Source organism: Clostridioides sp. ES-W-0018-02, assembly GCF_020658175.1.
GTDB lineage: Bacteria > Bacillota > Clostridia > Peptostreptococcales > Peptostreptococcaceae > Clostridioides.
Window position 1 is genome coordinate 1 of record NZ_JACVVY010000003.1, and the last position, 230,686, is coordinate 230,686.

Annotated in this window: 199 protein-coding genes, 2 pseudogenes, 1 CRISPR repeat array and 3 riboswitches (1 of these 205 cut by a window edge); of the genes and pseudogenes, 168 read left to right on the forward strand and 33 right to left on the reverse strand. The window is 27.7% G+C overall.

Translation table 11 applies throughout. The features are described from left to right. Positions 1–17 precede the first annotated feature (17 nt). From IC219_RS08850 to IC219_RS08860, 3 genes are read left to right on the forward strand one after another with little or no spacing between them, the layout of a single operon-like run. The gene (locus IC219_RS08850; protein ID WP_227830804.1) at positions 18–248 is read left to right on the forward strand and encodes a hemolysin XhlA family protein; all 231 of its coding nucleotides are present in this window, start codon (positions 18–20) and stop codon (positions 246–248) included. Between the two features lie 15 nt (positions 249–263). After that, the gene (locus IC219_RS08855) at positions 264–521 is read left to right on the forward strand and encodes a phage holin family protein (protein ID WP_095904947.1); all 258 of its coding nucleotides are present in this window, start codon (positions 264–266) and stop codon (positions 519–521) included. Beyond that, positions 521–1,333, forward strand: coding sequence for an N-acetylmuramoyl-L-alanine amidase (locus IC219_RS08860; RefSeq protein ID WP_227830984.1), 813 nt, complete (start codon positions 521–523; stop codon positions 1,331–1,333). Before IC219_RS08855 ends, IC219_RS08860 begins: the two co-directional genes overlap by 1 nt. Positions 1,334–1,360: 27 nt before the next feature. On the opposite strand, the gene IC219_RS08865 is transcribed toward IC219_RS08860, so the two are convergent. After that, positions 1,361–1,825 (reverse strand): hypothetical protein, encoded by a 465-nt coding sequence (locus IC219_RS08865; protein ID WP_227830983.1) that lies wholly within the window; start codon positions 1,823–1,825, stop codon positions 1,361–1,363. Positions 1,826–2,078: 253 nt separating this feature from the next. On the opposite strand from IC219_RS08865, the gene IC219_RS08870 reads away from it, so the two are divergent. The 4 genes from IC219_RS08870 to IC219_RS08885 all read left to right on the forward strand — a co-directional run bounded on the left by IC219_RS08870 (position 2,079) and on the right by IC219_RS08885 (position 3,675). Then, a complete protein-coding gene (locus tag IC219_RS08870) occupies positions 2,079–2,282 on the forward strand; it encodes a DUF4236 domain-containing protein (RefSeq protein WP_196340918.1) in 204 nt (67 codons plus the stop codon). 462 nt (positions 2,283–2,744) lie between these two features. Continuing rightward, entirely contained in the window at positions 2,745–2,960 is a 216-nt protein-coding gene (locus IC219_RS08875) for a DUF3791 domain-containing protein (protein WP_054271635.1), read from the forward strand. Beyond that, complete coding sequence (locus IC219_RS08880) at positions 2,960–3,439, forward strand: DUF3990 domain-containing protein (protein WP_227830982.1); 480 nt, start codon at positions 2,960–2,962, stop codon at positions 3,437–3,439. The genes IC219_RS08875 and IC219_RS08880 overlap by 1 nt, the downstream gene beginning before the upstream one ends. Before the next feature lie 5 nt (positions 3,440–3,444). Beyond that, a complete protein-coding gene (locus IC219_RS08885) occupies positions 3,445–3,675 on the forward strand; it encodes a hypothetical protein (protein WP_021397360.1) in 231 nt (76 codons plus the stop codon). Positions 3,676–3,790: 115 nt separating this feature from the next. Here the strand turns inward: IC219_RS08885 and IC219_RS08890 are convergent, their stop codons facing one another. Continuing rightward, positions 3,791–3,997: a tyrosine-type recombinase/integrase gene (locus tag IC219_RS08890; protein ID WP_413927597.1), complete on the reverse strand. Its 207-nt coding sequence runs from the start codon at positions 3,995–3,997 to the stop codon at positions 3,791–3,793. On the opposite strand from IC219_RS08890, the gene IC219_RS08895 reads away from it, so the two are divergent. The 3 genes from IC219_RS08895 (at position 3,965) to IC219_RS08905 (ending at position 8,422) form a co-directional block, all read left to right on the forward strand. Next, positions 3,965–4,378, forward strand: a complete 414-nt coding sequence (locus IC219_RS08895; protein WP_227824434.1) for a hypothetical protein — start codon at positions 3,965–3,967, stop codon at positions 4,376–4,378. The genes IC219_RS08890 and IC219_RS08895 overlap by 33 nt on opposite strands. 243 nt (positions 4,379–4,621) lie before the next feature. Next, on the forward strand, positions 4,622–5,506 hold the full coding sequence (locus IC219_RS08900) for a macro domain-containing protein (RefSeq protein WP_227824433.1): 885 nt from the start codon (positions 4,622–4,624) through the stop codon (positions 5,504–5,506). Positions 5,507–5,635: 129 nt separating this feature from the next. After that, positions 5,636–8,422 (forward strand): hypothetical protein, encoded by a 2,787-nt coding sequence (locus tag IC219_RS08905; RefSeq protein WP_227824432.1) that lies wholly within the window; start codon positions 5,636–5,638, stop codon positions 8,420–8,422. Positions 8,423–8,544: 122 nt separating this feature from the next. Here IC219_RS08905 and IC219_RS08910 read toward each other — a convergent pair whose 3' ends face one another. The 4 genes from IC219_RS08910 to IC219_RS08920 are packed head-to-tail and all read right to left on the reverse strand — an operon-like array spanning position 8,545 to position 11,283. Next, on the reverse strand, positions 8,545–9,525 hold the full coding sequence (locus IC219_RS08910; RefSeq protein ID WP_413927598.1) for a tyrosine-type recombinase/integrase: 981 nt from the start codon (positions 9,523–9,525) through the stop codon (positions 8,545–8,547). A gap of 57 nt (positions 9,526–9,582) precedes the next feature. Next, on the reverse strand, positions 9,583–9,711 hold the full coding sequence (locus tag IC219_RS21675; protein ID WP_255612973.1) for a hypothetical protein: 129 nt from the start codon (positions 9,709–9,711) through the stop codon (positions 9,583–9,585). Then, the gene (locus IC219_RS08915) at positions 9,701–10,453 is read right to left on the reverse strand and encodes a Fic family protein (protein ID WP_227824429.1); all 753 of its coding nucleotides are present in this window, start codon (positions 10,451–10,453) and stop codon (positions 9,701–9,703) included. The genes IC219_RS21675 and IC219_RS08915 overlap by 11 nt, the downstream gene beginning before the upstream one ends. Positions 10,454–10,509: 56 nt before the next feature. Then, entirely contained in the window at positions 10,510–11,283 is a 774-nt protein-coding gene (locus tag IC219_RS08920) for a helix-turn-helix domain-containing protein (protein ID WP_227824428.1), read from the reverse strand. A 137-nt stretch (positions 11,284–11,420) separates the two neighbouring features. On the opposite strand from IC219_RS08920, the gene IC219_RS08925 reads away from it, so the two are divergent. The 17 genes from IC219_RS08925 (at position 11,421) to IC219_RS09005 (ending at position 27,474) form a co-directional block, all read left to right on the forward strand. Next, complete coding sequence (locus IC219_RS08925) at positions 11,421–11,621, forward strand: helix-turn-helix transcriptional regulator (protein ID WP_009891540.1); 201 nt, start codon at positions 11,421–11,423, stop codon at positions 11,619–11,621. 3 nt (positions 11,622–11,624) lie between these two features. Then, positions 11,625–11,939, forward strand: coding sequence for a hypothetical protein (locus IC219_RS08930; RefSeq protein WP_003433761.1), 315 nt, complete (start codon positions 11,625–11,627; stop codon positions 11,937–11,939). Positions 11,940–11,960: 21 nt separating this feature from the next. Next, the gene (locus IC219_RS08935; protein WP_227830981.1) at positions 11,961–12,161 is read left to right on the forward strand and encodes a hypothetical protein; all 201 of its coding nucleotides are present in this window, start codon (positions 11,961–11,963) and stop codon (positions 12,159–12,161) included. 27 nt (positions 12,162–12,188) lie between these two features. Further along, the gene (locus IC219_RS08940; protein ID WP_227830980.1) at positions 12,189–12,704 is read left to right on the forward strand and encodes a hypothetical protein; all 516 of its coding nucleotides are present in this window, start codon (positions 12,189–12,191) and stop codon (positions 12,702–12,704) included. A 33-nt stretch (positions 12,705–12,737) separates the two neighbouring features. Next, positions 12,738–14,051 (forward strand): DnaB-like helicase C-terminal domain-containing protein, encoded by a 1,314-nt coding sequence (locus IC219_RS08945; protein ID WP_227861661.1) that lies wholly within the window; start codon positions 12,738–12,740, stop codon positions 14,049–14,051. Positions 14,052–14,300: 249 nt separating this feature from the next. After that, positions 14,301–14,573 (forward strand): DUF6809 family protein, encoded by a 273-nt coding sequence (locus tag IC219_RS08950; RefSeq protein WP_054271625.1) that lies wholly within the window; start codon positions 14,301–14,303, stop codon positions 14,571–14,573. 272 nt (positions 14,574–14,845) lie between these two features. Further along, a complete protein-coding gene (locus IC219_RS08955) occupies positions 14,846–15,973 on the forward strand; it encodes an HNH endonuclease (protein ID WP_160743625.1) in 1,128 nt (375 codons plus the stop codon). A gap of 479 nt (positions 15,974–16,452) precedes the next feature. After that, positions 16,453–17,100, forward strand: a complete 648-nt coding sequence (gene cas5, locus IC219_RS08960; protein WP_009891534.1) for a CRISPR-associated protein Cas5 — start codon at positions 16,453–16,455, stop codon at positions 17,098–17,100. After that, a complete protein-coding gene (gene cas6 / locus IC219_RS08965; protein ID WP_227830979.1) occupies positions 17,091–17,855 on the forward strand; it encodes a CRISPR-associated endoribonuclease Cas6 in 765 nt (254 codons plus the stop codon). The genes cas5 and cas6 overlap by 10 nt, the downstream gene beginning before the upstream one ends. A 1-nt stretch (position 17,856) precedes the next feature. Continuing rightward, positions 17,857–19,005 (forward strand): hypothetical protein, encoded by a 1,149-nt coding sequence (locus IC219_RS08970; RefSeq protein WP_227853326.1) that lies wholly within the window; start codon positions 17,857–17,859, stop codon positions 19,003–19,005. Positions 19,006–19,025: 20 nt separating this feature from the next. Continuing rightward, entirely contained in the window at positions 19,026–20,096 is a 1,071-nt protein-coding gene (locus IC219_RS08975; protein WP_160743622.1) for a DNA repair protein, read from the forward strand. 10 nt (positions 20,097–20,106) lie between these two features. Then, a complete protein-coding gene (cas3, locus tag IC219_RS08980) occupies positions 20,107–22,089 on the forward strand; it encodes a CRISPR-associated helicase Cas3' (protein ID WP_227830977.1) in 1,983 nt (660 codons plus the stop codon). 278 nt (positions 22,090–22,367) lie between these two features. Then, positions 22,368–23,448: direct repeats of the CRISPR family, unit length 29 nt; unit sequence GTTTAAATTACACTAAGTTAGTTATAAAT. Between the two features lie 338 nt (positions 23,449–23,786). Beyond that, a complete protein-coding gene (locus IC219_RS08985; protein ID WP_227830976.1) occupies positions 23,787–24,749 on the forward strand; it encodes a helix-turn-helix transcriptional regulator in 963 nt (320 codons plus the stop codon). 76 nt (positions 24,750–24,825) lie between these two features. Beyond that, positions 24,826–25,461, forward strand: coding sequence for a type 1 glutamine amidotransferase family protein (locus tag IC219_RS08990; protein ID WP_227830975.1), 636 nt, complete (start codon positions 24,826–24,828; stop codon positions 25,459–25,461). A 939-nt stretch (positions 25,462–26,400) separates the two neighbouring features. Beyond that, on the forward strand, positions 26,401–26,817 hold the full coding sequence (locus IC219_RS08995) for a hypothetical protein (protein WP_227830974.1): 417 nt from the start codon (positions 26,401–26,403) through the stop codon (positions 26,815–26,817). Next, the gene (locus IC219_RS09000; protein ID WP_176702544.1) at positions 26,818–27,030 is read left to right on the forward strand and encodes a helix-turn-helix transcriptional regulator; all 213 of its coding nucleotides are present in this window, start codon (positions 26,818–26,820) and stop codon (positions 27,028–27,030) included. A gap of 225 nt (positions 27,031–27,255) precedes the next feature. Further along, the gene (locus IC219_RS09005) at positions 27,256–27,474 is read left to right on the forward strand and encodes a hypothetical protein (RefSeq protein ID WP_227830973.1); all 219 of its coding nucleotides are present in this window, start codon (positions 27,256–27,258) and stop codon (positions 27,472–27,474) included. Between the two features lie 223 nt (positions 27,475–27,697). On the opposite strand, the pseudogene IC219_RS09010 reads toward IC219_RS09005, so the two are convergent. Together IC219_RS09010 and IC219_RS09015 are read right to left on the reverse strand one after the other, a co-directional pair. Continuing rightward, positions 27,698–28,839: pseudogene (locus IC219_RS09010) on the reverse strand (IS256 family transposase). Positions 28,840–29,009: 170 nt separating this feature from the next. Continuing rightward, positions 29,010–29,630, reverse strand: coding sequence for a hypothetical protein (locus tag IC219_RS09015; protein WP_227433815.1), 621 nt, complete (start codon positions 29,628–29,630; stop codon positions 29,010–29,012). Positions 29,631–30,042: 412 nt separating this feature from the next. Between IC219_RS09015 and IC219_RS09020 the strand changes: the two genes are divergently transcribed. From IC219_RS09020 to IC219_RS09100, 17 genes and pseudogenes are all read left to right on the forward strand, one after another. Then, positions 30,043–31,131 (forward strand): SH3 domain-containing protein, encoded by a 1,089-nt coding sequence (locus tag IC219_RS09020; protein ID WP_227830972.1) that lies wholly within the window; start codon positions 30,043–30,045, stop codon positions 31,129–31,131. 14 nt (positions 31,132–31,145) lie between these two features. Beyond that, positions 31,146–31,820 carry an ABC transporter ATP-binding protein gene (locus IC219_RS09025; RefSeq protein WP_227830971.1) on the forward strand — a complete coding sequence of 225 codons (675 nt, stop codon included), beginning with the start codon at positions 31,146–31,148 and terminating at the stop codon, positions 31,818–31,820. Between the two features lie 12 nt (positions 31,821–31,832). Beyond that, the gene (locus tag IC219_RS09030) at positions 31,833–32,993 is read left to right on the forward strand and encodes an ABC transporter permease (protein WP_227830970.1); all 1,161 of its coding nucleotides are present in this window, start codon (positions 31,833–31,835) and stop codon (positions 32,991–32,993) included. A 118-nt stretch (positions 32,994–33,111) separates the two neighbouring features. Then, complete coding sequence (locus IC219_RS09035) at positions 33,112–33,303, forward strand: hypothetical protein (RefSeq protein WP_227433819.1); 192 nt, start codon at positions 33,112–33,114, stop codon at positions 33,301–33,303. Between the two features lie 1,203 nt (positions 33,304–34,506). Beyond that, positions 34,507–35,349 carry a BglG family transcription antiterminator LicT gene (gene licT / locus IC219_RS09040; protein ID WP_227830969.1) on the forward strand — a complete coding sequence of 281 codons (843 nt, stop codon included), beginning with the start codon at positions 34,507–34,509 and terminating at the stop codon, positions 35,347–35,349. 155 nt (positions 35,350–35,504) lie between these two features. Then, complete coding sequence (locus IC219_RS09045; RefSeq protein ID WP_227830968.1) at positions 35,505–37,433, forward strand: beta-glucoside-specific PTS transporter subunit IIABC; 1,929 nt, start codon at positions 35,505–35,507, stop codon at positions 37,431–37,433. Positions 37,434–37,512: 79 nt separating this feature from the next. After that, complete coding sequence (locus tag IC219_RS09050; RefSeq protein ID WP_227481936.1) at positions 37,513–38,940, forward strand: 6-phospho-beta-glucosidase; 1,428 nt, start codon at positions 37,513–37,515, stop codon at positions 38,938–38,940. 645 nt (positions 38,941–39,585) lie between these two features. After that, positions 39,586–40,476: a ketose-bisphosphate aldolase gene (locus IC219_RS09055; protein ID WP_227481937.1), complete on the forward strand. Its 891-nt coding sequence runs from the start codon at positions 39,586–39,588 to the stop codon at positions 40,474–40,476. Between the two features lie 24 nt (positions 40,477–40,500). Continuing rightward, entirely contained in the window at positions 40,501–42,396 is a 1,896-nt protein-coding gene (locus tag IC219_RS09060) for a fructose-specific PTS transporter subunit EIIC (protein WP_227824413.1), read from the forward strand. Between the two features lie 220 nt (positions 42,397–42,616). Then, complete coding sequence (locus IC219_RS09065; protein WP_227830967.1) at positions 42,617–44,524, forward strand: BglG family transcription antiterminator; 1,908 nt, start codon at positions 42,617–42,619, stop codon at positions 44,522–44,524. Continuing rightward, positions 44,514–44,963 carry a PTS sugar transporter subunit IIA gene (locus IC219_RS09070; protein WP_227433826.1) on the forward strand — a complete coding sequence of 150 codons (450 nt, stop codon included), beginning with the start codon at positions 44,514–44,516 and terminating at the stop codon, positions 44,961–44,963. The genes IC219_RS09065 and IC219_RS09070 overlap by 11 nt, the downstream gene beginning before the upstream one ends. 393 nt (positions 44,964–45,356) lie before the next feature. Next, positions 45,357–46,133 carry a nitroreductase family protein gene (locus tag IC219_RS09075; protein ID WP_227433827.1) on the forward strand — a complete coding sequence of 259 codons (777 nt, stop codon included), beginning with the start codon at positions 45,357–45,359 and terminating at the stop codon, positions 46,131–46,133. A gap of 15 nt (positions 46,134–46,148) precedes the next feature. Then, complete coding sequence (locus IC219_RS09080; protein ID WP_227433828.1) at positions 46,149–46,514, forward strand: ArsR/SmtB family transcription factor; 366 nt, start codon at positions 46,149–46,151, stop codon at positions 46,512–46,514. Positions 46,515–47,103: 589 nt separating this feature from the next. Next, complete coding sequence (locus IC219_RS09085) at positions 47,104–47,304, forward strand: helix-turn-helix transcriptional regulator (RefSeq protein WP_255612971.1); 201 nt, start codon at positions 47,104–47,106, stop codon at positions 47,302–47,304. 374 nt (positions 47,305–47,678) lie between these two features. Next, positions 47,679–48,347: an ABC transporter ATP-binding protein gene (locus tag IC219_RS09090; protein ID WP_227830965.1), complete on the forward strand. Its 669-nt coding sequence runs from the start codon at positions 47,679–47,681 to the stop codon at positions 48,345–48,347. 11 nt (positions 48,348–48,358) lie between these two features. Continuing rightward, the gene (locus tag IC219_RS09095) at positions 48,359–50,860 is read left to right on the forward strand and encodes an FtsX-like permease family protein (protein ID WP_227830964.1); all 2,502 of its coding nucleotides are present in this window, start codon (positions 48,359–48,361) and stop codon (positions 50,858–50,860) included. A 486-nt stretch (positions 50,861–51,346) separates the two neighbouring features. After that, positions 51,347–51,544 (forward strand): annotated as a pseudogene (locus tag IC219_RS09100) (ArsR/SmtB family transcription factor); the annotation flags it as partial. Between the two features lie 100 nt (positions 51,545–51,644). Here IC219_RS09100 and IC219_RS09105 read toward each other — a convergent pair. Both IC219_RS09105 and IC219_RS09110 read right to left on the reverse strand, forming a co-directional pair. Then, positions 51,645–52,394, reverse strand: coding sequence for an EFR1 family ferrodoxin (locus tag IC219_RS09105; RefSeq protein WP_227830963.1), 750 nt, complete (start codon positions 52,392–52,394; stop codon positions 51,645–51,647). 506 nt (positions 52,395–52,900) lie between these two features. After that, positions 52,901–53,449 carry a PadR family transcriptional regulator gene (locus tag IC219_RS09110; protein WP_227830962.1) on the reverse strand — a complete coding sequence of 183 codons (549 nt, stop codon included), beginning with the start codon at positions 53,447–53,449 and terminating at the stop codon, positions 52,901–52,903. 189 nt (positions 53,450–53,638) lie between these two features. Between IC219_RS09110 and IC219_RS09115 the strand changes: the two genes are divergently transcribed. The 7 genes from IC219_RS09115 (at position 53,639) to IC219_RS09145 (ending at position 64,750) form a co-directional block, all read left to right on the forward strand. Beyond that, positions 53,639–54,895, forward strand: coding sequence for an OFA family MFS transporter (locus tag IC219_RS09115; protein ID WP_227830961.1), 1,257 nt, complete (start codon positions 53,639–53,641; stop codon positions 54,893–54,895). A gap of 18 nt (positions 54,896–54,913) precedes the next feature. Beyond that, on the forward strand, positions 54,914–56,869 hold the full coding sequence (locus IC219_RS09120; protein WP_227830960.1) for an FAD-dependent oxidoreductase: 1,956 nt from the start codon (positions 54,914–54,916) through the stop codon (positions 56,867–56,869). Between the two features lie 232 nt (positions 56,870–57,101). Further along, the gene (locus IC219_RS09125) at positions 57,102–57,962 is read left to right on the forward strand and encodes a PRD domain-containing protein (protein ID WP_227830959.1); all 861 of its coding nucleotides are present in this window, start codon (positions 57,102–57,104) and stop codon (positions 57,960–57,962) included. Next, the gene (locus IC219_RS09130) at positions 57,952–59,823 is read left to right on the forward strand and encodes a beta-glucoside-specific PTS transporter subunit IIABC (RefSeq protein WP_227830958.1); all 1,872 of its coding nucleotides are present in this window, start codon (positions 57,952–57,954) and stop codon (positions 59,821–59,823) included. The genes IC219_RS09125 and IC219_RS09130 overlap by 11 nt, the downstream gene beginning before the upstream one ends. A gap of 19 nt (positions 59,824–59,842) precedes the next feature. Further along, positions 59,843–61,285 (forward strand): family 1 glycosylhydrolase, encoded by a 1,443-nt coding sequence (locus tag IC219_RS09135; RefSeq protein ID WP_227830957.1) that lies wholly within the window; start codon positions 59,843–59,845, stop codon positions 61,283–61,285. Between the two features lie 846 nt (positions 61,286–62,131). Further along, complete coding sequence (locus IC219_RS09140; protein WP_227433832.1) at positions 62,132–63,340, forward strand: hypothetical protein; 1,209 nt, start codon at positions 62,132–62,134, stop codon at positions 63,338–63,340. Between the two features lie 30 nt (positions 63,341–63,370). Continuing rightward, positions 63,371–64,750 (forward strand): M20 family metallopeptidase, encoded by a 1,380-nt coding sequence (locus tag IC219_RS09145; RefSeq protein ID WP_227830956.1) that lies wholly within the window; start codon positions 63,371–63,373, stop codon positions 64,748–64,750. A gap of 261 nt (positions 64,751–65,011) precedes the next feature. Here IC219_RS09145 and IC219_RS09150 read toward each other — a convergent pair whose 3' ends face one another. Further along, positions 65,012–66,337, reverse strand: a complete 1,326-nt coding sequence (locus IC219_RS09150) for a hypothetical protein (RefSeq protein WP_227830955.1) — start codon at positions 66,335–66,337, stop codon at positions 65,012–65,014. A gap of 299 nt (positions 66,338–66,636) precedes the next feature. Then, a complete protein-coding gene (locus IC219_RS09155; RefSeq protein ID WP_227830954.1) occupies positions 66,637–67,851 on the reverse strand; it encodes a 6-phosphofructokinase in 1,215 nt (404 codons plus the stop codon). Positions 67,852–68,248: 397 nt separating this feature from the next. On the opposite strand from IC219_RS09155, the gene IC219_RS09160 reads away from it, so the two are divergent. Continuing rightward, positions 68,249–68,965 carry a pentose-5-phosphate 3-epimerase gene (locus IC219_RS09160; protein ID WP_227433836.1) on the forward strand — a complete coding sequence of 239 codons (717 nt, stop codon included), beginning with the start codon at positions 68,249–68,251 and terminating at the stop codon, positions 68,963–68,965. A gap of 133 nt (positions 68,966–69,098) precedes the next feature. Next, positions 69,099–69,725, forward strand: a complete 627-nt coding sequence (locus IC219_RS09165) for a YitT family protein (protein WP_227433837.1) — start codon at positions 69,099–69,101, stop codon at positions 69,723–69,725. Positions 69,726–69,792: 67 nt separating this feature from the next. On the opposite strand, the gene IC219_RS09170 is transcribed toward IC219_RS09165, so the two are convergent. Together IC219_RS09170 and IC219_RS09175 are read right to left on the reverse strand one after the other, a co-directional pair. Further along, positions 69,793–71,337 (reverse strand): BglG family transcription antiterminator, encoded by a 1,545-nt coding sequence (locus tag IC219_RS09170; protein ID WP_227830953.1) that lies wholly within the window; start codon positions 71,335–71,337, stop codon positions 69,793–69,795. A 25-nt stretch (positions 71,338–71,362) separates the two neighbouring features. Then, positions 71,363–72,001: a transaldolase family protein gene (locus IC219_RS09175; protein ID WP_227433839.1), complete on the reverse strand. Its 639-nt coding sequence runs from the start codon at positions 71,999–72,001 to the stop codon at positions 71,363–71,365. Between the two features lie 311 nt (positions 72,002–72,312). Here IC219_RS09175 and IC219_RS09180 point away from each other — a divergent pair, with 311 nt between their 5' ends. From IC219_RS09180 to IC219_RS09205, 6 genes are all read left to right on the forward strand, one after another. After that, positions 72,313–73,464, forward strand: a complete 1,152-nt coding sequence (locus IC219_RS09180; protein WP_227433840.1) for an iron-containing alcohol dehydrogenase — start codon at positions 72,313–72,315, stop codon at positions 73,462–73,464. Positions 73,465–73,476: 12 nt separating this feature from the next. Next, complete coding sequence (locus IC219_RS09185) at positions 73,477–74,289, forward strand: Cof-type HAD-IIB family hydrolase (RefSeq protein ID WP_227433841.1); 813 nt, start codon at positions 73,477–73,479, stop codon at positions 74,287–74,289. 25 nt (positions 74,290–74,314) lie between these two features. Beyond that, positions 74,315–74,806 carry a PTS glucose transporter subunit IIA gene (locus tag IC219_RS09190; RefSeq protein ID WP_227830952.1) on the forward strand — a complete coding sequence of 164 codons (492 nt, stop codon included), beginning with the start codon at positions 74,315–74,317 and terminating at the stop codon, positions 74,804–74,806. A 265-nt stretch (positions 74,807–75,071) separates the two neighbouring features. Continuing rightward, entirely contained in the window at positions 75,072–76,475 is a 1,404-nt protein-coding gene (locus IC219_RS09195) for a Sapep family Mn(2+)-dependent dipeptidase (protein ID WP_227433843.1), read from the forward strand. A gap of 20 nt (positions 76,476–76,495) precedes the next feature. Continuing rightward, complete coding sequence (locus tag IC219_RS09200; protein ID WP_227830951.1) at positions 76,496–78,136, forward strand: PTS transporter subunit EIIC; 1,641 nt, start codon at positions 76,496–76,498, stop codon at positions 78,134–78,136. A gap of 167 nt (positions 78,137–78,303) precedes the next feature. Then, positions 78,304–81,126, forward strand: coding sequence for a DEAD/DEAH box helicase (locus IC219_RS09205; RefSeq protein ID WP_227830950.1), 2,823 nt, complete (start codon positions 78,304–78,306; stop codon positions 81,124–81,126). Positions 81,127–81,144: 18 nt separating this feature from the next. Here the strand turns inward: IC219_RS09205 and IC219_RS09210 are convergent, their stop codons facing one another. Further along, positions 81,145–81,543 carry a (deoxy)nucleoside triphosphate pyrophosphohydrolase gene (locus tag IC219_RS09210; RefSeq protein WP_413927430.1) on the reverse strand — a complete coding sequence of 133 codons (399 nt, stop codon included), beginning with the start codon at positions 81,541–81,543 and terminating at the stop codon, positions 81,145–81,147. 555 nt (positions 81,544–82,098) lie between these two features. Here IC219_RS09210 and IC219_RS09215 point away from each other — a divergent pair. From IC219_RS09215 to IC219_RS21700, 20 genes are all read left to right on the forward strand, one after another. Beyond that, positions 82,099–82,833, forward strand: coding sequence for an enolase N-terminal-like fold-containing protein (locus tag IC219_RS09215; RefSeq protein WP_227481945.1), 735 nt, complete (start codon positions 82,099–82,101; stop codon positions 82,831–82,833). A 4-nt stretch (positions 82,834–82,837) separates the two neighbouring features. Beyond that, positions 82,838–83,848 (forward strand): FecCD family ABC transporter permease, encoded by a 1,011-nt coding sequence (locus IC219_RS09220; protein WP_413926936.1) that lies wholly within the window; start codon positions 82,838–82,840, stop codon positions 83,846–83,848. A gap of 1 nt (position 83,849) precedes the next feature. Next, the gene (locus IC219_RS09225) at positions 83,850–84,629 is read left to right on the forward strand and encodes an ABC transporter ATP-binding protein (RefSeq protein WP_227433848.1); all 780 of its coding nucleotides are present in this window, start codon (positions 83,850–83,852) and stop codon (positions 84,627–84,629) included. A gap of 19 nt (positions 84,630–84,648) precedes the next feature. Continuing rightward, a complete protein-coding gene (locus IC219_RS09230; RefSeq protein WP_227481946.1) occupies positions 84,649–85,737 on the forward strand; it encodes an ABC transporter substrate-binding protein in 1,089 nt (362 codons plus the stop codon). 118 nt (positions 85,738–85,855) lie between these two features. Further along, the gene (locus IC219_RS09235) at positions 85,856–86,551 is read left to right on the forward strand and encodes a GTP-binding protein (protein ID WP_227433850.1); all 696 of its coding nucleotides are present in this window, start codon (positions 85,856–85,858) and stop codon (positions 86,549–86,551) included. Next, complete coding sequence (locus tag IC219_RS09240) at positions 86,541–87,596, forward strand: ATP-binding cassette domain-containing protein (RefSeq protein ID WP_227481947.1); 1,056 nt, start codon at positions 86,541–86,543, stop codon at positions 87,594–87,596. The genes IC219_RS09235 and IC219_RS09240 overlap by 11 nt, the downstream gene beginning before the upstream one ends. After that, a complete protein-coding gene (locus tag IC219_RS09245) occupies positions 87,574–88,347 on the forward strand; it encodes a Rossmann-like domain-containing protein (protein WP_227481948.1) in 774 nt (257 codons plus the stop codon). Before IC219_RS09240 ends, IC219_RS09245 begins: the two co-directional genes overlap by 23 nt. A 2-nt stretch (positions 88,348–88,349) precedes the next feature. Next, positions 88,350–89,048: a methyltransferase gene (locus IC219_RS09250; RefSeq protein WP_227433853.1), complete on the forward strand. Its 699-nt coding sequence runs from the start codon at positions 88,350–88,352 to the stop codon at positions 89,046–89,048. 88 nt (positions 89,049–89,136) lie between these two features. Further along, positions 89,137–89,274: riboswitch (cobalamin riboswitch) on the forward strand. 161 nt (positions 89,275–89,435) lie between these two features. Beyond that, positions 89,436–91,016, forward strand: a complete 1,581-nt coding sequence (locus IC219_RS09255) for an ABC transporter substrate-binding protein (RefSeq protein ID WP_227481949.1) — start codon at positions 89,436–89,438, stop codon at positions 91,014–91,016. Beyond that, positions 91,016–91,963 carry an ABC transporter permease gene (locus tag IC219_RS22005; RefSeq protein WP_227481950.1) on the forward strand — a complete coding sequence of 316 codons (948 nt, stop codon included), beginning with the start codon at positions 91,016–91,018 and terminating at the stop codon, positions 91,961–91,963. The genes IC219_RS09255 and IC219_RS22005 overlap by 1 nt, the downstream gene beginning before the upstream one ends. Position 91,964: 1 nt before the next feature. Continuing rightward, a complete protein-coding gene (locus tag IC219_RS09265; RefSeq protein WP_227481951.1) occupies positions 91,965–92,801 on the forward strand; it encodes an ABC transporter permease in 837 nt (278 codons plus the stop codon). Between the two features lie 14 nt (positions 92,802–92,815). Next, positions 92,816–93,766, forward strand: coding sequence for an ABC transporter ATP-binding protein (locus IC219_RS09270; RefSeq protein ID WP_227481952.1), 951 nt, complete (start codon positions 92,816–92,818; stop codon positions 93,764–93,766). After that, positions 93,750–94,514 (forward strand): ATP-binding cassette domain-containing protein, encoded by a 765-nt coding sequence (locus tag IC219_RS09275; RefSeq protein ID WP_227481953.1) that lies wholly within the window; start codon positions 93,750–93,752, stop codon positions 94,512–94,514. Before IC219_RS09270 ends, IC219_RS09275 begins: the two co-directional genes overlap by 17 nt. A 106-nt stretch (positions 94,515–94,620) precedes the next feature. Next, on the forward strand, positions 94,621–95,442 hold the full coding sequence (locus IC219_RS09280; protein ID WP_227481954.1) for a class I SAM-dependent methyltransferase: 822 nt from the start codon (positions 94,621–94,623) through the stop codon (positions 95,440–95,442). Between the two features lie 119 nt (positions 95,443–95,561). Then, a riboswitch (Lysine riboswitch) is annotated at positions 95,562–95,741 on the forward strand. Positions 95,742–95,889: 148 nt separating this feature from the next. Beyond that, a complete protein-coding gene (locus IC219_RS09285; RefSeq protein WP_227433860.1) occupies positions 95,890–97,281 on the forward strand; it encodes a YfcC family protein in 1,392 nt (463 codons plus the stop codon). A gap of 13 nt (positions 97,282–97,294) precedes the next feature. Further along, positions 97,295–98,482 carry a M20 family metallopeptidase gene (locus IC219_RS09290; protein ID WP_227481955.1) on the forward strand — a complete coding sequence of 396 codons (1,188 nt, stop codon included), beginning with the start codon at positions 97,295–97,297 and terminating at the stop codon, positions 98,480–98,482. Positions 98,483–98,758: 276 nt separating this feature from the next. After that, entirely contained in the window at positions 98,759–100,768 is a 2,010-nt protein-coding gene (locus IC219_RS09295) for a sigma 54-interacting transcriptional regulator (protein ID WP_227481956.1), read from the forward strand. A 245-nt stretch (positions 100,769–101,013) separates the two neighbouring features. After that, a complete protein-coding gene (locus tag IC219_RS09300) occupies positions 101,014–101,766 on the forward strand; it encodes a gamma-glutamyl-gamma-aminobutyrate hydrolase family protein (protein ID WP_413926935.1) in 753 nt (250 codons plus the stop codon). 38 nt (positions 101,767–101,804) lie between these two features. Next, positions 101,805–102,602, forward strand: a complete 798-nt coding sequence (locus tag IC219_RS21695) for an APC family permease (RefSeq protein WP_255612970.1) — start codon at positions 101,805–101,807, stop codon at positions 102,600–102,602. After that, a complete protein-coding gene (locus IC219_RS21700; RefSeq protein WP_255612969.1) occupies positions 102,550–103,125 on the forward strand; it encodes an amino acid permease in 576 nt (191 codons plus the stop codon). Before IC219_RS21695 ends, IC219_RS21700 begins: the two co-directional genes overlap by 53 nt. Before the next feature lie 218 nt (positions 103,126–103,343). On the opposite strand, the gene IC219_RS09310 is transcribed toward IC219_RS21700, so the two are convergent. Continuing rightward, positions 103,344–104,099, reverse strand: a complete 756-nt coding sequence (locus tag IC219_RS09310) for a class I SAM-dependent methyltransferase (RefSeq protein WP_227481958.1) — start codon at positions 104,097–104,099, stop codon at positions 103,344–103,346. A 179-nt stretch (positions 104,100–104,278) separates the two neighbouring features. Between IC219_RS09310 and IC219_RS09315 the strand changes: the two genes are divergently transcribed. From IC219_RS09315 to IC219_RS09360, 10 genes are all read left to right on the forward strand, one after another. Beyond that, a complete protein-coding gene (locus tag IC219_RS09315; protein WP_227481959.1) occupies positions 104,279–105,427 on the forward strand; it encodes a glycerate kinase in 1,149 nt (382 codons plus the stop codon). Between the two features lie 337 nt (positions 105,428–105,764). Further along, positions 105,765–106,517, forward strand: a complete 753-nt coding sequence (locus IC219_RS09320; RefSeq protein ID WP_227433867.1) for a MurR/RpiR family transcriptional regulator — start codon at positions 105,765–105,767, stop codon at positions 106,515–106,517. Positions 106,518–106,619: 102 nt separating this feature from the next. Then, the gene (locus tag IC219_RS09325) at positions 106,620–107,540 is read left to right on the forward strand and encodes a 1-phosphofructokinase (RefSeq protein WP_227481960.1); all 921 of its coding nucleotides are present in this window, start codon (positions 106,620–106,622) and stop codon (positions 107,538–107,540) included. 2 nt (positions 107,541–107,542) lie between these two features. Then, positions 107,543–109,459 (forward strand): PTS fructose transporter subunit IIABC, encoded by a 1,917-nt coding sequence (locus IC219_RS09330; RefSeq protein ID WP_227853325.1) that lies wholly within the window; start codon positions 107,543–107,545, stop codon positions 109,457–109,459. Positions 109,460–109,478: 19 nt separating this feature from the next. Further along, a complete protein-coding gene (gatY, locus tag IC219_RS09335; protein WP_227830947.1) occupies positions 109,479–110,351 on the forward strand; it encodes a tagatose-bisphosphate aldolase subunit GatY in 873 nt (290 codons plus the stop codon). A 1,054-nt stretch (positions 110,352–111,405) separates the two neighbouring features. Continuing rightward, positions 111,406–113,490, forward strand: coding sequence for a TIM-barrel domain-containing protein (locus IC219_RS09340; RefSeq protein WP_255612968.1), 2,085 nt, complete (start codon positions 111,406–111,408; stop codon positions 113,488–113,490). Further along, a complete protein-coding gene (locus IC219_RS09345; RefSeq protein ID WP_227481965.1) occupies positions 113,490–114,269 on the forward strand; it encodes a PTS mannose/fructose/sorbose/N-acetylgalactosamine transporter subunit IIC in 780 nt (259 codons plus the stop codon). The genes IC219_RS09340 and IC219_RS09345 overlap by 1 nt, the downstream gene beginning before the upstream one ends. Continuing rightward, complete coding sequence (locus tag IC219_RS09350; protein WP_227830946.1) at positions 114,256–115,071, forward strand: PTS system mannose/fructose/sorbose family transporter subunit IID; 816 nt, start codon at positions 114,256–114,258, stop codon at positions 115,069–115,071. Before IC219_RS09345 ends, IC219_RS09350 begins: the two co-directional genes overlap by 14 nt. 20 nt (positions 115,072–115,091) lie before the next feature. Continuing rightward, complete coding sequence (locus IC219_RS09355; protein ID WP_227481967.1) at positions 115,092–115,574, forward strand: PTS sugar transporter subunit IIB; 483 nt, start codon at positions 115,092–115,094, stop codon at positions 115,572–115,574. 20 nt (positions 115,575–115,594) lie between these two features. Then, positions 115,595–115,999, forward strand: a complete 405-nt coding sequence (locus IC219_RS09360) for a PTS sugar transporter subunit IIA (RefSeq protein ID WP_227830945.1) — start codon at positions 115,595–115,597, stop codon at positions 115,997–115,999. Positions 116,000–116,474: 475 nt separating this feature from the next. Here IC219_RS09360 and IC219_RS09365 read toward each other — a convergent pair whose 3' ends face one another. After that, entirely contained in the window at positions 116,475–117,656 is a 1,182-nt protein-coding gene (locus tag IC219_RS09365; RefSeq protein ID WP_227481969.1) for an ROK family transcriptional regulator, read from the reverse strand. Positions 117,657–117,862: 206 nt separating this feature from the next. Between IC219_RS09365 and xylB the strand changes: the two genes are divergently transcribed. Both xylB and xylA read left to right on the forward strand, forming a co-directional pair. Continuing rightward, the gene (gene xylB, locus IC219_RS09370; RefSeq protein ID WP_413926940.1) at positions 117,863–119,410 is read left to right on the forward strand and encodes a xylulokinase; all 1,548 of its coding nucleotides are present in this window, start codon (positions 117,863–117,865) and stop codon (positions 119,408–119,410) included. Positions 119,411–119,479: 69 nt separating this feature from the next. Further along, positions 119,480–120,817: a xylose isomerase gene (xylA, locus tag IC219_RS09375; protein WP_227830943.1), complete on the forward strand. Its 1,338-nt coding sequence runs from the start codon at positions 119,480–119,482 to the stop codon at positions 120,815–120,817. Between the two features lie 176 nt (positions 120,818–120,993). Here xylA and IC219_RS09380 read toward each other — a convergent pair whose 3' ends face one another. The 3 genes from IC219_RS09380 to IC219_RS09390 all read right to left on the reverse strand — a co-directional run bounded on the left by IC219_RS09380 (position 120,994) and on the right by IC219_RS09390 (position 123,859). Beyond that, positions 120,994–122,724 (reverse strand): alkyl sulfatase dimerization domain-containing protein, encoded by a 1,731-nt coding sequence (locus tag IC219_RS09380; protein WP_227830942.1) that lies wholly within the window; start codon positions 122,722–122,724, stop codon positions 120,994–120,996. A gap of 86 nt (positions 122,725–122,810) precedes the next feature. After that, on the reverse strand, positions 122,811–123,071 hold the full coding sequence (locus IC219_RS09385; RefSeq protein ID WP_227433877.1) for a DUF1254 domain-containing protein: 261 nt from the start codon (positions 123,069–123,071) through the stop codon (positions 122,811–122,813). Positions 123,072–123,085: 14 nt separating this feature from the next. Beyond that, positions 123,086–123,859 carry a sulfite exporter TauE/SafE family protein gene (locus IC219_RS09390; RefSeq protein WP_227830941.1) on the reverse strand — a complete coding sequence of 258 codons (774 nt, stop codon included), beginning with the start codon at positions 123,857–123,859 and terminating at the stop codon, positions 123,086–123,088. Positions 123,860–124,464: 605 nt separating this feature from the next. Here IC219_RS09390 and IC219_RS09395 point away from each other — a divergent pair. The 4 genes from IC219_RS09395 (at position 124,465) to IC219_RS09410 (ending at position 127,156) form a co-directional block, all read left to right on the forward strand. Further along, complete coding sequence (locus IC219_RS09395) at positions 124,465–125,664, forward strand: S41 family peptidase (protein ID WP_227830940.1); 1,200 nt, start codon at positions 124,465–124,467, stop codon at positions 125,662–125,664. Positions 125,665–125,985: 321 nt separating this feature from the next. Then, the gene (locus tag IC219_RS09400; protein ID WP_227481975.1) at positions 125,986–126,447 is read left to right on the forward strand and encodes a helix-turn-helix domain-containing protein; all 462 of its coding nucleotides are present in this window, start codon (positions 125,986–125,988) and stop codon (positions 126,445–126,447) included. Positions 126,448–126,467: 20 nt separating this feature from the next. Further along, the gene (locus IC219_RS09405) at positions 126,468–126,824 is read left to right on the forward strand and encodes a DUF4180 domain-containing protein (RefSeq protein WP_227830939.1); all 357 of its coding nucleotides are present in this window, start codon (positions 126,468–126,470) and stop codon (positions 126,822–126,824) included. A 140-nt stretch (positions 126,825–126,964) separates the two neighbouring features. Then, positions 126,965–127,156, forward strand: a complete 192-nt coding sequence (locus IC219_RS09410; RefSeq protein ID WP_227830938.1) for an ATP-binding cassette domain-containing protein — start codon at positions 126,965–126,967, stop codon at positions 127,154–127,156. A 215-nt stretch (positions 127,157–127,371) separates the two neighbouring features. Here IC219_RS09410 and IC219_RS22010 read toward each other — a convergent pair whose 3' ends face one another. The 3 genes from IC219_RS22010 to IC219_RS21705 form a co-directional block, all read right to left on the reverse strand. Continuing rightward, a complete protein-coding gene (locus tag IC219_RS22010; protein WP_413926939.1) occupies positions 127,372–127,437 on the reverse strand; it encodes a hypothetical protein in 66 nt (21 codons plus the stop codon). A gap of 358 nt (positions 127,438–127,795) precedes the next feature. Then, the gene (locus IC219_RS09420) at positions 127,796–128,302 is read right to left on the reverse strand and encodes an EFR1 family ferrodoxin (protein WP_255612967.1); all 507 of its coding nucleotides are present in this window, start codon (positions 128,300–128,302) and stop codon (positions 127,796–127,798) included. Between the two features lie 16 nt (positions 128,303–128,318). Further along, entirely contained in the window at positions 128,319–128,546 is a 228-nt protein-coding gene (locus IC219_RS21705) for an EFR1 family ferrodoxin (RefSeq protein WP_255612966.1), read from the reverse strand. Positions 128,547–128,686: 140 nt separating this feature from the next. Here IC219_RS21705 and IC219_RS09425 point away from each other — a divergent pair, with 140 nt between their 5' ends. Next, a complete protein-coding gene (locus IC219_RS09425; protein ID WP_413926934.1) occupies positions 128,687–128,830 on the forward strand; it encodes a helix-turn-helix transcriptional regulator in 144 nt (47 codons plus the stop codon). Here the strand turns inward: IC219_RS09425 and IC219_RS09430 are convergent. After that, positions 128,791–128,976: a hypothetical protein gene (locus tag IC219_RS09430; protein ID WP_227830937.1), complete on the reverse strand. Its 186-nt coding sequence runs from the start codon at positions 128,974–128,976 to the stop codon at positions 128,791–128,793. The two genes, IC219_RS09425 and IC219_RS09430, sit on opposite strands and share 40 nt — an antisense overlap. Positions 128,977–129,151: 175 nt before the next feature. Between IC219_RS09430 and IC219_RS09435 the strand changes: the two genes are divergently transcribed. The 3 genes from IC219_RS09435 to IC219_RS09445 all read left to right on the forward strand — a co-directional run bounded on the left by IC219_RS09435 (position 129,152) and on the right by IC219_RS09445 (position 132,093). Then, positions 129,152–129,808: a pentapeptide repeat-containing protein gene (locus IC219_RS09435; RefSeq protein ID WP_227830936.1), complete on the forward strand. Its 657-nt coding sequence runs from the start codon at positions 129,152–129,154 to the stop codon at positions 129,806–129,808. Positions 129,809–130,626: 818 nt separating this feature from the next. Next, complete coding sequence (locus tag IC219_RS09440) at positions 130,627–131,130, forward strand: hypothetical protein (RefSeq protein ID WP_227830935.1); 504 nt, start codon at positions 130,627–130,629, stop codon at positions 131,128–131,130. A gap of 45 nt (positions 131,131–131,175) precedes the next feature. Further along, positions 131,176–132,093 (forward strand): DUF11 domain-containing protein, encoded by a 918-nt coding sequence (locus IC219_RS09445; RefSeq protein WP_227830934.1) that lies wholly within the window; start codon positions 131,176–131,178, stop codon positions 132,091–132,093. Between the two features lie 99 nt (positions 132,094–132,192). Here IC219_RS09445 and IC219_RS09450 read toward each other — a convergent pair whose 3' ends face one another. Continuing rightward, positions 132,193–135,624 carry an isopeptide-forming domain-containing fimbrial protein gene (locus IC219_RS09450; protein ID WP_227830933.1) on the reverse strand — a complete coding sequence of 1,144 codons (3,432 nt, stop codon included), beginning with the start codon at positions 135,622–135,624 and terminating at the stop codon, positions 132,193–132,195. 188 nt (positions 135,625–135,812) lie between these two features. Here IC219_RS09450 and IC219_RS09455 point away from each other — a divergent pair, with 188 nt between their 5' ends. The 7 genes from IC219_RS09455 (at position 135,813) to IC219_RS09480 (ending at position 149,248) form a co-directional block, all read left to right on the forward strand. Continuing rightward, positions 135,813–143,894 (forward strand): DUF11 domain-containing protein, encoded by an 8,082-nt coding sequence (locus IC219_RS09455; RefSeq protein ID WP_227830932.1) that lies wholly within the window; start codon positions 135,813–135,815, stop codon positions 143,892–143,894. Between the two features lie 52 nt (positions 143,895–143,946). After that, positions 143,947–144,075: a hypothetical protein gene (locus IC219_RS21710; protein ID WP_255612965.1), complete on the forward strand. Its 129-nt coding sequence runs from the start codon at positions 143,947–143,949 to the stop codon at positions 144,073–144,075. Between the two features lie 88 nt (positions 144,076–144,163). After that, positions 144,164–144,352, forward strand: a complete 189-nt coding sequence (locus IC219_RS09460) for a hypothetical protein (RefSeq protein WP_227830931.1) — start codon at positions 144,164–144,166, stop codon at positions 144,350–144,352. Between the two features lie 390 nt (positions 144,353–144,742). Then, a complete protein-coding gene (locus IC219_RS09465) occupies positions 144,743–145,495 on the forward strand; it encodes an ABC transporter ATP-binding protein (RefSeq protein ID WP_227433882.1) in 753 nt (250 codons plus the stop codon). Further along, entirely contained in the window at positions 145,496–147,403 is a 1,908-nt protein-coding gene (locus IC219_RS09470) for an FtsX-like permease family protein (RefSeq protein ID WP_227830930.1), read from the forward strand. A 151-nt stretch (positions 147,404–147,554) separates the two neighbouring features. Beyond that, positions 147,555–148,229, forward strand: a complete 675-nt coding sequence (locus IC219_RS09475; RefSeq protein WP_227433884.1) for a response regulator transcription factor — start codon at positions 147,555–147,557, stop codon at positions 148,227–148,229. Then, a complete protein-coding gene (locus IC219_RS09480) occupies positions 148,229–149,248 on the forward strand; it encodes a sensor histidine kinase (RefSeq protein ID WP_227830929.1) in 1,020 nt (339 codons plus the stop codon). The genes IC219_RS09475 and IC219_RS09480 overlap by 1 nt, the downstream gene beginning before the upstream one ends. Before the next feature lie 129 nt (positions 149,249–149,377). Here the strand turns inward: IC219_RS09480 and IC219_RS09485 are convergent, their stop codons facing one another. Further along, entirely contained in the window at positions 149,378–150,352 is a 975-nt protein-coding gene (locus IC219_RS09485) for an aromatic acid exporter family protein (RefSeq protein WP_227433886.1), read from the reverse strand. 655 nt (positions 150,353–151,007) lie between these two features. Here IC219_RS09485 and pepI point away from each other — a divergent pair. The 6 genes from pepI (at position 151,008) to IC219_RS09515 (ending at position 160,137) form a co-directional block, all read left to right on the forward strand. After that, positions 151,008–151,889, forward strand: a complete 882-nt coding sequence (pepI, locus tag IC219_RS09490) for a proline iminopeptidase (RefSeq protein ID WP_227830928.1) — start codon at positions 151,008–151,010, stop codon at positions 151,887–151,889. A 397-nt stretch (positions 151,890–152,286) separates the two neighbouring features. Continuing rightward, positions 152,287–153,090: a hypothetical protein gene (locus IC219_RS09495; RefSeq protein ID WP_227830927.1), complete on the forward strand. Its 804-nt coding sequence runs from the start codon at positions 152,287–152,289 to the stop codon at positions 153,088–153,090. Positions 153,091–153,102: 12 nt separating this feature from the next. Further along, positions 153,103–154,233, forward strand: a complete 1,131-nt coding sequence (locus IC219_RS09500) for an AAA family ATPase (protein ID WP_227830926.1) — start codon at positions 153,103–153,105, stop codon at positions 154,231–154,233. A gap of 3 nt (positions 154,234–154,236) precedes the next feature. After that, the gene (locus tag IC219_RS09505; RefSeq protein WP_227830925.1) at positions 154,237–155,646 is read left to right on the forward strand and encodes a VWA-like domain-containing protein; all 1,410 of its coding nucleotides are present in this window, start codon (positions 154,237–154,239) and stop codon (positions 155,644–155,646) included. A 232-nt stretch (positions 155,647–155,878) separates the two neighbouring features. Continuing rightward, entirely contained in the window at positions 155,879–156,376 is a 498-nt protein-coding gene (locus IC219_RS09510) for a CarD family transcriptional regulator (protein WP_227433891.1), read from the forward strand. Between the two features lie 2,405 nt (positions 156,377–158,781). Next, positions 158,782–160,137: a peptide MFS transporter gene (locus IC219_RS09515; protein WP_227433892.1), complete on the forward strand. Its 1,356-nt coding sequence runs from the start codon at positions 158,782–158,784 to the stop codon at positions 160,135–160,137. A 204-nt stretch (positions 160,138–160,341) separates the two neighbouring features. Here the strand turns inward: IC219_RS09515 and IC219_RS09520 are convergent, their stop codons facing one another. Beyond that, complete coding sequence (locus IC219_RS09520) at positions 160,342–161,223, reverse strand: PhzF family phenazine biosynthesis protein (protein ID WP_227830924.1); 882 nt, start codon at positions 161,221–161,223, stop codon at positions 160,342–160,344. After that, on the reverse strand, positions 161,216–161,962 hold the full coding sequence (locus IC219_RS09525; RefSeq protein WP_227830923.1) for a TrmB family transcriptional regulator: 747 nt from the start codon (positions 161,960–161,962) through the stop codon (positions 161,216–161,218). Before IC219_RS09525 ends, IC219_RS09520 begins: the two co-directional genes overlap by 8 nt. Before the next feature lie 369 nt (positions 161,963–162,331). Here IC219_RS09525 and trxA point away from each other — a divergent pair, with 369 nt between their 5' ends. The 15 genes from trxA (at position 162,332) to IC219_RS09595 (ending at position 178,234) form a co-directional block, all read left to right on the forward strand. After that, complete coding sequence (gene trxA, locus IC219_RS09530; RefSeq protein ID WP_227830922.1) at positions 162,332–162,649, forward strand: thioredoxin; 318 nt, start codon at positions 162,332–162,334, stop codon at positions 162,647–162,649. A gap of 129 nt (positions 162,650–162,778) precedes the next feature. Further along, complete coding sequence (locus tag IC219_RS21715; RefSeq protein WP_255606358.1) at positions 162,779–162,904, forward strand: hypothetical protein; 126 nt, start codon at positions 162,779–162,781, stop codon at positions 162,902–162,904. 772 nt (positions 162,905–163,676) lie between these two features. Further along, positions 163,677–164,348 (forward strand): response regulator transcription factor, encoded by a 672-nt coding sequence (locus tag IC219_RS09535; RefSeq protein ID WP_227433896.1) that lies wholly within the window; start codon positions 163,677–163,679, stop codon positions 164,346–164,348. Next, on the forward strand, positions 164,336–165,400 hold the full coding sequence (locus tag IC219_RS09540) for a sensor histidine kinase (protein ID WP_227830921.1): 1,065 nt from the start codon (positions 164,336–164,338) through the stop codon (positions 165,398–165,400). Before IC219_RS09535 ends, IC219_RS09540 begins: the two co-directional genes overlap by 13 nt. Positions 165,401–165,457: 57 nt before the next feature. Beyond that, entirely contained in the window at positions 165,458–166,828 is a 1,371-nt protein-coding gene (locus IC219_RS09545; RefSeq protein ID WP_227830920.1) for an FtsX-like permease family protein, read from the forward strand. Positions 166,829–166,838: 10 nt separating this feature from the next. Next, positions 166,839–167,525 carry an ABC transporter ATP-binding protein gene (locus IC219_RS09550; protein ID WP_227830919.1) on the forward strand — a complete coding sequence of 229 codons (687 nt, stop codon included), beginning with the start codon at positions 166,839–166,841 and terminating at the stop codon, positions 167,523–167,525. 791 nt (positions 167,526–168,316) lie between these two features. Further along, positions 168,317–169,153 carry a PRD domain-containing protein gene (locus IC219_RS09555; protein ID WP_227830918.1) on the forward strand — a complete coding sequence of 279 codons (837 nt, stop codon included), beginning with the start codon at positions 168,317–168,319 and terminating at the stop codon, positions 169,151–169,153. Between the two features lie 434 nt (positions 169,154–169,587). Further along, positions 169,588–171,165 carry a PTS transporter subunit EIIC gene (locus IC219_RS09560; RefSeq protein WP_227830917.1) on the forward strand — a complete coding sequence of 526 codons (1,578 nt, stop codon included), beginning with the start codon at positions 169,588–169,590 and terminating at the stop codon, positions 171,163–171,165. Beyond that, positions 171,158–172,339 carry a MalY/PatB family protein gene (locus IC219_RS09565; RefSeq protein WP_227481990.1) on the forward strand — a complete coding sequence of 394 codons (1,182 nt, stop codon included), beginning with the start codon at positions 171,158–171,160 and terminating at the stop codon, positions 172,337–172,339. Before IC219_RS09560 ends, IC219_RS09565 begins: the two co-directional genes overlap by 8 nt. 19 nt (positions 172,340–172,358) lie before the next feature. Further along, positions 172,359–172,958 carry a KpsF/GutQ family sugar-phosphate isomerase gene (locus tag IC219_RS09570; protein ID WP_227481991.1) on the forward strand — a complete coding sequence of 200 codons (600 nt, stop codon included), beginning with the start codon at positions 172,359–172,361 and terminating at the stop codon, positions 172,956–172,958. A 23-nt stretch (positions 172,959–172,981) separates the two neighbouring features. Next, positions 172,982–173,452: a PTS glucose transporter subunit IIA gene (locus tag IC219_RS09575; protein WP_227481992.1), complete on the forward strand. Its 471-nt coding sequence runs from the start codon at positions 172,982–172,984 to the stop codon at positions 173,450–173,452. A 367-nt stretch (positions 173,453–173,819) separates the two neighbouring features. After that, complete coding sequence (locus IC219_RS09580) at positions 173,820–174,566, forward strand: DUF2087 domain-containing protein (protein WP_227433905.1); 747 nt, start codon at positions 173,820–173,822, stop codon at positions 174,564–174,566. Positions 174,567–174,633: 67 nt separating this feature from the next. Further along, positions 174,634–175,311 (forward strand): epoxyqueuosine reductase, encoded by a 678-nt coding sequence (locus IC219_RS09585; protein WP_227824376.1) that lies wholly within the window; start codon positions 174,634–174,636, stop codon positions 175,309–175,311. Between the two features lie 416 nt (positions 175,312–175,727). Beyond that, complete coding sequence (locus tag IC219_RS09590) at positions 175,728–177,302, forward strand: ClC family H(+)/Cl(-) exchange transporter (RefSeq protein ID WP_227830916.1); 1,575 nt, start codon at positions 175,728–175,730, stop codon at positions 177,300–177,302. Positions 177,303–177,427: 125 nt separating this feature from the next. Next, the gene (locus IC219_RS09595; RefSeq protein ID WP_413926933.1) at positions 177,428–178,234 is read left to right on the forward strand and encodes a DUF1848 domain-containing protein; all 807 of its coding nucleotides are present in this window, start codon (positions 177,428–177,430) and stop codon (positions 178,232–178,234) included. A 522-nt stretch (positions 178,235–178,756) separates the two neighbouring features. Here IC219_RS09595 and IC219_RS09600 read toward each other — a convergent pair. Further along, the gene (locus IC219_RS09600) at positions 178,757–179,611 is read right to left on the reverse strand and encodes a GRP family sugar transporter (protein WP_227433909.1); all 855 of its coding nucleotides are present in this window, start codon (positions 179,609–179,611) and stop codon (positions 178,757–178,759) included. A gap of 165 nt (positions 179,612–179,776) precedes the next feature. Here IC219_RS09600 and IC219_RS09605 point away from each other — a divergent pair, with 165 nt between their 5' ends. From IC219_RS09605 to IC219_RS09650, 10 genes are all read left to right on the forward strand, one after another. Next, positions 179,777–181,741, forward strand: coding sequence for a BglG family transcription antiterminator (locus IC219_RS09605; RefSeq protein ID WP_227830990.1), 1,965 nt, complete (start codon positions 179,777–179,779; stop codon positions 181,739–181,741). Continuing rightward, positions 181,741–182,199, forward strand: a complete 459-nt coding sequence (locus tag IC219_RS09610) for a PTS sugar transporter subunit IIA (protein ID WP_227433910.1) — start codon at positions 181,741–181,743, stop codon at positions 182,197–182,199. Before IC219_RS09605 ends, IC219_RS09610 begins: the two co-directional genes overlap by 1 nt. 2 nt (positions 182,200–182,201) lie before the next feature. Beyond that, complete coding sequence (locus tag IC219_RS09615) at positions 182,202–182,522, forward strand: PTS fructose transporter subunit IIB (protein ID WP_227433911.1); 321 nt, start codon at positions 182,202–182,204, stop codon at positions 182,520–182,522. Between the two features lie 15 nt (positions 182,523–182,537). Continuing rightward, positions 182,538–183,638: a PTS fructose transporter subunit IIC gene (locus IC219_RS09620; protein ID WP_227830915.1), complete on the forward strand. Its 1,101-nt coding sequence runs from the start codon at positions 182,538–182,540 to the stop codon at positions 183,636–183,638. Positions 183,639–183,769: 131 nt separating this feature from the next. Then, positions 183,770–186,370 (forward strand): alpha-mannosidase, encoded by a 2,601-nt coding sequence (locus IC219_RS09625; protein ID WP_227824373.1) that lies wholly within the window; start codon positions 183,770–183,772, stop codon positions 186,368–186,370. Positions 186,371–186,792: 422 nt separating this feature from the next. Next, positions 186,793–187,125, forward strand: a complete 333-nt coding sequence (locus IC219_RS09630; protein ID WP_227433914.1) for a winged helix-turn-helix transcriptional regulator — start codon at positions 186,793–186,795, stop codon at positions 187,123–187,125. A 124-nt stretch (positions 187,126–187,249) separates the two neighbouring features. Continuing rightward, entirely contained in the window at positions 187,250–188,548 is a 1,299-nt protein-coding gene (locus tag IC219_RS09635; RefSeq protein WP_227481999.1) for a cytochrome c biogenesis protein/redoxin, read from the forward strand. A gap of 93 nt (positions 188,549–188,641) precedes the next feature. Further along, the gene (locus IC219_RS09640; protein WP_227482000.1) at positions 188,642–190,024 is read left to right on the forward strand and encodes an FAD-dependent oxidoreductase; all 1,383 of its coding nucleotides are present in this window, start codon (positions 188,642–188,644) and stop codon (positions 190,022–190,024) included. Positions 190,025–190,259: 235 nt separating this feature from the next. Next, positions 190,260–190,973 (forward strand): DUF434 domain-containing protein, encoded by a 714-nt coding sequence (locus IC219_RS09645; RefSeq protein WP_227830914.1) that lies wholly within the window; start codon positions 190,260–190,262, stop codon positions 190,971–190,973. Positions 190,974–191,054: 81 nt separating this feature from the next. Continuing rightward, positions 191,055–191,924: a L,D-transpeptidase family protein gene (locus IC219_RS09650; RefSeq protein WP_227433918.1), complete on the forward strand. Its 870-nt coding sequence runs from the start codon at positions 191,055–191,057 to the stop codon at positions 191,922–191,924. A gap of 143 nt (positions 191,925–192,067) precedes the next feature. Here IC219_RS09650 and IC219_RS09655 read toward each other — a convergent pair whose 3' ends face one another. Together IC219_RS09655 and IC219_RS09660 are read right to left on the reverse strand one after the other, a co-directional pair. Next, positions 192,068–193,213, reverse strand: coding sequence for an iron-containing alcohol dehydrogenase (locus IC219_RS09655; protein WP_227482002.1), 1,146 nt, complete (start codon positions 193,211–193,213; stop codon positions 192,068–192,070). Between the two features lie 263 nt (positions 193,214–193,476). Then, positions 193,477–194,253, reverse strand: coding sequence for an IclR family transcriptional regulator (locus IC219_RS09660; protein ID WP_227433920.1), 777 nt, complete (start codon positions 194,251–194,253; stop codon positions 193,477–193,479). 568 nt (positions 194,254–194,821) lie between these two features. Here IC219_RS09660 and IC219_RS09665 point away from each other — a divergent pair. The 8 genes from IC219_RS09665 to IC219_RS09700 all read left to right on the forward strand — a co-directional run bounded on the left by IC219_RS09665 (position 194,822) and on the right by IC219_RS09700 (position 203,357). Continuing rightward, complete coding sequence (locus IC219_RS09665) at positions 194,822–195,796, forward strand: 2-keto-3-deoxygluconate permease (protein WP_227482003.1); 975 nt, start codon at positions 194,822–194,824, stop codon at positions 195,794–195,796. Between the two features lie 77 nt (positions 195,797–195,873). Next, the gene (locus IC219_RS09670) at positions 195,874–196,179 is read left to right on the forward strand and encodes a UxaA family hydrolase (protein ID WP_227830913.1); all 306 of its coding nucleotides are present in this window, start codon (positions 195,874–195,876) and stop codon (positions 196,177–196,179) included. Positions 196,180–196,331: 152 nt separating this feature from the next. Then, a complete protein-coding gene (locus IC219_RS09675; protein WP_227830912.1) occupies positions 196,332–197,492 on the forward strand; it encodes a UxaA family hydrolase in 1,161 nt (386 codons plus the stop codon). Positions 197,493–197,544: 52 nt separating this feature from the next. After that, positions 197,545–198,447: a fumarylacetoacetate hydrolase family protein gene (locus IC219_RS09680; protein WP_227830911.1), complete on the forward strand. Its 903-nt coding sequence runs from the start codon at positions 197,545–197,547 to the stop codon at positions 198,445–198,447. Positions 198,448–198,530: 83 nt separating this feature from the next. Then, a complete protein-coding gene (locus IC219_RS09685) occupies positions 198,531–199,424 on the forward strand; it encodes a dihydrodipicolinate synthase family protein (RefSeq protein WP_227830910.1) in 894 nt (297 codons plus the stop codon). A gap of 122 nt (positions 199,425–199,546) precedes the next feature. Next, positions 199,547–199,727: riboswitch (cobalamin riboswitch) on the forward strand. A 202-nt stretch (positions 199,728–199,929) separates the two neighbouring features. Then, positions 199,930–201,060 carry an ABC transporter substrate-binding protein gene (locus tag IC219_RS09690; RefSeq protein WP_227830909.1) on the forward strand — a complete coding sequence of 377 codons (1,131 nt, stop codon included), beginning with the start codon at positions 199,930–199,932 and terminating at the stop codon, positions 201,058–201,060. Between the two features lie 72 nt (positions 201,061–201,132). After that, positions 201,133–202,158, forward strand: coding sequence for a FecCD family ABC transporter permease (locus IC219_RS09695; protein ID WP_227433927.1), 1,026 nt, complete (start codon positions 201,133–201,135; stop codon positions 202,156–202,158). Between the two features lie 2 nt (positions 202,159–202,160). After that, a complete protein-coding gene (locus IC219_RS09700) occupies positions 202,161–203,357 on the forward strand; it encodes an ABC transporter ATP-binding protein (RefSeq protein WP_227433928.1) in 1,197 nt (398 codons plus the stop codon). 174 nt (positions 203,358–203,531) lie between these two features. Here IC219_RS09700 and IC219_RS09705 read toward each other — a convergent pair whose 3' ends face one another. Further along, a complete protein-coding gene (locus IC219_RS09705) occupies positions 203,532–204,257 on the reverse strand; it encodes a pentapeptide repeat-containing protein (protein WP_227824368.1) in 726 nt (241 codons plus the stop codon). Positions 204,258–204,682: 425 nt separating this feature from the next. Between IC219_RS09705 and nrdE the strand changes: the two genes are divergently transcribed. The 22 genes from nrdE to IC219_RS09815 all read left to right on the forward strand — a co-directional run bounded on the left by nrdE (position 204,683) and on the right by IC219_RS09815 (position 229,357). Next, positions 204,683–206,782, forward strand: a complete 2,100-nt coding sequence (nrdE, locus tag IC219_RS09710; RefSeq protein WP_227830908.1) for a class 1b ribonucleoside-diphosphate reductase subunit alpha — start codon at positions 204,683–204,685, stop codon at positions 206,780–206,782. Positions 206,783–206,794: 12 nt separating this feature from the next. Further along, positions 206,795–207,766: a class 1b ribonucleoside-diphosphate reductase subunit beta gene (nrdF, locus tag IC219_RS09715; protein WP_227433931.1), complete on the forward strand. Its 972-nt coding sequence runs from the start codon at positions 206,795–206,797 to the stop codon at positions 207,764–207,766. A gap of 84 nt (positions 207,767–207,850) precedes the next feature. Beyond that, the gene (locus tag IC219_RS09720; protein ID WP_227482010.1) at positions 207,851–208,477 is read left to right on the forward strand and encodes a GyrI-like domain-containing protein; all 627 of its coding nucleotides are present in this window, start codon (positions 207,851–207,853) and stop codon (positions 208,475–208,477) included. Positions 208,478–208,540: 63 nt separating this feature from the next. Beyond that, positions 208,541–209,440, forward strand: a complete 900-nt coding sequence (locus tag IC219_RS09725; RefSeq protein ID WP_227482011.1) for a helix-turn-helix transcriptional regulator — start codon at positions 208,541–208,543, stop codon at positions 209,438–209,440. 341 nt (positions 209,441–209,781) lie between these two features. Further along, positions 209,782–210,411, forward strand: coding sequence for a hypothetical protein (locus IC219_RS09730; protein ID WP_227482012.1), 630 nt, complete (start codon positions 209,782–209,784; stop codon positions 210,409–210,411). Continuing rightward, on the forward strand, positions 210,412–211,194 hold the full coding sequence (locus tag IC219_RS09735; protein WP_227824363.1) for an ABC transporter permease: 783 nt from the start codon (positions 210,412–210,414) through the stop codon (positions 211,192–211,194). Next, positions 211,187–212,056, forward strand: coding sequence for an ABC transporter ATP-binding protein (locus tag IC219_RS09740; protein WP_227830906.1), 870 nt, complete (start codon positions 211,187–211,189; stop codon positions 212,054–212,056). Before IC219_RS09735 ends, IC219_RS09740 begins: the two co-directional genes overlap by 8 nt. 31 nt (positions 212,057–212,087) lie before the next feature. Further along, a complete protein-coding gene (locus IC219_RS09745; RefSeq protein WP_227830905.1) occupies positions 212,088–213,047 on the forward strand; it encodes an NrtA/SsuA/CpmA family ABC transporter substrate-binding protein in 960 nt (319 codons plus the stop codon). Positions 213,048–213,566: 519 nt separating this feature from the next. Then, positions 213,567–214,259, forward strand: coding sequence for a response regulator transcription factor (locus tag IC219_RS09750; RefSeq protein ID WP_227433938.1), 693 nt, complete (start codon positions 213,567–213,569; stop codon positions 214,257–214,259). Between the two features lie 9 nt (positions 214,260–214,268). Next, a complete protein-coding gene (locus IC219_RS09755; protein WP_227433939.1) occupies positions 214,269–215,261 on the forward strand; it encodes a sensor histidine kinase in 993 nt (330 codons plus the stop codon). A 266-nt stretch (positions 215,262–215,527) separates the two neighbouring features. Further along, positions 215,528–216,379 carry an undecaprenyl-diphosphate phosphatase gene (locus IC219_RS09760; RefSeq protein ID WP_227824361.1) on the forward strand — a complete coding sequence of 284 codons (852 nt, stop codon included), beginning with the start codon at positions 215,528–215,530 and terminating at the stop codon, positions 216,377–216,379. Positions 216,380–216,482: 103 nt separating this feature from the next. After that, on the forward strand, positions 216,483–217,229 hold the full coding sequence (locus IC219_RS09765) for an ABC transporter ATP-binding protein (protein ID WP_227433941.1): 747 nt from the start codon (positions 216,483–216,485) through the stop codon (positions 217,227–217,229). Further along, entirely contained in the window at positions 217,229–219,145 is a 1,917-nt protein-coding gene (locus IC219_RS09770) for an ABC transporter permease (RefSeq protein ID WP_227830904.1), read from the forward strand. Before IC219_RS09765 ends, IC219_RS09770 begins: the two co-directional genes overlap by 1 nt. A 235-nt stretch (positions 219,146–219,380) precedes the next feature. Continuing rightward, on the forward strand, positions 219,381–219,506 hold the full coding sequence (locus tag IC219_RS22015) for an HTH domain-containing protein (RefSeq protein ID WP_227830903.1): 126 nt from the start codon (positions 219,381–219,383) through the stop codon (positions 219,504–219,506). A 435-nt stretch (positions 219,507–219,941) separates the two neighbouring features. Next, a complete protein-coding gene (locus IC219_RS09780; protein ID WP_227830902.1) occupies positions 219,942–220,577 on the forward strand; it encodes a TetR/AcrR family transcriptional regulator in 636 nt (211 codons plus the stop codon). 160 nt (positions 220,578–220,737) lie between these two features. After that, positions 220,738–223,470, forward strand: coding sequence for an EAL domain-containing protein (locus tag IC219_RS09785; RefSeq protein WP_227830901.1), 2,733 nt, complete (start codon positions 220,738–220,740; stop codon positions 223,468–223,470). Positions 223,471–223,475: 5 nt separating this feature from the next. After that, positions 223,476–223,679, forward strand: coding sequence for a PAS domain-containing protein (locus IC219_RS22020; protein ID WP_227830989.1), 204 nt, complete (start codon positions 223,476–223,478; stop codon positions 223,677–223,679). Positions 223,680–223,795: 116 nt separating this feature from the next. Then, a complete protein-coding gene (locus IC219_RS09795; protein WP_227830900.1) occupies positions 223,796–227,404 on the forward strand; it encodes a PAS domain-containing hybrid sensor histidine kinase/response regulator in 3,609 nt (1,202 codons plus the stop codon). Between the two features lie 107 nt (positions 227,405–227,511). Beyond that, positions 227,512–227,880, forward strand: a complete 369-nt coding sequence (locus IC219_RS09800) for an Hpt domain-containing protein (protein ID WP_227830899.1) — start codon at positions 227,512–227,514, stop codon at positions 227,878–227,880. A gap of 219 nt (positions 227,881–228,099) precedes the next feature. Beyond that, a complete protein-coding gene (locus tag IC219_RS09805; RefSeq protein ID WP_227830898.1) occupies positions 228,100–228,528 on the forward strand; it encodes an N-acetyltransferase in 429 nt (142 codons plus the stop codon). 279 nt (positions 228,529–228,807) lie between these two features. Continuing rightward, positions 228,808–229,017 carry a hypothetical protein gene (locus IC219_RS09810; RefSeq protein WP_227830897.1) on the forward strand — a complete coding sequence of 70 codons (210 nt, stop codon included), beginning with the start codon at positions 228,808–228,810 and terminating at the stop codon, positions 229,015–229,017. After that, positions 228,974–229,357 carry a hypothetical protein gene (locus IC219_RS09815; protein ID WP_227830896.1) on the forward strand — a complete coding sequence of 128 codons (384 nt, stop codon included), beginning with the start codon at positions 228,974–228,976 and terminating at the stop codon, positions 229,355–229,357. Before IC219_RS09810 ends, IC219_RS09815 begins: the two co-directional genes overlap by 44 nt. Before the next feature lie 217 nt (positions 229,358–229,574). Here the strand turns inward: IC219_RS09815 and IC219_RS09820 are convergent, their stop codons facing one another. Continuing rightward, the gene (locus IC219_RS09820) at positions 229,575–230,354 is read right to left on the reverse strand and encodes a hypothetical protein (protein ID WP_227830895.1); all 780 of its coding nucleotides are present in this window, start codon (positions 230,352–230,354) and stop codon (positions 229,575–229,577) included. Between the two features lie 294 nt (positions 230,355–230,648). On the opposite strand from IC219_RS09820, the gene IC219_RS09825 reads away from it, so the two are divergent. Further along, a protein-coding gene (locus IC219_RS09825) for a biotin transporter BioY (RefSeq protein WP_227433954.1) crosses the window boundary here: on the forward strand, positions 230,649–230,686 show its start. The gene runs 508 nt beyond the window's last position; only the first 38 of its 546 coding nucleotides appear in the window; the start codon lies at positions 230,649–230,651; its stop codon lies off the right edge, out of view.

A 230,686-nucleotide genomic window follows, 5' to 3' on the forward strand; every position in this document is an offset into this window, starting at 1 on the left:
AAAATTAGGAGGCTTACATGAATGAAGAACTTTTCAACGCAGATTTAAAACGACATGAAACAAGAATAAATAAGCATGAAGAAGAAATAGACGAATTAAAGATAGCGAATATAGAATCTAAAGCAGAGTTAAAGGCATTATGTGAGAACTTAAACTCACTTACAAGTATGTTAAAGTGGTTGATTGGAACAATGATTACAACCTTAGTAGGATTCTTTATATTTGCAATACAGAGAGGAATATTTTAATTAGGAGGAAAATAAATGGATAATTTAATAAGTTTTATACCTGAGCAGTTACTAATTTTAGTTGCTGCTCTTTATGTTATAGGGGCAGGTTGTAAGAAGTACAAACAGTTAGATAACAAGTATATTCCAGTAGTGTTATTAGCACTTGGAATAGGTTTTTCAGTATGGATGTTAGGGTTAAATGCTGATGCAGTCTTACAAGGTGTAATTTGTTGGGGTATATCAATAGGTATAAATCAAACTTACAAACAGTTAAAGGAGGAAAATAAATAATGAAAATATGTATAACAGTAGGACACAGTATTTTAAAAAGTGGTGCATGTACTTCTGCTGATGGAGTAGTTAACGAGTATAAATATAATAAATCTTTTGCACCAGTATTAGCAGATATATTCAGAAAAGAAGGGCATAAGGTGGATGTAATAATATGCCCCGAAAAGCAGTTTAAAACTAAAACAGAGGAAAAGTCGTATAAAATACCTAGAGTTAATAGTGGAGGATATGACTTACTCATAGAACTACATCTAAATGCAAGTGATGGTCAAGGAAAAGGTTCAGAGGTACTATATTATAGCAATAAAGGTTTAGAGTACGCAACTAGAATATGTAAGAAATTAGGCACAGTATTTAAAAATAGAGGAGCTAAATTAGATAAAGGATTATATATTTTAAATAGTTCAAAGCCTACAGCCATATTAATTGAAAGTTTCTTTTGTGATAATAAAGAAGATTATGATAAGGCTAAGAAACTTGGATATGAAGGAATGGCTAGGTTAATTGTAGAAGGTGTATTGAATAAAACTATAAATAATGTAGAGGTGGGTAAAATGTATAAACACACAATAGTTTATGATGGAGAAGTTGACAAGATACCTGCAACTGTAGTTGGTTGGGGGTATAATGATGGAAAGATATTAATATGTGATATAAAAGATTATATACCAGGTCAAACAGAAAATTTATATGTTGTAGGGGGTGGAGCATGTAATAAGATAAGTTCTATAACTAAAGAGAGATACACTATGATAAAAGGTAATGATAGATTTGACACACTTTATAAAGCATTAGATTTTATTAATAGATAGATTAAGAAGGTAGCAACTAGCTAGTTGTTACCTTCTTTTTTTATGCTTTCTTTCTCTAAGTTTTTCATTTTTCATACTTTCTAGTACTTCTAGAGCTGTTGTATAAAATTGTATATTATTTCTATAAGGTATAGCTATTGGAACTATTCCTTTATTAACTAAAATAGTAAGAATCACAATAAGTGCGAAGGTCATTGCTGATTTAATAAAATAATTAGCTATATCCGATAAATCAAACGTTAAATTAATTATTGTAGAAAAAACAACAGCCATTATAGATATATACAAAGCGAATATAGGATTATTATTTTTTTGTAATTGCCCCTTAAGTCTAGCTTGTTCCATTTCTATATCTCGAATACTTTTTATAGAATCCATTTCACTATAATGCTTATAAACCTTTAAATAATATTTTTTATACTTATTTAAGTTTTCTTTGTTATCTTCAAGATATTTGTTACTTAAATCTTGTTTAACCTCTCCAAAATCCATACTATTCCTCCTAGATTGTTATATAATATACTTTAATTTATATCATATTTAATAATTTATATCAGCAATTTGTCGAACGATTTTATATGAAAATAAAGTATAATAATAGAGTCATTTTTTACAAGCTATTATATTTATTAGGTATAGTTTTGGACGATACCATTTTATTAAAATATAAACTATATCTAAAAGTTGTAATATATTCATTTTACAAGTATAATTTAATTAATTATATTTAATAGGGGGGATTTTTATGGGATTCAACTTTAGAAAAAGTATAAATTTAGGTGGAGGGGTAAAACTAAACTTAGGTAAGAAAAGTGTAGGTGTAAGTGCAGGTGTAAAAGGTGCGAGAGTATCTGTAAATTCAAAAGGAAGAAAATCCGCAACACTTAGTATCCCAGGTACAGGAATATCCTACACAAAGACAAGTACAAAAAAACGTAAGCCAAAATAAATAATATATGAATTTAGCACACATTTAGCACACAACTAATTTAATAATATACATGAACTTATAAAAATATATATGAAATATAAAAATTATAAGTGTTGATATAACACAAAAAGTGATGAGACATGGAGATGTAAAAATAAGAATGTAGCATCCCCTCGTCTCCACCAATTTTAAAAAAAGAATGATGAAATACTTGGAAATACTAGTCTTTATTGACTAGTATTTTTTATTTTGGTGACGAAATCCACCAACCGTACCCCAACCACAGAAAAAGAGGTTTTTTTGAGCGTATATTGGGGTGCATTTAGGCTGTATAAAAAGCCTTTATTTATTATGATATTAAGTAACATAGAATTTTAATATCTACTTTATGATATAATATTTTTATAAATGTAAAATAGTTTAAGTTGTTAATTAATAAAAATATATATTATATAAGTTTGATAGGAGTTGAGGTTTGTAATGGATGAAAGAAAACTAGAATTTTCTATTTTTTGCATTGAAGCTTTAGCAGAAAAGTTGAATATAGATTCAGAAGGAGTTTATAAACTTCTTAAACATGATACTGATATTTTAGATAACTATATAATACCTTGCTATGAAGCACTACATTCTCAAAGTAAAAGTTATATAGTGCAAGATTTAATACAAGTGCTTAAAGAAAAGGGCGTGATGTAATGATTGTATATCATGGTTCATACTGTGTGGTAAAAACGCCTAATATTATCTTCTCAAGAGATTCTTTAGATTTTGGAAAAGGATTCTATTTAACTAGTATAAAAACACAGGCACTTAACTGGACAGAACGTTTTAAGAAAAGGGGTAAAAAAGCATATTTAAATAGCTATTCTTTAGATATTGATGAATTAAAAAAAAGCTGTAATGTAAAAATATTAGATAGTTATAATTTAGAATGGCTTGACTTTATATTAGAATGTAGAAATATGAGTGATGTATATATGAAATATGATGTTATAATAGGTGGAATTGCTGATGATAAGATTTACAATACAATAGAACTGTATCAAGATAATCTTATTGAAAAAGATGAAGCTTTAAAAAGATTAAAATACTATAAACCAAATGAACAAATATGTATAACCAATCAAAATGTAATAGATAAATATTTAAAGTTTAGATGTGAAGAGGAGGTATAGTACTTATGGAAGCAAATAAAATATTATTACAAATACTATATAAAAAAATTATATTAGAATTTTCTAAGCAGACAGGCAAGAGTTTGGAAGAAAGTATGGATTATTTATATACTTCTGAAACATATAAACTTATAAGTGAGGGTGTATCAGATATGCACTGTAAGGGTCATATATACTTGGCTCAAGAATTAATGCTAGAAAATGGATTAATGTATCATAAAGGCTATCCAAGATAAATAGTTAAAACTAGATACGAATTAAGGATACAAGATAATATGAAATTAATTTGTATCCTTATTTTGATTTTGTAATTAACTATATGAAATCATAGTAGTTTTATGGATTTAATTTTTACAATGAAAATATTTTATCCAACTTTTCTACAGCTTCAACTTTCTTATCTTCCATAACTTGAGTATATATATTTAAAGTTATTGATATATCATAATGACCCATTAAAACTTGTACAGTCTTAGGAGGAACATCTTTCTCAAAAAGTCTAGTTGCATAAATTTTTCTAAGACCATGAAACTTTATAGGCTCTATATATCTGTAAATAGAGAGGTTAAATTATTTAAGACTCAAGGTAGAGATAATGGTGAAATTATTGATATAAAAATTAATGGACTATGTGGTACAAATGAATTAAATCTATACATTGAAGTTAAATGTTGCTGGAATAAATCACTAGAATCAGATTTAGAAGAAGAGTTAGCTAAGAGATATGTGCTCAAAAGATATTGTAATTATGGGATTTATGTAATAGGGTGGTTTGGGTGTAAACAATGGATTTTAGATAGTGACACCAGAAAACCACTAAAGTATAATTTAGAAGAAGCTAAGAAGAAATTTAATGATAAGTTCATGTTACATTATATAAAAATAATAAACTGTGGATATTATTTTTGTGATTCACATCCATTGATTTTAAAAAATTAGTGATAAAATACTTGGGAATGATAGTTTCTATTAACTAGTATCTTTTATTTTAGGAATAAAATACTAAATTGTACTATAATTATAGAATTTTTTAAAATTGCTAATGAGAAATATAGAAAAGTAAAATAATAAAAAATATTGAATAAAAGCTAAGTAAATATATTAAGTGGATAGGGATTATATGTAGAATAGTATATTTTTAAAGAAATAAAATATCTAATTTTAACAAGGAGGGGTGATTTTATGAAAAGAAATAAAAGTATAAATAATAAAATATTACTGAAGAATACTATAATGAAAATTGGAGCATTTACTGGTTGGATTATAGGTATTGCTTCAGCATTATTTAATAACCTGCTATCTAATTATAAAATGGAGATAGTTATAGGATCTTTAATTTCATTTCTTATATATTATTTATATAGTTGGAATAAAGCAAGTAGACTAAAATCGATAAGCTTGAATATTAATGATTCTAAAATAGAGATTCTTGAAGGTGATATCTTTGGTGTTAATAATGAATTACGAGAAGATAGAATATTAAAAGTTATAACTTTTAATGAGTATTTTGATACACAAGTTGATGATAAAATAATTTCAAGAGAGTCTTTAAATGGAAAATTTATAAATAACATACTTAATGGTGATACAAATGAATTAGATTATACAATAGAAAATGATACATACTTAAAGAGAAATAGAAGAGAAATTAACCAAAGTAGAAAATCTGAGAAAAAACAAAAGTATAAGATAGGTACTGTTTTAGAATACAAAGAAAAGTATCTATTAACAGCTTTTAGTAGATTTAATGATGAGAATAAAGCAGAAATAACACTATCAGAATATATAGAATTTTTAGTTGGTTTTTGGAGTGAGTTGGATCGAGTGTATGCTTCTAGGATAATTGAAATACCTTTATTAGGTTCAGGGATTATAAGATTTAGTAATATTGGAAATAGAATTTCAAATCAAGAACTTTTAGAGCATATGCTTTGGTCTCTTAAAATAAGTAGAGTTAAATTCAACTATCCATCTAAAATAAAAATTATATTGAACTGTGAATCTTTAAATGAAATAGATTTATTTAGAATAAATGAGATATATAAGAATGATTATTTAAGATATTAAAATAAAAAAAGTTATATTTTGTTTTAATAAAAATAATAAATTTGAGAAGTATTGTGGTTATAAGCTGAAAAGTAGATATCTTAAAATTAAATTGATTGGAAAATTACTATAGAAAGGATAGATATATACATGGCATTTAAATTTTTAAATGATAAGATAAAAGTATTTATTAGTTCGAAATGTGGGTCGTATAATGAAGACTATGAGATTATACGAATTGGACTAAAAAATTTGCTTGAGGAAACTGGATTTATTCATACATATGTATTTGAAGAAACTACACCTTCTTCTATGAATATACAGGAAGAATACCTAAATAGACTTGAAGATAGCGATATAATACTATTTCTTATAGATAATGAAAGATATAATTGTTCTGATGGAGTCATGAGAGAGTGGAAGCATGCTACAACTTTACAGAAAAAGTCAATATATTTATTTTATAATGATAATGCTAAAGATATAACTAATATACAAAAAGAACTTCAAAAACCCAATTCTAATAAATGGATGACTATAACAAATAAAAAAGATTTTTTAGAAGAGGGATATAAAGCTATTATAGAAGACATAATTAGAATTTATAGAGAATATTGCAAGAATAGGATGATAGACAGAAATTCTCATAAGGAATATAATAACGATAATATTGTTGAAAACAATAATTTATTTTTTAACAAAATAAATAAAGTGGAAATAAATGAGAATATGATTAATGATTTTACTATAATTAGTGAGTATTTCAAATCTAAAAATACCTTTCATGAGAAAGAAGAAGAATCTATTGAAAATATTAGTGATATAGAAAAAAGATTTTTATATTTTATAAAATTATTATTATGTGAAGTAGATTATGATGAAAGTTCCATTGATAATTTAATAAAATTAGTATCTAAATCACATGTTAATATTATTAAAAGCATAGTAGAAAAGAGATGGTATAGCATAAAATGCTGCTATAATGATGATGTTGATAAGGCTATTGAATATTTAAATAAAGCTTATGATGAAGCATTAAATAACAAGATAGATATGTGGATTATTAATGATATTTTAATAGATAAAAGACATTTGGAAAATTATATTCATAATAACAGAAGTAATGTATATTTATTTGAAAGTGAAACTCAAAAAATATTAAATGATAAACCTGACATATTATATTATCCTGTATTAGATAGAATATCAAAGAATATATACAATAAGCTGCTAAAAGTTATTAATGAGAATAATATGGATGGACCATATACAGTTAGATTTGGTATTGAACTAAATGGGATATTAGAAGAATTGAGTAAATATTATACACTTTCAGTATACTATGGTTCTTATATACATATAAATATAGTTATAAAATTATTAAAAGATATATTTTATAACTTTTATAATATTTATAAAAGTAGTTTTTTTGGATTTGAGGCTTTAAGATATAGTATTTTATGTTCTGATTTAAAAACAGTTAAAGACATATGTAACAGGCATTCAGATATAATTTCAACATGTAGTTTAAATAAAATAAATGATTTATATAGCATCTCAAATAGAATTTCTCTTACATATCAAAGAAAAAGAGTTAAATTGAATATATTTAGCTGTTTAGGTTATTATCTCGAAGAAAATTATTATATTAAAGTAGAAGAAGAGATTTTTACTATATTTGATGAATGGCTATATTCTGAAAGAACTGTTAATGATTTAGATAATATAATTTTTGAAGCAATAAAAAATAATATATCTCGTATAAATATTAACAAAACTATAGTGTTTTTAATTAGGACAATTAAAAATAAGAAATATGTTTATTTAGATAAGATACTTGAAATATTAAAATTAATAAACTTCAACAATGTAGAAGAATATAATTTTAAAGAAATAATAGATATTATAAGTACTATTGTAAAAAATAAAAATATGAACGTAAATTATGAGTATTTAAAACTATTAATTATAATATTAAGAAAATCAGATTTAGGATATAGTGAGACTCTAGATAATTTAGTTGAAAATAATTTTAGTGATTTCAATACAGTTTATAAATTAAATATATTTAATAGAGAGGAAGATTCCTATAATGAAATACTTAAATGTATAGAAGAAATTAAAGCTCGAAATTTAAAGCAAGAAAGTGGTATATATGTTGGATATGGATATAATCCTCAAGATATAATCAAAAATATAATTAAAGATTCAGATATGCTTTTATGTCATTATGATTTGATAAATCCAATAGCAACAGTATGTAGAGATTGTTTAATGAATGAAAGACAAGTCATACATGAAAAAATAAGTACAATACATTTATTAATATACTTAATGTATATTAGCAAGAATAAAAATTTGCATTTCGATTGGAAGAAATATTATAATGGCTTATCTGAGGTAAAAGTACAAAAGGGTTTTTGTGAGGGTTTTTTCAATAAAGAGAGTGAGCTTACACTTTTTGCAAATTATATATTTTATAAAATTATTAATCTAGATATTAATAAAAATGAAATTATGAATTTATTAGGGTATTACAATAATGATAATGTGTATGAAAATATTAAGATATTGGAAGTTATAAACATTTTTATTCAAAATAGTTATATAGGAAATATACCTGAAGATATTTACATTATACTAATTCAATTTGTATCAAGATATATAAATGATAATAACTATGAAGTAAGATCTGAAGTAATTGATACTTTTTTTGCTTTTTTTAATAAATACAATGATGAGTTAAGTTTAAGTTTTATTAATCAAATGGGTAATGATACTGATTATAGGATCAAACTGATTATAATAAGTAATATAAAAAGACAGGAAGAAAATGCATTCCAGTATAGAGATATTCTTGAAAAATATAAATTAGATAATCACTATATAGTAAGATGTAGGGCAAAAAAATTATTAGAGTGTAATATTTATAACTAAACTTATGCTTAGTATATAAATATTTTTGAATTATGAATGTTATTTTGAGTTTATTAAATTTGTAGATTAAAAGGATTGTAATTATATTTACTTCATAGATATGATTACAATCCTTTTAATTATTATAGTGAAAATATATCATTTAGTTTTTCTACAGCTTCTACTTTTTTATCTTCCATAACTTGAGTATATATATTTAAAGTTATTGATATATCATAATGACCCATTAAAACTTGTACAGTTTTAGGAGGGACATCATTTTCAAAAAGTCTAGTTGCATAAGTTTTCCTAAGACCATGAAACTTTATAGGTTCTATATTTAATCTGTTTAATATAGATTTTAAATTCCTTAAAGGTCTTTTATCATCTATAGGGGCACCTAATTCATTGCAAAATACATAATTATCATTTCTATATAATTCTCCAGCCTTTAATATATCTGTATTTTGATTTACTTTATGTTCTTTCAATTTATTTAAGACATCCTTTGGAATAGGCACAGTTCTGTAAGAATTTGATGTCTTTGGCTCTTGTTCTAATACTTTAAGCTCTCTATTTCCATTTTTATCTATAAAATATGTTCTTTGAAGAGTTCTTTTAACTGTTAAATTAGACTTTTTAAAATCAATATCAAACCATTTAAGTCCTAATAATTCTCCTAATCTAAGTCCAGTACCAAGAGCAAGTAAAAATAATACCTCTAATTTATGCCCCTCTATAGCTTTTATAAAACTCTTTTGTTGTTCAAGAGTCAATATTTCAAGCTTATTTTCCTTTTTCTCAACTGGTATATTTACCATAGTACAATAATTACGTTGTATAAGACCTTGTTTTTCAGCTTCTGATAAGCAGGTTTTCAGTTTAGTGTTTATTTGTCTTATAGTAGATATACTTTTATTAGAATCAAGCAATCTATTGTAATATTTTTGTATGTGAGATACTCTTAAGTCTTTTAATTTAACATTGCCTAAATCAGTATCTTTAATATAATTACGATAGATGCTTTCATATCTTTCAAATGACTTAGGTTTTAAATCTTTTATTCTATATTCAAACAACCAATTGTAAAACCAATGCTCTAAAGTTATTTTATCATCTGAAATATCAGAGCTTAAATAATATTGTTTTTTATAAGCCTCTAATTTATCTTTAACTTCCTTTTAAGTCTTACCATAAAATTCTTTTCTTATTGGTTTACCATCTTCATTATAACCAATCATTATACGAGAACGCCAACCATCTTTATATTTTCCGATAGAGCCTTCACCATTAGCTCTTTTAGTTGCCATTTTTAAACAGCTCCTTATATGATTTATAGTTATATCCATCAAAGAATGTAATACATTTTTCTAATAAGAATTTTATAACTTCATCAGCTTCTAGTGTTTCATAGAAGTTTAGCATCAATGTGTTGTACTCTTGTTTATGCTTAGCTGGTATTGATAGAACTCCTATATCATTACTTATAAGTATTAGGTTTGAGGTAAGTCTAGCAGTTCTTTTGTTGCCATCATAGAAGAATTGACAATAGGACAACCATAAATTTATTATTATAGCCTTTTCTAAGGGGTTAGTTATTTTATTTATGATACTTATGTCACTTATAAATAAATCCTTTAATAGAGTGGCTTCTATGCACTCATATTGAGTAGTACCAGCTATACCTATGTTACCGTTTCTAAAATCTCCAACAATTAGAGCTTCATCTTTTGCAACTATTTTATGTATAGAGCAAATTGTATCTTTATTTAAAGATAAGTTTTCTTTGTTACTTAATTTTATTACATAATCCCATGATGATTTTATATTTAGTATTTGATTTTGGTCACTTAATTTATGGCCACCTACTGTTATACCATCAAGTAATGTTTGTACTTCTGGGAATGTAAAGGGGTTATTTTCTAGGTTACCCATATCATATACAAATTCACTTATCATTCTTCTAATATATGTTAAAGTATATTTTTTATCTCCATGAGGTAGGTTAGTAGGGAATTTATATATGTATTTTGGTATATATGATTTATTCATGATTGTAGCTCCTTTCATAGTTTTTTATCATTGCTTTAGATAGTATTGATATTATTTTATATTTTAGTTAGTAGTTTTTTTATTTCTTTAAGTGTATTTTCAAGCTTTTTATTTTTTTCCTTTAATTCGTTATTTTCTTGTAATAATTTAAAGTAATCATTATTTTTAATAGTCATATTTTCTTTTTGAGATATTAACTTTTTTAGTCGAATGTTACTCCCATTATCTGTTGCCTCACTAAAGTAATCATAGATTGCTTCTATATTTTCTTCTGATAGACCAATATCTAGTAAATCATCAATTGATTGTTTTGTAAGAACATCATTTTTAATAATTTCTTTTATGTCATCAGGATGTAATGAAAAATCTAATTCAGTATTAGATATACAATCTGAAAGTATCCAATTATAAACTTGATTTTCATTTAGTTCTAATTTCTCACCAAGTTTATAATATTGGTCTTTATCAGACCAAGCACCTAGCAATAAACTTGAGGTAATTCTAATATCATCATCTTCCATAAGATTTGAAATAGCATTTAAAAATTCATCAAAAGAATAGTATTCTTCTGGGAATAAAGACTGTAAAAAGTATAAAACATCTTCATTAGTCATTACTTCATTTTCAATATCAAAATAAAAGATAGTCTTTTCAATTTTCAAAGCTTTAGCGAGTTTTGATAAGGTATCTATACTAGGTATTCTTTTATCATTTTCATAATTTATTAGAGCATTTCTTGAGATGCCACTAATTTCAGCAAGTTGAATCTGTGTTAGTTCTTTTTGTTTTCTTATCTTTTTTAAGTTTTTTCCAATTTGCAATATTATCACCTCGTATAAAGTATATCCCAAAAGTACACAAATGAGAACAGAAAAATAATATATTCTTATTGACAGCACACATATGTCGACATTATAATTAAAATGTAAAGTTTACGAATGTAAACTAGAAAAAAGGAGGAAAAAGTATGGGAATCAATTTAAAAATATTTAGGATTAAAAAAGGTCTAAAGCAACAAGAACTAGCAGATAGAGTTGGCATATCAAGATATTATTTGTCAAACTTGGAAACAGGTAAGGCTAATAATCCAAGCAATGATTTGATGATTAAACTATCTAGAGCTTTAGATACAACAGTAGAAGAATTATTTTTTAGTAAGGAGGAGTAAAATATGAAAGAGAATAATAATTTAGAAGTTTTAAAGACATTACAAGCTACTTTAAACATTATTGTAAAGAATGAAGAAGAAGCACAAGAAAAAAAGCAAGGATATAAAATTATTGAAAATGCGAAAAGAAATAAAGCTGAACTTATAACATGTAAAGAAGCATCTAAGCTTTATCCTATAGGAGAATCAAAATTTAGGCAGTTATGTCACTCTAAAAATAAAGGTTTCCCTTGTATATGGATAAATAATCGAGTATACATAATAAAAAACAAATTGGATGATTGGTTTATTGAAAATGCAAATGGTATCAAGTTATAGTCTTAAAGTAGGTGTTTGCAATTGAGCAATAAAGGGTGGATAAAGCTTTACAGGGAGTTGTTGGATAAATCAATTTGGAAAGATATTAAACCAGAAAGAAAAGTAATATTAATAACTCTATTACTTATGGCTAGTCATAAAGAAAATCATGTTTTTATAGATAATAAAAGGATAAAAATAAAGTCTGGACAATTTATTTCTTCTTATAGCAAAATAGCTTAAAGATGTGGTAAAGGAGTTAGTTATCAAATGGTTAGAAGTTGTTTGTTGGTTTTTAAAAATGCTGGTTTTCTAACATACGAAACAACAAACAAATATATAGTCATAACTATTGAAAACTGGGAGCTTTACCAAGAGAACATAGAAAATCAACAACCTAATCAACAGACGATTAACAATCAATCAACAACAATCAAGAATATAAAGAATGAAAATAATATTATATATAGTGAAATTATAAGCAAATTTAACTCAACTTGTATTGAACTTTCAAAGGTCAAGAAACTAACAGACACAAGAAAGAGGAGAATAAATTCAATAATAAGAGAATATGATAAAGAAGCTGTATTAGAGGTTATAAATATAGTTAGTAAAACAAGTTTTCTGAATGGAAATAATAATACAGGATGGAAAGCAAATTTTGATTGGATAATGAATTCAAGTAATTTTACCAAGATACTAGAGGGCAATTATCATAGCAAGGAAACTGACCTAAATAAAGATGAAAAGGTATATAATCCAGATGACTCACAATTAAAGTGGTAGGGAGGTTATATTATAAATAATTCAAACAACTTAATTAAAAATACAGAAGCAGAGCAATCAATATTAGGAAGCATTTTATTAGACTCAACAATAGTAGAAGAGTTAGATCAAATGTTAAATGAAGACATGTTTTATCATGAGGAACATAAATACATATTTAAGGCTATAAAAGAAATAAATAAGAGAAATGAAGTAATAGATATAATAACTCTTACAGAAGAATTAAAGAGAAAAGGTCATTTGAATAATATTGGAGGTATAAGCTATATTACCAGTTTGTCAACAATAGTCCCAACAGTATCAAATTTTATGAGTTATGTCAGTATAGTTATTGAAAAATATAAAAATAGAAATATAATTGATAAATTCAATAAATTCAGTCTTGGCGAAATAGATGATAATACCCTTATATATCAGTTAGAAAATGATATAAATAAAGCTAATCAGAAATTAATAAAAAAGGATTCAAGTATAACAGCCATATCAGAGAGAGCCTTTGAATATATAAATGATGAAATAAATGAAGGTATTAAGACTGGAATAAAGTTCTTAGATGATACTATAGGAGGTTTATATGGGAGTGAACTAACTACAATAGCAGCTAAAAGTGGAAGAGGTAAAACAGCATTGGCGTTACAAATACTTAGAAATGTAATATTTCAAGGTAAGAAAGTACTTTTTATAAGTGGAGAAATGAGCGATATACAGATTCTATTTAGAAATATAGCATCACTAACTGGAATATCAGTTGTAAAGATGAAAAATAGAAATCTAAATGATGAAGAAATAGTCAAATATATACAAGCTTTAAGCATAATAAATCAGGAAAATAATCTTTATATAAATGACTCTGTAAATACAATATCAGGGATAAAGAGAGAAATAAAGAGTATTAAGCCTAGCTTAGTCATAATTGATTATTTGCAAATTTTGGATTATGAAGGCAAAGAAGTAGGAGAAGCTAAATTTGCTGACTTATCAAGGCAAATAAAAAAGATTACTTTAGATTTTAATATACCAGTTATTCAGCTTGCTCAATTAAATGATGAATTGAAGGATGAAAGACCTAAGGGTGATAGAGTAATGAGAAGCTCAAAGCAGATATATATGGATTCTAATTCAGTTATATATATTCATAGACCTACAGAAAAAGAAGCTCTTAATTATTGTAAGACAATGGGAATTGAGGATATAAGAGAGCTGAGACGAAGAGAAAAAGGTTTTGGTGCTAATTTAAGTGAGATTATTGTTGCTAAAAATAGAGATGGTGAGTCAGGATTTAGGCCATATTGGTATATAGGAAATTTGTTTTCTTTTGAAGAATGTAAGAAGATACAAGAGATATAAAAAAGAAGTATGACTTATTAAGTAATAGATAAATTATGTTTCAAGAAGTATTGAATGGTAAATATATAAAACTTAATTAGATGTAATAGAAATTTAAAATATATTGAGTTTAGATTTAAATGCTTATTAGAAAAAGGTAGTTGCCATATAAATATAACAACTACCTTTATAAATTAGGTACTTAATGTACACTAACCTAGCAACTTAAGTATATATTAAGTACCTGATGAAAGTCAAGGAGGTACTAAAATGTATGATGAAATTATAGAAATATATTTTGATTATTGGATAAATGAACATATGTATAGAAGTATTTTAGAAAAAGATGAGTATTATATTGAATGTTGGAAAGAGGTTAAAAAAATTAATGAATTATTGGAAAAAAATTTGGAAGATGATAAGAAATATCTGTTGGTTGAATTAAATGATTTGTTTAATTCATTAATAGAATTTGAAAGGGAACTTAGTTATAAATTAGGATTTAAAACAGGAGCAAAATTTATAATAGAGTTGTTGAAGTAATTAATTTGTGTATCTCAATAGAATAATTAAATAGTAAATCGAGATTATTAATAAGTTGTACTAGAATACTTTAAGTGAAGTATATATTAATTATATTGTTTAAAATAAATATATTTAATAAAGAGGGTATAGGTATGCCCTCTTTTGTTTTTATGCAATCAATGATATTGTAGGATTTATGTATTTTGATAAATAGCACAATATATTTTAATAATAAATATATGATACAATAATTTTATTAAAATCTAAAATAATCAATTGAGGAGGAGAATATGACAATACCTAAGTTAGAGTCTAATGATAGAAAAAGAGAGTTTAATAAATACACATCAGAGCAAATAAACAAAGTAGTTTATAATTATTTATTTAAAAATAATATGAGTAATAGAAATATAGATGATGAGATACTAGATTTATCATCAAAACAAAGTAAAGATTATCAATCAATGGGTATATTACATCATTTAGGAATAAATAAAAATCATAAAGGTATTTTTAGCGGATACACAATAGATAAAGCAATTGAAGTTCTTAAGGAAGATGAGATACATTTCAGTCAAATTATTAATATACTTTTAGAAATTAAAAATATAAATGAGTATCCTATAATAGTTGACTCTTGGGAGTTATTAGATGAGAAAATAGCTTTAAAAACAATTGATAAATCTACATTAAAACATAATGGGACAGGAGTTCCAATAGAAATAAGACATTTTTTTGAGATAAATAATTTAGGAAAGAATGAAAAGAAAAATGTGAATTTTAAATATAATGATAATTATTATAGTGCAGTTATAGAGATGGATAAATTAGAGAATCCAAGAAGTAGAATAATTTGGAAATCTAAGTTTAGAGATTTACTAAGAAGTATATTTCCTGAGTATTATGAGAAATTCTTAGAAAATAAAATAGAAGGAAAAACAAATTTACCTAAAATAAGATTCATAAAACTTGATAGTAATAATTTTAACATAGAATTCATTTTTACTACTGAAATAGAAGACGATGTATTGGAGGAGATAAGTCAAGATAATCCTTTGAACATTAATACTATTAACATAGAATTAGAAACTGAAATTAGAAAAGAAGGGAAAGTTAAATATGTTTATGGGAAACAGTATGAGCGTAACCCCAGAAATAGAATAGAAGCAATAAAATATCATGGCACAAAGTGTATTGTATGTGGGTTTGACTTCGAAAAAACGTATGGAGACAGAGGTAAGGGATACATAGAAATTCATCATATTAAACCATTAAGTTCTGTTGGAGAAGAAAGCAATATAAATCCCAAAACAGATTTGGTGCCAATATGTTCAAATTGTCATAGAATGATTCACAGGAAGAAAGATAATGTTTTGAGTATTGATGATTTGAAGCAAATTATAAAAGATAGTAAATAATACTTATGTATGGCAGAGATGTATAAAGTATATATTCTAAACTAGTTAACAACAAATACTGATATAAAAAATCAAAGAATTTATTAGGAAAAGGTAGTTGCTAAAGTATAACAGCTACTTTTAGAAATTAAGTATTTGAGGTATATTAGTCTAACCGATTAGGTATATCTTAAGTTATTGATGAAAATCAATTAAGTACTAACATGTATGATGAATCCATAGAAATGTATTTTTATTGTTAAATAAATGAACATACATAGAAATATTTTAAAAAATTACAAGTACTATATTGAAAGTTTGAAGGAGAACCTTGATTTAAGGTAAGTGTAAAGTTTTTAAAAACTTCACTAAAATAATCTAATTAAGTTATATATTGTTACTTTTAGGAAAATAATGGTAAAAATTAAAGGTTTTTATAAATGAATGTCTAATTTTATAAATAAAATGGAGTATTTTAACTAAATATTTGAGGAGATAAAATGATATTAAATAAAATCGAAATAATTGGAGATATGGCTCACTTTAAAATTCCTATGCATAGCAAGATACAAAGAACATATGAAATTCCACCAATATCAACAGTTGTCGGAATTTTAAAAAATATATATGGTGAAGAAATAGATGATTTTATATTAGGATATGTTATATATCATGATGGTACATTTAAAGATTTACAGACTATATATAAAGAAATCAATCCAAATGTAAAAACATTGACAGATAGCGATAGATTTCAAACTGATGTATGTCCCATTGAATACCTAATTAATCCTAAACTTATCATATATACTAACATAGATAAAAATATAGAATTTAATGAGCCGCTATGCTTAGGTAAGACTAATTGTTTAGCGAAGGTATTATCTTTAAGTGAAATTGAAGTAAATCTAATAGATAAAAAAGCTATTGGATACAATCAATATACAGATATTAATATTGGAGATGGAATGATAAAAAGAATAAATACATTGACAGAGTATAATGAAAAAAAAGGTTATTATGATATATATTCTTCAATGGTAAGAGAAAATGATGAGTTTGAATATGGTAAATATTATGATGAAGATGAGCAACAGAATATTTTTTTATGGAAATGGAAAAAAGGGGGAGTAATTAAATGCATTTAGTAAGAAGACATTTGATACTCACAGTGGATAATGAAGTTGTATTAGATTACAATTACCAGTATGAGCTAATGAAAAGGATATATGAGGCTATAGAAATTAATGATAAAAGAAAAGCACTAAGTCTTCACAATGAAGGCTATAAGGTGGATAAGAAAGTATTTAAATTATTTAATTACACAATTATGTTTGAAAATGCTAAGTATTTAAAAGAGGGAATACATTTAAATCCCCAAACAAAAATCAAATTAATTTTAAGTGGATATGATGATATATTGAATAATATTATAAAAGGTTTTATTAAATTTAAAGTATTTAAATTGAATAATATAGAGTTTAAAGTTTCAGATATAGAAGAAGATTCAAAGAAAAATTTTAATAATATAACACTTTATAAAGTAAGGTCACCTATTGTAGTGAGTTTATATGATTTAAAAAGTAGGAAACAAGTATACTTAAATCCAATGCAAGAAGAGTTTTATAAAGCATTACATGATAATTTAGGAAATAAGTATAAGCTTATACATAATAAAGAATATACTGGTGAACTATACTTTGATATTGAGGATGTATTAGCAGTAAAAAAGAAATATATAACTAATATAAAAGGAAAAGGATTTGTAATTGGATATACAGACTTTGAAATATTTGTAGAAGCTGATAAGGATATGCAAAAAGTTATTTATTATTGTGGACTAGGGGAAAAAAATAGTATAGGAATGGGGTTATTAACTTATATAACTTCTAGGAGGGCTTAATATGGATAGAAGTTACAATGTATTTGTTGATAATGGTCTATATGTATTAGCGTATTATTTGAATAAAGATATTAATGATATAACTTATCAAGACATAGAGAATAGTATAGATTTAATGAGTGATAAAATTGAAGAATTTGTAAGTTGCGAAAAATACTCTAATTTGAAAAGTATGTGCTTTAGTAATTCTACATTAACTCAACCAAAAGGAAAAGTTACTTTAAAGGATAAACTAAAAGGTTTTGTTGAAAACAAAGGAAATGAATATTGTAGTTTGTGTGGCCAATATAAAGCTAAAGTTAAAATTGAAGATAAAGAATATAATATAGGAAGAAGCTATATGCCTAATTTAGTTGCAAATACATTTTATAATTTTTCTAATAACTTGCAAGGTTTGAATGTATGCCCATACTGTTTAGTATTGACTATGTATTCAATTTTGAATTGCAGAGTTAGTAGGTATGTTTTTTTATACAATTCTACATCAGATGAATTTATGAAAGATTATACTTGCCATATTCAAGACGAAAATTTAACCGATGTAGAGTTAGGGGCAAAGAAAGAAAAAGAAAAGTATTCAATTGTAAAATTATTAGAAAGTCTAGTATGTAAATACAACTTATTTGATGGTGATATAGAGCAATATATGTTTAATAACTCTGGTCAATCTCAGGATATTCAGGTGAATAACATAAAAAATAGTTATGTAAATTTGTTAATGAAATTACAAAAAGAAGCATTACTAAGAGAGTTTAAAGATTTGCATCTAGAAATATATATACTAAGGGGTACTTTAGAAAGTAACTATCTTAGAAAAATCTATAATTTAGACAAGAGAGAGAAAGTAGCTTCTGATGAACTTATTGTATTTTTAAACAGGGAGGTAAATGTATTGAAAAAAGTCAAAATAGATATAATAAAAAAATTAACGGATAAATTAAAAACTAGTGACTTAGATATAGACAAAATATATAAGGAGCTTAAAATGTTAGGAAAATTTTATGCATATGAGGACTGGTTAGTTAACTTAAATGAAATGTATTATGAAAAAACTGGAGAAAAACTATTTGAAGCAGAGGATTATATTGAGTTGGATGATATAAGAAGCTTTAGACAGATTAAAAATTTAATATTAGTAAGTTTAATTTAATAATATTATGGAGGGTTAAAATGGAAAATAAAAATTCAAATAGAATGTTAAATATAGGGTATGCAATAGAAGTTTTATGTGGGCGATTAAATGGAAGTAGTAGTGAAGTAGAAAAGAAAAATAATTCATATAAGAATTCTACTTATACTAAAAAAATAGGGAGCAGAAGTAGAATCTCAAGTCAATGTCAAAAATACAATCAAAAGCTATTTATGGAACAAGTTTGTGGTTATGAACAAAATGTTAAAACTAAAGATGGTAAACAAGTAAAATTGGTTCCAAACCCATTTAAATATGCGACAGATGATATATTTGGGTTTATGATGGCGGAAAAATTATCTATAGAAGAAGAGGTATACAAAGAATTATCAGATGAAGAAAAAGAAATATATAAAAAAAATAAAAAGAAATATGAAGCAAATATAACTAAAAAAAGAAAGTCAAGATGGCAAATGAACTCTTTAATAAATGTATCAAATAGAAAAGTTGAATGGGAGTGGAATGTTTGTGGAACTACAGGAGATAGTATGCCATATCAAGTTGAGGTATATTCAGGAGTACATACAAATATAGCAAATCTTAATATAGGAAAGATAGGAGAGTATGATGTATCTGATATAGCAAGTGAGCATAGAGATTATACAACTTTAGAAGCTAAATTAATTGGTGTTGAAAAGTTAGATAAAGAAGAAAAGTTTAAAAGAATAGAAGCTCTCCTAAAATCACTAGAATACTTAAGTGTAGAAGGTAATAAGACAAATCATTTAACTGATACAAAACCAAAATTTGTTATATTGGGAGAGTATTCATGGGGAAATAATGTATTTCAGGGTATTATCAAAGAAAATGGCTTAGATGTAGAGATGTTAAAAGAATCTATAGAACAAAATGAAGAATTTAGAAAAAGCGATATATGGATTGGGGTAAATAAATTTTATGATGATACATTTAATGAGATAGAAGTTAATAATGAAAAGGAACAAACAAAGAAGTATTTAGAAGAAGAGTTTGAAGAGTATGATTTTATAAAAATATCAAATGTACATCAAGCTTTTGAAAGTTACTTAAAATATTTAAAGGAGACTTTATAAAGGATATATCATGAATAATTTATATAAATATAAAGCTAAATCAGATGGGACAAGTATAGATAAGCATAATAAAGATATGAATTACATAATGAATCAATTAGTTAGTATATATAATATATCTAATGATATGAAAAATGATTTATATGAGGCAATTGTATGTCATGATGTAGGGAAAGTAGTAAAAAGCTTTCAAGATAATATTGAAAGTAGCACAAGAAGAGTTAGACATGAGTTATTATCAGCAAGTATTAAGTATTTAAATAGAGGTCAGAAGTTAGCTATATTAACCCACCATAAAGATATAAAGTTTCTAGAGGGTCAAATAACAAATTCTATTTATGAAATTGAATTAAAGGAATTAAAGGAACTATTAGATATTGAAGTAGAAGATATAAGACCATTTATAAAGGAAATATCAAGAGCAAGAAATGATGATACTAGAAAACTTGAAAATATATTATTAAAAGGTTACTTGCAATATTGTGACCATATAGCTTCTGCGGGAATTAAAAGTATAGATAAAGGATTTAATTCTATTAAAGATTTTAGTATACCAAAGGGTGTAAGTTATAATTCAATACAAGAAAAAGTTTTAAATATGGATAAAAATGAAGATATAATGATAATGGCTATGACAGGTCTTGGAAAAACAGCAACATCATTGTATTGGAGTAACCTAGTTCAAAATGAATATAAAAGTAAGAGAGTGTATTATATACTTCCTTATACAGCAAGCATAAATTCTTTATATGAAAATTTATATAATAGAAATGTAAGCGTAAGTATGTTACACAGTAAAGCTCCATATTTTTTGAATAAAATTAGTGATGAAGAAGATATAAAAAAACTTTACCAGATATACAAAAAAAGTGTAAAACAAATTAATGTATGTACTATATTTCAATTAGTAAAGTCAGTATTTTCTTGTAAGAGATTTGAAATGCTACTATCACAATTAAAAGATAGTATATTTATAGTTGATGAAATACATTGTTTTGATACAAGAGTATTGTGTTATACATTGGAATTTTTAAAATATTTAAAAGAAAACTTAAATGTAAAAATATGTATAATGAGTGCAAGTATACCAACTTGCTTAAAAAAGTTAATACAGGAAAGATTGCAAATAAGTACAATTATTGAACCAGATAAGAATGATTTAATATTTAGACATAGATTGAATAGATTAAATGAAGGAATACTTGATAGCATACATAAAATAGAAAATGATTTAATTCAAGGAAAAAGAGTATTAATATGTGTCAATTCAGTAGATTTATCTCAAGAGTTATATGGAAGGCTTCAAAAATATAACCCTAAATTAATACATGGTCGATTTAATACTAGAGATAGAGAACAGGCGGAAAAAGGAATAGATGAGAGTTTTTTATTGATAGGTACTCAAAGTATAGAGGTAAGTTTGGATATAAGTTATGATGTCCTTTATACAGAGTTAGCACCTTTAGATTCATTGTTACAAAGATTTGGTAGAGTAAATAGAAAGGGAGAGAATGCTGAGTTGAGCAATATTTATATATATGATTATGATAGAAAGCTTAATATATATGATGAAGATATAATAAATAGGACTGATATAGTAATATCAGATATAATACATAATGATAATTCCATAGTTGATGAGAGTAAAGTTCCATTTTATTTAGATAATGTCTATTTAGATATAGATATGGATAAATATAATAAACATAAAGTTGCTTTAGAGATTATAATGAAAAATATGAGATTAGGAGTATGGAATAAATCTGCTAATAATGATATGTTAAATAATGATAGTATTAGTGTTGTGCCTGAATGTCTTTTAGAAGAGTACAAGTTGTATATTGATAAAAAAATGTATTTAGAAGCGAGTTCATTATTTGTAAATGTATCTGTAAAAAGATACAATTATAATAAAAAGATGTTTTATGAATGTGGAGATATAGTCGTTACAAGTTATAGTTATAATGATAAACTAGGTATAATATTTGATTAGATTTTTAATTAAATCTTAGATTGTTAAGAGAATTATAATATAAATAATTAAAATATTTTATTGAGAATTTGTTATAATTTATATCTACTACAAGTTTTATATGTTACAGTAGAATATTTTGCAGTGAGCGAAAAATATGTGTAAATAGCTGTGAGCTAGTGATGGTAAGGTTGATAACTGCTTTTTTGTTTTTAGCTAAAAACACTACTGGTGGCTCACTGCAAATTATCTATTTTAATAACACTAAAAGTGTTGGAATCACTATAGTTTTATTTGGGGTTTAAATTACACTAAGTTAGTTATAAATCCTCTTGACGGGGCTTAAAGCACTTTTAACTAATTAGTTTAAATTACACTAAGTTAGTTATAAATTTGCTATTGCTTGTTAAACTACAAAGAAGAACAATAGTTTAAATTACACTAAGTTAGTTATAAATTTCAATTTTTCTTCTATATTAACCAATCTATCTTCAGTTTAAATTACACTAAGTTAGTTATAAATTGTGAAAAAATGCATATAGAAGACATACAGGATATAAGTTTAAATTACACTAAGTTAGTTATAAATTAGGGAATTAGGAAGACGGCTATTCTCCCCCTATATCCGTTTAAATTACACTAAGTTAGTTATAAATTTAAAAAAAGTTGGATTATCATTATAACTTTTTACTTGTTTAAATTACACTAAGTTAGTTATAAATAGAAACATCTCCAATTTCTTCTACTCTGATCTTCTCGTTTAAATTACACTAAGTTAGTTATAAATATCGACCCTACAAGCGTTATTTTTTTGCAAGATAACAGTTTAAATTACACTAAGTTAGTTATAAATAGATACATGTTGTCTCCAAACAGAGTATTGGCTTTAAGTTTAAATTACACTAAGTTAGTTATAAATTTTAAAATGGTAATTCATCATCAAACACGTCTACAGCGTTTAAATTACACTAAGTTAGTTATAAATTATTATAATCATTTTCTTGGAACAGATAACTTCATGTGTTTAAATTATACTAAGTTAGTTATAAATACAACAAAATCATCTATAGAAATATCAGAAAAAACTAGTTTAAATTACACTAAGTTAGTTATAAATTCGTCTACCCATTCTCCACCACCTTCTCCATCACTAGTTTAAATTACACTAAGTTAGTTATAAATAAATGTGGTGAAAAGATATGGCTATAAAAAGAATACAAGTTTAAATTACATTAAATTAGTTATAAATTGTCGTGGTATATTAATATAAATAGTCTTTAATATAGTTTAAATTACACTAAGTTAGTTATAAATATAATTCTTCCTGAGATATTTAGTTTTTCACCCAATTGTTTAAATTACACTAGGTTAGTTGTAAATTTACTTATTCATTAAAAAACTTAACTAAGGATTTGATTTATATTATTGAATTAGCAAGAATTTTGAAAAGTAGAAAATTATACCCCAATAATACCCCAACTATAAAAATAAACAATAAAAAACATTGAAAAAAATTAGTCCAACATCATAACTAAATAGCTATATACCTACACTTACAAAAACCAACAAAACAATCAAATAACCACTTATAGACTCCCCTCGTCTCCACCATTAAAAGCCACAAAAATATTAGCAAATTGCTAATATTTTTTTTGTGAAAATTAATCTAATAACATATATAATTAACTTATAAAACATATATGAAGGGGTAAAACTATATGGCTAAAATTGACAACATGATGTCTATATTATGGATATTAAACTCAGATAAAAAAGTTACTGCAAAACAAATATCTGAAAAACTAGAAATAAATATAAGGACTGTCTACAGATACATTGATGCATTATCTGCTAGTGGAGTGCCTATAATTTCAGATACAGGTCATAATGGTGGGTATAGCCTTTTGAATAACTTCATTAAAGCACCTCTTTTTTTTGATACAGAAGAGCAAACTGCTCTACTTCATGCATCTATATTTGCTAAAGAAGAGGGATGTTTCTTAGATGACACATTAGATAAAGCAACATCAAAGTTAAAAATGTATTCAAATCAAAAACAAGAAGAAATTTTAACAAAACATTTAATAGGTTTTGAAGTAATAAAACCCACTGGAAAAATATCTGTAGAATCTGTACTTAAAAAGTTGAAAAATAGTATAGTAAATGAATTATCTATAGAAATCAACTATCGTACAGGTCGTGAAGAAAAATCAAAATGTAGGATTATAAATCCATATGGAATTGTTCGTTGGAATAATAATTGGTACATAGTAGCATTTTGTCAAATGAGAAATGAGATTCGTAGTTTTAGGGTAGATAGAATTAGTAGTGTCATAGAAACATCAAATACTTTTAGTAGACCAAAGGAATTCTCTGCAAGTGAATTTTTTATAAAAGGGATTATGGATGAAACAAAAGATGAAGATAATCTTATAACATTAGTTATAGAAGGAAGGATGAATTCATTGGACAACTTATGTCAGCATTGGCTTCTAGGATACTATTTGAAAGAAAGGACTCCAAATAAAGTAATATTTAAACTTCAAGAAGATATAATATTTACCTATGTACCAAATATACTTATACCTTATAGAAAATCGATACAAATAATTGAACCATTAAGTCTTAGGGATAAAATGGTTGAAAATTTACTCGAATTAATTAATCATTATCAAATTTAATAACTTGACTGACAGAGTATGTCAGTTAAGTTATTTTACAATTAGGTATATTAATTAATCATATAAGGAGAAAAAAATGAAAAATAGAAAAGTATATATGTATGTATTTGATACTATGTCAGATTGGGAAGTTGGATATTTAACTGCTGAATTAAATACAGGAAGATATTTTAAAAAAGGATTAAAACCATTAAAAGTACTTACAGTAGGAGTTAATAAAAATCCTATTATAACAATGGGTGGATTAAAAGCTTTACCTGAGCTTACAATTGATGAGTTTAATATGGAAAGTAATGATTTATTAATTTTGCCAGGGGGAAATACTTGGACATCTATAGGTCATGAGAAAATATTAGAAAAATCTAAAGAAGCTTTTGAACAAGGGTCTATAGTTGCAGCTATTTGTGGTGCTACTTTAGGGCTAGCTAAAAAGGGTTTACTAGATTTTAGAAATCATACAAGTAATGATTTAGAATTTCTAAAAATGGTGATACCAAGTTATTCTGGAGAAAAATATTATAAAATGGAATCTGCAGTTAATGATGAAAATTTAATTACTGCTTCAGGAATTGCACCATTAGAATTTACGATACAAGTTTTAAAAGTTTTAGATGTTTTTAAAGAAGAAGCATTAAGTTCTTGGTTAAACCTTTATAAAACTCATGATTCTAAATATTTTTTCGAACTAATGAATTGTAATAAAGAAGTTTAAGGTTTGTTTTTAAATGTAATGTAGTATAATATAGTTATAGATAAAATAAAAAGAAACTATAATCTAGTGGGTAGAGTAGTGGTTTCTAGTATAGATTACTTTTTAGTGAACTTGAATTTAATTTTAAATTCAAATTCTAAACCACTTTTTCTACGACCAATAGATAAGTGGTTTTTTATTTTATCATATATGTAATTAGTACTTATAGCAATACAAATAGAAACGATAGCTCCTATAATAAAATTTATAATTAGTTCTATACAGAGTACACCTAGTTCCTACATACTATAGGAACTAGGACTATATGAAACCACCACTCATAGATTGTAGTTTCTTTTGTTGTGTTATATCATAGAATAGTAAAGTGATGTATATTTTTAATAAAAACTTAGAGTTGTATATGAAATGAATTAATCGTGGGTATTATTCCTGCGATTCGTCTCCACCAATTTGTAAAAAAGAATAATGAAATACTTGGAAATACTAGTCAATATTGACTAGTATTTTTTATTTTGGTGATGAAATCTACCAACCGTATCTCAACCACAGAAAAATGTTTTTTGAGGGAATATGGGGGTGCATTTAGGTTGTATAATTATATATTTCAATATTGCATGTTCATTAGGAAAATAGTTAGCAAATGATATGATTGATAAAATAGATATAGTAAACTAATCTAGCACTGTATTGTAATGTTTTAAAGAATATGTTTTTATAGTAGAAGAGTTTTTTAAATAGACAGTTCCATAAAAATGAGTGAAGAAGTAGTTTTATAATATTATTTGTAACTATTTGATGTTTATTATGAAATTTTTTATAAGTTATATTTATCAAGATATTACTAAATATTTACAATATTCTATTGCAATTTATTTGGAAAAGTTATATATTTATAACATAAGGTGTTATAAATATATAACTTTTAAGGAGTGATTTTATATGTATAAATCAGAAACTGGTGTAAGATCAAAGCTCATCTTGGAATTACTTGTAATAACTTATTTTTTTATAGCTGTATTAGCGACTAAGTATATTTTTAAAGGTCCAAGTACCGCTTCTCTTCCAGGGTTGAGTTGGTTAATAGTCTTTGGATGTTATTCAATTTATAATAAAAAATATAATGATTTAGTTGATGAATCATCTAAATTTATACTATCAAAGGTTAATCAGATTGCAATAAAAATAATGATATATTCTATAGTTATAATAGCTATTTTTTTTGCAACACCTTATACAAGGAATATAAATATATCAAACTTGGATACTGGTATAATTCTTATTGCTGTTTTATTTATACAATCTTTATCTAAATTAATTTTGTATATATATTTTGATAAAAGGGGGATATGTAACTAAGTGGCAATATTGATGAAAACAAAAATTAAAGAATATAGAGAAAAACTCCTTATGACACAAAATGAACTTGCCAAATCAGTTGGGGTAAGACGTGAGACTATTGTGCACTTAGAAAATGGAAAATATAATCCTTCTTTAAAGTTAGCGATGGATATTGCTAAAGTATTTAATACTACAGTAGAAAATTTGTTTGAATTTATTGAAGAAGAATAGTGGATAGATTGTAAATATTTATAAGATGATTAATGAAATATAGTTATTTAATTATTAAGTTTGTTGAAAATATTTATATATAATATAATGTGTGATTAAGGTTAGATTATAATTGTTTTAAGATAAGAAGAGTATTATAAATTATAAAAATTAGTGAATATACAGTTAATTAATAAATAATAAATAAAAATTTAAAGTTTAGATGCGAGGAGGGGGTATAGTTTTATGGAAGCTAATAAGACATTGTTGCAATCACTATATAAAAAAATTATATTACAATTTTCCAAAAATACAGGTAAAAGTTTGGATTATTTATATACTTCTGAAACATATAAACTTATAAGTGAGGGTGTATCAGATATGCATTGTAAGGGTCATATATACTTAACTCAAGAATTAATGCTAGAAAATGGATTAATGTATCATAAGGGCTATCCAAGTTAAATAGTTGAAAAAGTAGATAGAGTCTGGAAATATTTATGTGTATTCTTTAAATGAAAATTTATTTTTTAAGTGATAATTAGATATTTATTGATAAGGCTATGGTTGTAAAAATCATAGCCTTACTTTCATGTTTTTCTATTTTTCGAAAAATTATTATCTATTTAAGAAAATTTCTTGATTTTTTTGAAATATTTCTTTATTAACTTAGAGTTAAATTTCTTTTTTAAAAATAAATACTTAAATGGGTTAAAATCTGAGTCCAATTTCTAATTATCTGAGTCCATTTTTCAAAAATATCCATATTTGCTAAGTATAATGATTTGTGTAAAGAATCATCTGAAGGAAAAATATACTTTGATTTAGTAACCTTTCTTAATAATTTATTGTAACTTTCTATTGAATTTGTAGTATATATCAATGTTCTCATCTCTTGAGGATATTTAAAATATGTTGCTAGTTCATTCCAATTATTTTGCCAACCTCTTAATGCTTTGTATATTGATTACCCCATTTTTTCTCTAAGAACGATAGACCACTTAACGCTACTTCTTCTGTAATTGCAGCATATACTTTCTTTAAATATTTTGCAAATTCTTTTCTATTTTTGTATGATATATAATTTAAAGTGTTTCTAATTTGATGCACAACACATCTTTGTATTTCAGTATCAGAAAATACTGCTTTAATTGTATCAGAAAATCCAATTACAGAAGCTATTAATATAACCTTAACCACTCTATTTCTAACATATGTAAATACATTTAGCTAATACTTTCAACCTTTATTTTCTCCAATCCATATCCCTAAGACCTCCTTTATACATTCTAAGTTAATACCTATAGTTATATATGTTGCTTTGTTTATTATTCTACCTTCACTTCTAACTTTATAATGTATAGTATCCATAAATACAATTGGATAAATTATACCAAGTGGTCTATTTTGCTATTCATGAGCTAAAGGTATAACTCTATCAGTAATTTTAGCTATTAGTGAATGGGATATATCAACTCCGTAAATATTTTTAAGATGACTTGATATATTTCAAGTAGACATGCCTTTTGAGTACATTCCAATCACTTGGTTCTCTATTCCTGATATATCATTTTCGTAGTTTCTAATTACCTTTGGTTCAAAATCTCCATTTCTGGACCTTGGAATATTTAAAGTTATTTCTCCAAAATCTGATTTAACATTTTTATTTTTATATCAATTTCTAGAGTTTTTAGTGTTTCTATTATTATATCTATCATAACCTAAATGCTCATCAAGCTCTATTTCTAACATCTGGTGAATTGTACTTGCAAATAAATTTTTCAACATATCTTGAACATCTGTAGTTATTTTAACATCATATTCTTCAATAAGTTTTTTTCACTTTGTTAAAGATAAAAAGTGTGAACTTTTCTTTATATAGTGATATTTGATGTTCTAATCATCACTACTTTTTGGAAAAATACACACTTTATATTAAAGCCACTAGAAATAATAGAAGAATATAAATTTACTTATAGAGTTATCCTAGATATTTTTATTTAGTTGATTAAAGTAATATCAAACATAATATATTTACCAGTTAATAATACACCAATATTAAAATCTCCACTTTCGATATTTACTGATTTTAACTTTCCATCTTCATTAGATGCAAGTTCATTTATTTGATTATTTAAATCAGAGTAATCTATATTATTTTTAACTATAATATTTGATAAACTATGAAATAAAGTATCCTCTACTTTGAATTTATTACCTTTAAATGTATCTTTATCAGTATTTATTGCTAAAGTAACTCTCCAAGATCCTTCATTAGCTTTAGAAATATATTCTGCAATTAAAATATCACCAATTGTAGTGTTTGAATTATTCATATGTGTCTTATAAATATCTCCAGGTTTTTTTTCTATACCTTCATCAAATTCTCTATCCTTAATCTCTATACCATTTTCTTTAAATAGTTTTTCTACTTGAGGTAAGACTTCTTTATTTAATTTATCCATCTTTTCTAAAGTAAAATTAGATACACTTTGAGTATCAGATGGTACTTGAGTTATTTTATTACTCTTATTGTTATTATTTGCTGATTCACATCCTATAGTTAAAGATGTTGTTGCTACTAATAAAAGTGCTACTATGTGACTTTTTGTTATTTTCATACTTTTTCTCCTTATATATAATCGTTTTATTTGATAATAAGAAGTTTATAATATATTAAAATGAAACTCAATGCTATAGCTAAAGAGTAAACATACAATTAACATATGATGTATAGTTTGTAGCGTATTAATTTATGGATGATACTAAAGGAAGAATTTCCATAATAAAACAAAGAGATTAGCTTGTGATAAATCAAATATACAAGAACTACGTTTATGTAAACATAAGATTAACATTAAGATGTTACACTCATACCAGAGTTAAGGATTAGCTCTAAAGCCTAACATTTATCAAAGTAAATATTAAGATGTTATATTGGTGATGAGAAATACAAATATAAGATAAATTATGGAAAATATTAAAGTGTAATTATATATTTACAGTACTTTACAATACTTAAGGAGGAATATCATGAAAAAACCAAAAAAACTTATAGTTATAGCAGCTATTACAATAACTCTAGCAGGATCGGGGGCATACATAGGGCTTAATAAAAATGCAGAGGCAAAACAACAACAGCAAATGAATTTAACAATGAACACTCTATCAGTAGAAAAAGGAAATATAAAATCAGTTGTATCAGCTGGAGGAAAAGTTTCATTAATTGATGCAGAAGGAAACAATCCAAATGCCATTAAAATAATTGTATCAGTGAATCAATATGATGTATCTCAGTTAGAAGTAAATCAAATAGTTGAGATAAATGCAAAGGCATTTCCAGATGAAACTATAAAAGGAACAATAACTGAAATATCTAACAAAGCAGAAGAGGGAGAGAGTCCGACATACAATGTAACTGTGGCAGTTTCTAACCTGATACTTGAAGTTGGAGAGAGTAAATACGAAGAAATAAGTGTAAGAAAAGGACCATCTAAAGAATATGGAAAAGTAGCTAAAATAGAAAAAGGAGATAAATTCCACATATTAGAAAGAAAAGGAAGCTGGATGAGAGTTAGATTAGAAGATAACACACAAGGGTGGATACAAAAACATGGAGTTAAGTTAGAAGGAATAGATAAAAAAGATGTAAAGGTAAAAATAGCTAGCAATGATACAAGTCTTAGAAAGAATAATGCATCTAATAGTAAGAGTCTTGGTAAATTATTACAAGGTGAAGAAGTAGCAATACTAGATAAAAAAGAGAATTGGTATAAAGTTGAAACTAGTGACAAAACTATTGGATGGATTTTAGAAAATAATTTAACTATACAAAGTCTTAAAGATGGTATGTCTGTAACAGGTACAATCATAATAAACGAAAAAAATGATGTAATAAAGATTCCTGTAATGGCGGTTCAAAAAGATGAAAAAGGATACTTTGTTACTCTTGCAAGTACAAGTGGAAAAAAATACATTGAAACAGGAATTACGGATTCAGAATATATAGAAGTTACAAAAGGACTTTCAGAAAATGAAAGTATAAGTATACAGTCATTTAAAGGCTCTGTTGAAAATTCAGGGGCAGAATTAAGTTCAACAATGGAAAAATCAATAGAATAGAAAGGTGATAATATATGAATGATTATGTAATACAAGCTAAGGACTTAGTGAAATCATATATCATAGGCGATGAAAAAATAACTATATTAAAAAAGGTTTCATTAGATATTAAAAAAGGTGAATTTGTATCTATAATAGGTCCATCAGGTTCAGGTAAATCAACTTTTATGAATATTATTGGTTGTTTAGATTTAGCTGATAATGGTGAATACATACTGGACGGAAAAAGTATAACATCACTAAGTGAAGATGAGTTAAGTGCTGTAAGAAATAAGACAATAGGATTTATATTCCAAAGCTTTAACTTATTAAATAAATTATCAGCTTTAGAAAATATAGAACTTCCTCTTATATACCAAGGTAAAACGCCTAAAGAAAGAAGAGAAATAGCTATAGAATGTCTGAAAAAGGTTGGACTACAAGATAAATTAAATAATAGGCCGAATCAATTATCTGGAGGGCAACAACAAAGAGTAGCAATAGCAAGAGCTCTAGCTACAAATCCACAAATACTTCTAGCTGATGAGCCAACAGGAGCATTAGATAGTAAAACAAGTAAAGAAATACTTGAGATATTAGAAGGTCTAAACCAAGAAGGTAAAACTATAATTATGATAACTCATGACATGGATATAGCAAGAAATGCTAAAAGATTGATAAGAATTAAAGATGGTGAAATTTTTGAATAGGGGGTGGCGTATATGAATATTTTCCAAATAGTTAAGATGGCATTAGGAGAAATCAAAGCTAATAAACTACGCTCATTTCTTACTATATTAGGTATATCAATTGGTACAGCCAGTGTAATTCTATTCGTTACAATATCTATAGGTAGTAAACAAAGTATGTATAAAAGTTTTGAATCAAAGCCACTAGATTTAATAACTACAAGTGTATATGGAGATAAAAAAATAACTGAATTTGATATAAAAGTATTGAAAAGTAGTTCGAATGTAAAAGAAATATCTCCAGAAATAAGTGATTCAGCAACTGTGAGTTATGATAAAAAAGATAGTAAAAAAAGTATAGTTGGAACGGATGAAAACTATGCAAAACTAAACAACACTAAAATCAAGAGTGGTAGATTTATTATGCCAATTGACAATGATAAATCAACTAAAGTTATAGTATTAGGGAGTAAAGTTGCCAGTGAATTATTCCCTAAAGGAGATGCACTTGGAAAAACAATAAATATTAAGTCTATACCATACAAAGTTATAGGTGTATTAAGTAAGATGGATGAAGCTTATAATAGCCCAGAAGATGATACTATATATATGCCTTATAAAACAGCACAAATTGTTTTAGGAGTAAGTGATATATCTAAATTAAATGTACAATCTGCTTCAAATGATAGTGTTACAAATACAATGGATGAAATAAAAGCTCACTTTACTAAAAAAGGTATGGCACCAAACGATTCTTATGTATCAAGTAATAAAGAAATGATAGATTCAATGAAATCAATGGATGCCATTATGAACCTAATGGTAGGAGCAATAGCAAGTGTATCTTTATTCGTAGCAGGTATAGGTATAATGAACATGATGTTAGTATCTGTAAATGAGAGGACTAAAGAAATAGGTATAAGAAAAGCGTTAGGGTCTCCTAGAAACTTTATACTAGTACAGTTCTTAGTAGAATCTCTTACAATAAGCTTAATAGGTGGAATATTAGGTTCTTCAATAGGTATACTTGGATCATTTCCAATACTAGGAACAATGGGGGCTGAGCCTTATATAGCATGGAATGTAGTATTTGCTGCAGTTGGATTTGCAGTATTTATGGGAGTAGTGTTTGGAATATCTCCTGCAAATAAAGCATCTAAGTTACAACCAATAGTAGCACTTAAATCAGAATAAAATTACACATCAAATAATTTGTTAGATAATTAATATACTGTTTAGCAAATTTAATAAATATTAGTTTTATGAAAAAGGTAATAAAATAAAAAATATATAAAATAAAAGGAGAGAAAAAATGAAATTTAATAAGAAATTTACAGCAATAGTAATAGTATCAATGGTGGCTCTTAGCGTAATTGGATGTGAAGGTAAGAAGGAAATAAATAATACACCAAAAGAGACAGAGCAACAGAATAATTTACCAAAACTAGGCGAGGAACAAATAGAAAAAGGTCTTGAAGATGGAACAATAGGACGTGATCAATAAAAAATATATATGATTACATCAAATACCTTAGAATAATATGAAACATAAAAATAAACCTAGTGGTTAATAACAAGATACTGGGTTTATTTTTATTTTATATAATTAATATTTAATAAAATTCAGTGATATGCTTATCTTTAATATACAAAATGTGTATACTTATAAATAACTTAACATTACTTATTATATAATAAGTAGATGGATGTTTTATAATCCCAACTAATAAGCTTAAAACATATAAATATATCGTCAACTCGTTGCTAAAGCAACAGATACAGTCGTTATCTACATGAAATAGTGCGTCTACACATGGTTTAAGTGAAGCAAATTTTTTATTTATGAAGTGGCAAAAGATTAATATATAGTTATAAGTTCTGAAATTTCTGCTTTATACGCTAATGAGATATAGGAATTAGTAAATAGTGGAATTATGTTTATAAAAAATAACTAAATTAAAGTATCCTAAGTAAATATGATGATAGCAGAAAATGCTTATACCAATTGGATATGAGTATTTTGTGCTTTAATATAAAATAAGCAACTATATAAAAATCTATTAAGAATTAGAATATAGCTATTATAGATTTCTTTTCTACAATTAACAATATAGCATGAGATATAAATCGAAGAGCCTAAACAATAAACTTATAAGGTAGAGGAATTAATAGTGTGCTCAACTAAACTAAGAAAAAACAATATATTTTATTAGGATTGGTATTTCTAATATCGTTTATATTAATATCTGTAAGGATAGTAGTATTTAAAACATTTACACAGATTATGAATTTTTCGGATTTTTATTAATTTCAATAGAGTTTTTGGTAGTACTAAGTATAGATTACTTTATATTTATATTGATTCAAAAAAATATTAAATTAGACTCATAAATCTTTTTATTGTTGATATAGATTCTAATTCAAATGAAAAAGTTAGTAATTGAATTTATGAATAAGATAAATGACCTTCTATGATAAAAATTATGATGAGAGTAACAAAAAAGATTGTAGTCTATATATATAAATATAAAATACATTGAAAGAAAACGTTGACAAAATATATCTAATGTTTTATCATAATAATTGGAATTAGGTAGTAATTGTTTAAGTACAAGCTAAGCTTATTCATTAATAATAGCAGTATCCTAGGAAGGATTGTGCCCATTATTATGGATAAGCTTTTTTTATGCTCAAAAGGAGGATAATCATGATAATTAATAAGATATTAAATAATAATGTTGTAATTACATTAGATGGCAATGATGAAGAAATTATTGTCATGGGCAGAGGCATTGGATATCAAAAATCAAAAGGCGATTTAATAGATAAAACTAAAGTAAATAAAGTATTTAGAATATCAAATAAAGAAATATCAAATAAGTTGCAGGAATTACTTAATAATATTCCTATGGATCACATGAAATTATCAAGTGAAATTATAGAGTATGCACAAATAAAGTTAAACAAGAAGTTAAATGAAAGTATTTATATATCATTAAGTGACCATACATATTCTGCAATTCAAAGAATGAAAGAAGGAATAAACGTAAAGAATGCAATACTTTGGGAAACTAAAAAGTTCTATAAAGAAGAGTTTGAAATTGGAATGAAAGCGCTAGATATTATTGAAAGCAGAACAGGTGTAAAATTACCTGAAGATGAAGCTGGATTTATAGCTTTTCATATAGTAAATGCTCAGTTAAGTGAAGGTCATACTTTGGCATCTGATATTACAAAGTTAATACAAGAAGTACTTAGTATAGTTAGATATCATTTTAGGATAGAATTTCATGAGGAATCAGTATTTTATTATAGATTTATAATGCATCTGAAATTTTTTGCACAGAGATTACTTTCAAATAGTGTACATGAAGGTGAGACAGATAAAGACTTATTAATTATTATTAGGTCTAAATATAATAAAGAGTTTGAATGTGTAGTTAAAATTAACAATTTTATTAAAAAACAATATAACTACATATTAACAGATGATGAACTTATATATTTAACAATACATTTAGCTAAAGTAGTTAAAGATTCAAATATGTAAGTTGATAATTTTTCAGCAGTATATAGGCAGTATATAGTAAGGGTTATTGAAAGGAGTGATACTAACAAAACTATACCTATGGTTGGATGGTAACATTGAGTTGGCCAAACCTTCAAATTTCAAAAAATTAATTTAAAAGAAATATGGAGGAAAAAATGGGAAAATACAAACAATTAGCACAAGACATAGTAAAAAATGTTGGTGGAAAAGAAAATATTAGTGGATTAGTACACTGTATTACAAGACTACGTTTTACATTAAAAGATGAAAGTATAGCAAATGACGATGTGTTGAAAAATATGGAAGGTATTGTTACTGTAATGAAAAGTGGAGGGCAATATCAAGTAGTTATAGGAAATCATGTTGAAGCTGTCTATAAAGATGTAGTTGAAATAATTGGCTTAGATGACTCAAGTGCAAATTCGGAAACGAAAAAGTCAGGTAGTATGTTGGATAAATGTATAGATATAATATCAGGAATTTTTCAGCCAGTACTAGGAATAATGGCAGCCTGTGGTATGTTAAAAGGATTTAATGCTTTATTTGTAGCAATGGGATTATATAGTAATGTGTCTGGTGGATATATGGTAATAAATGCAGCAGGAGATGCATTATTTACATTCCTTCCTTTATTTTTAGGATATACTTCAGCTAAAAAATTTGGTCTAAAACCAATGTTGGGATTAGCACTAGGAGCTGCAATGTGTTATCCTGCCATACAAGGTAGCAGTATATCGGCAGGTACAGATGCAATGTATACTTTATTTAAAGGAACAATGTTTGCATCACCAGTATATATTGATTTCTTTGGATTACCAATAATATCAATGGATTACACTGGAACAGTTGTACCAATTATATTTATAGTTTATTTTGCATCTAAGTGTGAAAAATTATTTAACAAGATTGTTCCAGACTTAGTTAAGTTTTTCTTTGTACCAATGCTTACATTATTGGTAGCAATACCTGTTGCACTTATAGTTATAGGTCCTATAGCAACATTTGGCTCTACACTTATTTCGCAAATTGTAATTTCGATAAGAGATTTTAGTCCACTATTAGCAGGTGCTATAGTAGGGTTCACTTGGCAAATTCTTGTTATTTTTGGTATGCACTGGGGATTCATTCCTGTATATATAAACAATGTTATGACTTTAGGATACGATAATGTTATGATGCCATTCTTTGCTTGTACATTTGCAAGTTCAGCAGTTGTATTAGCGATATTCTTTAAGACTAAAGATAAGAAATTAAAAGAGATGGCAATACCAAACTTTATATCTGGTATATTTGGAGTTACAGAACCAGCAATTTATGGAATATTATTACCTTTAAAGAAACCATTTATAATAAGTTGTATTGCTAGTGGTATTGGAGGAGCTTTCTATGGATTCTTTAATCTTAGAAAGTTTATAACTGGAGGGATGGGAATATTCGAACTTCCAGCAATGATTGAACCAGATGGGGGAACGGGTAACTTAATAGTAGCTCTTTCTGGTATAGCTATATCAATGGTTGTAGCTTTTGTATTAACTATGGTGTTATATAAAGACAAGAAAGAGGAAGCAAAAGATAAGGGAAAAGATGAAATAAAAGAAGAAACAAAAGAAGTTAAGTCTACTAAATTAGAAAAAGAAATAGTAGTAAGCCCTATAAAAGGTGAAGTATTAAATTTAAGTGATATAGAGGATGCGGCATTTGCATCTGGTGTACTAGGTCAAGGTGTAGCAATAATACCTAGTGATGGAAAGGTAGTTGCGCCAGTAGATGGAGTGGTTACAACTTTATTCCCAAGTTTACATGCTATAGGAATTCTCTCAGATGAAGGTGTTGAAGTGCTTATTCATATTGGATTAAATACTATTCAGTTAGAAGGAAGAGGTTTTGAGGCATGTATAAAGCAAGGTGATAGGATTACAAAAGGTCAAACTATATTAAACTTTGATATTGATGTAATAAAGAAATCAGGATATAGTGTTGTAACTCCAGTTGTTATTACAAATTCATCACAATTTTTAGATGTGGTAGAAACAAAAAGTAAAAATGCTGAATTAGAAGATAATCTGATTACAGTTATATTTTAGGAAGAGATTAAAGTATTAATAAAAGACTAAAGCATTAGCATAAGTTAATGCTTTAGTTGTAATTTTAGGAGGCTTAACTATGAGTTTTAAAAAAGATTTTTTATGGGGAGGAGCTACTGCAGCTAATCAATGTGAAGGTGGATATAATGAAGATGAAAGAGGTCTAGCAAATGTAGATGTATGTCCAACAGGAAAAGATAGAACAGCAGTTATTACAGGAAAATTAAAAATGTTTGATTTTGATGATGAGCATTATTATCCAGCTCAAACTGGTATTGATATGTACCATAATTATAAAGAAGATATAAAGTTATTTGGTGAAATGGGATTTAAAGTATATAGAATGAGTATTGCATGGAGTAGAATATTCCCAAAAGGTGACGAAGAAACACCAAATGAAAAGGGGCTTCAGTTTTATGAAAATATATTTAAAGAATGTAAAAAGTATAACATAGAGCCACTAGTTACTATTACACATTTTGATTGTCCAATGCATTTGATTGAAAAGTATGGTGCATGGCGTAATCGTAAAATGATAGGCTTTTATGAGAAACTATGTAATGTTATCTTTAGAAGATATAAAGGATTAGTGAAGTATTGGTTAACTTTTAATGAAATAAATATGATTTTACATGCTCCATTTATGGGTGCTGGTATTTGTTTTGAGGAAGGAGAAGATGTTGAAAAGATAAAATATCAGGCTGCTCACCATGAACTTGTAGCTAGTGCAGTTGCAACTAAAATAGCACATGAAGTTGATGCAAATAACTTAGTTGGATGTATGTTTGCGGCTGGAAGTGTATATCCTTATAGTTGCAATCCTAATGATGTATGGGAAGCTACGAAGTTAGATAGAGAAAATTATTTCTTTGTAGACGTGCAATCTAGAGGAAAATATCCTAATTATGCATTAAAATATATGGAACAAAAGGGTATTACACCAGAAATGGAGATTGGTGATATTGAATTATTGAATAAATATACAGTAGATTTTATTTCATTCTCATATTACAACAGCCGTTGTGTTAGAACTGATGAAAACTCAGATGATGTAGCTGAAGGAAATATATTTACATCTGCTAAAAATCCATATCTTTCATACAGCCAATGGGGATGGCCAATTGACCCACTAGGTCTAAGAATTACATTAAATCATGTATATGATAGATATGAAAAGCCATTATTTATTGTAGAAAATGGATTAGGTGCAAAAGATATAGCTGATGAAAATGGCTATGTAGAAGATGATTACAGAATTGATTATTTAAGAGAGCATATAAAAGCTATGTACGATGCAGTTTCTATAGATGGTGTAGATTTATTAGGTTATACTACATGGGGGCCTATTGATTTAGTAAGTGCTGGTACAGGTGAAATGGAAAAGCGTTATGGATTTATATATGTAGACAGAGATAATATTGGTAATGGAAGTTTGAGAAGAACGAAAAAGAAAAGTTTTGAATGGTATAAGAAAGTAATTGCTTCAAATGGTGAAGATTTAGATTAGGGAAGAAGAATATAAAACTAATGATATGTATGATTTTTTCTATTTTACCTACCATCAAAATTTAAGATAATTAAAAAAGAAATAATAAAAAATAATATATAAAAATCCAAAAAGGAAGTTGAACTTAAAGTTTGATTAGAAAAAATCAATTTTGAGACAACTTCTTTTTAATATTTTTGATACTAATATAGCATGCACTATGGTACGAGTATCTTTAAAATTAAATAGCTCACCAAACATAGTTTTATTTCTCAAATGATGACCATATACTATTACACCTTTACCATTTTAAAAATTATTTCTATAATCCATGAAGATACTACCTATTGTAGAGTTTAAATGAATACTTATAAAACAATCGCAATTACTGGAGTCTCCTTTTGAGCTTATTGAGTATAGAGAATGGAATTTATCATCTAATGGAATAGTTCTTTTTAAAAGATTCTTTGCAATTAACCATGATATAGACTTCTAAAAATTATTTAGTGAAAAGGAACTCAGAGTGTATAATAAAAGTTCCTTTTTCAAAAGGAAAACTATTGTCATTTTCGAACTTTTATTATCCTGATATTATTTAAATATAACAACAACAAAATAAATCACAAACAAATCAAAACTAAAATTTAAAATATCAGGAGGTACAATATGTTAATAAATATGAAGGAAATGTTAAAAGTAGCACAAGAAAATCAATTTGCAGTACCAGCATTTAATATAGGGAGTGGGCAAATACTTAAAGCGGTAGTACAGAGTGCTAATGAAAAAAATGCACCAGTAATACTTGCAATACACCCAAATGAGTTAAGTTTCCTAGAAGATAGCTTTGTAGCTAGTTGTATAGAAGAAGCAAATAAGAGTAAAGTACCTATGGTAATACATTTAGATCATGGGGCAAATAAAGAGCAAATATTAAGAGCGATAAAATGTGGATTTACATCAGTAATGATTGATGGCTCACATTTATCATATGAAGAAAATGTAGCAATATCTAGAGCAGTAGTAGAAATTGCAAAAGGATTAAATATATCTGTAGAAGGAGAACTTGGAACAATAGGAACAACTGGAACATCAGGAGAAGGTGGTTCTGATGAAATAATATATACAAATCCACAATTAGCTAGGGATTTTGTTGAAAAAACAGGTGTAGACACATTAGCCATTGCAATTGGTACAGCACATGGTATATATCCAAAAGGGTTTAAACCAGAGCTTAAATTAGATTTATTAAAAGAAATAAAAGAAGTAGTAGATATACCTTTAGTTCTTCATGGCGGATCGTCAAATCCAGATGAAGAAATAGCACAAGCAGTTAAACTAGGAGTTTGTAAAGTAAATATTTCAAGTGATGTTAAATCAGCGTATTATAAGAAGTGCAGAGAAGTATTAGAACAAAATCCAAGTTTATATGAACCAGATGCTATATATCCACAATGTATAGAAGCTGCAAGGGAAGTTATAGAGTTTAAAATGAATTTATTCAATGACATAGATAAATTAAAATGCTTTTCACCAAAAGAAGAATCAGTGATTGGATAACAAATTAAAGGGAGGGGCGAATTTATGGTAGATAAAATATTACGTAGTGATTGTATTGTATTAGATAAACAATTACAAACTAAAAAAGATGTAATTGATTATATGGCAAATCATTTGTATCATGGAAATTATATAAATGATAAAGAAAAGTTTATAATTGATATTAATAAACGTGAAAAAGAATCACCAACTAACATGGGAAATTTAATAGCTATCCCTCATGCTAAGTCAAGTACAGTAAAGCGACCTGTAATGATGTATTTAAGAACAGATAAGGATATCACGGATAATGATGGTCAAAAACTTAGGTCATTTTTTATGATAGCAGTTCCAGAGTCAGGTTTAGACGAGCATCTTAAGATTATATCTAAACTAGCTACATATTTAATGGATGAAAATCTTATTAAGAACCTACTAAGTGCAGAAACTCCATATGAAATATTAGATATATTTAATTATAAAGCTGTAGAATCAGGAGATTCAAGTAATAATCAAAATAAAGGTCTTATAGTTGGAATAACAGGATGTCCAACAGGGATAGCTCATACTTTTATGGCAAAAAAAGCGTTAGAAGAAGCAGGTCAAGAACTTGGGTATGAAGTTAAAATAGAAACACATGGAGCCATAGGTGTAGAAAATAAGTTAACTAAAGAAGATATAAAAAGAGCTGAATACGTAATAATAGCTTGTGATAGAGAAGTTCAAACAAGTAGATTTATAGGAAAGAAAGTATTACAAAAGAAAGTAGCAGATGCTAAGAATGTTTCATTAGCCAAAAATTTAATTATAAATGCTGAAAATGGAATGGCTAAAGAAATTAAGCCAGGTGGAAAAACTTTAGAAGATTCAAAAGAAATACTTCAAGGGTCAGAGAAAAAAGGTATTTATAAGCACTTAATGAATGGTGTATCTGAAATGATTCCATTTGTAGTAATAGGTGGGATTGGTATAGCTATAGCATTTATGTTTGGTATATTTGCATCAGACCCAACTCATGAAACATACAATCCTATAGCTGGATTCTTTGGACAACTTGGAGGCGATTCAGCATTTAAGTTATTCATACCAATACTTGCTGGTTTTATAGCTAAATCAATTGCAGGAAGACAAGGTTTTGCTCCTGCTATGATAGCTGGTTTTATGGCAGTTATTGGAGGTTCAGGATTCCTAGGAGGTATGGTAGCAGGATTTGCAACTGGATATATAGCTTTAGGAGTAATGAAGATAACAGAAAACTTACCAGATGTATTAAAAGGGGTAAATGCTGTACTGATATGTCCACTGCTGATTGCATTCACAAGTGGAGCTATAATGTTCTTCGTAGTTAATACACCAGCATCATGGTTAAATGAAGCTTTACAGTCCTGGTTACAAAGTATGTCTGGAACTAATAAAGTATTACTAGGTGCAATATTAGCAGGAATGATGGCATCAGATATGGGAGGACCTATTAATAAAACAGCTTCTGCATTTGGATTAGCTATGTTTTCTAGTAATGTATTTGAACCATCAGCAGCATTAATGGTGGGTGGAATGGTACCTCCATTAGCAATAGCATTAGCCATGTTAATATTTAAAAATAAGTTTACTAAAGAAGAAAGAAAGTCAGCACTACCAACTGCTATAATGGGAGCATCTTTTATAACGGAAGGAGCAATACCCTTTGCAGCTGCAGATCCGTTAAGAATGATTCCGGCAAACATAATTGGTTCTTGTATAGGTGGGGCAATATGTATGAGTTTAGATATAACCTTGATGGCACCACATGGAGGAATATTTGTAATACCATTTGCATGTAGTGCACCAGTTGCGTATATAGCTTGTATATTAGCTGGTACAGTAATAACAACTTTAATTATAGGAATAACAAAGCCTACTATAAAGAGTGGAAGTGGTGAAGTTGAAGTACTTGGTGCTTAAATTATAAATAAGAGTTAAAATAAGGATATTGGAAGTAGTTAGCAACCTCTCAATATCCTTATTTTTTATTTTAAAATTATATCCTATATTATATCGATTTTGTAAAGTGTATCATAAATTCTTTTATGATACAGAAGTATTTTAGTATTTTTACATAGTTATTAAATATGCTAAAATAGTAATTAATAGAAATATCAAAAAATGGGTAGGGGGCATAAGTATGCTTGCATCAAGGCAAATTGAATTTCTTAAATTGATATTAAATGAAAATGAATATAGACCTATAAAATACTTTAAAGATAAATTAAATGTATCAGATAAAACATTACAAAAAGATTTGAAGATGATTGAGATATACTTAGAAACTTTCGGTATAAAAATTGATATAAAAAGGGGTTGCGGAATATTAATAGAAGCGTCAGCAAAGAAAGATATAGACCTAATTAATAGTTTAAATATACAACCAAAGGGAAATAAGTCTTTATCAGTAGAGCAAAGAAGAATGGAAATTTTAAAATATCTATTATTAAATTCAAATAATATAACTTCAATAAATCAGTTATCGGATAAATATTATGTAAGTAAAACTTCTATAGTAAATGATTTTAAATATATAGAGGAATGGATAAAAGAATATAATTTAAAACTTAATAAAACCTTAGAGGGAACTAAAATTATAGGTAAAGAAGTAGATATAAGGAAATCGATTGCTAAGATGGTAGATGATTTATTAGATGAAAATTATGAACAGCACGATATATCTGAGTTAACCAGATTAGATTCTGCTACATTTAGTGCATTGATAAATTTATTTGATATTGATTCTATCATATTTGTAGAAACTATAATTACAGAATTAGAAGATAATTTAGGATATGTTATAAGTCAGCCCTACTATATAAATTTAATTACACATATACTTATATGCTTAAAGAGAGTTGAAGAAGGTAATCAAATAGATTTTCAGGAAGAAAAGGAAGTCTCTATATGTAATTTGGATGAGTTAGTATATCAAAAGGTCACTACACTTATAGGTAAAATAGAAAATAGATACAGAGTAAAAATAACTAAAGATGAAATTAAATATATATATATATATTTAGTATCATCTGGATTTAGTAGCGAAAGCAATAAGCGTTGCAATGATGAATCAGATATATTAAGTGATAGTGAAAAAATATCATCTATAATGATAGAGAATATGTCACAGTTTTTAAATATAAATCTTAAAGATGATGAACTACTGCAAAAAAGTCTGACATCTCATGTAAGACACATGTTAAACAGATTAAGATATGATATCCAAATAAAAAATCCATTATTAGAAGAGATACAAGAGCGATTTTCTGAGGTATTGGGGTTATGCATGATGACTATAAATATTATGACAGAGCATTATAATCTGAAGAATATTAGTATAGATGAAGTTTCGTATATTGCTACATATTTTCAAGCAGCTATAGAAAGAAATATGAGTAGTAAAAGAGTAATAGTCGTTTGTAATACAGGATATGGAACATCTCAGCTTCTTGCTGCTAGATTAAAAAGAGAATTTCCTGAATGGACTATAGTTGATATAATTCCCATGCATCAGTTGAATAAGCGAAATTTGGATGATGTAGATTTTGTAATATCTACTGTAAATTTAGATTTGAAAGAGAAATCACATATAGTTGTATCAGTACTATTAATGGAAAGTGATATTAATAATATAAAAAATGCTTTACTTAATAAACCTAGAAAAAGTATGGACTTAGATACAAACTTATTAGGAGTATATTTAAAAGATAATATATATTTTAATTTTGATGTAAGCCAGATGAGAAGTTTAATAGGTATGAATTTAAGCAGTAAATATGAATCTATTGCATTAGGAAAAGATTTAAATATATATATATGCAATCAAAGTAAAGTAAATAAGGGAATAATGAATGTCAATAATATTAATAGAACGATTGACCTTTACTTAGAAACTAGTAATCATAGCTTTTTAAAACATATTCTGATTGAAGTATCAAATCTATATAGGCAAAAGAACTATATAAATTATATAATAGATTGCGAAAGAGAAGAGGATATTAAAATATTATTTGATAACAAAGTACTGGAGAAAATAAATGGAAATTAGAGAAATATTAAGCGAAGAAAGTGTTATTTTAGACTTAAAATCAACTACAAAAGAAGGTATAATACAAGAATTAGTAGATAAATTATATGATAAAGGAAGTATAACTTCAAAAAGTAAGTTTATAAAGGCACTAAAGCATAGAGAGAAAATGGGCTCTACAAGTATAGGTTATCAAATGGCTATGCCACATGGAAAAACAAAGTATGTAAAGAAAGCATCTGTGGTAATAGGTAAATCTAGAGAAGGTGTAGATTGGCCAAGTATAGATGGCTTGCCTGTAAAATTAGTAATTATGTTTGCTATGCCACAATCTGAAGGTAAAGAAGATATAATGTTAATATCTAAAATATCTTATATTTTAGGTGGTAAAGATATAAGTGAAAGGCTTTTAAGTGCACATACCAAAAAAGAAATAGTAGGTGTATTTTATGAAGCATAGATATTGTATAAACTATAAATTTGAATTTATTTTGGAATGAAAAATGTGTTATCATCGTTACCGATTATAAACATGTGCCAAATTATTGATATGAGTTATTAGGATTAAACAAAGGAAAGTTATTAGTTGATAATAATGTAGCAGGATTCATGGAGAGATTTGCTAAAAAGGAAGAGAGAGTTTATTTTATAGTAAGAGATAAAAAAGACGAGCTTAAATTTCAAGTTTGTCTTTTTTATTATACAAAACCTATAATACTTTAAAATCTATAAAAAACTTGTGTAATAGAGGTATTAAAAATTTAATGGTAATCAAATTCTTTACCAATGAATATAAAAAACATCTTCGTGTTATAATAGTTTAAACTAATGAACGAAAGGTAGATGAATGTATATGAAATATCAACATATAATTGAAGTTAATAAAGACCTTTGTATTGGATGTGGACTTTGTAAAAATGATTGTCCAGTAAATAATATAATTATAGAAAATAAAAAATCAGTAATTAAAAAACAAGATTGTCTAATGTGTGGACACTGTGCAGCAATCTGTCCCAAAGAAGCTATTACACTTACTGGGTTTGATGAACCACCAATAGAACTTACAAATAAGCCAAACTTAGACTCAGATGAATTACTAATGGCAATTAAATCTAGAAGAAGTATCCGGAAATTTAAAGATAAAGAAGTTTCTTCAGAAATTGTAAAGCAAATTATTGAAGCAGGTAGATACACACCTAGTGCTAAAAATTCACAAGATGTATCATATATTGTTTTAGACAATAAAAAAGCAATATATGAAAAGGAAGCAGTGAGATTTTTTAGAAAAATAAAACCTATTGCAAATATTGCTGTTAAATATTCAAAGGAAGTTGAGGTTGATGATAACTTTTTCTTCAAGCATGCTCCTATTGCAATAATGATAGTAACAAAAGATAAGATTAGTGGTTCACTTGCAGCATCTAATATGGCACTAATGGCAGAATCTTATGGTCTGGGGGTTTTATTTAGTGGATATTTTTCAGATGTAGCAAATAATTCACCAAAGTTAAAAAAACTTTTAGGTCTAAAACACAGGAATCATGTACTTATGACACTAGTGATTGGATATCCAGATGTTAAATATAGACGTACTGCACAAAAAGAACCAGCAAGTGTTAGATACTTATAAGGTATGGAGGAGTTTATGGAAAAAGAATGTCAGCAAAGAATACAAGAAATAACATCTAAATTTAAAGAATGTCGTAAAGCTATTTCTGCTATGGGAGATGAAACTAGACAGTTGATTTTAATAACACTCCTAGAAAGTGACTTCAATGGTATACGAGTAGGAGAAATTACAGAAAAAACACATCTTTCTCGCCCTGCTGTATCTCATCATCTTAAAATATTGAAAGAAGCAGAAATTGTTAATGTACGTAGAGAAGGAACTAGAAATTATTATTATCTTGATTCAAAAAAATCACAATGGAAATCACTAACAGAGCTAATAAATCTTATATTTGTTGGAATACAACATATTGGTGAAGATGATGTAAGAAAAGGTGAGTAAAATAAAGTGATTTAGCAAAAAGGGGCGTAGCACTATTTTCTAGTGTGACAGCCCCTTTTTATTTTGGTGAAGAAATTAGACGCCCATACTCCAACTACAAGAAAATAGTTTCTTTGAGAGTACCGTGAGGGGATTTATAGTGTATAATTACACATTTAAATGCTATAAGTTCATTAGGATAATAGTTAGTAAATAATATGATTAATAGGAATAGAATATAATAAAGTAGTCTAGTTCTATATTGTAATGTTTATTAAAGAATCTGTTTTATGTTATAAGAATTTTTTTAGATATATTTCTATAAAACGTAATAATAAGGTAGTTTTATAATAGTATTTGTAACTATTAGACATATATCACGAAACTTTGTATAGATTATATTTATAAAAGTATTATTAAATATTCTCAATATTCTGTTTAAAATTATTCGAAAAAGTTACATATTTATAATATGGAGTATCATAAGTATATAACTTTTAAGGAGTGATTTTATATGTATAAGTCAAAGCTTGGTGTTAAATCAAATCTTGTTTAAAAATTACTGATGATATCATATTTTTTTTAGATTTATAACTAAGTGACAATATTGATGAAAGCAAAAATTAAAGAATATAGAGAAAAACTTCTTATGACAAAAAATGAACTTGCTAAATTAGTTGGGGTAAGACGTGAGACTATTATACACTTAGAAAATGGAAAATATAATACTTCTTTAAAGTTAGAAATGAATATTGCTAAGGTGTTTGATACTACAGTAGAAAGTTTATTTGAATTTATTGAAGAAGAATAGTGAATAGATTAAAATTTAAAGCATAGATGTGAAGATAAGGTATAGTTTTTATGAAAGCTAATAATGAATTGCTGCAATCACTATGTAAAGAATCATATTAGAATTATCTAAACAAACTGGTAAGAGTCTGGAAGACAGTATGGATTTATTTATATATTTCTAAAACATATAAACTTATAAGTGAAGGTGCAGAAGATATGTATTTAAAGCTATTGCTATGTTATAATGACTTATTAAGATTTGTGCAGTTTTAGAAAATATATCATTCTCAAAAAAGCTTAGTTGTGTAAGTTTTTCTAATATCTTTGTGTCTTATATACTCTGTTTTAATTAATAACCAATCTTAAAAGTTTTATATGAAAGGAAATAATAGTATGAAAAAAACAATAATTGAGGTCTCAAGTTTATCTAAAGTTGTAAACTTATTAAATACAGAACTTAACATACTAAAGGATATAAATCTACACATAGAAGAAAGAGAATTTGTTTCTATAATGGGTGCTAGTGGTAGCGGAAAAAGTTCTCTAATAAGTATTTTAAGTGGTCTTGACAAAGCTTACACTGGAGATGTGAATGTTTGTGGAGAAAAATTATCGGAATTAACTGATGATCAACTTGCTGAATATAGAAATAGAAAGATAGGGATTGTATTTCAGTCGTTTAATTTAATTCCATCAATGTCTGTTGAAGAAAATATAAAATTGCCATTGATTTTTTCTGACAATAAAGGATATGAAATAGTAGATAAGATGATTCAAAAGGTTAGTCTAACATCAAAAACAAAAAACAATATTAAACAATTATCAGGTGGTGAGAAGCAAAGAGTCGTTATTGCAAGAGCTCTAGTTTGTACCCCAGATATACTCTTTGCTGATGAACCAACTGGATCATTAGATAGTACTAATAGTCATGCTATAATGCAGTTGTTTAAGAGTATAAACAATGAATATGGTACTACAATAGTAATGGTTACTCATGATCTTCAAATGGCGGAATATAGTGATAGAATTATAAGAATCAAAGATGGAACTATTATAAAATAGGTGGTGATACATTGATATTTCATGAAGTTTATAAAATATATAGTAAAAATAGTTTGAAAAATAATAAACTATTAAAACTCTCTTGTATAATATCTATTGTATTTGCCACAGCAATATTACTCTTTACGAGAGTGTTAACTGATACATATTCAAGTGAAGTTAAAAGAAATATGGCTATAACAAATGGTGGAGATATAAAAATACAAAATATAGAATATAATAAATATTATTTTACAAGTGAACAAATAGATAAATTAGAAGAATTAAAAGATAAAAAATCTATTGACTTTCAGTTAGGAAGTAGTATGAACACAAATATAATGTCAAATGACATGATTGAAAGTACTGAACTAACTGTAGTAAATAATATAAAAATGCAAGATACATATCTAAAATTAAGAAATGAAGATGATATAGTTTTGTCGCAAAAAACAGCGAATAAATTAAATGTAAACATAGGAGATAAAGTGTTTTTAAAACTGCATTCTTCAGTTTATGATGATACATATTTTAAAGTTAGGGATATAATACCAGAAAGGTTTTCATTAAGTACGGCTCAAAAGGAAGCAGAGGTTGGGCAAGAGGTAGTTGGAGAAAGTTACGTATATTTACCTAATGAAACTAAATATAATGTGGCTTATATAAATATAATAAATAAAGAAAATGTGAAAAATATTAAAAGTGAAATAAAAGATGTATTTAAAAGTCATTTTGAAGTTAGAACAATTGATGAACTAGAACAGTCAATAATGAAGAGAATATCTATGCAATTAGACTCAATAAATTTAATTGGAGCTATTTCATTATTAATTACTGGGATTTGTCTATGTTCTACATTTATTGTATTTATTTTAAATCGAATAAATGATTTTTCAACTTTTAAGTCTTTAGGAATTAAAAAAAGAAGTTTATCTCTTCTAGTATTTACTGAACTTATGTCAATTACTATAAAGGGAATTATAATTGGCATTATTTTGGGGCTTCCTATAGCTATATTCTATATTGACTTACAGCATATTAATTTATTGGATATTTCTATTTTGAGTATTACCAAAAATATTATCATTTCAATAGTTATTATAATCATTGAAACATCAATATTCTCACTAATTCCGATAAGTTTTGTCAAAAATATACCTTATGAAGGAATAAATAGAGATGATAGTATGTTATCTACATATAAATTCAGCTTTATTCCAGAGATAATTCTTGTAATATTTTTAACAAGTATTTTTTTTACAATATATGTGAAATCTTTTCTAGGTATTTTCTTTATTTTAGTGTTAATATTACTAGACTTATTGGTATACGGTTTGATATATGCATCATTAAAAATAGTATGTCTAATTAAAAAATTTATTAAAGGTAAATACTTAATTACTTTTATATATCTTAATAATGATTGTAAAACTAATGCTTTTAGCTCCAGTCTACTAACAATAACAATAATATTTGTTCTGTTACTATTTATGATATCTGAAATAACCTTTGCCATGTTTAGCAATTATGAAGTTGACAATAGTATAAAAAATTCAATTATATATCAAACAACTTTAGAAGGAAAATCAATTACTGATAAAGAACTTATCAAAAATGATATGGATTATTTTCAATATTATCCAATTAAAATAGATAGTATAGAATCGGTAAATAATACTTCTATTAATGATTATATTGACAAAATTCCAGATGAGAATAGAAAAGATGTAATGAATGATTTAAATGACTTAAGTGTTGATTTATTTGACACTAAAGAAACAACATTAGAGAGTGATTTAGAATATGGAGACTGGTTTAAAGAAAATGGTAACGAAAATAGTATAATTATAAATAATTATCTGCATAGATACTTAATAGATTATAAACTAGAAGATACTGTAAGATTAAAAATTAATGGAAAAGAAATGGACTTTAAAGTAATAGGTTTTTTAAGTTCAAAATCATTGAACAAAGGTGTAGATTTAGGATATATAAATATAAATGAAAATATTTCACCTAAGGCCTTTGATTTACCTAAAAATCAGCCAGTTATATATTTTTTTAAAGAAAAGTTAGATAACAATTTACTTAGTAAATTATTACATAAAGATAAGCATGCTAATTTAGAGGACTATAACGATTTTGCTTACTCTATGAAAACATATGTTGATGATCAAAAGTCATTACTTTTGAATATTATATTTGCTGTGGCATTATCAAGTATACTTCTAATACTAACATCTCAAATAATTATTTTTATAAGGAGAGTACTAGATTACCAAGTTATGTATAGAGTAGGTATGAGCAAACAAAAATTAATAAAAATCGGTTTATTAGAAAGGATAATTATATCAGTTATCCAAAGTATTCTTATAGCAGTTTTTTATGAATCTTTCAGATTTTTATTAATTTCGTTGTTGCAGAGAGAGTATAATATTAACTATTTATTAATTTTAATAGAATTTTTGGTAGTGCTAATTATAAATTGCTTTATTTTTATATTGACTCAAAAAAATATTAAATTAGACTCATAAATTTTTTTATTATTTAGACAGATTCTAAGTCAGATGAAGAAGTTGTAATTGAGTTTGTAAGTCAGAAGATAACCCTCTATGATAAATAAAATTACCATAGAGGGTTGTTTTTGATACTCTGAACAAAACAAGAAATAGATGATAACTTAGAGATTAAAAAGAAGATATCATTTAAATAGGCGACAATATATAATTTGCCAAGAAATAAATAATTTACACAGTTTAATATTATTAATTTTAAAAGATACAAGAAAATTATTAGAGAATAGGTTATGTTAAGCCAATATGATAAGAGTAATTGTCAGAGAATTGATATGTAGATAGGTTGTATTTATATTTACATTTATAAATTCAAGCATAATAAAGAGGTTTGCTGCGATTACAGAATGTTAAAAAATGATTAAGATTTCAATCTTATTGATTTCTTTCAAATAGGAGAAAATATATTTTTGCTCGAACCATTGTAAATCCTATCGTAGTTAAAATTTAACTCGTCCTGCCGTATCTCATCATCTTAAAATATTGAAAGAAGCAGAAATTGTTAATGTACGTAGAGAAGGAACTAAAAATTATTATTATCTTGATTCAAAAAAATCACAATGGAAATCACTAACAGAGCTAATAAATCTTATATTTGTTGGAATACAACATATTGGTGAAGATGATATAAGAAAAGGTGAGTAAAACAAAGTTATTTAATAAAAAAGAGGTAATCTCAGAAATGATTTTAAAAAGTGTTTTTGAGGTTACCTCCTTTTATGATGGTTTAAATAGCAAAAATATATTATTTTAAATAGTATCTTTCTTTATTCTGAGTATTATTTTTATACTCAATAGCTTTAGTAGTACAACCACAAATACATGCCATACAATGAGTGCAGTTATTTCCCCAATAGGGCTTTTGATTTTTTAAATTAATATTATTTAAAGGACATAGTTCTACACATTTTCCACAACCAATACATTTGTCGGTATAGTGAAATCCTTTAGCATGAACAATCATTTTATAAAAAACTACGTTTGTTATACCACTTTTAATTGTACCCCCTAAACCACTAGGGGTAATGTTCTCAAATTCATTTTCATTATTTATATCAGAAATAATTTTATATATTTGTTTATCTGCTTTTTCAATAATTTGTTTTGCTGTATCTTTATCTGGTGTAGAAAATAAAGCTATATAGTTTTCTGGCATTTTAATTTCTGCCATACCTTTTAGCTGCCACTCCTTGTATTTACACAATTTTTTAATATAGTTTATGGATTTCGCAGTATCACCACCGCAAGTCATTATAAAGTAGACTTTCTTGTTTCCTAAAAACTTTGTTTTTTTTATAAAATCTGTAACCACTATAGGTAATCTCCATGCATAAGTAGGGCATACGAATATGAATGGCTTTTTTGTTGATATTAGGTCATCTGTTTTTTCTTCTTTTATAAGTTGATTTAATGATATTAGCTCATCACTTAATTCTTGTGCAATTTTGCGAGCTATATATCGGCTATTGCCAGTACCACTAAAATATAAAATCATAATTATATCTCCCTAATTATTTTTTATTTTAACTCTTAATACTTTTGTTATGATAAAGTAATTTATGGATATATTGTATTATAATAAACATAAAATTTACTAGTTAAAGAAATTATAGCACATTAATCTTTCTTATATTTATCGGGAAAGCATTTGATTACCATTAAATAATAGTCATAGAAGATGAAATATATTAAGAAAACACTGACAAAATATGTCTAATGTTTTATCATAATAATTGGAATTAGGTAGTAATTGTTTAAGTACAAGCTAAGCTTATTCATTAATAATAGCAGTATCCTAGGAAGGATTGTGCCCATTATTATGGATAAGCTTTTTTATGATTAAAATGTAGATGTATGTCCAACAGGAAAAGATGAAATAGGTTAGTATGTTTATGGCTATGATAATTAAAAGAATTAATGAGTGCAAAAAAGATGGTTCCTACTCAATATAGGAATCATCTAATTAATGTTGTATAGATTTAAAAAAATTAGTTTTGATATTTATTTCTTACTTTGTTGTAGGCAAATATCTATACAATTACTTAGCCATTTAATTTGACCTTCTTCTCTTATAATCGCCCCATCTAATACAAGATAATCACCAAAATAATCATCATAAAAATCAGGAATTTCAGTATAAGCATCTTTTTGGCTCATTAAAAATTCAAGCCTTTTACTATGCTGAATAAGTTGATGTTTAAGTAAATCAATTCTATTTTCTAAATCTAGATTATTGTAAAAATATACTCTCAGTCTAAACTTATTTTTAGGAGTAGGCTCCATTGGGATGTCTTTAGATAACCAAGTTAAAAACTCATCTTTTCCTTTTTCTGTTATGTAGTAAACCTTTTTTTCTAACACATCACCACTAATTTCAACTTCATGAACTATTAAATCTTCATTAGTTAATTTTTTTAACTCTGGATAAATTTGACTATGTTTTGCACTCCAAAATTCATTCAGTTGAAAATTAAATTCTTTACTTAAATCGTATCCTGTCATAGGTTTTCTATTTAATAGTCCTAATATTGCATATTTAAGGGTTCCCATATTTCACCTCTTTAGTTTTATTATCAATAATTCTATTATATCATTATTTATAAAAAAATAGGTTAAATAAAAAAAATGTAAATATAAACATGTAATAAATTACATGTTTATATTTACATGAAAACATTATTATGATAATATTAACCTAAATAAAAGGAATAGATTGAATTGTTTGGAGGGGAAAAAATAATGAACTATACTAAAAAAAGATGGATTATATTAATCGCAAGTTGTTTTATTAATTTGTGCATTGGGTCAATCTATGCATGGAGTGTATTTGCTACACCCATGGCAGAATACTTAAGTGGAATTAATGGAACAGCATTTACTGCAGGAACTTTAGCAATAGTATTCACAGTTACTAATTCAGTTGGACCTATAACTATGATTACTGGAGGTCGAATAAATGATAAGTTTGGACCTAAGAAAGTTATTTTTGTAGGTGGTCTTATATTTGGTATTGGTATGATTTTATCTGGATTTTCAAAAAGCTTACCAATGTTAATATTAACATATGGAATCGTACTAGGTCTTGGGGTTGGTATGGTGTATGGGTGTACAATAAGCAACTCTGTTAAATTTTTCCCAGATAAACGTGGGTTAGTAGGGGGAATAACAACTGCTGCTTATGGATTTAGTTCTGTAATTATACCACCAATAGCAAATAGCATAACTACTAGTTTTGGTATTACGACAGCATTTAAGTCAATTGGGATAGTATTTCTTATAGTTGTATGTGGAGCATCATTTTTTATTGAAAAATGCCCAGATGATTTTGCACCAGAAGGATGGACACCACCAGTTATGCAAGGTAAGCAGTCAAAAAATAAAGATTGGAGAGAAATGCTTTCTTCATCAATATTCTATGTGATGATTATTTTATTAACATGTGGAGCTTTTTATGGATTGATGTGTACATCCATGGCATCTGCCTTAGCACAAAATATGATAGGCATGACATCAGCAACAGCTGCAATGGCAGTTTCAGTTTTAGCTTTATTCAATACAGCAGGTCGTATTGTGGCAGGTTATATATCAGATAAGATAGGTAGAATAAATACCTTATCAATGGCATTTATAATTTCAATTGTAGGTTTATTTTGTTTATCAACTTCAGTACAAGGAGAAGTAGTGAAGTTTTACATAGGGATTTCTATTATAGGAGTATGTTTTGGGGCATTTATGGGGGTATTCCCAGGGTTTACAGTAGACCAGTTTGGGCCTAAAAATAATAGCGTTAATTATGGAATCATGTTTATAGGATTTGCATTTGCAGGATACATTGGACCTACAGTAATGAAAAATGTTTATGCAGTAGATGGTAATTATACAAGAGCATTCACAATAGGAATTGTTATGGCAATAATAGGCTTAGGATTAACCTTTGTTTATAGATTTGTAAATAATAAAGAAATATCAAAATATCAGAGCAAAAAAATAAGTTAATATGGAGGAGATAATATTATGAAAAGAAAATATCCAAATTTATGTAAACCAATTCAAATAGGAAATGTAATATTCAAAAATAGAATGTTTTCTGCACCAATGGGTGGAACAGATATAACAGCTGACTGTACAATAGGACCAAAGTCAACAGCATTTTATGAATTAAGAGCAAAGGGTGGGGCTGGAGCTGTAACTATAAGTGAATGTATGGTTCATCCAGAAACTGATGGTTCACATGCATATCATTTAGATTTAAAAATAGTTGATTCTTTAGCCAGTTTTACATATACAGCAGATGCTATAAGACGTCATGGTGCAATACCAAGTGTAGAACTATCACATTCTGGTCAATATGCAGGAACTTATCTAGTGGACAAAAACAAAAAGCAAGGTTTGTCACAGTATGGAGTAAGTCCAAGTACAAGAGCGGATGGTCTAGAAATAAAGGAATTAACTCAAGAATTAATAGATGATATAGTAAAATCTTATGGAGAAGTTGCAGGTATTGCTAAAAGAGCTGGGTTTGAAATGATAATGGTTCATGGAGGACATGGATGGCTAATCAATCAATTCTTATCACCATACTTTAATAAAAGAACTGATAAATATGGAGGTACTTTAGAAAATAGGGTACGTTTTGCACAAGAAGTATTAGACAGCGTTCGTAAAGCTGTAGGTCCAGGATTCCCAATAGAATTTAGATTAAGTGGCTCTGAATTATTTGAAGGTGGATATGATTTAGCTGAGGGTATTGAAATATCTAAGCTATTAGAGTCAAGAATTGACTTGCTTCATGTTTCAGCAGGAACATATCAAAGAGGGTTTGGAATAACACATCCATCTATGTTTGTACCTCATGGATGTAATGTTTATCTTGCAGCGGAAATCAAAAAACATGTAAGTGTACCAGTTGCAACTCTTGGTGGACTAAATGACCCAGCTCAAATGGAAGAGATAATAGCAAGTGGAAAAGCTGATGTAGTTGAAATGGCAAGAGCATTATTAGCAGACCACGAACTTCCAAAAAAGGTAATGTCAAATAGAGGTGAGGATATAGTTAAGTGTTTAAGATGTTTCACTTGTATGGCTGAAAGAGCTGCAACTTCCACTAGAAGATGTACAGTAAATCCACTTATAGGTCGTGAAATAGAAGGTATGGAAATAACTCCAGTATTAAAACCTAAAAAAGTTTTAGTAGCAGGTGGAGGACCAGGAGGATTAAAAGCAGCAATAACAGCAGCACAACGTGGTCATAAAGTAATACTTTGTGAAAAATCAGATGCATTAGGTGGAATCTTAAAAGGAGAGAAAGCTATACCATTTAAATATGAAATGTATGAACTTGGAAATACTTTTAGCAAATTAGCAAAAGATGAAGGTGTAGAAATACGCTTAAATACAAAAGTTACTGAAGAGTATGTAGAAAAAGAAAATGTGGATGCTCTAATAATAGCAGTAGGCTCATCTCCATTAGTTCCTCCAATTCCAGGACTTGATGGTGATAATGTAGTAGTTGTCAACAATTATTATCTAGAAAAAGATAAGGTAGAAGCTGTGAAAGAAATAATAGTACTTGGTGGAGGTCTTGCTGGATGTGAAACAGCGATACATTTAGCTAAAGAAGGTAAGAAGGTTCATCTAGTGGAAATGAGAAGTGAACTTGCTCCAGATGCAAATATAAGACATCGTCCAATACTTTTAGATGAAATAGAAAAGCAAGGTGTTGAAGTACATACAGAATTTAAAGGATTAAAAGTATCAGAGGAAGGCGTTCTTTGTGCTGATAAAGATGGTAATGAAATTTTAGTCCCAGGAACACATGTTATATGTGCACTTGGACAAAGAGCCAATAGAAGTATAGTAGAGGAGTTAATAGATTGTGCTCCATATGTAGCACAAATCGGTGATTGTGTACGTCCATCTACTATAACTACAGCAGTATATCAAGGATATCATGCAGCACTTGATATATAATATATGTGAAGTTTATAAAATAAAAAATATTTAGGAAATCGTTGACAGATTTACATAGATAGTATACTATATAGAATATAAAATTAAACAAAAAAGAATTCTAATTATGGCGATGTAGTCATAATTTTGAGTATGTTACTGATTAGCAGGCAGAACTCAAGTATATATGTGAAAAATAGAGGAATACTCTATACATATATGCTTGAGTTCTTTTTATTGAAAGGAGGAATATATGAAAATAATTCAGATTTTAAATAATAATGTAGCCTTGGTAAAAAGAGGTAAAAATGAAATTATAGTATTTGTCAAAGGAATTGGGTTTAAAAAAAGAGTGGGACAAGTAATAAGTGAAAATGAAATAGAGAGAACTTATATACTAGATTCATATGATATGCTAGAACACTTTAGCTATCTACTACAAAACTCAGATTCTAACAACATAGTTCTTATTAATGAAATAATTGAATATGGCGAGAAAGTTTTAAACATAAAATCAAGTGACTATCTAAGTTTAACTTTACTAGATCATCTAGAGTTTTTGCTTAAAAGATGTGAAAAGAATCAATTCATAAAAAGCCCTTTGGTATGGAATGTTAAAAGATTTTATCCAAAGCACTTTGAGATTGGTATGCATGCTCTGAAATTAATTGGTGAAAGTAAGGAAATTAATCTTCCTGATGATGAAGCAGTATCAATAGCACTTCATTTTGTAAATATGGAGGTAAATAAAAAATCTCATGATGATACAGTGGTGGAATTAAGAACTTTAGGAGATATAATTTCTATAATAAAATATCATTTTAATGTAGAGTTAAATGAAACTTCAACAAACTATATGAGATTTACGACTCATCTACAATACTTTATACAAAGAATTATGTCAGATGAAGCTTCAACAGATGAAGATGGTTCAATAGACCTATATAAGCAGGTGAGTAAACTTTATCCAAAATCATTTGGAAGTGTTCAAAAAATAAGAAAATATGTAAAATCACAATTTAATGTTGATATATCTATAAGTGAAGAAACTTATCTAATGTTACATATAAATAGGGTGACTCAAAGATTGGAGGCAAAATCAGATGAAGTATAAAGATTTAAATGAAAATATAATAAAACTTATAGGCGGAAAAGAAAATATAAAGTCGGTAGCACATTGTGTTACTCGTTTAAGACTTACATTAAATGATAGAAGTATAGCTAAAACAGAAGAAATTAAAAAATTAAAAGGAGTAATTGATGTAGTTTCTAATGACGTTGCTTATCAAATTATAATAGGAACTCATGTTGTAGATGTATATAATGAGTTTATGTCTATGGTAGGTTTAAATTCAAGTGAATCAAGTATAAAGAGTGAAAGTAAAAAAGGAGTTAAAGGTATCAAAGGCCTATTTAATTCCATACTTGTGGTAGTTTCAGAGACTATGACTTCAGTAATTGAAGTACTACTTGCAGCTGGGATACTTGCAAGTATACTAGCACTTTTAAACATGTCAGGTATACTTCATAGTGATAGTCCTACATATCAAATATTGGACACATTAAGAAGTGCTACGTTTCACTTCTTACCAGTATTAATTGCAATAGCATCAGCAAAAAGACTTAACGTAAATCCTTATATAGCAGTAGTATTAGCAGTTACATTATTATCTTCATCAATAGATGGTGTGGAAGGGTTAAGTATATTTGGTATAAATTTACAAACAACAACTTATGCAAATAGTTTTATTCCAATACTTTTAGGGGTATGGGCAATGGGAATTGTAATTGAGTGTTTGAAAAAAATATTACCTAAAGCACTACACTATTTTTTAGTTCCAGTATTATCTTTAATAATAACTTTATCAGTTACATTAACAGTATTTGGACCTATTGGTACGTGGATTGGTGATGGATTAAACTATGCATGTATGTTTTTAATTGATACATTAGGAAATTGGAGTGTTGTTGCTTTATATGCAGCCTTACAACCACTCTTAATAGTATTTGGTGCAGCAAATTTTACTATGCCAATAGCTTTAAATTCTGTAACAGCATTAGGATATGACCCAATTTTTATGGGAGCAGCAACAATATCTGATATTGCAGTTTGTGGTGCTATGTTTGGATATTTCTTAAAAACTAGAAATAAAGAACAAAAGCAATTATTTGGTACAGTAAGTTTTAGTGCACTTATGGGAGTCACAGAGCCTTCAGTGTTTGGGGTATTTATGAAATATAGAAGACCATTTGTAGCAGTAATGATAGGTGGAGGCTTAGGTGGTTTAATAGCGGGATTAGCACAAGTTAAAACATATGGAATGGTATGGGGATTAGCAGCATTACCAACATATCTTGTTGGAGGAGAGATGTCTAACTTTATATTTATGATAATAGGTGTAGTGGTAGCATTTGTGGCTGCAACAATAGCTTCTTATTTATTAGGAATACCTTCAGGTGAAAAAGAAAAAGTTGAAAATAATAATAAAAAAGAATTAGAACTAATAGTTAATGAAAATAGCTCAAGAACTATTAGTGTTGGAAATGTTGCAAAAGGTCAAGTAATTGCACTTGAAGAGATTAATGATAAGGCATTTTCATCTGGAGCACTAGGCAAGGGGATTGGAATTATACCTAGTGAATCAAAATCAATGGTTATGTCTCCTGTGGATGGTACTATAACTATAGTATTTCCAACTAAACATGCCTATGGTATAGTGACTGATGAAGGATTAGAAATCTTAATTCATATTGGGATAGATACTGTAAATCTAGATGGAAGATTCTTTGAAAGCCTTGTAACACAAAATCAAAGAGTTAAAAAAGGTGATTCTTTAGCAATATTTGAATCTGATAAGATTATTGAAGAAGGATTTGATTCAACTATAATAATAGTAGTTACAAATACCAGTGATTACTTAGATGTAATTTCATCAAGTGATGAATCAGAAGAGCTATTAACTGTAATAGTATAAATTTTAGGAGGAGAAATTTATGAATTTTGAAGATACATTTTTCTGGGGAGGAAGTATTGCAGCACATCAATGTGAAGGTGCATGGGATGTTGATAATAAAGGAGCTGCAATTATGGATTTTGTAACTAAAGGCTCTTATGAAACACCAAGAGTAATTACTGATAAAATAGAAGAAGAATTGGATTACCCATCTCATAATGGAATTGATTTTTATAATAGATATAAAGAAGATATAGCTTTATTTAAAGAAATAGGCTTTAGTGCATTAAGAATATCTATAGACTGGTCAAGAATTTTTCCAAACGGGGATGATAATAATCCTAACGAGTTAGGTCTTAAATATTATGAAGATTTAATAGATACTTTAATAGAAAATAATATAGAGCCTATTGTAACACTATATCATTTTGAGTTACCTATGAATTTAGTACATAAATATGGTTCATGGAATAACAGAAAGCTTATAGATTTGTATTTAAAGTATAGTGAGACTATAATGAGAAAGTTTGATAACAAAGTAAAGTATTGGGTTACATTTAATGAGATGAATCATATTGACCCTCAAACAGAGCACTCTGATATTTTTACTTATATGATAGCAGGAATTAAGTATAGTGAAATGCAAGACAAGGTTCAGATACTGGCAAATGTAGGGTATAATATGACATTAGCAAGTGTAAAGGTTACAAAGTTGGCTAGAGAAATCAATCCAAATAATAAAGTTGGATGTGTATTTGGATTAAATCCAATTTATCCATATAATTGCAATCCTAGTAATGTATTAAATGCGTTCTTAGATAATGACCGTGACTATTATCAAATTGATGCAATGTGTAATGGAAAGTTTCCTCAGTATAAATTAAGAGAATATGAAAAAAATAATATAAATATTGAAGTAACTAATGAAGATAAAGAAGCATTTAAAGACGGTAAATTAGATTTTATAGGACTTAATTATTATTTTTCAAGTGTGTCTATTCCAAAAGAAAGTTTATCAAGTGATAAATCCTTATTTGGAGGAGTTCAAAATCCATACTTGGAACAAAGTAAGTGGGGATGGGCAATAGACCCTATAGGGCTAAGATTTACTTTAAACTATATTTACAGAAAGTATCAGTTACCTATCTTAATTACAGAAAATGGCTTAGGAGCATATGATAAAGTTGAAGAAGATGGAACTATAAATGATGATTATAGAATTGAGTATCTAAGTAAGCATCTATCACAAATGAAGTCTGCAATTAAAGAGGATAATGTTGAATGTTTTGGATATTTAATGTGGGCACCAATTGACTTAGTCAGTGCAACTACAGGACAGATGAGTAAAAGATATGGATTTATATATGTTGATTTAGATGATGAAGGTAAAGGTAGTTTTAAGAGATATAAGAAAAAATCATTTGACTGGTATAAAGAGGTCATAAAATCTAATGGAGATAATTTAAGTTCGTTAGATATGTAAAATAAAATGTGTATTCTCCTAAAAATAGTGGTAGTAAAGAGGTTAGTTTAATTACTATAATTGGAGGTACACATTTTTATATATAAAAAGTATTAAAACATGTAAACTTACCATTCATAATATGTTTTATTTACTATATAAAACTATAAGTTTATAAAAAATTGTCGGAATATATTGACAAAGAGGGAATTTAAAATTATAATTTATATCAAGAATAGTCTGACAATATAAAAGATAATATCTTTAAAACTTAATAATTTTTTATAGCTATTTTAAGAATAATTTAAGACTAGTAATGCCCATAACTTATCATTAATTTAATATGATAAATAATTTTGTTTCTTAAAATATGCTTTTTAAAGTTATTAGACAAAGCTTAATTTGAAGGAGGGAGAATAATATCAAATATAAGTTTATATTTAAAGTTAAAGAAGATTTAGAAAGAGGTATTTTTTAGTAATAGATATGTTATTAATTTATATTAGATATTTTAAGAATAATTTAAGACGTATATAAGGTGCAAATCTTATATCCAATATTTAAATAAATATAAGTTTTCTAACATGTATATTAAGATTAAAGATAATTGTGGTACAATTCTAAATTTATCCAATAATGTAGAGGCTTAAAGCTTTAAAAGAAATCTAGTAAGTTAATAATTTATAGCTAACATTTAAAAGATTAACTATAGATATATTTATTTGGATATTTTAGGAATAATTTAAGACGTATGAAAATGTAAAAAATATCAAGTTGTGCTATATGTAGTTAAAAGTAACTTCAGAATATACACTTTATAATTATTGTTTTATTGATAAAAATTATTATATTTAGGAGGAAACAACAATGGAAAATTTTTGGAATCCACTTACTTGCTTTACTGTATGTGTAATGATTTATGCTTTTAGTGAGTTTTTATCTAAGAAAACAAAAGGTGCAATTTCAACATTGCTATTTGTATGTATTATATTTTTATTAGGCTTTTGGACAAATATTCTTCCAAAAGACGTTACAGGAGCATCAGGGATATTAGCTGCAATGAGTAACTTTGGTATAGCATTGTTAATAACTAACTTGGGAACGCTTATAAACCTTGAGGATTTATGCCATGAATGGAAAACAGTTGTAATTGCATTAGTAGGTATTGTAGGCATAGCGGTTGGTTGTTTCACAGTTGGTAGTATGTTATTTGGTAGAGAGTATGCTTTAATAGCAGCACCTCCAATAGCAGGTTCTACTGTTGCTGGTATTATTGTAACAACGGTTGCAGAAGCAGCAAATAGACCTGAACTTGCAGCATTTGTAATCCTAGTATTGTCATTTCAAAAATTCTTTGGTATTCCTATAACAACATATTGCATAAATAAAGAATTAAAATTTAAAAGAGATAGGGGAGATTTCTTAAAGGATGTATCAAAGAGTAATTTTAAGCTTCCAAGTATGAGAATTTTTAAAGAAGAATCAAATAAGAAATCCTCCAATCTAGTATATCTTGCAAAACTTTCATTTGTTGCTATGATTGGGAACTTTGTAGGATTAGCTACTCTAATACCAGGATTTACTCCAGCAAATTATTATTTAAATCCAAATATAGCATGCTTGTTAGTAGGTTTAATTTTTACACGAATAGGATTTTTAGAAAAGGGAATTTTAGATAAATCTCAATCTAATGGAATTATAATGTTTGGATGTATGTTAATGTTACCTGGAGGACTTGCTAAGGTAACTCCAACAGCATTATTTGCAATGATTGTTCCAACTATAGGAATTCTAGTTGTAGGAGCTGTATTCATAATACTATTTACTGCAATTGTAGGAAAGTTATTAGGATACTCTCCAAGAATGTCAGCAGCAATTGGTGTAACTTGTATGCTTGCTTATCCAGCAACACAGATAATTTCTAATGAAGGTATTGATGCTATGGAAGGAACTGTAGAAGAGAAGCAAAGGGCAACAGATTATTTATTACCAAAAATGATTATAGGGGGATTTGTTACTGTAACTATTGCTTCAGTGGCATTTGCTAGTATAATAGGTCCACTTATATTTGGTTAATGTAAAATAGATTTATGGGAGGTAAAGTTAATGATAGGAAATATTTCTATAAATGAGATAGATGAAAAAAGACTCAAACTTGATGATTTAAGTAAGAAAATATGGAAAAATCCAGAGAAAGCATTTAAAGAATTCAAAGCATGTGAAAATACAGCAAATTTTCTAAGAAGTGAAGGATTTGATGTAGAAATAGGAGTAGGAGGCTTAACTACAGCTATTAAGGCTAGTTTTGGCTCAGGAAAACCAGTTATAGGTTTTATGGGAGAGTTTGATGCGCTACCTGGTTTAAACCAAAAAGTTTCAACAAAGCAAGAAGCATTTGAATTGGGCGGTTATGGTCATGGATGTGGACATAACTTATTATGTACTGCACATGTAGGAGCAGTAGTAGGACTTAAAAGAGAAATGATAGAAAACAATTTAAGTGGAACTATAGTATTTTATGCATGTCCAGGAGAAGAACAGTTAACAGGTAAAGGATTTATGGCTAGAGGTGGTGCATTTAAAGGATTAGACTTAGCTATAAATTTCCATCCAAATAAAATTAGTGAAGCTACAGTTGGCATATCAACAGCTGTTAACTCTGTAAAATTTCATTTTAAAGGAAAAACTGCACATGCTGGTTCAGACCCGCAAAATGGAAGAAGTGCTTTAGATGCTGTAGAACTTACTAATGTAGGAGCTAATTATTTGAGAGAACATGTTACTTCTGATGTAAGAATTCATTATACCATTACAGGTGGAGGAGTAGCACCTAACATAGTTCCTGATAAAGCATCAGTATGGTATTATACAAGAGCTTTAAGTAGGGAAGCTGTAGAAAATACATATGAAAGACTTATAAAAGTAGCAAAAGGAGCTGCAATGATGACTGAGACTGAGGTTGAAGTAGAGTTTTTAGGAGGATGTTATAATACTCTAAATAATCATGTCTTAGCAAATCTTGTGTCAGAATGTATGGATAATATTAAACAAGAGCCTTGGACTCAAGATGAATTGGATTTTGCAGCTGAATTAGATAGACAAAGCCCACAACAATATAAGGCTATGATAAATAAATATAATTTACCAGAAGGAACTCATCTATATTATGGTGGAGGAAATGTTACGAACTTTAATAGCTATGGTTCTACTGATATTGGAGATGTAATGCATATAGTTCCTACAGCCTACTTTTTTACAGGATGTACAAACTTAGGGGCACCTGGGCATAGTTGGCAGTTTACATCTTGTGCAGGAAGTTCTATTGGAGAAAAAGGTATGATATATGCGGCAAAAATTATGGCTATGTTTGGAGCTAAGATACTGAATAATCCAGATATAGCTAAAAAGGCAAAAGAAGAATTCGATAAATCTATGAATGGAAAAACATATAAGTGTCCTATTCCAGATGATATTCCAACTCCTTAAATGAGATATAAAGTTTAAAATATAAGATTACAATTTTTATGCCAGCATTTTTTCATTATCAAAAGAACACGAAATTTTACTGTTTATTTGCTCATTGCGAAGTGAAATGGCTACAAAATAATTTTAATAGGGAATAACATAAATTATTAATAAATATCACAAAAGGTATATCTTAAAAACCAAATATGGGATATACCTTTTAGAAAACCATATAACTTTATTTACTATTCAATGATAAAATATTTTTATGTACTCTAGATTTTAATGTTTGTTTTCTGATATAAATAATTTGTATACCCTCTCAGGTCTACCTTTTGTTGAGTTTTGTTTTTCGTATAATATAGTAGCATTTCCAGACTTTAGTAGACTACTTAAAAATCTATTGGCAGTTCTTACTGTTACATTTAAACAAGAAGATAATTCCTTAGGAGTAACTTCATCTCTTTGAAGAATTTCAGTAACAGATATAATCTTTTGAATAGTAAGAGTAGACAATTTGGAATTTTTAGCAATTGTATTTATGTGTGGAGTTACTTTATTTGAAACAGTAAGTAATTTATCACATAGTAAAGGCCCTATTGTCTCATAACTTTCATTAACTAAGAAACTGTAGTTTAAAGGATTTATTTTAGATTCCTTATTAGCATTTATAGCATTAGACATAGCTTGTTTTATATTATTACCAATTCCATACCCAACACATACTTTAAGGTTTATACTATTTTCAATAGATTCTTTTATATAACATGTAGTGAAATTTTTAGTTAATGATTTAATGGTCTCACATTTAGTAAAAATCTTAAAAGAGCTACTATCTTTTTCAATTATAAAATCAGTTAATTTATCTTTTTTTAGATTGTTTAATATTTTATAAATTTGGTCTATAGTATAATCATAATGGTTCATATCTTTAACTGTTATATATATTACACCAGGTTGGTTTACCTTCATTCTATGCAGATGAATGTCCTTTATTAATTCATTAAAAGTACTTTTCAATAAATTTATGTCAGGATATATGAAGTGAAAATTTACTCCTGCATCTTGTAACATAGGAACAATACTACTAAAACGAGTAGTAGAAAAATCAATTTTCCCTTCATTCCATAACTTAATATGTTTTTTTTCAATATTTTTTTCAAGCTCTGCTATATCAGATAAACTCATCTTAGAGGCATTTTCATTAATACTACACATTAAATCTCCAAATGTACCATTTGATAAATAATATGATATGTCTTTTGGATTATCTGCCCAGTCCATTAGGTCAAAGTATGCTCTAGAAAAATCTAATGTATTGTATTTAAAAATAAGTTTTAGAAACATATCGTAATAACTTTGTAAATCAGTACCAAAATCAACTAAAGGTTTTTTTATAGTACCAACTTTTTTTGTAATAGCTTCCTTAGGTATAGGTCCACTGACTGCGAATCCATCAAACTTATCTTCGATTTCTAGATATAAATCTCCAACATGAGAAAAATCTTTATAAATATATATTTCAATTTCTGCATTAATATTTAATTTTTTTATAGAATTAGCTACAAATTCTTTTAAAAATTCAGTTGTTATGATTGCTATTTTCATAGATTACTTCCTTTTCAATTATTATAGTTATTTATATAACTTTTACTTTTTCTATTCATGGCAAAACTATATTTCTTTGTACTATTATATATAATAATATCATGCTCAAATATTTATTGTCTAACTAATTATAATGTATTAAAAATGAAAAATTGGTGATAGACATCATTACTGAAAATTGTCTCCATCATGGAAATCTGTGAAGTAGCTGTCACATAACACTTTATAATTGCTAGTGTGACAGCCACATATATATTTAAAGAGATAGTATTTAATGTATATTGAATCATAATAATTGTCTAGTAAATGGTTGAAAAATGAGGTAATCCATCTTTATATTTAATATCTGGGTTACCTTGAATAAGTGGAGATAAATAATCTAGAGCTTCCTCAGTTATATGATTGTATTCTTCATTTATCCATTCTTTAGGGAAATACTTTGTCTTATTAGCTATCTTAGCAATATCTGTATGACTAACTTCATACTTATAAGGAGTATTACTTATTCTATTAAGGATAGCCATAACTCCTGTATATCCTTTTTGAGAGAGTTCTAATCCATGTGCACCAACTTCAGTAGCTTGTCTCAAATCAGTCTCTGAAGCTAAATGCATAGCACATCTTTGTATTACACCAAGTTCTAAAGTTTTTACTCTTGTTGTAATTGATGATGATACTATAAGGTCTTTTAGATAATTACTTACTCCACCTAATTGAGAATGACCAAATTTATCATGAGCAGAAGTGTTTTGCTCACATATAAAGTTGTCATCTTTATCTCTTATACCTTCTGATGCAACTATATAGACCTTATTTTTTTCTCTAAAGACTCTTCTAACATCTTCTACAAACTTATCTTCATAGAACTCAATTTCTGGAATATAGATTAAATCAACTAATGGAGTGTCATTGAGTCTAGCAAGTGCAGACGAAGCAGCTAACCATCCAGTATCTCTACCCATAGTTTCAACTATGAATATACCATTATTTTTATATATAGAAAAATCTAAGTAAGTTTCCATTATTAGTGTAGAAATAAGCTTTGCAGAGGAACCAAATCCAGGACAGTTGTCAGTTCCTAATAAATCATTGTCTATTGTTTTAGGAATCCCTATAAACTTTATTTTACAAGTAGTGCTTTTACAATATTGAGAAAATTTCATTACTGTATCCATAGAATCATTTCCACCTATATAGAATAATGTGTCTATTTCATATTCATCTAGTATATTTATGACCCTGTCATAGTCGTAAGAATTTACTTTGTAATCAGCAAGTTTATATCTACAGGAACCAAGACCAGAAGAAGGAGTTTGTTTTAAGTTTAGTATATCTTTTTTATTCAGATATTCCGAATCTATAATATTTTTATTTAGTATACCTTCAATTCCATTGATACCAAAATACACTTTATCAAAGTATTTAGTTTCTAAATTCTTTTCATAAATACCAATGGCAGAAGCATTGATAACAGCGGTAGGGCCTCCAGATTGGGCAATAATACAGTTTCTCATTTTACATCTCCCTTTTATTAATATTATTATGAATGATGCTTTTTGTTAAGCAAATTTATATTTATAGTCTGATTATATATTAAGTAATCTAGTGATATCAATTGAGTAAGTACAGATAATAAATACCATAAAGATGTGGTAAAAAATAACTTTCTATACATAGTTAATGTCTATAATTTGCCACAATATAAAGGTACTTTTAAGGAGTAGTGAAACTGTTGTGAAAAAAATTATATCAGTGTAATATTAATTTACAAAGCAAAATAAGTTCAAAGTTCACAAAAAAAGAATAAGTTTATAGAAGAAATACGGACATCAATAAAAGTAGAAGTACATTAAAAAATATCAAAAATTAATATCTAATACTAATTAAAGTAAAATATGGAGGTATATAAATATGAAACACATAAAAATAGCAGCAGGATTAGCACATGTAAATTATGGGCACATATCAGCAGTGGTTAAGGAAGCGATGGATGCTGGTGTAGACTACGTACATTCAGATGCAGCTGACATGCATGACTTAAAAAATATGCAACTTATGGGTGGACATCAAATAATAGAAGCAATAAGACCAGTAACAGATAAACCAATAGAATGCCATATATACACAAGAGATTGCGATAGATTATTTATAGAAAAAATAGCAGCAGCAGGGTGCAACATGTTAATAATTCCAGCTGAGCAATTCTTAGGAGCTCCTCTTGCATACATAATAAATTACTGTAGAGAATTTGGGATGAAAATAGGATTAACAGTTGGATGTTACACACCATTATGCTTTGTTGATGAAGCTATATATGATATAGATAGATTACAAATAGTCGTTCATGGTGTTGATGAAACAGATGGAAAAGATAACTGGGGATGGAGAAAGAGTTCTGTTGATTTAGTTAAGAGAGCTAGAAAAATGATAGATGAAAAGAATCCCAAGTGTGAGTTAGCAATAGATGGTGGACTAAGAGCAGATAATATGGAGCCATTAATAGAATGTAATCCAGATGTTGTAATATTATCTTCAGCGATATTTAAAGATAAAGATGGTATAACAGCAGGTGTTAAGAATTGTAGAAAAGCGATAGACGAAGCAACTGTAAAGTTTGGTTTAGAATAGGTAAATAACTATGATAAAAGATATGCTTTCTTAATGTTTTAAGGAAGCATATCTTTTATGAAAAGTTATAGGAAATTAGAATAATATGATTGGTTTTTTATACTGAAATAATGTAATTATTGGAGGATATTAAATGAAAAAAGAAATGATAAAAGACTATTTATTGATAACAATATCAGCATTTTTAATGGCATTAGCAGTTAATTTTTTCTTTGCAGAGCATACATTAGCTCCAGGGGGTATAACTGGGTTATCAGTTGTACTTAGTACATTTTTATCAATACCTGTTGAGAATATATCTTTAGGAATATCTATGCCACTTCTAGTAATGGGAGTATTGTTTTTAGGTAAAGGCTTTGGAGTAAAAACATTATATATAACTCTTATGGGTCCACTTTTCTTAAAAGTAATACCAAAAACTCATATAACGGACAACTTATTAGTAGCAGGGGTAATAGGTGGATTATTAGTTGGAACTGCTATAGGTATAGCGATAATAAGGGGATGTAGTACTGGTGGAACTGATTTAGTAGCAATGCTTCTTAATAAGGTGGTTAAGTTCTTGAAGTTACCAGCTATATTATTTATACTAGATGGATTTATAATAGTGGCATCTGGAATCATAAGTAAGAACCTTATGATATCTGTATATTCATTAATATCTTTACTGTTAATAATAAAAACAATAGGATTTGTAACTACAAAATTTGCAAAAAATACTGAAGAAACTAATAATATGAATAGTGCTTGTACTCAATAAAAATAATAAAATTTACTTTACATATAAAAAATATCAAGATAACTCAGGTCACCTTGATATTTTTTGTTTACTTAAAAGATAGTATTTTATTCTTTTCGGAATATAGTTTTTTAATAATCACACTAAGTCTGGAGATATCGTATTTACCTAAAAGAGCATTTATATTTATTAACTCAGCGTGATGCTCAAAGTCTACAGGAGCAGTAGTTAATATTAAATCTATATCATCAAAATTTGTAAATGAGATAGAAGAGAGAGATATGGACTCAACCATATTAATTTGATTAAATTCAAAGCATAATTTTTGAACTAGTAAGTTAGATACACCAGCACTACAATGACATATTAAAATAGTATTTAAAGGAGCTTTACTTCTATCTATTGCTGATATTAAATATAAAGCAAGATACCCTATTTCATCTTCATTAACTTCATAATTCATCAACTGTTTGATAACAGTATTAGACTCTTTAGCAGCCTTATATGTATATGGGAATGTTCTTTTTATATCATTTAATACAGGATTTGTAATAGTAAATCCATAGCTTATTCGATGTAAAGCTGACTTAAGATGATTCGCAAGAGACTTTATTAATATAAAGTCTTCTTTTAAATTTAAATTTAGTATATTACCCCAATGAGTAGCTATTGCTTCAGATAGGTTATACTCTGTAATTTCTTCACTTTTAAGGGGTTCAAGAGGAGTAGATTTCTTTATGGATTTAAGCAATCCTTCTATATGAAGAAGCATATAGCAAATCTCTTCATCAATAAATTCTACATAAAAAGCGTCACTTAGATTAGAGGATAAAGTCTTAGCTTTTTCAAAGCATTCATGTTCTAATAATTCTCTAAAGAAATTTTCAGATAAATTAATGTACCTATTAAGAGAAACTCTTTTTATACATATAGCTATATCTATTAAGAAGTTTATATAATACTCATCACTAAGATTATTTTTTTCTACTTGCAAACTATTTAGAGTAATCTGAGACAATTTCTCGAAATCATAATTGAATAGCTCCTTAAAGATTCTTGTTGAAGGAGTACTATTAAATTTATCAGATGTTGAGAATAATATTTCTTTAAGTTCAGTATAACTTTTATTAGAAGTAGTAAGTTCAAAAATTGCTTTTCTAATATCTTTTTCTTTACCTTCTAGATATACACCATTATTTGTTTTTCTAACTAGTGTTACTTTAAAGTTCTGCAAGAAATTTTGAATAACTACCAAGTCTTTATGTACAGTAGCTCTACTAACATGTAGTTCATTACAAATATCACGAATCCTAAATTTCGAATTTTTAATAAACAATTTACTCAGAATATATCTTTTTCTGTCTTCAGGAGAGTATGCATATATACCATTTGATTTATCATTGATATCTCTAATAACTTTAAGTTTTATATCTTCATTACCTAGAATAATAACTCCTGAACCAGTCTTTTTATCTAAGGATAAATTAAACTCTAAAAGCCATTCATCTAAAATAACAAGGTCATTACGAATAGTTTTATTGCTAACATTTAATTCTTTGGCAATAGTATTTACAGTAATATAGTCTGAGTTATTTAGCAATAATTCTGCAATATCTAATAATCTTTTGTTCAATGTAACCCCTCCTAAATCTTAGTTGCTATTTAACTTGGGACCAATCTTTTTCAAAAGTATTGGAACCATCTATTGTAAGTTGGCTAAAAGAAGCTTTTTTAAATAAATCATATGTCACAGCTGCATAATCACATCCACAAAGAGATGCTTGAGTTAAGTGAAATACATTTTTGATAGAAGCTGCAACAACTTTAGTCTTATATTCATTTATTGATATAAGCTTACATATTTCTGTAAGGTTTTTTATACCATCATACCCATTTTCATCATTTCTTCCTATAAAAGGAAATATATAATCAGCACCTGCATTTATAGCTAAGGATGCTTGATTTACATTGAAAATTAATGTACATGCAGTTTTTACACCTTTACTATTTAATGTATTTATAAGTTCTAAACCAGCTTCAGAAAAATTTATTTTTATTATGGTGTCCTTGTTTATATTTGATATCTTATCACAAGACTCAAGTAATTCATATAAATTATTCCCTATAACTTCAGCAGTTAATATTCCTGGATTTAAATTAGTACACGCTTCAAGGAATTCATAAAAGTTTACATTTTCTTTAAGATACATAGATGGATTAGCTGTTATTCCTTTAAATCCATACCCTAAACACTTTTGAATCTCATTAAGATTTGCACTATCTATTAAATATTTCATAATTTAATTCTCCTTTAAGTTATTGATTACAATAAAAACTCTCTTTTATTTTTATTAGTCATGGTCTCCATTTGAAGACAATAATTTTTATTTGTAAAATATTAAGTTAATTATACAATAATATTGTTTGTAAAATTGTCACATGACCACTTAATAAAATTTACATAATGATATGGTAATAATAAAACATTGATTGTTTATTAATTGCCATAAGCTTTAGTAAATAAGAGTTAACAGTTAAAGTATTGCCTTAAAAATCCTGTGATAGGTATAATTTTAGTATGAAATCAATAATTTAAGGGAGGAAAAATATGATTAACTTTTATCAGCCATCAAGAATAAATTTTGGACAAGGGACTTTAAGTGAGTTACCTAGAATAGTAGAAAAATATGGAAAGAAATGTTTATTAGTTACTACTCCAAATGTAGAGCCATTAGACAAGTTATATGAAAGAATTAGATTAGGTTTAATAGAAAAGGGTATAGAAGTTGTACACTTTGATAAAGTAGAGCCAAATCCAACTGTAGAACTAATAGATAAAGGATTTGAACTAGCTAAAAAAGAATCTGTAGATGTTGTTTTAGGCGTTGGTGGAGGTTCTAGTATAGATACTGCTAAGATGTTAGCCTTAACTTTTGGACTAGAAAAAATAGATTGGGATTATATGTTTAGTACATATACAAATGCATTTAAAATATATGATAAAGTAAGTGAAAAAGAATTACCATTAATAGCTGTATCAACTACTTCTGGAACTGGAAGCCAAGTTACACAAGCAGCAGTAATATCAAGAGGAAGTGAGAAAAATACAATATTCCATCAAAATTGTTTCTCAAGAGAATGTATCATAGACCCAGAACTTATGCTAACTTTACCAGAGAGAATTACTGTATCAACAGCATTTGATGCCTTTACTCATGCATTTGAAAGTTACATAAACCCAAATGCTAACGATTTTACAGAGATAATGTCTGAAAAATCTATGGAATTAGTTATTAACTATTTGCCTAAGGTAATGAAAGAAAAAAGCAATATAGAATATAGAACAAAATTAGCAGTAGCAGATACATTAGGTGGAAGTTCGCTAGCAAATTCTGGAGCAGCAGCACCACATCCACTAAGTGAGATAATAGGTGGAGTTACACATATTCCTCATGGTGAAGCTTTGGCTATAGTGTTTCCAGAATTTGCAGAAAAGTTTTATGAAAATAATGTAGCTAAATTTGCTAAAGTAGCAAGAATGTTTAATGAAGAATTAAAAAAAGTAGAAGATAATGAAGCAGCTAAAGCTTTAAAAAATGAAATAGAAGGTTTTTTGAAGAGAGTAGGGCTTAAGACAAAAATGTCTGAGTTTAATGTAACAAAAGAACAATTAGAAGAAATAATAAGTTGTCCAGTTTTAGGTTTTTTACCATTTGGAAAAAAAGAAGACCTTGTTGAAATATTAGAAAAATCTTACTAGGATGTGATACAAATGAATTATAAATTAATTTGTACTGATATGGATGGAACCTTATTGGGAAATGGATTTGAAATATCAGAAGAAAATATAAGGGCGTTAAAAGAAGCTATGGAAAAGGGAATTAAGATAGCATTAGTTACTGGAAGACCTTATAATGCCATGAAATACTTTACAAGTGTTTTAGGAGATAATATATATATTATCTCAAATAATGGAACATATTTTAATTTACCAGGATATGAGTATAAGAAAATTTTAAGTAAAGATGCGCTAGAGAAGATATATAGAATAGGTGAAAAATATAATTTAAATAGACATTTTAAGGGATGTAAAAGAATTATAGCTAACAATGAAATAGGAGAAGAACATCCATATAGATTAGTAAATAATAAAAATAAAGAAGAGGATAAAATTGAAATAATAGAAAATGCAAGTTGTGAAATTCTATTAGAAAGAGCTGAAGATGAGATTTTGAAATGTATATTTTTCTCAGAAAATTCAGAGTCTTTAAGAAAGGCGAAGGAAGAGTTTAAAAGCCAAGAAGATTTAGAAGTAGTAAGTTCTGGAAAGATAAACTTTGAAGTTATGAGTAAAGGGACATCGAAGGGTATTGCATTAAAAAAGTTTTGTGAGATATTAGGAATAGATAGCAAAGAAGTTATTTGTATTGGTGATAATGAAAATGATATATCTATGATTGAATTTGCAGGTCTTGGTATTGCTATGGGAAATGCTACAGATGAAGTAAAGTCTAAGGCAGATTTTGTAACTGATACAAATATAAATGATGGTGTAGCGAAGGCTTTAAGAAAAGTATTGGCATAAAATTTTATAGTGTGGAGAGTGTATTATGTTTAATATATTTAAGAAAAAAGAAAGTAAGATTGAGAAGATATACAGTCCTTTTAAGGGGAGTTTAGTTAATTTAGAGGATGTGCCAGATGTAGTTTTTGCTCAAAAGATGATGGGTGATGGGGTAGCTATAATACCAAGTGAAGGTAAGTTATATTCTCCCGTCGATGGTGAAATAGTTAGTATATTTGATGCAAAACATGCTTTAATGATTAATAGTATTGATGGTACAAATATATTAATACACATAGGTTTAGAGACAATGTCACTAGAAGGAAAACCATTTGATGTCAAAGTAAAAGCAGGAGACAAGGTAAAAGCTAAGGATTTAATAATGGAAGTAGATTTAGACCTTATAATATCAAATGATTTAAATATAATAACTCCTGTAGTAATAATAAATGATGCTGATGCTGTGAAAAGAACAGTAAAAGAGAGGTTAGAGCCTATAGAGGTAGATACTAATAGCATAATAATGGAAGTTGAGTAGATATAAAAGGATGTAGTTAAGGCTACATCTTTTTTAGTGATTTTACTTGAATAAAATCACATTAAATTTAGATATGATGATTCAATTAAAATAATAATAAATGGTAGAATATGATTTTGTCGCAATCTGTTGATTATTTACCGTATCATTATGGTAATTTAGAGAAGTATTTGAAATATTGAAAAAACAATATTCAAAATTTATAATGTAGATATGAACTGAAATGCTTTGTAAAACTAATATAAAGGGGTGATAAATAATTAAGATGATAGTGAATAAAGAGCTAATTATTGATTATTTAAAATCCAATCAAGAAAGTATCATAAATGATATTAGAAGTCTAGTTGAGATACCTTCAATTAGAGATGAAAGTACCATAGATATAAATCAGCCATTTGGGATAGAAATAAGAAAGGCATTTGATAAGCTTATACAAATAGCAAAAGATAAAAATTTTGTTGTAAAAGATTTTGATGGATATGCAATCCACATAGAATATGGAGAAGGTGAAGAGGTAGTGGGGGTACTTAATCATATAGATGTTGTACCAGTATATACTAAAGAGTTGTGGCTGAGTAATCCTTTTAATGTTTGTGAAAAAGATAATCATCTTTATGGAAGAGGTGTTAATGATAATAAAGGGCCTTTAGTAGGAATTTTATATGCATTACTTTTCTTAAGAAAACTTAATATAAAACCAAAGAGGAAAATTAGATTAATCGTAGGTGGAGCTGAAGAAACAACTTGGGAATGTATGGAGCATTACTTTAGTATTAATGAACAACCAAAGTTTGCATTTTCTCCAGATGGTAACTTCCCAATAGTAAATGGAGAAAAAGGCATTTTATACTTTAATCTAAGAAAAAAAATAAATGAAGATAAATTTAGAAATCATAATTTAGTTGAGATAAAATCAAACAAAGAAGATGGATTTGTATGTGATAAAATTGAAGCTATCTTTAAAACTAATGATAAGAAAGATTTAATAAAGTCATTAGTTTATTATACAGAGATAGAAGAAATTGAAGAAGAGAAAATATTAGTAAGATATATAGGAGAAAGAGCTTTATCAAGAAACCCACACAGGTCGTATAACTGTGCATTCAATTTAGCAAAGGACTTAGATAAAATCAAGGGGCTAAATGATAAGGGAATCATAATAAAAGATATTTTAAATTCATACTTTACAGATGATAATCATGGAAAGAAATTGGGGTTATATACAGAAGACGTAAATATGGGAGTTTCTACACTATGTATAATGAGTATTTTCTTAGAAAAAGATGAGTTAAATATGAAAATAGATTTTAGATATCCTAAAGGGATAAGTCTGGAATTTATAACTAATAGAATTAATGAAGTTGGGAAAAAAGAAAATTTAATAGTTGATACATACAAAGATTTGAAACTATTGTATGTAGAACCAAATAGTGAATTAATAAATAAATTGTCAAATGCATATAAACGAGGTTTTGGAAAAGAAGTAGAACTTTTTACAAAAGGAGCTGCATCTTATGCAAGAGTACTAGAAAATGGGGTTGCATTTGGCCCTACAATAGATGGAGATATACCAAATTCACACAAGGCAAATGAAAATATAAGTATAGATACACTATATAAAGCGATAGAGGTTTATATATATGCCTTGTATAATTTAGCATTTCAATAAAAAGTGGAGGAAATGATACTATGAAGGATAAATTACAAGTACTTTCTGGAGCGATGATGATTCCTGTCATATTACTTGTTGTAGCAGGAGTATTTATAGGATTAGGATCAGCTTTTGCAAATATGGAAAACGTTTCTGCCTTGGGGCTTAGTGGATTAATACAGGAAGGTTCATTCATAAATGTATTCTTTAAAGTAATAAATGACCTAGGATTTATGGTAATGAGATATTTACCAATATTCTTTGTTACTGGCATATCTTTTGGATTATCCAAAAAGGAAAAAGGATGGGGTGCATTAGGAGGAGTTGTTTTATTCATAGGAATGCACACAGTTATAAATACATTATTATCAGCACATGGTATAAGCTCAGATACAGTTACAGCAGAGGCATTTATGAAGTCTGGCTTAAGTGAGGTTGAAGCATATAGTCGAAGTTCTTTATATGGTTCTTTTTTAGGAATATTCTCATATGATTGTAGTATATTTGGAGCTATAATAGCAGGATTTGTAGCTAGTACAATACATAACAAATTCGTTGACACAGAACTTCCTAGTGCATTGTCTTTTTTCTCAGGTCCAAGGTCTTCAATGATTATGATGTTTATAGCGGCAATAGTATTGGGTACAACAATGTACTTCATATGGCCACCAGTAGGTCTAGCATTATCTAAACTTGGTAACTGGATAGGTTCAAGTGGATTATTAGGAACTTTCACTTTCGGAGCAATGGATAAAGCATTACTGCCATTTGGTATACACCACTTAATTGCATTCCCTATAGAATACACAAGAGTAGGTGGAACAATGGAAGTAGGAGGAGCAATTTATGAAGGTGTTAACAATATAAGGTTAGCTCAAATGGGAGACCCAGATACACTATCATACATAACTCGTAACTTTACAACAGGACGTTTACTAATACATTTTGCAATATTACCAGCAGCAGCTTTAGCTATGTATAAGTTATCTGACAATGTAAATAAGAAAAAAGCAATGAGTATATTGATACCAGCAATAGTAACTGCTATGTTAGTGGGTGTAACAGAACCTATAGAGTATACATTCTTATTTGTTGCACCATTATTGTACTTTGTAGTATATGTTCCACTAGCAGGATTAACATATGTATTTACAGAAATGTTTAATGTATCTATAATGGGAGAATCATTTAGAAATATGTTCCCAAATTTATTACAACCTCAGAAAGTGGATGCACTACCTTTATTATTTTTAATACCAATATTCTTTGTAGTTACTTATGTAATATTCACATGGGCAATTAAAAAGTTTGATATAAAGACACCAGGAAGAAGCTCAGAAGAAGTTAAGCTTTATAGTAAGAAAGAATACAGAGAAAGACAATCTGGAGAATCTGTTAAAGCAATAGCTAATGATGCAGGAGAAGACAAGGACACAGAACTTGTATATTCTATAATAGAAGGTTTAGGAGGAAGTGGCAATATAAAAAATATTACTAATTGCGCAACTAGACTTAGAGTAGAGTTAAATTCAATAGATGGATTTTATGAAGATGGTTTTTGGGTAAATGAGCTAGGTGCAAGTGGAGTTGTTAGGAAGAAAAATTCAGTTCAAGTTATATTTGGGCCAAGAGTTATTACAATAGCATCTAAAATTAAAGTTGTGTTAGGTGTAGATTAATAGATATAGAACCATGCAAATTATATTAGTTTGTATGGTTTTATTTTTTATTTATTTAATAGGCAAGATATGTCTAATAATTAAGTAGCTATACAAGTGAAAATAAGGATTCTTATTTATTTTTATGCTATAATTTAAATATATTTATAACAATTAAGGGGAAAACAATGCAGGAGTCAAAACAACTAATTATAAATTCAAAATATAGTAATTTATTAAATGAATTAAAGAAAAGCTTAAAAGAATGTAAAGCATTTTATTTTAGTGTAGCCTTTATAAATTATAGTGGAGTACAGTTGTTGCTAGATACATTTAAAGAATTGGAAGAAAAAAATGTAGAAGGTAAGATAATAACTACTACATATCTAAATTTTACAGAGCCAAAAGCATTAGAAAAAATACAAGAATTTAATAATATAGATATGAAAATATTCATAGCAGATAGAGAAAAAGGGTTTCATACAAAGGTATACATTTTTGAAAATGAAGACAACTATAAAATTATAATAGGTTCTTCAAACATTACTCAAAGTGCATTAAAAAGCAATATAGAATGGAATGTAAAGATAGTTTCAAAAGAAGAGGAGCCATTTTTAAAAGATGCATTGAAAGAGTATGACAACCTTTGGAAAATGAGTTCAAATCTTAATGATGAAGTGTTACAAAGATATATGTTATTTTTAAATGAAATTAAAAGAACAGAATTAAAAAGAAAAATGGTGTTTGATAATTTTGTACCTATCAGACCTAATAAGATGCAAATAAAAGCTATGGAAAATCTAGAAAGGCTAAGGGCTCATGGAGAAAATAAAGCCTTAGTTATTGCAGCTACTGGAACAGGAAAGACATATATGTCCGCATTTGATGTAATGGAATTTAAACCGAAGAGATTATTATTTATAGTTCATAGGGAAGAAATTTTAAAAAAAGCCAAGGAAACATTTGATAGATTGTTAAGAGGAATAAATTTAAAAACAGGTCTATTTACTGGTAATGAAAAAAACTCTGAAGCAGATTATCTATTTGCAACAATACAGACTATGAATAAGTATTACACTGAGTTTGAAGAGGATTGTTTCGATTATATTATAATTGATGAAGCTCATCATAGTGCTAGTAAATCATATCTAAATATTTTGAATTACTTTAAACCTCAGTTTATATTAGGTATGACAGCTACTCCAGAGAGATGTGATAGTTTAAGTGTATTTGAGCTTTTTGATAATAATGTTGCCTTAGAAGTTAGATTGCATGAAGCACTTGAAGAAGATTTAGTAATACCATTTCATTACTTTGGTATAACAGATATTGAAGGTGTAGATTTAGAAAATGTTAATTTAGAGGATACGTCAGAGTTAGCTAAACGTTTAATGATACACAAAAGAGTAGATTTTATTATTGAAAAAATGAATTTTTATGGGCATGATGGACAGTTTAGAAAATTATTAGGATTCTGTGTAAATATAGAACATGCAAGATATATGGCTGAAGAGTTTAAGAAAAGAGGAATAAATAGTGTTGCGCTTTGTGGTGAGGATTCTATTGATAAAAGGCAAGAATATATTGAACGATTAGAAAGTAATAAGGATAGTTTGCAGGCTATATTTACTGTTGATATCTTTAATGAAGGTGTTGACATACCTTCTATAAATACAATTTTAATGTTACGACCTACTGCATCTCCTATAATATTCATTCAACAATTAGGGAGAGGGCTTAGAAAAAGTGGAGATAAAGAATTTTTAACAGTACTTGATTTTATAGGAAATCATAAGAAAACTTTTTTAATCGCTATAGCTTTAAATGGTGCAAGATATTATGATAAGGATAGCATAAAGGTAGCTGTAAGTACTGATTTCGCTAACATACCAGGATGTACTCATATTCAAATTGATGAAATTTCTAAGGAAAGAATTCTAACACAAATTGATGGAGAAAATTTTAGGTCAGCACAATATTTGAAGGATGAATATAATCAATTCAAAATCTTATGTGGAGGAAGTGTACCATATTTCTTATTAGATTATATAAAATTTGATGGTTCACCAGACCCAGCTAAGTTTATAGATAAAGATGGGACTTATTTAAGTTTTGTAGGTAAGACAGAAAAGGATGATAGTATAAAAACATTATTAATGGATAAGAATTTTGAAAAAATATTAAAAGAATTAAATACTAGTTTACCTTTAAAAAGAATAAATGAATTTATTATACTTAAATATTTATTAAATCATAATAGTATTAACATAAAGATAGCAAGTAATGAAATATTGAAGTATATTAATAAAATAGACCCTGATAGTGTAATTCATGCTTTTGAATGTTTAAATCATCAATATTGCGATTCATCAATAATAAAAAGTAAGGTTAAACTAATAGAGTATAAAGGTGATACTTTATATAGAAGTAGTATATTTACACAAATAATTAATGATAAAAAATATAGAAAATATATAGAGGATGCTATTACTTATGGGATTATTAGATATGAAAAAGAGTTCAAAGAAGATTACTATGGAGTACCATTCTTAAAATTATATGAACAGTACAAAATGATTGATATAGCATTACTTTCTAATTATAGAAAGATTCATTCTGCATTTAGGGGTAGTGGACTTTTAGTTAATGGGAATGAATATTTCCTATTTATAGATTTGCATAAAGAGGAAGGAATAGACGAAAGGATAAATTATAAGGATAAATTTTTAAATCAAAATTATTTTCAGTGGCAATCTCCAAATTCTACACGACAGTTGACTGATAGAGGTAAGAATTTAATTCATAATAAAGATAGAAAAGTTAACTTGCACTTATTTGTGAGAAAATATAAAGAAATAGATAAGAAAGCACAACCATATATTTATATAGGTAAGGGTGACACTGTAGAATATAGTGGGGAGAAACCTATAACCATGAAGATAAAACTTCATCAAGAAGTTCCTGTTAAAATATATAGGGAATTTATAAAAAAAGTAGAGATAATGAAATAGGGATATATTAATATATCCCTATTTCATTATCTCTTTTACAATAGGGATATCTGCAGGTGCCCATACTAAAGAGCTTAAGTTTTCCTTTTGAAGGTAAATTAACTTAGAGTGTTCATTAGGTGTAGGAAACTCTTTTATTAATGAACATTTTATACCAATTAAGTTTACTATAATTTTTTCATATTCATGAGTGTTTTCAGCAAATACAATATCTGCTTTTACTTTACAACTTAATTCTTCTTGTATTTCTCTTTCTATTGCATCAAATAAAGATTCTCCTTCTTTAACTTTTCCACCTGGAAATTCCCAATGATTTGGTAGAGACATATTTGGAGCTCTAAGAGCGCATAGAATTTCATTATTCTCATTTTCTATAATTGCAGCAACTACTTTTATTGTTTTTTTCAACGAAATCACCTCATAAAATAAAATACCATAATTAATAAATTTAAACAAATTTAAAATTATAAAGTTAATTGTAAGTACAATAGTATATTTTTATTTCTTGAACTTTTATAAATAGAAAATATCATTTTAGATAGAACAAAGACTGTATTTAGTAATTATAAATTTTTTAATAATATATTTATTAAAGGTAGGTACATATTAAAATAATTTAAATCTTAAACAATGATGTAATATTAGTAAAAAGAGATAAAAATGAAATTATTGTATTTGTCAAAGCAATTAGTTTAAAAAAATAGTGGGACAAGTTATAAGTGAAAATGAGATAGATAAAACCTATATACTTAGAAAATTCGTTTAAAAGGTGTGAAAAGAATTAATTTATAAAAAATTCTTTGATATGTAATATTAAGATATTTTTATGAGGTTGTACTGTGTAGTTAAATACGAAAATACAATTAAACATGGTAAAACATAATGAAACATAACTAAAAATACAGAAAAATATAAAAAAATATAGCTAAATATAATAAAACATAATATAATTACTTTGAAGGGGGTGACAAAATGTGGGAGTTTTATAATAATTTAATAGATAAAATACCAGAAAACATAAGAGTAAAAGATTTTATTATAGGCTCAGAGTTTGCTATGGTAATAACAGATTATGGAGCAGGTATTAGTCATTTATTATCTGATAAAAGATTTCCTTTTGAAAACGATATAAAAATAAATATGTCTTTAAAAGATTTATGCAAGTCAATTAAATCTTGGAATTTTATAGAAGCTAGTTTAGGATTAGCAGCAATAAATTCTTATTATAATCAGAATATTTGCAATAAAACATTAAGCCTAGAGAAAATTAATCATCATTTCATTTCCATGATTGATGATTCATCAAAAAAAATAGCAGTAGTAGAGGGAAATCTTCAAAATAAAAATAAAATTAAATTTAGATATGATGTGGATTTTTTCAATAGAAAAATAGTAGAAGAGGATTACAACATATCAGCATATGGATATTTAGTAGAAAACTATGATAGTACATATTTAGGTGGAGACTTAATTATTAATAAACATTTAATAAAAATAGCAAATGATTCACTTAATAAAGAAAGCATAATTTGTGATATATCGACACCTATATCTTCAGATTTCAAAAAATTAGGCATAAAAAATATAGGTGGATTTGTTGTAGATGATATAGATAAATGTTTTAATTTAGTAAAAATAAGTGCACCTTATGAGGATATTGAAAAGACAGGTAACATAATGAAAATAGTAGAGACAAAAGGGGATTAAATAAGTGAATAAGAGTGCAAAAAGTAATAAGTTAATTATGTTTTGTTTAGTTATAATATTGATTACATTGATATTAGTATCACTAGCACTTGGAAAATATCCAGTAGAACCACATCAAGTATTTGGAATTTTAGTTTCGAAAATATGTAATATAGATAAGTTTTGGACAGATAGCATGGAAACTATATTTTTAAATGTTAGATTACCAAGAATAGTACTTGCATGTTTAGTAGGTGGGGCATTGGCAGCTGCAGGAGCATCATATCAATATATTTTTTTAAATCCTATGGCATCACCAGATATACTAGGGGCATCATCAGGAGCAGCATTTGGAGCTGCTTTAGCATTATTTCTTTATAAAAGTGGTAGAGAGGTTACAGTTAGTGCATTCATCTTTAGTTTAATTACTGTAATTTTAGTCTATTTGATAAGTGAAAGAACAAAGGGAAGTAAAGTGTTAGGCTTAATTTTATCTGGTATTATGGTAAGTTCATTATTTTCTTCAGGTACATCTTTTATAAAACTTGTAGCAGACCCTAATGACCAGTTACCTGCAATTACATATTGGTTAATGGGAAGTTTATCAGGAGCTAAAATATCTGACATAAAATTTGCAATTATTCCTATGTTAATAGGTATAGTACCTCTAATACTTATTAGCTGGCAAATAAACATATTGACTGTAGGAGAAGATGAGGCAAGAACGATGGGGATAAATACAAAGCGTATAAGATTTATTACTATTATATGTGCTACACTTTTAACTTCTGCAAGTGTTGCTGTAAGTGGAATGATAGGTTGGGTTGGTCTTGTAATACCACATTTATCTAGAAGATTAGTTGGAAATAATTTTGTTTATTTATTGCCAACATCAGCTATGTTTGGAGCATCGTTTTTGTTGTTAGTTGATAATGTATCTAGAAATTTATGGACTAGTGAGATACCTATAGGTATATTAACATCGTTTATTGGTGTACCATTTTTCATATATCTGATTACGAAAAGAGGGGATTAATATGATTTTAGAAGTTAAAGATCTCAGTTATTTTTATAAAAATCAAAATGTACTTAATCAAATATCCTTTAATGTTGAAGGTAGTCAGTTACTATGTATATTAGGACCTAATGGTGCAGGGAAAAGTACTATGTTTAAGTGTATACTTCAGTTATTAAAAGGATATAAAGGTGAAATATTATTGGATGGAAAAAACTTGAAGGATTACAAAATTAAGAATCTAGCAAGAAAAATAGCTTATATCCCTCAGTCTCATAATCCCGTATTTAGTTATTCTGTTGTTGAAATGGTATTGATGGGAACAACATCACAAATTTCACCTATGTCTAAACCTACTAAAAAACAAATGGAAATAGTTGAAGAATCTTTAGACAAAATAGGAATTTCTTATTTAAAAGATAGGAATTTTATAAATTTAAGTGGAGGAGAAAGACAATTAGTACTTATTGCAAGAGCTTTAGCTCAAAATGCAAAGATACTTATTATGGACGAGCCAACCTCTGATTTAGATTATGGTAATCAAATTAGAGTATTAAATACAGTAAAAGAATTAACAAGGGATGGATATATAATAATTCAGTCAACACATAATCCAGACCAAGCCTTTTTGTATGCAGACAAGGTTTTAGCTTTATACAATCATGAAATATTAGCTTTTGGTGTGCCTAAGTACATAATTAATTCTGGTCTAATTAAAAAATTATATAACATAGATGTAGAATTAAACAGCTTATATGATGATAAAATTAGAGTCTGCATACCAAAAAGTGTAACTATATAATTTACTTAAGGGGGATAAAATGAAAAAGAAATTATTATCATTGTTATTGGTATTAACTTTAGCAATAACATCTTTAGTTGGATGTACATCGTCAAATGGTGATGCTAAAGAAAAAAAAGAGGATAAAAATGCATCTAAAACAATAATGTTTACTGATTCAGTAGGTAGAAAAGTTGAGATTCCAGCAAATATTGAAAAAATAGCACCTTCAGGAAGTTTAGCACAAATCGTACTATTTTCAGTAGCACCAGATAAGCTAGTTGGACTATCAGGAGATTGGACAGATGATTCAAAAGACTATGTGGATAAAAAGTATACTAGTCTTCCTGTTTTTGGTCAATTTTATGGTAAGGGAGATTTAAATATGGAAGCCCTTGCAGCAGCAGAACCACAAGTAATTATCGATATAGGTGAGAAGAAAGGTAGCATGAAAGAAGATTTAGATTCTATACAAGAACAAACAGGTATACCAACTATATTTATAGAAGCTACAACTGCTAATATGTCAGAATGTTACACTAAGCTAGGAGAAATCTTAAATGTAGAAGATAATGCAAAAGTATTAGCTGATTACTGTAAAACTACTTATGATACAACTGTAGAAACGATGAAGAAAATAGGTGATAAGAATAAAGTAAACCTTGCTTATTGCGTAGGAGACACAGGAACAAATGTAATCGCAGAAGGGTCTTTCCACTCTGAGATTATTAATATACTTGCAAATAATGTTGCAAAGCTCAATGACCCATCAAGTAAAGGCAATGGAAATGAAGTATCGTTAGAACAATTATATTTATGGAATCCAGATGTAATAGTGTTTGCACCACAGAGTATATATAGTAAAGTAGGAAGTCAAACTGAATGGCAAAAAATAAGTGCTATATCTAGTGGTAAATACTATGAAGCACCAAGTACGCCATATAATTGGATGGGATTCCCTCCATCTGTAAATAGATATATGGGTATGATTTGGCTATCTGAAATACTTTATCCAGAGAATTTTAATTATGATTTAAAAGAAAAAACAAAAGAATTTTATAAGTTATTTTATCATGTTGATTTAAGTGATGAACAATATAGCAAATTAACTAAAAACGCTATTAAATAGTATATAGATATAAAGTTACTAAATAATGTTTAGACATAAAGTTATTAAATAATATATAGACATAAATTAAAAGAAAGTAGGATTTTACCTACTTTCTTTCGTAAAAAGGGGAATTGATATGAAACTAATTACAGTAGCAGGGCCACCATCATCTGGAAAAACATCTGTTATTCTTCATCTAATTAAAGCTATGGAGGCAGAAGAAAATAAGGTTGGAGTAGTAAAGTTTGACTGCCTTACATCTTTTGACCAGATTAGATATGAAGAGAATAATATACCTGTTCAAATTGGACTATCTGGTAAAATTTGTCCAGACCATTTTTTTATAAGTAATATTGAAGATGCACTTTATTGGTCTAAAAAATTAAACTTAGATATTTTAATTACTGAAAGTGCAGGGCTTTGTAATCGTTGCTCACCCTATATAAAAACTATACCAGCAGTTTGTGTAATAGATAATTTATCAGGGATAAATACACCTAGAAAAATAGGACCAATGCTAAAATATGCTGATATTGTTGTAATTACAAAAGGAGACATAGTATCACAAGCAGAAAGGGAGGTATTTTCCTTTAATGTACGTCAAGTAAACTCAAAAGCTAAGATAATATTTATAAATGGAATCACAGGACAAGGAGTATTTTTACTTAAGAAATATTTAAGTGATATAAAAGAAATAACCACGCTTAGGGAAAAACAATTACGTTTTACAACACCAGCATCAGTGTGTTCTTACTGTACTGGAGAGACTAGAATTGGAGAATCTTATCAAATGGGAATGATAAAGAAAATGGAGTTTGACTATGAAATATGATAATTATGAAAATTTACTAAACATGTCTATAAAAGAGATAAAAGAAAACTACTCTATGGCCTTTGATTTTTTCTTAAATTACAATCTAAGTAATGTAGATGATTCAATTACTTTTAATAATCTAATAGAATCTTTAGATGAGGAATTTTATATAACTTTTGGGATAGAAAAAGAAGAATTATACATTAAATTGGTGGAGTTTTTAAAAGAATTTGGCCAAGATGAAAAGAGTTTAAATATAGAAAGCATTACTATTAATGGTGGGTACAATAAGCTAAAAGAAAAAGAAGCTATCTCATTGAAAATAAAGGCTGGAGAAATTATAAGTATTGTTGGACCTACAGGTTCAGGAAAAAGTAGACTGTTAGAGGATATTGAATGTTTAGCCCAGAGAGACACTCCTACTAACAGACAAATATTAATAAATGAAAGTATTCCAAGTGATGAAACTCGTTTTGTTATGGATGGAAAGCTAGTAGCTCAACTTTCACAAAATATGAATTTTGTAATGGATTTAACAGTAGAAGAATTTTTACAAATGCACTCTAAAAGTCGTTTTTGTAAAAATCAAGATGACATAGTAAAAAAATGCTTTTATTGTGCTAATAAACTAGCTGGAGAAAAATTTGAATTAACCACAAAGATAACCCAATTATCAGGAGGCCAATCAAGAGCTCTTATGATATCGGATACTGCATATATGAGTTCTTCACCAATAGTTTTAATTGATGAAATTGAAAATGCAGGTATAGATAGAAAGGAAGCTCTAAGACTATTATCTAAAAAGGAAAAAATAATTTTGATTTCAACACATGACCCTATATTAGCTTTAAACGCTAATAAAAGAATAGTTATTAAAAATGGTGGAATTTCAAAGGTAATATCTACAACAGATGAAGAAATAGAAAGTATTAAATACATAGAAAGCTTAGATAATATTTTACTAGATATTAGGCACAAGGTTAGAAAAGGTGAAGTCTTAAATAGAAAAGAAATAGAAAGTATTGTACAGGAGGAGGTAAATGACTTTGTGGGAACTTTATGATGATTTAATAGAAGGAATTCCTAAAGAGATAATAGTTGAAGATATAGCTGTTGGGCAACATAATATTTTAGTAAGAAGTAGTGTAGGTAGTGGTATAGGTTTTGTATATAGTGAAGATGGACGTCCTCCAGAGTTTGTAAAATCTTTTAAAGGAAAATCTTTATATGAAATAGCTGGATGTATTAAGTCTTGGAATATCACAGAATCAGGAATTGGCTTGGCTGCAATAAATTCTTATTATAATTCTGTAAAAGTTTCAAAAGAAAATAATATAAAGTTAAATGAAAACAATTTTATAGAAGATAGAACTAATGACCCTTTTATTTCATACCAGAATATGATAAGGGGAAAAAAGGTAGCGGTTATAGGTCATTTTCACTATTTAGAACAACTATTTGCACCTGTTTGTGATTTATCCATAATAGAAAGTGAAGATATATATGGTGATTATCCAGAGACTTCAGCACCATATATCTTACCTGAACAGGACTTTGTAGTTATATCTTGTTACACATTAAGTACAAAAACTTTTCCTTGGTATTTAGAATTAAGCAAAAATGCTTATGTGGTATTGGTGGGTCCAGCAACTCCAATGGCACCTATATTATTTAAGTATGGAGTAAATGATTTATCAGGATTTGTAATTAAAGAACATGATAAAGTAATGAGCATAATAAGTGGAAATGAGAGAAATAGTATGTTTTACAGTACAGGTCAGAAAGTAAATTTAAAAGACAGTGGGGAAATTTAAATATGAGAATGAATTGGAATGATACTACAATAAAATCTTTTGTTGATGCAAGTGAATATACTGGTTTTCACAAGATATTAGCTAAAGAAATAATTCCGTACATCAAAGATAGCCAAACTTTTTGTGATGTAGGTTGTGGATTAGGTTTAATAGATATGTATTTAAGCAAAGAACTGAAAGATATAACTTGTATTGATATAAACCAAAATGCTATAAATTATTTAGAAAAATCAATAAAAGACAATAATATAAGCAATATTAGGTGTATGGTAAAAGATTTTAAAGATATAAATACAAAATTTGATACTATACTAATTTCTTTTTTTTCATATGAGAATATAGAATTTTTTACTGGGCATTGTGATAGATTAATTGCAATTGTTAATGATAAGTCCAAAACTCATATTCCAGTATCTAAGAAAAGAATGGATGTGGTGGAAAGACATAGTTCAAAAAATTTAAAAGTATTATTAGATGAAAAGAAACTTAGATATGAATTAATACCATTAAGTCTTGAATTTGGACAGACATTTACTTGTGAAGATGACATAGTTAGGTATGCTAAGTCTTATGATGAAGGCGGAGAGTATGAAACTATATACAATCATATTATGAAAAATATAGTTAAGGGAGATAAAGTAGCTTATTACCTTCCATATGAAAAAAATATATCTGTTTTTATAATAGACTTTAATAGATAGATAATTGTAAATTTTAATTTTGCATATAGTGCTATATTTTGATTTAAGTTGACAATTTATATAAGATTGCATACAATTAAACTAAGAATTGAATAAACGTATTTAAAGAGTAGGGAAGTTGGTGAAAATCCAACACGAACCCATCACTGTAAGCATGGATAAATTCTGCATAGCCAACAGATGTTATTTAGAAAGGCTGAGAAAATGAAATGTAAGTCAGATACCTACATTAAATATTAGTAAATAAATTTAGGGGGGAGCAACTAGATTTATTGTCTTGTATATGGAATTTAGAATTTAAAGTATACATATTAAAATGGGATGTTATAGCATTATTTGCTATAACTTTTTTTATGCTCATATTTCTAAATAAGGGGGAAATGTATTATGAGGAAGATTTCAAAAGGGAAGCTGAGTAGTATAATTTTAGCAATTATGCTGATGTTATCATTGATAACAGGGTGTAGTAAACCAGAGGAAAATAATGATGTTAGTAAGATGAATAATGAAAAGGAAGTAGTTTTAGCAGCAGCTAGAGATTTGGCACCAGGTGAACAAGATGCTTATTACACAAGTTCTATACTCTATGTTTGGGAACCGTTAATAGGGTTGGGTGATGATGGAAAACCAAAGGCAGAACTTGCAGAAAAATGGTCAAATTCAGGTGATTATAAAGAATGGACATTTACAATAAAGAAGGGTGTAAAATTCCATGATGGTGTAGATTTGAATGCAGATTCAGTAGTAAAAAATTTTGAACGTTATATGAATATGAAAACGAAATCTTCACCTTTTTATTCGTTTGATATAGAAAAGACATATCCTAATTTACAAAGTGTGGATAAAGTTTCTGACTATGAAGTTAAACTTACTTTCAGTAAACCAATATCAACTTTAATATACAACATGGCTAGATTTGGAAGTGCTATGTATAGTCCAGAGTGTTTTGATGTAAAAACGGGAGACTTTACTAAGTATGCACAAGGAACTGGTCCATTTAAGATAAAAGAACGAGAAAAAGAACAATTTGTTTTGTTAGAGAGAAATCAAGACTATTATGGAGATAAAAGTAAAGTTAAAAATGTAAGAGTAAATGTAATTAAAGATGCACAAACTCGTTACACAGCACTTAAATCAGAGGAAATTATGGGTGTTATGGATTTAGGGGCTATTACTCCAGAGTTAGCTAGTGAGCTAATAAAGGATGAAAACTTTGAGATTAAAACATCTCCATCAACAATAACTCAATTTGTATCTACAAACGGTACTAGGGCACCATTTAATAATGTTAAGATAAAAGAAGCACTAAGCTTGTTGGTGGATAGAGAAACTATAGTAAATAAATTTTATGGAGGATATGGAACTCCGACTATGAATATATTGAACCAAGGTTCACCTTTTGCTAAGGAAATTAAACCTGTTTATGATGCAGAAAAAGCAAAAAAAATTATAAAGAATGAGTTAAAAGGGGAAACAAAAGAGTTAGAGTTTATAATACCATCTTATGGTGTAGACCGTTATCCATACAAAACTGTAGCAGAGTATATACAATCTGTATTAAGTGAAGTTGGATTAAACTCTAAAATAACTATACTTGATGGTGCTGCTTTTAAGGAAGCACAAAAAACAGGAAATTATGACATAGCACTTCACACTCAAGGGCTTCCAAATGCAGAACCATTTTCTATATTTGATAGTTATATGAGAAGCACAGGGTCAAGTAATATAGCTTATTCATTGGGCTATAAAAATGAAAGAGCAGATGAATTAATAGGTCAATTAGAAAAAACAATGGATTTAGATAAAAGAAGTAAAATATATGATGAGCTTCAAGATATATCAGCAGAACACCCATCAGCTATACCATTATTTGAAGATGTTAACTTAATTGCCTATAATAAAAAAATAACTGGATACAAACCTACATTATATGGGACTACATTAGCAAATATGGAGTGGAGTAAGTAGTGAAAACACCATTTAAATATTTAATTAGAAGGATATTGATGACTATCCCTATTTTGATAGGAATAACTTTTCTAGGATTTATATTAGGAGTTATAGCACCTGGTGACCCAGCAGTTGAATATTTAAGCATGGATGGTATTTCTGCTCCTACAGATGAAGAAATAGAAAGAGTTAGAGAAGAGTTAGGGTTAAATGATAATATTATAGTTCAGTATATTAATTGGACTAAAAAAGCTATGACTGGAGATTTAGGACTTTCCTATATCAAAAAGACATCTATTACAGAAGAGATATTAAGAAGGTTACCAATAACCTTCTCTTTATCTTTAATGGCTATGTTTTTTGTTATAGTGTTATCTATACCATTAGCTATAATCATGGCTTTAAAAAAGGATTCAGCGATAGATAAGATTGGCACTTTTGTATCTTTACTTATGATATCTATTCCAGGGTTTTGGTTAGCTATTATTATGTTAAGTATATTTTGTGAGAATCTTAGATGGCTACCTACGAGTGGGTATGGTACGATTAAACATTTAATAATGCCTGGATTTGTTTTAGCAGCTGGGACTATAGGAACTGTAGCAAGGTTAAATAGAGCAACTTTAATAGAAAGTATAGGACAAAACTATATAACAGTGGCAAAAGCTAAGGGTCTGTCAAATAAAATAGTTATTTTTAAGTATGCTTTTTTAAATTCATTAATGCCCATTGTAACAGTTCTGGGAAACTATTTTGGTGCTATTTTAGGAGGCTCCACAGTGGTTGAGGTTATTTTTAGTATTCCAGGTATGGGAAGTTATGTAATACAAGGAATAATGAGTAGAGATTATCCAGTGGTACAAGGATATGTGCTATTTACAGGGATTATATTTATAGTGTTTAATTTAATTGTAGACATATGTTACCTATTTCTTAATCCTAAAATGAGGGTGGGAGATAAATGAGATGGATAAATTTAAAGAAATGTTATTTATACATAAACTAGCTTTTTTAGTGCTAATAATTATGATACTTGTTGCAATGTTTGCACCAGAGTTAGCTCCATATGACCCTAATAAAGTACAAATGGATGATAGATTAATGGGAATTTCTAGAGAACATATACTTGGTACAGATACTCTAGGCAGAGATATTCTAAGTAGGATATTATATGGAGCCAGAGTATCAATATCTTTAGCTTTTTTAGCAACCTTATTAACAATGCTATTTGGTAGTTTTGTGGGTATAATAGCAGGATATTGTGGTGGGATAGTAGATACGATAATACAGTCAATTGTAAATATATTTCAAGGTCTTCCAAGTCTTAGCTTTATGATTGCCCTTGCTGGAGTTCTTGGGCCAGGTATAAAAAGTTTATTAATTGCAATAGTATTCACTTCTTGGGCTGGTTTTTCAAGAATAGTTAGAGGAGAGGTATTAAAGGTAAAAGAAGAAAAATATGTTGAAGGTGCAAGAGCACTAGGGGCTAGTCATATTTATATAATTTTGCACTATATAATTCCAAATATATTTGCTCCTTTTATAGTACTATTTGCAATAAGGGTAGGAAAAAGTGTACTTTCTATGGCATCGTTAAGTTTTTTAGGTCTAGGAATACAACCCCCACAAGCAGATTGGGGTGTTATGATAAATGATGCTAAGACTCATTTTAGAAGCTATCCAAATCTATTATTAGCACCTGGGTTTAGTATATTATTATTGTGTTGCAGTATAAATTTAATTGGAGATGCACTAAGGGATATGTTTGATGAAAAAAGCAACACTTTAAGCCAATATCTTTAGAAGGAATAAAAACTATGAATAGAGATATAAGTATAAAAGATTTAAAAATTCATTTTAATACTAAGGAAGGAAAAGTAAGAGCTGTAGATGGAATATCTAGAACCTTTCAAAGTGGTAAAATTACAGGAATTATTGGAGAAACTGGAAGTGGAAAATCGGTACTAGGACTAGGGATTTTGAACCTTGTATCTAATAACTCAACTGTTTCAGGCAGTGTCTTATATGAAGAAAAAGATTTGCTAAAAATTAAAGAAAATGAAATTAGAGAAATCAGAGGGAAAAAAATAGCGTTAATACCCCAAAATCCATCAAGTTCTTTTAATCCAATATTGAAAATAGGAAGTCATATGAATGAACTTTTTTATTATCATGGAAAAGAAAAAAAGAATTCTTGTAAGAGTAAAAGTTTGGAGATATTAAAAAAAATTTTTTTCTCAAATAGTGAGTTGGTTTATAATTCGTATGGATTTCAGTTAAGTGGAGGTATGAGTCAAAGAGCATTAGCAGCTATAGGGACAGCACTAAAACCTAACTGGGTAATTGCAGATGAACCAACTAAAGGGTTGGATGCAATAATAAGAAAGCAAGTATATGAAGTATTTTATGATTTAAGAAGTAATATGGGTGTTAGCATGATACTTATAACTCATGATTTAATGCTAGCTAAAAAGCTTTGTGATGAAGTTGTAGTTATGTATGCAGGTAAAATCATAGAAGAGGGTACAAAAAATAGTATCTTTAATAATCCACTACATCCTTATACGAGAGGTTTAATTGATTCACAGCCAAATAAAAAATTAATACCCATTGAAGGGATAGCGCCAAGTCTAACAAACTTACCAAAAGGATGTAGATTTTCTCCGAGATGCAAGGTTGCAAAAAAAACATGTATTGATTATGAACCAAGACTATTTGATGTTAATGGTTCAAAAGTGAGGTGTTTTCTTTATGATAAGAGTTTGTAACCTTTATAAGGAGTTTAAAAGCGGAATAATCAATAAAAAGATAGTTAAGGCGGTAGATGATGTATCTTTTGAAATCAAAGAGGGAAAAACCTTAGGTCTTGTAGGAGAAAGTGGATGCGGAAAATCAACTTTATCAAGGCTTATTTTAAGACTTATTAAATGTGACAGAGGTAAAATTTATTTTAATGGTAGAGATATCAGTAATTATGATTTTTCTCAAATGAGGGATTTAAGAAAAGAGATACAGATAATATTTCAACATCCAGATTCTGCCCTAAGCCCTAAAAAAACTATATATGGGAGCCTTGTGGAACCATTAAAAATTCATAAACTCTACGAAAAGAATAAAGCAAGAGAATACATAATGGAATATTTAAGTTTTGTTGGGCTTAGTGAGGAAATTTTAAATAGATACCCACATCAAGTAAGTGGAGGACAAATACAAAGAGTTGCTTTAGCTAGAGTGCTTTTATTAAATCCTAAATTTATAATATTAGATGAACCTACATCAATGCTAGATGTATCTGTGCAAGCTCAAGTTATACAGGTTTTGAAGAAAGCTCAAAAACAGTTTAATATAACCTATTTATTTATATCTCATGATATAGACTTAGTAAAAGAAGTTAGTGATGAGGTTGCAGTCATGTTAAATGGCAAGATAGTTGAAATTATAGATGCTAAGGAATTGTATAAAAGTGCAAAGCATGCTTATACCAAAGAGCTTGTTGAGAATTTCACTAATTTTTAAAATATAGTAATCAATTGTTTAATCAATATTACATTAGTAAGAGTAGTTTTTTGAGTATAGAAAATTACAAATCTCGCCCTAATATTTTTAGAAAGGAAGAGTAATTATGTACTATAAAGATATAGATTTTGAGAAAAAATGGCATGAGTATGTTGAAAGTAAAGAAGGATATGCAAGAGAAAGAGCTTTTGATGATGAAGCGGAAAGAAAGTTTTTTAAAAAATTATCTCATAAATATGATGATAGACCAACGCTTTATGATTATTCAAAAGAAGTATTTAATTTTGTAGATAAGTTAATAGATGAAGGAAAAAATCTTATAGAAATTGGTGCAGGTACCGGAAAATTTACTATTCCACTTTCTAAGAAATGTAAAGGTATAATTGCTAATGATTTTTCAATAGATATGCTTAATGTGCTTGAAGGAAAGGCTAGGGAACATAATATAACTAATATAGATACAATACAAGGAAAATGGGAAGAGATTAATGTTGGGCATAGTGATTATATTTTATCTGTGAATTCTCTTTATCGAATTTGGGATATTAAAGATGCTTTGAGTAAGATGGATAAGCTAGCTAAAGAAAAAGTGATTATAGTGAGAACTATTCAAAAACCATTATTTAATGATTTGTATATGGATTTAGGTGATAAAGATAGAACTTGTCCAGATTATATATACATTCCAAATATACTACATTCTTTAAATATATGTGCAGATATAAAGTTTATTGATGTAGAAAATGAAATTGAATTCGATAGTGTAGAGGATATACTTTTTAAAATGGAAACAGAATTAAATAAAAAGATTAACTTTAGCGATATGTTGGATAAGTATATAGATAATATAATAGAAAAAAGAGAAAACAAATATATTTTTAAACATAAAACTAAAGTTGTAATTATATACTGGAATAGTATAAGCTAGATTTGTTAATATTATCGAAGCATAGAAACTCTTCTGAAAATATTTACAATCTCGACATATTATGCTACAATTATTTAGAATAAATAAAATTTAATAAGAATTACCTCATCTAATAAAAAGATTGAGGTAGAGGTCGCATTTACTAAGATTAATATTGAAGAGGTCGGAAGCCAATGAAGCAATATAAAAGGAGTAAGTGCCGAAGTGCTAGTGTCCAAATCTAGTGCTGGGGCTGTATTTAATAAGTACAGTACTGTCATCAAAATTATCCCGAATTTTGATGGAGAGCTATCTTAACTAAGATAAAGGGAAGATGTAGGTATATTGTATTTAGCGCATTCAGCTCAACATGTATCCATGTTGAGCTTTTTTACATCTATATAAAATAGGATAGAAAAGGGAAGCAATAATAAAATATTTTAATTTTAAAAGTGGGGGAGATTAAAAATGAGCAGTTTAAAAAAGAAAAAGTTTACTATGCCACAGACACTTACTATAATATTTTTACTAATAGTAGTAATGGCAGTTCTTACTTGGATAGTACCAAGTGGAAATTTTGAAAGAGTAGATATAGATGGAAGGTCGGTTGTTGTAGCTGGAACTTATGAAAAAGCAGCATCAAATCCACAAGGAATTACTGATGTATTTACAGCACCTATAAATGGATTTATAGATGCAGCTGAAGTAGTTGGATTTGTTTTGATAGTTGGAGGAGCTTTTGGAATAGTTAACAAAACAGGAGCTATAGAAGCTGTTATAGCTCATACTGTAAATAAAATGAAGAGATTCCAATTCTTAATAATACCTATATCAATGATTCTATTTGGATTAGGTGGAACAACATTTGGAATGAGTGAAGAAACACTACCTTTTTATATGATATTTATTCCACTCATGACCAGTATGGGATATGATTCATTAACAGCAGTGGCCACAGTATTTATAGGAGCAACAGCTGGATTTGGAGCAGCTACTACTAATCCTTTCTCTGTAGGAATAGCACAAGCATTGTCACAAATAACACCAGGTTCTGGGATAGAGTTGAGAGTTGTTATGTTTATAATATATATGGCTATATCTATAGGATTTGTTATGATGTATGCCAATAAAGTTAAAAAAGACCCTAAGAAGTCTTTAGTACATGGTATATCATTGAATCAAGAATCAATGGCTAATACTGATACAAACATAAAAGAATTTACAAAAAGAGAAGCTATGGTAATAGCAATTTTCACAATAGGTATGGCAATTATGATATATGGAGTTTTAAAGCTAGGATGGTACATAACTGAAATTGCAATGATATTTACAGCTATAGGTATAATATCAGGAATAGCATCAGGGCTTAAACAAGATGACATAGTTAATTCATTTATAAGTGGAGCAGGAGATTTAATGACAGCAGGGCTATGTATAGCATTTGCACGTGGAATAGTAATAATAGCAGAAAATGGATTTATAATAGATACAATTTTAAATTCTGCCGCAAATTTATTAAATGGACTTCCAAAGACTATATTTATAAATTTAACTTTCTTAATAGAAGGTTTAATAGCATTTTTTATACCATCTGCATCAGGACTTGCATCACTTACAATACCTGTACTTGCTCCACTTGGAGATTTAGTAGATGTATCTAGACAAATGATAGTTACAGCTTATCAATTTGGTATAGGTGTAACTAACTTAATAACACCTACATCAGGTGTTTTAATGGGAGCACTAGCAGTAGCTAATATTCCTTGGTCAAAGTGGGTTAGATTTGTAATGCCTTTAATGGTAGTATTAACAATTACTGTAATGGTGTTTTTAACAATAGGATTATTTGTTGGATTCTAATAGGAGGTATATTATGATTGAAAGTATAAAGAAAAGAGCTTATGAGATAGAGAATGAACTGGGAAAAGAAATTGAAGAAGTATGTGATTTTATATTTAACAATCCAGAACTAGGAGAAGAAGAATATATATCATCAAAGTACTTGGTAGATAAAATGAAGGAATATGGATTTGATACAACTTATCCATACTGTAATATGGATACTGCTTTTAGAGCAGAACTAGGGGATAATGATGGTCCAACTATAGCATTTTTAGCTGAGTATGACGCATTGCCTGGATATGGGGAAAATAAAGAACCAGGTCATGCTTGTGGACATAACTGGATTGCTGCATCTACATTAGGAGCTTGTATAGTACTAAGTAAGTTAAAAGAAAATTTTAAAGGAAAAATTGTACTAATAGGAACACCAGCTGAAGAAACAACAGGAGGAAAGTGTGATTTAGTTAAGGCAGGAGCTTTTGATGATATTGATGTAAGTTATCAGATGCATATAGAAGCTTTTAATAACATAAACTGCAAGGCTTTGGCAATAGATTCAATAGAGTTTAGTTTTGAAGGGGTATCAGCACATGCAGCTAGCCATCCTCATATGGGTGTTAATGCATTAGATGCAGTACAACTTACTTTTGCAGGAATAAATGCACTAAGACAGCATGTAAAATCAGATGTTAGAATACATGGGATAGTTTCAAATGGAGGAGAAGCTCCAAACATAGTTCCAGAAAAAGCTGCCTGTGAATTTTTCGTAAGAGCTGCTGAAAGAAGTTATTTAGATGAAGTAACTAAAAAGGTTATAAACTGTGCAAAAGGTGCAGAGTTAATGACAGGTGCTAAACTTTCTTATAGATACTTTGAAAATTCTTTTGACAATATAATAAATAATAAGGTGCTTCAGAATATAACAAAGAATAATCTAATTGAGGCAGGTATAACAGATATATTAGAAGGAAAAGAAGGTCCAGTAGGTTCTACAGACATAGGAAACGTAAGCCAAGTTTGTCCTACTATGTATACGGAAATAGCTCTAGACATAAATCCAATGGTATATGTTCATGAAAAAGAGTTTTTAAATTATGCAAATTCTGAGGAAGCTTATGATAAACTTCACAAAGCAGTAAAGGCAATGGTAGGATGTGCATTAGAAATTTACCTAGAAGATGGGCTACTTGATGAGATTAAGAAAAATCATTTGAATTAACTTAAATTAAAAATAAGATAAAAAGGTATTACCAGAAAGTTGGTAATACCTTTTTATTTTTTGATAGGAGTCATGTTTTTGTAGATTCTATAGCTAAAGTTATATTATTTATCTAATCTTAATCATATAATAATATTTCTAGCTTAAGGTTAAATAAAAAATAAGAAATCTATCAATTTGGCATAACTTTTGCTTTATATAAGTTAAAAGATTTTGAACTATATTAGAACTATTAAAATTTTATATAATATAAACAAAAGAAAGGATAGATTTATAATGAAAACAATAGCAGTAGTAACTGATGGATTATCTAAATTAGAGTGTTTTTTAAATAAAAACCTAAAGCTGATATTTAAAGATAAAGTAATAATAAAAAACTATTATTTAAATAGAATAACAGAAGAAGAATCGATAAAAGATGACATAATATTAGTAATGATAGATGATAGAGTATTGAAAATAAAAAAATATGTAAAAGATGTCTCAAAGATAATAATTATAAATAGAACTATAAAGCAAAAGGATATATACAAGTTATTTTCATTACCAGAAGGAATAGATGTATTAGTAGTAAATGATAATAAGCACACTGTATTAGAAACAATATCTAATTTATACAATATAGGAATAAATCACTTAAATTTCATACCATATAATCCTAATGAAGAATATAGAAATATTAAGATAGCTGTAACACCAGGAGAAGCAGATTTAGTTCCAAAATATATTGAAGAAGTTATTGATTTAGGGCATAGGTATATTGATAGTTCAACATTTATTCAAATAATAGCAAAACTCAAACTGGATGATAAGGAAATTACTGAGAGGCTAATTAAGTATATAGATGAAGTGATTAGTTTATATTCAGGAATAAATACTAAATATAAAGAACTTACTATAAAAGCAGATGAATTGAATTCTATAATAAACTTATCAAATCTAGGTATGGCAATGATATCAGAGAAGGAAAATGTAATTATTTGTAATAATAGCTTGAGTGATATACTAGATATTAAAAATGATATTATAGGAAAAAATATAGATGAATTAGAGAATGAAAATATTAAAAAGATTTTTAGATTAAGTAAGGCACATGATGAAGTTATAAAGTTTAATAATAAATATTTAAATGTAAATAAGTATAATATAGAAAGTTTTGGAAGGGTGACTGGATATTATTTTTGTATTCAAGAAATAACTTACATAAGGAAATTGGAACAAAACCTATCAAAGAAGCTTAGAGAAAAGGGACAAGTTGCTAGGTATACCTTTGATGACATAAAAACAGTATCAGTAAAAATGGAAAGAACTAAAGAGCTAGGTATGAAAATAGCGGAATCTGATTATACAGTTCTTATAACTGGAGAAAGTGGAACAGGAAAAGAACTTATGGCTCAGTCTATTCATAATGCATCACCAAGGCATAGTCAGCCATTTATAGCGATAAACTGTGCAGCTATGCCAGAAAACCTACTTGAAAGTGAACTTTTTGGATATGAAGAAGGTGCTTTTACAGGTGCTTTAAGAGGAGGGAAAAAAGGTTTATTTGAGCAAGCTAATAATGGAACTATATTTTTAGATGAAATAGGAGACATGCCCATATATTTACAAAGCAAATTACTTAGAGTATTACAAGAAAATCAAGTCATGAGAGTTGGGGGGGAAAATGTAATAGACACTGATGTAAGAGTAATTGCAGCTACAAATAAAAATTTATTAGAAATGATAAAAAAAGATAGATTCAGAGCTGATTTATATTATAGGATAAATGTATTGCCTATAAACATACCACCTTTAAGAGAGAGAAAAGAAGATATAGAAGTTATGCTAAAGCATTTTATGAAAAGGAAGAGGGAAATTAGTCAAGATGTTAAAGACATTATTAATTCATATGAATGGCCAGGGAATATAAGAGAATTAAAAAATACAGCTATGTATATTAACATTATGAGTTCTGAACATGTTATTTTAATTAATGACTTACCTCATAATTTACTAAATATAACTGAAGACTATAGTAAAGAAATAAGTACATTAAAAGATAGAACATCTATAGAAAAAGTAAGATTAGTAATGGAATGCTTAAAAAATGCCAATAATCTTAATAAAAACATAGGTAGAAATGGTATTGTTAATTCAATAAATGAATTAGGTTATAGTATAACAGAAGGTGAGGTAAGGGGAATACTTAATATACTTAAAGAACTAGATTTGATAATATGTGAATCAGGTAGAAAGGGAAGTGAGTTAAATAGAAGAGGAAAAAATATATTAAATAGTATTTAATAGGTTAATAAAAAGGAAAGTATGAATGCCTATTTTGCCTATTAATTAGAATTAACACTATTCAAAAAGTCGAATTAAATAGGATTAAAATAAAATATAAATCAATAGAGTGATTTATATAACTGATTCCTTAGAAAAAGTATTTTAAAAATAAATTAGAATTTTTAAACAATTAAAATATTGGTATGCTACTTGCTCTTTAAGAGAGAAGTAGCATTTTTTATTGTTCATAAATAATTTAAGGGGTGAAGAAAGTGATTAAAAAGAAATATCCAGTAATAGGAATATCAGGAAACTTATTAATTGATGAAGGGGGGATGTTTCCTGGTTATGAAAGGGCTTATGTAAATAATGACTATATACAGTCAGTAGCTATGTGTAAAGCTATACCATATATTGTACCAATTATATATGATGATGAGATTATAAAGGAACAAGTATCAAATATAGATGGACTTATACTATCAGGAGGACAAGATGTAAATCCTCTTATATGGAAGGAGGAACCTCATAATAAGCTAGGTGCAATATCACCTAAAAGAGATGTTTTTGATATGAAGTTATTAAAGTATGCTTTAGATATGAAAAAACCAGTGTTAGGTATATGTAGAGGTGAACAAATTATAAATGTAGCTGAGGGAGGGAGTTTATATCAAGATTTATCTTTAATTGAAGGAGCTTACATAAAACATAATCAGCAACATTTATCTAATATACCTACACATACAGCACAGATAAAAGAGGGTACAAAGTTGTATGAAATATTAGGAGAACAAGAAATCCTAGTTAATAGTTTCCATCATTTAGTTGTCAATAAGGTAGCTCCAGGATATATTGTTTCAGCTACTGCTAAAGATGGTTTAATTGAAGCTATAGAAAAGGATGGGAATGAGTTTGTAATAGGCATACAATGGCATCCAGAAATGATGACTAAGGATTGTGATAATATGAAAAAAATATTTATGGCGATAGTTAAAGAAGCATCTAAAGAAAAATAATTATAACTATATTTTAAGTTGAGTTTGGAGGAATAACAATGAAAAAAAGTGTTAAGTTAGGTTTCTGGAGTATTGTATTATTAGGGATTAATGCAATAATAGGGTCAGGTATATTTGGCTTACCTGGAGATGCATATACAAGTATAGGTCCAGCGAGTATCTTAGTATTAGTTTTTTGTATGTTTTTAGCTGTCTCTATTGCTTTATGTTTTGCTGAAGCAGGGAGTTGGTTTGATACTGATGGAGGGCCGTATCTTTATGCAAAAGAGGCCTTTGGAGATTTTATTGGGTTTGAAGTTGGATTTATGAAGTGGATAGTTAGTATGATTGCTTGGGCAACTATGGCAAACTTTTTTGCAGTCACACTATCATCTATATGGCCTCAAGCAGCAGAGCCACTTATTAAAAATATAATAATTGGTATATTAGTTGGAGGGCTTGGGCTTATAAATTTTATGGGAATGAAGCAATCTAAGCATTTAAACAATATAATGACTATAGGAAAATTATTACCAATAGTTTTATTTATAGCTGTAGGTTTATTTTTTATAAAAGGCTCTAATTTTACGCCATTTATAATAATACAAAAAGGTCAAAGTACATCATCAGCTTTTGTAGCAGTATCAATAACTTTATTTTATGCTTTTACGGGGTTTGAATCTTTAGCTGTTGCAGCAAAAGATATGGAAAATCCTAAGAAAAATGTACCTAAGGCATTAGTAATGGTAATGTTTGTAGTATCAGTAATATATATGCTTATATTTGGGGATAAGTATAGGTGTATTGGGAGATGGATTAAGAGGGTCAGCGACTCCTGTTGCAGATGCTGCTATTAAAATGTTAGGTCCTATAGGTGGATATATAATTACAATAGGGACTATAGTATCTGTTGGAGGAATAAATATTGCATCATCTATATTTACACCAAGGTCTGCGGCTGCTTTGGTCGAGCAAGGATTAATGCCTAAGTCTATAAGAAAAACTAATAAAAATGGAGCTCCATATATAGCAATTATAGTTTCTGTTATAGGAACTTTATTAATAGCATGGTCAGGGTCATTTACAACACTATCTCAAATAAGTGTTGTATCTAGATTTATTCAATATATTCCTACCTGTCTAGCTGTATTAATATTAAGGAAGAAGTATGCTGGTAAAGACATAAACTTTAGGATACCTGGAGGAGCGATTATACCAATATTTGCAGTAGCTATAAGTATAGTATTATTGATAAAAGCAGGTATTGATGAACCAATGAAGATAGTTTGGGGACTAGGTGGTATGGTAATTGTAGTTCCTATATATTTCTATATGACTAATGTATATTCAAAAAAATATAATGATATTGAAGTCAAGTAATTCTTATAATTATTAGAGAATAAAATTATAAAGATTGTAATAAATTTTCTATCTATAAATTGGATGTATAAATATAATCGTGTGTAGTTTTTGGAATTTTATCTCTAGTATTGAAATTCACAAAGGGCTATATTTATAGATATTTTATAAGGATTCTTTTAAATTTATGATAAGCGGTATAGCATTTTGGTGTTATACCGCTTTTTGTATAAATAGTTTTATTTTTTTACTGCTCTAGTTGCGTAAAATGATGGAATATTAAATTCATGAAGATTACCAGAACCATTTGTATCTTGATAAATATCTGTTAAAATAAATTCTGCTTGTAGTTGTCCACCTATTTGTTCTTCAATTGTATGAGAAAATTGAATTCCCCAATCATTTTGGATTGATTCATCATATATATTTTTATTTTTTAAAGGATTAAATGGAAGCCTATATTGGAATTCTGTTCCTTCTTCATTAAATACAAAATTGATGCCATTATCAAGTCCAGATAAAAGTATACCACCTTTTTTTAGTATACGATAACACTCTTTCCAAATTGGTAATACATCTTCTACATAACAATTAGAAACTGGATGAAATATTAAGTCAAAACTTTCATCTTTAAAAGGTAGTGGCTTTGCCATGTCAGCTTGTACAAGTTCAATAGAATACTTTTCCCTTTCTGCAACCTTTTTTTCACTTAATAATTGTGAAGTTGAATAATCTAAAACTGTACATTGAGCTCCCAATGCAGTGAAAATTGGCATTTGTTGTCCGCCTCCAGACGCTAATCCTAGTATTTTTGTATTTTTCATATCACAGAACCAATTTTTCGGAACGGGTTTAGTGGGTGTCAGTACAACGGACCAATCTCCAGCTTTGGCTCGTTCAAAAACTTCATGACTGATAGGTTGTCCCCATTCCCAGCCTTCTTTATTCCATTTATCAAAGGTCTTTGAGTTTATTTCTGTATATTTAGATTCCATAGTTTTATCCTCCTAAATTACGATTTGACAACTTGCTAATTATGATAAAGTATAGCATATTTCTAGTAAGAGCTGGATGTAAACAAGAAACTGTATGTACAAAGAAAGGAGTAGAGTATAAAATAGAATGTAAATTAAAACTTATAAATTTTTATTTTTAAAATAAGGAGTAGATAAATATGAAAATATTAATTTCTATAGATTCTTTGAAAGGCAGTTTATCTTCAATTGAGGCAGCAAATGCAATAAAAAAGGGGATATTAAAAGTTGAAAAAGATGCAAAAGTAAAGATATTGCCACTTGCAGATGGTGGGGAAGGAACAGTAGACGCTTTAGTACAAGGTATGAATGGTGAAAAAGAAACTATAGAAGTCACTGGACCAATAATTACGAAAGTAAATGCGACATATGGATTATTAAAAAGTACAAATACAGCAATAATAGAAATGGCTCAAGCATCAGGATTAACATTAGTTCCAACTGAACTTAGAAATCCTTTAAGCACCACAACTTACGGTGTTGGAGAAATAATAAAAGAAGCAATAAATAAAGGCTATAGAAACTTTATAGTTGGAATAGGTGGAAGTGCTACTAATGATGCTGGGGTAGGTATGCTTCAAGCTTTAGGATTTGAGTTTTATGATGAAAACAACAACTTAGTAGGGTTAGGTGGAAAAGTTTTAAATGAAATAAGACATATAAAAATAGATAATAGGTTAAAAGAATTAGATAAATGTAGCTTTAAAATAGCTTGTGATGTGAATAATCCACTGTTTGGTAAAAATGGAGCAGCGTACATATATGGACCTCAAAAAGGTGCAACACCAAAAATAATTGAAGAGTTAGATAATGGCCTTAGAAATTTTGCTAAGATAGTTAAAAGTGATTTAGATAAAGACATAGCCAATATAGAAGGTACTGGAGCAGCAGGTGGATTAGGTTTTGCATTTTTAGCGTTTTTAAATTCAAAATTAGAATCTGGAGTAAAAATAATATTAGAAGAAATTAAAATAGAGAACGAGTTAAAATGTGCAGACTTTGTAATAACTGGAGAAGGTAAATTGGATAATCAAACAGCTATGGGCAAAGCACCAATAGGAGTTGCAAAGATGGCTAAAAAATATGGGGCAAAAGTAATAGGTTTGGCTGGAGCAACGACAGAAGATGCAGTTAAGTGTAATGAAGAAGGGATAGATGCTTATTTTTCTATAGTAAATAGGGCTATGACCATAGAAGAAGCAATGGATAAGGAAACGGCAAGTAATAATATGACTGTCACAACAGTACAAATATTTAATCTTATAAAGGTATTAAAAAGTACTAAATAAAAAGACTGACATAGCTAGCGTTTGATATTGAAATAAGTCCTTTAGAGGATATATTAATCCATATTGAAAATAATTTTAACTATTCATAATAAGCTACTTGCAGGCTAAAAAATTTGTAATTACTCAATCTTAGTGATTAAGTAATTACTTTTTTATTGCAAAATAACATAGTAATTACAGAATAAATTAAAGTACAAAATTATAATATTATAAATTTATACTTATAGACATTGACTAAATCATGATTGTGTATAAAAATAAGTAGTTAAGAGGAAATATATTATTATATTACTTGATAAATTTAGACAAAAAACTTATATACAAGGAGAGAAAAAATATGATAATTGAGCTAAACAAAAGTAATTCTGAAAATCTAACGAAAACGGAACTTGAAATAATTAAATTTATAAATCAAAATGAGTCAATATTATCAGAATTGTCCATAGTAGAGATTGCTCATGAAACATATTCGTCTCCAGCAACTGTTTCAAGAGCAATTAGAAAATGTGGCCTAAATGGATTTAATGAACTTAGATACAGGTTGACAGTAAAAGATGAAAATAATGATATACACAATATGGGGGATATAATAAACAAGTCTTTTATAGAAGCGCAGAGAGTTATAGAACAAATATCCTTAACTACACTAATTAATATAATAAAAACTATAAATGAATCTAGTAAGATATACGTCTTAGCAAGAGGTCTTACTGAATATGTAGCAAAAGAGTTTAGCCTTAAGTTACAATTACTTGATTTTAATGTGTTTTTTATAAATGACCCTAATATAATGAAAATAAAATCTAAATCAATGAAAGAAGATGAACTTATAATCATATTTTCGTTGAATGGAAACACTAAAGAACTTGTAGAATCAGCACAAAATGCCAATTTAAGTGGAGCCAAAGTTATAACATGTTGTTGTAGTGAAAATGCAAAACTTATAAACTATTCTGATTTATATATTGTAGGATATAAACATTATCATATCTCAATCTCTGAGTATGAAGTGTCATCTAGGTTACCATTGTACATTATATCTAGGATAATTATAGATTATATGGTCAAATATAATAATTCTGAAAATTAAATTGAAAAAGTCTATGAAAATCTATTTTCTTTTTATGAAAAGATTTTCATAGACTTTTTTATTATAATGAAAACATACACAGCAGAAGCAAGGGGGAAGACAATGATATATACATTAACCACGAATCCAGCAATAGATATGAACATATCTACTAACGGTATAAAAAGTAAATTAGTAAATCGTACATCAAATGCTACATATTCTCCTAATGGAAAAGGTTTAAATGTGACATTTGTACTAGGTCATTATGGTGTAGAGTCCAAGATATTAGGTTTTTTTGGAGGATTCTCAGGAAAATATATAGTTGAAGAAAGTGAAAAGAAAGGGTTTGATGTACTACCTACCTGGGTAGAAGATACAACTCGTATAAATATATTTTTAAATGATGGAAATGATGAGTTTAAATTTGTAAACTCTGGGTCATATGTAAATGCAAAGCAAAAGTTAGAAATGATAGGGAAGATAGAGTCATTAGAAGATATAAATTACTTGTCAATAAGTGGAAGTTTACCACCTGGTATTGATGATAATTACTATGAAGATATATTTGAGATTTGTAAAAATAAAAATATAAAAACAATACTTGATATAAGTTCACCGAAGTTAAAGGAGTTATTAGAATATAATCCATACTTGATAAAACCAAATGATGAAGAAATCAAAGATATATTTGGAATTATTGTAAGAGATGAAGAGGACATTAAGGATGTGCTTAAGTTACTACATTTGAAAGGAGCTCAAAATATATTACTAACTTTAGGAGAAAAAGGTTCTTATTTTTACAATGGAGAAGCAATTTATTATGCTAGTGCTCAACCAGTTACAGTTGTTAGCTCTGCATGTGCTGGTGATTCTGCATTAGCTGCTTTTTTAAGTATATGGTTGGAAAATCCAGAAGATATTGAAGAAGCATTGAAAAGGTCTGCTGCAACGGGTGCAAGTGTGGCTGAAAGTAATGGTATCGGTAGTTTGGCGAATGTAGAAGAGTACATAAAAAATATAAAAGTCAGAAAGGTGGTATAAAAATGGGGAGAAAGATAATCCTTGGGGTAACAGGTTGTCCAACTGGAATTGCACATACATTTATGGCAGAAGAAGCATTAAAAAAATCAGCTAAAGAATTAGGATGTGATATAAAAGTTGAAACAAATGGAGCCATAGGAGTAGAGAATAAATTAACAGCAAAAGATATCGAAATGGCAGATGCAATAATAGTTGCTTGTGATAAAAACGTTGATATTGATAGATTTAATGGAAAACCAGTAATAGAGGTACCTGTAAAAGAAGGTATACACAAAGCTAGTGAGCTTATACAAAAGTGTATTGATGGTAAAGTAGCAGTTAGAAAGGGAAATACATCAAGTAGCAAATTTACAGAAGAAGGGAATTTGTCGTTTGGTCAAAAACTATATAAAGACTTAATGAATGGAGTATCTCATATGCTACCTTTAGTAGTAGCAGGCGGAGTGCTAACTGCTATATCATTTTTGTGGGGGATTTACTCATTTGACCCAAATTCAGAACAGTATAATCAGATAGCAGCTACATTAAAATCTGTTGGTGGATATTCTATGAATTTGATGGTTCCTGTATTAGCGGCGTTTATAGCTCAATCTGTATCAGGTAGACCTGGTATGTTGGCAGGGCTTGTTGGAGGAATGATATCGTTTGACACAGGTTCAGGGTTCTTAGGTGGAATTATATCGGGATTTTTGGCAGGTTATGCAGTTAAATTATTTGTGTACTTATTGAGAAAATTACCAAGACAGTTAGAAGGACTTAAATCTATTTTTATAATTCCTATAGTCAGTGTGGGTGTTGTTGGTATATCTATGTTGTTACTTGGGGGACCATGTTCAGCTCTTAACAATGCTATGATGAATTTCCTTTCAGGGTTACAGAACTCAAGTCCTATAATCCTAGGATTAGTAATAGGATGTATGTCAGCATTTGATATGGGAGGTCCAGTAAATAAAGCAGCATATGTGACTGGAACTATGCTTCTAGGTCAAGGAAACTACTTATTTATGGCAGGTGTATCTGCAGCTTGTATAACACCACCATTAGTAATAGCTATAGCATCTACTTTATTTAAAAATAGATTTACAGAAGAAGACAGAGCGGCAGGATTAATTAATTATATACTAGGTAGTACTCATATAACAGAAGGAGCGATACCTTTTGCGGCAAAGAATCCACTGAAAGTGTTGCCAGTACTTATGATTGGGTCATCAATATCAGCGATTTTAACTTACATAATGAAAATAGAAGTACCAGCTCCACATGGAGGATTTTTAGTCTTAGGACTAGTAAATAAGCCACTTTTATGGGTAGGATGTATACTTGCAGGTTCATTAGTAGGCGCAATACTTTATATGATAGTTACACCTAAGGTAGTAAATAACAATAATACTACAGAAAATACAGATGAAATTAAAAATGAATATAAAAAGGAAATTACAAAATCGGAAAACGTATCTAATAAAGTCTCTTTGTATAACGAAGAAACAGTAGTTTTAGATGTTAAAGGAAAAAGTAAAACAGATGTAATTGATGAAATGGTTGAAATACTTGATAAATCAGGTGTTCTTTTAGATAAAAATAAATTTAAAGAAGAAATTCATAAGAGAGAAGAAATATCATCTACAGGTTTTGGTATGGGCATAGCGATACCACACGCAAAAACAGATGCAGTAAAAGTACCACGAGTAGCAGTTGGTGTATCAAAAGAAGGGTTTGATTTTGAATCAGAGGATGGAAGCCCAGTACATCTTATATTTATGATAGCAGCTACAGACAATGGTGATAATTTACATTTAAAGACATTGTCTCAACTATCTGCAAAACTAATGGACGAAGAATTTTTAAATGAGTTAATAAATAGTAAGACAAGCATAGAAATAGTATCAAAATTAAATAATGAAGAAATTAAATCATTATAAATATATAGGAGGATGAATTATGGCATTAGTGACAACTAAACAAATATTATTAGATGCACAAGAAGGGCATTATGCAGTAGGAGCATTTAATGTTGAAAATATGGAGATGGTTATGGCAGTAATAGAAGCTGCTGAAGAACTTAAATCACCTGTAATACTACAGACAACACCTTCAACAATAAAGTATGCAGGATTGGATTATTATTTAGCAAATGTAAAGGTTGCATCAGAAAAGGCAAGTATTCCTGTTGCTATGCACTTAGACCATGGTTCAAGTTTTGGGCTAGCAATGCAGGCACTTAGAGTTGGATATACTTCTATTATGATTGATGGTTCTCATGAAAGTTACGAAGATAATATATCAGTATCTAAAGCTGTTGTAGATGCATGTACACCTTCAGATATACCTGTTGAAGCTGAATTAGGTAAAGTTGGAGGTAAGGAAGACGATTTGGATGGTGGTGATGGTGGAGCATATACAGACCCACTACAAGCAAAAGAATTTGTAGAAAGAACAGGGGTATCATCTTTAGCAGTAGCAATAGGCACAGCACATGGGTTATATAAAGGAGAGCCAAAGCTTGATTTGGATAGATTATCTGAAATTAGAGAGGTTGTATCAGTTCCATTAGTGTTACATGGTGGGTCTGGAATACCAGATGAGATTATTAAAGAATCTATAAAAAGAGGAATTTGTAAGGTTAATTATGCAACAGAGTTAAGGATTGCTTATAGTAATGGGGTTAAGGATGTGCTTAATTCTGACCCTGAGGTAATTGACCCTAAGAAATATGGTAAAAAAGGTTTAGATTCGGTTAAAGAATTTGTTAAGAGTAGAATGGAAGTTTGTGGATGTGTAGGAAAAGTAGTAGGGGCAGTGGAGTACTGTTAATAAAATCTAATTATAAATAAAAATAAAGTAAGAGGTTTATAATAAACCTCTTACTTTATTTTATATATTTAAGAGAATAAATGAGCAGTTTGGAGGGATATGTATGGTAATTAGAAATAAATAAAAATACAACCACTTAATACAGATTTAGAATCTAAATTTATATTAAGAGATTGTATTTAATTAAATTAATACAAATATTGCATAATTGAATCATTAATATTAAAATTAATGAAAAATGAAGTAGAAAATATTGTTATACAAATATATGTATATAAATTTATCATAATATTTAATAAATTAGATATGATATACAACTTATTAAGAAGAACTAGATGTACTTCTATTATATGGAGATATAAAACCTTTAGGCATTTTACTTATAAAATACACAACCATAATACAAGCAAGATAAAGGCTTGTCTACTATATTGCTAAGGATTCTTGGAAAGAATGCAGCAGTAAATATCTTCTGACCAGACTGAACTAAAAAACCGACCAATAAATCAGCACCACTTCCACTTAAACCACCAAACAATAAAAAATAAAAGTTAATGAAAATAAATTTATAATAATAATAGATATTCCATTATCAAGATTTTAAATACTATAAATAATATGAAGTCTCTAAAATAAACTTTAAGTATATAGGAAGTATTTATTATTTGTATGGTTTTTAATTTATTAGAATTATAGGGAAGACATATATTATAAATTTGAATATTAAGATTTTTTTGAGGGATAGTAGACAAACTATTCCTTATTTTTATAACTAAGAATAAGTGTTATATATGACAGCGAGGATAACAATGGATTTGTTTATTTGTGAGTATTAGGTTATACAAAAGCTGTTATCTATAACTAAATTGGAAAATTCTATCAAATTTTGGAAAACGATTGACAAAGAGAACTAAATAAAGTATATTATTAGTAAGTTAGTTTAATGTACAAATAAATTGTATGCAATGTTTAATATATAAAATTAAGATATTAGACTGAGTTATTTAATTTTAAAGTACATCAAAATGGAAGATTAAATTATCGATTTAGGAGGATGGCTGTGGTAAGAATATTTGAAGATTATATTGAAAAAAGATTTGACAATGAACTACTGCGAATAGAAGCATGGGGAAAAAATTCTTTACGTATTAGGTCATTTGTCGACCAAAATTTTATTGATGAAAATTATGCTCTTAATGAAAAACCTAAGTTGAATAAAGAAGATATTAAAATCGATAAGAGTGAAGATGGTAGTGTAAGTATTAAAAATGGAAAAGTAAAGGCTATCTTAGACCATAGAGATAGAATTACATTTTATAACGATAAAAATGAAATATTGTTAAAGGAATTTATTAGATTAAGAGCTGTAAAACACGATGATGGTGGAGAAGACGTAGGAACCATTGAAATTACCAAAGACTTTAACTCCACACTTAAATTGAAATCAAGAGAATATAGACCAAGTTGTAATGGAGAATTTGAAGTAACTACTAGATTTGAGTCTAAACCTTGTGAAAAGGTTTTTGGGATGGGACAATACCAACATGAATTTCTAGATTTAAAGAATACCATTTTGGAGTTAGCCCAAAGAAATTCTCAAATATCAGTTCCTTATTATATTTCTAGTTTAGGTTATGGATTTTTATGGAATAATCCAGGAATTGGAAGAGTATCTTTTGCCAAGAACATAACAGAGTGGAAGATGTTTTCTACAAACTTTATAGATTATTGGATTACTTGTGGAGAAAGCCCAAAAGAGTTAAGTAAAAATTACTCTCAAGTTACAGGAACTGTACCTATGATGCCTGAAAATCTATTAGGGCTATGGCAAAGTAAATTAAGATATAGAACTTCAGAGGAAGTTTTGGATGTTGTGAAAGAATACTCAAAAAGAGGCATTAAACTTTCGTCAATTGCAATCGACTATTTTCATTGGCCTAAGCAAGGTGAATATAAATTTGACTTAGATTATTGGAAGAATCCTAAGGAGTTAGTTGAAAAACTGAAAGAAGAGTATTCAGTAGAACCAATAGTATCTGTATGGCCTACAGTTCAAAGTGATGCAGAAAACTACAATGATTATTTAGAAAATGGATATTTAGTCAATGTTAATCGTGGTGTCAGAATGACAATGCAAATTCAAGGAAATACAGTATTTGTAGACATGACAAATAGAGATGCAAGGGACTATGTTTGGGATAGAATAGATAAAAATTATAAGCAACTGGGAATTGATTATTATTGGTTAGATGTAGCTGAACCTGGATATTCTGTTTATGATTTTGATAATTATAGATATAAAAAAGGAAATGTTTTAAGCTGTGGTAACATTTATCCTATTGATTATTTAAAAATGATTTATCATGGTTTACATGATGATACAGAGTCAGTTGTAACTCTTGTAAGAGGAGCTTGGGCAGGAGCTCAAAAGTATGGAGCTTTAGTATGGTCTGGTGATATTGATTCTAGTTTTGAGGCTTTTAATAATCAAGTAAATACAGGGTTAAATATGGGACTAGCAGGTATACCATGGTGGACGACAGATATTGGAGGTTTCCATGGAGGAAATCCTAACGACCCAGAATTTAGAGAACTTATGGTGAGATGGTTCCAATATGCTACTTTTTCACCAATTTTGAGAATGCATGGAGATAGGCTACCTCACAGTAAGCCATTATCAAATAAAGGTGGAGGTTCAATGGTTACTGGAGCTCCTAATGAGATATGGTCTTATGGTGAAGAGGTTGAAAGAATTCTTACAAGGTTTATAAAAATTAGAGAAAGTTTAAAAAGTTATTTAAAAAAATTAATGAAAGAAGCTCATGAAGAGGGAACACCAGTTATGAGAACTCTATTTTATGAATTTCCTGAAGATGATAAAACTTGGGAGATTGATAATACATATATGTTTGGAGATGAAATTTTGGTTGCTCCAATAATGAATTATAAAGATAGAAGTAGAAAAGTATATTTGCCAAAAGGATATACATGGGAGAATATCTTTAGTGGGGTTAGTTATGAAGGTGGAAAAACTTATGAAATTGAATGCCCACTTGAAGAAATTCCTATTTTCTTAAAGCAAAATTCTAAGCATAATTTTGAAGAACTAAAAAATATTTTGAGAGAGGTGAAATCATAATGGAGCCACAATTATGGCAATTATTATTAATCGTACTGTATGGATTTTTTATAAACTATGAAAAAAATTCAACAATGTTTGGTACATATCAACCAGTAACAGCAGGTTTTATTACTGGTCTTATCCTAGGTGATATAAACACAGGTTTATATATTGGAGGTACACTACAACTATTATCATTAGGTATTAGTAACTTTGGTGGAGCATCAATACCTGATTATCAAACAGCAAGTATAGTAGCTACATTTATAACTATTACAACTAAGCAAGAAGCATCTGTAGGAATTTCTATAGGTATCCCAGTTGCTTTATTGATGGTACAGTTAGATGTTCTTAGAAATACTATTGGTATATGGCTAGTTCATAAAGCAGAAGATGGAGCTAGAAAAGGAAATTATAAAAATATAACATATATGCAAATGTTAGGAGTATTATTAACAGCAGCTACAACAGGTATTCCAGTAGCTCTATCTGTAATATTTGGACCTTCTTTAATTAACACAATTTTAAAATATACACCTGAATGGTTAACAGGTGGTTTAACAGTAGCTGGAGGATTACTTCCAGCGGTAGGAATAGGATTATTACTTAGATACCTTCCTGCTAAGGAGTATTTTAGTTATTTAGTAATTGGTTTTGTTTTAGCAGTATATATGAAAGTACCATTGTTAGGTGTAGCTTTAATTGGAGGAGCGATTGCACTTATAATTTACAAAAAGAATGTAGAAAATCAAGCACAACATTATACTGTGGCAGGAGGTATGGATGAAGATGAGTGATAATGTATCAGTAAATAAATCAAATGAAAAAGTTAAAAAAAGTGTTCTATGGCGTTGGTTTTTCACTAGTTCTGTCTCTTCAAATTATGAGAAGATGCAAGCTTTAGCATATTGTTATGCAGTACTACCATTTCTAAAAGTAGTATACAAAGATAATCCAGAAAAACTTAAAAATGCTGTATTAAATCATTTACAATTTTTTAATACTAACCCATGGGTTGCACCTTATATTTTGGGTATTAATGTAGCTATGGAGGAATTATCAAGTGAAGACACTGAAGAGGCTGTTACCTCAATTAAAACAGGATTGATGGGGCCAGTAGCAGGTTTAGGAGATAGTTTATTTGTTGTTATTCCATGGACAATTTTTGGAGCAATAGCAGCTAATATGGCGATAGATGGAAGTCCATTTGGAATCCTGCTATGGATTGCAGTGAGTGTAGCGTTAAAATTATTAAGTATACCACTATTTAATGCTGGGTATACATCAGGTACTAAGCTAATATCTTCAATTGAAAAAAGTTTAAAAATCTTAACTGAGAGTACATCTATTTTAGGTTTAATGGTGGTAGGTGCATTGATACCATCTGTAGTAAAAGCTAATGTTGCTTTGAACTTTCAACAAGGCGACTTTACAATGAAAGGTCAAGAAATATTAGACCAAATTATGCCTGGATTAGTTCCTGCAATTTTAGTTTTAGTTGTGTATTGTGCTCTTAAAAAGAACATAAAGCCTATATACTTAATTTTAGGTGTAATGGTTGTTTCAATAATTTTATATGCATTAGGTATTTTAAAATAAGGAAAGGGTGATATTTAGATATGGAAATGAAAGGCATTAAAAATATTCGTATAGATGACCGTTTAATCCATGGTCAAGTTGCAACTATGTGGAGTAATAAATTAGGTGTTACAAGATTAATGGTAGTAAATGATGCAGTAGCTAATAATTCTGTGCAAAAACAAGTCTTAAGAATGGCTACACCTGCAGGAATAGCATCGTCTATAATTACAGAAGAAACTGCTATAAAAAATATTACTGCTGGGAAGTATGAAGGACAAAATGTATTATTAATTGTCAAGTCTCCTGTTGACCTTATTCCATTTGTGGAGGCAGGATTAAAAATACATAATATAAATGTAGGAAATATGTCAAGTAGAAAAGATACAACAGTATTAAAACCTAATATCAGTGTTACAGAAGAAGAGAAGGAAGCATTTAGAAAACTCCTAGATGAAGGAATTGAAATTACAACTATAATGACACCTGATGACAAAAAAACTTATCTTGTAGATATTTTATAAAATTAGAGAGGTGTATTAAAGTGAATAGTATTATTTTGATGAGTCATGGAAATATGGCTGAAGAAGTTTTGAATTCTGCAAAAATGATAATAGGGGATACTATAGATTATCCTACTGTAAATATGAAACAGGATGATGGAATTGAAGGAACAATAAAAAAACTAAAAAAAGCTTTAGAAGTATATAAAGAAAGTTCAGAAATAACTATAATGGTGGATTTAATTGGTGGAACGCCATGTAATGCTGCTTTATTAGAGGCCAGTATTGATAGTAGAATTAAAATCATTTCAGGGTTAAATTTAGGTATGGTTATTGAATCAGCTTTTTCAGATGCAAAAGAATTAGCAGTAAAGTTAGAGAAGATAGGTAAAGACAATATTTCTATAGTTGAACCTATAATGAGTTTATTATCTGATGATGAATAGAAACTTTATATTAATATCTAATTAATGTACAACTTCTGAGAAAGAGAATATAAATAATCTTGTGTAAACTCCAGGATAAATTTAATTTTAGAATTTATACTTTAAAGGGGTTATGGCTGTGTAGTCATAACCCTTATTTAAGATTATTACCATCTTTATAAAAATAGCATCTATATAAAGCTATTCTTAATTTTTTTGACTTTAATAATGATTGTAACTAATATTTCATTAAGATGAATATTTAATCGATTTAATACTTTAGGTCAGGTTCTAAAACTTTGAATTCACTTATATATAATACTGGAAGTTATTAAATAAAGTGATTTATGAAGTGATTCATCTGTTGTAAATGTCGATTTAGATGTAGTTACCTTTTTCAGTGTTCCATTACAATTATAGTATAAGTAATGGGCTTGAATTCGTTTAGGTATTAAAAAATGTAACTAGCTTTTTAAGCTAGTTTTTAGATTACTCATTATAGTGTAGTTATTTTATCATTTATTTCGTTCATCAAAGTTAAATTTTGTATATTTAAAAAGCTCTTGATATTTACAGCAGAACCACCATATAGAGATGCCTCAGACCCTAATGATGAAATTTCTATATTTATACCTTTGTTAAAAGAACTAACTAACATATCTTTTGTAATCTGTAATATCTCAGGTATATCTCTAATTATTTGGCTATTTAAATAGATTATCTCAGGAGCATAGGTTGCAATAGCATTATTTATAGCTATTGATAAGTAACTGCAAAAATCCTTAATAACTTTTTTAGCATTTTGATTATTTGCATAGTATAGCTGTTTTACCATATTAGAATCCATCTTAGGGATATTTTCTAAAGAAGAAAGTTGCTCAAATACTTTTTTCTCTGAACAATATTGTTCTAAACATCCAAGGTTTCCACAAGGACAGGGTTTACCATTAGGCATGATAATAGTATGGCCAATTTCGCCGCTCATACCATTTCTACCATTATATAATTTATTGTTTATTATAATGCCTGAACCAAATCCACTGTGAATACTAAGACTAAGTAATGAACTATGTATCGTTGAGAAAGTACTCTCAGCTAAAGCTGTTAAATTTGCCTCATTTTCTATATGAATAGGGAAGTCGTATTTTTCACTAAGGATACTATATAAATCAATCTCATTAAGATTATAATATGGAGTAAACAGTATTTTATTTTCACAAGTAATTCCATGTATAGCCAGAGTGAATCCTATTACATTATAAGGAGTATCTATTTTGGATATATTATAACTATTTATGACTTCATCTATTAGTTGTATGACATTATCTTTATTTATCTGTATATCTGTCAAATTCTTTGACTTTATAATAGTTCCATCTAAATAAGATAGAGAAGAGAATATATAGTCATATCCAATATCCATACTTAAAGAAATCCCTGCACATTTATTAAATACTAAAAGTATGGGTTTTCTTCCACCACTATGAGTGCTATTTCCAATTCCTATTTCATGGACTAGAGATTCATCAATAAGTTTTTTGGTAATAGCAGATATAGTTGCTTTGTTTAATCCTATGGTAGAGGCGATACTCGCTCTAGAAATAGGACCATTTTTTATAATTTGTTCAAGTACCAATCTTTCATTCATTTCTCGAATAGTGTATTTATCAGTAACCAATTTGATATTCCTCCTTAAAATAATATTGTAATACTTTTTAGTTAAAAATAAAAGGTTATTTTGCATTGACAAAGATAATTAAATATTTTATTATTAGTTCATAAGTTAGTTTAATATACTAACAAAAATAAAGCAAGTAAAATATATCTAAACATAAAAAAATTGGAATAGGAAAACGATAATTATAAGTACTATCTCAAGGAGGGATTAAATTGGAGTATGTATTAGGTGTAGATATTGGTACATCAGGTACGAAAACTGTCTTATTTGATAAACTAGGAAATACTATAGAAAGCTGTACATATGAATATCCTCTTATACAAGAGAAATCAGGCTGGGCAGAACAGGATGCTAATGACTGGTGGAAAGCTGTAGTAGAATCTATAAGACATGTAATTCAAAGTTCAAATATAAGTAGTGAATATATAAAAGGAATTGGATTATCAGGACAGATGCATGGTCTAGTTATGCTAGATAAAGAAGGTAATACATTAAGAAACTCCATAATATGGTGTGACCAACGTACAATAAAAGAATGTGAAGAGATAACTGACTTAGTGGGAAAAGAAAGATTAATTGAAATAACTGCTAATCCAGCACTTACAGGCTTTACAGCATCAAAAATATTATGGGTTAGAAATAACGAACCTGATATTTACAAAAATACTAATAAAATACTTCTTCCAAAAGACTATATAAGATACAAGTTGACAGGAAAGTATGCTACAGAAGTATCAGATGCAAGTGGTATGCAGTTACTTGATATAAGTAAAAGAAATTGGAGTGATGAAGTACTTGAAAAGTTAAATATCGATAAAAACCTTTTAGGTAAAGTTTATGAATCTCAAGAAATAACAGGGTATGTGACTAAAGAGGTAGCAGACTTAACAGGGCTTAAAGAAGGAACAATAGTTGTAGGTGGAGCTGGAGACCAAGCAGCAGGAGCTATAGGAAATGGAATAGTTGAAGAAGGGGTAGTTTCATCTACTATTGGCACATCAGGGGTGGTATTTGCATATACAAAAGAACCTAAAGTTGATAAAGAAGGTAGAGTTCATACTTTCTGTCACGCAGTACCAAATACATGGCATGTTATGGGCGTTACTCAAGGGGCAGGATTATCATTAAAATGGTTTAAGGATAATTTCTGCCAAAGAGAAATAGAAATTTCAAAATCTTTAGAGAAAGATGTATATGAAATTATAAATGGGCAAGTAAGTCAGGTATCATCAGGATGTAATGGATTACTTTACTTACCATATATGATGGGAGAGAGGACTCCTCATCTTGACCCTTATGCTAGAGGAGTGTTCTTTGGATTATCTCCAATGCACTCTAAAAAAGAAATGGCAAGAGCAATTATGGAGGGTGTTTCATACAGTTTAAAAGATTGTATGGATATAATACAAAGCCTTAATATAGATGTTAATGAAGTAAGAGCCTCTGGAGGAGGAGGTAAAAGTAAAGTCTGGAGACAGATGCAGGCAGATATGTTTAATCAAGATGTATATACTATAAACTCAAGTGAAGGTCCAGCATTGGGAGTTGCAATTCTTGCACTAGTAGGGTCAGGAATATATGAAAATATACAACAAGCTTGCAATGTCATAATAAAAACTTCAACTAAGTTAGAAGCAATAAATGAAAATGTGGACATGTACAAGAGATATCACAAATTGTACAAAAAATTATACAAGTCTTTAAAAGATGATTTTAAGATGTTAGATGAAGCAGTTAATTTTAAAGATAAATAATTAAAACAGGTTTAAACTAATAAAAAATATTACATACATCATATGTGTAAAACATTGGGAGGATATAAAATGAGTGAAATATTTAAAGGAATAGGACAAGTAAAATTTGAAGGAATAAATTCTGAAAATGAGTTAGCATTTAGATACTACAATCCTGAACAAGTAGTAGGAGATAAGACTATGAAAGAGCACTTAAGGTTTGCAATGAGTTACTGGCATACTTTATGTGGAGAAAGTAATGACCCATTTGGAGTAGGTACAGTAGATAGACCTTGGAATAACATGACAAATCCAATGGAAATAGCAAAGTTTAAAGTTGATGCAGGATTTGAATTTATGACTAAGATGGGAATTGAGTATTTCTGTTTCCATGATAGAGATATAGCTCCAGAAGGAAAAGATTTAGCTGAAACAAATAAAATATTAGATGAAATAGTTGAGTACATAAAACTTAAAATGAAAGAGACAGGTATAAAATTGTTATGGGGAACTGCTAATATGTTTGGTAATCCAAGATTTGTTCATGGGGCATCTACAACTTGTAATGCTGATGTTTACGCTTATGCAGCGGCTCAAGTGAAAAAGGCTATGGAAGTTACTAAGTATTTAGGTGGAGAAAACTTTGTATTCTGGGGTGGAAGAGAAGGTTATGAAACTTTACTTAATACTAATACAGAACTTGAAATGGATAACTTTGCAAGATTTCTAAAAATGGCTGTAGATTATGCTAAAGAAATTGGATTTACTGGACTATTCTTAATAGAACCTAAGCCAAAGGAGCCTACTAAACATCAATATGACTTTGATACTGCTACAGTTTTAGGATTCTTAAGAAAGTACAATTTAGATAAATACTTCAAAATGAATATAGAAGCAAACCATGCAACACTTGCAGGTCATACTTTCCAACATGAGTTAAATATAGCTAGAATAAACAATGTTTTAGGAAGTGTTGATGCAAATCAAGGAGATTTATTATTAGGATGGGATACAGACCAATTCCCAACAAATATATATGATGCAACACTTGCAATGTATGAAGTGTTAAAGCAAGGTGGAATAGCACCAGGTGGATTTAACTTTGACTCTAAAGTAAGAAGAGCATCTTTTGAAGTAGAAGATTTATTTTTAGCTTATATTGCAGGAATGGATACATTTGCAAAAGGATTATTAATAGCTCATAAATTATTAGAGGATGAAGTATTTGAAAACTTTACTAAAGATAGATATGTAAGTTTTAGTGAAGGTATAGGTAAAGACATAATAGAAGGTAAGGTTGGATTTAAGGAATTAGAAACTTATGCACTACAAATGTCAACTATAAAGAATAAGTCTGGAAGACAAGAAATGTTAGAAAACATACTTAATAGGTATATATATGAAGTTGATACAATTTGCAACAAGTAGTTGTATAGTTATGAATCTTAACTGATTAAATAAAAACTAGGGAGTATTCTCTAGCTTTTATTTTAAAGTGGAAGACTAAAGATGCAAAGTAAGAGGCTAAAGATACTAAAAAATTAATTTAAATTACAACAAAGTGCCTATATTTGAATAATAAATCCAAAATAGGCACTTTAAAATTATTGTAACCAGAATGGCATATCTACAAATGGAGTAAATTCATCAAATAAGTCCAAATAATCTTGGGATTTTTGTGGTTCATTACATTTTGCTAGACCATTTTCAATAGCTTCAATAATATTAACTTCTTTTGTTATTAGCTTTGCCCATATTTCTTTGGACGCATCAATTGAAACATCAGCTTCTATATCACTATCTTGACCATGTATTTCAATAATTCCTCTACGTAACTCTAAATTAAACACTTCATTAGTATCAGTTACACATGCTAGTAGTGTCATATGAACAGCAGAACTTTTAGGACCATTTAGCTTAACTTTGAAAGATTCAAACATAGCTTTGGATGTTAGACCTATAAATGAATTTGAAAAAGGAGGGAATCCTGCATTGGCTCCACCTTGTTTTACTATCTGTTCAAAAGTTCCATCTAATGCCATTGCACTAGTTAGATACCAATTACGCCAAGTGGCATTCTCTGTTTGATATCCAAGCATACGAACAGCAGATGCCTTAAGGCTTCTAGCTTCCATATCGTTATTATTTATACGGATAGGATAGTTTAATATTTCTGCAGCCCATTCATAATCTTTGTCATCGATAGCCTTTTTAGCTTCAGTTAATATTACTTCACGACCACCCATAATTTTTATATATTTTTTAGCTGCATCTTTAGGATAAATAGGATTTAATTTACTTGCTTCACCATTAAACCAGCCTATATATTGGTCATAAACACCTTTAATGCCTTGTTTAAAAGTTCCATAAAATTCACCTAAACGTTCTCTTTGAAATAGATGCGGGGGAAGTTGTCCTAATTCATTTATTGCATAATCAGGAGTATATCCCATATTTATAAGTCTAACTGTTTGGTCATGAGTATACTGTATAGCATCTCTATAGTCTGTTAGAAGAGAAGTACATTCATCTTTACCATGTAGTGGTCTCATATGAGTTCCAACTAAATAATGTGGTTGATAATTACGAATTTTATCAATTCCTGCATACCATTTCTTAGCATCGCGAACAGTACCTCTAACAGTATATATGTTAGGAAATATTTCGCCTTGAACAGCATCTCCAACAAACATTATCTTTTCTTTAGGTAAAAATACACATACAGCATCTTCAGTTTCAGCCTCACAGTGGAATAACTCTAAATCAACACCTGATATAGTAATTTTCAATCCATTTTCAACAGATACAAATGTGTTTGGTGTAATAAATTTATTAGAACCTTTAGATAAAACAGGTCCACAACCTAAGTTAACATAGCCATGTTCTCCTTTGGGAAGTATAGAACCATACATCCAAACAGCTCTTCCCATTCTAATATCTAGTAGTTCCCCACTAGCTTGAGAGAAATGTTTTATAAATGTTTCATCGACAATAACTAAAACTTCTTTATTTTGGCTTTGCTCTTGACTTACACAGACACTCATACCGCCCCAATGGTCACCATGATTATGAGAAACTATTACTGCTTTGACTGGTTTATCAGTGATTTTACGAAAGCCCTTCATTATTTCTTCCATCATTTCTATAGTTTCAGCTGGGTCTATGATTATAATGCCATCAGTCCCTTCAATCATAACTGGATAAGATAATCCAAATCCAACAGCACTATATACATTTTCACCTGTTTTATAAATTTTTTGTTCCATTGTTTTAGAATGTTCTGTCAATCTAGGATTAACAAACTTCGATTTTTCAGTATAAGCGAAATTACTCATAGACATAACTCCTTTTAAATATTAAAAATTTTATTAGTTTACTCTAGTAACAACAGGAGGTAACCATTTACCACAAATAGCATCTATCAAGTGTTAGGTACTTCTATTATTACAGGTTCTTTACGTAAGTCAAGCCAAGCTGTTGAGTATGTAGTATCATTGTTTGGTGCTGGTATAAACGATGTTTGTGGTGATGCTACAGTGGCAGTATGAGCAAATTCATTAAAATTTGTTAATTTAGTTTGGGGATTCATAATCTGTGTATATAGCAATTCATACATACCTACTATTGGATATCCATATATATAAGTATTTTTAACTATTTTAAGTAAATCATTCTTATTCATTGAGAATTCCTCCTTTAAAATAACCTTACTATGTTCCATGAACATGTTATTATTACAAACAACATAACAGCATTATAAGCAATGATTAATTTTGCCTTACTTATTTTTTTATTAATAGCAGTACCTAACAACCCTCCTAAAACTGCAGCAAGCATTATGCATAATAATATTGATATATCAAGACCTAAAGGTATAGAGTTTGAAATTAATAGAGTTATTATTTTTGAAGCTTGAGAGAATAGTATCAGTATTATTGAGTTAACAGATGCGTTCTTTAAATCCATCGAGAAAAACAACGTCAGGGCTGTTATGTTTATAGGACCACCACCTATTCCTAAAAAAGATGAAATCATTCCTAAAGTATATCCAAGTAAAATTATAAATATACGATTCTTTATATGGAATTGTTTTTTATTAGGTAGATTTATGTATATTAATATAGATATTAATAAAGTAAAAAGAAGTCCATTCTGAATTATTTTTACAAGTTTATCTTTGTTAATAAATTCAACTATAAATTCAAATATTTCAGTACCAATTAAACCTCCTAAAATTGCTCCACTTCCAAGCAATATAGTTGTTGGTTTTTCAAATTTAGTTTTATATCTAATATGTTTAATAACAGCTGAACAAGACATAGTAAATACAGCACAAGTTGATAAAAAACTTATAACTGAAGCATCTAGTGTAGTTACTGCATCTAGCACTGGTTTTATAATAATTCCTCCACCAAGTCCAGAAATTGCTCCTACAATAGATGCAATAAATCCTACAATGAAAAATATCATATGTGTTTCTCCTATCCTAAAGTTTTATGCTAATTTTATTAATAGTAAGTATGCCCTAAAACAGTAAAATAATTTATTTTTAATAAGGGTTAAATTTGAAATAATTCATATATTTTTACAAATACTATTATCTATAATGAAATATAAAACTATGTAATATTAATAGTAGAAAATAAAAAAGGATTATATAAAAAATAGGATATAAAAACTTAATATTATCATTAGTAATAAATTAAACTTAAAAATAGTAATGGTTGTATAAAAAATAATTGACTTGTTAAAAGAAAATATAGAAAATTCTATATCAAATAAGATTACAGTATGTATGGTTGCAGTTAAAAATTAATTATAATATTTATGATAGTTTTGTAAAATAATATATGCACTTAGATATAAAAGAAAATTATTTAAATAGTAATTTTACTTTAGAGTAGCCATATTCAAGTATATTTATATATTTAGAGGCTTTTTATAAAATCATAAGAAGACGAATTTTAAGTATATTTGTGGAAATATAAATTATAATAAGATATAAGTATTAGTGTAGAATAGTTATAATAATATAGGCTATTAAAATATAAACTTGGAGAGTTGATGAAAATTGTATGAAAAAGAAAATATTGTTTTTAGGAATTATTTGTATATCTATAATTTTACTAAGTAATAATACTTATTCCCAAAAGAAGCAACTATCTGAGGAAGAAAAGATAGATGACTTTAAATATGTATATAATGTTATAAAAACAGGGTATCCTTACTTGGATGTAAATAAGAGACTTAATCATATTGACTGGTTAGAAAATAAGGACAAATATATAAAAAGAATTAAAAATACTGAAAGTGATGAAGAGTTTATAGAAGAAGTATCCTCTATATTATCAGAATTAAACAATAAACATACTGAGTTAATAGATAATAAAAACAGATATGAACTTTTTAAAAAATCATACTCTAATAATAATTGGTATGACTTTCTTAATGACAAAAAAGTTGTAGATAGATATAATTCTATAAATACTAAAATAAAAATACCAAATGATATTTTTGTAAAAAAAGAACTGATTTTAGAAGATATAATTAAAGGTAAGGTTGGATACATGTATTTACCATCAATGTCACCACAAAATGGGTCAATGGATAAGGATTTAAAAATGATAGGAGATTATGTTAATACTTTAGAAAAATATCAAACTCTAATTATTGATATAAGAGGAAATTCAGGCGGAAGTGATAGGTATTGGAAAGGAATTGTTTCTAAACTTATAAAAAATGATATAAAAATAGAGGGTTATAGACTCTATAGAAATAATAATAAAATAGTTAAAAAATACACCAATGCAAGAAATATAAAGTTAGAGCCTATAGAAAACCTACCAGTAGGTGTAAAGAAAAATGCACCAAAGGAAACTTTAAAAAATTTTAGTGATTTTGAAAAAACTTCTTATACCATAAATACTAATAATGATTTGGAATTTAAAGGTAATATATACTTACTTGTAGATGAAAAAGTATATTCATCATCAGAGTCGTTTTCTATGTTTTGTAAAGAGACTAAGTTTGCAACTTTAGTAGGAGAAACTACTGGAGGTGATGGTGGAGGAATAGACCCTGTGTTGTTTGAGTTAAAAAATAGTGGTTTAATAGTTAGAATGTCAAGTTGTATGTATTTAAACAAAGACGGAATATGCGATGAAGAATTTAAAACTATTCCTGAGTTTAAAGTAAAAGACTGTAAAAGAACAACAAATTTTAAAGATGATAACAGTATAAAAAAGGTATTAAAGCTTGAAAATATCAATTATTAAATAACAATTAAATGTTGCTGGATATTATTTTAGAGATTTATCTTTAGCATTAAAAATTATAGAAAAATTGTAAAAAAGTAACTCAAAATGATTTTAAATGATTTTGAGTTACTTTTTTATGTAAGTTTTGAAGTTTTTTATAAGATTTATTTGTCCTTTTAAAATTTGATTTGAACCTCTATACAAAGATTATAATAATTTCAATAGAGCATTAAAAAGCAATAAAATATAATAAATAGCAATAAAATACAAAATAAATTTGACTTTTTGATATTCTTAAACTAATATATTATTATTATCAAATGAAAGGTAAGTGTAGTTATGGAGGAAAAGTTTTATACAATAGACCAAGTTGCGAATATTTTAGAAATGCATCATAAAACAATAAGAAAGTTTATAAAAGATGGGAAATTAAAAGCTAATAAAGTCGGTAAGCAGTGGAGAGTATCACAAGAGGATTTAAATAGTTTTATGGATGTAAAGAGTGAAAATGAAGATAAGGGTATAGAATTTAGGTTAAATGCATCTGAAAACTTAGCGAGCATCCCAAAAGTTAATGTATCTACAGTAGTTGAGATAAATAATATATCTAATAATGAATATTCACGTTTATCAAATTTGCTTTTGGCACTTACAAATAATCCAACTTCAATATCAAGTGGTTCTACCATTAATTTGAAGTATGCTGAAAATGAAAATAGGCTTAGGGTTATGTTATGGGGAGATATAAAGTTTATTGAGGAAATGTTAAGCTCTATATCTTTATTAATAGAAAATATTTAAAGTAGAAATGAGGAATTAAAATGAATTACGATATAAGAGAACAAAAGGATAAAAAATATATTTTTGTAGATAGCAAATTTAGTAATGAAGAAGAAATCATGGATATTATATCACTGTGTATGGAACATGGTACAGATTATTTGATGTTTAGTAAGAATTCACTTACAGATGATTTTTTTAATTTAAAGACAGGTTTGGCAGGTATTACAATACAAAAATTTATAAATTATAGGATACAAGTTGCTGCAATTGTTGATGATAAAAATAGGATAAATAAAAGATTTTCAGAACTAGTGTTAGAGTTAAATAAATCAAATAATTTTAGGCTATTTGATAATTTTGAGGATGCTAAAAATTATATTTTAAATCTAAAATGACGGAGACTAATAAAATATATAATATAAGTAAGGCATTTAGAAGTATTGAATATAAAAATAAAATACATATATATGATGATTATTTAATAAGTAAATGATATTTTCAGAATTAAGAAATGAACAAATGGAGGTTATTAATTATGAAAGAAATATTAAAAATAAAGAATATATCAAAAGATTATGGTATAAAAGGATTTAAGACAAATGTACTAAAAAGTATATCTCTTACAGTTAATGAAGGTGATTTTATAGCAATAATGGGTTCATCAGGTGCAGGTAAAACAACATTACTTAATCTAAAGTCTACACTTGACAAACCTCAGGAGAAATAATAATTGATGGAATTAACATATCTAAAGTAAAAAATAATGAACTATCAAAATTAAGAAAAGAGAAAATAGGATTTATATTTCAAGACTATAACTTATTAGATAATATGACACTCATGAATAATATAGCACTTCCTCTGGCATTAGGGAAAAAGAAAAGTAAAGAAATTGAAGGTAAGGTATTTTCGATAGCCAAAAAATTTGGATTAGAAAATCATTTAGATAAAGTTAATATCTCTTTTACATGCTTTTTCTATTTCCCTAGAAGAATAGATACAGTTCATATTTGCATATATTATAATCTTCAAAAGGTTATCTTGGGGTTACTCTATTTTCTCTAATTCGAGAATAAGTCTTATATAATTTTTCTAAATTCATCTCCTCAATAATTTGACTTAATAACCTTACAGAATCATCTTTTGGGATTATGTAATCAATATTTAGTGGTAATTTAAATTGATAATTATCACCATAAGTAGTAGTATAATCAATTTATATATTATTTTGTTTTAACATACAATTATTATACATAAATCCCAAGCTCTTTTGAACTTGGGATTTATTTTTTTATGCAAAAAAGGGCGTAGCACTCTTTTTTAGCGCAACAGCCCATTTTATGATGGTTTAAATGTCAAAAGTATATTATTCCAAATAGTATCTTTCCTTATTTTGAGTACTATTTTTATACTCAATGGCTTCAGCAGGGCAACCACAAATGCATGCCATACAATGAGTACAGTTATTCCCCCAATCTGGCTTTTGATTTTTTAAATTAATATTATTTAAAGGACATAATTCTACACATTTTCCACAACCAATACATTTATCTGTATAGTAAAATCCTTTGGCATTAATAATTATCTTATAAAAAACTGTATTTATTATACCACTTTTAATTGTACCACCTAAGCCACTAGGGGTAATAGTTTCAAATTCATTTTCATTACGTATATAAGAGATAATTTTATATATTTGTTTATCTGCTTCTTTAATCATTTGTTTTGATGTTTCTTTGTCTGTTACAGAAAATAAAGCTATATAATTTTCTGGCATTTTAATTTCTGCCATGCCTTTTAGTTGCCACTCTTTGTATTTACAGAGACTTTGAATATAATTTACAGCTTTTGCTGTATCTGCTCCACAAGTCATTACAAAGTAAACTCTATTATTTCCTAAAAATTTTGTTTTTTTTTATGAAATCTGTAACTACTAGAGGCAATCTCCATGCATAAGTGGGGCATACGAATATGAATGGTTTATTTGTTGATACCAAGTCATCTGTTTTTTCTTCTTTTATAAGTTGATTTAGTGATATCATTTCATCACTTAATTCTTGTGCAATTTTACGAGCTACATATCTGCTATTGCCAGTACCACTAAAATATAAAATCATAATTAATTATATCTCCCTAACTATTTTTTTGTTTTAATACTGAATATTTTTGCTTTAATAAAGTAATTTATTAGTTAAAAAAATTATAACACATTAATATTTTTTATATTCATTGGTAAAGAATTTGATTACTGTAAAATTTGAAAAGACTAAGAAAAATTCACCAGTACACACAAGAGGATTTAGCTGAAAAGTTTAATATATATAGACAATCAGTAGCAAAATGGGAAAGTGGAGAATCTGCTCATGATATAGATTCTGAAGAAATACTTTTTCCTAATTGAGCCTCTAAATGTTTTTGATTTCCTTTAGTAAATTCTAAATCATCTATGTTTTTGTCTTCTAAAATTTCTTGTATTTTATATAAAATCATAGCATTATTCCATGCATAGTTACTAGAAGTATCTTTATTGTTAAATTCATAATTCATTTTACAAATCTCCTAAGTTTAATTTAATTATATTATATAAAAAATACAGCATTTTATTATTATCAGTAATATATAATAAGGTTGTTATGGCTGAGGTTATGTGTTAATATTAGGAATAATTATTATCAAGTGTATATACTTATAAGTATATACACTTTTAAATTATGGAGGAAGAATGAATAATACGCAAAAGATAGAGACAGGATTAAAATACAATAAAGCAAAAAAAATGGACAAAAACTTTATGTATCAAGACTTAAAAAGAAGTAACTGTTATAACACTGATTTTTCAAATTCAAACTTTAATTTTACAAGTTTAAGAGGAGCTCACTTTAAGTCTTGTAACTTTTATGGGTGTACGTTCAAATCAGCAGAAATAATAGGGGCAAACCTAAAAAGAAGTAAATTTAAAAATGCAAAATTTGAAAATACTATATTTGAAGGAGTTAATTTAGAAGAAGTAGATTTTTCTGGTACTAAATTTAAAAACGTAATATTTTTAAATACAGACATAACTAAAGCTAAAAACTTTGATATAAACTCACCTCAAATAAAAGTATTTAAAGTAATGCCTGTTATAGAGATGAGTGAAAAATTAGAAAATGCAATAAAATTTGCAATGGGAAATAAGTATGTTAAAAAATCAAGAACTTTAGATACTAAAGATGGTGGCATTAATTATATAAGTATAATGATACTTTTAGAAAACTTTAAAGAAAAGCAATTAATAGATGGATTGACGTTAATTGGAGAAAGAATAGATAAGGAATTTTGTACACTAAGTTATATAATGAAAAATTTAGAAGTTTATAAGTCTGAAGGTATATTATAATTTATGTCAAAATATAATCGTGGATATTATTGATTTCTATCATCTCCACCATTAAAATCTGAGAAAAAGGTATTGGATAAATAATCAATACCTTTTTATGATATACTAAGTGAATATTTTTTAGAAAACAATCAAAGTAAATTTTAAAATTATGCCAATGTGGAATAAACTTATATATATGAAACGTATAAACGTATAAGTGAAGTAATAGGTGATATACATTGTAAATGGCATGTATATTTGGATTAAAAATTGGCAACAAGGACTTTGTCATTGAAAAACTCCTGAGATGTTAAATATAATAACTAATATGTCTTCATATGTGTAGATGTATCAGCTTTAGAAAAGTTATTTCTAACATTAAAAATAGAATCGTACATCTCATATTTATTTTTTCTTTGAAGTAAGTTGTAAGGTTTTCTGTAAATTTAGTATGCTAGTTGTTGGTGAAAAAATACCACTCATCGGACTTATATTGAACCAAAATTTTAGGAATGTTACCCTCTACAAAGAAGGTAGCATTTTTTTATACAAGGTTCTATCCAAAAAAGATAAACTCTTTTTTGTTAGATAAATAAAAAAATACCGCATGAAATAATTATTATATAATACCCAACATTTAGTATATATACTAAGGTAATAACTTGAAAAAATATTAAGCAAGGGAGTTAATGTGAAGAATATATAGATGATACAATACTTTTTAGTTATTTAGTATTAATAGTTTTAATATCATATAATATATTAATAGGTAGAGAATACCACATTATAAATTTTTCATTGTATTGAAGAATATACTAAAAGGGAGAAAAAAGAATATGGATTATAGTATAGGTGAAATGACATACAATATATCTTGCTTTGGAGAATTACATCCACTAAAATATTTTAAACAATTTACTACGTATCAAAATATACAATTATCTAATAAAAAGTCTAAAGATTATAGAATAGAATATACAACTCCATCTATAGAAATATACTCATTAAAATTATGTGATACAAAAATAGTGGATACAGTAAAAGGAACTTCATTAGAAGGGCAACATTTAAGTGGGAAAAATCTTATTATATTGGGTAATATTAATATGAGTTTAATATTAAAATATGAAAACAACAAAAAAAAATGTAAGCGTAATAAACATAAAAAAAATAAAGTATTAAATATTATGCTGCCATTTAGTACTTTCATAGTTATACCAAATTATGATAGTAATGATGAAAGAATTAATCTTAGATACTTTGTAGAAGACGTCAGTGTAAAGCTCAATCAGAGTAAAGTATTTGTAAGTGTAACTATGTTAATGCAATATTTAGAGTAATAATAATCTAATATCTAACAGACATAAATAGAAAAGAGTGATGTAATGAAGGTCATAAATGAATGTAGGATAGACTTTCAATATAGATTATCATCTAAAAGTCCTGTAATAGTAAAGACTATCTGTAGTAATGTAGTTTCTACTGATATAGTAAAGGATATATTAAAGATAGAAAAATATGTAGATAAGAAACATTCATATTCTTTTGATATAATAACATATACAGTTTGCATTTCAAATGTTAGTAAGTATATTGTAACTAATGCATTTTTTCAAGATAAAATTCCAACAGGGACAAAATTTATAAATAACTCAGTAACTATAAATAGTATAAAGAAATATTTCATAAATCCAGAAAAAGGGTTTAGTTTGTATGATATTAATTCAGGAAAATGCATAATAATAACATTTAAAGTTATAGTATTACCTCATTATCTCTGTAATACAATAAAAAATTGCTCCACTATAGAACATGACTATATTTACAATATTGAGATGTCTCCCACTAGAGTAGTAATGAAAAGTAATAAAGTGAACACACATGTTGAAAATAAAGTATTTAAATCATTACAAGTGGATAACAATGTAAAAATATCTCAGAAAATAGATAAAATAATCGATATAAAAGTAAAAGTAAATATACTAGAAACAAAGATTGTCAACACTCCTGCTAATGATGTATATAGAAAACAAAATTCTGATGTATGCACCTTTATTATTTTAGGTAACATAGAATACGAAATAAATTATAAAACAAAATGTAAAAAAACTAATAGAAAAAACAAAAACCAAAAAATGAAAACTAAAGTAAGTGTTTTTGGATTTTCTTGTAACATGCTTGTACCTATTGGTATTACCTATTTAAATAAAGATAATATAAAAATAAATATTGAAAATACATCAACAAGCCAAATTTATAAAGGTAAATTGTTTGTTAGCTCAAATATATTACTATATTATTAAAACCATCGAATATTATCAAGTATAATCGATGGTTTTTTATAATAAAGAAATAAACTGTATAGTATTTATAAATACTCATGATAGAAGATATTTTTATTTTTAACTAGGATCTATATTTAAAACTGTCTTACTTGGATATGGATTAGTTTGTGATGTAACAGTAATATAAAAATCATACCTAACACCTAATGGTTGATTAGAAGGAATGACCGCATCTAGTTCTATTAATTTGCTACTATTAGGAGGTAAATTTGTTAATTGAGGTAAAGTTGCTTGATAAAATGTATTAGTAGCTACATCAGTTATTTTTGTACCATTAATGTACAGTGTATAAGAAATAGCTACTTTTTGTATAGTTATTGAATAACTGTCATAGCCTCCGCCAGTGTTTTTAAAATAATTTAATATCACTGCAGTATTGCCTGCAGGTGTAACAATATATGACGTTGAATCATCTATTCTATTAGCTGGATTTGGCAATAATGAAACTCCAGGGACTAAAGAGCAAGTTATAGTGTTACTTTGTTCACCACTATATATTTTAGTAGGCAATATATCATTATAGTAAGAAACAGCAGTTGCCTGAGTAGTCATTGAAGAACCAGAGATTAACATTAATTGAGGTATTACTGTAAAAGTTACATATCCAGACATAGATGGACCTAACTGTGGTATTGAAATAACAACATTTTTTGTAGAACTATTATAGGTTGCATTACAGAATGAAGTTGTATTTATAGAAGTAAATAAGAAATTATTATTTATAGGAATTTGTATAGTACCATTTACTAAATTTACTAAACTGTTATTTTGGAATATAAGTAAAAATTGCATAACAGAATTAGTGCTTATACTAGCAGTTTGGTTATATATAGTAGAAGTAGTTTTATCTGTTGCACTTAATGTCATCACCAAGTTTGGATGATTTACTGTTACAACTAATGTATTAGAAACTGTGGTATAACTACCACCTTGAATTTGTTGATATAGGCATTGTGCAATATTATTTTGTGTAGAAGTTAATGCACCAATACTCTTAGTTGCACTAATTATTCTACAGGTCATGTTGTAAGCTATTGTTTGTGATGATACTCTAGCATCTATTGTTCCTTCAGTAGGTAATGTAACTGTATAAGATGATACTGTTGGTATTATAGATACACCGTTTTTAAATGCAGAACCTACATAAGATTGACCTCCATTTGGAAGAACATCCTTTACATATAGTCCATATGCAATGGTACCTTGAGGAATAGTCATTGTAATTGTGTAGGTTATTAAAGAGCCAACCTTAAATGTAGATGCTACATTACTTTTTGATACTATTATGTTAGCTGAAGAGATTTTAACTGATGCACTTTTATTAAGATTAGAATATTGGTAGTTATCTGAATAATCATCATATTCTTGAGAATATGGATTAGTATTAGTTGCTGTAGTGGTAATACTTACTCCTGGAGCTATGACTGAGCTTATAGTTACACTGTATGTTAAAGTAATAGATTGACCTGGAGCAAGTTTATCAATACTAACAATAATACTATTATCTTCAATTTCAATTTCATCATAACTACCTGTTCCATTAACTATTAAGCTATTTTTCTTAAGAGTAAACCAGTTAGATAAAGTATCATTAAGAGTAAAATTAAATGCATCTGTTTCTGTTCCTAGTGTATTAGTATTTTTTATAGTAACTGCATATGTGTAGATTTCATTAGATTTTATAACGGTTGTGTTAGGACCATTAACAGTCTTAGTTAATTGAATATTAGGAGTGCCTATATTAAAGTTGACTTGCGCACGATTGCTATAGGCATATCCATAGGTATTTATTCCTTTTAGTTTCATTAGATTAGCATTTTGGCCAGAAGAACCCAGTTGCTCTATTTGTACTTTAAAACTAATAGTAGCAGTAGTTAAGCTAGGTATATTTCCATAGAAGAAATCCACTCCATGGGGACTTATTAGTTTAGGTTGAGATACAGGATTATAACCAGTGTAGTTGTAAGTTAAGTTGGTTATAGGATTAGATGATAATGGGAAAAAGTCATCTATATAAACTTGTTTTTGAGTAGCTTGTAATGTAGATGCATTGTAAGTTAATAAATACTCAGCAAAATCTCCAGGAGCTAAAGAATTTATTGTTTTAGAGGTTCCATTTTTATAGTATCCTTTAACAAACTGTTTGGTAATTGTTCCTACATTTATACTTGAAGATACACTAGAATTATCAGTGACTTGAGTTAATGAACCTACAAGAGTACCTGTAATATCAGTAGTTGAAGTAAAAGGATCAGAAGCTACAACAGGTAGATTTATGTTATTTGTATCAAATTTATAGGTATAAAAACTATTAATTTTTGCACTTATTGTTACAGTCTGTGTAGAGTTTTGTGGCATAAAAGCAAAGTTGTAAGTTAGATAATATCCTTTCATTGTAGAACTATTTGCCACTGAAGTTGGATTAATAGAGCTAGATAGATAAAGGATTCCATCAGGTAACAAATAATGAACTAATATATTTTGTATATTGTAATATTGCCCAACCTTATATACATAGGTGTAAGTTACTGTATTTTGTATATCAACTATAGATTTACTTGTAGAAGTAGCTATTATCAAATCCATTGCTGAAAAACTAGTAGTACTGCTAGAACTGGCTGTTACTTGAGGGTTTGCTGATACCATACTAATGTACATATTCAATGTAGTACCATGAACAATATAATTTCCTTGATTACTGTTATATTGATTCCATATTGCAAAATTAAAATTTAAGGTAGTATTGCTACTTACTGAAAGATTTACATTACTATAATAAAGTTGAGTATACATTTTATTATTAATACTAACCAAGTTAATAGTAGGAGTTGTAAATTGTGATGCATCAGTACCTAAAGTAGTAATATTTCCTATATATCTAATTCCATCATCTAATAGTATTGTTATATTAACTAAAGATGAAGAATCTGAATTATTATAAAACTTGCAAGTAGCAGTGTTAACTTGAGTATAATCATTTAAAGTGAGTAGGCTACCTGCACCTTTTAATACTTTTCCAGGGGTAGTAATAGTACTATTAAACATTATTGTTTGAAAAGACATAGCTATACTATTAGTAATTACTACATCACCTATATCATAGCTCCCTCTAGGCATAGTATCTGCTTGACAAGATACACTTATTCCAGAAAATATATATCCAAATGGTATTACAGTTCCATTTTTAAATTTAGTATTACACTTAACAGTGATACTAAAAGTGAAATTTACCTCCATAGGTGCAAGGTCTTTCATATTAACCCAAGAATATGTGATGCTATTATCAGCATTTGTTATACTAGATGTTTGTGAAAAAGTAGATGTCGAAAGGACTAGACCATCAGGTATTGTAATAGTAAGGCCTAGATTATAAAATCTTTGCACAGTGCTGAGATTTTGTATAGTAATACTAAAAGTAGAAGTATTTCCTATTATTATAGGAATCTTTTGAGTATTACTTACAATAATATTTAACATGTTTGAGTCCATTAAATCACTCCTTTAAGTTTATTAATAAATTATATTCAAAATAAATATACATATTTCGATAAAAAAATATTTGTTTTAATTAAAAATTTAATTTTTAGGAACTAAAAAATTACTACTTTAATATAATATACAGTAATTCTTAAAAATGATAATGCAAAATTAAAAATATTCTTTGCAAGGAGGTAAACATGTCACTAACACCACGTTTTAAGGCAATAGATAAAGCTATTTTAGTGGGTACAGGAAACAGTTTAGTTGTATGTGGTAGTAGTACAGCTTTAACAGTAAGTACATCTGATTTAATTATGCCTAATGGAACAACAACAAGAGATTGGACTAAAGCAGGAAGTTCTGCAAATTTAAATATATTATCAAACAGTAAAGTATTATATGCAGAGCTTGTTTGGTATTCTACAGTGACTAGTAGTGTATCAGGGGCACAAAGTGTTAGCAGTATTCAAGATAGCGCAATAACTTTTACAACTCCACAAGGAATATATTCCATAATACCTAAGTATATGGATACTTATAATGGGCCAACAGGAAATGTTGATAGATACAGAGCTGCAGATGTAACAACATATGTTCAGGCAGCACTATCAGGAAGTTATACAGTATCAAATGTACCAATAAGTGTACCCTCTACAGGTCTAAGTAATACAAGAGCAGGATGGACATTAACAGTAATATATAGAAATGATTTATTTAAACCTCAAATGATTCTTTATAACTCTGGTATATCAGTAGCAACTACTAATACACCATTACAAATGACGATGTCTGGATATACAACTAGTACAGATCCATCAATGTTAAAAGGCAATATGTTTATTGCTTGTGCAAATGGTTCTCCACTTGATGGAAATGAATATGTAGAAGTGGGACCATCTTTTGCTCAATTAAGTAATGTTGGTAATTCAGTTTTTTCACCAAATACTAATCCTGGGACATCACCAAATAATCCAGAAAATAATTTCTTTAGTGGAGTAATAAATGTAGCAGACCCTACAAGCTCTAGTAATGGTTTACTAAATATTTCAGGAACTAATGCAACTAATAACAATGATGGGTTTGTACCTACACAACTTGTAGGAGCAAGAAATAAATGGGATATTGTAGATGTAGATATTTCAAATACATTAATTACAAATCAATCATTATTAGCTACTCAAATAACTGAAAGTGTATCTGGAGATGGAGTACAAATAGTAGCTTTTGGTACTCAAGTATTTGCTCAAGCACCTGATATTACAGCTTATTTGGAGCTATATGATATAGATGGTGATGGAGAATATAACACTGAGGTTGGAGAACAATTAGTATTTTCAGTTCAAATAAAAAATAATGGAAGTATTATTGCTAACAATGTTATATTATCTACAACTTTAGACTCATCAGTTAGCTTTGTTCAAAACTCAGTTATAGTAAACAATCAAACTATTCAAGGTGGAGATATTACAAAAGGTGTAAATATAGGAAGTATTCCAGCTTATGGGACTGCTAATGTTACTTTTACAGTTAAATCAAATTCATTGCCTGCAACACCAGGCAATTTGATATATGATACTGTAAATTATAGTTACCAATTTACATCAGGTCAAAATACTATTACAAACAATGCAAATACAAATACTGTTCAAATAATGGTTCAAGAAGCTCTTTTAAATATATCAAAATCAGCTTCAGCAAGTACTGCAAATGTTGGAGATACTGTAACATATACAATAAATATAACTAATACAGGTAACATAGCTGCAACAAATATATTACTCCAAGATAAAATTAATCGATATTCTTCCTTTGTTACTGGAAGTGTAACAATAGATGGTATAACAGATATAACAGATGACCCAACAGTAGGTATATCTTTACAAGATTTAGCGCCAGGAAGTAGCACACAAATATTATTTCAATCAAAAATAAATTCATTACCGCCATCAACAAATATAGATAATTATTCATGTGTAAGTTTTGGGTATATGTATAATCAATATGGTTATATAAGAAAAAAGACTATATTTAGTAATCATACTAGTATACAAGTGGGATATATAGATGTAATAGGTGAAAGATGTAATAATAATAATTATCCTAATATTGGCGATACAGTAACTTATACTTTAAGCTTAAGTAATGTAGGAAATCAACCAGCTTCTAAATTTCAAATATCTGAGCCAACAATACCTGGAACTACATTTGTAAGTGACAGTGTTCAAATAAATGGAGTAGCTCAATCAGGGTTAAATCCTTTTACTGGATTTGTATTACCAAATCCTATAAATTCTCAAGCAACTACAAATATTAGCTATCAAGTTACTGTAACACAACTTAATCCAGCAAATACAATACAAAATATAGCTCAAGTTCCATTTAAGTATCAAATAACACCTACATCTAGTGTGGTAACTACAGAGCAAGATTCTAATATAGTTGATACTATAGCTAATTATGTATGTATGAATATTGTTGAAAGTGTGGATAAAGCCTATGCAATAATAGGTGATACATTATATTACACTGTAAATATTACTAATAATGGTAATATTAATGCAACTAGTACTATGTTTTTATCAAATATTCAATCAGGCACAACTCTTATACCTGGAACGGTTACAATTAATGGTGTGTCATATTCATCATATAATCCAAATCAAGGATTTCTTCTTGGAACAATATGTGCAAGTGATACCATAGAAGTAACATACCAAGTTAAGGTTAATTCAGTTCCTACTCCAAACATTGTATATAATCAAAGTGCTTTAGTATATAGCTATCAACCAGACCCTAACAATAGTGAACTAAATGGATCTATATATAGTAATACTGTACAAACAACAGTAAATCAAGTGGCTTATACAATTACAAAAACTGTAAATAAACACTATGCTCAGCTAGGGGATTCATTGGTTTATACAACGACTATTCAAAACACAGGAACAGTATCTTTAACAAATGTTGTATTTGCAGACTATATAGGTGTTTACATGAACTTATATCCAGAGACTGTATATATTAATGGAGTAAATTATCCATCATATAATCCGACTCAATCATTCCCTGTAGGAGATATTCATCCTGGTGATACTGTAATAGTTGTATTTGCGACTACAATAGTTGTAAATCCACCTGTTGGATATATACCAAACTATTCAGAAGCGATAATAAACTATCAGGTAAATCCAACTTCGCCAGAAGTTACTAAGACTATATACTCTAATACAGTTGTAACCTATGATCCTGTAGGTTCACTAAGTTTAACAAAGAGTGTAGATAAAGCATATGCAACAGTAGGAGATACCTTAACTTACTCATTTACAGCTACAAATAATGGTACTGCTATTATATCTAATGCAACCTTTACAGATACTCTTCAACAAGAAGCAACTTTAGTAGCAGGTAGTGTAGTAGTGAATGGAGTATCAAAATCAAATTATGATCCAACACAAGGTTTCTCATTAGGGGTTATGAATGTTGGGCAAACAATAACTATTAGTTTCAAAGTGACTGTAAATAATACACCTTCACCAAATGTTATAAAAAATAGTGCAACAGCATCTTATAGTTATTATATAGATCCATCACAACAACCAGTAACTAACAATATAACAAGTAATACTGTTACTACAACAATCAATTCTTATTCAGCAACAATAACAAAAATAGTAGATAAATCTTATGCAATGCTAGGAAATACATTAACTTATACTGTTACAGCAAATAATACAGGAACAGTACCTTTAACAAATGTTAATTTAGTAGATATTATTGAAAATGGAGCTACATTTGTACCTGGTTCAGTTGCAGTAAATGGTGTAAGTACAGGATATTCAAATGTTAATCCTAACAATGGATTTACTATACCGAATATAAGCCCAGGTGGTAGCACTATTGTAACCTTCCAAGTTACAATAACTAGTATTCCAACACCACCACAAATAAACAATACTGCTAGTATGAACTTCCAATACCAATTAGGCCCTACAGGTCAATATATTAGTGGAAGTTTAACAAGTAATACAGTTACTACAAATATTGTAACTATGTCTGTTACTAATACAAAGACTGCAGATAAAAGTTATGCAACCTTAAATGATACAATAACTTATACTTCAGTAATAACTAATAATGGCAATGAAAGTATTGCAAATACAACGTTCTTAGATATAATACCAAGTAATACAACTTTTGTAATAGGCTCAGTTATGATAGGCTCAACAGCACAATCATCTTATGACCCAAGTAAAGGGTTTTCATTAGGAACTATTGCAGCTGGAGCATCTGTAACTATAAGTTTCCAAGTAAAAGTAGCTAGTGTACCAGGTAGTGGATATATTACCAATACTTCAAATCTAAGCTATCAATACACTGTTGGAACAGAGAGTATATCTTCTAATACGACAAGTAATGCTACTATAACTTATATTAACTATGGAAATATGGCTGTTACTAAATCAGCAGATAGAACTATTGTAAAATTAAATAACATAATAACTTATACTGTAGTAATAGCTAATGTTGGAAACACAGTATTAAAGAATATTAACTTTACAGATATCATTCAAGTAGAATCATCTTTTGTTTCAGGCTCTGTATATATAAATGGAACTAACATGTCAAGCTATAATCCAAATATAGGATTTAGTTTAAATGATATACAGGTAGGACAACAAACTACAGTAAGGTTTGAGGTAACTGCTAATTCAATACCAACAAATAATGAATTGTTAAATACAGCCACAATAGATTATTCTTACTATGTTAATCCTACTGGTAGTGCAATAAATACAAATGCAAGTTCTAATACAACTACTATTTATGTTTATGATACTATAATGTCAGCAGATAAATCTGTAGATAAATCAATAGCTAAAATAGGAGATACTTTAAACTTTAGTATAACTATTACTAATGATGGTGATGTCAATGCAACAAATGTACAGTTCTTGGATACCTTGGACTCTAATATTAAGTTAGTAGCAAACTCAGTTTATATAGGTACTACTCAACAAACTGGTGCTGACCCAAGTCAAGGGTTCTCTATACCAAACATTGTTCCAGGAACACCTGTAACAGTTAGTTTCCAAGCAACTGTACAGACTAGACCGACAGGCAATATTATCTACAACCATGCTACAATAACTTACGATTATACAAGTGGCGAAACCTATACTGGTGTTCAAATTAAAACTAATACTACACAAACTTATGTTGCAGTAGGTGAATTAACTCTTACAAAATCAGTTAATAAAGCTTATGCTACTGAACCAGATAGCTTAACTTATACAGTAATAGTTAAAAATACAGGCTCTGTAAATGCTACAAGTTTAAACTTTAAGGACTTAGCTCCAGCATCAACAGTATTTAATATAAATTCTGTGGTAGTAGATGGGACACCACAATTAAGCTATGACCCGACAGTAGGATTTAGCTTAACTGATTTAGCGCCTAATCAATACCATACAGTAACATTTAGTGTTAATATAACTTCTATACCTACAAGTGGAGAAGTAGATAATACAGCTTCTACAACTTTTAATTATCAGTTAACACCATCAGATAACCAACAAACAATGACTGCTACTTCTAATACGGTTAAAACATATATACAATTAGGAGTATTAACACTTACTAAATCAGTAGATAAGGCATATGCAACTATAGGAGATACATTAAACTATTCAATAACAATCAATAACACAGGTAATGCAAACTGTACTAATATACTATTTAAAGATATTATACAATCAAATGCTCAGCTTATAAGTGGCTCAGTAGTAGTAAATGGAATATCTCAACCTAATGCTGATACAAATGCAGGATTTAATATACCAGATATTGCTGGATACTCAAGTGCAACAGTAACTTTTTCAGTAAAAGTTAGTACATTGCCATCTACTGATAATATCTACAACACAGCTACAGCAAATTATGGATATTATATAAATCCATCTAATCCACTAGTTACAGTTCAAAGTACAAGTAATACTGTGTCTACAGCAATAAATGTAGGTTCATTATCAGTTACTAAGAATGTAAATAAAGCATATGCTACTATAGGAGATACAGTGGCTTATACAGTTACTATTGTAAATACAGGTAATGTAGTAGCTAACACTGTTAACTTTAGAGATGTGATACCAAGTGGATTGACTTTTATTACTAACTCAGTAAGTATAAATGGAATATCATACTCTGGTTATGACCCATATGCTAGTTTTACATTAGGAAATATTGCTCCTGGTGCTACAGTGGTAGTAAGCTTTAATACTACAGTGACATTATTACCAAATCCATCATTGATTAGCAATACAGCAAATGTTACTTTTTCATATTTAATAAATCCATCAGGATCATATATATACTCTCAAGTTAGCTCTAATACTGTACCCACTCAAATAAATGTAGGATTAATAACTCTAACAAAGAGCGTAGATAAGTCATATGCAACTATGGGTGATGTCTTAACATATACAGTAGTTGTAGCTAATACTGGAAATGTTGATGCTAAAAATGTAAATTTTCTTGATAACTTACAATCAGATGTAACTTTTAATAGTGGAACAGTAACTATAGGAGGAACGCCTTATACAAACTATGACCCAACTCAAGGATTTACTTTGGGTACGATACCAACACTACAATCAGTTACAGTACAATTTACAGTAACTGTAATAAATAATCCGACTCACGATTCTGTAATAAACTATGCTATAGGAACATTTAACTATTATGTAAATCCAAATGGATCTCTTTATAGTAGTTCTTATCAGTCTAATACTACAAGTACAATAATAGTTCAGCCTAGTTTAACTTTAACTAAGAGTGTAGATAAGTTATATGTAACTTTAAACAATACATTAAATTATAGTGTATTAGTTAAAAATACAGGAAATACACCTATATCTAATATATTATTTACAGATTTCTTATCAAATGGAGCAACGTTTGCAAATGGAACTGTAATAATAGATGGTATAAGTTATGCAAACTATAATCCAATAGGAGGATTTACTTTACCGAATAATTTAGTAGCTGGGAATACCTCTTTGGTTCAATTCCAAGTTACAGTAAATAGCACATTACCAACACCACCAATAGTTACCAACTACGCAACATCAAGTGGAAGTTATAATATAGGCTCAAGTCCATATCAAATATCAGCAACATCAAATACTGTAACTACTAATATTAACTTGGGGCAATTAACAAATACTAAGACAGTTGATAAGATGTATGCTAAGGTGGGAGATACAATAACGTATACCTCAACTATAGTAAATAGTGGTAATGTTATTTCAAATAATCTACAATTCTTAGATATATTACAATCATCATTAACTTTTGTTACACAAACTGTAACAATAAATGGAGTAACTTATCCATCACTAGACCCAACCGTTGGATTTTCTTTACCAAATCTGGCTCCAGGTCAAACCGTAATTGTAGGATTTAGTGCTAAGATAAACACTTTACCAACACCACCATATGTAACTAACACTTCACAAGTTCAATTTAGTTACTATATAGATCCTAATGGGGCACCATTGACTTACGCTCAATATAGTAATACATTAACAACCAATGTAGTATCAGGTAAGATAAATGTAGTGAAAATGGTAGATAAATCAATTGCAACAATTGGAGATATACTAACTTATACAGTAACATTGACAAATGTAGGTAATGTTATAGATAGTAATGTAATGTTCCAAGATACTCCTTCAACTGGCGTAACATTTAATGAAGGAAGTGTAGTTGTAAATGGAGTAACAAATTCATCAGCAGACCCAACAAAAGGATTTAGCCTTGGAAGTATTGGAATAGGTAATGTTGTTATAGTGGTATTTACAGTAATAGTAACTTCAGTTCCTTCTACTAACCAAGTAATAAATCAAGCTGTAATACCATTCCAGTATGTTATTGATCCAAAACAATCATCATACAGTGATACAGCTTATTCTAATGCTGTAGCTACTAATATTGCATATGGCAGTTTAAGTGTAAATAAGTCAGTAGATAAGAAATATGCAACAATAGGAGATATAATAACTTATACTGTTAAAATAGTTAATAATGGTAATATTAATGCTACTAATGTAGTATTTCTAGATCCAACGCCAGCTAACTCAATATTTGTTTTAGGATCAGTAACTATAAATGGAGTAGGAGATAAAACTCTTAACCCATCAGCTGGATTTAACTTAAATATTATGGTTCCTGGCCAAATAATAACGGTTATTTACCAAGTTCAAGTTGTAAATTTATGTTAGTGAAATAAAATAGATTATTTTAGCCCCTTAAAGATAAATCTTTGAGGGGCTGTTGAGTATATTAGATGGTTATGAGGTAGCAACTTACAAATATTTAATAAAACAAGAAAAATATGATAATTTAAAAGACAATATGATAAATTGTAGTAGATTTTGTACAGGTTATAAGATATATCTGTAGATATGTAAGCTATAATGAAATATAATATATAAGTATTATTCTAGATATTTATATTAAAATACTAAATTTGAGAGTCTATGTGAAGTGTATGAAAAAGAAAGTATTGTTCTTAGTAATTATTTTTATATTTATAATTTTATTAGGTAACTTCATTCATTCTAAAAATAATCAACTATCTAAAAGAGAAAAGATAGATGACTTTAAGTATGTATATAATATTATAAAAAATGATAACTGCATAAAAAAGGTATTGGAACTTGAACATATTAGTGATTAAATAACAAGCAAAAGTTATGTTCTTAGCTTGAGAAACTTGAAGATGACAATTAATCCTTTTAGAATTTATTTCAATTGATTATAGATTTAATTATTAAAAAGAATGGATACTCATTTATTAAGCTGAAGAAATTAGAAGAATAACAATTCCTATTAATTTACTTGTTGGTGGAAAAGACATAATGCTATATTCTTATAAAACAGCAGATAGATTAAGAATCATAATTCCAAATGCAAATAAACTTTATAACACACTTATTTTAATAACCTTTTTATATGTTACAAAAGTGTAATGTTAGTAGTCAAAATGTAATGCTTACATAAGGACTTAACTCTACAAAACCTTTAAAATAAAGATATACTAAGAAATGAACAAGTGGAGGTTATTATTATGAAAGAAATATTAAAAATAAAAAATATATCAAAAGACTATGGAATAAAAGGATTTAAAACAAATGTATTAAAAAGTATATCTCTCACAGTTAACGAAGGTGATTTTATAGCAATAATGGGGCCATCAGGTGCAGGTAAAACAACATTACTTAATCTAATGTCTACACTTGACAAACAAACCTCAGGAGAAATAATACTCGATGGAATTAACATATCTAAAGTAAAAAATAATGAACTATCAAAATTAAGAAGAGAGAAGATAGGATTTATATTTCAAGACTATAACTTATTAGATAATATGACACTCATGAATAATATAGCACTTCCTCTGGCATTAGGGAAAAAGAAAAGTAAAGAAATTGAAGGTAAGGTATTTTCGATAGCCAAAAAATTTGGATTAGAAAATCATTTAGATAAATATCCATACCAATTATCAGGAGGTCAAAAACAAAGAGGTGCAGCAGCGAGGTCACTAATTACAAATCCAGCAGTAGTATTTGCTGATGAGCCAACAGGTGCTTTAGATTCTAAATCAGCTTATGAACTTTTAAACTCATTAGAAAGAATAAATAAAGAGAATAATGCTACTATTATAATGATTACACATGACCCTCTAACAGCAAGTTATTCAAATGAAGTATATATGATAAATGATGGAACTATAAAGTGTAAATTGAACAAAGGAAGTAGTAGAAAAGAATTTTATGGAAAGATTATGGATATGTTGGCCTCTATGGGAGGTGAAATGTAAGTGAGTGTACTTGGAATTGCTTATAATAATTTTAAAAGTAATATAAGAACTTATCTGGCATTTTTTATATCTATGGTCTTTTCAGTAGTTGTACTGACTAATTTTGAATTACTAAGATATGGTGATGCCATAAATGTATTGCAAGGGGAAAATCAGAAATTCACATTATCAGTGTTAATATCTGTAATAATAATATTGTCAGTATTTTTATTTTTCTTTATATGGTATGCGACAAATATATTCTTTAAAAATAGGTCAAAAGAAATAGGGATACTATCTTTTATGGGATTGGATTTATATACTATAGGAAAAATATATTTTGTAGAAAACATGCTTATAGGAATAAGCTCTTGTATCACAGGAATACTTATAGGGATAATAACATCTAGATTTTTCCAGGTAGTAATAATAAAATTATCAGGATTTGATATAAATGTATCCAATGGGTTTAGTATCAAAGCTATAATGTATGCCAGTTTGATATTTATTTCTATATTTATGATAATGACTATAAAAGGTTTTGTAACAATATGTAGAAGTAGTGTAATAAACCTAATTAACACATCTAAGAAGCAAGACAAAATACCAAAAGTAGGAATAGGATTATACATATTAGCCATAATATCAATTTTAGTATTAGGATATGGTTATTATCTTTCTATGGATATACGCTCTGGAAACATAGCTAGTGTAATACCAGTTATAGTGATAATAATAATAGGTACTTATGGTTTATTTAAATCAGTTATGCCTGTTATATTTGATATTATAATGAAAAATAAAAAAGTATTATTTAATGGAAATAATATAATAGCAATAAACAATATAAATTATAGATTAAATAAAAACTATAAAACTTACTCTATAATAGCTATAATTATAACGACTACAATATCAACCCTTGGTGCATCAGTTGCCATAAAACATATACAACAAAATGCTCAAGAACAGAGGAATGTATATACTGTTAGTATAGTTTCAACAGATAAAAATGAAGTAGATAGAACACAAATAGAAGATATAATAAAAGATACTAATAGTATAAGATATTCAGTAAATCCAGAACTAATAGCTTTAGAAAATCCAGATAGCAAAGATGATTATGATAAATTAAATATAATAATGAAATACAGTGATTTTTACAATATTCTCAAAGTAAATGGAAATGAGAAGGAATTAAAAGAGTATGGCGAAAAATTAGTTGAAGGAAATAATGTAATGCAGTTAAAAAGTCCTCAAACGATATTAACATTAGCTAAAAAAGAAACTAGTGTGAACATTGATGGACAAGTATATAATATTACAAAAGGGGAAATGAAAGTACCAGTATTGGGAACAGGGATTAATGACAGTATTATAGTAGTAAATGATAACATCTACTCTAAGTTAAAAGACAAAGGAGAACAAATATATTTTTATGGAGCGAAAGTATCTGAGGAAGAAAATAGCCAAAAGATGTTCGATAATATTGAAAAAAATTTAAGTATGAAAAGTGGCTATATGAGAAATGGATATAAAGCTCAAAACGAAAGTCAATGGATGAAATTTGCATATGTAGTGCTTGTATTTTTATTTTTAGTATTTACGCTTGTGGCTGGAAGCATAATATACATGAAAATATATAGTGATGCTTATGAAGATAGAGATAAATATAAAACTTTATTGAAGATAGGAACTACAGAAAAAGAAATAAATAAAGCTGTCTTTAAAGAAGTAGCTATATTTTACACTTTACCAATGTTAAGTGCAACAATATCAAGTTACTTTGCATTAAGACTAGCAGGCAGTTTACTAATGGCTGATTTATTTAGTATATATATATTAAGCTTAGTAATATGCTTAATAATCTTCATAATATATGGAGCAGTATCTATTAATAAGTTTAAGAAGGTAATATACGAAAATTAATCAACAAATTTATTAAAACAAAGAGACTCTTACAATAAGAGTCTCTTATTAATTAGATTTAAGCCGTTTGACTAATAAATGTATACAAAATATAATATGATAGAGATAATTTATATTATAATAAAATATTAAAATAATGGAGATTGCATAAATGTATAAAATTTTATTAATAGAAGATGATATTGATTTATCAAAAGAAATTGCTTTGGCGTTAGAACGATGGGGATTTAAAGTAGAAGTAATTGATAATTTTGAACTGATTTTAGAAGAATTTATAGATAAAAAACCAGATGTAGTACTTTTGGATGTTAATTTACCACTGTATAATGGATTTTACTGGTGCGAGAAAATAAGGGGTGTTTCAAATGTTCCAATCATATTCCTTTCATCAAGAGATTCTGATATGGATTTAATAATGGGAATAAATAATGGAGGAGATGATTATATTACAAAACCATTTTCTATAGATATCTTAGTTACCAAAATAAATGGGATAATAAGAAGAGCTTATAATTATAGCGACTCTAATAGTATTCTATACTACAAAGATTTAATGTTTGATGTAGGAAAAGGAATTATAAAACACAAGTACAAGGAAAAAGATATAGAATTGACTAAAAACGAAATAAAAATTTTAAACTTATTATTAAAAAATAAAAATAAAGTTGTATCAAGAGAAAGTCTTATGATGACTTTATGGGATAATGATGAATTTGTTACAGATAATGCTCTTACTGTAAATATAAATAGATTGAGAAGTAAGGTTAAAGAGTTAGGTGTTGATGATTTTATAAAAACTAAAAAGGGAATAGGATATATAATATAATGATAGTAAAATATTTAAAAGACAGATTCAAGTATATTGTGCTTTTTTTTATTATCATTAGTATAATAAATATTTACTTATTTGCTATAAATATATTTGAGAATCAATATGCAGAGTTAATATACTTAGATTTTCTAGCTTTACTCATAATAATAGTATTTTTTATTGTAGATTATATAAACTTTAAAAATAGCTATAAAGATTTATGTAAGTGTCTAGAAAATAATGATGATATAGACAACTACTTGATTAATGGACAATCCTTTGAAGCAAATATCATGAGAGATATTATTGAAAATTTGAAATCAAAGAATAATGAAGATACAAAAAATTACAAACAATCTCTAAAAGAATTAGATGAATACATAGCTAAATGGGTTCATGAAATAAAGATTCCAATATCATCTTTGAGTATAATTACAGATAGATTAAATAATATAGAAGATAGTATAGATATTAAGAATCAAATTGCAAAAATAAACTTTTTAGTAAATTCTATTTTATATAGTAGTAGAAGTAATAGTATGTTTGAGGACATATTTATGAATAAAGTTAATTTAGAAAAATTAATAAAATCCTCTATAAAGAATAACTCGTTTTTACTCATAAAAAACAATATTGAAGTTAGTTTAAACAACTTAAATTATACTGTTTACACTGATTCTAAATGTATAGCCTATATTTTAGACCAAATTATTAATAATGCTATAAAATACTCAAAAGAAGTTGGTAAAATTGAATTTAATGCAAAGCCATTAGAAAATGGAGTAGTGTTATCTATAAAGGATTATGGTATAGGTATAAATGAAGAGGATATATGTAGAGTTTTTAATAGAGGATTTACAGGAACAAATGGAAGAAATAGATTGTATAAATCTACTGGAATGGGATTATACTTTGCAAAAAAGATGATAGATAACTTAGGTCATAAGATTGATATATACTCAGAAAATGGTGTTTATACAATTTTTAATATTCATTTTTATAATATATCTGATTATTTAAATCTAAATAATTAAATTAATAGATTGAATGTATCCACTTTAAATCTAAAAAATATAGTAGTATTTTTACTGTAGAATATAATTTGAAATAGTATTACGAATCAAAAAGCAGGGAGATTATCTACCTGTTTTTGATTCATAATACTATTTATAAAAATTATTATCTCTGAGAACTTGAGCACGTATACGGTTAATTAAAAACTGTTTTAATTTAGTTAAGCAAAAAAATAAAATAGCTCTATTTTCAAATTCTGTTCTATCAACAGGTAGAGGTTGATTTTGCATACTAAGCATTAACCTGCCCAATTCTTCAAGAAGAAGATTCCCTGTTTCGGCTTCAAATTCAGTATAACCTATCTTATGTATGAAAGCAGATAGAATATGAGCTTGTGGTGGAGTAGAGTCTAGTTGAGATACATAACTATACAAGTCTTCTAAGATATCCCGTTGGCTTTTTATAATATCCATATGTTCTAAGAAAAATTTAGTATCACTTAATAAAGTATTATTAATATTATCATAAGTTTCAGAAATACTACTATCAATAAGTGAATTTAAGGTATATAAATCTCTACTGAACCTATTTTCTTTTTTAGGATTTACAATAATATCGGCAATATCTATAAGCACAATACTCACTTCTTCTTGTAACTTTTTTTGGACTTCATAGATTTTATGTATATTTGTTGGAATATACATATTTATTATGACACCTATTCCAGTACCTATTGCAAATATTCCAGCTTCATTTAAAATCCATTTTATAGATGTTTCTCCTTGTAGGAAGTAATGGGATGCAATTACTACACACATGGCAATAACATCTTGAATTTTTAATAAAAAACAAAGCGGTATAATTATGAATATAAATATTGAAAATGAAGTCAAATTATATCCTAAAATATTAAAACATAAATAGGAAAAAATAGTACATAAAAGAAAACCATAAACCTTTCCAATAGAACCCTTAAGCGTTTCTTTTTTAGTGTCCTTTACTGTAAGTAGTACTATAACTCCAGCGACCATAGAGTATTCTAATTTTAACAGCCAAGCAATAGATATAGCAAGAGAGCATCCAAGAGATAATTTTATTACTTTAAGTGAATTAATATTATTCAAATATAAACCTCCTGTAAACAAATATAATAAAGATAATTTTAACATAAAACTAATAGGGTTTGAAATGTAATTAATTATACTTAATTATTTTATTGCCCTATTTAGCTAAATACAATCAATATATTTTTATTTTATGAAAGTTTTTTGTATATATTATTTGCCAGTGTAAAATCTCATACATTTGATTGAGTTAAAAATATTAACAAAAATGATGTAATAATTGTTGCTTTTGATGATTTGCTAATAATACCAATAAATAGCGCTATAAAGCTCATACTGACAAGTACAACTGACTTTAAAATATGATTATGTGATTATAAGTATAATATGTTTATAAGAATATTAGAAATGCAAGAAAACTGGTATACATCATGATGATATTTTTTTTATTTCATATCATAATAACAAATAAAAATAGTTGTAGCAAATGAAAATAGTCAAAAATGTATATACTATTATTAATAAAAAATAAAATTATATAATTAATAAGATTTTATAATTTGTTTTGTATGGTGATTTTTAACTTTTATGTTATACTATTTATAAAAGTAAGTATAAAGATAAAAATACATAATTAAATATGTATGAGAAGTTTTAAATAGCCTTATTAATGAACTTAATTATTGTTCATAATGACAAATTGGAGGAGATAAACATGAAAATTACTGAAGGATACATGCCTTTTGAAGGTTTTAAAACCTATTACCGTATAGTGGGAGAAGCTACAGAAGGAAAGAAACCATTAGTACTACTTCACGGAGGTCCAGGTTCTACACATAACTATTTTGAAGTATTGGACAAGATAGCTGAAAGTGGAAGACAAGTTATAATGTATGACCAAATTGGTTGTGGTAATTCATTTGTAGAAGGGCATCCTGAGTTATTTAATGCAGACACTTGGATAAAAGAACTTATCGAACTAAGAAAACATCTAGGACTTGATGAAATACATCTATTAGGTCAGTCTTGGGGAGGTATGCAGGCTATTTGGTATGCTATTGAATATAAACCAAAGGGTATCAAGTCGTACATTCTTTCATCTACTCTTTCTTCTGCAAAACTTTGGGAAAAAGAACAAAAAAGAAGAATATCATATATGAGTGAAGCTGAACAAAAAGCGTTACTTGATGCAGTAAATACTGGAGATTACTCTAGTAAAGAATATAATGATGCATTAGAAAAGTTTATGGAGATGTATTGTGCAGGGGAAGTAACTGAAGATTCTCCTGAATGTTTAAGAAGACCTAAAAAGTCTGGTTCTGAAGCATATATTGTAGGATGGGGATATAATGAATTTTCTCCTACAGGTACTCTTTCTGGATATGAGTTTACAGATAGATTACATGAAATAAAGGAACCTTGTTTAGTAACTAGTGGAGCGATAGATTTGTGTTCACCATATATTGCAAAGACTATGTATGATAGGATACCTAATAGTAAATGGGAACTATTTGAATATTCAAGACATATGCCATTTGTTGAAGAAAATGATAAATATATAGAAGTTCTAACTAAATGGTTAAATGAAAATGATTAAGCTTATATAAATTTATAAAAGAGATTAAACTGATTGTTTAATCTCTTTTTTTATTATTTTATTATAAATTAGAGTATTTTTTATATGTGATAAATTTTGAATAAGAATAATATGAACAATTGTAAAAAGTTTAAAAGTATTTAAAGAGAAAAAAAGTCTTAAAACCTCAATAAATCATACAAATCATTAAAAAACTACTATAATTAACATATAATAACAGAATTTAAAAACACTTAGTTTTATGAGATTTTAGAAATTTTTTTTAAAATTGGTATAATTATTCTGTTTAAACTTGCTTAAAAAGTATATTTATTATAATAAGAAACAATTATATAAATAGGAATAGATTATTATATTAATATATAAATAAAAATAACTATAGAAGGAAAGGCATATTATGGAAAAGTCAAAAGTTATTGAAATGATAAAAAATAATCCTAATATTATAGCAACTATAAATAATCCAACTGATGAGATGAAACTATTAGCTATCAAAGAAAATGGACTTGTACTAGAATATATAAATAATCCAACTAGAGAGATGCAAGAATTAGCAATTGATAACAATATTAGAGCAATTAAATTTATAAATGACCCAACAGAAGATATGATGATAAAAGCAGTAAATGATGGATGGAGTATATTAGACTATATAAAAAATCCAACTGATAAAGTGATTAAATTAGCTATAAATCAAGCAGGGTGGGCTATTAAATATTCTAAAAATCCAAGTGAAGAGTTACAATTATTAGCAGTAAGAAAAAATTATGATTCGATAAAGTTTATAAAACAACCTTATGAAAGTGTACAAGAAGAAGCAGTAAAAATAAGTTATGATGCATTAAGATATATAGATTTTCCTAGCTATAATACAGAACTTATAGCTATTAAGAATAATGAGGCAGCTATTAACTTTATAACTAATTTAGATAAGAATAAAATATTAGAATTCCTAAAAGTAAATATTTTAGTGATTAAGTATATTGTAAAGAAAATATCTAAAGAGGAATTAGAAGAAGTATTAAAAGAAGTACTATCAAAAGAAGATGTTGAAGAAAAGTATATTAGAGATTTTTTAAATTGTAATATTATAGATAGAAACAGTGACTATATAGCAATAGACAAGATGATGTTTATTTACAAATATGGAAGTAAAACAGCAAAAAAAATAGCTGTAGACGAAAAATTGAAAATTATGTAGGAGAGAGAAAAAATGAATTTTATAGATACATTAAAAAGCGTTGACTTAATATTATCCACTGGAGAAGTACCTCTAATAGTTGGTGAAAGTGGGATAGGAAAAACAGCTCTAGCAAAAAAACTTGCCAAAGAAAATAATTGGAGTTTGATTGTAATTGATGGAAATCTACTTAAAGAGGGTGAAATAGGAGGTCTTCCAACTATAGAATCTTATGTAGGAATTAATTCTAATGGATATAAGACAGAAAAGAAAACTACAGTATATGCTGTTCATAATAAATTAAGAGAAATTGATGAAGAAATATCTAAAGGAAAAACAGTTCTTTTATTTATAGATGAGATAAATCGTTGTGAGCATACTGTACAACAAGAACTTATGAATCTAATTTTAAATAGAGAAATTAATGGATACAAGTTACATGATGATGTAAAGATTTTAGCAGCAATGAATCCATCAAGTAAATATGGTTCAGATTTCGATTATCAAGTTGTAGATATGGATTCAGCTCAAGAAAATAGATTTGTTTGGTTAAATATGGAGAGTGACCATACACAATGGTTGAAATGGGCAATAGATGAAGGAATTGAAAAAAAGATTATAGAGTTTATTTCAACTTTCCCAGAATATCTGCATAAAACAAATGAAGATGATGTAAGAGCAACTCCGAGAAGTTATGAGAGAGTTTCTAAAATTTATAAAGTTTATAAGGACAAAAAGAAAGCAATTCCTAGAACAGTATTTCTAAATGTTATAAAGGGGAATGTAGGTAAGGTTATAGCAGAAGAGTTTATAAGTTTTATTGAATCAGATTCTAGTCCATTGATATCTTATGAAGATGTTTTTTTAGGTGATACTATTGATGAACATCTTGTAGAAAGAGTAAAAAATGAAAGTCATACAAGACTTTATTTATCAGCGATAAATATTCTAAAAAACTTAGAATTAAATATGAAAAATGATGAGTATGAATCAAAATATTATATTGATAGATTTATTGAGTTCTTAAAAATATATCCTATAGATTTAATGATAGGAATTATGAAAGATATTAGAAATAGCTATATTGAAGTGTATAAAAAAGCTATAGAAAATGAAGAGTTTGTAAAATCTTACTTTGAGTCATATCGTTTAATAAGGGGATAATATATGGAAAATTATTTTGATAAGCAGGCAAAAGAACTCTATATTAAAGCTAGTGAAATTATAAATACTCATTCTATGTTAAAGGCAAATCGTGCTAATGAGAAATTTGAGGTAGATATACCAAAAGATTTTAAAGATGAATTTTTTAGTCTTGTAGATAAAGTTAGCTTAAGCCTTATGGAAGAAAAAGATAATTTTTATGGCTATTTTTTGTTTCAGATGTCAAGAGAGATAAGATTTGATATAAGTAGTCCTACAGGTGTGAATTTTAAAGGAGCTAAATACGTCATATACTTTAATCCAATAATTTTTTTAACTCTCAGTATAGAACAGATGGAAAGTACAATAAAGCATGAAATTTATCATATAGTATCTATGCATTTGGTAAGAGCAAAAGAATTAAAAGGAAAGTATAGTACATTAGCCATTAATATGGCAATGGATATAGTAGTAAATAAATATTTGAATAATTTACCACCATATGCTACTACTTTAGAATGGGTAAATCTAAAATACTCTCTAAAGCTAGAGCCATATGAACCTTTTGAGTATTATGTAGAAAAGATTCAAACTGAATTAGATTTGTTAGAAGAGGATGAAGATGGTGAAGAAGATGATAGCGACAAGTATGGAACTATAGAAACTGATTATAGACCAGAAAAAACTCATGATATATGGGAAGAATCCGATGATATAGATGAAAGAACTCTTAGAGAATTTACAGAGAAATTTATTGATAGTTCTCAAAAAGGTAAAATTCCAACACACTTAGAAAACATGATAGCAGCCCTTAAAAATAGTAAAGGCGAATTACCATGGAATTTATATCTTAGTAGGTTAATGGGAACTGTTGAAAACAATAAAAAGAAGACTATAACAAGGAGAAATAGAAGACAGCCTAATCGATTAGATTTAAGAGGAGAACTTAGAAGTCATAAAGCAGAAATAGCCGTTGCTATTGATATAAGTGGAAGTATTAGTGATGAAGAATTTAAACAAGCAATTAAAGAAGTTCTTAATATAGTTAAAAATTATAATCATGAAATTACTATTATAGAGTGTGACAGTGAAATTAGACGTGTATATAAAGCAAAAACTATAAAAGATATAAAAGATAGAGTTAAAATAGGTGGAGGCACAAAATTTACTCCAGTTTTCGAATATGCTAATAATAAAAAGATTAACTTATTAGTTTACTTTACTGATGGTAAAGGTGAAAATAAGCTACAAGTAATACCTAGAGGTTATAAAGTTTTATGGGTTATTTCTGGAAATGGAGATAAACTTTCACTGAGAGAGCATTATGGAGCAGTTAAAAAACTTAGTAAAGTTGAAACAAAAGATGATATATTAGAGATAAACGATATTAGAAATGATGGATACTCAATGAATAGTCAAGCACCAATTTTATAAATATTATAATGGGTATGATTGTTATGATTTGTTCGATTGTTATGGTTTACTTACTATCCAAATTAATGAAAAATACATTGATTAATAGTCAATGTATTTTTTATTATTTAAACAATAAAAGTTTTACTTAGCTTAAACTCTCAAAATATGGTACAATTAGTATATAGTAGATAGTTTTGATGATGTAAATTCAGTTGTCAAAACTATTTTTTGTTAAGGATGGTGAGGTTTTGTGTTTAAGATTGATGATTATATAATGTACGGAATGACAGGTGTTTGTAAAGTTTTGGACATAACAAACGAAAAAATTACAAATGGTGTACAAAAAGAATATTATGTATTAAGTCCCCTTTATTCTAATAATACAATAATAAAAATACCTGTTGATAATAAGAAAGTTCCAATGAGAAAGATACTTTCTGAAGTTACTGTGGCTTCGCTAATAAATGATATACCTAATATGGATACATCATGGATAGATAATGAAAAAATGAGAAGTGAGCAATTTAAAGTGATGCTTAGAAGTGGTAAGTGTGAAGAGTTACTTAAATTAATAAGAAGTATATACTGTAATAAAGAACATATAAAATCTCTTGGTAAAAAATCACATCAAGCAGACGATAATATGATGAAAGAAGCAGAAAGATTATTAAACGAAGAGTTTGCAACTGTTTTGAATATTTCTCCTGATGAAGTTACTTCATATATATCAAGTCATATACCGCAATAAAGTATTTTTTATATTATCTCCTACTTAAAAAGTATAGCATAGTTAAAACTATAAAGAAAAAGAAAATAATATTTAAATATAATTTTACAATAAGTATTTATGAATATTTTATTGCTATTTTTAATTATTTCAGAATATTATTTATTCGCATTGTTTTACTAAAAATTGAATATATAATATTATAGGAATTATTAAAATGATGTTTATAATATACAATTCTTAAAAAATTAAATTATTATTGAAAATACTTTTTAATCAAGGGGATGATTGAATGGTAAGTTTAATAAGCATGTTGAAAATCTGAAGTAAAATTAATAATATTATAAGAGTATTATCATTTAAAATATATGACAATATAAAATATATTCTAGTGTTAATTGATAAGGTGACTACTATATTAAATAGAAGTCACCTTATTTAATTTTACCTAAATCGTAAAAATTTATATTTTATTAAAGTAAAATAGGCTCATTTAAGTTACACATAGTTTTAATTTCTATGTAAAAAATCTTATTTTTAGCTTCATATAAACAAACTTTAACTTAAATTTATCCAGATTATTATTTTTATATTATTGCTAGAATTAAGTATATTACGAAGATGTTTTTAAATATTAACATTAAATTATTTGGAATTATACTAATATAAACATAAGCTATATTTATTATAAATACTACAATTTAGCTATTTATTTAAGAAATAATTATTTTTTATAAATGAAAACATAGATTAGATAAATGCTTCTAGCTTAGAAGAGTACATTATAAATATAATCGACAAAATAAGACTAAATATATCTTTATAATTTGAATTGATATATTTGCTGTATATTTATAGTGTAACTTGAAAAATTATAGATATACAAAATTTAGAGTATTTCTAAAATAGTAATATATAATAATTACTATAGTTTGTTTTTAATCAAACTTTTTTATTTTAATTAAGTAAATATTAAGTTAACAGATAAAAAATGATGGATTTTAAAGAATTTAAATTTATTAAAAAAGTATTTACTACTTTTATTGTATTTATTTAACAATTTCATTGATTGTGTATTTAGAATAATTATGTTTAGGTGTAAATTTAGAATTTATAAGTTTAAGAAATAAAGTTATATCTTAAATATGAAGTATCTCTACTATTCTAAAAATTAATGAAATTTATTAAATTAATCAAAAAAATAACAATCATTTAAAAGTTAAAAATAGTTAATTAAAATTGATTAGAATATCCTTTTTTTTAATTTTATCATTGATAATATTTCTTAAATAATAAATATTCTTTGGTGGAGTATAGTCTAAATAATATAAGTTGCATATCAAAACCCTATCCAATAAATAATATGAATACATAGAACAACAAAATTTCATATCTAAAAAACTATTTTGAGGCTTAGTTTAACTTATATTTCCAGACAAAAAAATTATATAATATACTTGACAAGTATAATTTGATTTATTCTAATTATTTACTGTCGATTATTCGATTTTTTTCTTATTTTTTTGTTGCATATAAGTATGTGTTTATGGTACGATTTACATGGTGAAATAAATAAAGGGAGGTGAAAAATAAATATTCGTGAAAAAGTTTTCAAATTGAGGTATTTTATGGTTAATAAATTATAAATAGTATCACCTCAATTAATAATGTCAAAGCGAATATCTAGGTAATCACTTTAAAACAACAGTTTTTATATTTAGGTTCACAGAATTCATGTGTATGTTTAACAAGAAATAAATTTAATCTGTGAAGAGATAGTAGTTTATTTATTTAAGTTGACAAGTAATTGAATGAAGTATTTAGAAATTTTTCAAAAAAATAAAGACAGTATTTATTTGTATAAATACATGTTGCTTTATTCAAAACTCCTTTAAAAAGGCAATAGTAAGGTGATTACACCGTTTGCCACAAAAGGAGGAATTTAGTTTGTAAAATACTATCAAGTAAAAAAATAAGAATTGCATATAGTAAAGAGTTTCCCATTTAATTAGTAGTAGTTAAATTAGAAAAAATTACTAGAGTGACGAATTTAGAAGTTAGATATAAAATTATCCATTGTGTTATGGCAATATTGTATTTAAGCTAAATAATAATTAATGAACTAATAATTTATAGTTTGGTTTTTTGTGGTGTCAATTTATAAAGATAACAGGTTATAAATATACCTGAAAATAATGAATTTATATAATTTAAATTTATAGCTATATTATTTTGAACTTATTGACAATAAAGATGTTAATCTTTATTCCATGAAAACATCTAGATTCTACAAATAAAAACGCAATTATCTTAATAATTATTACGAATTGTTTTACAAAACAATATCACCATATCTTTCATTGAAAGAAAGAGTCTGGATAAAACGTAGAAAATATAAAAATACAATTAAGAAAGGATTTAAACTTATGAGCACAACAGTAAATAAAAAGGGTAAATTCCCTATAGGATTTTATATCTGTGCAACAACTTTCTCGTTTGAAAGAGCAGCATATTATTCTGCAAAGTTTTTAATTTATATATTCCTTACAACAGCAATTGTTAAAGGTGGTCTTGGAATAGATAAAGGGCAAGCAGCTATAATGCAAGCTAACCTTGTTGCATTCACATATCTTGCGCCAATAATTGGAGGATATATATCAGATAGATGGATAGGAGCTAGGTATACTATACCTATAGGTATGCTTATCATGGGGATAGGATACTATCTTGGTTCTATTGCAACTACAGCTTCTATGGTAAATGCAATGATAATTCTAGTTTCAATTGGTACTGCATTCTTTAAAGGAAATGTATCAGCAGTAAATGGACAACTTTTTGATAATCAAGAAGAACTTGATACAGCATTCTCAGTACAATATTCTTTTGTTAATATAGGTTCTTTCATCGGAACAACAGCAGTAGGTATACTTTATGCCAATACATTCATGAAAAATGGAGTATATGGTTTCTCTCAATGTTTCTTCATAGCAGCTGTTCTTTGTGTAATTGGTGCAATATGGTTCACATATGGATGGAGATTCCTTGGAAATGCAGGAAAAAGACCTTTTAAAGAAGGTGTGGTAGCTGAGAAAGTTGAAGAAAAAGATAATGCTCCTCTTACAAGTATGGATAAGAAGAGAATTTGGGCTATTATACTTATTTCATTCTTCTCTGTAATTTTCTGGTTATTCTGGTACCTAACTTATCTTGCAGTTTATGATTATGGTGCAGCGTTTGTAAACATGACTATTGGAGGATTTGACATTCCTTTAGCTTGGTTTGACTCATTAAATGCACTTGTATGTATTGTACTAGGACCAGTTCTTGGAGCATTATGGTTTAAACTTGCTAGTAGACCACAAGGTGATATAAGTTTATTTAAAAAGACAGGTCTTGGATTAATATTCTTAGGTCTTGCATTTTTAATGCTTGTTGGAGCAGAGCTTACAAGAGGTGTTGGAGCTCCTGAAACTGTTAAAGCTAGTATAATATGGATAATTATGTTTGGTATACTTCTAAGTTTTGGAGAAATGTTATTCTCACCACTTGGGAACTCTTTCGTAAGTAAGTATGCTCCTAAAAAACTTCTAGGTGTTCTTATGGGAGTTTGGACATTTGCTACTTTTATAGCTGGTCAAGGATATGGATATATATATGCATTTACTCTTAAATTTGATATGATTAAAGTATATACTATAATTCCAGTGATACTATTTGTTGCAGCTATATTATTATTCTTATTTGACAAGACATTAAGTAAACTTGTTGAGGAAGATAACTAATCAATAAATAACTATTATACTAATGAGATTAATTTAGTATGGTTATATTGTATTAGATTGATATAAAGCTAATTGTTAATAATCATAAAGTGTTACTTTTTAACACGATATATGGTGAAATAAGTTTGTTAAATAAAATATATAAATAAAAATACTAGTCAATTAAGACTAGTATTTTTATTTATTGTTAAATCAGATAAAGAATTAATACACAATTTCTCCACTTAAAATAGTATAGGCGCTTCCTCCAATTTTTACAGAAGTGATATCATTGTTTTCTTTACATATATTTACATATACCTTTCCAGGTCTATTTATGAAGTTTCCTTCTTCACCAATAAAGTCAGTTTTATCTAAAATATTGTGTTGTACTATATAAGATGATACACAAGCATTGCCAGTTCCACATACAGGGTCTTCTGTGACTCCAACATATGGAGCTATAGATCTTAAATGATAGTCACAATTTTTATCTATAGTTTCTATACAAAATGGAGTTATTCCAATTAGATTATTATCAGCACTAAATTCTTTTATTTTATTTAAGTCTGGAGAAATATTTTCTAAATCATCTAGAGACTTTAATCCAAAAACAAGCCACCAAATTCCTGTATTTACTTTCATAATTGGATATTCAAGAAGTCTATCTTCTTTTACACCTATCATTTGTGCAATCTCTTTTTTATAGCTATTTAGATTTTCGAATTTAGGAGGATTTTGTTCCATCATAAATATGTTTTCATTATCTATTTTCTTAAGTTCTACAGATAGTACACCAGCTTTTGTCTCTTGATAAAAGATATTCTTATTAGTATTAAGTTTTCTTTCTTCTAAAAGAGCATGGAATGTTCCTATTGTAGCATGACCACACAAGTCAACTTCTAAGCCAGGTGTGAAAAATTGAACCTTGAAATCTGCTACATCAGATTCTGAAACAAATGCAGTTTCTGATAAATTCATTTCCTTTGCTATATTCTGTTTGATTTCATCAGAAATATTGGACGCATCTGTGACTACACCAGCAGGATTTCCTCCAAAAGGTATTGTTGTAAATGCATCAACTTGTTTGATTTTAACTTTATTCATCTTTAAGACCCCCTTTTATTTTTTGTGAAATATAAATTTCATGTTTTATGTATTGATTTCCAATATATAAAATATTAGAATTTTTTGTCCAAATTGAAATAGCTTCATTACCTTCAGATAAATTTCCTGTTAATATTTCAGAATCATCTACAATTAAAAGAATACCTTTATAAAGTTTTTTGTTTTTAAGTGTAGTTTCATTACCTCCATGGATATGAATATTGCTTAGACCTTCTATCTTTTTATCTTCCAAAAGTAGTATTTCAACATTAACATTTTTTTTAGAAGCAGTTAAAAGCTCATCTTTTAGGTCAAGAATTTCTTCATGAGAACAAGAAATTATAATTTCTTGTTTGGCGTTATTTATCATTTCGATTGCTTTTTTTAATATATTTTTAGAACTTTTTATGTTTAAAACATATTCTATACTTTTTCCTTTATTTAATACCTGTAAGTTGTTTTCTAGTTTGTCCATAGAATTATTGAATTCTTCTTTTTTACTTTTTAGTAATTCATTAGGGTTTATAGGTACATATTTTATAGGGTCAGTTTCAATATTGATAATTATATTATTGTTAAGTAATTTTGTTATATTTTCGTAGACTTTTGATTGTGGTACACCTGATAATTTACTTATTTCATAACCAGTTAGAGGGTTTTCCTTTAGTAATGATATGTAGATTTGTGATTCATATTTGGTAAATCCTATGTTTTGTAGTTCGTTAACTATAGTATCCATATATAAACTCCTTTAACAAAAGTATAATAACTACCTTAGTAGGTACTAATATTATTTTATAATGTATATATATAATTGTCAATCATACAAAGCAAAAAATTAAGTTATAAATTAGAAAAGTTTTTTAGTATATTTTTGAAATGAAGCTCAAATTTAGTTAACATATATATAAAATTTACAGATTTCTATAATTACTACATAAGTAACTATTGAATTTTCATAAATAAGTTTAATTAATGTTTGATTATGATGATAATCTTAAGAGTGTTAAAAATAGATGGTTACAAAAAAGTGACTAATTGAACTAGTACATAAGTCGTAGTATATTAATATCAAGAAAACAATAAAATAATAAAGGAGATATATATTATGGTAAAAATAATAAATAACAATGAATTTATAAATGAAGTAAATAACAAAGATGGATTAGTAGTGGTGGATTTCTTTGCTACATGGTGTGGACCTTGTAAAATGTTATCACCAGTATACGAGGCTTTAGGAAACGAAATGTCTGAAAAAGCAAATTTCTTAAAAGTAGATATAGACCAAAGTATGGAATTAGCCCAAAAGTTTGAAGTTTCTACAGTACCAACTGTAATAATATTCAAAGATGGTAAACCTATAGATAGATTAATAGGGTTTATACCTAAAGATAATTTGAAAAATAAAATTGAATCATATATATAACTAATTTCGATTATTTATAAGATTTATTTATGTAGTTACAAATAAGTGCCTAATTGTCAGTGATATTGGCTATTGATATTATATTTATATAAAAGAAAAAAGAAAGGTTACTAGAAAATAGGTGAGATTATGAGATACGACATTGCAATAATAGGAAGTGGACCAGCAGGACAAGGTCAAACTGCTGTATCTAGTGCAATTTCACATTTAGATAAACAGAAAATAAAAAAATCTGTACTTGTTGATACTTATTAAGTAAAAGTAAATAGTAGTACTAGTGGTTATAACTATAAGTTTATATTTATAATATAGTTAATAAATTTTTACATATATTTGAAATTATTATAAGTATTTATTGTTGTTTTATACAATATTGAAAGAAGTATTTAAAGTTAATAAAATAGAAATTACAGGTATTATTTATTTAATACACTCCCAACACCAAAAGAAGTTATTTCAAAATAAAGATTTGACTACAGAAAAAAGTGGACTTTATCAGATGAGTCCACTTTTTTTGTAAAGTGTTGAATAGTCTATATGTAAATAAAAAAGGGTATCTCATTTATAATTTAAGAATATTGTAAGACATCCCCTTTTTAAGTGTGCAATAAAATTGTCTTTTTAGCTATTACTTATCTATTACTAAAAAGGAATAAAAAAATTTTATTTAAAAGCCAAATTTTTAATAGCATATAAATAATTCTCTTTCGTATTTTTAAATTTAATAAACTCAAGTTTTAGTTATGAGCTTGTTTAATATAGGTTATGTTCTTGTAAAGAATTTTGTTAATTAATTCTTATTAATCTATATTTTGGAATTATTAAATATGATGAACAAGTTAATAGTTATATTGGTAGAGATATTAAATAGAATATTAATTAAGCATAAATTTGACAAGTATGAATATTTGAATAATAATAAGGTTAGATTTTATATAAGAATTAAATAATTATAATATAATTAACATTCAATAAACATTAATTATATATAATGATTAAGTTGATATTTTATTTAGGAGATGATTATATGAGAGTATTAATAATAGAAGATAATAAAGAGCTTTCTTATAATATGAAGATAGGGCTGGAAAATGAAGGATTAGTAGTAGATATAGCAAATTGCGGATTAGATGGAGAAGAGAAAGCATTTATAAATGACTATGATGCTATATTATTAGATTTAAATTTACCAGATAGAGATGGAATAGAGATATTAGAATTTTTTAGAAGTAATAATCTAAATACTCCTATAATAATTGTAACAGCAAGAGATGGAGTAAATGAATTGGCAAAAGGTCTTGATTTGGGAGCTGATGATTATATAGTAAAGCCATTTCAAATTATAGAATTGAGAGCTAGGATACAAGCAGTTATAAGAAGATTTTATGGTAGGACAAATTCAAATATAGAGGCAGGTCCTCTTACAATAAGTCCATCATCTAGAAAAGTGTATGTGTATAACAAAGAAGTAAACTTAGGAACTAAAGAATTTGATATAGCAGAATATATTGCAAGTAGATATCCAGATATTGTATCAAGTATAGATATATCAGAACATGTTTATGATGAATACTTTGACCCATTATCATCTGTATTAAGGGTGCATATAGCTAGATTAAAAAAGAAATTAAGAGAAGTTGCAGGAAAAGAGATAATAATAACTACTAGAGGGATAGGATATTCTATATGCAAGGATTAAAAGATAAAAAAACTATAGTTTTAATTTTATATTCTGTTATAGTCTTTATAATTTTTACAGTAGGTTTGAAATATATTATAAATATATCTAATACAAGTAAAGAATTAATAGCTAATGATTCAAATTCATATTATGGAATGAATATAGATAATACTTATAACACTATGGAAGATAAGACTTTAGATAAAAGATTAAGTTTTGATTATAATATTGTACTTAATAGTAACTTTAATATAATTATAATGTTATTTTTTGCCTTTACAGTAACCTCTAACTTTATCCTTTTATCAATATTGAATAGACTAGAGTTTAAAGAAAGAATGGAGATATTAAATAATATAAATAATATAGAAGATGAAGACGAAGTGTTGAGTATAGACCCTATTATGTCTAAAGTATATAAAGATTTAAAAGATAAATTTGATTCTCATATTGAAGATTATAAAAGATTAAATTCATATTTATCTCATGAACAAAAAAATGCCATAGCAATACTTAGAACAAGCTTAGAATTAAGCGGAAATGAAGAACTATTGAATACTCTCAATAAAGTTGCAAATAATGTAGAAGATGTACTTGCAATAAGTGATACAAAAAATAATGAAGATATGTATGAAGTTGACATAGCTTTAATATGTGCACAAGTATGTGACCACTATTCTAAAGTATATGCTAATTTAAGTTTTGATTTTGATGAAGATGAAAATATGAGTATCTATGGGAAAGAAAAGTGGATTTATAGAGGTGTATCCAATCTTTTAGACAATGCAATAAAATATGGTGAAGGTAAAGATATATGTGTAAATGTGAAAAATCAAAAAGGTAGTGTTATTGTATCAGTAAGAGATAATGGCATTGGAATGAACAAACAGAGTATGAAAAAAATATTTTATGATAGATATAGAATAAATGAATTAAATAAAGATGGATATGGTATAGGTCTTAGTTTAGTAAAACATGTATGTAACTTATGTAATGGATTTATATGGGTAGAAAGTGAAGAAGGTAAAGGGTCAACTTTTTATTTAGTATTTAAAGAATATAAAGAATAAATTAAGATAGATATAATAACTCTAAGACACTATTGAATTGGTAAGAGGAGATGTGAAGTGTATATTTTAAATAATGCAATCAAAAACTTACTTAGAAATAAATTGCGTAATTCATTTAGTACAGTTGTTATATTATTGATGGTCTTAGCAATATTAATTTCCTCAATAATAAATTCAAACGTTAATGTGATAAAGGCGAATTATGAGAAAAAATTTGAATCAGAAGTTCAAATTAAGCTTGATGCTAAAAAGATTGTTCAAAGTGATTCAGGAGAATCTCTAATAAAATATAGTAACTTGAGTGTAAATGATTATTTAAATTTTGCAAAGTCAAAATATGTAAAAAAAGTATCTTTTATTGGAAATATCACAGCACACTTTGATAATAAAAAATATAATTCTAATGATGACAGACAAATCTTATATGATGATATGAGGGCTGAAAATTGCGGGATTATGGGATATACAGAAAAGAATGAAAGTCTTAAGCACTATAATCTGGAGAAGGTAAAAGGGCGACTATTTCAAAAAGATAATGAATGTATGGTAAGCGAAGAATTTATTGATATTAATAAGTTGAAAATTGGAGATACGATATCTCTATTAAGTGATTATAGTACTAATACAAAACTGAATTTAAAAATAGTAGGAACATATAAGAAAAAAGATAATAAGAATGTTAACGATATAGAAATAGCTCAAGATGAAAGTATATATGATAATATATTAACTACGTATAATACTTTAGTAGAATTTGAAAAGAAGATTGAATCAGAAAATCCAATAATTTATACAAATGCTAGGTTTTTATTGATAGACTCTAATAGTAGAAAAGATTTTGAGAAAGAGGTAAGAGATAAAGGTCTAAGTGACATTTATAAAGTTACTATAGATGAGTTTGCGTACAGTAAATTAATAACTCCAATGCAACATTTGTCTAATATAGCTTTTACAGTTACGCTTGGAATATTAATATTAGGTTCGATATTATTGATGATAAATTCTATAATATCAATAAAAAAAATAAAGTATTACATTAGTGTGTTAATATTAACTGGAATGCCTAAATTTAAGATAGTTCAGAGTTTCATATGTGAAAGTATTATGATAACTTTAGTATGCCTTATACTTGGAGGAGGAATTGTAAGTATATCAGCTTCAAAACTATCAAATTATGTTTTTGAATATCAAAATCAATATAATGTAATACATAATGTTGATTTACTGAATAATAGAGAATATAAAAATATAGATATAAATAGTGATGATATCAAACAAGAAATAAAAAGTTTAAGAGATAAATTGATTCCAAATCTGATATTTAAGATAATTATTGTAGCGATAATATTGATATTATTAACTAGCATAGTGGCCATATATAGTACAATTGTATATAAACCAATACAGATAATTTATGATAGAAATTAGGTGATGTAGATTGATAATACTAGAACTGATAGATGTTAATTACAAGTATGAGGGAAGTAATAAATATGTATTAAAAGATGTAAGTGCCAAATTTGAAACTGGAAAAATGTATGTTGTTATAGGAAAGCATCAGGCAGGAAAGAGTACTTTGTTATCTATAATATCAGGTCTTGATGATTACACTGATGGAAGTATTATTTATAAGGGTAAGGATTTAAGAAATATAAATAAGGATATGTATAGAAATAAAGATATAGGAGTCATATTTAAAGATTATAACTTATTAAATAATGAAACTATTTTGGAGAATATGTTTTTACCAATGAGAATTAGTGAAAATAAGAAAAAGAATAAGAGGGAAATAGCATGTAAAATTCTACAAAAGGTAGGAATTGATAGAGAAAAAGTACTGGATAGAGTAGAAAACTTATCTTATTATGATAAACAAAAAGTGTGTATTGCTAAGTCATTATCTAATAATCCTGACTTAATAGTATGTGATGATATTATAGAAAGCACGGATGATAAAAGTGAAGAAAGTCTAATAAATGTGTTTTACAATTTGGCACATAAAGATAATAAATGTGTGATAATAGCAACAAGTTCAGAGGAAGTTGCTTTATTTGCTGATGAGATATGGGGAATAAATAATGGAAAATTAATGTTTATAAAAAGTAAAGAAAAGAATATGGATTAAACTTTAAAGAAGTTGTTTCAGTTTATATTGAAATTATATGAAAAATATTTAAATTACACGAAAATGAGCTACAGTTGGGGGGAACTGTAGCTCATTCTATTTTGGGGGAGATAGGTTGAACTTATTGGTTATCCGTATCATATTTTTAGTATAGTCACTTATTTTAGATTATATACATTTTTTTATAAATTTTACATAAAATGTTAAATGTTATAATTGCTTAGATATTATTAGAAGTGATAAAGTTATAATTAGAGAAAATTAATGAAAAAATGTATTATAAATAATTGGAAAATATTATATAAGGTATTAAAATATTAATGTATTTACAGCAATTTAGGAAAAAATACGAAATCTATTCATAAATACAAAATAAAAATATAATTTAAAAAATATTTGATAAAAATTTCATATAAAGAATATTTTATATTAATCTCATTTTAGGTATATCTATTAAAAAAAAACTTATAATACAATATAATTTAAATTTCAATAAATACTTAATAAATGCGCATTTAGATACTTGAAAATACTGGAAAATATATGGTGTAATAAAAAATCTTGAATAACTTTAAAGAATTGAATATATATAATAAATATTTAAATATATTTAAATAAAAAAATACAAAAAACGACAATTATATAGTGCACAATTAAAATATTTTGCAATTGTAGTATTATAGGGGAAAATGCAAAATATATGCGAAAGTGAAATTTTAAATATTGACATTAAATTAAATATAATATACTATGTAAGTGTGATGAAACATTTTTTTCAGAGGGGATTTATAGTGAATATAAAAAAAGTATTTAATAACAATGTAGTAGTAAGCTCCCTAGAAGATGGCACAGAAATAATTGTAACTGGTGCTGGAGTTGGATTCAAGAAAAAAGTAGGAGATTTGATAGATGAAAGTTTGATTTCTAAGAAATATTTTGTTCAAGATAATCAAAAAGACAAATACAATCAAATACTTAATAAAACCTCAATTGAATATTTTAAAATTTCAGAAGAAATTATAGAAAAAGCTAATGAAGTTTTAAATACTCAAGTAAATGATTCAATAATATTGGCTTTAACTAGTCACATAGAATTCGCTGTCCAAAGAGAAAAACAGGGTATAAAATTACCAAACCTGATACTTAATGAAACAAAACAACTTTATAGAGAAGAATTTGAATTTGGATTATGGGCAATTGATGAAATTGAAAAAAAGATAGGTATAAAGTTGCCTGAAGATGAAGCAGGCTATATTGCTATTCATATAATCAATGGATTAGAAAATTCTCAAAAAGATGAAGGTATTAATATACTAGAGTTTTCAAAACAAGTTGTTCAGATAATAGAAGAAGTACATGGATTTAAATTAGATGTAAACTCACTGAATTACTCTAGGCTTATAACTCACTTAAAGTTTTTCGTTCAAAGAATTTTAAGAAAAGAAACTTACAAAGATAGTGATGTTGAAGATATGTATAAACTAGTAAATAAAAACTATAATAAACCTAAAATATGTACTGAAGAAATTGCAGCATTGGTATTAGACAGATTTGAATATAAAATTAGTAAAGAAGAAGAATTATATCTAATGATTCATATAAATAAAATAACAAACAGTGGTTGTTAGGATTGTAACTGATAAAGCAGGCAAAACCTAAGTCATTGAACTTAATTTTAGTTAAGTTTTTTGATTTAGGCTTTTTTATTGAATACAGACAGTGACTTTTAGGATTGTAACTGGTTAAGCAGGCAAAACCTAAATCATTGAACTTAATTATTAGATTAAGTTTTTTGATTTAGGTTTTTTTATTAAATAAACACAATGGCTTTTAGGATTGTAACTGATTGAGCAGGCAAAACCTAAATCATTGAACTTAGTTATTAGATTAAGTTTTTTGATTTAGGCTTTTTTATTAAATACAAACAGTGACTTTTAGGGTTGTAACTGGTTGAGCAGGCAAAACCTAAATCATTGAACTTAGTTATTGGATTAAGTTTTTTGATTTAGGTTTTTCTATAAATTAGATTATGTTTTTTATATAAAAATAGGAGGGTGAAAATATGAAAAAAAATAAGTTAGGTCTATGGAATTTCTTCCAAATGTTAGGAAAAACGTTTATGTTCCCAATAGCATTACTTAGTGTTTCTGGTATGATGCTAGGTCTTGGGGCTGGTTTTACAGATCCTAAGATGATTGCAATGGTTCCATTTCTAGGAAATGAATATGTTAATATGATTTTAAATTTCATGTTAACAATAGGATTATTTGCATTTAATAACTTGGGAGCATTATTTGCAATGGCAATTCCATTAGGATTATTAAAAAAAGAAAAAGAGTTTGGTGCATTTTCAGGTTTAGTAGGATTTATAGCAATGCATATAGGTACAAATTTTTATTTAACAAGAGCTGATTTATTAGTAGCAGCAGACCAAATGTCAACTAATGGTCAAGCCATGATTATGGGTATACAAACATATAACACAAGTGTTTTAGGTGGTATTATAGCAGGTTTAATTGTTTATGCAATGTATGATAAAGTTAGTAATTTGAAAATACCAGAATCACTAGGATTCTATAGTGGACCAAGATTAGTTCCAATTGTTAGTTTAATAGTTATGAGTATTGTGGGATTATTAATACCTATTGTTTGGCCACCATTTTTCAATGCGTTCCAAAGTTTAGGAAGATGGATTTCTTCAGCAGGGCCATTAGGATATTTTTCATATGCAGTAGCTGAAAGGGTTACAATACCATTTGGATTAAATCACCTTGTAACATCTGTATTCCGTTTTACACCAATAGGTGGAACTGCTGTTATTGATGGAGAAACATACTTTGGAACATTGAATATGTTTATGGCATATGTGGAGAATAATCAGATTATACCTCTTGATTTAGCTGGTAAAATGGAGCAAGGTAAATTAATGATTCAATATGGTTTAGCTGGAGCTGCATTAGCTATATATCGTACAGCAAAACCAGAAAATAGAAAAGCACTTAAAGGGCTTTTAATATCAGGAGTGTTGACAGTTATTATAGGTGGAATAAGTGAACCAATAGAGTTTTTATTCTTATTTATCTCACCAGCATTATTTGCTTTCCATACATTTATGAATGGTTTAGCAAACATGGTACTTCCATACTTAGGTGTATTGATGGGATTCACAGGAGATTTAATAGCATTTATAAGTTTTGGAGTCTTGAGAGGAACAGCTACAGGATGGCCAATAGCAGTATTAGTAGCAGCTTTATACTTTGCAATATATTACTTTGTATTTAAATGGGCAATTCTTAAATTTAATATAAAAACTCCAGGACGTGAAGATAAAGAAATAAAAGTTTCTGAAGGAAATGGTTCAGATTTTAAAAATCTATCTACATACAAAGGTCAGCAAATGATAGCAGCGCTAGGAGGGAAATCTAACATACTATCATTAGATAATTGTGTAACTAGATTACGTTTAAAATTACAAGATGTATCACTAATAAATGAAGATGCAATTAAAGAAGCTGGTGGTATAGCAGTTGTTAAATTAGATGAACACACAATTCAAGTAATTATAGGTACTCAAGTGTATTCTTTAAGAAAGCAAATGGATAAGGCGATGGAAGGTCATTTGGAGGAATGTAATGATTAACTTTGATAAAAAAGTAAACCGATTGGGTACATATTGTACCCAATGGGATTATGTAGAAGATAGATTTGGAAAAAAAGGATTACTTCCTTTTACAATATCAGATATGGATTTGGAATTTCCAAATGAGATAACAGAAGTATTGAAAGAAAGATTAAATCATAGAGTATTAGGATATAGCAGATGGAAGCATGATGATTTTAAAGATTCTATCAGAAATTGGTACTCTAAGAGATTTAATTGCAGTATTGATAGCAATTGGATATATTACAGTCCAAGTGTAATGTATTCAATTAGTAAACTCATTGAAATTTTTAGTGATGAAGGAGATGGAGTATTACTAAACACTCCTGCATACAATGCTTTTTATGAAGTAATAGGAAATAACAATCGCAATATTATAAAATCTCCTCTTACAAATAAGAATGGATTTTACTCTATTGATTTTGATGATTTTGAGAAAAAATGTAAAGATTCTAAGATATTTATTTTATGTAATCCTCATAACCCAACAGGTAGGGTGTGGAGTGAATTAGAGCTTATTAAGATTGTAAGGATTTGTAAGGAAAATAATGTAAAAATAATATCAGATGATATACATATGGATATTGTATATGATAGTAAAATGACACCTGTTTTAAATGTGGCAGACAATTATTTGGAGTCTATATTTATTTGTACATCAGCATCTAAGTCTTTTAATATACCAGCATTGACTGGGTCATATGTAATTATACCTAATGAAGAGATAAGAACTAAGTTTGAAAATATAACTAGATATCGTGATTTTGTAAATTCACCAGCTATACTAGCTATTTTGGGAACAATGACTTGTTATAATGACTGTGAATATTGGCTAGATGAGTTACTGAAATACATTAAAGAGAATCTTCAATATACAATTAACTATATAGAAGATAATTTAAGGCCATTAAAGTTGGTTATGCCAGAAGGTTGTTACTTTGCTTGGATTGATTTCTCGGAGCTTAAAATAAGTAGTGAAAAATTCCAAAATCTATTAATAGATATTGGTGAAGTTGCTATTATGGGAGGCAAGGTATATGGAGAAGAAAGTGAGTTTTATTTGAGGTTAAATGTGGCATGTTCAAGAGAAAAACTTGAAGATGGTTTAAATAGAATTAAAAAAACTATAGATTATATTGCAAAAAATATTTAATATAGAAGGGGAGATGATTATGAACTATTTAAAAACAATGGTTGATGTTATGACTACTGAAATGAATGCTATAAAGTGTTTAATAGATGAAGCAGGTATTGAATATGAAAATATAGTTAATGAAATTGCAAATTGTAAAGGTAAAGTGATTTTTATGGGTGTAGGTAAATCTGCACATATAGGTAAAAAATTGGCAGCTACATTTGCAAGTACTGGTACACCAAGTTTTTTTGTACATGCAACAGAGGCAGTACATGGAGATTTAGGAATGATTGAAAGTCGAGATATTACAATTTTAATCTCAAATAGTGGTAATTCTATGGAAGTTGTAAATTGTATAAAATATGTTAAGGCAATAGGTTCTAAAACAATTGCTTTTACCTCAAATAGAAATTCAGTATTGGCAAAGGAGTGCGATTATGCTTTAATATATCCTGCAAAGGGTGAAGCTGACCACTTAAATTTAGCACCAACAACATCATCTACGATTACTTTGGTTTTAGGAGATTCTATTGCATGTGCATTATCTAAAAACAGTAATTTTGACTCAGCTGATTTTTATAAATATCATCCAGGAGGAAGTTTAGGTGAAAAACTAAAGGCAGCTAATAATGGTTAAAAGTAAAAAGGAGAGTATATTTTATGTTTAAAATGTTTAAGAAAAAATCAATAAAATCACCAATATCAGGAAAGGTAATAGAGTTATCTAAAATACCAGATGCTGTATTTTCTCAAAAACTTATGGGCGAAGGTGTAGCTATAGATTCTACAGGTGATATTGTTTATGCTCCATATAATGGTAAGGTGGCAGTTTTAGCAGAAACTAAACATGCACTTGTTATAGAATTAGAAAATGGAATGGAACTTCTTATTCATGTTGGTTTAGATACTGTAAACTTAAAAGGTGAAGGATTTGAAGCATTAGTAAGTGTAGGAGACCAAGTAAAAGAGGGGACACCAATGTTAAAAATTGACCGTTCATTAATTGAATCAAATGGTATCTCACTTATTACTCCAGTTACAATAACTAATCATTCGGAGTACAATATGAATACATATAATGTAGGTAATAATGTAGAGGGTGGAAAAGATACTGTAATTGAGTTTAAATAAAAAGTATAAAATAAAAGATTACTGTCTATAAACTTATGTTGTACAATGTAAATTTAATATAAATATGTTAGATAAAAAGGGACTTACTTGATTTTAAATTGAGTAGTTCCTTTTATTTTATGTAATTAGTTTTACACTTTTTTATGTAATTAGTTTTATACTCTTCTCTTTGTATATAAGAATAGCTAATTATAAATAATAATTGTTCAAATAGAGATTTAAATATATTGTTTTGAGATATATTATAATTTAAACGGTGTATAATATATGAACTTCATAAACTTAAAATAGAAATGTTGACAATGATAATAAACTTTAGTAATATATGTTTATTGAAATAATAAACCATATACTGGAGGTGAATAATATGAAGATTGAAAATCTTTCTATTAAAGATATCAAAAAAGGTTATATATTCAATGCAGATTTAAATTGTTATAGTTGCATTATTTGTGGAAAAACGTATGAAGTAGGAGAAATATACAGAGTTGGTGACAGATTTTTTGAAGCATCAAGAGCTATTGAATTGCATACAGAATTAAAACATGGTAACTATTTGGAACAATTGGTCAATAATGATTCAAAGTACAATACATTAACAGATAATCAAAAACAATTATTTAAATTATTTATTAGTGATTTATCAGATAAAGAAATTGCAAAAGAGCTTGGTGTATCTACTTCTACAATACGTCATCAAAAATTTATGTTTAGAGAAAAAGCAAAACAAGCTAAGCTATACTTGGCTTTATATGAATCTGTATTTGAAGATAAATCTAATAGAGATAGTATTATAATACCAATCCACGAACATGCCAAAATGGTAGATGAGAGATACGTAGTAACTGAAGAAGAAAGAAAACACATTTTAGAAACATCATTTGAAAGTATGAATCCTCTAAAATTAAAAGCTTTTTCATCAAAAGAAAAGAAAAAAGTTGTTATTTTGTCTAAAATTTTAGAACAATTTGAGCAAGGAAAGCAATATTCAGAAAAAGAAGTTAATCAAATTTTAGAGTCTATATATTATGATTTTGCAACGATTAGAAGATATTTAATTGAATATGGTTTTATGAGTAGAAATAAAGAATGTACAAAGTATTGGTTAACATAATAAAAAGCCAAAACCTATCAGTATATAAAGCTATTTCTTGCTTGATTAGCTGTGAAAGGAGTTAAAAATGAATGATGAGTTGAAATCTATTTTGTACAATGAAGGTGTAGACATTATTCGTTTTGTTGATATATCTGAATTTCCAATAAATCAAACACTAGGCTTTTCTAAGGCGATTTTATTTTGTATAGGATTATCAAAGAAGTTTATTAAAGATATATATAATAATTTACCTACAGACAGAGATGAGTTTTTGGAAAAAGAGGAAAAGGTGGAAAAACTAGCTGATTGGATTTCTGAATATCTTCAAAAAAAAGGTTATAGTGCTTATGCTCAATCAGAAAAAAATAATATAGAACACAGATACATTGAAAGAGGATATATTGACCCTAAGATGCAATCAGGTATTAGCCCTTTACCACATAAGACAATAGCGAATATTAGTGGTATTGGATTCATGGGGAAAAATAATTTATTTATCACTGAGGAATTTGGATGTGCTTTTAGCATGTGTACAGTACTTACGGATGCACCAATTTCTGTTGAAAAGCATCCTTTGATTGCTTCAAAATGTGGTGATTGCAGTGTTTGTGTAGAAAAATGCCCTGCAAAAGCTATACATGGAAATGCTTGGACTTTTCAAGGGGGAAGAGAGTCTATAATCGATATTTCTAAATGTTTTTGTGTTTTAAAATGTATGGTAAATTGCCAATGGTCATTGAAATATGCAAATCAAAAACTATAATCTAGATATGAGATAGATATTTTTATTGTATTTTAGCTTTCTTAAAAAAATAAGCTTATAGGGTGCTTGATAATTGCACCCTTTTTAATATTATTAAATATAATAATTTAGACTGATGTTAATGATAGTCTGAATTAGGATTAATATTATCATGTTTTTTATCAAAGTCAAGAATAAAGTAAAAATAAAATAATATGTCCTTCTTTATTTTTCTAAAAATGTATTGTATTATTGATTCAGTGGTAAATACGATGAAATTAAGTTGGATAACAATAATTATTCAGTATTTACATTACATTATAAGTTGGTTATGTGTATAAAACATAGAAGAAAAGTAACATATGATTTTGTGTGAAATGAACTAAAAAATATATTTATTCATATTACACCGAATTATGGAGTGGAGGAGAAAGATTATGAAAAAAGATACATCTCATGTAATTAAGCGGGCCGAGCGATTTCAGGTCATTTTGATTGGAGAAGGGCTTCTTGTAGGCGCTATAGCTGGTTTGATTGTACTTTTATATAGGATACTTTTGGGGCAGGCTGGTATCTGGCTTAACCAAATATTAAATTTTGCAAAAGGTTCAACTGTGAAAACAGCAGTTTGGTTTGCAGTGCTTGCACTGCTTGCGTGGATTGTATCAAGGCTAGTAAATTGGGAGCCAATGATTTCAGGTAGTGGTATTCCTCAGCTAGAAGGAGAGATGACAGGGAAAATCAAGCAAGTATGGTGGCGTGTGTTGCCAGCCAAATTTGTTGGAGGATTCTTATCGCTTCTGGGTGGTCTTGCCTTGGGAAGAGAAGGACCTTCTATACAGCTTGGTGCTATGGCAGGAAAGGGTATTTCCAGAGCTCTTGATAGAGGAAAGACAGAGGAAAAGTTCTTGCTTACTTGTGGGGCAAGTGCAGGATTATCAGCAGCCTTTCATGCACCACTGGCAGGCGTCATGTTTTCACTGGAAGAAATACATAAAAACTTTTCAGTGTCTGTTTTGATTTCTGTGATGACAGCATCTCTAACAGCGGACTATATATCAGCTAATTTTCTAGGAATGGAATCAGTGTTCCAGTTTGATATTGGAAATGTGTTACCACAGAGTTATTATTGGTTGATACTGATTTTAGGTGTTGTGCTTGGCGTTATGGGGGCATTTTATAATTGGTTTACCTTATTTGTTCAGTCTTTATATAAAAAGATTCCCAAAATAGGTACATTTGGAAAAATATTGATTCCATTTTTTATGGCTGGTATTTTGGGTCTTTTGATGCCTGAGGTGCTTGGAAGTGGGCATAATCTGGTGGAAGCACTAACAAGCCATGAATATTTGTTGGGAATGGTAGTTTTGATTTTTGTCATCCGTTTTGTATTTTCGGCTGTTAGTTTTGGGTCTGGTGCGCCAGGAGGAATCTTCTTCCCGCTACTTGTTTTAGGAGCCTTTATTGGGGGAATGTTCGGAATGGTAGGTGTACAGTTTTTTGGAATGAACTTAGACTATGTCAATAATTTTATACTTCTGGCTATGGCAGGGTATTTTACTGCCATTGTACGTGCGCCTTTGACTGGAATTATATTGATTTTTGAAATGACAGGTTCTGTCAGCCAGATGCTTTCCCTATCCGTTATTTCAATTGTGGCGTATATTGTGGCTACACTTCTGAAATCTAAGCCGATTTATGAAAGTCTTCTGGAGAGATTACTTGAGAAAAATGGAGAACCTGTTCATAGAGAGAGGGGAGAGAAAATACTAGATCAGTTTTCCATTATGTTTGGTTCTCCTGTTGCTAACAAAGCAATTCAGGATATTCAATGGCCAGAAAATTGTCTTTTGGTAGCCATTCAAAGAGGAGGAGAAGAAATTATTCCAAAAGGAAAAACAATTCTTAAGGCAAGTGATATAATTGTTACCATGACAGATGAGAGAGACAGTAGTGTTGTGTATGATAAAATGGAAAAACTTTGCAAAGAAAATACATCATATATTGTCTAGGGATAATAAGCTATAAAAAAGATGTTTTCTGTGTGAATGAAAACTAGTAAATAATGTGTGTGTAGAAAGTGGTCTGGACAATTCTAAGAGTGATATCAGCTATACTTTTAGATGGAGGTTAAATTATGATAGTAAGTGTAAGTAGAAGAACTGATATACCTGCTTTTTATAGTAAGTGGTTTTTTAACAGACTTAAAGAGGGTTTTGTGTATGTTGTTAATCCGATGAATCCAAAACAAGTCAGTAAGATAGAGTTAAATCCACATACTGTTGATTGCTTTATATTTTGGACAAAAGATGCAACTCCAATGATATGTGATTTGAACAAATTAAAAGACTACAAATATTATTTTCACTATACTATAACTCCATATGGTAAAGATGTAGAAACACGAATTTTAGATAAAAAGAAGATAATAGAGTCATTTAAAGAATTGTCTAGAAGCATAGGAAAAGAAAGAGTAATTTTGAGATATGACCCAATTTTTCTAAATGAAAAGTATAACTTAGATTATCATATAAAAGCATTTGAGAGATTATGTAGTCAACTTAATGGATTTACAGAAAAATGTATAATAAGTTTTATAGATTTATACAAAAAAACAAAAGTTAATACAAAGTCATTACATATAAAACCTATACAAATTAAAGAAATAGAAATATTGTCGAAGGAACTTTTTAGAATATCTAATAAGTATAATATAACACTTGAAATATGTTGTGATGAATATAATTTAAGTAAGTTTGGCATTGGAAAAAGTAAATGTATTGATGATAAGTTAATATCAAAGATTATAGGTAGTGAAGTGAAAGTCAAAAAGGATGATACACAAAGGGATATTTGTGGATGTGTTAAGAGTATTGATATAGGGCAGTACAATACTTGTAGACATTATTGTTTATATTGTTATGCTAATTTTAATTATACATGAGTAGAAGAAAATTGTAGACTATATAATGAAGAAAATAGAGTACTTGTAGGTGCTATAAGAGAAGATGCAAAAATAACTGTTAGAAATATGAAGACTATTAAAATAGATAAAAACAATAATAATCAGATTAGTATATTTGATTAAAAGTAAATATAAAATGGTTACTACTTTAATATGTTGAAAAAATATATAAAAAAGTAAATGTAAAATAAACACTATTTTAATGTGTTAAAAAAATATAAAATTGTAATAATAGAACAAGTATAAATAGATGTTTTCTATAAGATAATAATTACTATAAAATGTATGGGGTTATGACAATGCTCTAGAGAGAAGCAATTCAGTAATTGTACTGTTTAGCTTCTCTCTTTTAATATTTATTACTATTTATGGTTTTATTAAGATTCATTCATAAGTGATAAATTAGTGGCAATATAGACTCTTAATTATAGCTAAATCAGTGATAAACACAGTATTTTAGAGGATAATTAATTTTTCATTTTAATTTATATAAATAAATATCTATTTTATTGTGCTTAACATAAAAACACCAAACATGATTAATATTATTCCAAGAAAAATAGCAAGCCACTCTCTTTTATTTTTCTTTTCTTTAAAGAAGATAATTCCTCCTAAAGTAGCTACTATAACACAACTCTGAGAAATAGAAAAACTTATCGTAACTCCCAAAGTATTGGTTGTAATAAACATACCTAAATTTGCTATTGACCACAATACTCCAGTAATTAGATTAAATAAAACATTTTCCTTATGTAAAGTCTCTCTAGAAAAATACTTAACAATAATTGATGCAGTTATTAACATCCCAACAGATTGAGGCAATATAATTCTATATCCTTCAATTGAAAATATTTGATTAGCTACAACATATAGTGCTAAAAACAAGGATGATAATAATGTAACTCCAATACATTTCAACATATTGCTATTAGTAGATTTTTTTGTTTGATAATTTGTGAGAAGTATACCTATTATTATACATAAGATTGATAAGGTGCCAATCAAAAACATTTTAGAACTAGTCCATTCATTAAATAAGATTACAGCTAGTAAAGTTGTAAAAGTTAATTGTGAACCATTTGAAATTGGCATTACTTTAGATACACTAGCAATTTGAATTGCTTTAAACTGCATTAACTGACCTAAACTCCAAAATATCCCAGAAATCATACTCACGCAAAATGAAAAAAATGTAATCTCAGGATGCATAACTAAAGTTATTATAGTGGAAAATATAAACGCACTTATAGAGGTACCTAAAAGTTGTTCGTAGGGAGAACTTTTTTTGAGGTTTGCAGCTATGGGCATTAATCCCCACCCTATTACAGGAAGTAATGCAATAATTATTGTCAGCATTAAATTATTTCCTTTCATATTAAATTTAGACAGTTTTTAATTTATCATCTAAAATTAAAGTATTCAATACATAAAAATTACCGTATTTAATCAGGAAATATTAGTAGTTTTGTAGAAAAACATTTTCCATTAAAATAAAAACAAAGGGAAGGAGTAAGTTTGAAAATGTTAACTGATATGATTCAAAATCGTGAAATTAGAATAATAAAGTTTTTATTAAAAGAAGGTCATACAACTGTTAAAGCAATAGCAGATGATTTAGATGTTTCAGAAAAAACAGTTTCAAAATCTCTCAAAGAAGTAGAAATAGTACTTAAAAAGATAGGTCTTTCTTTAGTGAGAAAACCTAAAATAGGTGTTTATATTGAAGGAGATTTAAGAAAAATACTTCCTTACCTAGATAATAAAGGAAGTCAAATTCCTACAACAAGAGAGGAGAGAGTTATATATATATACTCAATTTTGTTAAAAAGTAATGATTATATTACTATACAACAACTTTCTGAAGAATTATATATAAGTCGAGGAACAATTGAAAGAGATTTAGCTGAGGTTGAAAAATTACTAAAAAGTGAAGGAGTTTCTATATATAAGAAACCTAGTAAAGGAATTAAATTGAATATAAGTGAAAGAGATAAAAGACAGCTTACTGCTAAGTTTATACATAAATTTTGGAGTAGAAATTGGTATATTAAGCAAGAACAAGAAAGTTTTTATCAAGCTTTTGAAAAGATACAAGCAGATGTGAATGGTATCTTTTTTGAGGATGATTTATCTATCATTATTGAGATTCTTAGAACTTTTAGTGAGGAAAGAAAATTTGAGTTTTCTGATTATGAATTTCAATCACTGGTTATTCATTTAGCTATAGCAGTAGAAAGAATTAGAAAAGGTGAATATATAGAAGAAAATTTATATACTAATAAGATAGAAAATAATCAAATGCCAAATACAAATTATCTAGCAAAGCAACTAGAAGAAAAATTTTCAATATTATTGCCAAATTCTGAAATTGGATATATAAATCTGCACTTAGTAGCTGCTGACCAGCATAGAAACACTACTGAACTAAAAAGTAATTCAAGTAAACCTTATGAAGCGAATACAAACAATATCTCAAATCTTCGAGAAATTATCAAAAATACATTGTATAAGACAGCCTATGATAAAGATTTAATTGATGGATTAACTACACATATACATTCGTCGATAAATAGATTGACATATGGTCTTAGTATCAAAAACCCATATGTAAATACAATTAAGCAAAACTTTTCTCTATCATTTGAACAAGCTTTAAACTTGAAAAAAGTAATTGAATTTATATATGATATTCGAATAAATGATGACGAATGTGCTTATGTAGCACTACATTTTGAAGCTTTTAGAGAAAGAATGAAAGAACTACCACAAAGCATTAGGGTAATTCTAGTATGTAGTACAGGGTTGGGTTCTTCTAGGTTATTATCTGCAAGGTTAAAAAAATACTTCCCTATGGTAAAGATTGAAAAGATACTTTCTGTCCAAGAATTAGTATCTAGTAAAATTGATGCAGATTTAGTAATCAGTACTATTTATTTAGAATTAGAAACTATTCCAACTATAGTAGTTAGCCCTATTTTAAATGAAAATGATATAAGAACTTTAGAGAAAAACATACAAAATGTTCCAAGAACTACTTCTGGAAAATCTAAATCTTTTAAAAAGTTAATATTTGAGGAAAATATTTTGTTAAATATTGAGGCATCAGATTATGAAGATGTAATTAGATGTATAACAGATAACTTAATAAAAAGAGGTTATGCGAAAGAAGGTATAGCTGAAAGTGCGATTGAAAGAGAAAATTTATCTTACACATCTTTTCAATATATAGCTACACCTCATGCTAATCCTAGTTATATTAAAAAATCTAATATATCTGTTGCAACTTTAAAAAATCCTATTATATGGGGAAATGAAAATGTAGAAGTTGTTTTCTTTATTTCATTAGAAAATGACAAAAATTTGGAGCTTGATGAAATATATGAAGTTTTTTATGACTTCATTGACAATAAAAAAAATATAAATAACATATTAAGTGCAACTTCACCAAAAGAAGTGTACGATTTGCTAATGGAGGAGAATATATAGTGAAAATATCAGATGTATTGAAGGAAGAGCAGATTGTTTTTAATCTTGATGCAACTACCAAGGAAGAAACAATAAAAAAATTAAGTAGTATATTTGTTGAAAATGGGATTGTGGATAATGAAGAAGAATATGTTAAGTCTGTTTTAGAAAGAGAAGAACATGCAACTACAGGTATTGGGAATGGTATTGCTATTCCTCATGGGAAAAGTGATGCTGTTAAGAAATCTTCTATAATATTTGCAAAATCCAAAAATAAAATTGAATGGGAAGCCTTAGATGAAAAACCAGTAGATAGCATTTTCTTGTTGGCTATAAGTAACATTGATAAAGACAGTAACCACCTTGTCTTATTGTCTAAATTGGCAACTAAGTTAATGGATGATGACAATGTGGATGCATTAAAATTAGCTGATTCAGCACAAGAAGTAATTAAAATATTTAATGAGGGAGAAATGTAGAGATGAAAAGAAAAATTATAGCAGTAACAGCATGTGCAACAGGGGTTGCACATACATATATGGCAGCACAAGCATTAAAGAAGGCTTCAAAAAAAATGGGTCATCTTATAAAAGTTGAAACACAAGGAGCAACTGGAATTGACAATGAATTAACTGAAAAAGATGCGCAAATTGCAGAAGTAGTAATATTTGCTGTAGATACTAAAGTTAGAAATGCTGAACGTTTTGAAGGCAAAGAAATATTAGAAGTACCAGTTAATGCACCTATAAAAGATGCAGAAAAGGTAATCAATGATGCACTAAAGTTAATTGACACTAAATAAATGGAGGGAAATATAATGTTAAAAAAGATAGTCTCTGAGTTAAAAAAGCATGTTTTAACAGGAATCTCATATATGATTCCATTAGTAATTGCAGGTGCTATGATAATGGCAATATCTCGTGTAGGGGGTTCTTTATATAATATACCAGATATATGGGACGTTAAATATGCAGAAAGTGCTAGTAGTATTGTTAGATTATTACATGATTTAGATGGTTTTGGAGGCACTGCTTTAGGATTAATGTTTCCTGTAATTGCAGCCTTTATAGGATTTTCTATAGCTGATAAATTAGCTATAGTACCAGGACTTGTTGGAGGTATGATTGCTAAGGATATTGGAGCAGGTTTTTTAGGAGCTTTAGCAGTTGGTTTAATCGCAGGATATACATGTTTATTTATTAAAAATAATGTTAAATTACCAAAGTCAGCAGCTTCAATAGTACCAATATTTATAGTACCAGTATTTGGAACATTAATAACTGTTATATTAATTAATTATGTCATAGGTATTCCTTTTGCAACATTAAATACTGGCTTAGAAAATTGGTTAAATGGATTATCAGGTACAAATCAAATATTGATGGCAGCTATTATTGGAGCAATGATGGCAGTTGACCTAGGTGGGCCAGTTAATAAAGCAGCTTTGACAACATCACTTGCATTATTAACAAGTGGGATTTACGCACCTAATACAGCAGCAATGGTAGGAATTGTTATACCACCACTAGGCTTAGGTCTTGCTACTATATTAGCAAAACAAAAATATAATAAGCAGCTGCGTGAAGCTGGTAAATCATCTCTTATAATGGGGTTGATTGGAGTTAGTGAAGGAGCAATTCCTTTTGCAGTAGAATCTCCATTAAAAGTAATACCATCATGTGTAATTGGTACAGCAATTGCCTCAGCTATGGCAGTTGGATTAGGTTCAGTGAATGTAACTCCAATTAGTGGATTTTATGGATGGTTTACAGTAGAAAACTGGCCAATGTATGTATTATCAATTGCAGTAGGAACAGTAATTGTAGCAGGTTTAGTTATAATATTACGTGGAAATCCAGTTATCGAAGATGATGAATTTGAAGATGATGAATTTGATGAAGCAGAATGGGAATCTTAAAATTCAATAAAAATTTAAGAAAAGTAATAATTTAGGTTTAATATAAATTTTATAGTTAGTATAAGTTTTGAGTATTGTTGAGTCTTGATTACAGCCTAAAAATATTAAAATGAAGAAATAGAGGAGCATAAATGATAAAAGCACATATTGTTAATCATACACACTGGGACAGAGAGTGGTATTTTACTTCTGGAGATGCATTAGTACTTAGTGAGCAATTATTTACAGATATAATTGATGAGTTAGAGCGTAATCCAGATGTAAGTTTTGTACTTGATGGACAACTTTCTATTTTGGATGATTATACACAAGTACATAAAGAAAAAATAGAAAGTATTAAAAAATTAATAGAAGAAAAAAGATTATATATCGGACCATGGTTTACACAAACAGATGCATTCTTCGCTAGAGGGGAATCTATTTTAAGAAATTTAATGATTGGAATATTTGAAAGTAAAAAGTATGGTGAGTACATGAAAATCGGGTATTTACCAGATACCTTTGGTTTTAATGCACAGATGCCTATTTTATTAAGACATGTAGGGATTGATAATATTTTCTTTTGGAGGGGTATCCACTTAGGAAAGCAAGTTCAATCACCGTATTTTAAATGGAAAAGTTTAAATGGAGAAAAGTATATATATGCTGTAAATATGCCACATGGATATGGAACTGGTATGCTTTTAGAACCTTCACCAAAGTATGTCAATGGACGATTAGACCCCGCTATTGATTTTATTAAATCATATAGTGATGTAGAAGAGGTATTAATACCTTCAGGAAATGACCAATTAAATATAATAGGTGATTTTAAAAATAAAGTTGAAGAGATTAATAATATTGGAAAGTATTCTTATATAACAAGTTCATATCAAGACTTTTTGAAATATGTAAAATCCATAGAATCATTAGAAAGCTACAGAGGTGAATTTAGAGAACCAGTGCTTGCAAGAATACATAAATCAATTGGTTCTAGTAGAATGGATATAAAATTAGCATGTGATAAACTTGAAAATAAATTAATTAAGAGAATAGAGCCATTACTAGTAATTGCTAAAAAGAGTGGAATAGAAATAAGCAATCAATTATTAATAAACACATGGAAAAAGCTTTTAGAAGGGCAAGCTCATGACAGTTTGGCTGGTTGTGTAACTGATACTGTAACAGATGATATTCTTCACCGTATAAGAGAAGCTAATGAAATCTGTGATAGCATTGAAAATACTATTGTAAAGAAAATTTCAGAAGGGCTTAAGTTATCTCAAAATGATGTATTAGTGTTTAATTCAGAAGCTAAAAGATTTAATGGATATAAAGAAATACAAGTAGTGAGTAATAGTAAAAATATTTGTTTTAAAGAAAATTTAGATGCTACTATAATTGAAGAAACTTACATACAACCAAGAGAAAATGTATTGGAAGAGACACCTGCTGGTAATATATTTATTGAAGAACCAGGTTATTATATACTAAAAGTAAGAATAAATATACAACTTCCTGCACTTGGTTATAAAGTTATTAGTTTTGAAACAAGTAATAAAGAGATGTTGTCACTTAGTGAGTCTAATAATACCTTTATATCTAACGATAAATACAAGGTAATATATAAAGATGGAAGCTTGGATTTACAACTTAAAGATGGAACTTATATATCAAACTTTTTAACTTTAAAAGATAGCGGAAATGCAGGAGATACTTATGATTTCTCACCATTACAAGATGATGACGAGATAGAACTTTTGTTTAATAGTGTTTCGACAAAAAGAACTTTAGGATATGAAAAGATAGTAGTTGAAGGTACAACTTTACTACCACTTACACTGGAAGATAGAAAAGATAAAAATCTCAATGGAAAATTAAATGTAAGAGCTAGCATTATTTTATCAAAAGATAATCCATTGATAGAGGTAAAACTTCATGTCAACAATACAATATGTAATCATAGATTACGTGTTCATGTAAAAACGGATATAAATGATAATAAAAATATAGCATCATTACCATTTGGATATATAACAAGAGAAAATGGGGTTTTAAGTAATTGGGAAAATACTTATAGTGAAATGCCTATAGATTTGGAACCTTTGGAAAGTAATATTACACTTACTAATGATAAGAGAAGTTGTACTGTCTTTACTAGAGGAATAAAGGAGTATCAACATGTCAATGATGAAATAGCACTGACTTTACTTGCTACTACAGATGAATTAGGAAAACCTGATTTATTATATAGACCAGGACGTGCTTCTGGAGATACCACTAAAAAGGGACATATCAGAATTAAAACTGAAAAGGCACAAATACTTAGAGAAGTAGAGTTTTCATTTGCAATATATATGAGTTCTAAATCTTTTGCTGAATCAGAAGTTGCAAGTTTAACTCATAACTATTTGCAAGAATCTATAAATTATCAATTACAGGATTATAACTTCTTTTTATATCGTATAGATAATAAGATTCAAAGGTCAATTGTTGAAAAATCTGTGAACAGAGAGTTAGAGATAATATCTTTACCAGAAAATTATCTTGTATCAGCATGTTATCTTTCTTACTATGATAAAGAGAAGTTTGTAATAAGGTTAGAAAATCCAACAAGTGAGAAGTTGATATTAGATGAGCAAATATTTAAAGATAGAAACGGGAAAGTTATAAATGCAATAGAAGAATTAGAGGAACAACAAATATATGAAATAGCACCTTTTGAAGTTATTTCAATATTATTAGATTTATAAGTGTAAAAGTAAGTTTATCATTTAATAATCTGGCAGATAAATATCTGTCAGATTTTTTAATTTGTATAATTTTGGGTAGATATCAAGGTATGGGTTTGATGTTGTATATAGAAATTATTAAAACAGGATAAAGAACTTAGATAAAGAATTATTATATAAGAGCTAAATTTATTTAATATAGTTAACTTTAATTTTATGTAGTTATAAATATTTTATGTAGTTATAAATATGTAGTTACAAAAAAGTACCCAATTGTGATGCATTTATAAAACTGATATAGTAATTATATGAAACCTCAGAAATATTTTAAAACTAAAATATATATTAACAACCTTAAACTAGTAAATCTCAACACATTTGTAACATTTATAAATTAAATAAAAGCATGTCTTAATAATTAATAAAAAGAAAGAGGAGATAAAATGTATAATATAGATGATATGATATATGACTGTCCAGTAGAGGCATTATCAAGCATATTAGGTAAAAAATGGGTAGCTATAATAATATGGGAGTTACAAAAAGATAAAAAAAGATTTGGAGAATTACAAAGAGCCATTCCAGAATGTAGTAAGAAAATGTTGACTCAACAATTAGATTTTTTAATTGAGCAAGGAATTATAATCAACAATAAAAAATCAATTAATAATATTGTAGAATCAACATATTTTTTAAGTGAGTCAGGGGTACTATTACTTCCTGTTATGGAAAAGATGATTATGTGGAGCAATAATAATTTAAATTGCGATAAGTAAGCTTTTAAATTACTTTTGAATTTACAGTGACTTAATTAGGCTATCGTGAGAATAAAAGTAAAAGCAATAAAAGGACATAATTTTTTATTGTAATAATGTAAATAGAATGAGGAGGAGCTTTAATTTGCAAAATATAAATTTATTTGTGGTATTTATAGAAGGGATATTATCGTTTTTTTCGCCATGTATATTACCAATACTACCTATTTATCTAAGTATACTGTCAAATAGTAGTGTGGAAAATTTAAAAGAAGGAAAAACTAATTTTATAAAAAGTTCTCTATTTAAAAATACTATCTTATTTACTCTAGGAATTTCAACAACCTTTTTTATATTAGGTTCATCAGTAAGAGTATTGAGTATGTTTTTTAATGAGAATAAAGACTTAATAATGTTTATAGGTGGGATTATAATTATTATCATGGGATTGTTTTATATGGGAATAATTAAGTCTTCAATACTAAATAGAGAAAAAAGATTAAATGTAAAGTTTAAAGAAATGAGAGCAATAACAGCATATTTACTTGGATTTACATTTAGTTTTGGGTGGACACCTTGTATTGGGCCAATATTAGCATCTGTATTAGTAATGGTTTCTAGTTCAACTAATCATTTGAATGCAAATCTTTTAATAGTAGTATATACCATTGGATTTATTTTGCCATTTATAATTACAGCTATGTTCTATAGTAAGTTGTTTAAGACTATAGATAAAATAAAATCTAATATGGAAATTATTAAAAAGATAGGTGGAGCTATACTTATAATATCAGGAATATTAATGATGATAAATGGGTTTGAAAGTGTGAGCAAGCATTTTAATGTTCCACAAAAAAATAAAGTTGAAAATAATCAAAGTGTGAATCAAGAAGATAATAAACAAGGAAATTCTAATGGCAATACACAAGAAGAGTCTGGTAACAGAGATAATAAAAAAGAATCTAATAATGAAAATAGTGATAACAGCTCTAATGATGAAGAGAGAATAAAATCTATTGATTTTACTTTAACTGACCAATATGGTAAAACACATAAATTAAGTGATTATGAAGGTAAGGTTGTGTTTTTAAATTTCTGGGCTACATGGTGTCCTCCATGTAAAGAGGAAATGCCTCATATAGAGCAGTTGTACAAGGATTATAAGAAAAATAATGAAGATGTAGTAATTTTAGGTGTAGCATCACCTAATTTAGGTAGAGAAGGTTCAAGAGAACATGTAATTAACTTTTTAAAAGATGAAGGCTATACTTTTCCCGTTGCACTTGATGAAGATGGAGAATTAGCATATCAATATGGAATTAATGCTTTTCCAACTACATTTATAATTGATAAAGAAGGATATGTAACACAGTACATTCCAGGAGCAATGAATAAAGAGACTATGATGTCTTTCATTGAAAATCAAAAAAATAAAAAGTATTAATATAGAAGGTTACAAAAAAGTACCTAATTGTACCACCTAGAAAATCTTGTTATAGTAAGAGTATAAATAACAAAGGAAAGGGTTGAAATTTATATGAAAAAAACATTTGATGCAATAATAATAGGATTTGGAAAAGGTGGAAAGACATTAGCAGGAGATTTAGCTAATAGAGGATTAAAGGTAGCTTTAGTAGAAAAGTCAAATAAAATGTATGGAGGAACATGTATAAATGTAGCATGTATCCCAACTAAAAGCTTAGAAAATTCAGCAAACAATGTAAAAAATATAAACTCTTGGAATGATGCACAAATCGAATATGCAAAAGCTATAGAAAAAAAAGAAACTTTGGTTACAAAGCTTAGAGAAGCTAACTATAATAAATTAAATTCAAATGATAATGTAACTATATTTACAGGAATGGCGACTTTTATTGATGAAAATACAGTAGAAGTAAAAACTGAAAATGAAGTTTATGAATTAGTATCAGAGAAGATATTTATCAATACTGGCTCAAAATCATTTATACCTAATATAAAAGGTATTGAAAACAATAAGATAGTATATAATAGTGAATCTCTTATGAATTTAAGAACCTTACCTAAAAAAATGACAATTATAGGTGCTGGGTTTATAGGTTTAGAATTTGCAGGCATCTATAGTTCCTTTGGAACAGAAGTTACAATATTAAATTCAAATAATGGGATTTTACCAAATGAAGATATTGAAGATTCAGAAGAAATAATAAAATTACTTGAAAAGAGAAATGTAAAAATTATAAATAATGCAAAGGTAAAAGAGATTAAGGAAGTTTCTAATTTAGCTACAGTAGAATATGATATAAATAGTGAATTAAAGGAAATAACAAGTGATATAATACTTGTTGCTACAGGTAGAAAAGCAAATACTGAAGGTTTAGGACTTGAAAATGCAGGCATAGAGTTAAATGAAAGAGGATTTATTAAAGTATCAGATAACCTTAAGACTAATAAAAAACACATATGGGCTATAGGAGATATAAATGGAGGTCCTCAATTTACTTATATATCACTAGATGACTATCGTATAATAATCAATCAATTATTTGGAAATAAGACTAGAACGACTAGTAATAGAAAAAATATACCAAATGCTATATTCATAAGTCCAGCATTTTCAAGAGTTGGTCTTAATGTTAAACAAGCAAAGGAAAAAGGATATGATGTATTAGTAGCAAAGATGCCAGTTGAGGCAATTCCAAGAGCTAAACAAATTGGAAAGACAGATGGATTTATAAAAATCGTAATAGATAAAAATTCCAATAAGATACTTGGTGCTAGCATGATATGTGAAGATTCTAGTGAGATTATACATTTAATTCAGTTAGCCGTAGATTTAGAAGTAGAATATACATATTTAAGAGACCGTGTTTATGCACATCCAACTATGACAGAGGCTCTTAATGATGTTTTATCTCCTAATATGATAAAGGAAGTATAGAATAAGTGTAATATATAAATAAAGCCTAAAATTATCATTATAAATAAATTTTAAAGAAAGGATACTATGAGAATTTACTAATAGTATCCTTTCTTTACATTATAAAGTATAAATATAGTAAAAAAGTAATTATTTTGTATTTAAGAGAGTATTAAAAGGTATAATCTAAATATTGAATAATATAAATGGATAAGATAATATTAGCAAACTTCATATTAAGGCGGTGAAATACTCTATGAATAAAATATCTAAAAGAGGCTTTGATGAGAGTGATAAACGATGGTTTTCAAGTAAAGAACTTGTAAGACTTGTAAAGGCTCAAGAAGAAATAGAGTGGTTAATAAATAGAGATTATAAAATAGACCCAGTTGTAACTTTTGTGGGAGATAGATATCAGTTTTCAATAAGACAAAGAGATGCACTAAAGAGAGCAGTATGTACTTATGAAAAAAATAGAATAAGACAATCAAAGATACTTTCCTTAGATAAAATAAATGAAGGAATTATATACATAGATGGTTTTAATTTGATAATAGCTCTAGAAGTAGCATTATCTGGAGGAACTCTAGTCATAGGTAGAGATGGAAATATAAGAGATTTAGCAGGTCTTAGAGGAACATATAAAATTATAGATAAAACAGAAGAAGCTTTAAATCTAATAGGAAAGTTTTTTAATAAATATAAGGCTACAAAAATTAAATTTTACTTAGATGCACCAGTTTCTAATTCTGGAAATCTAAGATATAAGATATTAGAACATGCCAAGGTATGGAAAATTGAAACAGAAGTAGAGCTAGTAAAAAATGCAGATGTTATATTAGAAAAACTTGATAGAGTAGTTAGCAGTGATGCTGTTATAGTTGATAAATGTATAAGTTATTTTAATGTAGCTAGAAGTATAATTGAAGAATATATTAAAGATTGTAATATTGTAAATTTAAATGGATAATAACCTTTAATTATACAGAGTAAGTTTAAAAATAGAAGAACGAATATATATCGAATTTCATAAAGTATTGTAAAAAGACATATGAGAGGATGGGTATGTGTGAAGCTATTTAAAATAAACATTAAAAAATACAGAGCACCTATATATAAATATGCTTTAGTAAATGTAAATTTGAGGTCTGCGAAATCTACAAGTTCAAGTATTATAACTGTAATACCTAAAGGTTCTAAATTAGAGGTTCTAGATGAAGAAGATGATTGGATTAAAGTAATCTACAATTTTCAAGAAGGGTATGTATACAGAGATTTAATATCAGTAAGCGAATATGCTTGGAGTAATTTAAATTTAAGAGAAGATAAGTCTACAACTTCTACTATAATTACAGTAATTCCTGAAAAGTCTAGAGTCGAAGTTCTACAGGTAGAAGGGGACTGGAGTAAAGTTATATATGATGATAAAACAGGTTATGTTTTTAATTATTTCTTGTCAAGTGATGGAAATAAACCTAATGAATTAGATTATAAGTATTTTTACACTGATATGACTAAATTTGTTAATGAAAATAATATTAAAAGTACTAGTGACTATCTAATTACCACAGACCTTAAAAATAAATACACTTATATTTTTAAGAAAGATAATGGTGGTTGGGGGCAATTATATAAATGGGAATGCACTATAGGTAAACCTGAAACTCCAACTATAACAGGTATTTTTTATATAAGTGGGAGAAAACCTTCTTTTGGAACAGATGAGTATTCAGTTAAGTATGCTACTAGAATTAAAGGTGGGTATTATTATCATTCTGTGTTATATAATTCAACAGGAAGTTATATAATAGATGCTAGGCTTGGTGAAGCTCTTAGCCATGGATGTATAAGGCTAAGTACAGAAAATGCTAAGTGGATATATGACAATATACCTGACACAACAACAGTTATAATTCATTAAAAATACTATTTATTAATTTTAAAGAGTTTGAAATTAAATTAAAAATATGGGTTTAGATAATAAGAGAGTGTCTATAATCAAATAAAAATATTTTGAGACACTCCCTTATAAATATACATAATTAATTTATAAGTGTGATTATATTAAGAGATTTTCTTAAATAATTCTATAATTTTGTCTTTATCAAAGAAAACAGGATTGGCTCCAGCACAAGCATCTTTCATAGAATTTTCAGCAAGCAACTCAAAATTAGGATTATCAACACCAACATCTTTTAAAGATTTTGGAATTCCTACTTCTTCTGAAAGAGCTTTTATTTTATCTATTACAAAATCAACACATTCCTTATCTGATTTGTCATGTATATTCATTCCAATAATCTCAGCTATTGGACGGAATTTAGAAGGTGCAGATTTAGCATTTTCTTCTTCAACTATTGGTAGCAACATAGCATTACATACTCCATGAGGTAAATCATATAAACCTCCTAATTGATGAGCCATAGCATGTACATTTCCAAGACCTGCATTGCTAAAAGCAATTCCATTTAGAAAACAAGCATAACACATTTGTTCTCTAGCATCTATATCATTACCATCTTTAACAGCTCTAGGAAGATATTCAAATATCTGCTTTATAGAATATAGCGCAGTTGAATCTGTAACATCATAAGCACCATTAGCCACTACAGCTTCTATAGCATGAGTCAGTGCATCCATACCAGTAGCTGCTGTCAAATTAGCTGGCTTACTAATCATTAATTCTGGGTCATTAACTGTCATTGTAGCTAGTGCATTTGTATCAACCATTATCATTTTTACGTGCCTATCTTCATCCGTTATGACATAATTTATTGTAACTTCAGCTGATGTACCAGCAGTAGTAGTTATAGCAACTATAGGAAGACATTTTTTAGAAGTTTTATTTACACCTTCATAATCTCTAATGTCACCACCATTGGTAGCCAATATGGAAATAGCTTTACCACAATCTTGTGGAGAACCACCACCTATAGTTATAACGAAGTCGCAATTTTCTGATTTTAATATTTCAAGTCCATTATTGACATTAGTCACAGTTGGATTTGGTTTAACTTCATCATAAATAGCAAAGTTCACACCTATTTGAGACAACATATCTGTTACTTTTTTTACAGTACCATTTGAAGTTAGAAATTTATCGCTAACGATAAATGCTTTTTTAGTGCCTAAGGATTTAATTGAGTCTTTAGATTCAATAAGACACCCTTTTCCAAGTAAGTTTATTGGTGGTACATAATAGATACTCATAGTTAAAATCTCCTTTTTTGAATTAATTTTTATGTACAATATACATACCTACAATAGACTTATACTAATTCACATATTAGATATTGGTTTTTGAGGTTAAAATATATATTGTGAGTTTTTATATAAGAACTAAGTTCGTAATTACGATTATGATTAGAATTTAACATAGTATTTTTATCATGTCAATAAAAATATTAAAAATAAAAAAGAGCATAAAAAAACAAAGTTGCTGTAATTAAGTCAGCAACTTTGTTTTTATCAATCTAATTTATTATAATATCTTCATTACGTTCTTCCATCATAGATTGAATATTTTTTTGGGCATTTAGAAGTAATTTTTTTATCAGTTCTATTTTTTCTTCACTAGACCTAAAAAGTGGAAGTGTTACGCTAACAGCGGCCCTTATACATCCGTTTTTTCTTATTGGTACAGCAAGGCATTTTAGGTATTCCATTGATTCTTCACATTCTGAAGCTATTTGAGTTTCACGAACTTCAAGAAGCTGGTCATATAAAATATCAAAGTCAGTAATTGATTTTTTTGTAAATCCTTTTAATCCGTCTGGATATAAATTTATTAGTTTTTCCTTATCAAAATCACATAAAAGTGCTTTACCAAGACCTGTACAATTAGCAGGTATCTTTTTACCAACATAAGAAATAAGTCTAATTGGCTCTGGAGAGTCAACTTTTCCAATATAAAGAACTTCGTTATTGTCGAGTATACCAAGTTGACAAGTTTCAGAACAAGAATTAACTATATTAGTCATTTCATCAATTATGTAGTTAAAAATAGTTCTTTTCTCAAAAAACGAAGACCCCAATGTGTAAGAACGTATACCTATGGAATATTTAGACGTATTTTTATCAATAGTAATGTATTTTCTAGCATTAAGTGTATGAACTATAGGAAAGATACTACTTTTTGGAGCATTGATAGCATCTGCTATTTCTGTAAGAGTATATCCATTCTCAGATTCAGCTAATGCTTCTAAAATATCTAATATCCTAGCTGTTGGGCGATGATTATCTGAAGTCATAAATTTCCCCCTATCTTTGTTAATTTAAAGTGTTAGAATATGTTGATTTTAGCATACTGTGTGATAATTTACAATGTAGAAATAAAATATATGACAGCATGTGCAAATAAGCTTTAATTATAAATATTTATAGATGATTTTTTTGATGAAAATTCATACTAAAAACTTGAAATAATTTCCAAAATATACCTGAGAAAGTGAACTGTATTTAGCTATATAATTTAAGATAAGACAATAATAATCGTATTTTATATAAAAATATCGAAATATTGTGAATTTAGATTATATAAATTGTGATATATAGATGTGAAATGAGAAAAATTACTTTTTATATTTTGCATATAATGAAGATAATTGCTAACTATTGCTATATTATCAGATAATTTGAAAAAATTTTGACAAAAATTTATTTTTTTTATTGACTCATAATTGGGAAAATGCTATCATTAATTCAAAGATTCGTAAATAAAAACTTAGTTCTTAAATACGAACCGAAACGGCCGTTAAAATTAAAGCTAAAAAATTTAATACAAGTAATTAAATATCATGTTTTAGGAGGAGTAACTTTATGATAATGGATTTTATAAAAAAAATTCCTGCAGGTATGATGATAGTTCCAATGTTTATAGCAGCTTTCATTAATACATTTTGCCCAGATATTGTACAAATAGGTTCATTTACAACAGCAGTATTCTCAAGTGTTGGCTCTGCAACTATAATAGGGGTTCAACTAGTATGTCTTGGAACTCAGCTTCAATTTAAAGAAATGCCAAAAGTATTAAAAAGAGGAGGAATACTTCTTGGTTCTAAATTTGCTATAGGTGCTTTAATAGGCATACTTATAGGAAAATTATTTGGAATGGATGGAGTATTAGGTCTTACAACTTTGGCAGTTATAAGTGCAGTTACAAATAGTAATGGTAGTATATATCTTTCATTAATGACTTCATATGGAGATGAAACAGATTGTGCAACTATGAGTTTACTTACTTTGAATGATGGTCCATTTTTTACATTGATAGCTCTTGGGACTTCAGGACTTGCAAATGTTCCATTAATGTCATTATTAGCTGCAATCGTACCAATACTTGTTGGTATGATAATAGGTAATTTTGACAAAAAGATGAAAGAATTCTTAGAACCAGGATGTAATTTATTAGTACCATTTGTAGGTTTTGCACTTGGAAGTAGCATAAATCTTGCAAGTATATTAAAAGGAGGACTATCTGGAGTATTACTTGGATTAATATCTGTGTTTGTAGGAGGTATATTTATAGTATTCTGTGATAGATTTATAGGTAAACGTCCAGGGTATGCAGGATGGGCTGTAGCTACAACTGCAGGGAATGCAATTGCTGTTCCTGCTGCTGTTGCATTAGTTGACCCAACATGGCAACCATATGTTGCAACAGCTACAACTCAAGTAGCAGCTGCAGTAGTTGTTACTGCAATATTAGTTCCTCTTATAACTAGCTGGTGGGCGAAGAAATATGGATGTCCTAAATTCCCAAAACAAAAAGATGATGGGACAATAGTAGCCTGATGAATACAGATATATAATTACTAAGATGATTTTGTATATTAATAAAATTATATTATTTATAAAGGAGAATAAAGATAATGATAAATGCAGTGATAATTGATGAAAAAGATAATGTTGCAGTGGCTATTGAGACAATATCTAAGAATAGTGAAATTAATTTTAAATTAAAAGATAAAACGATAAAGACAATAACAGCTTTAGATGATATAACTATTTATCATAAATTGGCTATAAAGGATATGTCTGAGGGAGATAAAGTTACTAAATATGGAGAACACATAGGAGAAGCTAATCAAGAAATAAAAATTGGTCAACATGTACATACTCACAATGTTAAAAGTGTTAGAGAAGATTTAGATAAACAAATTGTATCGAACATATAAAGTAACATTTATAATTCAATAAAAGTCATATTTAGTATTAAATGATTAAACAAGTAGGATTATAGTTATCTAATTAGCAATAAGAATAAAATTTATAGTACAAGAAAATCAAATAAAGTATGATAAATAGACTATTTTAGGAGGAAATCAATATGAAATTTTATGGATATAAAAGACCAGATGGAAGAGTTGGCATAAGAAATCACATATTAATATTACCTACAAGTGTGTGTGCATCAGATACAACGAGAATTATAGCCTCACAAGTTCAAGGAGCTGTTACTTTTAATAATCAAAATGGATGTTCTCAAGTAAGTTCAGACCAACAATTAACTATGGATGTTATGGCTGGATATGCAGCAAATCCTAATGTATATGGTGTGATAGTTGTGTCTTTAGGTTGTGAAAATTGTCAAAATGACTTGGTAGTTGATGCAATAAAAGAGAGAACAAATAAACCAATAAAGACTCTTGTAATACAAGAGGAGCATGGAACTTTAAAAACTATAGAAAAAGCTGTTCGTTATGCTAGAAAAATGGCACAAGAAGCTTCTATACTTAGAAAAGAAGAATTCCCAATATCTGAACTTATATTAGGGACTGAATGTGGGGGGTCTGACCCAACAAGTGGGCTAGCTGCTAATCCGCTAATAGGAGAATTAAGTGATAGACTTGTTGATTTAGGGTCTACTTCAATTTTAAGTGAAACTACTGAATTTATAGGAGCAGAACATATATTAGCTAGAAGAGCAGTAAATGAAGAAGTAAAAGAAAAAATACTACATATAGTACATAGATATGAAAATTCATTAAAATTAGTTGGAGAAGAAGTTAGAGAAGGAAATCCATCTCCTGGAAATATAGCTGGTGGACTTACAAGTTTGGAAGAAAAATCACTAGGCTGTATACACAAAGGTGGGCACAGAGTAATAAGTGAAGTATATGATTATGCAAAGCAAATTGATAAGAAGGGTCTTGTAATAATGGATACACCAGGAAATGATGCCTCATCTGTTGCGGGTATGGTTGCAGGAGGAGCTCAAGTAGTAGTATTTAGTACAGGGAGAGGGACTCCATCAGGAAATCCAATAGCTCCAGTAATAAAAATAACTGGAAATAAAATAACTTTTGCAAATATGGAAGATAATATGGATTTTGATGCTAGTCCAGTTATATATGGACCACAGACAATGGAAGAATTGACAGATGATTTATTAAATCTAGTTGTAGATGTAGCAAATGGTAAGCAATCAAAAGCAGAATCACTTGGATATACTGAAATGGCAATAGCTAGAGTATGTAATTATGTATAAAATATAAGACTTAAAAAAGTATGCACTTAGAATTTTACTAAAGGGTGATAGTATGAAGTTTGTTAGTTTTAGTAGTATAGAAGATACATCTAAAAAGGTAGGAATTCTCTCAAAGGATGAATTGTTTGTTATTGATGTCAATTCCATAAGTCTTAGTAAATTTTTTATAGATGTAAATGATTTAATTCAAGGTATATCTCAGGATGATATTATTAAGTTAAAAAATATTATAAGTGAAGAATCATTTAATAACTATAATGTTTTTAAAAAAGAGGAGTGCACTATACATGTTCCTATAGAAAAGCCAATACACGATATTTTATGTGTAGGAGTAAACTATAAAGAACATCTTGAAGAAACTCAAACTCATTTTGATAGTAGCTTTGAAGAACCTGAGAAAACAGTCTATTTTACAAAGCGTGTGACAAAGGCGATAGGTCCAGAAGATGAGATAGATGCTCACTTTGATATAAATAATCAGTTGGATTATGAGGTTGAACTTGGAGTAGTAATAGGTAAAACAGGTGTTAATATAGAAAAAGAAGATGTAGAAGATTATATCTTTGGTTACACTGTGATAAATGATATTTCTGCTAGAAAGTTGCAAAAAGAACATGTTCAATGGTTTAGGGGAAAGGGATTAGATACATTTACATCTTTAGGGCCATGTATCTTACATAAAAGTGCAATTTCTTTTCCAGTAAAACTTAATGTATATAGTAGAGTAAATGATGAAGAAAGACAAAATTCTAATACAGAGTTATTCATATCAGATATCTCAGATATAATTTCAGAACTTTCAAAAGGGATGACTTTAGAGGCAGGGGATATTATAGCAACTGGAACACCCTCTGGAGTAGGGATGGGCTTTTCTCCTCCTCTATATATGAATAGTGGAGATGTAATTGAATGTGAGATTGAAAGTATTGGAATATTGAAAAATTATGTTAAGTAAATGTTTTATTATATATAATCTTAAAACATAGGCTATAAGCATATTGAATGAACATATCAAAATAAATTTTAGGAGTTTAAATTATGAAAGCAGAATTTTTGACACCAGTTGTTACAATATTTGATGAAGACGGAAATTTAGATAGAGAAGGAAACAAAAAAGTATATGATTACCTTATAGATGGGGGAGTAGATGGTCTAGTTATAATGGGAAGTACTGGAGAGTTCTTTAATATGTCTATGGATATGCAAAAAGAACTTATAGATTTAGTGGTTAATCATGTCGATAAGAGGGTTAAAGTGTTTATAGGTACAAGTCGTATGTGTGCAGATGAGTCTATAGAACTTTCAAATTATGCACATAATAGTGGAGCAGATGGAGTTATGATAATAAGTCCTTATTATTTCTCGCTTGATGATGATAGTATTGAACTTTTTTATAGTAAGATAGCTGAGAACACAGATGCTGAAATATACCTATATAATTATCCAGATAGAACTGGTTATGATTTAAGTCCAGAACTTACATTAAAGCTTGCAAGAAAGCATGAAAACATAGTTGGATATAAAGATACAGTAACTTTAATGGGACATACTAGAGATTTAATAAATACTATGAAAACAGAGTTCCCAAACTTTAAGATATACAGTGGATATGATGAAAATTTTATACACAACTTAATGTCTGGAGGAGCAGGATGTATAGGAGGATTATCAAATCTAATTCCAGAAGTATGTTCTAAATGGGCTGAAGCTTATAATAATAAGGATATGGATAAAGTTATCGAAATTCAAAAATATATTAATAAAGCAATGGATTTTTATTTAATAACAAATCCATTTATACCAGCAATGAAGAAAGCTATGAATATTAGAGGATTAGAAATAAGTGACTACGTAACTGCTCCATTTATAAAACCAGATGAAAATCAAGTATGTAAAATTAAAACTTTGATGGATGAATTAAATATAAACTAAGAAGATAAAGAGGGTTTTAGATTGATTTTTATAGTCATTTTAAGCCCTCTTTTTGAGTGGATATATTAAATCAACCTTGCAAAGTAATTAACAATAAACTACAATTATCTTAATGAAAAATTAAATGTAAATAATACTAGGGTACTATTTTAGTTTAATAGGGAAAGTGATGTAAATTCACTACAGCCCCCGCTACTGTATACGGATACAAAATCAAATCCACTGAGATTCATAATAATTTTGGGAAGGTTGATGGAGGACAGGCCGTGAGTCAGGAGACCTGCCCAGTATTACATAAATACAATTTAGGGTGGAGATTGTAGTTTATAATAAAGTGAGATATCAATTCATTTTTTATAAAATTGATATAGAAGCTTCTCCTTGCTAATTTAGGAGAGGTTTTTTATTTTGCTAAAAAGCTATATTTATAAAATTAATTTTAGTAAAATATTTTTTTAAAATATGTGTAGCCACTCATAAAAAATAAAATAATGGAGTGAAAGTGATGAAATTCAAGTCAAATGTTTTAAAGCAGTTTTTTTTAGTTGTAATGGTAATTTTTTTGGCAGGAGGTATTGTAGGTTGTAGCAAAAAAGACAAAACTAATGAACAAGTTAGTAATGGGAAAAAATTAGAATTAAAATATGCAAGTGGATTTAGTGTTGAGAATTTAGAAGATGGAATTAAAAAGGTTGTTGATGGAGATAATAGAGAACTAATTTTGATTCCTAAAAAGATAAAAATACCTGAAAAATACAAGAATGCAAATATAGTTAGAACACCTGTGGATAATGTATTGATAGCATCTACAACACAAGCTTGTTCTTTAAGGACAATAGGTGAGTTAGATAGTATAAAAGCAGTAACAACAGAAGAACAATATTGGACTATCAAAGAAATTAAAAATTTAATGAAGGATGGGAAGATACATTATGTTGGTTCAAATTTAGCACCAGATTATGAAAAAATAGTAGACTTAAATCCTGACTTGACTATAGTGAGTAGTGGTTTATCAGAAGCGGATACAAAATTTATAGATAAATTAGAAGAATTGGGACTTAACTATGTTGTAGATAATGAATATAAGGAACAAAATCCATTTGGAAGAATGGAGTGGACAAGCTTGATAGCTGCATTTTATGATAAAGAGGATACAGCTACTAGTGAATTAGATAAAACAGTACAAAAAATAGAAGAGGTTAGTAAAAAAATAAAAAACAAAAGTAAACCTAAAGTTGTATGGGCATCTGTATATGAAGGTAATGCTTATATAGCACCTAAAAATTCATATGTAGATAATATGATAAACATGGCAGGTGGAATAAATGCTTGTGCTTCAATCGATTCAAATGAAGGGCGAGTAAGTATTGAGCAATTACATGAAGTGGCAAAAGATGCAGATATATTTGTATATTCATCAAGTTCAGATTATGCACCAAACTTAGAGTCTATAAAATCTAGTGCACCAGTGTTATCTGATTTAGATGTTGTCAAAAATGGAAATTTATGGGTGTTTGCTCCGGATTATTATCAATCAGTGGATAAGACAGATGAATTAATAGTGGATTTAGTTGAAATATTTCATCCAGGTACTACAGGTGAAAAGATTAAGCATTATATAAATTATGATAAATAATAAATAAGATTAAATTAACAAGAAAACTTTATAAATTTGAGTTAATCTAGTTTTATTAAGAGGAGTATATAGATGGACTTTACCAATAAAAACAGAATTAAAAAGACTACTATATTTATAACCTTAATTGTAGGTATAATACTTACTTTTTTGATATGTGTAGCATTTGGTTCTGTAAAAATCGAATTTAAAGAAATAATAGATGTTGTATTAAGAGGAATGGATAGTACAGAACACTATAAAATAATTTATAATATAAGGATTCCTAGAGTCCTTGCAACTATGGTGGGAGGTGCATGTTTAGCAGTATCTGGTATTTTACTACAGATATTTTTTAAAAACCCAATAGTTGAACCATATATATTAGGGGTGTCTTCAGGAGCGACTTTATCAGTAGCACTTATGATTTTAGGAGGATATACATTAGGATTTGAAAGTATAAATTCAATGAGTATATTTATAGCAGCATTTGTAGGAGCTTTAATTGTAATGTCTATAGTTATTCTATTTGCCAGCAAAGTAAAAAATATAACAACACTTTTGGTGATAGGAATTATGACTGGCTATGTATGTAGTGGAATTACAAATATATTACAATCATTTGCAAATAATGAAAAATTGAAGGAATTTACTATGTGGTCTATGGGTAGTTTTTCCGGATTTACATGGGAAAAAGTAGAAATACTTATGATAGTTGGGATATTAGGTCTTTTGATGACTATATTCATAATAAAACCTTTAAATGCTTTTTTACTAGGAGAAGAATATGCAAAGAGTATTGGTGTAAATATAAAATTTTTTAGATTTTTGGTAGTATTTATATCTAGTATACTAGCGGCAATAGTATCAGCATTTGCAGGTCCTATAGGATTTATTGGTCTTGCAGTACCACAAATCTCAAAATTGATATTTAAAACATCAGACAATAGAGTATTGATACCAGTAGTAATTCTTTTAGGAAGTATAGTTACAGCTCTTTGTGATTTAGTATCCAGAGTAATTTTGTCACCAATAGAATTACCAATAAGTGCAATAACTTCATTATTAGGTGCTCCAATTGTAATAATGTTATTGATGAAAAGGAAGGATAGGGCTTAGACATGTTGAAAACTAACAATTTAAGTGTTGGATATGATAAAAAAGTGGTTGTAAGTGATATAAACATAGAGGTGAAAAAAGGAGAAATATTATGTCTTTTGGGAAGCAATGGAGCTGGGAAAACTACTATATTAAGGTCTCTATCTAAACTTATAACACCGATAAAAGGTGAAATATATTTAAACGATATGGATATAAGGCATATATCCAGAAAGACATTGTCTAAAATGATGGCTTTAGTACTTACAAATAGATTATTAGGAGATTTAATGACTGTACAAGATGTAGTTAATATGGGGAGATATCCTTATACAGGATTTTTTGGAAATCTCTCTAAAAAAGATTTAATGATGGTGGATGATTCATTAAAATCTGTAAATGCCCTTCATTTAAAAAAAAGATATTTTGATGAACTTAGTGATGGTGAAAAACAAAAAGTCTTGGTTGCAAGAGCATTAGTTCAAGAGCCAGAAATAATCATATTAGATGAACCTACAACCCATTTAGATATAAAGCATAGATTGGAACTTATGAATATACTAAAAAAACTAAGTAAGGAAAAATCAATATCAGTAATACTTTCATTACATGAAATAGATATAGCACTAAAAAGTTGTGATAAGGTTGCTCTTGTAAAAAATAACAAAGTTATAGCTTATGGTCAGCCAGAAGATATGGTAGACGAAAATATGATAAATTCACTCTATGAATTAGAGGATAAAAATTTTAATAGTTTATTAGGTGCAGTAGAAATTAGCAATAAATCAAAAAATGAAGTTTTTATAATTGGTGGAGGTGGTAAAGCAACACCAATCTACAGAGCTTTTACTAAAAGAGGCATAGGTATATATTCTGGCATAATACATGAAAATGATATTGATTATGAAATTGGTAGGACTATGGGCATAAAGTTGTTTACAGAAAAGCCATTTGAGTCAATAAGTGATGAAAGTTTCGATTTGGCTATTAGAAATTTAAATAATTCTAAGATTATAATAGACACAGGATTTAGCGTAGGAGAAACTAATAAAAGAAATATAGATATTATAAAAGAGGCTTTAAAAATAAATAAAAAAGTTTATTCATTTAGAAATAAAAGTGAGAGTAATAAGTATTATAAGAGTCTGAGTAATAATATAGAATATGTAGATAAAGTTTCTAAAATGGTGGATAGTATTGATATAAATAATTTACTGTAAATTGTAACTTATGGCATATTTAGAAATGATAAAATATATAAAAGAGTATCATAAGGAGATTTTTAAAGTGCATTTTTTAAATCTCTAGATACTCTTTTTTAGAAAATATTTATTTAGTAATACATTTTTTTATTGTGTATTTTCAATTACACACTTCAATAAAAAAATAATACTTTACAGATAACCAACAGCTTCTTCTCTAGTTAAAAAAAAGTGAATTCCTGTAGTTGATTCTTTCCATCTATTTTCATGAAAATTTTCAGCTACCACCATTTCTCCTACTCTATATATAAAATTTTCATCAGCATATGCACGAGCAGTTTTAAAAGATTCTTTGCCATCTATACTTGTAATCGACAGTACTTTTGCTTTATCACATCTACAAGCATTTGATGTAGCAGATACTCTTTTTGCGTCACTTGGTATTAATAATTGTACCATTCTAAAATTAAAACATTTTTTATAGCCTATAAACGCTCCTGTTTCAGGACAGTATAATTTAAAAAAACGAGTACTTTCATCTGATATTACTCCATCCAATGTAGCATATTCTAAATTAGAATTTTCTAGATTAGTACCTCTAATATCTGAGTTAGATAAATTACAAAATCTAAAATTTGCACCACTTAAGTCTGTATTTTTTAATATAGAATTTTTTAATGAACAATCTGAAAAATAAGAATTCTTAAAGCTAGAGTTTTCTAAATCTGCATTTTCTAAATTTAAATTGATAAGGTCAGACCAGGAAAAGTCAATATTACTTAAATAATATCCTCTTAAATCCATATTTTCTAATCTTACTTCTTTTAAATCAGCTCTTTCTCCATCGTTATTATTTTTAAGCCATAAATAATGTTTCTCAAGTGTTTTTTCTAATTCTTGTTTAGAAATAGTTTTCATTAAAATCACCTTCACAAATTTATTTTTATATATTTAGTAGCAAAATAGTCATATATTTAATTATATAACAATGAATAAAAAACTTCTAAATAATATATAAAATATTAAATATATTATTGAAGATTTATTATCTCTAGTAACATATAAACACTGGGTAAACATTTTTATGGTTTTATTTAAAGAATAAAATAATATCAGTAATACAATAATAAAAGTTTAGATATAAAAAAATTTGTGTATATACTATATGTAGTATATAATAGATAAAGCACTAACTATATGTAGTGCTTTTGTTTTTGAAAAATACTTATTATGCCCTATAATTATAGGTTGTTTTTGGAATTTACGCTGATAAATATTAAAAGAAATAATAAGTAAATTAAATGAAATTATAGCACAAGATTATGTTAAAAGGACGGTAAATAATGAATTGGATAGAGCTTAACAATCAAGTGATAATTAAAAATGAACAAGGGAAATATCAACTGGAAAAGGATAAGGAAGCCCTAAGTAGTTACATAGAAGAATTTATAAATCCAAAGTTAAAGAAATTTAATAATCTAGAAGAAAGATTGAAGTATCTAATGGATGAAGGTTATTATTTAGAAGAAGTAATACATAAATATAGCATGGATTTTATTAAAAAGATATACAAACTTATTGAGGAACATAAATTTAAGTTTCAATCATATATGAGTGCAAATAAATTTTATCAAAATTATGCATTAAAAAGTAATGATGGAAAAGAGATATTAGAAACATATAATGAAAAAGTATTAATTGTAGCTTTAACATTAGGAAATGGTGATGAGAGTCTAGCTTTAAACTTGGCAGACAAAATAGTAAAACAAGAATTTCAACCAGCTACACCTACATTTTTAAATGCTGGAAGAAAGAGAGCAGGAGAAATGGTATCATGTTTTTTACTATCTGTAGAAGATAGCACAGAAGGTATTTCATATGCGATATCTTCATCAAATCATTTATCAAAAATAGGTGGAGGAGTTGCGTTAAACTTATCTAAGCTTAGAGCATCAGGTGAATCTATTAAAGATATAGAAGGTGCAGCTGGAGGTGTTGTTGGAGTAGCTAAAATGTTGGAACAATCATTCAGCTATTTTAATCAGATGGGAGCTAGACAAGGTTCTGGTGCAGTTTATCTCACAGTATTTCATCCTGATTTTGAATTATTGATGGATACTAAAAAGATAAATGCTGATGAAAAAATAAGACTTGCTACATTATCGCTGGGAGCTATTATACCTGATAAATTTATGGAGTTAGCAGAAAAAAATGAAGTAGCTTATGCATTTTATCCTCATACTGTGTATAAAAAGTATGGAGTTTACCTTGATGAGATAGAAATGAGTGAGTGGTATGATAGATTAGTTAATGATGAAGATATAAGAAAAAAAGAAATAAATCCTAGACAAATGTTGACTAAAATAGCACAAATGCAACAAGAAAGTGGATATCCATATGTAGTGTATATAGATACAGCCAATAGGGAACATACATTGAAAGAGGTTGGTATGGTAAAAATGTCTAACTTGTGTTGTGAAATCTTCCAGTATCAAACATCTTCAGAAATAGAAGGCTATGGTGGAGAAAATAAATGGGGTCAAGATATAAGTTGTAATCTTGGTTCTTTAAATATAGCAAATGTTATGGACAATAAAACTATAGAAAGCACAGTTGAGACATCAATAAGAGCATTGACATTTGTAGCGGACAAAACAAACATAAAGCCAGTACCAACTGTAAATAATAGTAATAGCAAATCTCATTCTATAGGATTGGGAGCTATGAATTTGCATGGATACTTAGTAAGAGAAAATATTTTATATACTTCAGAGGATGCTGTAGAGTTTTCTGATGTATTTTTTGCAATGATTAGATATTATTCAATTAAAGCATCTATGAAAATAGCTATAGAAAAAAATCAAACTTTTGAAGGGTTTGAAAAATCAGAATATGCTAAGGGAAGAAAAAGCAAGGTATTATCAAAATACTATGAACAATCTTATCTACCTAAGCTAGAAAAGGTAAAAGCATTATTTGAAGGTATTTATATACCAACAAAAGAAGATTGGACAAAATTATTGGATGAGGTCAAAGAAAAAGGTATATATAATGCATATTTAATGGCAGTAGCCCCAACTCAAAGCATTAGTTATGTCCAAAATGCAACATCAAGTATAATGCCAATTACTGAGCCAGTAGAAGTAAGAACATATGGAGATTCAACTACAATATATCCAATGCCATTTTTAACTAATGAAAATATGTTGTATTATCAATCAGCATATAGAATGGATATGAGGAAAGTTATAGATTTAGTATCAACAGTTCAACAACATGTTGACCAAGGAATATCAACAACATTGTTTGTTACAGATGAAAAGACAACTAGAGATATAGCTAGACATTACATATATGCATATAAAAAAGGTCTTAAAAGTTTATATTACACAAGAACAAAGATGACAAGAGATACTCATGAGTGTCTAGTATGTTCAGTATAGGGAGAGAAATATATGACATTTAAATTACATAAAACACATGATGCAGTTAATTGGAATAAAGAAGAAGATGGATTCACACAGGCTTTTTGGGAACAAAATGTAAAACAATTTTGGCTTCCTGAAGAAATATCTGTCTCTAAAGATATTAAGGTATGGAATGAATTAGATGATAATGAAAAAGACTTATATAAAAAAGTGTTAGGTGGACTGACCTTATTGGATACAAAGCAAGGGAATAATGGAATTCCATCAATGATGGGTTTAACAGATAATCTTCAAAGAAAAGCAGTTTTATCTTTTATGGGTACTATGGAAGAAATACATGCAAAAAGTTATTCTTCCATATTTATGACTTTGCTTTCTAACTCCGAGATAGATGATTTATTTGAATGGATAGAAACAGAGCCAACATTACAACGAAAGGCTGATTTAGTTCTAGCTCAATATGAAAATACTACAAACCAAAAGAATTTATATTTATCAATGGTTACAAGCGTGTTTTTGGAGAGTTTCTTGTTTTATTCAGGATTCTTTTATCCATTGTATCTGTCTGGTCAAGGAAAAATGGTGGCTAGTGGAGAAATAATATCACTTATTCTTAGAGATGAATCTTTACATGGTAAATACATAGGGCTTCTTGCACAAGAGATATACAATTCATTTAATAATACTGATAAGAAAAAATTAGAAGATAAGATGTATTCTATACTTGCTAGTCTTATGGAAAATGAGATAGAGTATACAAATGTAATATATAAAGATAGTGGACTTGAAGAAGAGGTTGTAGATTTTTTGAAATACAATGCAAATAGAGCTTTAGAAAATTTAGGATTTGAAAGACTCTATAATGTAAATGCTATCAATCCAATTGTGTTAAATGGACTTAGTACTGAAACTAAAACACATGATTTCTTTTCAACTAAAGGTAATGGATATCAAAAAGGGGTCTATGAAGAGTTAGAAGATGAAGATTTTATAATATAATTTATTTTATAAAATGTGACACGCTGATGTCATCTTTAGCATGATAATATCAATGTATAAAATGTATATACGGAGGTATTTTTTATGAAATATGAATGGAGAAAAAAAGATAAAGAGTTATATTTACCTAAGAAGAATCCTGTGATAGTTGAAGTACCAGAGCAGAAATTTATCATGTTAAAAGGCAGTGGAGACCCAAATACTAAAGAATTTACTGAAGCAATAGGAGTACTTTACTCTTTGGCATATGCAATAAAAACTATGCCCCAAAAGGGAATTGTACCAGAAGGGTATTTTGATTATACTGTTTTTCCTTTAGAAGGTATATGGAATAAGGGAGAAAAAAGCAAATGTTCAGATATACTTATTAAAGAAGATTTGATTTATACTATAATGATACGTCAGCCAGATTTTGTTACACAAGACCTGTTAAATAAAGCTATTGATATATTAAAAAAGAAGAAACCACATAATCTTCTTGAAAAAGTTAGATTTGGGTCTATTAATGAAGGTCTATGTGTTCAAATGCTTCATATAGGCTCATATGATGATGAACCAGAAAGCTTTGACATTATGAGTGAATTTTGTAAAAAAAATAAGCTTCTAAGAAAATCTTATATACATCGTGAAATTTATATAAGTGATGCTAGAAAAGTATCTCCTGAGTCATTGAAAACTGTTTTGCGTTTTGAAGTAGAAAGGGAAATGTAAGCATTATATTATGATATTAGATTGCTTTATTTTTATACTATAATAAAGTAATGAGGTGATTATATGAAAAGTAATAGATTATTTGAAATTATTTATATCCTGTTAGATAAGAAAAGAGTAACTGCAAAGGAGTTAGCTGAACACTTTGAAGTATCTAGGCGAACTATTTGTAGAGATATTGAAATATTGTCATCTTCTGGTATTCCAATTTATACTGATAAAGGTAGAAATGGTGGTATAGGTATTTTAGATAATTTTACTTTTGATAAATCTATTTTATCTGAGCAAGAGCAGAAAGAAATTCTAGCATCACTAGAGGGTTTAAATATGCTTAAATATCCAGATATGAATTCTACATTAGCAAAACTTAGAGCCTTGTTTTGTAAATCAGATTTAAATTGGATAACTGTTGATTTTTCTCATTGGTGTAGTAATGATGTAGAAAAAGATAAATTTATAAAGATAAAATCAGCTATATTAGATTGTAATATTATAACTTTTGAGTATATAAATACTTATGGAAAGATAACTAAACGTTGTGTAGAGCCACTTATGCTTTGGTTTAAAGAAAAGTCATGGTATATTAAAGCTTATTGTCGTCAAAAAAATGATTATAGAATTTTTAAGGTCGTAAGGATGAAGAATATCTGTATTTGTGAGCAGACATTTATACGAAGCATACCAATTGAAGTGGGAGAGATAAAAGAAGATAAGAATAAAAATATTATTTTAAAATTGAAAATTTCTAAAGATATAGCATATAGAGTTTATGATGAATTTGATATTGATAATATATTATACGATAACGATGGAAATTTTATTGTAAATGTACAGTATCCTCAAAATGATTGGATTTATGGATATGTGCTCTCTTTTGGAAATCACATTGAAGTATTAGAACCCATAGATGTTAGAGATAAGATTTTACAGATTGTTGATGATATTAAAATAAAATATTTATAATTATTGTAAAAAGTGAAGTATTAATTAGACTTCACTTTTTTAGTTTACTGGTAAAACCCAGTTTGATTTTTGTATAATATGTATATTTTTACATGTGTAACATTGACATCAAATTATCGAAACTAATTATATATTTGTCATTATAAGTAGATTAATAGTAAAATGTATATCTTATTGTTAAAATAAATTGAATGTATTATTTTAATATTGTAAGTAAAAAAGTGAAAAATTGTAAATAAACATTATTTTTTAAAGAAAAAATTAATATATTGACAAAAATAAAGTACTCATTTAAACTAATAGTTGAGAATAATATTCAATATTAAATAATAGGAGGAGCTATGAATAAATATCTTCTAATAAATCCAGTAGCAGAAAAAATGTATGAGGAAAAGTTTAATACTATTAAAGAAACTTTGATAAAAAAAGGGTACATAATGGTTGAATGTGAGGCACAATTAGAATATGTAAAGAATCAGTACAAAGAATATGCAAAAAAGACTGAAAACACGATATTAGATTGTAGATGTCCAGAAAGCATAAATCTTTTAAAAAGAAATAATTTGATAGATGGTTTTGAAGTTCCTATGATAGAACCAATATTAGTAAGGACTTGTAGAGTTTTATACGAAAAATATATTAAGAGTAAAGAGGATATGTTAATAGTAACCTGTCCATGTACACAATTAAGAGATTTTGCTAGTGAAAAATTTAAGGATAAAGATAATGCTCTATTTTATACATGGAAGGAATTTGCTGAAAAAGAAGGTATAAAATCACTTGGAAAAATAGATGAATCTCCAATTCCATTAGGGTATTTTAAGGATTCTTTTGAAAAAGTTCTTGAAGTGTCAAGCGAAGATGAAATATTAAGTAAAATACAAGAAATTAAAAATGGCTCTGAGGATAAGTATGATATAGTAGAAATGTTTTATTGTAAAGATGGATGTAATAATGGAGATGGTTTGTAAATGGGCAATAAAATTAATGATAAACTTTTAAGGTTAATAAAAAGTGTTTTGATATTTTTTATAATTCTTGTATTGTGGAAAATTACAAATTATCTTGGTATTTGGAGTGAATATATATTACCACCACCTGAAAAAGTGTATAGTACATTTTTAAATATGATAAATGATGGTTCAATATTTGTTAATGTATATGCAAGTATGAAAAGAGTTTTGATAGGGTTTGTAATAAGTACAATTATAGGTGTTCCTTTAGGTATATTCTTTGGAATTTATGGTAAAGTTTATGAGTACTTTAAATCATTAATAAATTTTTTGAGAAATACACCACCACTTGCTTTAATACCAATGCTTATATTGTGGTTTGGTATAGGTGAAGAATCAAAAATAATAATTATAATTTTGGCATCTTTTTTCCCAATCTTTACAAGTACATTAAAGGGGATTAGAAATTGTGATTCAAAGTTAATTGAAGTAGGTAGAGTATTTGAATTGTCAAAGCTTCAGATAATATTTAGAATAATTATTCCTAATGCAATTCTCGATATTGCTGTTGGTCTAAAGTTAGCACTTGGATATAGTTTTAGAGCAATTATAGGAGCTGAGCTTGTAGCTGCTTCGTCTGGTCTTGGATACTTAATATCTGATGGAAAAGAAATGTCTAGGACAGATGTTGTTATTGTAGGAATAATTGTAATTGGACTTCTAGGAATAATTACAGACTATATATTTTCAATTATTGTAAAAAAGGTAAGTAAGGGAAAGATGGTGGAAGCATATGAGTAATACAGTATGTAATTCTGGATATATAATCAGAAATCTATCTAAAAGTTATAAAGTTGATAATGAAGAACATGTAGTGCTTAGTGATATTTCTTTAGATATAGACAGAAGTCATATAACTGTAATTTTAGGTGAAAGTGGATGTGGGAAGACTACTTTACTTAGGGCAATTGCATCACTTGAAGATATAAATAGTGGTGAGATTAGGTTTGTAAAAGATAATAAAGAGTATAAACCTAATGTTGGTTTTGTATTTCAAGAAAGTAGATTGATGCCTTGGCTAAATGTGAGCGAAAACATAGCTTTTCACAATCAACAAAAAAGTAATCTTTTAAATAAAATATTCAATAAATTAAATCACTCAAAAAGTACCATTAATAAAGATAGGCATGATAATAATATTTATTTAAATGAGAAGAACAAAGTAAGTGAATCAAATAAGCAAGACAGTATTGATATAGAAAAATATCTTAAAATGATGAACTTACAGAAGTTTAAAAATTCTTATCCAAATGAGCTTTCAGGAGGTATGGCACAGAGAGTAAGTATAGCTAGAGCACTTTCTTTTAATCCAGATATGTTGTTTATGGACGAGCCTTTTTCAGCACTAGATTATTTTACAAGGATTGATATGCAAAATGAAGTTGTAAGAATACATAAGTCAACCAATAAAGGTGTAATATTTGTAACTCATGATATTGATGAAGCATTAAAGATAGGCAAGAAAATAGTTGTTTTTACAAATGAAAGAAAAATAGAAGAATTTAATATAGAGGATGATTATAATAGAGATTTAACTTCAAATTACTATATTAAATTAAAAAAAGATATTTTAATGACAATGAAATCAAATAAAGGCATTTAAAGAAATTAATAATATTTTAAGGAGTAAAAATATGAAATTAAAAAAACTATTGATAGGTATAACAATATTGACACTTGCGACAGCATCTTTAGCTGGATGTGCAAAAAAGAATGATAGTGAAAATCTTTCAGAAATAAATTTAACTTATGTAAAATCACCACTAAATGTACCTTCTATAATTCAAAAACAGGATGATTTATTTGGGAAAGAATTTAAAAAGGATAATATAAAAGTTAATTTTCATGAAATTACTACAGGACCAGAGCAAACACAGGCTTTAGCTGCTGGAGAAATAGACTTTTTACATGCATTAGGTGGTACATCAGCTTTGATAGCTGCATCTAATGGAGTGGAATTAAAGATACTAAACACTTATAGTAGGTCACCAAAAGGATTTATGATTTTAACAAATAATGGTTCAATAAAATCAGCAGCAGATTTAGCAGGTAAGAAAGTAGCAGGACCAAAAGGGACTATATTACATCAAGTATTAATTGCAGCACTTGATAAAGAAGGATTAAGTATGGATGATGTAGAGTTTGTTAACATGGGTATTCCAGAAGCATCAGCAGCTCTTTCTGATGGTAGTGTTGATGCTGCATTGATTGCTGGACCAGCAGCTCTTAAAGCTATGAAGTCTGGAAGTAAACTTGTAGCAAATGGTGAAGGTTTAGTAGATGGCATAATAGTAACTGCTGTTAGTACGGATTTTGCTGAAAAACATCCAGAGGTAGTTGAAAGATTTATGAAAGTTGAAAAAGAAACTTTAGAATATGTAGATAATAACTTTGATGAAGCTATGGAAAAGGTAGCAAAAGAAGTTGATTTAAGCGTTGAAGAAACTAAAGAATTATATGCTTGGTATGATTTTAGTTTAGATATAACAGACAAAGATATATCTTCTCTTGAGGAGACACAAGACTTCTTAATAAAAAATGGATTACAAGAGAAAAAAGTAAACATAAAAGAATTAATATATAATGCTAAGTAGTAGTGATAATAGTGTTAAAAGTTTAAGTTACCTTATTTAAGGTAACTTTTTCTATTCTATTGATAAAAATATATGCTAATGGTATGTTTATATAGCGAAGAGATATGTTTTAATTTTAAATTGTTAGAGTGTTTTTAAAGATATAATATATTTATTTACAGATAGAAGAAGATATTTTTATAGTATTTTATATAAGGTATTTTATAATACAATTATATTAATAAAGTTAACAATAATATTTTATTATATATAGATACAAAGATATCATGCTTAATATAGATAGTATACAGGTATAAATATAATATATAATATTATGTAAATAAGTGTATATCAAACAAAAAATTAGAAAATTATAAGTATAAATATTACCAATAATTGTTAATAAATATTAATATACTGTATTTTGAAATTTAATAAATTGATAGATATCTGAGTAGGTATCTATACTATACATAAAGCCATATGTGAAAGTTATATGAATATATGGTAAATAAGAAAACTAAAATATGGAGGAATTATATGAGTCATAAAATATATATTGTAGAAGATGATATATCAATAAGTACATTACTTAAAGATTATATAGAGAAATATGGATTTGAAGTAATGGTTGAAGAAAACTTTGATAATATAATTACTACATTTGCAAATTTCAAGCCAGACTTAGTGCTTTTAGATGTAAATTTACCAAAATTTGATGGATTCTATTGGTGTAGATGTATTAGACAACAGTCAAACATTCCTATAATTTTTGTATCAGCTAGAGATAGTAATTTAGACCAGATTAGAGCTTTAGAAAGTGGAGCAGATGACTATATAACAAAGCCTTTTTATTATGATGTAGTAATGGCAAAGATAAAAAGTCAGATAAGAAGGGTATATGGTGAATATTCGCCTAAAATAGATGAGAGAATATTAGAACTAGATGGACTAAAATTTTATCCAGAAAGATTAGAGATAGAGTTAGAGGATAAGACTTTGGTTATCACCAAAAAAGAAGGAATATTACTTGAGTGTCTTATAAAAAAATACCCTAAAGTAGTAAGTAGAGATTATCTATTAGAAAAGATATGGGATGATATTGAGTTTGTAGAGGAAAATACTCTAAATGTAAATGTTAGCAGAATAAGAAAAAGATTTGAGGAGTTAGGTATAAATGATGCTGTTCAAACTGTACGAGGAGTAGGATATAAATTAAATAAAAATTGGTAAGGAGAAAATATGAAATTATTATTTAAAGATTGTAAAGGCTATATTTTTATATATTATTTAGGAATATCTATGACAATTATTTATTGTAGTCTTATGAAATTTATTAATGTAGAAGAAGCTTTGTATATCTTATTGTTTAGTACTTTTATATTATTATGTTTTTTGGTATATAAATATTATAAAAACAGAGAAGTATATACTATATTTACAAAAGGTATAAACTCCTTAGATGAATCCTTTTTATATTTAGGGAACTCTTTTTTCGGAGAAAACATATCAGTTATTTTAAAACAACAACATAGATTATATCAATCAATGATTCAAGAACATAAAAAAATACATAGTGAACACTTAACTTTTATCAACCAATGGATTCATCAAATGAAAACTCCAATATCAGTTATAAGTCTTCAACTTCAGGAATATGAAGGTGAAGAAGTTACTGAAAATATAAAAAAAGAGATAGATAGACTTAATAAAGGCTTAAACATGGCCATGTATTTCGCAAGAGTGGATGAATTTCAGAAAGATTTTGTGGTTGAAAAAGCTAATTTGAATGATATCATAGTAGATACTATAAATGAGGAAAAGAGATTATTCATAAAGAATGGTATAATTCCTAAAATACATATAGATAAATCTATTTATATTTATACAGATATAAAATGGATGAAATTTATAATAAATCAGTTAATTACAAATGGAGTTAAATATTCCAAAGATTACAGTAAAGATTTAATTATAAAATCTGAAGAAAATAATAAGTCTATAATTTTAAGTATAATAGACAAAGGTGTTGGAATTGTATCTAAAGATATAAAAAGAGTATTTGACCCATTTTTTACAGGAGAAAATGGACGTAAATTTGGAGAATCCACAGGTATGGGACTCTATTTAGTAAAAAAAGTATGTGACAACTTAGGTCATATGGTCAATATAAAATCAGAAGTTGGGAAAGGAACTGAAGTTTCAATAATATTCAGTAAAGATAATATAAACTAATAAGAGGCTATTTTAAGATGGATTAATATTGTATTTATAATTTAAATATCTTGTTAAAATTAATATGTCCATATATTTTAATGAGATTTATAATTATACAATCTAATTTTAAAATAGTTTATTTTTTGCAAACATTACATAGATGTAATGTTTGTGTAATGTTTGTAGATAGTGAAACTTTCTAATGTCAATTAAAATTAGTATAAGAAATGACATAAGAAAAGAAATTTTAAGAAGATTATATAGTAAGGAAAGGGTGTTTATCAATGAGTTTGGATATCATTTTTATATTAAAATCAATCATAATAGCTATAGTGGAGGGACTTACAGAATTTATTCCAGTATCATCTACAGGTCATATGATTTTGGTGGGAAGTTTGATAGATTTTAAAGGTCAATTTGCTGAAATGTTTGAAGTTGTAATACAACTTGGAGCTATCCTAGCAGTAGTAGTACTTTATTGGAAAAAAATAAAGAATAGTGTTATAGAGTTTTTTAAATTTATATTTACTGGAGGAAAGGAAGGAAAAACTGGATTTAAGTTTGGAATAAATGTTATTGTAGGTTGCATACCATTTGGAATTGTGGGAGTTATATTTTATGATAACATAAAAGCATTGTTTAATTTACAATCTGTAATTGTAGGGTTTATAGTTGGAGGAATCTTATTATTAGTTGTAGAAACTCTATTCAGAAAAAAGAAGCACTCAACAGATAATATAGATAAAATTACTCCAGTACAAGCTTTGAAGATTGGTATATTACAAGTTTTATCTGCGTGGCCGGGAATGTCAAGAAGTGCATCCACTATTATGGGTGGATGGATAGCAGGGCTTAATTCTCCTACAGCAGCGGAATTTTCTTTTTTCTTAGCTATACCAGCAATGGTAGCTTCTTCAGGACTAGATTTATTTGAATTTGATTATTCAATAATGACACCAACTTTATGGATTGCTTTAATTGTTGGGTTTATAGTAGCTTTTCTTGTGTCTATAGTAGTTATGGAAAAGTTCGTAAATTTTTTAAAGAAAAAACCAATGAGAGTATTTGCTGTATATAGAATAGTGGCAGGTATAGTACTTGCTGTATTAGCTTTTACTAACATAATTAGTATATAAACTAAAATAAATTCAGTATTTATATAAAATTTCTTTAATTAATATGAGTAGTATTTAATATATACTGCATGTCATTTTATAACTTATAAAGGAGCTATAAATAATGAAAACTTTAATTGTGAGTAATTTGAGCAAGGTATATGGTAAAAAAATGATTTTTAATGCATTAAACAATATAAGTTTTAGTATAGATGATGGAGAATTTGTAGGAATTATGGGACCATCTGGAAGTGGAAAGACCACTCTTTTAAATATGATTTCTACTATAGATAAGCCAACTACAGGAAAAATAGAATTAAAAGGTAAAAATCCATTATCACTAAAAGGTGAAGAACTTGCATTATTTAGACGAAGAGAGTTGGGGTTTGTATTTCAAGATTTTAATCTATTGGATACTTTAACTATTGGCGAAAATATAGTATTGCCATTGACATTGGATAAGGTAAGTGTAAAAGAGCAAGATGAAAAGCTAAATGAAGTATCTAAAATTTTAGGTATAGAAGACTTATTAAATAAAAGAACTTTTGAAGTGTCTGGCGGTCAAGCTCAGAGAACTGCTATTGCTAGGGCCTTAATCAATAAACCATCAATACTTTTGGCAGATGAGCCAACAGGTAATTTAGATTCAAAGTCATCAAAGACTGTAATGGAACTATTTCAAAAGATAAATAAAGACAATAAAGTCACTACTATGATGGTAACTCATGACCCATTAGCAGCAAGCTATTGTAATCGTATTTTATTTATAAAGGATGGAGCTATATACAATGAAATATATAAGGAAAATAGTAGAGAACAATTTTATCAAGAAGTAATGGATGTGCTTACATTATTGGGAGGAGATAATTAATGAACATAAAACAATTTGCCATTAATAATATTTCAAGAAATATTAAAGCATATCTAGGATATTTAACAAGTATTGTTATATCCTCGTCACTACTTTTTTCTTTTATTATGTTTACAGGTCATCCAGATTTAGATATATCTCAATTTCCTGACTATTTAAAAGAAGGGCTTAAGATGAGTAAAATAATTGCATATTTGTTTTTATTCTTCTTTGTATTTTATTCAGTGAGTGTTTTTCTTAAAAGTAGATATAAAGAGTTTGGAATACTCTATATTACAGGTATATCAAAACGACAAGTAATGAAATTGGTTCTTATAGAAAATATAGTAATAAATATAGTATCTTCTGTAATTGGAATAATAGTAGGTTTAATTTTTTCAAAGGTATTTTTAGTAGTTATGTCTACCTTTTTAGAATTATCACCTCTAAACTTTTATATACCATTAAATGCAATGTTTTCCACTTTAATTTATTTTATGGTTTTAGCTATATTAACATCTATATTTACTTCTTTTATAATTAAAGAAAATCAAGTATTGAGGTTACTTAAAGGTACAAAAACTCCAAAACCAGAGCCTAAAACATCACTAATACTTGCTATATTAAGTATTTGTCTGTTTGTAATAGCATATTATAGTGCTGTTACATCAACTGACCAGTATACAACTTATTTACGATTAGTTCCAGTTACATCTCTTACTATAGTAGCAACTTATTTATTCTTTTCTCAATTTAGTGTGTACTTTATAAAAAAATTGAAGATGAAGAAAAGTTTTTATAGAAGAAATACAAATATGCTTTGGATTTCAAATTTAATTTATAAGGTAAAGGATAATGCTAGGATATTCTTTTTGATAACTATAACTTCTGCAGTGGCATTCACTGCTATAGGTACAGTTTACTCATTTTGGAAAGATGTAAAACGTCAAATTAATTTAATATACCCTAACACAATATATTATTCAACAATGACTCTGCATAATGACACTAATAAACCTGATAGTAAAGAGAAAGATAAGGAAAGAATGAGTTTTATAGAAAGTAAGTTAAAAAAAGAAGGTATAGATTATGAAAGAGTTAATGGTGAGTTTAAAACTGTATTTCCTAAGAAAAGTGATTTTAATGTAAGAATAATTAAAGAATCCAAGTACTTAGAAATTACGAAGAGTATAGGGGTTAAGCCTATAAATTTTGAAGATAATGAATGTATATCATTATTTTCATCAGGACTACCTGGTAATAAAAAGGTAAAAGAAAATGTCATTATAGGGAATATAAGCTTAAGAGTGGCAAAACAGGTAGAAGAATGTGTTATGCCAGCATATTATAAAAATATGTATGTGGTAAAGGATAATTTTTATGATAGTATAAAATCAAAATTTATAGTAGATAGATTCTCAGCATTTGAGGTAAAAGGTTCAAGTGAAACTATAGATGTATGTAAACAATTCGAAGATAAATTTGATAATGAGTCTGGAATGCAACCATATTTGTTTTTCTCCAAAGAATTAATGATAGAAACTGGTAAACTAACATATTCTACATTTATGTTTTTAGCAATATTTATAGGTTTAATTTTCTTTGTTACTACAAGCAGTTTCTTATATAATAAGTTTTATATGGATTGTCAAGTTGACAAGAAAAAGTATGAACAGTTAAATAAATTGGGAATGACATATAAGGAGATTAAGAGAGCTTCAACCATTGAGATTGGGATTGTGTTTTTGTTACCTTATGTAGTAGCTGTTATACATTCGATATTTGCACTTACTGCACTGAAAAATTCATTTGATATAGAGGTTGCGTCATCTGCGATTTTAGTAATGGGAAGCTTGTTTATAGTTCAAATAGTGTATTTCTTACTTGTAAGAAATAGTTATTTAAAAGAGGTAAGATTAAATTTAGTCAATTTTTAATGGATATAATTAACTAATAACAAAAAGGTTTAAAATTAATTAATATTACTGAAATTATAAATGTTTATTTTTTCAGTAATATTTTTTATTGTATTAATTATTAAGATTCTATACGAATATGACATAATAAATGTCAAAATTATAAAAATATTCTACTTATATAAAGTATAAAGAGGTTATATGCACATATCTGTAGAAATAAATAATATAAAATATTAATTAATGTTATTAGGGGGTGTTATTTATTAGTAAATTAGCTAATGCATTGAGAATGATGATATTAATTCAAAGTAAAGGTAAAATGAAATGCAAAGAGTTAGCAGAAGAGTTGGAAGTAAGTGAAAGGCAAATAAAAAGTTAGATTATTAGATAATGAAGTTTCAATTCTAGATATGATAAATTCACAACTAAAGTATAATAATGATATTTATAAAAATCATGGATAGTAAAGATAAACAACTGAAACCAGCATATAATATATAGTTTGCTTAAGTTCAGTATAATAAGCAACCAACACTACAACATTAATAATATTTTTAGCTCTATTTGTTAAGTATGTTTTTGTTTATAATAGAGACTTTATGTAAAGTAATTAAAAATATACTTGTTAATACAAGTAAAAAGGAGTTATCACAGAATAAATTTAATTTGCTCATACAACATTAATCCAAAATTTTTTACTTACTAAAATTTAATAATAGTAAATTTTAGTAAATTATTGACTTTTATAGAAATTTACAATATCATGAGTTAAGTATAGTTATATTTATGCATATTGTTGGAAAGGAGGGTTTTAATGGCTAATGAAGAAATCCGTGAGGAAAATATAAAAAAAGTATTAAATTGTGCTATTGAATGCTTTAAAATTCATGGTCTGGAAGCAACTACAGTTACAATGGTCGCAAAAAAAGTTGGTCTTACAACTCGTTCTCTCCAAAGATACTTTGGTAACAAAAATAATTTGGTGATGCAGGCTATGGCCTTATTGCTAAATCAATCATATATTGAAATTAAAAATTCTTTTGAGAGTAAAGAATTTTTATCTAAAACAGGCTTTGAACAAATAATAGAAATCCTAAAAATAAGAGCAGAACATGTTAAAAAGCATTTTGAAGTTACAATCAACCTTACTGAGTTAGAAGTGTATTTTTCTAAAAATAATTTAAATCTAGAAATATTTAGAAATTACATGGGAGGTTCTGGATATGTGGATATTGCATTGTCTAAATCTCTTGATCTTGCTTTAAATGATTCATCTATTAGAAGTGATATAGATAAAATTGCTGCTATTGATGTTCTATCAACAACATATAAGGGTTTGTTGCAAAGAATAGCTTTTTTATATAACAATAAAGAAATAAAAAATGAAGTAAGCCCTGATAGATTAATAGATTCATTTATCAAAGTTATAACTTTATATTTAAAAGGCTAACACTGTATGATGGTGATATGGTGTTTTTTTATAAGTAATCCTGTCGCATATAAGGACATATACGAATAAGAAAAAAGAAAAGATGCAATCAAAAGAATTTAACATTATTTTATGTTGATATGACATTTTTTAAAAACAATACTAAAAGGAGATATATAGTATGAAAAATTTGAATCCATGTTTAAATGGAGAAAATATTATTATACCTGCTCTTAAAAATATCCTTATTGTTGATGATAATAAGGTCAATCGACAAATACTCAATAAAATTTTGAGTAGCCAATACAACATAATTGAAGCAGAAAATGGAGAAGTTGCATTATCTATTCTGCATCAAAATCATGAAAATATATCTGTAGTTTTACTTGATATTATTATGCCTGTTTTAAATGGTTATGAGTTACTTAAACGAATGCATGAGGACATTTTTTTGTCTAAAATTCCTACTATTGTAACAAGTGGTCAAAATAGTGAAGATGCTGAGATTAAAGCCTTATCTTTAGGTGCAAATGATTATATCATTAAGCCATATAAACCAGAGATTATCAAGCATCGTGTCTCTAACACAATATATCTTAGAGAAACATCTGCATTTATAAACTTAGTACAAAACGATTCGTTGACTAGCACATTTAGCAAAGAATATTTTTATATGTGTGCTGCAGAAACACTTCAAAGCAATCCACAAAAACAATACGATCTCATTTGTTTAGATATTGAACGATTCAAGCTGGTTAATGATATGTATGGTATTAAAGTCGGTGATGATCTGTTAAAGCATGTTGGAAAGACGCTCATTAGTATTGTCAATGAATATGGTATTTGTGGACGTATAGCAGCAGACGAATTTATTTGTTTAGTTCCTCATTGTGAAGAATATCAAAATGAATATTTTAAAAATATAACTGAAATGATTAATGGTTTTTCTGATACAATAAAAATAAATTTAATTTTACGTTATGGAATTTACTGTATTGAAGATAGATCTACTCCTATCAATATTATGTGTGACAGAGCTAACCTCGCAAAAGAATCTATAAAAGGTAAATACGATACTTATTTTGCTTATTATGATGATAATATCAGACAAAAACTTTTAGATGAACAAATGATTGTTTCAGATATGAAAAATGCTTTGATAGAAAATCAATTCAAGGTATATTTTCAGCCTAAATATGATTTAAAGACACAAGAAATTGTAGGAGCTGAGGCATTAGTTCGCTGGATTCATCCTACCAAAGGTTTTATGCTTCCTAGTAATTTTATTCCCATTTTCGAAAAAAATGGATTTATTACTGATCTTGATATTTATGTATGGGATCAATGTTGTCAAAAGATAAGAGCATGGATAGATATGGGGTACACTTCAATTCCAATTTCCATTAATGTATCTCGTGCTGACATTTATAATCCTAGTATAGTAGAAATTTTGATTTCTATGATTCAAAAATATAAGCTTAGTCCAAAAAATCTACATTTGGAAATCACAGAAACTGCTTATACTGAAAATCCAGAACAACTGATTGAAGTAGTATTAAAACTGAAAAAGATAGGATTTATTATTGAGATGGATGATTTTGGAACAGGTTATTCCTCACTTAATATGCTCTCTGAGCTTCCAATTGATGTTTTAAAACTAGATATGCGATTTATTAAAAGAGAAGAAAAGAAAAATAATGACAGAAGTATTTTAAGTTTTATTATAAGTCTTGCAAAATGGATGGATTTAAAGGTTATAGCAGAAGGTGTAGAAACTGAAGTTCAAGTACAGCTTTTAAAAGCATTGAACTGTGAGTATGCACAAGGGTATTATTACTCAAAGCCACTGCCACAGGAACAGTTTGAACAACATTTATTAAAATCTCATATACAAGTAGTGAATAAAAATAAAAAAGAATGTCAACATTTTGTTAAGAATTTTAAAGATAAAAAAAATATTATGCTTGTTTTAGATCCTGATTCTGTTGATTTTTCAAGGCTTAAAAAAGATTATAAATATCAATTTTTTGTAGAACATGTACATAGAGCATCTGATGCCATAGACTTTATTATCGAATTAGAAGAAAAAATTTCAGTTATTATAGTAAGTATTTCTAAATATATCAGGCCTAAGCAGATGTTGCAAATACTTGATGTCTGCAAGAAAATCAATGTTACAGTAATCGTATTGTATGATAAGATATATGATAAAAAAAATAAAATCCTAAACATGGATATATATGACTATGTTGAAAGGCCATATGATTTACTACAGTTAAATCTACGTATCCAAAATGCTATTGCATTTGCTAAAATGAAAAAATTTGAATATGAAAAAGAAGTTAACTCAACTATTATAGAAATGAGAAAACGTGCTGAACATGATGCGTTGACAGGTCTATTAAACCGTGCTGAATATGAAGTACGAATTGATAATTTTTTTCATAATAATTACAATCCAAGTGGTATTTTTGTAATATTAGATATAGACAATTTCAAGTCTATTAATGATACCTATGGACATGTAGTTGGCGATAAGGTATTATACATGGTTGCTGAAATGATAAAACACATTTTTCCAGAAACAGATATCATTGGACGCATTGGTGGCGATGAATTTTCCTTGTTTATTCCCTATACCATTCCATTTTTGCAATTGCAGGAAAAGATGATTCACATATGTAAACCTAATAATTTAGATGTCAATAATATCACTATTTCTTGTTCGGCAGGCGTTTGCCTTACTCCTGATTATGGTATTAATCGTAAAGAACTTTATAAAAATGCAGATATTGCACTTCTATTAGCAAAGCGACATGGTAAAAGCAAATTTGAAATATTTAGTCAAGGTATGAAATTGCCAACTCCTTCTTCTCTTGAAAACAAGAGCAAATACTTGCTGACAATGTTTTAGATGTTATATTTGCTTGTGATGCTATAAACAATAAAGTCATTTATATCAATGAAACAGTGTGTAAACTGATTGGAAAAGATAAAGAGAGTTTTATAGGTCAAAAATGTTACCAATTATTTTGTTATCAATATTGCAACTGTGATATTGTGAATATCTTAATCAAAGGTTTGATTTTTATGAGGAAATTAGAACTATTCTCACACTTATGAATATACCAAAGAATAAAAATTATAAAAGAGAAATATAAGCTTGGTATATGAATTTCAATTTGAGAAATCAGATATAATAGATTTGTTTAAAGAATTGTCTAAGGAGATAAAATGGTATGAATATAGAAGAGGAAAAAAATAACTTAATAGATGATAGTCAATATCAACTTGAACTATATCGTTCATCAAGCTTGGGTGGAGTTTATACTGTCAAAATGGATGATAAGTTTACTTTATTATATGGAAATGACCTGTACTTTCAGCTACATGGATATCAGAAGGAAAAATTACTAAATAAAAGCTGTACCATTTTTATTCATCCAGAAGACCTTAAAAATGTGCAAGAGGCTCTTTTTAAGGCAAAGAAAGCGAATAGTAAAACAGCTGAATGGGAAATGCGTATTTTGACTGGTGATGGAAAAATTAAGCATACACTTGTAAGTGGACGTTTTAATATTCGAAATTATGAGAAAGTATTTGATGGCTACATTACTGATATCACAAAGCAAAAACAAATGGAGGAGAAGATATTACAGTTAACCGAAATTGAAACAGATCTACGTAAGCAAATAGATCTTTATCGTACCACAGATCTTGGTGGTGTTTTCACTGTAGTAGTAGATGAAAATTTCACACTGCTTTATGGAAATGATAAGTACTATAAAATACATGAATATACAAAAGAGAGCATGCTAGAACGTATTCACAATCATTGTTCAGAATATGTTCATCCTTATGACTTACCTATAGTGCATGAGATTATTCACACTGCATTAAACTCTGGGAAAGATTACGTGGAGTGGGACATGCGTGTTATAACTGGCAATGGAAATATTCGATATATTCTTTGTAGTGGTGTATTTGATAATAAAGATGGAGTAACTCTTATGAATGGTGTAGTAATGGATATTACCAAACAAAAAAGGATCGAACAAGCATTGCGTGAGAGTGAAGAGAAATTTAGGATTGCAACTGAAAATTCTGATGTAGCGTTTTGGTCATACAATTTTGAGAAAAAAGAAATTTTCCAAACACAATCATCAAAATTTATGCATGGATATGACAACATTGTAAAAAATGTGCCTGAATCACTAGTTGAAGAGGGCTATATTCGTAGCGATTCTATCAAAGAATATTTAGAAATGTACTATAAAATGAGAAATGGAGCCAAAACTGTTTCTGGTGAATTTTGGATGAAGAATTTAGATACTAATGGATGGTGGTGTGAACATATAGACTATACTACTGTTTTTGATGAAACTGGAAAACCAGTTTATGCCCACGCCATAGGTAAAGATGTTACCACTAAAAAACTTGCAGAAAGTCGCTATAATGAGGAAATTTCATACAAAAATGCACTTATATCTGAAGATATAGTTGCAAGTATGCGTGTTGACCTTACATCTGGTTTGGTAGAGGAAGTCGATTCACCATATGAGGAAATAATTGAAAATTATTTTGGAAAAAACTATAGTGAGTGTGTTGCTATCTTGTCTGACTTACTTATTAATGATGAACAGAAAAACGATTTTTTATCATCAATGCAGACAGATATTTTGGTTGAAGATTTTAAAAATGGAGAGACCAAAAAAAATTTCCATGTACAACGTAAAATGCCAGATAATACATATCGTTGGGTGTCTACTACCATTAAACTCTTTCAAAAACCAAATAGTGACCATATTGTTGGTTTTCTATATAGTTATGATATTAATAATGAAATACTATTTCATCAAATTATGGATCTAATTTCACATACCAACTATGATTTTGTAGGTTACATCAATGCGATTAATGCTAGTTATATTTTATTCGCTGATAATGGTAAAAAAGTTTTATCCAAGAACACGAAAAAAAGTTATGAAAGTACTATTTCTGAATACTTTTCAAAATATTTAGATAGAAAACAGCATGATGAAATAATAAATAAACTATTACTTTCTGTTGTTACAAAAGAACTAGAGACTAAAAATGTTTATACTATTGAATATACTATTAAGGTTGAAAATGGTGTAGAGAAAAGAAAACAATTAAAATTTGCTTATATTGATAAACAAGCACAAACGCTTTTTTACACGCAAAGTGACATTACTGAGATTATAAATAATGAAAAGAAGCATCAAGAAATTCTTCATGATGCTTTGGTAGCAGCAAAACAGGCAAATAAAGCAAAAACTGAATTTTTATCCCATATGAGCCATGAAATACGCACTCCTATGAATGCAATTATTGGTATGTCTACATTGGCTGCACAGGTTGTCAATGATACTGAACAGGTTTCTGATTGTTTATCTAAGATAGGTATTTCAGCACGTTTTCTACTGTCATTGATTAATGATATTCTGGATATGAGTCGTATTGAAAGTGGTAAGCTTTCTGTAAAACAAGAAAAAATACCATTTGAAGAATTTATAAATGGTATTAACGCCATAAGCTATACGCAGGCACAAGATAAAGGTGTTGATTATGATGCTATTGTTACAAGCTTTACCGAAAATTACTATATTGGTGATGCCATGAAACTTCAACAGGTATTGGTTAATATTATCAGTAATGCAATCAAATTTACACCAAAAGGTGGTAAAGTACAGTTTATTATAAGTCAAGAAAAACAAACCAAGGATTTTGCAAACATGAAATTTATTATTAATGACACAGGTGTAGGTATTAGTGAAGATTTTGTCAATCATATTTTTGAGCCATTTACACAACAGCATATGGGTTCTACAGCCATGTATGGTGGAACTGGATTAGGTCTTGCTATTTGCAAACACCTTGTAGAACTAATGGGTGGAGAAATCAGTGTAAATAGTATTGAGGGAGTTGGTAGTGAATTTGTAATTGAACTAAAGTTAGGAGTGAGCGAAGAGAGTCATAAAAAATCCATAAAAAAATCTCAAGTTCACTTTAATAAAATGAAGGCACTTATTGTAGATGATGATATTATCATCTGTCGACATACAGAGCAAATTTTAGAAGATATGGGTTTAAAAGCAGATTATGTAGATTCAGGGATGAGTGCCATTAAACGAGTGCAAGAACTTTGGAATAAAGATGTATATTATGATATTATATTAGTTGACTGGAAGATGCCTAATATGGATGGGATTGAGACAACTCGCGCATTAAGAAAAATTGTAGGTCAAAATGTTACTATAATCATCATGACAGCTTATGATTGGCTTTCAATAGAAAAAGAAGCAAAAAGTGCAGGAGTTAATATGCTGATTAGTAAGCCATTATTTCGTGATTCTATTTCATCTGCATTTGAAAAAATATATATGAAAAAAGATGAAGAAATTGTGCCACCAAATGAATGTGTATATGATTTTACTGGTAAACGAGTATTGCTTGTAGAAGATCATATGCTAAATATTGAGGTAGCCAAACGATTACTTAATTCTAAAAATTTAGAAGTTGATGTTGCAGAAAACGGATTGCTTGGTATTGAGGCATTTGCTTCTGCACCAGCAGGATACTATGATGCTATCCTTATGGATATACGTATGCCAGTTATGGATGGACTTTTAGCTGCAAAATCTATTCGTCAAATGCGTAAGAAAAATGCAGCAACTATTCCTATAATTGCCATGACTGCTAATGCTTTTGATGAAGATATAGAGAAAACAAAGGAAGCAGGAATGAATGCCCATATTGCTAAACCTGTAGAGCCAAAGAAATTATTCAGTACCATAAATAATTTCTTTTCTTGTGAGAATAAATAATAAATTGAGAGTTAACTAAGTTTATACAAGAAGAAGGATAAGAATAATATCGTGGTTTGGAGATGATGAGTAATATATATAATCTTACTTAGATAAAGGAGTGTATAATGATAATGAGTATGTTTATAGATAAACTTTCAACATATGGTGTAAATATTGAAAAGGTCATGGAACGATTTGTAAATGACGAGAACTTATACTACACTTGTCTCTTGTCTTTTATAGAAGATACCTCTTTTGACAAACTTGGTGAGGCAATAGAAAATAGAGATTTCAGCTATGCTTTTGAGCAATCTCATACTCTAAAGGGTGTGTCTGGTAATCTAGGACTTACAGGAATTTTTAAATCTGTATGTATAATTGTAGAGTCTCTAAGACACAATGAATACGATAATCTACAACAACTTTTCCAAATTGTTCTTGCAGAAAAAGAAAAGTTAGAACAAATATTAAGTACCCTTATAGTAGACAGTTAAAATAATAAAATTGATACTATGAGGGTATTAAATTTTTATGTCAATAAAATCTAAAATAAACTTTGAGGTAAAAACTAAATCAGTTGAAAATAATGATAATTACCAATTGAGTTCATTTAAATATAAAGTTTTATATTAACTAAGTTATATCTAAATAAAATACACTTGCACTATAAATATGACAAAAAATCAATATAAAAACGAGGTGAAATAAAATTTATGATAAGAAAATCAAATGATAAAGACATAAGTAAAATCATGGAAATATGGGAAGAAAGCACAATCAAAGCACATGACTTTATAAGTAAAGAATACTGGAAAAATAACTATAATACTGTCAAAAGTGAATATATACCCATATCAGATACATTTGTATATGATGATGGCGAAGAAATAAAAGGATTTATAAGCATAATAGAAAAAAGCTTTATAGGGGCCTTATTCATAAACTCAAACTATCAAAGTCTAGGAATAGGAAGTAAACTCTTAGACTATGCAACTAAAGAATATAAAAATTTAAACCTAGCAGTATACAAAGACAATAAAAAAGCAGTTGTATTTTATAATAAAAAAGGATTTAATATAATAAAAGAGCAAATAAATGAAGACTCAGGATTTAAAGAATACATAATGGAATATAGTAAATAACATTAATATATTCTATTAGAAGAATAATAAATGTATTTGTTATTCAGTTAGTATATTTGTAAAAATAATTTTTAAAATTATAAATTATATGTACTTGAGATATTAAAAATATAATGATATGGGAGGATAAAGTAATGAATAAAAGAGCATTTATGCATTATATTAGAATAAGAGGATAGCGCACAAGTTGTGGCTATTTTACAAAAACCTATAACATGATTTTATATAAGATAGAAAAATATACCTTATATAAGTAGCCATAATTTCGTGCTGTTTAAATTGAATAGTAATACTAAAACTATTTATGATAAAGAATTATTTGAATCAAGACATGAAATATATAATTCTAAAGTATATGATAATTTAATAGAAGAAATAAAGTATGTAATGCATAACCACATTTTAGATGCTAGATGTGGAGAAGGATATTTCTTAAATAAATTATATGAAGATAAAAATATTAAATATAATTTCTCCTGCAAATTATAAGGAATTTACAAGGGTTTTAACTGATGATGGGATAATAGCAAAGATTGTTCCAAAATCAAATTATTTAAAAGAAATAAGGACAAGTATACATGGAAATATAAAGAATAATGATTATGACAATAAAAACATTGTAGCTGTATTTAAAAAACATCTAAATGTGGTTTATGAAAATAGAATCAATTATAAAACTGATATAAGTGTGTTAAATTTAATGAATTTAGTCAAAATGACTCCTTTAACATCAACATTAGATGAAGAAGAGATTTTAAGGTTGATAAAGTCAGGGATATCTAATATAACAATTGATTTAAGAGTTATGGTCGGTACATTAAAGAGATAGAAAATAAAATTTGTCCAAAATTAATAAAAATTATATTACTAAAAATTGCTATGAAATTAGTCTAATAATATCTAATTTCATAGCAATTTTAATTACCATTAAAGTGTCTATGCAAAAAGCATTTAAATTATATCTCCAAATATGTCCACAAAAATTTCTATAATAATATTTAATAACATAGTATTCTTATTTGAAATTATTTTTAAAATATAAAATATTAAAGCTTAAAATATTCTCGTTGAGAAGAATCTATTTCAGAACCACAATTGCTACAACAATAAGACGTTGAAACATACCCAAATTCTTCAGTATTCTCATTAAACTCCATTTTTTTCTTTGCAATAATTCCTACTTTAGTTAAGCTAGAACCACAATTATCACAGTTTTGAATTTTACATATACTATACAATTTGTCAGTAGTTACATTCTCTATTAATTTATCACAATTACAACATTTAATAGAAGAAATCTCATTAGATACTTCAATCGGTTCAGCATCTTGAAAAGAAAATTTATATGTTATATCATTTGACACTCTATAGCCTGTATCAAAAATATTTGTATTACAATTTGGACACATATATTTTGGAATATATACATCTTTTTTTTCAAAAGTGTCCTTTTCAGTATTGCGATTTGAATCATCTAAAGAGGAGTTTTCACCTATGGTATATTTTTTATTTAAGTTTAAAAGGTAATTGTAAATCTTTTTATCTTTATTTTGTTTTGCTGTGTATAAAAAATGACTCATTATATCTGGATAGTCTTTATTTTTTGATGACATATTTAAATCTATATAATTGTTTTCAATTGCAAAAGATAGTATATTGTAATAATCATATTTTACTGCAAAAAATAATAACATTTCATCAAAAACTTTATCTACTATCTTATCAGAAATACTTATCCAAAAATCTGGGGATTCTAGATAAACTTTTTTACTAAGTTCATCTAGTTCTTTATCTATGTTGTTTAATTGATTTTCATTAGTTTTCATATTGTCACTTCCTTGTTAATTTATTATATGAAATAAAATCTCATATAAAATATATCATATTATAATTTACAAGTATAGGGCAAATAGATTTGTTTATAAGTAAAATTTTATAAATAACCATTAAAACATAAAGGATTAGAAGCAAGTTTACTTATAAGTTGAATGTAAACCTATACAATGTTTTAGGTTGACAAAAAAACAGCTTTCTTTTATACTAAAACAAAGCTTTAATAGAAGATTTGTATATGTACATATAAACTAAATTGAATAAGACATATGAAGGGAATTATGAAAATGAAAAATAATAGAGTAAATATTCAAGATTTAACTAA

Excerpts from the sequence above, each read along its gene's own strand:
- IC219_RS08885 (WP_021397360.1), top strand. The coding sequence starts at position 3,445 with ATGGAAGCAAATAAAATATTATTACAAATACTATATAAAAAAATTATA.
- IC219_RS09700 (WP_227433928.1), top strand. The coding sequence starts at position 202,161 with ATGTTGAAAACTAACAATTTAAGTGTTGGATATGATAAAAAAGTGGTT.
- IC219_RS09805 (WP_227830898.1), top strand. The coding sequence starts at position 228,100 with ATGATAAGAAAATCAAATGATAAAGACATAAGTAAAATCATGGAAATA.
- IC219_RS09705 (WP_227824368.1), bottom strand. The coding sequence starts at position 204,257 with ATGAAAACTATTTCTAAACAAGAATTAGAAAAAACACTTGAGAAACAT.
- IC219_RS09230 (WP_227481946.1), top strand. The coding sequence starts at position 84,649 with ATGAAAAAGAAATTATTATCATTGTTATTGGTATTAACTTTAGCAATA.
- IC219_RS09820 (WP_227830895.1), bottom strand. The coding sequence starts at position 230,354 with ATGAAAACTAATGAAAATCAATTAAACAACATAGATAAAGAACTAGAT.
- IC219_RS09070 (WP_227433826.1), top strand. The coding sequence starts at position 44,514 with ATGGAAATTAGAGAAATATTAAGCGAAGAAAGTGTTATTTTAGACTTA.
- IC219_RS09180 (WP_227433840.1), top strand. The coding sequence starts at position 72,313 with ATGATTAACTTTTATCAGCCATCAAGAATAAATTTTGGACAAGGGACT.
- IC219_RS09135 (WP_227830957.1), top strand. The coding sequence starts at position 59,843 with ATGAATTTTGAAGATACATTTTTCTGGGGAGGAAGTATTGCAGCACAT.
- IC219_RS09255 (WP_227481949.1), top strand. The coding sequence starts at position 89,436 with ATGAGGAAGATTTCAAAAGGGAAGCTGAGTAGTATAATTTTAGCAATT.
- IC219_RS08955 (WP_160743625.1), top strand. The coding sequence starts at position 14,846 with ATGACAATACCTAAGTTAGAGTCTAATGATAGAAAAAGAGAGTTTAAT.
- cas6 (WP_227830979.1), top strand. The coding sequence starts at position 17,091 with ATGCATTTAGTAAGAAGACATTTGATACTCACAGTGGATAATGAAGTT.
- IC219_RS09075 (WP_227433827.1), top strand. The coding sequence starts at position 45,357 with ATGAAATATCAACATATAATTGAAGTTAATAAAGACCTTTGTATTGGA.
- IC219_RS09165 (WP_227433837.1), top strand. The coding sequence starts at position 69,099 with ATGAAAAAAGAAATGATAAAAGACTATTTATTGATAACAATATCAGCA.
- IC219_RS21715 (WP_255606358.1), top strand. The coding sequence starts at position 162,779 with ATGAGATACGACATTGCAATAATAGGAAGTGGACCAGCAGGACAAGGT.
- IC219_RS09655 (WP_227482002.1), bottom strand. The coding sequence starts at position 193,213 with ATGAGTATCTATTATGTACCACCAATAAACTTACTTGGAAAAGGGTGT.
- IC219_RS08905 (WP_227824432.1), top strand. The coding sequence starts at position 5,636 with ATGGCATTTAAATTTTTAAATGATAAGATAAAAGTATTTATTAGTTCG.
- IC219_RS09150 (WP_227830955.1), bottom strand. The coding sequence starts at position 66,337 with ATGAAAATAGCAATCATAACAACTGAATTTTTAAAAGAATTTGTAGCT.
- IC219_RS09770 (WP_227830904.1), top strand. The coding sequence starts at position 217,229 with ATGAACATAAAACAATTTGCCATTAATAATATTTCAAGAAATATTAAA.
- IC219_RS09795 (WP_227830900.1), top strand. The coding sequence starts at position 223,796 with ATGAATATAGAAGAGGAAAAAAATAACTTAATAGATGATAGTCAATAT.
- IC219_RS09650 (WP_227433918.1), top strand. The coding sequence starts at position 191,055 with ATGAGAGGATGGGTATGTGTGAAGCTATTTAAAATAAACATTAAAAAA.
- IC219_RS09390 (WP_227830941.1), bottom strand. The coding sequence starts at position 123,859 with ATGATATTTTTCATTGTAGGATTTATTGCATCTATTGTAGGAGCAATT.
- IC219_RS09760 (WP_227824361.1), top strand. The coding sequence starts at position 215,528 with ATGAGTTTGGATATCATTTTTATATTAAAATCAATCATAATAGCTATA.
- IC219_RS09435 (WP_227830936.1), top strand. The coding sequence starts at position 129,152 with ATGAATAATACGCAAAAGATAGAGACAGGATTAAAATACAATAAAGCA.
- IC219_RS08950 (WP_054271625.1), top strand. The coding sequence starts at position 14,301 with ATGTATGATGAAATTATAGAAATATATTTTGATTATTGGATAAATGAA.
- IC219_RS09015 (WP_227433815.1), bottom strand. The coding sequence starts at position 29,630 with ATGAAAATAACAAAAAGTCACATAGTAGCACTTTTATTAGTAGCAACA.
- nrdF (WP_227433931.1), top strand. The coding sequence starts at position 206,795 with ATGACATTTAAATTACATAAAACACATGATGCAGTTAATTGGAATAAA.
- IC219_RS08930 (WP_003433761.1), top strand. The coding sequence starts at position 11,625 with ATGAAAGAGAATAATAATTTAGAAGTTTTAAAGACATTACAAGCTACT.
- IC219_RS09730 (WP_227482012.1), top strand. The coding sequence starts at position 209,782 with ATGAATAAATATCTTCTAATAAATCCAGTAGCAGAAAAAATGTATGAG.
- IC219_RS09420 (WP_255612967.1), bottom strand. The coding sequence starts at position 128,302 with ATGACTTGTGGAGCAGATACAGCAAAAGCTGTAAATTATATTCAAAGT.
- IC219_RS09800 (WP_227830899.1), top strand. The coding sequence starts at position 227,512 with ATGATAATGAGTATGTTTATAGATAAACTTTCAACATATGGTGTAAAT.
- IC219_RS09020 (WP_227830972.1), top strand. The coding sequence starts at position 30,043 with ATGAAAAAACCAAAAAAACTTATAGTTATAGCAGCTATTACAATAACT.
- IC219_RS09285 (WP_227433860.1), top strand. The coding sequence starts at position 95,890 with ATGAGCAGTTTAAAAAAGAAAAAGTTTACTATGCCACAGACACTTACT.
- IC219_RS08995 (WP_227830974.1), top strand. The coding sequence starts at position 26,401 with ATGTATAAATCAGAAACTGGTGTAAGATCAAAGCTCATCTTGGAATTA.
- IC219_RS09130 (WP_227830958.1), top strand. The coding sequence starts at position 57,952 with ATGAAGTATAAAGATTTAAATGAAAATATAATAAAACTTATAGGCGGA.
- IC219_RS08870 (WP_196340918.1), top strand. The coding sequence starts at position 2,079 with ATGGGATTCAACTTTAGAAAAAGTATAAATTTAGGTGGAGGGGTAAAA.
- IC219_RS08970 (WP_227853326.1), top strand. The coding sequence starts at position 17,857 with ATGGATAGAAGTTACAATGTATTTGTTGATAATGGTCTATATGTATTA.
- IC219_RS09455 (WP_227830932.1), top strand. The coding sequence starts at position 135,813 with ATGTCACTAACACCACGTTTTAAGGCAATAGATAAAGCTATTTTAGTG.
- cas5 (WP_009891534.1), top strand. The coding sequence starts at position 16,453 with ATGATATTAAATAAAATCGAAATAATTGGAGATATGGCTCACTTTAAA.
- IC219_RS09120 (WP_227830960.1), top strand. The coding sequence starts at position 54,914 with ATGAAAAGAAAATATCCAAATTTATGTAAACCAATTCAAATAGGAAAT.
- IC219_RS09350 (WP_227830946.1), top strand. The coding sequence starts at position 114,256 with ATGAAGATGAGTGATAATGTATCAGTAAATAAATCAAATGAAAAAGTT.
- IC219_RS09025 (WP_227830971.1), top strand. The coding sequence starts at position 31,146 with ATGAATGATTATGTAATACAAGCTAAGGACTTAGTGAAATCATATATC.
- IC219_RS09325 (WP_227481960.1), top strand. The coding sequence starts at position 106,620 with ATGATATATACATTAACCACGAATCCAGCAATAGATATGAACATATCT.
- IC219_RS08895 (WP_227824434.1), top strand. The coding sequence starts at position 3,965 with ATGAAACTTTATAGGCTCTATATATCTGTAAATAGAGAGGTTAAATTA.
- IC219_RS09345 (WP_227481965.1), top strand. The coding sequence starts at position 113,490 with ATGGAGCCACAATTATGGCAATTATTATTAATCGTACTGTATGGATTT.
- IC219_RS09175 (WP_227433839.1), bottom strand. The coding sequence starts at position 72,001 with ATGAAATATTTAATAGATAGTGCAAATCTTAATGAGATTCAAAAGTGT.
- IC219_RS09405 (WP_227830939.1), top strand. The coding sequence starts at position 126,468 with ATGAATTACGATATAAGAGAACAAAAGGATAAAAAATATATTTTTGTA.
- IC219_RS09295 (WP_227481956.1), top strand. The coding sequence starts at position 98,759 with ATGAAAACAATAGCAGTAGTAACTGATGGATTATCTAAATTAGAGTGT.
- licT (WP_227830969.1), top strand. The coding sequence starts at position 34,507 with ATGATAATTAATAAGATATTAAATAATAATGTTGTAATTACATTAGAT.
- IC219_RS21675 (WP_255612973.1), bottom strand. The coding sequence starts at position 9,711 with ATGGCAACTAAAAGAGCTAATGGTGAAGGCTCTATCGGAAAATATAAA.
- IC219_RS09600 (WP_227433909.1), bottom strand. The coding sequence starts at position 179,611 with ATGCTGACAATAATTATTGCATTACTTCCTGTAATAGGGTGGGGATTA.
- IC219_RS09740 (WP_227830906.1), top strand. The coding sequence starts at position 211,187 with ATGAGTAATACAGTATGTAATTCTGGATATATAATCAGAAATCTATCT.
- IC219_RS09430 (WP_227830937.1), bottom strand. The coding sequence starts at position 128,976 with ATGAATTATGAATTTAACAATAAAGATACTTCTAGTAACTATGCATGG.
- IC219_RS09115 (WP_227830961.1), top strand. The coding sequence starts at position 53,639 with ATGAACTATACTAAAAAAAGATGGATTATATTAATCGCAAGTTGTTTT.
- IC219_RS09160 (WP_227433836.1), top strand. The coding sequence starts at position 68,249 with ATGAAACACATAAAAATAGCAGCAGGATTAGCACATGTAAATTATGGG.
- IC219_RS09670 (WP_227830913.1), top strand. The coding sequence starts at position 195,874 with ATGATAAATGCAGTGATAATTGATGAAAAAGATAATGTTGCAGTGGCT.
- IC219_RS08975 (WP_160743622.1), top strand. The coding sequence starts at position 19,026 with ATGGAAAATAAAAATTCAAATAGAATGTTAAATATAGGGTATGCAATA.
- IC219_RS09765 (WP_227433941.1), top strand. The coding sequence starts at position 216,483 with ATGAAAACTTTAATTGTGAGTAATTTGAGCAAGGTATATGGTAAAAAA.
- IC219_RS09690 (WP_227830909.1), top strand. The coding sequence starts at position 199,930 with ATGAAATTCAAGTCAAATGTTTTAAAGCAGTTTTTTTTAGTTGTAATG.
- IC219_RS09060 (WP_227824413.1), top strand. The coding sequence starts at position 40,501 with ATGGTAGATAAAATATTACGTAGTGATTGTATTGTATTAGATAAACAA.
- IC219_RS09050 (WP_227481936.1), top strand. The coding sequence starts at position 37,513 with ATGAGTTTTAAAAAAGATTTTTTATGGGGAGGAGCTACTGCAGCTAAT.
- IC219_RS09315 (WP_227481959.1), top strand. The coding sequence starts at position 104,279 with ATGAAAATATTAATTTCTATAGATTCTTTGAAAGGCAGTTTATCTTCA.
- IC219_RS09005 (WP_227830973.1), top strand. The coding sequence starts at position 27,256 with ATGGAAGCTAATAAGACATTGTTGCAATCACTATATAAAAAAATTATA.
- IC219_RS09605 (WP_227830990.1), top strand. The coding sequence starts at position 179,777 with ATGTTAACTGATATGATTCAAAATCGTGAAATTAGAATAATAAAGTTT.
- IC219_RS09460 (WP_227830931.1), top strand. The coding sequence starts at position 144,164 with ATGAAAAAGAAAGTATTGTTCTTAGTAATTATTTTTATATTTATAATT.
- IC219_RS09445 (WP_227830934.1), top strand. The coding sequence starts at position 131,176 with ATGAAGGTCATAAATGAATGTAGGATAGACTTTCAATATAGATTATCA.
- IC219_RS09450 (WP_227830933.1), bottom strand. The coding sequence starts at position 135,624 with ATGGACTCAAACATGTTAAATATTATTGTAAGTAATACTCAAAAGATT.
- IC219_RS09645 (WP_227830914.1), top strand. The coding sequence starts at position 190,260 with ATGAATAAAATATCTAAAAGAGGCTTTGATGAGAGTGATAAACGATGG.
- IC219_RS08990 (WP_227830975.1), top strand. The coding sequence starts at position 24,826 with ATGAAAAATAGAAAAGTATATATGTATGTATTTGATACTATGTCAGAT.
- IC219_RS09065 (WP_227830967.1), top strand. The coding sequence starts at position 42,617 with ATGCTTGCATCAAGGCAAATTGAATTTCTTAAATTGATATTAAATGAA.
- gatY (WP_227830947.1), top strand. The coding sequence starts at position 109,479 with ATGGCATTAGTGACAACTAAACAAATATTATTAGATGCACAAGAAGGG.
- IC219_RS09560 (WP_227830917.1), top strand. The coding sequence starts at position 169,588 with ATGAAAAAAAATAAGTTAGGTCTATGGAATTTCTTCCAAATGTTAGGA.
- IC219_RS09750 (WP_227433938.1), top strand. The coding sequence starts at position 213,567 with ATGAGTCATAAAATATATATTGTAGAAGATGATATATCAATAAGTACA.
- IC219_RS09785 (WP_227830901.1), top strand. The coding sequence starts at position 220,738 with ATGAAAAATTTGAATCCATGTTTAAATGGAGAAAATATTATTATACCT.
- IC219_RS09250 (WP_227433853.1), top strand. The coding sequence starts at position 88,350 with ATGAGAATGAATTGGAATGATACTACAATAAAATCTTTTGTTGATGCA.
- IC219_RS09235 (WP_227433850.1), top strand. The coding sequence starts at position 85,856 with ATGAAACTAATTACAGTAGCAGGGCCACCATCATCTGGAAAAACATCT.
- IC219_RS09695 (WP_227433927.1), top strand. The coding sequence starts at position 201,133 with ATGGACTTTACCAATAAAAACAGAATTAAAAAGACTACTATATTTATA.
- IC219_RS09525 (WP_227830923.1), bottom strand. The coding sequence starts at position 161,962 with ATGGATACTATAGTTAACGAACTACAAAACATAGGATTTACCAAATAT.
- IC219_RS09340 (WP_255612968.1), top strand. The coding sequence starts at position 111,406 with ATGGCTGTGGTAAGAATATTTGAAGATTATATTGAAAAAAGATTTGAC.
- IC219_RS08925 (WP_009891540.1), top strand. The coding sequence starts at position 11,421 with ATGGGAATCAATTTAAAAATATTTAGGATTAAAAAAGGTCTAAAGCAA.
- IC219_RS09575 (WP_227481992.1), top strand. The coding sequence starts at position 172,982 with ATGTTTAAAATGTTTAAGAAAAAATCAATAAAATCACCAATATCAGGA.
- IC219_RS09330 (WP_227853325.1), top strand. The coding sequence starts at position 107,543 with ATGGGGAGAAAGATAATCCTTGGGGTAACAGGTTGTCCAACTGGAATT.
- IC219_RS09240 (WP_227481947.1), top strand. The coding sequence starts at position 86,541 with ATGAAATATGATAATTATGAAAATTTACTAAACATGTCTATAAAAGAG.
- IC219_RS09185 (WP_227433841.1), top strand. The coding sequence starts at position 73,477 with ATGAATTATAAATTAATTTGTACTGATATGGATGGAACCTTATTGGGA.
- IC219_RS09110 (WP_227830962.1), bottom strand. The coding sequence starts at position 53,449 with ATGGGAACCCTTAAATATGCAATATTAGGACTATTAAATAGAAAACCT.
- IC219_RS21705 (WP_255612966.1), bottom strand. The coding sequence starts at position 128,546 with ATGATTTTATATTTTAGTGGTACTGGCAATAGCAGATATGTAGCTCGT.
- IC219_RS09045 (WP_227830968.1), top strand. The coding sequence starts at position 35,505 with ATGGGAAAATACAAACAATTAGCACAAGACATAGTAAAAAATGTTGGT.
- IC219_RS09480 (WP_227830929.1), top strand. The coding sequence starts at position 148,229 with ATGATAGTAAAATATTTAAAAGACAGATTCAAGTATATTGTGCTTTTT.
- IC219_RS09570 (WP_227481991.1), top strand. The coding sequence starts at position 172,359 with ATGAACTATTTAAAAACAATGGTTGATGTTATGACTACTGAAATGAAT.
- IC219_RS08855 (WP_095904947.1), top strand. The coding sequence starts at position 264 with ATGGATAATTTAATAAGTTTTATACCTGAGCAGTTACTAATTTTAGTT.
- IC219_RS09245 (WP_227481948.1), top strand. The coding sequence starts at position 87,574 with ATGACTTTGTGGGAACTTTATGATGATTTAATAGAAGGAATTCCTAAA.
- IC219_RS09275 (WP_227481953.1), top strand. The coding sequence starts at position 93,750 with ATGATAAGAGTTTGTAACCTTTATAAGGAGTTTAAAAGCGGAATAATC.
- IC219_RS09280 (WP_227481954.1), top strand. The coding sequence starts at position 94,621 with ATGTACTATAAAGATATAGATTTTGAGAAAAAATGGCATGAGTATGTT.
- IC219_RS09675 (WP_227830912.1), top strand. The coding sequence starts at position 196,332 with ATGAAATTTTATGGATATAAAAGACCAGATGGAAGAGTTGGCATAAGA.
- IC219_RS08985 (WP_227830976.1), top strand. The coding sequence starts at position 23,787 with ATGGCTAAAATTGACAACATGATGTCTATATTATGGATATTAAACTCA.
- IC219_RS09685 (WP_227830910.1), top strand. The coding sequence starts at position 198,531 with ATGAAAGCAGAATTTTTGACACCAGTTGTTACAATATTTGATGAAGAC.
- IC219_RS09780 (WP_227830902.1), top strand. The coding sequence starts at position 219,942 with ATGGCTAATGAAGAAATCCGTGAGGAAAATATAAAAAAAGTATTAAAT.
- IC219_RS09400 (WP_227481975.1), top strand. The coding sequence starts at position 125,986 with ATGGAGGAAAAGTTTTATACAATAGACCAAGTTGCGAATATTTTAGAA.
- IC219_RS09520 (WP_227830924.1), bottom strand. The coding sequence starts at position 161,223 with ATGAATAAAGTTAAAATCAAACAAGTTGATGCATTTACAACAATACCT.
- IC219_RS09500 (WP_227830926.1), top strand. The coding sequence starts at position 153,103 with ATGAATTTTATAGATACATTAAAAAGCGTTGACTTAATATTATCCACT.
- IC219_RS09620 (WP_227830915.1), top strand. The coding sequence starts at position 182,538 with ATGTTAAAAAAGATAGTCTCTGAGTTAAAAAAGCATGTTTTAACAGGA.
- IC219_RS08915 (WP_227824429.1), bottom strand. The coding sequence starts at position 10,453 with ATGAATAAATCATATATACCAAAATACATATATAAATTCCCTACTAAC.
- IC219_RS09145 (WP_227830956.1), top strand. The coding sequence starts at position 63,371 with ATGATAGGAAATATTTCTATAAATGAGATAGATGAAAAAAGACTCAAA.
- IC219_RS09590 (WP_227830916.1), top strand. The coding sequence starts at position 175,728 with ATGAAAAAAGATACATCTCATGTAATTAAGCGGGCCGAGCGATTTCAG.
- IC219_RS09030 (WP_227830970.1), top strand. The coding sequence starts at position 31,833 with ATGAATATTTTCCAAATAGTTAAGATGGCATTAGGAGAAATCAAAGCT.
- IC219_RS21695 (WP_255612970.1), top strand. The coding sequence starts at position 101,805 with ATGAAAAAAAGTGTTAAGTTAGGTTTCTGGAGTATTGTATTATTAGGG.
- nrdE (WP_227830908.1), top strand. The coding sequence starts at position 204,683 with ATGAATTGGATAGAGCTTAACAATCAAGTGATAATTAAAAATGAACAA.
- IC219_RS09680 (WP_227830911.1), top strand. The coding sequence starts at position 197,545 with ATGAAGTTTGTTAGTTTTAGTAGTATAGAAGATACATCTAAAAAGGTA.
- IC219_RS09205 (WP_227830950.1), top strand. The coding sequence starts at position 78,304 with ATGCAGGAGTCAAAACAACTAATTATAAATTCAAAATATAGTAATTTA.
- IC219_RS09535 (WP_227433896.1), top strand. The coding sequence starts at position 163,677 with ATGAGAGTATTAATAATAGAAGATAATAAAGAGCTTTCTTATAATATG.
- IC219_RS09440 (WP_227830935.1), top strand. The coding sequence starts at position 130,627 with ATGGATTATAGTATAGGTGAAATGACATACAATATATCTTGCTTTGGA.
- IC219_RS09630 (WP_227433914.1), top strand. The coding sequence starts at position 186,793 with ATGTATAATATAGATGATATGATATATGACTGTCCAGTAGAGGCATTA.
- IC219_RS09595 (WP_413926933.1), top strand. The coding sequence starts at position 177,428 with ATGATAGTAAGTGTAAGTAGAAGAACTGATATACCTGCTTTTTATAGT.
- IC219_RS09195 (WP_227433843.1), top strand. The coding sequence starts at position 75,072 with ATGATAGTGAATAAAGAGCTAATTATTGATTATTTAAAATCCAATCAA.
- IC219_RS09320 (WP_227433867.1), top strand. The coding sequence starts at position 105,765 with ATGATAATTGAGCTAAACAAAAGTAATTCTGAAAATCTAACGAAAACG.
- IC219_RS09720 (WP_227482010.1), top strand. The coding sequence starts at position 207,851 with ATGAAATATGAATGGAGAAAAAAAGATAAAGAGTTATATTTACCTAAG.
- IC219_RS09660 (WP_227433920.1), bottom strand. The coding sequence starts at position 194,253 with ATGACTTCAGATAATCATCGCCCAACAGCTAGGATATTAGATATTTTA.
- IC219_RS08875 (WP_054271635.1), top strand. The coding sequence starts at position 2,745 with ATGGATGAAAGAAAACTAGAATTTTCTATTTTTTGCATTGAAGCTTTA.
- IC219_RS09615 (WP_227433911.1), top strand. The coding sequence starts at position 182,202 with ATGAAAAGAAAAATTATAGCAGTAACAGCATGTGCAACAGGGGTTGCA.
- IC219_RS09035 (WP_227433819.1), top strand. The coding sequence starts at position 33,112 with ATGAAATTTAATAAGAAATTTACAGCAATAGTAATAGTATCAATGGTG.
- cas3 (WP_227830977.1), top strand. The coding sequence starts at position 20,107 with ATGAATAATTTATATAAATATAAAGCTAAATCAGATGGGACAAGTATA.
- IC219_RS09665 (WP_227482003.1), top strand. The coding sequence starts at position 194,822 with ATGATAATGGATTTTATAAAAAAAATTCCTGCAGGTATGATGATAGTT.
- IC219_RS09580 (WP_227433905.1), top strand. The coding sequence starts at position 173,820 with ATGAAGATTGAAAATCTTTCTATTAAAGATATCAAAAAAGGTTATATA.
- IC219_RS09085 (WP_255612971.1), top strand. The coding sequence starts at position 47,104 with ATGAAAGCAAAAATTAAAGAATATAGAGAAAAACTTCTTATGACAAAA.
- IC219_RS09385 (WP_227433877.1), bottom strand. The coding sequence starts at position 123,071 with ATGAATAAGAATGATTTACTTAAAATAGTTAAAAATACTTATATATAT.
- IC219_RS09585 (WP_227824376.1), top strand. The coding sequence starts at position 174,634 with ATGAATGATGAGTTGAAATCTATTTTGTACAATGAAGGTGTAGACATT.
- IC219_RS09745 (WP_227830905.1), top strand. The coding sequence starts at position 212,088 with ATGAAATTAAAAAAACTATTGATAGGTATAACAATATTGACACTTGCG.
- IC219_RS08880 (WP_227830982.1), top strand. The coding sequence starts at position 2,960 with ATGATTGTATATCATGGTTCATACTGTGTGGTAAAAACGCCTAATATT.
- trxA (WP_227830922.1), top strand. The coding sequence starts at position 162,332 with ATGGTAAAAATAATAAATAACAATGAATTTATAAATGAAGTAAATAAC.
- IC219_RS09380 (WP_227830942.1), bottom strand. The coding sequence starts at position 122,724 with ATGAGTAATTTCGCTTATACTGAAAAATCGAAGTTTGTTAATCCTAGA.
- IC219_RS09055 (WP_227481937.1), top strand. The coding sequence starts at position 39,586 with ATGTTAATAAATATGAAGGAAATGTTAAAAGTAGCACAAGAAAATCAA.
- IC219_RS09155 (WP_227830954.1), bottom strand. The coding sequence starts at position 67,851 with ATGAGAAACTGTATTATTGCCCAATCTGGAGGCCCTACCGCTGTTATC.
- IC219_RS09395 (WP_227830940.1), top strand. The coding sequence starts at position 124,465 with ATGAAAAAGAAAATATTGTTTTTAGGAATTATTTGTATATCTATAATT.
- IC219_RS09735 (WP_227824363.1), top strand. The coding sequence starts at position 210,412 with ATGGGCAATAAAATTAATGATAAACTTTTAAGGTTAATAAAAAGTGTT.
- IC219_RS09225 (WP_227433848.1), top strand. The coding sequence starts at position 83,850 with ATGATTTTAGAAGTTAAAGATCTCAGTTATTTTTATAAAAATCAAAAT.
- IC219_RS08940 (WP_227830980.1), top strand. The coding sequence starts at position 12,189 with ATGGTTAGAAGTTGTTTGTTGGTTTTTAAAAATGCTGGTTTTCTAACA.
- IC219_RS09270 (WP_227481952.1), top strand. The coding sequence starts at position 92,816 with ATGAATAGAGATATAAGTATAAAAGATTTAAAAATTCATTTTAATACT.
- IC219_RS09640 (WP_227482000.1), top strand. The coding sequence starts at position 188,642 with ATGAAAAAAACATTTGATGCAATAATAATAGGATTTGGAAAAGGTGGA.
- IC219_RS09200 (WP_227830951.1), top strand. The coding sequence starts at position 76,496 with ATGAAGGATAAATTACAAGTACTTTCTGGAGCGATGATGATTCCTGTC.
- IC219_RS08865 (WP_227830983.1), bottom strand. The coding sequence starts at position 1,825 with ATGGATTTTGGAGAGGTTAAACAAGATTTAAGTAACAAATATCTTGAA.
- IC219_RS08860 (WP_227830984.1), top strand. The coding sequence starts at position 521 with ATGAAAATATGTATAACAGTAGGACACAGTATTTTAAAAAGTGGTGCA.
- IC219_RS09105 (WP_227830963.1), bottom strand. The coding sequence starts at position 52,394 with ATGATTTTATATTTTAGTGGTACTGGCAATAGCCGATATATAGCTCGC.
- IC219_RS09755 (WP_227433939.1), top strand. The coding sequence starts at position 214,269 with ATGAAATTATTATTTAAAGATTGTAAAGGCTATATTTTTATATATTAT.
- IC219_RS09190 (WP_227830952.1), top strand. The coding sequence starts at position 74,315 with ATGTTTAATATATTTAAGAAAAAAGAAAGTAAGATTGAGAAGATATAC.
- IC219_RS09725 (WP_227482011.1), top strand. The coding sequence starts at position 208,541 with ATGAAAAGTAATAGATTATTTGAAATTATTTATATCCTGTTAGATAAG.
- IC219_RS09565 (WP_227481990.1), top strand. The coding sequence starts at position 171,158 with ATGATTAACTTTGATAAAAAAGTAAACCGATTGGGTACATATTGTACC.
- IC219_RS08850 (WP_227830804.1), top strand. The coding sequence starts at position 18 with ATGAATGAAGAACTTTTCAACGCAGATTTAAAACGACATGAAACAAGA.
- IC219_RS09505 (WP_227830925.1), top strand. The coding sequence starts at position 154,237 with ATGGAAAATTATTTTGATAAGCAGGCAAAAGAACTCTATATTAAAGCT.
- IC219_RS09125 (WP_227830959.1), top strand. The coding sequence starts at position 57,102 with ATGAAAATAATTCAGATTTTAAATAATAATGTAGCCTTGGTAAAAAGA.
- IC219_RS09465 (WP_227433882.1), top strand. The coding sequence starts at position 144,743 with ATGAAAGAAATATTAAAAATAAAAAATATATCAAAAGACTATGGAATA.
- IC219_RS09540 (WP_227830921.1), top strand. The coding sequence starts at position 164,336 with ATGCAAGGATTAAAAGATAAAAAAACTATAGTTTTAATTTTATATTCT.
- IC219_RS09310 (WP_227481958.1), bottom strand. The coding sequence starts at position 104,099 with ATGGAATCTAAATATACAGAAATAAACTCAAAGACCTTTGATAAATGG.
- IC219_RS09475 (WP_227433884.1), top strand. The coding sequence starts at position 147,555 with ATGTATAAAATTTTATTAATAGAAGATGATATTGATTTATCAAAAGAA.
- IC219_RS09080 (WP_227433828.1), top strand. The coding sequence starts at position 46,149 with ATGGAAAAAGAATGTCAGCAAAGAATACAAGAAATAACATCTAAATTT.
- IC219_RS09495 (WP_227830927.1), top strand. The coding sequence starts at position 152,287 with ATGGAAAAGTCAAAAGTTATTGAAATGATAAAAAATAATCCTAATATT.
- pepI (WP_227830928.1), top strand. The coding sequence starts at position 151,008 with ATGAAAATTACTGAAGGATACATGCCTTTTGAAGGTTTTAAAACCTAT.
- IC219_RS09625 (WP_227824373.1), top strand. The coding sequence starts at position 183,770 with ATGATAAAAGCACATATTGTTAATCATACACACTGGGACAGAGAGTGG.
- IC219_RS09140 (WP_227433832.1), top strand. The coding sequence starts at position 62,132 with ATGGAAAATTTTTGGAATCCACTTACTTGCTTTACTGTATGTGTAATG.
- IC219_RS09355 (WP_227481967.1), top strand. The coding sequence starts at position 115,092 with ATGGAAATGAAAGGCATTAAAAATATTCGTATAGATGACCGTTTAATC.
- IC219_RS09815 (WP_227830896.1), top strand. The coding sequence starts at position 228,974 with ATGAAGATAAAAATATTAAATATAATTTCTCCTGCAAATTATAAGGAA.
- IC219_RS08900 (WP_227824433.1), top strand. The coding sequence starts at position 4,622 with ATGAAAAGAAATAAAAGTATAAATAATAAAATATTACTGAAGAATACT.
- IC219_RS09515 (WP_227433892.1), top strand. The coding sequence starts at position 158,782 with ATGAGCACAACAGTAAATAAAAAGGGTAAATTCCCTATAGGATTTTAT.
- IC219_RS09215 (WP_227481945.1), top strand. The coding sequence starts at position 82,099 with ATGTGGGAGTTTTATAATAATTTAATAGATAAAATACCAGAAAACATA.
- IC219_RS09090 (WP_227830965.1), top strand. The coding sequence starts at position 47,679 with ATGAAAAAAACAATAATTGAGGTCTCAAGTTTATCTAAAGTTGTAAAC.
- IC219_RS09265 (WP_227481951.1), top strand. The coding sequence starts at position 91,965 with ATGGATAAATTTAAAGAAATGTTATTTATACATAAACTAGCTTTTTTA.
- xylA (WP_227830943.1), top strand. The coding sequence starts at position 119,480 with ATGAGTGAAATATTTAAAGGAATAGGACAAGTAAAATTTGAAGGAATA.
- IC219_RS09290 (WP_227481955.1), top strand. The coding sequence starts at position 97,295 with ATGATTGAAAGTATAAAGAAAAGAGCTTATGAGATAGAGAATGAACTG.
- IC219_RS09410 (WP_227830938.1), top strand. The coding sequence starts at position 126,965 with ATGAAAGAAATATTAAAAATAAAGAATATATCAAAAGATTATGGTATA.